Source organism: Brachybacterium halotolerans subsp. kimchii (assembly GCF_020792675.1).
Classification (GTDB): Bacteria; Actinomycetota; Actinomycetes; order Actinomycetales; family Dermabacteraceae; genus Brachybacterium; species Brachybacterium halotolerans.
Window position 1 is genome coordinate 2323943 of the sequence record NZ_CP086254.1, and the last position, 226960, is coordinate 2550902.

Sequence of the window (226960 nt, forward strand, 5' to 3'; positions counted from 1 at the left end):
CCCGCCCGTCGTCGATGCCGCGATCCAGCAGGTCGACGCGGCGCGCCGTGCACCGGAACATGACGACCACCTGCTCGACGAGGTGGATACCTGGCTTCGGGCGCGACTGTCGCTCTTCGACTCCGCCCGGCCCGCTCCCGTGCACGGAGACGTGCACGGGTCGAACGTGATCGTCGAGCACGGCCGGGTGACAGGTCTGATCGACTTCGCGGAGGCGCTCGCCCAGCCCGCGGATGCCGAGCTCGACACGATCCTGCGCTGGTGCGCGAGACCCGAGGAGTTCCCGCCCACGCCCCGTTGCACGGGTCTCCCCCGGGGTTCGCTCGAGGACGTGCCGAGATGGTTGCGCCGTGCCTGCCCGGCTCTCTTCGCGAGCGGGGACCTGCCGGAGCGTCTGCGGGCCTACGACCTGTGCGTCGAGCTCGCGATCGCCGCGCACCATGGGGACGCGGCCGCGCGCGGAGCCGCGCGACATCGGATCGCCCGTCTGCTCGACGGGCACAGCCACCTCGATGCGATCGACTGGTGACTCCCCGGAATTCGGAACCACCGTCCTGGTGAAGCGCAGCGCCATCGTGACCACACGCCCGCGATACGGTCGCATGCGTGATGATCGACGGCGCGAATCGCGACCCCCTCCCGCCGGCGGTCGCAGATGCCCTCGCTCATCTCTCGGCCGACGATGACCTCGCCTGCCCTGACGTGCGCCGCCTCCCCGGCGGTCTGCAGGGCGGTGTCTGGCTCCTCGAGAGCGCATCGGGCAGACGCCTGGTCCTCAAGACCAGCACCGGCGAACAGCTTCTCGCCCGTCGGAACGAGACGACGGCTCTGGTGAACGCGCTCGTGCGCCACGGCTATCCCACGCCCCCATGGGCGTACTCGGGCATCACCGCCACGGGAGTCGGCTATGTCGTCATGGGCGTCGTCGAAGGATCGACCCCGACCTGGGAAACGCTGGATCTGCCACGCCTGCTGGACGCGATCGAACTTCAGGCGGGTGTCGCCGAGCCCTCCGCGTCGACCTGGAGCGACTACGCACTGGCCGTCGTGTCCGAGGACTCCGACGCGATCCGCACTCTCCGGCAGGCCGGTGACGCCACGAGTGCCGTCGCGGACGAGGCCTTGGACCTCGTGGACCGGCTGGGGCCGATCACCCTGCCTCGCCGGGATGCGGTCCACGGAGACATGGGCCTCGGAAACCTCCTGGTCGACCCGACGGGGCAGATCTCGGTCATCGATATCGACGCCTGCGGCCCCGGGACCCGCGCGATCGACCATGCGTGGCTGTATCGGGAGGCGATCACGGAGTCGGCGCCGGGATCCGTCGCCCGCATGATCCGGCGGTCCGGGGAGTCCGCCGTCGGTGCCGACGCATTCCGGTCCCTCGTCACCGTCGCCTGCTGCGAACTGCTCGCGTTCCAGGTACGCCGGCGACCGGCAAGCACGAGAGATCCGCGGATCGAGGCCCTGCGCACCTGTATGGGTTCCCTCGGCTGAGGACGGCGAGGCGATGGTGACGTGCAACGACGTCGCTCCTGGACTGCGCTCGAAGGTGGAGGGTCCGAGCGTTCTGAAGGCCTCCGGGCGCGCATACGCACCACTACGCTGATCCGCATGCCCGCCCACCCGCTGACCGCTGAGCGCCTCGCGACGATCCGCGCGGCGCTGTCCCGGATCACCGGTGACGGCGTTGCCGTTGTGTCCTCGCAGCACGTGGGACATGAGTGGGCGCCCGTCACCCGCCTGGAACTGGATCGCGCTGTCCCTGGCATCGGTCCGACCGTGCTGGTCAAGACGCGGCGGGTCAATGGAGCCGGCCATGGCGGTCCGGCGTATCTCCGCCGCGAGGCCGCGGCGCTGCGCACCGCGGCCCGGAGCGGTGTCACCGCCCGGGCGATCCTCATGGACGACGCCGCGGGACTTCTGGTCCAGAGCGACCTGGGTGCATGGCCCACGCTCCAGGAACGCCTCCTGGGGCGGGACCCCACGGCGGCGGCACGCGCGATGACGGGAATGGCGACGACCGTCGGGCGACTTCATGCCGCCACCCTGGGCCGGGATGCCGAGCACGCGCAGCACCTCGCCGCCTTCGCGGCCGACGTCGAGACCGGGCAGTCCTACGCTTTCGGGTGGGAAGCCTGGGACGAGATCGAGCAGGCGTGCGCCGACACTGGTCTGCCGCAGGGCGGCCGGGCACGACAGGAGTTCGGCCGTCTGCTCCGGCGGGCCGCAGCGCCCGGGTGCGGCGCGGTGCTCACCCATCTGGACCTGAATCCGACGAACGTCCTGCTCACCCCCGACGGGGCCCGGCTCGTCGACTTCGAGAGCAGTGGCTTCGGGCACCCCGGGATCGATGCCTGCTTCCTGCACTACCCGTTCCCCCACCACAGCGCGCCGTGGGCCGTCCTGCCGGACGCCGTGGTCGCATCCGCTGACGCCGCCTACCGCACGGCGCTGAGCGCGGGCGGCGCCGCGCGGATCCTCGAGAACTACGATCAGATGCTCGCCGACGGGGCGGCGATCGCACTGATCGGGCGGCTCCGCCGGCTGCGGCTCATCGCCGAGGCGGATCAGACACCCGCTGACGGCCGTCGCCGGCGAGGCCAGATCGTGCAGCAGATCCGCACGTTCCTGCGGATCGCAGAGCCGACGCACGATCTGTCCGCCGTGCAGGAGTGGATCCGAGCGCTCATGGAGACGATGGTGTCGCGGTGGCCCGAGTCCGAGAATCCTCCGGCACCGCTGTTCCCGGCGTTCGCCGCGAATCCACACGTGACCGGAGGCGCGAGCTGACGCACCCCGGTCTCCCCCGCCTCACCCCAGCTTCCCCACGACCCCTTCGACCGCGGCGAGCACAGACCCGTCGGCGAGCAGCTCCTCGGCGGCGGCGATGTCGGGCGCGAGGAACCGGTCGGGGCCGGGACCCTCGACCCTCTCGCGCAGCACCGCGATCGCGGCGGCCGACGCCTCGGAGGGCGCGAGCGGAGCGCGCAGGTCGATCGCGCGGGCGGCCGTGAGCAGCTCGATCGCGAGCACGCGGCGCAGGCAGTCCACGGAGCGGCGCAGCTTGCGGGCCGCGTGCCAGCCCATCGACACGTGGTCCTCCTGCATGGCGGAGGACGGGATCGAGTCGACGCTCGCGGGCACGGCGAGGCGCTTCATCTCCGAGACCAGGGCGGCCTGCGTGTACTGAGCGATCATGAACCCGGAGTCCACGCCGGGGTCGTCGGCCAGGAACGGCGGCAGCCCGTGGGAGCGGGACTTGTCGAGCATGCGGTCGCTGCGGCGCTCGGAGATCGAGGCGAGGTCGGCGGCGACCACGGCCAGGAAGTCCAGCACGTAGGCGACGGGCGCGCCGTGGAAGTTGCCGTTGGAGGTGACCTCGCCGTCGTCCAGCACCACCGGGTTGTCGATCGCAGCGGCGATCTCGCGCTCGGCGACGGTGCGCGCGTGGGCGATCGTGTCGCGGGCCCCGCCGGCGACCTGCGGGGCGCAGCGCAGCGAGTAGGCGTCCTGGACGCGCGAGCCCTCGGCGGCGACGTCGGCGATGATCGGCGAGTCCTCGAGCAGCGCGAGGATGTTCGCGGCCGACGCGGCCTGGCCCGGATGCGGCCGCAGCGGCATGTGCAGCTCGGGGCGGAACACGCTGTCGCGCCCCCGCAGGCCCTGCACCGTGAGCGCGGTGGTGAGGTCGGCGATCTTCACGAGCTCCTCGAGGTCGGCGAGGGCCATGAGCAGCATGCCGAGCATGCCGTCGGTGCCGTTGATGAGCGCCAGGCCCTCCTTCTCCTCGAGCAGCACCGGCTCGATGCCCGCCTCGGCCAGGAGCTCGGGCACGGGGCGCTCGACCCCGTCGGCCCCGCGGGCGCGCCCCTCCCCCATCAGCACGATCGCGCAGTGGGCGAGCGGCGCCAGATCGCCCGAGCAGCCCAGCGAGCCGAACTCGTGGACGATCGGCGTGATGCCCGCGTTCAGCAGCGCGAGCATCGTCTCGAGCACCACGGGGCGCACACCCGTGTGCCCCGTGGCCAGGGTCTTCGCGCGCAGCAGCATGAGCGCGCGCACCACCTCGGGCTCCACCTCGTCGCCGGTGCCGGCGGCGTGGGAGCGGATCAGCGAGCGCTGCAGGGCGTGGCGCATGGACGGCTCGATCGACGTGTCCGCGAGCGCGCCGAAGCCGGTGGAGACCCCGTAGACCGGCGCGTGGCCGGGGGCGGCGAGGGCGTCGATGTGGGCGCGCACCCGCGCGACCTCCTCGCGCGCGGAGGGGTCGAGCTCGACGCGGGCTCCGCGGCGGGCGACGGCGAGGACGTCGGCCGGGGCGAGGTCGGAGCTCGCGAGCCGGATCGTCTCGCGGGGGTCGGTCGACGCGGGGGCGTGGGCGGTGCTCATCGGGGTGGGGTCCTTTCGGGCGGGGTCAGGCGGCGCGGCGCCCGCGGCGCCACACCTGGTGGGTCAGCGGCATGCCGGGGCGGTAGGCGAGGTGGATCGCGGCGGGGGCGTCGAGCACCTGCAGGTCGGCGCGTGCGCCGACGCCCAGGTGGCCGACGTCGGAGCGCCGCAGGGCGAGGGCCCCGCCGCGGGTCGCGGCGCGGATCGCCTCGGCGAGGCTCAGGTGCATCTGCAGCACGGCGGTCGCGACGCAGAAGCCCATGGCGCTCGTGTACGAGGTGCCGGGGTTGCAGTTGCTCGCGATCGCGACGTGCGCTCCCGCATCGAGCAGGTCCCGGGCGGGCGCGAGCGGGGCGCGCGTGGAGAGATCGCAGGCGGGCAGCACGGTGGCGACCGTCGGCCCCGCATCCACCGCGAGCAGGCCGTCGCGCGCGCCGGGTCCGACGGGCCGGTCGGCTGGTCCGACGGGTCGGCCGGCTGGTCCGACGGGCCGGTCGGCGGTCGCGGCGAGGGCCTCGACGTCGGCCGCCTCCAGGTGGTTCAGATGATCGACGCTCGCCGCGTGCTCCTCGACGGCGAGCTGCACGCCGCGCTGCGCGCCGGAGAGCTGGTTGCCGTGCACGCGCAGGCCGAGCCCGGCGGCGCGTCCCGCCTCGAGGACGCGCCGGGAGGCTGCAGTGTCGAAGGCGCCGTCCTCGCAGAACACGTCGATCCAGCGCACGCTCCCGCGGACCTGCTCGAGCATCGGTCCGACCACCAGGTCCAGGTACTCGGCGGGGCCCGGACGGCCGTCGGCCCCGTCGTACTCGGAGGGCACCAGGTGGGCCCCCAGGAACGTCGCCTCGTCGAGCGTGCCCTCCGCGACGAGGCGGGCGGCGAGCGCGGCGGCGCGGGCCTCGTCCGCGACAGTGAGGCCGTAGCCGGTCTTCGTCTCCAGGGTCGTGGTGCCGCCCGCGAGGGCCTCGCCGATCCGGCCTCTGACCAGGTCCTCCAGGCGGCGATCGTCCGCTGCGCGGGTCGCGTCGGTGGTGACCTGGATGCCGCCGGCGGCATAGGACTGCCCGGCCATGCGCGCCTCGAACTCGGCGGAGCGGTCGCCGTCGAAGACCAGGTGGGTGTGGGAGTCGACCCAGCCGGGCAGCACGGCGCGCCCCTCGAGGTCGATGCGCTCGTCGGCCGCGGGCGCCTCGGTCGCGGGGCCCGTCCAGGCGATGCGGTCGTCATCGATGACGAGGGCGGCCTCACGCAGGATCTGCCCGTCGGCCGCGCCGCGCTCCTTCGAGGCGCCGGGCGGCGCCTCCTCGAGCGCGGGGTCCAGGGTCCAGAGCTCGCTGATGCCGGTGAGCAGGGTCGTGGTCATGCGTCCTCCCAGAAGGGTGCGATGGCGTCGCGCAGCAGGGCGCCGACGTCCCCGAGCCGGTGTCGCCCGTCGGAAACGATCGTCTCCCCGTCGCGGATCACTGTCGTGACGTCCGCGGCGCTCGCGGCGAGGAGCACCTGCGCAGGATCTGCGCCGGCCGTGCGCACGGAGTCCAGGCGGATCGTCACCAGGTCGCCGCGGGCGCCGGGCGCGATCCGACCGGCGTCCTCCCGGCCGAGGCTCTCGTGGCCGGTGGCCAGGGTCAGCAGGTCCTGCGGGGTGAAGCGCCCGCGCTCGTGGGTGGTGAGCCGCTCGTGCATCTCCACGGCGCGCGCCTCCTCGACGAGGTCGACGACGGCGTGCTGGTCGCTGCCCAGCGACAGCCGCACCCCGGCGTCGTGCAGCGCGCGGGCGGGGCCGATGCCGTCGGCCAGGTCCCGCTCGGTCGTGGGGCACAGGCTCACCCAGGAGCGCGCGTCCCCGAGCAGGCGCACGTCCTCGCCGGTCAGGTGCGTCGCGTGCACGGCGGTGAGGTCGGGGCCGACGAGGCCCGCCTCGGCGAGCAGGCCCACCGGGGTGAGGCCGTAGCGGTCGAGGGCCGCGCGGTTCTCGGCGGGCTGCTCGCTCACGTGGACGTGCAGTGGGGCGATCGCGGAGCCCGTGTCGCACACCGCGGGGACGAGGGCGGCGGCCTCCCGGAGCTGCGCGAGGGGCACCGCGCGCACCGAGTGCAGGGCGGCGCCCACGCGGAACGCGCCCTCTGCGCGCAGGCCGCTCGCCCGCTGCGCCCAGGCGTCGATGTCGGCGTCGCCGAAGCGCGCCTGCTCCGGGGAGAGCGCGGTGTGGCCGGTCTCGTCGAGCCCGCCCTGCAGGTAGGCGGTGTCCAGCAGGGTCAGGGCGACGCCGGCCTCCGCGGCGGCCTGCTGCAGGGCGCGCCCCATCTCGTTCGGGTCCTCGTACGGGGCGCCGCCGGCCTGGTGGTGGACGTAGTGGAACTCGCCCACGGCGGTGACGCCGGTGAGCGCCATCTCCGCATAGGCGGCGCGCGCGAGGGCCAGGTAGTTCTCGGGGTCCAATCGCGCGGCGACGTGGTACATCCGCTCGCGCCAGGTCCAGAAGGTGCCGCCCGCGTCGTGGGTGCGGCCGCGCAGGGCGCGGTGGAAGGCGTGGCTGTGCGTGTTCGCGAACCCCGGCAGGGTGACCCCGCGGAGGACCTCGTCCTCCGGGCGCGCCTCGGCCCGCTCGACGACGGCGATCCGCCCGTCCCCGTCGAGGACCACCCGGACGCCGTGAGCCGCCCCGTCCGGCAGGAGCGCGTGCTCGCACCAGACGGAGCGCCCGCCCTGTCCCGCGCTCATGAGGCGAGGTCCCGGACGGCGGTCAGGAGCGCCTCGACGCCGGCGTGGCAGTCGGCCGGCTCGGCGAACTCCTCGGGGGTGTGGGAGGCGCCGGTGGGATTGCGGACGAAGAGCATGGTCGTGGGCACGCCCGCCTGGGCGAGGATGCCCGCGTCGTGGCCGGCGCCCGTGCCGAGCATCGGCGTGTCCGGCCCCAGGGCGTCGCGCACCCGCAGGGTGAGCTCGTCGTGGAAGCGCGTGGTCGCCGTCCACGACTCCTCCCGCAGCGCGCCCGGGAACATCGCCGTGAGGTCCTCGATGACGCCCCGCACCAGGGATTCGTGCGGGGAGCGGGCATCGAGCCAGGCCGTCACGTGGGAGGGGATGGCGTTGACGCCGCCGGGCTGCAGGCTGACCTTCCCGACGGTCGCGACGCAGCGGTGCTCGCCGTCCCGGCGCTCGGCGGCCTCGCGGGCGGCGAGCGCGAAGCGGGCGGCCTCGAGCATGGCGTCCTCGCGGTCCGCGAGCGCGGTGGTGCCGGCGTGGTCGGCGCGGCCGGTGAAGTCCGCGCGCCAGCGTCCGTGGGGCCAGATGTCGGTGCCGACGGCCACCGCGGAGGTCGCCGGGTCGAGCAGGTCGAGGGCCCGGCCCTGCTCCACGTGCAGCTCGACGAACGAGCCGATCCTGGCGAGCGCCGCGGGATCCGGGCCGATGTCCGCGGAGCGGCCCGCGCTGCGCAGCGCCTCGACCATGCTGATGCCCTCGGCGTCGGTGAGCCCGAGCGCCCGGTCGGCCGTCATCGCTCCGGTGACCACGCGCGATCCCGCACAGGCCACACCGAAGCGCGCGCCCTCCTCGTCGCCGAAGTTCACGACACCGATCGGCACGCGGGGCGTGAAGCCGCTCGCCTGCAGAGCGCGGACGACGGCGAGCGCGGAGACCACGCCGAGCGGGCCGTCGAAGGCCCCGCCGTCGGGCACCGAGTCCAGGTGGGAGCCGATGACGACGCCCTTGGTCCGGTCGGGATCGCCCCACCAGGCCCACTGGTTCCCCATGCGGTCCTCGGTGAGGTCGAGGCCGAGGGCCGCGCACTCCCCCGCGAACCATTCCCGCAGGGTGTGATCCTCGCGGGTCCACGCGTACCGGCGGTAGCCGCCGGTCTCGGCGCTGCGTCCGACGGGCAGCAGCTGCGCCCAGCGGGCATCGAAGTCCTGGGCGAGGCTCATCGCCGCACCTCCTCGGCGTCTGCCCCGGGGGCCCCGTCGTCCGCGCCCTCGGGCAGGATCGTGCGCTCCGGCGGACGGCGCGTGGCGCGCCCCCAGACCAGGAAGATCGCCCCGGGGACGACGAGCCCGACGATCCAGCTCACGTCGGCCCCGCCGAGCATCTTCGTGAGCGGACCCGTGTACATCGACTGGGCGAGGAACGGAATCTGCACGAGGATGCCGATCACGTAGGTGACCAGCGCCGGGACGTCGAAGGCCCCGTACCTGCCCTTGGGGTCGTAGAGCGCGGGGATGTCCACGCGCTCCCGGGAGACCAGGTAGAAGTCCACGAGGTTGATGGCGCTCCACGGCGTGAAGACCATGAGCAGCAGCAGCACGAAGTTCTTGAAGTTGTCGAGGAAGTCCGCGGAGGCGGCCAGGGCGATCACGACGGACAGCGCGAGGAACGTGAACACGAAGACCAGGCGCAGGGCGGGCCGCACCACGCTGCGCCTCGAGAAGCCGGTGACGGTGGTGAGCATCGTCATCGCCCCGCCGTAGGCGTTGAGCGTGTTGATCGTGAGCTTGCCCGAGACGATGACCAGGTAGATCACGAGGGCGATGAGCCCGCCCCCGGCGAGCTCGCCGACGAACCCGACCTGGTTGTCCAGGAAGCTCGAGTGCGGGATCGAGGCGAGCAGGGCGCCGATCGTCATCGCCCACATCGACCCTAGGACGGAGCCCGCGAAGGTCGCGGTGAACGTGCGGCGCGCCGGGGTGTCGGCCGGGAGGTAGCGCGAGTAGTCCGCGACGTAGGGGCCGAAGGTCAGCTGCCAGCCGGCGCCGAGGGCGATGGCGAGCAGGAACGGGACCGCGCCGAAGGTGGCGTCGGCCAGCAGGTGCGCCCCGTCGTAGACGGTGAAGATCCGAAGGGTGATCCAGGCGAAGCCGAGCATGCCGAGCACGGTCGCGATCCTGCCGAGGCCATGGATCCAGCGGTAGCCGACGGCCGCGACGACGAAGGTGATCAGGCCGAAGACCACGATCCCCACCCAGGGGGCGTCGACGTGGAGGATCCGGTTGATCGCCTGCCCCGACAGCACGGTGCCCGTCGAGGCGAAGCCGAGGTACATGAGCACCACGAGCACGAGCGGCAGCGCGGCGCCGATCACCCCGAACTGCGCGCGGCTGGAGATCATCTGCGGCAGTCCGAGCTTGGGGCCCTGCGCGGAGTGCAGGGCCATCACGGCCCCGCCGAACAGGTTGCCCAGGAGCAGGCCGATGATCGCCCACAGCGCGTGGGAGCCGAAGACGACGGCGAGGGCGCCGTCGACCACGGCCGTGATCTGGAGGGTCGCGCCGAACCAGAGGGTGAACTGCTGGGTGACGCCGCCGTGGCGCTCCGAGGAGGGGACGAACTCGATGCTCCGGCGTTCGACGGTGGAGGTGGTCGCAGCCATGGCCGCCTCCTCAGATCTTCGCCGGCGCCGCGGTGGCGCCGGCCTTCGCGGAGGCCGCGCGCTGGGCGGCGTCGGGGTCCTCGGCGTCGCGCACCTGCGGCGGCATCGGCACCCGCACGCCGCGCTCCTCGGCGACCTCGGCCGCTCGCGAGTAGCCCGCGTCCACGTGCCGGAGCACGCCCATGGCCGGGTCGTTGGTGAGCAGGCGATCGAGCTTGCGCGCGGCGAGCTCGGTGCCGTCGGCCACTCCGACCTGCCCGGCGTGGATGGAACGGCCGATGCCGACGCCGCCGCCGTGGTGGATCGACACCCAGGTCGCGCCCGAGGAGGTGGAGGTGAGCGCGTTCAGCAGCGGCCAGTCGGCGATCGCGTCGGAGCCGTCGAGCATGCCCTCGGTCTCCCGGTAGGGCGAGGCGACGGAGCCGGAGTCCAGGTGGTCGCGGCCGATGACGATCGGGGCCTTCACCTTCCCGTCGCGCACGAGGTCGTTGAAGAGCTTCCCCGCCTTCGCGCGGTCGCCGTAGCCGAGCCAGCAGATGCGGGCGGGCAGGCCCTCGAACTCGACGAACTCGCCCGCGGCGTCGAGCCAGCGGTGCAGGTGCTCGTTCTCGGGGAACAGCTCCTTGAGCGCCGCGTCGGTGACGGCGATGTCCTCGGGGTCGCCGGAGAGCGCGACCCAGCGGAACGGGCCGAGGCCCTCGCAGAACAGGGGACGGATGTACGCGGGGACGAAGCCGGGGAAGGCGAAGGCGCGCTCGCAGCCGGCGCGACGGGCCTCGTCGCGGATCGAGTTGCCGTAGTCGAAGACCTCGGCGCCCTCGTCGGCGAACTCGACCATGGCCTGCACCTGGCGGCCCATCGACTCGCGGGACTTCTTGGTGAAGCCCTCCGGATTGGCCTCGGCCTCGGCGTGCCAGGTGTCCATGTCGTGCTCGATCGGCAGGTAGGACAGGGGGTCGTGGGCGCTGGTCTGGTCGGTGACGACGTCGATCGCGATGTCGCCGGCGCGGTGGCGCGCGAGCAGCGCGGGGAAGACGTCGGCCGCATTGCCGACGATGCCGATGGAGACGGCGCGCCGCTCCTCGCGGGCGGCGTTCGCGCGGGCGATGGCGTCCTCGAGGTCGTCGGCGATCTCGGTGAGGTAGCGCTTGGCGACGCGGCGCTCGAGGCGGGTGCGATCGACGTCGGCGATGAGGCAGACACCGCCGTTCAGCGTCACGGCGAGCGGCTGGGCGCCGCCCATGCCGCCGCAGCCGCCGGTCAGCGTGATGGTCCCGGCGAGGGATCCGCCGAAGCGCTTGGCGGCGACCGCCGCGAAGGTCTCGAAGGTGCCCTGGAGGATGCCCTGGGTGGCGATGTAGATCCAGGAGCCCGCGGTCATCTGGCCGTACATCATCAGACCCTCGGCCTCGAGGCGGCGGAACTCGGGCCAGGTCGCCCAGTCCCCGACGAGGTTCGAGTTCGCGATGAGCACGCGCGGCGCCCAGTCGTGGGTGCGCAGGATGCCGACGGGCTTGCCGGACTGGACGAGCAGCGTCTCGTCGTCCTCGAGGTCGGCGAGGGAGGCCAGGATCGCGTCGAACGCCTCCCAGGAGCGGGCGGCCCGGCCGGTGCCGCCGTAGACGACGAGGTCGTCGGGCCGCTCGGCGACCTCGGGGTCGAGGTTGTTCTGCAGCATGCGCAGGGGCGCTTCGGTCTGCCAGCTCTTCGCGGTGATCTCGGTGCCGCGCGGGGCGCGGACGGGGCGGGATCCGGGGAGGGTCATCATCGACTCCAGTGCATCGGGGGCGGAAGCTGCGTGACAGCACACCACCGCGCGCGGCCCGGGTCGACCCCACACCCCTCCTAGCGTCCGGTATGCGCGACGGAGGTCGGTTCACCAGGGGTCATAGGACCATCGAGGGGGTGTCATCGTCGGGGTCCTGCGCCGCGCGCTCGCGCCGGACGAGCTCCCAGGTGCGCACCATCCGGGGCAGGGCGAGGATCACCAGCCCGCCTGCCATGTTCAGCGGGACCACCCAGGCGCACCACACCAGCCAGTCGGTGTAGGGGATGTCGGCCCCCGCATGCATCGCACCGAAGATCACGGCCGAGCTCAGCGCGCCGTGCAGCATGCCGAGCCCCACCACGAGCAGCCCCGAGATCAGCGAGTTGGCGAGGGTGGCGATCCCCTCGTTGGAGCCCTGGCTCATCCGGGTCACCAGCGTGATCGTGAACCCCGCGAGCAGGGCGAGCGCCACGGTCTCGCGGGTGGGGCCGCTGGACATGTACTCGGTCGCGCTCTTCACGAGGAGATCGTCGAAGCGCGGGAACGCCGCGACGACGAGCCACGAGAAGGCCCAGCCGCCGATGAGGTTCGTCGCCAGGGTGGTCGCCCACAGGCGCAGCAGCTGCCACCAGGTGCCGTGCCGGGCGACGACCGCATGGATGGGCAGCAGGAAGTCCTCGGTGAACAGCTCGGAATGGGCCAGGCGCAGCGCGTACAGGCCGACGCCGAACGCGAGGCCTCCCAGGAGCTTCGATCCGGTCGCGTCGAGCACCGCGAGCATCGCCAGCAGCCCGATGCCGACGTCGATGCCGCCGAACAGCCCGGTGATGATCAGTGCGCGCCAGGTGCGGTTCAGTCGGTTGGCACCCTCCCTGACCGAGTTCACGAAGCCCTCGACCAGCGCGTCCTCGAGCGGCTCGTCGCTCGCGCCCAGGCTCCGCCTCTCCTGCGCCTGACCGCGGTCGTGTCCGGCCATCTGCATCTCCGATCCTCGGGAGCGATCCTCGGCGGCGCACGCTACCAGCGGCGACGGCGGCTCAGACGGTCCGGGGCGCCCCGTTCATGCCTCGAGCCACTGGTCGAGCGTGAGGTCGTCGACGATGGTGCCCTCGGAAGAGGGGACGAGCACCCCGCCGGCGAGCCGCCTGCCCAGGTACGGGTACTCCGCGACCAGGCTCGGCGAGCGGCCGGCGACGCTGCCGCGGGCGCCCAGGATCCTGCGCACGAGCTGCGCGGACGTCATCTCCTCCGGCCCGCGCAGGCGGACGATCCGGTTGCGCGGGTCCTCGCCCTCCTCGGGCGCGAGGCGCGCGTTCTGGCCGGGGACGATCTCCGGGACGACGCCGCGACCGGTCGCGATGATCTCCTCGGCGATGTGGTCGGCGGCGCGCTCGGTCGCCAGCGGCGCCATGCGCATCTGCGGCAGCACGGCGACGGGGCCGAGGCTCGCCTGGGCCACCATCTGCTCGCCGAGCTCGAACCACTGCGCGGAGCGGATGATCGTGGTGGGGATCGGCGCCGCCCGGTAGCCGCGCTCCTGCGCGCACTTGCCCCGGTAGTAGCCGAAGCCGAGGGCGGCGCCCGGTTTGGTGACCCCCGCGATCGAGATGCAGACGACGCGTCCCGCGCCGCCCTTCTTCGCCGCCGCGGCGATGTTCTTCGCGCTGCGTGCGAAGAAGCGGACGGCCGGCGTCGCGCGGATCGTGGCGATGTTCGTCGCGTCGACGACCACGTCCGCACCGTCGAGAGCGGCCTCCAGGCCCTCCCCGGTCTCCGTGTTCACGCCGCTCGCGCGGCTGAGTCGTCTCACGTCGTTCCCGGCCGCCTCCAGGCGGTCGGCGACGAGAGATCCGATGGTTCCAGTGGCCCCGAGAACAGCGATGTCCATGGGGCCACTGTAGGGCCGACCGCCCGATCGCGGACTCAGGCTTCGCGTTCGTTCATGTTCGGCTCGGGCGGGGTTCGCGAGCGCGCGGCGGAGCGGGCCGCGGGAGGGGCCGAGGGGCGATGGCGGAGGGGCGGGCCGAGGGCGCGATCAGCCGGCGGGCGTCGGGACGGGGCCGTGGGTCCAGGTGCGCGCTGCGGCGCTCGACGGGGCGGCCGCGTCGGGATCGGCCTGGGCCCGACCCTGGCCCTGGACCGTGTACTCGATCCGCGTGTGCTGGCGGTCCTCCCGCGCCTGCATGAACTCGAAGGCGCTCGGGACCAGCGCGTACACCTGCCAGTCGGGGTTGGGCTCACCGGTGAAGCTGGGACGCGAGGCCCAGTCGGCCTGGGAGGCCTCGTCGTCGAGCGCGATGACCGTGCCGGTGATGCGCACCTGCCGCCCGGACTCGCGCCAGAAGAAGATCATCGACGCCTTCGCGTCCTGCTCGAGCTGCGCTCCCTTGCGGGACGTGCGGTGGGTCGAGACCTGGTATGCGCCGTCCTCGATGTCCTTGAGGATCAGGGTGCGGCCGACGGGGAACCCGGCCTCGTCCACGGTCGTGAACGTCATCGCGTGGGGCTGGCGCGCCCCGCTCGCGATCGCCTCCTCGAGCCAGTCGCGGAAGAGCGCCTCGGGGTCCTCGGGCACGGAGTCCGGGTCGAGGACGGGCAGGTCGGACGGGAATGCGGGGAGCTTCCGCAGACGGTCACGCAGCTCAGTCATCGGGGAGGTCGCCTCTCTGCTGGACGGTGCCGGATCAGGCGCGGTCCACTGTACGGCGGCGGGTGACCGGGAGGCGGGCGACCGGTAGGCGGGTGGGATGGCGGTGGCGGGATCGGTCGACGGGGTGGCCAGGGACGTCGATCGGGAAGCAGGCCAGGGAGGTGGGTCGGGGAGGCGGAACGGCTTCGATGTCTCTGGGTGAGGTCTCCACGCGCAGAGGGGCGTGAGGTCTCACCCAGAGACATCGAAGCGGGGGATCCGGTGGGCTCAGGCGGCCTCGTCCTCGGCGTGGTCCTCGTGGTCGTGGCCCTCGTGGTCCTCGCCCTCGTGGTCGTGGCCGTCCTCGGAGTGCTCGCCGCCCTCGTCGGCGCCCGGGGAGACCTCGTACTCGCCCGAGGCGGTGCCCGTGGTCACCTGCATCTCGTGCGGGACCTCCGGCAGGTCGATCTCCTGGTAGGCCTTGCCGGTGTCGATGTCGACGAGCGTCAGCTTCTTGTTCTTCGAGTCGGCGACGAAGGCAGTGCCGTCGGCGACCGAGAGCATCGGCCCGGCCTCCTGCCACTGGTCCGGCTCGGTCCACTCCTCGGCGACCTTCGTCTCGTGCAGGACCTTGCCGCTCTCGGGGTCGAGGATGTTCAGCTCTCCGTCGGCCGTGAGGACGAGCGCCTCGCCGTCGGGCCCGCGGTCCAGGGAGCGGAACCAGTACTCCGAGCCCAGGTCGACGGTGTCGAAGGAGCCGTCGCGGGTGTCCAGAAGACCCACCTTCGTGGGGCGCTCGATGCCGCCCTCGGGGTCCTCCTCGACCTTGTAGTCGGTGAGGACGATCGGCGAGTCCTCATGGCCCTGCTGGTTGCCCGAGCGCTGGAAGTCCTCGTCGACGTGGATCTTGTGGAACTCCCCGTCCTTGTACATGACGGGCCCGTTCTCGCAGCCCAGGGTGACGATGTCCCCGTGCTCGTCGGGCTTCGCGGCGGCCTCGCCGTGGACGCCCGGGCAGTCCTCGGTCTTCGCCGTGACCTTGCCGTCCGCATCCTCGACGACGACGGTGTGGCGCTCGTCCTCGGTGCCGACGGTGTGCAGCAGCGAGCCGTCGGACAGCGGCACGGCGACGCCGTGGTGCGGGGCGTCAGTCCGGGCCTCGGCGACGGTCTTCAGCTGCCCGTCCGCGAGGGCCGTGGAGTCGAAGACGGTGATCGCGCCGGTGCCGTCGGCGAAGGTCGCGGTCTTCTCGCCGTGGGGGACGACGTGCCCGGGCTCCTCGGCGGGGATCGTGACGTCGGAGAGCAGGGCCGGGTCCTGCGTGTAGTAGTGGAAGTGGTCACCGTGCGCCTGGGCGATGAGGCCGGTGTCGTACGCGGTGATCGAGGATCCGGCGCTGACCATGACGCTGCGGCCGTCGCCCGAGGGGTTCAGCCGCACGTAGCCCTCGACGGGAGTCTCGTCGATGACCGAGCCGTCCGAGGAGTCGAGCGTGGTCACGCCGCCCTCGTGGGCGAGGACGATGCGCGGGGTGAGCGCGCCGACCTCGGTGCGGTCGGAGGCGGCCTGGGCCGCGGACTTCTTCGAGTCCTCGCCGTCGGAGGCGGCGGATTCCCCGCCACCGGCCCCGCATCCGGAGAGCGCGAGCATCGAGGCCGAGACCGAGGCGACGAGAAGCCCCCATCGTCGCCGCTTGGTGAGAATGGTTCCTGAGTGAGTCATGCGCAGGACCGTAGCATGTTCTGAGAATGATTCGCATCTGAGTATCGAGGGCGGACTGCCGACAAGGTCGGGGAGGCCGTCCGATGCGCGAGCCCGCGGGCTAGGGTCGGAACATGGCAGACCCGCAGCATCTCCCCACCATCGGCACCATCGGGGCCGGGCACATCGGATCGACGGTCGCCCGCCTGGCGCAGGCCGCAGGGATCGACGTGGTGCTCAGCAACAGCCGAGGGCCTTCGTCGCTCGAGGACCTGGCCCAGGACATCGGCTCGCACGTGCGGGCCGGCACCACGGCCGAGGCCGCAGCGAGCGACATCGTGGTGCTCACCGTCCCTCTGCTGACACTGACCTCGCTCGATCCCGAGCTGCTCGCGGGTCGCATCGTCGTGGACACCATGAACCACTACCCCGAGCGCGACGGGACGATTCCCGCACTCGATTCCGGCACGACCACCTCTGGCCTCACCGCGGCGCACTTCCCTGACGCGCGCGTCGTCAAGGGCCTGAACAACATCGTGCACTCGCACCTGCTCGCCCTCGCACGTCCGAGCGGCGCCTCGGACCGATCCGCCCTGCCGATCGCGGGCGATGACGCCGCCGCCAAGGCCGAGGTCACCCACCTTCTCGACGCACTCGGCTACGACGCCCTCGATGCCGGGCCCCTGAGCGAGGGATGGCGCTTCGAGCGCGGACGCGAGGCCTACACGCTCCCCTACGCCGCCGATCCCGAAGCTCTGCGCGCGAGCACGCCCGGAGCGCGCCCCGAGGGCGCGCGCCCCGCGAGCACCGAAGACCTGCGTCGGGCGCTCGCAGAGGCGTGAGAAGAGACCACGATGACCGGCACGCCCTCCCCCGCGACCGCCTCGGTGCCCACTCCCCCAGCGGCCGCCTCACCCCAGATGGGGAAGCGGATCCAGCGCGCCTGGCATGAGGAGACTCTGCTGCTCCCCCTGCGGGACGCAGGTCATGCACGGCGCCTTCCGGGCCAATCCAAGCATTCCCGGCTCGCCGGCCTGGGCGGCCCTGCGCACGTCGAGCTGCTCGGCACCGGCGAGACCTTCGCCGCATGGCGCCTGCGCGCGGAGGACGGCACCGCGCTGCTGGTGCGGATCCCCTGGCACGCTCCCGCCCACCCTCTGGCCGACGAGCTCGCCGCCCTCACCCAGCTGCCACCCGACGTCGGCCCCGAGCCCCTCGCCCTGCACGACGATGCGGAGTCGAGCCCCCTCGGGGCACCGTACCTGGTGACGACTCCCGTGCCCGGTCGCATCCTCGCGCCCGCACAATGGACCCGGGACCACCTGGCTGCTCACGCGGAACGTCTCGCCCACCTGCATCGAGTGGCGACGCCGGGGCGCGGTCCGGTGACGCTCGGGGCGGATCCATGGGAGCGCATGGAGTCCGGTCGCCTCTCGCTCCTCGAGCTCTTCGAGGCCGACACGGAGTCGGTGGACGCGGAGGTGCTCGCAGGGGTCGGAGGCCCGGGCATCCTTCGGTCCGCCGCACAACGGCTGCGGGCGGCCGACTCCGCCTTCGCGGATCTCGAGGGATTCGTGCTCAGCCACGGCGACCTGTGCGCGACGAACATCGTGTGGGACGCGCAGGTCCCCCGCTTCATCGACTTCGAGTGGTCGATGGGTGACGATCCGGCGCGGGACCTCGCGATCATCGGAGGCCCGGTGCACGGCGGCCCCTGGTACGTGCCGCTCGCCGAGGAGGACATCGAGGACTTCATGGGCAGCTACCTGCACGCGCGCACACGGCTCGACGATGCGTCCGAGCTGCCGCGCCTCGAGGGCCAGACGCCGCTCCTGCCCGCCCGGACGCTCGACCCGGCTGGTCTGCGCGCTCGGCGCGACGCGTGGGAGGTCTTCGAGAAGACCGCGATGCTGCTGCACGTCGCAGGCCGGGTGGCCGAGCGCCGCGCGGCCGACGACCACTACTCCACGGCGCTTCCCATCCTTCGCGACACCCTCCGCGCGCGCCTCGGCGCCGACTGACCCCGCTCGAGGCGGCTCGAGCCGGCACGAGGCGGCCCCATCCACGCCGCGACAGCGCGAGAAGTACGAAACGGTTGCCAAGACCGATCTTGGCAACCGTTTCGTACTTCTCGCCGGCCGGCCACGTGGGGACGGCCGCGCTGCGGATCAGATGACGCCGAAGGCGATCATCGCGTCGGCGACCTTGCGGAAGCCGGCGACGTTCGCGCCCACCACGTAGTCGCCGGGGCGGCCGTACTCCTCGGCCGTCTCGAGGCAGGTGCGGTGGATGCCGACCATGATGTCGGTGAGACGGCCCTCGGTGTAGTCGAAGGACCAGGCGTCGCGCGAGGCGTTCTGCTGCATCTCCAGGGCGCTGGTCGCGACGCCGCCGGCGTTCGCGGCCTTGCCCGGGCCGTAGGCGATGCCCGCCTCGCGGAACACCTCGACGGCATCGGGGGTGCAGGGCATGTTCGCGCCCTCGGAGACCGCCTTGACCCCGTTCTTGACGAGGGTGCGGGCGGCGTCGGCGTCGAGCTCGTTCTGGGTCGCGCTCGGCAGGGCGATGTCCACGGGGACGTCCCACACGCTGCCGCCCTCGACGAAGCGGGAGCGGCCGCCGCGGCGATCGGCGTACTCGGCGATGCGGCCGCGCTCGACCTCCTTGATCTGCTTGAGCAGCTCGAGGTCCAGGCCGTCCTCGTCCACGACGTAGCCGGAGGAGTCCGAGGCGGTCACGGCGATGCCGCCCAACTGGGCGGTCTTCTCCGCCGCGTAGATCGCGACGTTGCCGGAGCCGGAGATCGCGACCTTGCGGCCGTCGAAGGACTCACCGCGGGCCTTGAGCATCTCGTCGGCGAAGATGGCCGCGCCGTAGCCGGTGGCCTCCTTGCGCACGAGCGAGCCGCCCCAGTCCAGGCCCTTGCCGGTCAGGGTGCCGGCCTCGTACTTGTTGGTCAGGCGCTTGTACTGGCCGAACAGGTAGCCGATCTCGCGGGCGCCCACGCCGATGTCACCGGCGGGGACGTCGGTGTACTCGCCGATGTGGCGGTGCAGCTCGGTCATGAAGGACTGGCAGAAGCGCATGACCTCGCCGTCGGAGCGGCCGTGCGGGTCGAAGTCGGAGCCGCCCTTGCCGCCGCCGATGGGCAGGCCGGTCAGGGAATTCTTGAAGATCTGCTCGAAGCCGAGGAACTTCACGATGCCCACGTTGACCGAGGGGTGGAAGCGCAGTCCACCCTTGTACGGGCCCAGCGCCGAGTTGTACTCGACGCGGAAACCACGGTTGACCTGGACGGTGCCCTGGTCATCGACCCACGGGACACGGAAGATGATCTGGCGCTCCGGCTCGCACAGGCGGGTGATGATGCCCTGGTCCGTGTACTCGGGGTGGCGGTCCTGGATGACCTCCAGCGACGAGAACACCTCGCGCACGGCCTGGTGGAACTCCGGCTCTCCCGGGTTGCGACGCAGCACGGCGTCGTAGGTCTCCTGCAGGGTCGAATCGAGCATCGCGGTCCTTTCGCTCGGGGCAGGTGAGGGCACACAGGTGTGCCCGGGCCTTCAACAGGTGGGGCGCTGGGGACACACTACGAGCCATGACGTCTCACGTCACGGGACGATCGTCCTGCGGGACGGGACGAGGGGCCGACGGGCCCGACGGCGCCGGCCGACGGTCGCGGCGTCGCCCTTTCCACGCCTTCTCCTCGCGCGCGTTCTCGCGACCCCTCGCGGGACGCTCGCGCGCGCGTTCCCGCGGAGCGTGCAGTCGTACACATGACCGCTCTTCGACCGGCCCGGGCCGCGGCGCCCCCGGCCCGACTCCGCCGCGCCCGCTGGGCGGTGGCGGCGCTGTTCCTCACCAACGGCGCCCTGCTCGCCAACGTGCTCCCCCGCTACCCCGAGATCAAGCAGTCCCTGGGGCTCGCGAACTCCACGTACGGCCTGGCCATCGCCGCCTTCCCCACGGGCGCGATCCTCGCCGGGCTCGCGGCGGCGCCCGCGATCAGGCGCCTGGGATCCGCCCGCGCGGCGACCATCGGCACGGTGCTGACGGCGCTCGCGCTGCTGATGGTCTCTGCCGCGCCCTCCGCCGCGATGTTCGCGCTCGCGCTGGGTCTCGCGGGCGCGTGCGACGCGATCACCGACGTCGCCCAGAACGCTCACGGGCTGCGCGTGCAGCGCGCCTACCGCCGCTCGATCCTCAACTCGTTCCATGCGGTGTGGTCGATCGGAGCGGTGCTGGGCGGCTCGATGGCTGCCGCCGCGATCGCCCTCCGCGTGCCGCTCGGGATCCACCTGACGGTCTCGGCGGTGCTCTTCGCCGTCATCTCGCTGGTCGCACTCCGCTTCTGCCTGCCAGGGAAGGACGAGGGCGCGCAGGACGCGCAGGCGCCGGACTCCGCGCCGGTCTCCGTCCCGGAGCCTGAGCCCGAGCGCATGGAGACGGAGCACGCGGAGCCCGAGCACGCGGCGCCCGACACGACCCCGTCCGGCGCGGGCCCGTCGGCCGCCGCCCGCATCTCCACCCGCACCCTGCTGCTGCTCGCGGCGCTGGTCGTGCTCGCGATCGGCGGCACCGTCGTCGAGGACTCGGGCAACTCGTGGGCCGCACTGTTCCTGGGCCGGGACCTGGGCGCGAGCGCGGCGGTCGCCGCCTACGGGTACATCGCGCTGGTCGGGGCGCAAATCGTCGGCCGCCTCGTCGGCGACCGCCTGGTCGACCGCTTCGGCCAGCGGACCGTCGCCCGCGCGGGTGGGCTCCTCATCGCCATCGGCATGGGCGCCGCCCTCGCGATCGCCACGGTCCCCGCCGTCATCCTCGGCTTCGCCGCGGCGGGCCTGGGCTGCGCGACGCTGGTCCCGGCCGCCATGGGGCACGCCGACGAGCTGCCCGGACTGCGCCACGGCACCGGGCTGACCGTGGTCTCCTGGCTGATGCGCCTCGGCTTCCTCGCCTCGCCGCCGGTGGTGGGGCTGATCGCCGACGCCGCATCACTGCGGGTCGGCCTGCTGGTGGTGCCGGTCGCGGGGCTCGCCGTCATCGTCGCGGCGGGGGCGCTGCGCGGCCGACGAGTCTGATCGAGGAACCCGAGCCGGTCTCAGTGCTCGTCGGTCCCGCGCGCGATCCGGGCGAGGGCGTCGGCCGCGAGGCCTTCGCTCGCGGGGTCCGCGTGCAGGGCGCGGTGGATCGTGAGCCCCTCGTTCATGGCGTCGAGGATCTGCCCGGTGCGCGGGTCGACGAAGGGCTCGAGGGTCGCGCGGGTGCGCGTCATCCAGGTGGTGGTGATGTCGCGGAACTCGGGCCTGCGCGCGGCGAGCGTGTAGAGCTCGAGGGTGAGGATCAGGTCGCGCTGCGTGGCCAGGACGTCCTCGTCGATGTTCCGGCTGAACTCGGCGAGCGCGTCGTCGAGGTCCTCGGCCGCGGCCATGCGCCGCTCGGCCTTCCGGGCGACGGAGTCGGCGAAGCGCGTGAAGGCCTCGCGGAGCAGTTCGTCCATGCCGCTGAAGTGGTAGGTCATCGAGCCGAGGGGGACATCGGCCGCAGCGGCGACGCGACGGTGCGAGGTGCCCGCCAGCCCGTGCTCGGCGATCACGTCCAGGCACGCGTCGATGATGCGGTCGCGGCGGTCCGGGTCGTATCGGCGTGCACGGGGGCCACGAGCCCCGGACCGATCGGATGCGGGGTCGCCCTGCTCGACCGAGGACGGACTCATCGCGCTCTCAGCCCCGCCCGCCGAGCGCGGCGACGAGGCAGGCGAGAGGGTCCTGGGTGAGCGGGGCCGGGGTCTGCGTCACCCGGTCGAGTCTAGGCCCGCCGCCCGCGCCGCCGTTCGTCGACCGCCCCGCCCTCCGGTGCCCGGGCCCGTCGTACCGGACCTCAGACCCCGACGCCCTCGAAGGCCCCGCGGAACCGGGCCGCGGGATGCGAGTCCGGCAGCCGGTCCGCGCCCGAGAGCCGCCCGCGCAGGGTGCCCTCCCGCTGCGGCAGCCGCCCGCGCTCGCGCAGGATCGGCGAGACCAGCTCGGCGAAGTCCCGCACCGTGTCGAAGGAGTGGTACTGGCGCAGGTTGATGCCATCGATGCCCTCGACGTCGAGCCAGTGCTCGATCGCGTCGGCCACGACCTCGGGCGTCCCGGCCACGAAGAAGCGGTCCTGCCAGGCCTCGTCGACCGCGTCGAGCAGGTCGCCGACGGTCTCGTGCGCGCCCTTGCGGCCGACGGGGGTGTCGGCGGGGAGACCCTCGATCTCGAGGGCCTCGGCGATGGTGCGCTCGCGCGGGTGGTCGAGCGCACGGATCGGCACGGACTGGTGGACGAGCATGCCCTCGGTCGAGCGGTGCGCCTTGTAGCGGGCGAGCTTCTCGTCGACCTCCTCCTGCGTGGGCGCGGTGATCACGGCCGCCTGGACCACGAACTTCGGGTCGGAGGCGTCGCGCCCGGCGGCCACGGCGGCCTCGCGCACGGCGGGGACGGTGCGCTCGAGAAGCGGGCCGTGGGTGAAGACGATCTCGGCGTGCTCGCCCGCGCGCTTCGCGCCCGCAGGAGACGCCGTCGCGAGGATCAGCGTGGGCGTGCGCTGCGGGGACGGCTCGGCCAGGTGCGGGCCGGCGACGCGGAAGTTCGCGCCCTCGTGGTCGATCCGGTGCACCTTCGCGGGGTCGGTGTACACCGCGCCCTCGGCGTCGCGCACCACGGCCCCGTCGTCCCAGGAGCCCTCCCACAGCTTGTAGAGCACCTCGAGGTACTCGTCGGCGATCTCGTAGCGGTGATCGTGCTCGATCTCCTCGGAGAGGCCGAAGTTGCGGGCGGCGTTGGGCAGGTAGGAGGTGACGATGTTCCAGCCCACGCGGCCGCCGGTGAGGTGGTCGAGCGTCGACATGCGGCGCGCGAAGGCGAAGGGCGGCTCGTAGCTCGTGGAGAACGTGATGCCGAAGCCCAGGCGCTCGGTGACCGCGGCCATCGCCGGGACCACGAGCATCGGATCGTTGCTGGGGATCTGCAGCCCCTCGCGCAGCGCGGTCTCGGCCGAGCCGCCGTAGACGTCGTAGGCGCCCTGGACGTCGGCCAGGAAGATCGCGGTGAACCCGCCGTCCTCGGCGATCCGCGCGAGCTCCGTCCAGTAGTCCAGGTCGGTGTACCGGTGGCGGTTGTTCCCGGGCAGGCGCCACAGCCCGTGCGTGATGTGGCCGACGCAGTTCATCTCGAACAGGTTGAGGATGAGCGGTTTGGGCGACATGGACCGTCCTGGGTGATCAGCGGGTGCGGGTGGGGCTCGACGTCCTGCACTCTCCGCCGCCCGGTCGCGCGGGCGCATCCCGTGTGACGGCGCATGACGGCGGATGCCGTCGCCCGCCCGCGCCGGGCACGCAGGAGACGTCCGGCGTCGCAGGCCGTCACAAACCTTTGGTCAGCCATCACCCCTGCTTAGTGTCGGGCGGGTCCGGGACCGATCCCGCGTCACCGGTACCCGCCCCTCCCCGCACACCAGGAGCCGCCCATGCGACCCCGCCCCGCCCTCGCCGCCGTCGCGGCGATCGCCGTCCTCGCGGTGCTCGCCGGCTGCGGGACCGCCGACCCCTCCGCCTCCCTGCCCGCGGGCACGAAGGAGGGCGGCGACCTCGTGTACGCCACCGACCGCGAGCCCACCTGCCTGGACCCCCACAACAGCGGCGACATGCCGCAGACCTACATCGCCCGCCAGTACCTCGACTCGCTGGTCTCGATGAAGGCCGACGGCACGGTCGTGCCCTGGCTCGCCCAGTCCTGGCACGTGTCGAAGGACGGGCTGACCTACGACTTCCACCTGAAGAAGGGCGTGGAGTTCACGGACGGGGAGCCGCTGGACGCGGACGCGGTGGTCGCGAACTTCGAGCAGATCATGGACCCGGACACGCAGTCCTCGACCGACCTGCTGTACCTCTCGCCGTACTTCGAGAAGGCCACCGCGGTCTCCGAGCACACGGTGCGCGTGACCCTCAAGCGTCCCTACTCGCCGCTGCTCACGGTGCTCTCGCAGGCGTTCTTCGGCATCGAGTCCCCCAAGGCGATGGCCCGCGGGCTCGAGGCGAACTGCGCGGCGCCCGTCGGCACGGGCCCCTTCGAGGTCGCCGAGTGGAAGCGGAACCAGGAGGTCGTGCTGGTGCGCAACGACGACTACGACTCCGCCCCGGCCGACGCGAAGCACCAGGGCCCCGCCTACCTCGAGAAGGTCACCTGGCGGTTCCTCAAGGACAACACCGCCCGCTTCGGCGCCCTGCAGTCCGGGAAGGCGCAGGCCATCTTCAACCTCCCGCCCGAATCCGTACCCGCGGCGAGCGCCGACCCACGCATCGACACCGACGACTTCGTGCACTCCGGCGTCCCCTTCGCCCTCGACCTCAACACCGACAGCCCGCAGCTGTCCGACGTGCGCGTGCGCCGGGCGATCGTGCATGCGGCCGACGCCGCCGGGATCGTCGAGAGCGCCTACGCGGGCGTGTTCCCCTACGAGGGCAACGCCCTGTCCAGCGGCACCCCGGACTACGACGAGAGCTACCACGAGCCCTTCCCCTACGACCCGGACAAGGCGGCGGCGCTGCTCGACGAGGCGGGCTGGACGGGCCGCGACGCGGACGGCTACCGCACGAAGGACGGGAAGACCCTCACGCTGCGCCTGCCCTATAACTCGGATCCCGGCGAGACGCCCCCGGCGGACCTCACGATCTTCCAGAACTTCCAGGCCATGGAGAAGCGGGCCGGGATCAAGGTGGAGCTGCAGCCGAAGGACGCGGCCTCGATGACCGCGATCAAGCAGGACCCCACCACCTACGACGTCAAGGGCGGCTACTGGAACAGCCCCACGCCCGGCGTCATGTACATCAAGTTCTCCCAGGAGACCCTCGACATCGACAACGGGCAGAACGTGGCGCGCGACTTTGACGACGAGCTCGATCGGACCCTCGTGCAGGCCGCCGGCACCACCGACCCCGAGAAGCAGCAGCAGCTGTACTCCAAGGCCCAGGGGATCCTCACGTCCCAGGCCTGGCACCTGCCGCTCTATCCCGTCCAGACGCGCCTGGCGACGAGGTCCGACCAGGTCCGGGACATCTGGATCGAGCCCAGCGAGGGCGAGCCCGTGCTGCACGACGCCTACCTGATCCGGGACGGAGCCTGAGATGACCGCCGAGACCACGTCCTCCGCCCCAGCGCCCGTCGGCCCCGTCGGCCCCGGGGAACCGGCCGCGCCCACAGGCCCCGGGCCCGCCGCGCCGCCGGCCGCCCTGCTCGCCCGCCTGCGCGCCTCCCTGCCGGGACGGATCGCGCTGCGCGTGCTCTCCGCACTGGTCCTGCTGTGGGCCGTCGCGACCATCGTGTTCTTCCTGCAGCACCTCGTGCCGGGTGATCCGGCGCTCGCGATCCTGGGCGGCGCCTCGGCGAACCCGCCGCCGGAGACCGTCGCCGCGGTGCGCGCGCAGTACGGCTTCGACCAGCCCCTGCTCGTGCAGTACGCGGACTTCCTGGGCGGTCTGGTGCGCGGGGACCTCGGCAGCTCGTACACGATGAAGGAGCCCGTGGCCCGGATCATCGCCGAGCAGATCGTCCCCACGCTGCAGCTGACCGGCGCCTCCCTCGCCATCGCGTGGGCGATCGCGATCGGCAGCACCCTGCTCACGGCCACCCGTCCCGGACTCGCCGCGCGCATCGGCTCGGGCCTCGAGGTCGTCCTCGCCGCCCTGCCCCACTTCTGGCTCGGCGTGGTGCTGCTCGTCGTCTTCGCGGTGACCCTGCAGTGGCTCCCGGTGGTCGACGACGGCCCCGCTGGGCTCGTGCTGCCCGCGCTCACGCTGGGCGTCCCGCTCGGCGGCTTCCTCGCCCAGGTCACGCGGGACGAGTTCGACGCCGCCTCCCGCCAGCCCTTCGTGCTCTCCGCCCTCTCGCGCGGCACGCGCCCTAGCGACGTGCGCCGGCGCCACGTCCTGCGCCATGCCGCCCTGCCGGGGATCGCGCTCTCGGGTTGGGGACTGGGCTCGCTGATCTCCGGTGCGGTCGTGGTCGAGGTGATCTTCTCCCGCCAGGGCATCGGCCAGGTGCTGGTGACGGCCGTGACCTCGCAGGATCTCCCGCTCGTGATCGGCGTGACCTTCGTCGTCGCGCTCGTCTACGTGATCGCGAACATCCTCACCGACCTCGCCGCCGTGGCCGTGGACCCACGGCTGCGCACCTCGATCGGAGGCGCCTCATGACCGCTCTCGCCACCGCACCGGAGACCGCCGCCCCGGCGGCCGGCTCCCGTCCCCGCGCCCGGCGGGCCCGCCCCGCGACGACCCTGCGCAGCGTGAGCTTCTGGCTCGCGGCCGTGGTCGTCGTCCTGGTGCTGCTCGCGGCGGTCGCGCCGGGTCTCCTGGCCCCGCAGGACCCGCTCGAGATCAGCCTCGGCGAGAGCTTCGACGCCCCCAGCGCCGCGCACGTCTTCGGCACCGACCAGTCGGGGCGCGACGTGTTCTCCCGGGTGGTCCACGGCGCCGGTCAGTCGCTCGCGATCGGTCTCGGGGCGACCGCGATCGGTCTGGTCGGAGCCATCGCCCTGGGGCTCCTGGGCGGCCTCGGCGGGCGCCTGGCCGACGCCTCGGTGACCCGCGTGATCGAGGTCCTCTACGCCTTCCCCGGGATCCTCCTCGCGCTCATCCTCATCGCCGTCTACGGCAGCAGCGCGCTCACCCAGATGGTCGCCGTGGGCGTCGCGACGATGCCCGGCTACGCCCGCATGGTGCGCGGCCAGGTGCTCGCCGTGAAGGGCTCGCTGTACGTGGAGTCCGCTCGCGCGCTCGGCCACTCCCCCGCCCGAATCCTCACGCGCACGATCCTCCCCAACGCCTTCCGCCCGCTCACCGTGCTGGTGACGCTCGGGGTGGGCCAGGCGATCGTGTGGGCCGCGGCGCTCGGCTTCCTGGGCATGGGCGTGCAGCCGCCCACCGCCGAGTGGGGCGCGATGCTCAACGCCGGCCGCACCTACATCCAGCAGGCCTGGTGGATGGACTTCTTCCCCGGCATCACCATCGTCGTCTTCACCCTGTCCCTCACCGTGCTGGGCCGTCACCTGCAGCGCGCCGCCGACTCCGGAGCCTCCCGATGAACGCCCTGATCACCGCCCAGAACCTCTCGGTCTCCTTCGACGACGTCGAGGTCGTGCACGACGTCTCGCTCGCGCTGCGCCCGGGCAGCTGCCTGGGGATCGTGGGCGAGTCCGGCTCCGGGAAGTCGGTGACCGCCCGCAGCCTGCTGGGGCTGAACGGCGAGCGGGCGGCCGTGCGCGCCGACCGTCTCGAGGCGGCCGGCACCGACCTGCTGCGGGCGTCCGACGCCCAGCTGCGCTCCCTGCGCGGCCGCCGCATCGGCTACGTGCTGCAGGACGCCCTGGTCTCCCTGGATCCGCTGCGCCGCGTGGGCGCGGAGATCGCCGAGCCCCTGCGCGTCCACGGCGTGCCGCGGCGCGCACGTGAGGGCCGGGTGCACGAGCTGCTCGCGGCCGCCGGCGTCCCCGAGCCCGAGCTGCGCGCGCGTCAGCTGCCCAGCGAGCTCTCCGGCGGTCTGCGCCAGCGCGCGCTGATCGCCGCGGCGCTCGCCCTGGACCCCGAGGTCCTGATCGCCGACGAGCCCACCACCGCCCTCGACGTCACCGTGCAGGCGCAGATCCTCTCGCTGCTCGAGGCGAACCTGGCCGCGGGACGCGCGATCATCCTCATCAGCCACGACCTCGCCGTCGTCGAGCGCCTGGCCGACGAGGTGCTGGTGATGAAGGACGGCCGCGTCGTCGAGCAGGGGCCCACGTCCCAGGTCCTGTCCCGCCCCGCCGATCCGTACACGCGCCGCCTGCTCGCGGCCGTCCCCTCCGCCCGCTCCCGCGGATCGCGCCTCTCCGACGCGCCCCCGCTCGAGCTCTCGGCGCGGGACCGGGAGCGGCTCGGCGCGCGGCGCGCGGGAGCACGGCCCGCGGCCGACGGTGCACCCGCCGCCGAGGCCCCGGTGCTGCAGGTCGAGCACGTCTCGAAGCGCTTCCGCGGACCCGACGGGCGCGAGCGCACCGTCGTGGACGACGTGTCCTTCGCGCTCGCGCCGGGCGAGACCCTCGGGATCGTGGGCGAGTCCGGATCCGGGAAGTCGACGACGGCGCGCATCGCGCTGGCTCTCACCGAGCCGAGCGCGGGGTGCGTCCTGCTCGACGGGGAGGCGTGGTCGGGGCTGCGCGAGCGCCGCCGCCGCGAGCGCCGGGGCCGCATCTCCGTGGTGCCGCAGGACCCGCTGGGCTCCTTCGACCCCCGCTGGGACGTGGGCCGCACCATCGCCGACGCGATCCCCGCGGACGTCGGGGGCTCCGCCCGCAGCGAGGCCCGGTCCCGACGGGTGTCCGAGCTGCTCGAGGCCGTGGGGCTCACCGCGGCCCATGCCCGCCGCCATCCCCTGACCCTCTCCGGCGGACAGCGCCAGCGCGTCGCGATCGCGCGCTCCCTGGCCACCTCGCCGGAGATCCTGGTGCTCGACGAGCCGGTCTCCGCGCTCGACGTGTCCATCCAGGCGCAGGTCCTCGACCTGCTCGGCGACCTGCAGGAGGCTCTCGGCACGGCGCACCTGTTCATCTCCCACGACCTGGGCGTCGTCCACCACGTGTCCGACCGCGTGCTGGTCATGCAGGCGGGTCGCGTGGTGGAGCAGGGCACCGCCGACGACGTCTTCTTCCGCCCCCGCCACGACTACACCCGGGAGCTCGTCGCCGCGCTCCCCCACCCGACACTCCAGGAGACCGCATGAGCACCACCACCGCACCCGACGCCCCGACCGCCCCGGCCACTCCGAGCGACTCGGCCGACTCGGCCGCCGCGACGCTCGAGGATCTGCGTGCGCGCTTCGCGCCCGTCCTCGCCGAGATCGCGGAGGGCGCGGTCGAGCGCGAGCGCGAGCGCCGCCTGCCCTTCGACGAGGTCCGCGCGCTCGCGGACGCGGGCTTCACGGCGATCACCGTCCCGAGCGAGCACGGCGGATCCGGGGCCGACGTGGAGACCCTGTTCGCCCTGCTCATCGACCTCGGTGAGGCCGATTCGAACCTCCCGCAGCTGCTGCGCGCCCACTTCGCCTTCGCCAACGGCCTGCTGCTGGGCGACGAGGAGGCGGATCCGAGCACCTGGCAGCGCCTGCTCGCCGGCGGCGCCGTCTTCGGCAATGCGAGCCATGAGCGCTCCACCGCGCGGGTCGGAGACCTCGCGACCACCGTGACCCCCGACGGTGAGGACTTCCTGATCAGCGGCGAGAAGGCCTACTCCACCGGCTCGATCTTCGCGGACTGGATCAACGTCACCGCGCAGACGCCCGACGGCCGGCGCGCCCGCGTCACGGTGCGTCGCGACGACGACGGCGTGCAGGTGCGCGACGACTGGGACGGCTTCGGCCAGCAGCTCACCGGCAGCGGCACCACGGTGCTGCACGACGTGCGGGTGCCCGCCTCCCGGGTGCGGATCCGGGGTGGGAGCGCGGACGGCCTGCCGACCCCTCAGACCGCGTTCCTGCAGCTGGTGCTGCTGTCCTCGCTCGTCGGTGTGGGGCGGGCGGCGCTGCGCGACGGCGTCGATTTCGTGCGCTCGCGCACCCGCGTCTACTCGCGGGGCAGTGGGGCCACGGCGGCGCAGGATCCGCTGGTCCAGGCGGTCGTCGGCCGGCTCTCGGCGAGGCTCGCCGCCGCGGAGGACTCCGTGCTCGCCGCCGCGCGCCTCCTCGGCCGCGCGCAGGAGTCGGTGATCCGCGATCATCGCGACGGGGTGGCGGGCTCGGAGCGCTCGCTCGCCCTCATCGACGCGGCCGAGCTGCGCACCGTGCAGGCGCAGCTCACCGCCGTGGAGAACGTGCTCGCGGTGACCACGCAGCTGTTCGAGGTGGGCGGGGCCTCGGCGACCTCGCGCGGCCGAGCGCTGGACCGGCACTGGCGCAACGCCCGCACCCTGTCCTCGCACAACCCCGCGATCTACCAGGAGCGCGCGATCGGCGACCGGCTGCTCAACGACTCCGAGCTGCTCTACTTCTGGTCGACGGGAGAGAAGAAGAGCTGAGGGCCGCCGCGGGTTCCCTCAGACCGCCTCGAGCGCCTCCCGGTACGCCGCGAGGGTCGCGTCGTCGAAGAGCCAGAACCGGATCTCCTCGAACCCGCCGAGCGCGGTTGCGGTGTCCCGCACGGTGCGGATCGCGATGGCTGCCGCACGCTCGACGGGGAAGCGGTAGACGCCGGTCGAGATCGACGGGAAGGCCACACTGACCAGGCAGTTCTCGCGTGCGACCTCGAGGCTGCGCCGATAGCAGGAGGCGAACTGGGCGTCCTTCTCCTGCCGGCCGGCCTCGTCGGCCCGCGTCGACCAGACGGGGCCGACGGTGTGGATCACGTGGGCGGCGGGCAGGTCGTGACCGCCGGTGATCTTCGCGTCGCCGGTCCCGCAGCCGCCGAGCGTGCGGCACTCGGCGAGCAGCCCCGGACCGGCGGCACGATGGATCGCGCCGTCGACCCCGCCGCCGCCCAGCAGCGTCGAGTTCGCGGCGTTGACGATGGCGTCGACGTCGCCGTCCGTCGTGATGTCGCCGCGGTGCAGGGTGATCGGGGCCGTCGGCTCGCTCATCTGCGCACTTCCCTTCTCACCCTTTCTCACCCCGGGGCCGCCCAGGGCCCGCTCACTCGCCGACGCGGACCACGATCTTGCCGCTGGTGTGGCCGTCCATGCTCGCGCGGAAGGCGTCGGCCGCCTGCTCGAGCGGGAAGGAGTCGGCAACGTCGACGCGCAGCTTGCCGGTGTCGACCATGTCGGCGAGGACGGCGAGGTCCTCGGCATCGGGCCGCACCCACATGTAGGTGCCGCCGGACTCCGCGACCGAGCCGTCGGCGATCGAGGCGTGCCGACCGCCGTCCGCGAGCACGGCGAGGGTCGCGTCCAGCACCCCGCCCACGTAGTCGACCACGACGTCCACGCCGTCGGGCGCGAGCTCGCGCACGCGGTCGGCAAGGCCGTCGCCGTAGGTCACGGGCTCGGCGCCCAGGGAGCGCAGGCGGTCGTGGTTCGGCTCGGAGGCGGTGCCGATGACGCGCGCGCCGAGTGCCACGGCGATCTGGACGGCGAAGCTGCCGACGCCGCCGTTCGCGCCGTGGACCAGCACGGTCGTGCCCTCGGCCACGCCCATGCGGGTGAGGGACTGGTAGGCGGTGAGGCCGGCGAGTGGCAGGGCGGCGGCCTGCTCCCAGTCGAGCGCCGCGGGTTTGCGGGCGAGGGTCCGCACGGGCACCGTCATCTGCTCGGCGAAGGAGCCCTGTTCGACCCAGTCCTTGCGGCCGTAGGCCATGACCTCGTCGCCCTCGACGACCTCGGTGACGTCCAGTCCCACGGCCTCGACGACGCCCGCGACGTCCCAGCCCGGGATCGCGGGGAACTCGACGTTCATGAGCGGATCGAGGCCGCCGGCCACGATCTTCCAGTCCACCGGGTTCACGCCGGCGGCGCGAACGGCGAGGCGCACCTCGCCGGGGCCGACCTTGGGGGTCTCGACCTCGCTGACCTCGAGGACGTCAGGGTCTCCGTACGTGCTGTAAGTGATGGCCTTCATGTCCCTTGCGAACGCGCGCGGCGGGGGTGCGTATTCCGAGGTGCGGCCGACGGGCAGACGGGTCCCTGGGGTGATCGCCCAGCGACGTCGGAGGGGCGGACTTCCCGCACGAGCGCGCCGGGACGCCCTCGAGGGCGGCTCGGATCTTGTTAGGGTGCCAGGGCGGATGTGCCGTGGGTCACTGTGGCCCCGGGCGCGACCGCGTGCATCGAGGGGTCGACGAGATCGACGAGGGTCTCGCTCCCCGTCCCGGCCCCACGAGAGGGCCGCTTCGGCCAGGTCCTGTCCGCACGGCACGCCGCCAACCCGCCACCCTCGACCGCCACTCCCGCCCCGACCTGACCGCCATCCCCATCCCACCCTGGAAGGACCTCCCGTGAATCCATTGACCCCCGATGAGCGCCCCACCAGCACCCGGCACGCCGCGGCGTCCCGCTCCGACCTCACCCGTCGCCGGGCGCTCGGGCTCGCGGCTGCGGCCGGTGGCGGGGTCGTCGCCGCGTCGGCCGCCGCCCCGGCCCTCGCCGCAGGGACCGCCGCTGGTGCTGGCGCGGCCGGCGGCACCCCGGCCCCCGCCTCCCCCGCGAAGGAGCTCCCTCCCGTGCATCCCGTCCCCCAGAAGGTCACCGTGTTCGACGGGAACGTGTCGCTCGCCGGGAAGGTGAGCGTGATCGTCGGCAAGGACACGGACGACGCCGCGCTCGCGGCCCTGCGCGAGGTGCTCGAGGATGCCGGTGCGTCCGTCTCCCTCATCACCGCGACCAGCGAGAAGACCACCGCGCAGGGCACCCGCATCCACCTGGGCACCGCCGAGGACAACCCGACCATCGCCCCGAGCCTGAAGGCGCTCGGCGCGAAGACGGCCGACGGCCTCGAGGCCGAGGGGCACGTGCTCGCCGCGGGCCGCTCAAAGGGCGCGCTCGTGGTGCTCGCCGGCCGCGATGCCGCCGGCTCCTTCTACGCCGTGCAGACCCTGCGCCGGCTGCTCGACGGCACGAGCCGTCTACGCCAGGTCGAGGTGCGCGACTGGCCGCTCATGCCCATCCGCGGCTCGATCGAGGGCTTCTACGGGATCCCGTGGTCGCACCGGGCGAGGCTGGACCACTTCCCGTTCTACGGGCGCCGCAAGCTCAACACCTACATCTACACGCCCAAGGACGACCTGCTGCTGCGCTCGAAGTGGCGGGACCTCTACGAGGGCGAGGCCCTCGAGGACATGGCGGAGCTCGTCGAGACCGCCACGAAGAACCACGTGCACTTCACCTACGCCCTCTCCCCCGGCAACGACATCACCTACGGCAGCGACGACGACTTCGCGGCCACCGTGAAGAAGTTCGACCAGGTGCGGGACCTCGGCGTGACCAGCTTCTACATCGCCCTGGACGACATCCCCACCGAGCTGAACGAGGAGGACGCCGCGCAGTTCGACTCGCTCGCCGCCGCGCAGGCGCACTACCTGAACCGTCTGCAGGACGAGTACGTGAAGGCCAACGATCTCGAGCCGCTGCAGACCGTCCCCACGGAGTACTGGGGCTCGGGGCCCTCGGACTACAAGACCGCGTTCGGCACCGGGATCGACCCGGACATCCGCGTGCAGTGGACCGGCGAGGGGGTGTTCTCCCCGCAGGTCACCGTGGATTCCGCGAGCAAGGCCGAGGAGTCGTACCACTCCGAGCACCTCTACGTGTGGGACAACTTCCCCGTCAACGACGGGCGCCGCGACCGCATCTTCCTGAACCCGCTCGAGGGCCGCGCGGACACCCTCCACGAGCACTTCGACGGCTTCACGTCGAACCCGATGATCGAGCCGTACGCGTCCCTGCCGGCGCTCGCGAACTACGCCGACTACTGCTGGAACCCGCCTGCCTACGAGGCCGAGGGCTCGTTCGCCGACGCCCTCGACGAGCTCGCCGGCGACGACCGGCAGGTGCGCCGGGCGCTCGACGTCTTCGTCGACCTCAACGTCAACTGGCCCTATCGGGACGGGTCGCCGAAGGCGCCCGCGCTGTCGGCCGACGTCGAGGCCTACCGGAAGGCCTATGAGGCCGGCTCCCCGGGCGGGCGCCAGGATCTGCGCACGCGGCTGAACCGGATCACCAAGCTGCCGCGCACCCTCGAGGCGATGGCCTCGCAGGGCTTCGTCGACGACACGAGGCCCTGGATGACCGCCGCGTCCCAGTGGGCGCAGGGCCTCACGGAGCAGGACCGCATGCTCACCGCCCTCGAGGACGGCGCGCTGAAGAAGGCCTCGAAGGCCGCGGCGAGCGCGAAGGCCAGCCTCCGCGCGGCGACCGCCGCGACCGTCCCCGACCAGGGCGATGACGGCGTGTACAGGGAGGACCAGATCACCCCGAGCGTCGGCGACGGCGTGTTCGAGGTGTTCATCGCCTGGGCGTGGGCGCAGCTGCGCGACGTGATGCCCGACGACCCGTCGTTGCCCTTCGTCGGCCTGCCCGCCACGGCGAGCACGACCCTGGACCAGTACCAGGACCACGCTCCGGCGCTCATGGTCGACGGCGACGAGTCCACGATGTTCTGGTCCTCGCGCGCGCCGAAGAAGGACGACACGATCACCCTCGAGCTGTCGAACCCGTCCGACCTGCGCTTCGTGCAGCTGAAGATGGCGAAGTCCGACGAGACCGCGGGCGACCAGGTCTACAAGGGGGTCGTCGAGAGTTCGGCCGACGGCGAGGAATGGTCGACGATCGGCACGCTGACGGGCGATCCGGTGTTCACGAAGGAGCTCGGGGCGGGTGTGCGCGCCTCCCACGTCCGCGTGCGCGTGACCGGGAAGAACCCCGGCGGGAAGTGGGTGCAGGTGCGCGAGTTCGCCGTCTCCGACAAGGTCCCGAGCGGGAACTGAGCGCGCGGCGCGGGCGGCCGCGCGGTGTGCCTGGTCAGGCGAGCGGCAGCGCGCCGGGGGTCCGCGCCCGGCGGTCGCGCTCGCGGACGACCCAGCCGGGATCGTCGGTCGTGATCGAGGCGACGTCCGCGGCGAGCGCCGCGTCGAGGTGCTCGGGCGAGTTCACGGTCCACACGTGCAGGCTCGCGCCGCTCGCGGCCCAGGCGCGGTCCGCGTCGCCGTCCTCGAGGGTCTGGATCCACACGCTCACGCGCTCGGCGCGCAGCTCGGCGAGCACCTGCATCACCTCGTCGTCGACACCCGCGGCGAGCAGGCCGATCGGGACCTCCGGCGCGGTCTCGCGCACGGTGCGCAGCGCCTCGGGGTGGAAGGAGATGATCACCGCGGGCGGGGTGCCGTCGGGCAGGGGCATCGGCTGCGCCCCGAAGCGCTCGCGCAGCGCGAGGGCGGTCGCACGGGCGGCGGCCGGGGCCTTGACCTCGACGACCGCGCCGAGGGCACGGCCCGCCCCGCCCTCGCACACGTCGAGGTAGTCGTCGAGCGAGGGGATGCGCTCGCCGCCGCCGAGCTCGACGGTGTCCAGCTGGGCGCGGGTGAGGTCGGCGATGCCGCCGCCGCACAGGGGCCCGTGCGGGGAGGCGGTGCGGTCGATGCTGGAGTCGTGCATGACGACGAGGTGGCCGTCGGCGCTCAGGTGGACGTCGCACTCGAGGGCGTCGGCCCCGTCGCGGACGGCGCGGCCGAAGGAGGCGAGGGTGTTCTCGGGGGCGCCGACGGGAGCGCCGCGGTGGCCGATCACGGCCGGGCGGGGCGAGGCGACCGGGGTGGACAGAGCGGCGGACGAGGAGGAGGAGGGGGTTCGTGCGGAGGCGGAACGGGCGAGGGACATGCGCTCCATGACGGAATCCATGTCTTCATCCTGTGCGGGATCGCCCCGGCCGACGACGGCGCGCGCGCCGCGATGCCGAAGTGTTCGCCCGATGTTCCCCGCACGGAGTCCGGCCGTCAGCGCATGTTCGCCGGGGCGCGGCGCAGGACCGCGGACGGGGCGCGACCCATCGGCCCGGGACCCGGTCACCAGCCGTCGACGGTCGCGAAGCCGGGAGCGCCGAAGATCCCGGGCGACTCGTCGACGTCCTGCGACCACTCCAGGTGCTCCGGCTGGTCGGACGGCAGGGCGCCGTCCTGGTGATCGGCGAGATCGAGGTGCAGCACCACGTGGGCCTGGAGCCGGACGTCCCAGAGCGCGGTCCCCTCGTCGTCCGCGCCGACGGGGGCCGCGGGATCGGGGGCGTCGATCCCGGAGAGGTCGGCCGTGGCCGTCGCGCGCGCCTCCGCGGCCTCATCGTCCGCCGCGCCCTTCAGCCGGATGGTCTTGTCACCGGTCGTGAGCTCCGCGTCCCGGATCTCGACGCGGGGCACGTACGTCGCACGGTGCGCGCCCTCGGGGCGGAAGGCGATGGCCCGGGGGCGCCCGTGGTCGTCGGTGCCCAGCACGTGCTCGTCGTCGTTCGAGAGCGCGGAGACCTCCGCCCGCAGCTCGACAGGCATCGTGTCGTGCGTCGTGCGTCCGCCGAGGTCGAGCGTGCCGTCGACGCCGAGGGACATCCCGGCGGGCAGGGTGTCGCCGTACGGGTCGATGATCGGGAAGAAGTCCTGCTGGTCCGCGGGGACCGTCGTCGCGGTCGGCGCGTCGTCGCTGCGGAAGGCGGCCTCGTGCGCCCCGTCGGAGACCATGACGACGACGGGATCGTCGTCGGGGACGGCCACGAGGCGGACGGTCGTGCCCGCCGGCTTGTCCTCGTCGGCCGACGGCGGGGCGTCGCTGCTGAGCCGGTCGAACACCTCGTCGGCGGTCACCGTGGTCTCGGGGAGGTCGCCGAGCCCCTGCGGCTTCTCGTCGCCGACGGCGAGGGAGGCCGTGAGCGTGCCGCCCTCCGCGCCGCCCAGTGCTCCCTCCGTGCCCACGGGCATGAGCGTGGCGAGCTCCGCCCCGTCGGACTCCCCCTCGCCCGACCCGCCCCCGCCGGCCACGCCCTTGGACCGGGTGTTGACGATGGTGACCGCCATGAGGTGCGTGCCGGGCGCGGCGTCGTAGGGCTCGGCGGCATACCCGGCGTCGTGGACCTCCTGGTAGACGACGAGGACCTCGCGGCCGGCGAGACCGAGGATGCGGCGGCCGCTGTCGCCCGCGGTGTCGACCGTGCACAGGGCGCTGTCGGTGAGCATGCAGCCGCCGTAGGTCGAGCGGTCGTCGGCCGTCTGGGGGCGCGCGGGGACCTCGACGGACTCGCCCGCGGCGAGCTCGGTGCCGCGCGGCGGGCCGATGGAGACCGTGAGGTCGGGCTCCGAGCCGTCGGCCGCGCGCAGCTCGCCGACGCTGCGGGGGTCGACGTCGTGGAAGCTGCCGTCGCCGCCGAGCGTCAGCGCGACCTCGCCGCTGCGCTGGTAGAACGACGTGATGGGCGCCTGCTGCCAGATCGTCGCGCTGTGGCCGGCGCGGCGGGTGGGCCCGCAGACCACGTCGTCCTGGATCGCGCCGCCCTCGAGATGGAAGTAGCAGGCGGCATCGGCGGGGACGTTCGCACGCACCGTCCCCTCGGTGAGGCTCTCGCGCCACGCGTCGCCGATGGTGCGCAGGTCATCGGCCGGACGCAGAAGTGCCGAGTGGTGGTAGGTCCACTCGGAGGGCTCGGGGACGGAGCAGCCCGTGAGGATCAGCAGCGCGGCGGCGGCCGCTGCCGCTGCGCGTCGTCGAGCGTGCATGTCCCCTCCCTCCCCACCGGCGGGCCCGCGCACCGATGCGACGTGCCCTGCCCTGCCCTGCCCTTCTCGCCCAGGGTAACGGGGGTCACATCCGGGTGATACTGTCCGGCACCGGCACCTGCCCCGGCGCCCGCCCCGGCACCCACCCCGAAGGACACCGCCATGGCCTCTCCCACCTTCGCCCCGTACATCAGCTTCCCCGGCACGGCCGACGAGGCCTTCCGCCACTACGCCGACGTGTTCGGCGGCGAGCTGCAGATCTCCCACTACGGCGCCTTCCCGACCGAGGGCTTCCCCTTCCAGCCCCCGCAGGACGCGGTCGCCCACGCGGAGCTGCACGGAGGCCGCATCACGCTCACGGGCGGCGACGCCGTGGGGCCCGACCAGCCCGAGGTGTCCTCGGACGTGTACTCCTTCCTCATCGGCCTGGAGACGACGGCGGAGGCGCACGCGCTCATCGACGCCCTCGTCAGCGGCGGCGGTCGCGTCGCGATGCCCTTCGCCCTCGCCCCGTGGGGCGACCACTACGGTCAGGTCACGGACCGCTTCGGCGTGCTCTGGGCGTTCGTGGTGCCCGGGGAGCACGGTCCCGCAGCGGCCGGGGCCGACGGCTCGAGCGCGGAAACCGCGTGACCCGCCCGCGCGTCGGACGTACCGTGCCGCCATGGGCAGACCCGAGGGGTTCGAGTACGTCGAGCGCGGCGAGGACGTGGTGATCCTGCACCACGGCAGGCCGGCCACCACCCTGCGCGGCCGGCGCGCCGCCGACTTCCTCGAGGACGCCGGGGCCGGGGACGCGCAGGAGCTCATGGCGCGTCTGACCGGGAACTACCGGCGCGGCAACGAGCGGGCCGCGAAGCGGCACCCTCGCAATGCGAGCCGGTAGCAGCGGCCGTCCCGGCAGCCATCGTCCCGGCCGCGGTGGTCCCGGCAGCGGCGATCCCGGCAGCGGCGGTCCCGGCAGCAGGCGCCGTCGGACGACGTCGCCGGACGGCGGGCCCCGGGCCTCGCGACGGCGCGCTCGCATCTGTCGTGGAATATTCAATGACCCGATAGGGTTGGTCCCACTATGCGAGCTTTCGGATTCCTGAGCTTCGGTCACTACGGCAGCGCCGTGGGCGCCCCCGGCGTCGACGCGCGGCAGATGCTGCACGACGCCGTCGACATCTCCGCGGGCGCGGACGAGCTGGGCGTGAACGGCGCCTACTTCCGCGTCCACCACTTCGCCCGGCAGTCGGCCTCGCCGATGCCGCTGCTCGCCGCCGCCGCGGCGCGCACCGAGCGCATCGAGGTGGGCACCGGCGTCATCGACATGCGCTACGAGAACCCCCTCTACCTGGCCGAGGAGGCCGCGGCGCTCGATCTGCTGGCCGACGGCCGCCTCGCCCTCGGCGTCTCCCGCGGGAGCCCCGAGCCGGCCGAGCGCGGCTGGGAGTCCTTCGGATACCACGGCTCGACCGACCCGCGCGGCGCCGACGTGGCCCGCGAGAAGTTCGACCTGTTCCTGCGCGCCGTGCGCGGGGAGCCCATGGCCCGCGCCGCCGAGAACGGATATATGTCGAGCGCCGCGCCCGGGGCGGGACTGCGCATCGAACCGCACTCCCCCGACCTCGCCGACCACATCTGGTGGGGCGCGGGGAGCCGCGAGAGCGCCGAGAACGTGGGCCGCATGGGGCTGAACCTCATGAGCTCGACCCTGCTCACGGAGGCCACCGGCGAATCCTTCGGCGATCTCCAGACCGAGCAGATCGAGCGCTTCCGCGCCGCCTACCGGGAGGCCGGCCACACCGGGCGTCCGCGCGTGTCCGTCTCGCGCAGCGTGTTCCCGATCGTCGACGAGCAGGACCGGATGCTGTTCGGCATGCGCCCGGGCGAGGGCGCCGACCAGATCGGCATCATCGACGGCATGCGCTCGACCTTCGGCCGCACCTTCACCGGCGAGCCCGATCAGCTGATCGAGCAGCTGAGGGCCGACGCGGCCGTGCAGAGCGCCGACACCCTCATGCTCACGATCCCCTCGCAGGCCGGCGTCGACCTGAACCTGCACATCCTCGAGTCCTTCGCGCAGCACGTCGCGCCCGCGCTCGGATGGAGGCCGAACACGGGGGGACCCGTGGAGGGGGATGCGGTCTGAGCCGAGGCGGGCGTCGCGGGAAGGAGCCGGGGCCGGCTCAGTCCCGCACCTCCAGGTGCAGATCCACGTGCACGTCGTCCCCCACGCCCAGGCCGGTCGTGCGCTGCACCGCGACCTTCACGGGCACGAGGTAGACCCCTTCGCGCGGGAACAGTGACGTCGTGAACTCGATGCCTTCGATGGTCGCGACCACGGGGATCGCTCCCCATCCGTAGGTGACCAGCGAGGCGACGTCGGCGATCGCGTCGGACTCGTCCTCGGGCACGGGCGCGAAGACGAACGGCGCGGGGCCGCGCCAGGAGATCAGCGTGGTGTCGAAGGAGAGGTCCACGGGGCAAGCATGCGCCCTCTCCCCGTCGTCCGTCCTGTCCTCCGTCGAATCCGGCGCGTAGTGTCGCGAGCCCGGCGGACGCACCGTCCGCCCGCGTTCGCCGAGCGCAGCACGCGCTCCCCGAGCGCACCGAGCGATCGAAGGAGAAGACATGTCGCATCCCGAGGAGCTCACCCAGGAGAAGACCGTCGAGATCATGCGGGAGCAGCGCTTCGTCATGCTCTCCACGGTGCTCGACGGCAAGATCGTCTCCCATCCCATGACGCCCATGCGCGTCGAGGACGACGCGACCGTGTGGTTCTTCGTCGGCCGCAGCGGCGAGCAGGGCACCGCCCTGCAGGGGAACCCACAGGTCAACCTCGCGTTCGCGGAGACGGGCAGCTGGCTGTCCGTGGCCGGCGCCGCCGAGTTCGTGGAGGACCGGGCGCAGGTCGAGGAGCTGTGGGACGACCAGCTGGAGGACTATTTCCCGCAGGGGGCCGACGATCCCGACCTCGGCCTCGTGAAGTTCCGCGGCGAGTCCGCGCAGTACTGGGGGATCCCGGGGCCGCGCCCCGTCGCCGCCGCGAAGATGCTGGTCGCGAAGCTCAGCGGGGACGAGGGCCCCGGCGTCTCCGGCAAGACGGAGCTCTGAGCGCGCAGGCGCACGGAGCAGGCGTCCGGAAGAGCCGGCCGAGCGGGGACAATCGTCGGGTGCACTCCGACTCCGATGACCCGATGCTCGCCGACGTTCTGCGCGCCCTCGAGGCCGCTCCGGCCCTCCGCGGTCGCGATGCCTATCTCGCCTTCGTCCGGGAGCAGGGCGCGGCCGCGCTGTGGAAGGGCCTCGCGCCCGAGCACGTGACGGCATCGACCTTCGTGTTCTCGCCCGACGGCGCGCAGGTGCTGCTGTGCTTCCACCGCAAGGGCGGTTTCTGGGTGCAGGTCGGCGGACACCTCGAGCGGGAGGACGCGAGTCTGGCCGACGCCGCCCTGCGCGAGGCGCGCGAGGAGTCCGGGCTCGAAGGCCTCGCCCTCGCCACGGCCTCGATCACCGACCTGGACCGCCACGAGCTGGCCGGCGCCTTCACGTGCCGCGCCCACTGGGACATCGGCTTCACCGCGGTCGCGGACCCGTCGGCCCGGATCGTGGTGAGCGAGGAGAGCCGCGACGTGCGCTGGTTCGCCGTCGACGCCTTGCCCGACGGTCTGGCGCCGGGCTGCGCGCGGAGGATCGAGGTCGCGCGGCAGGTGCTGCGATGACCGGCCCGGTCACCTTCGGCGGCGCGGGCACGTCGCTGCGCATCGCGACCGTGAACATCAACGGCATCCGCGCGACCCTTCGCCGCGGCTTCGGCGATTGGCTGCGCGAGCGCGGATGCGACGTGATCGCGCTGCAGGAGGTGCGTGCCCAGGCCGACAAGCTGCCGGGCGGTGCCTTCGGCGAGTACCACGCGGCCCTCGACACCGGCAGCGTCCCCGGACGCAACGGGGTCGCGGTGCTGACGCGGCAGCCGCCCGCGGCCGTGCGCACGTGGAGCGGCACCGCGCTCCTGGCGGGGCCGTCGACATCCGGTGAGCGGCCGAGTGCATCGAACGGGGCGCCGCCGCTCGCCGAGGTCCCTGCGGAGGACCGCGTCGTCCTCCCGCGAGGCCTGCGCCCCTTCGCCGACCAGGGGCGGTACATCGAGGTGGACCTCGCGGAGGCTCCGGTGACGATCGCGAGCCTCTACCTCCCGAAGGGCGGTCTGCCGGCGGAGCTGCAGCGGCCCGAGCGGATGCGCGAGGCGCCCGACGGCGGGGCCCGGTACGCGCGCAAGATGGCGTTCATGGCCGCCTTCTCGACCTACCTCACGCGGGCCCGCCGCGCGGCCGCGGCGGCCGGCCGCGAGTACCTGCTGATGGGCGACATGAACATCGCCCACACCTGCCGGGACCTCGCGGCGTGGCGCCGCAATCAGCAGAATGACGGCTTCCTGCCGGAGGAGCGGGAGTGGTTCGGGCAGCAGCTGGGTCCGCGCACCCTCGTGGACGTGGTGCGCTCCCTGCGTCCCGAGGAGGACGGCCCGTACTCGTGGTGGTCCTGGCTCGGGCAGTCCTTCGCGAAGGACGCGGGCTGGCGCATCGACTACCACCTGGCCACCCCGCGACTCGCGCGCAGCGCACGGCGGGCGGTCGTGGACCGGGACGTGGCGGGGACGCGGCTGTCCGACCATGCGCCGGTAGTCGTGGAGTACGGGGGCTGAGCAGGCCCCGCCGACACACGACGTCACATCCGCCCGCGACGGGAACACCTCGGCCCGTCGCGCGTTGCACCACGCATGACAACTCTCGGAATCATCGGCGCAGGCAACATCGGAAGCCAGGTCGCACGTGCGGCCCTGACAGCGGGATACGACGTGGTCATCGCGAACTCGCGGGGACCCGAGACGCTCGCGGACCTCGTCTCCGAGCTCGGTGACGGCGCGCGCGCCGCGACCGCGGCTGAGGCGGGCGAGGCAGGCGACGTGGTCGTGGTGACCGTGCCCCTGAAGGCGATCGACCAGATCCCCGTCGAGCCGCTCGCCGGGAAGATCGTCCTGGACACGAACAACTACTACCCGGGCCGCGACGGGCAGATCCCGGCACTGGACGCGGGCGAGACCACCACGTCGCAGATGCTCCAGGAGCACCTGCCGACCTCGAAGGTCGTCAAGGCGTTCAACCACATCCCCGCGGCCGACATCACGACCGACGTCGCCCCCGCGGGCACGCCGGACCGTCGGGCGCTCGCGGTCTCCAGCGATGATGCCGAGGCGCTCGCGTTCGCGACGAAGCTGTACGACGAGATCGGGTTCGATGCGGTCGACGTGAGTCCGCTCAGCGAGTCATGGAGGGTCGAGCGCGACCGTCCGGCGTACGTGGTGCGCCAGAACGCCGAGGAGCTGCGCGCGAACCTCGCGAAGGCGCAGCGCGAGGGCTGAGACGGCTCGGTCGACGACCGGCCGACGCATGAGGCGCGGCGCGGCTCAGGCCGCGCCGCGTCCGTCGTCGGCCCGCTCCTCGTTGTCGTACCCGAGGACCTCCGGCTCGCCCGTGCGGGTATCCAGCCCGTGATCCACGCGGTACTCGCGCACCACGAGCCGATCGCGCACCACCAGGGCGATCAGCAGGCCGGCCGCCGTGACCGTCACCTTGACGTTCGCCGGCCAATGCACGTTGTAGGCCATGAGAATGCTGACCGCGATGATCAGCGCGGTCACGCTTCCGGACGCTCGTCGCAGATCTGCACCCATGTCCTCCACCGTAGCGAGAACACGGCGGCGGGGAGCCGGATCCCCGGACGCAGATGTGTGCCGAACCCTCGCCCCCGTCGTCGGTTCCCCGATCTCTCGCTGCGCGTGCGGAAGCGCCACCACACCCCGACGCCCCTGGATCGGTCACGCACCGGCGTATAGCGGACCTCTCTGCCTATATAGGCAGAGAGGTCCGCTATACGCCGCTCGACGACAATTGCCCGCGCCAGCGCTGGCACCGACACCAGCGCCAGCGCCGCCACAAGCACCGACGTCGCCACCAGCTCCCACCAGTTGCCAGGACACGCACCCCCGGACCCCGCGGGAGCACCGCCACCACCCACCCCGCCCGAAAACCCCCTCCCCACCCCGCGCATCCCGGCCTACTGTGGACGACATGCCATCGACGCCCGCTGACGTGCCCACCGATCCGTCCTCGACGCCCTCCTCGACGAGCCCCACCGCCCCTGGCAGCGCCTACCTGCGCTACCCCGATGTCCGTGGCGAGATCATCGTCTTCACCGCGGCCGACGCCGTCTGGGCGGCTCCGCTCTCCGGCGGCCACGCCTGGCGACTGAGCGAGGACTCCGCGCCCGTCGCCTACCCGCGGATCTCGCCGGACGGCACGCAGGTCGCCTTCACCTCGCGCGCGACCGGCAGTCCGGAGGTGCACCTGGTCCCGATCGACGGGACGGGTGCCGCGCGCCGCCTCACCTGGTGGGCGAACCGGCACACGCGCGTCGCGGGCTGGCTGCCGGACGGCCGCATCATCGTCACCACAGGTCACGGCGCCACGCTGTCCTCCCGCGATGCGCAGCTGTGGGCACTGGACGCCGAAGGCCGTGCAGAACTGCTGCCCTTCGGGCGCGCGAGTGAGGTCGCGGTGCACGAGTCCTCCGGCACCACCGTGGTCTCGACCATGTGGCGCAAGGAGCCGGCCACCTGGAAGCACTACCAGGGCGGCACGGCCGCACGGCTGTGGATCAGCCGCGAGGACCTTCCGATCGACGCACCGCACGAGGCCCATGCCGCCCGCTCGTGGGAGCCGTTGCGCGACGACCTGCTGGCGAACAAGACGCGCCTGGCGTTCGTCGGCGACCGTCTGCTGTTCGCCTCGGACACCCCGGGCGAGGGCGCCGCGATCACCGACCGGGCCACCGGCAACCTGTGGTCGGTCGCCCTGGACGGCTCCGATCTGCGCGCGCACACGCACCTGACCAGCGAGGACGGGTACCTGCGCGATCCGGCGTCCGACGGCGCCTCGATCGTGTTCTCCTCTCGCGGTCGCCTCTTCGCGATGGACGGGCCCGACGATGCGCCACGCGAGATCCCCGTGATCGTCGCGGGCGTGGGGTCCGCCCGGCGCATGCGCACGGCCGACCCCCACAAGAACCTGCTGGCGATGCGCCCCACCTTCGACGCCCGCGCGAGCGTGGTCGAGTGGCGCGGCTCCGCGCACGTCCTCACCCACCGCGGCGGGCCCTCGCGCCTGCTCGCGGGCTCGTGCGGACTGCGCTTCCGGGAGGCGGCGCCCCTGGGCCGCTCCCCGTTCGCCGTGATCGTCACCGATGAGCTCGCCCAGGGCGACCGCACCGACCCCGACGCCTTCGCGGGCCGCACGGGCTCCGACGCCCTCGCCCTGCGCCGCCTCGACGCCGAGGGCGAGCAGATCACGCTCGACCTCGGCCCCGTCGGCCGCATCCTCCACGCCGTCCCCTCGCCGGACGGCACCCGGATCGCGATCGCCACCCATGACTACGTGGTGCGGGTGGTGACCCTGCGCGGCATCCTCGACCCCGCCGCCACCAGTGGGAAGGACGCGAGCACCGCCGAGGACCACCCAGACGTCCCGCGTCTGGACTCGGTGCGCGAGGTGGGGACGTCGCATCACGGCGAGATCAGCGACCTCGCCTGGTCGCCGGACTCGCGGTTCCTCACCTGGTCGCAGCCGCGCAGCGAGTTCGTCTCCCAGCTCATGGTCTCCGAGGTCGCGGACCCGGAACCGACGGGCCGCGCGCTGACCAGCGGACGGTTCCTCGAGTCCTCGCCGACCTTCACGGCCGACGGCAAGCACCTCGCGTTCGTCTCCGCCCGCACCTTCGAGACCCAGTACGACGACATCGTCTTCGACCTCGGCTTCGTCGACTCCCAGCGCCCGTTCCTGCTGCCGCTCGAGCGGACCACGCGCGACCCCTTCGGGCCCGACGCCGACGGCTGGGTCCCCGGCGGCGAGGAGAAGCCCGGGGAGTCGGGCGGCGAGGGGCACGGCGGCCCCGGGACCGGGTCGAGCCCGACCTCGCCGTCGGCCGATCCCTCCTCCGGGAGCGCACGCACCAACACCCATCGCGGCGCCCCCTCGCCGACGGATCTGTCCGCGCCGGCGACCGCGTCGAGCGCCGCGGGTGCGCAGGACGCCGAGCGCCCGCCGCAGACCACGATCGACCTCGAGGCCGCAGAGGAGCGGGTCGTCCCGTTCCCCGTCCCCTCCGGGCACTTCACGGACCTGCGGGCCGTCGCGGGAGGCGTGATCTGGCTGCGCCACCCGGCCGAGGGCGTGCTGGGCACGACCCGCGCGGGCCTCGAGGACGAGGCGCCGAAGCCGACGCTCGAGCTGTGGGCCTTCGCCGACCACAAGGTCACCGTGCTCGCCGAGGGCGTGGACCAGGTGTGGGTCTCGGGCGACGGGAAGCAGCTGGTCACGAGGCAGGGCGAGGCGTTCGTGCAGATCCCCGCGGACCGCAAGGTCGAGGACGAGGACCCCGCCCGCATCACGATCGACCTCGGGCGCCTGACGCTGCGCGTGGACCCGGTGCTCGAGCGCCGCGGCATGCTCTGGGACAACTACCGGATCATGGCGCAGCAGTACTGGCGTGCGGACATGGACGGGCAGGACTGGCACGCGATGGTCTCGTGGTACGACGAGGTGGTGGATCGCCTGGTCACGGCCGACGACTTCGTGGACATGATGTGGGAGGTCGTCGCCGAGCTCGGCACGAGTCACGCCTACGTGATGCCGGTGCCCGGCGATCGCGAGGCCGAGGGCGCGCCCGGCCTGCTCGGCGCGGACTTCCGGATCGAGGGCGGATCGGACGCCCGGCTCATCATCGCGCGGATGCTGCGCGGGGAGTCCTCGGACCCCGATGCGCGCTCCCCGCTGCTCGCCCCTGGGGTCGCAGCCCGGGAGGGCGATGCGATCGTGCAGATCGGCGGGCGCGCGGTCGATGCCGGCGCGGGCGCCGGGCCGCTCCTCGCGGGGTGCGCGGAGAAGCCCACCGAGATCGTCCTCGATCGCGACGGCGAGCGCCGCCGCGTGGTCGTCACTCCGCTCGCCGACGAGTCGCAGCTGCGCTACCAGGACTGGGTGGCCACGCGACGTGCCTTCGTCGCCGAGCACTCCGACGGCCGCCTGGGCTACCTGCACATCCCCGACATGGTCTCGAGCGGCTGGGCCCAGATGCACCGCGACCTGCGGGAGGCCTCCGCAAAGGAGGGGCTGGTCGTGGACGTGCGCTACAACAGCGGCGGCCACACCTCGCAGCTGGTCACCGACCGTCTGGCCCGCAGGGTCGTCTCCTGGGACTATCCGCGCGGCGAGCAGCCCTCGACCTACCCGGCGTTCGCGCCGCGGGGGCCGGTCGTGTTCGTGACGAACCAGGAGGCCGGGTCCGACGGCGACATCGTGGGCGCGGTCGCGAAGTCCATGAAGATCGGCCCGCTCATCGGCACCCGCACCTGGGGCGGCGTGATCGGCATCGACGGCCGCTTCGACCTGGTCGACGGCACGGGCGTCACCGAGCCGAAGTACGCGAGCTGGTTCGCGGGCGCGGACTGGACCATCGAGAACTACGGCGTGGACCCCGACATCGAGGTGCCGTTCCCGCCCAACGAGTGGCTCGCGGGGAAGGACCCGCAGCTCGGCCGCGGCATCGAGGAGGCCCTGGCCACGCTCGAGCAGACGCCCGCGGCCGTGGCTCCGCCGCTGCCGCCGGCGCGGTTCGGGGGCGGAGGGCTGAGGCGGCCGGCGGGCCGGGCGGCCGAGACAGGGCCGACGGGTCCGACGGGGCCGAAGGCCCGACAGTGACGACCAGGGACGAGAAAGGAGTGCGCGTGAGCTCGGATGAAGACCGGGTCTACAGTCCGCAGGAGCGGGCGATGGACGAGTTCATCGTGAGGTTCACGCCGCACTTCCTCACGCTCCCGGACCGCCTCGACGAGGTCGTGGCCGCGCTGCGCGCGGACGACCCCGCGCAGGAGATCGCGAGGGCGTTCGACTGCGCGGTCGACGTCGCCGAGCACCTGCTGTCGACCCAGCTGCGGAGGCTGTCACCACAGTCCCTGACTGAGTATCGAGCGGAGTACGAGAGCGCGCTCCGACGTCTTCGCAACCACATCGCGGCGGAGTAGCCGTCCTCTGCGTCGCGACGAACCATCCGGGGTCAGCGCGCGACGGCAGCTCCGTGAGGTTCAGGCGACCTGAACGCGCGTGTCCCCGATCACGAACTCGATGGCAAGGTCTCCGCCCACCGCCTCGAGATATCGCCGGATGGTGGCGACGCGCGCATTCTCCACGTCGCCGCGCTCGATCTTCGATACCTGTCTCTGCGAGACCCCGATGCGCTCAGCGAGCTGCACCTGCGTGAGCCCGGCGTCACGGCGCAGCTCACGCAGACGATACGCGCGCACCTGGGAGAGCATCCGCTCCTTATGGGCCGCCACCTTCGTTCGATCCACAGGGTGGTCGGCGAGGAACTCCGCAAGTTCCATGGCCATGGGGTCACCGTCCTTTCACGCGACGAACATGGGCATCGAAAAGGTCATCCGCACGAGGTATGTTCCGCTTGTACCAGCCCCTCCAGTCACCGGACTTGCCGCCCGCGACCAGAAGGATCGCCTGACGAGCCGGGTCGAAGGCGAAGAGGACGCGAAGCTCGGTCCTCCCCGCCGACCCGGGACGCAGCTCCTTCATGTTCCTATGACGCGACGCGGTCACGGTGTCGACGAGCGGCCGGCCCAGCTGCGGCCCGTGCTCCCCCAGCAGCTCCACGGCGGCCACGACCTGCTCCCGCGAGTGTTGGTCGAGCTCCGCAAGCCACGGCGCGAGCTGCTGGCCGAGCATGCCCTTGATCAGCGCACTCCCCGCCGGGTCCAGGAGATCGCCTTGCCACAGCGCGGTCAGCAGACGCATCTGGTCACCTGCGGTCTCGAGGGAGCCGAACAGGGCGCCGACCGTGCGGAGCTTCCAGTCCGTCTGGGAGGGCACGGCACCGCGGCCCCCTTCGACCTCGTCCACGGCGCGCACATCGAGGTGGGCGCCTGGCCGCCCGGCCCGTGACGCTCAGCCGCCCTCAGCTTCGGAGCCGCTCCGACTGTGCGCTCGAGCCCTCCGCCCCACTGGGGCGAGCACGGCACCCGCCAGCGCCAGCACGCCCGCACCGAGGAACGCCGCCTCGGCTCCCGCCCGGTCAGCGACGGCACCCCAGAACGGTGTGGCGAGCGTCTGGCCCAGAGCGATCGCGAGGAAACCGCCGCCCACCACGACCGCTGTCCGCTCCGGGCGGATGCGGGTCGCCCCCACCAGGACGAGCCCTGTGAGAGCGACGTACGCGGCACCGAAGGCTGCGCACGAGGTGATCGCGGCCGGCGGGCTGTCGGGGGCGATGCCGAGCACGACCGTCGACAGGGCCAGGAGCCCCATGAGGAGCGCCCAGGCGGCGCGCGTCCCCAGGCGACGCACGAGGTCGCCGGCGGCCGCTCCCCCGAGGCCGCAGGCGCCGAGCACGATCCAGGCGGTCACTCCCACCTGCGGCCCCGCCCCGTCGGCGCCCGCGATCCGGTCCTGCCCGAACGTCCACACCATCGCGCTCGCCGCCCCCATCACGGCCGCCGCCCCCATGAGGCACGCGAGGGCGAGCGTGCTCGCCGTGCGGGCGTCGGCCCGACCAGGACCGCCCGCGGCTCGGGTCCTCGATCCGTGCTCACCGCGCTCGGCACCATCGCGACCACGCCCAGCCCGCGGTCCTCCGCGCCTCACGCCCGCCGGCACGATCCGCACCTGAGGGACCACGACGGCGACCGCGACGCACACCGCGAATGCCGCGAGCGCGAAGAGACCCCAGGACAGCCGCCAATAGTCCTGGCCGAGCAGGGCGACGGGACCGGACAGCATGACGCCGGCTCCCGTGCCTGCGTTCGCGATCGACTGCACGCGGTCGCGCCTGGCCGGGGCGACGCAGCGAGCGATCGCCTGGGCGAGCGGCGGCGACGCGACGCCGGTGCTGGCGCCGGCGATCGCCACTCCGCCGAGGAGCATCGCAGGGCTGATGGCCGCGGCGACGAGCGTGATCCCCGAGGTCGCCAGGACTCCGGCGGCGAGCGCGACCGTGCGCGATCCGAACCGGGGAGAGAGCGCGACCGCGCCGATGATGCCCGCGCAGTAGGCGAGGTAGCTCGAGGACGCGATGAGACCCGCGGCCCGGGAGGTGAGATCGAAGGTCTCGCGGAACGTCGGCAGGAAGAGCCCGAAGGCGAACCGGGCGAGTCCGTAGCAGACGCCGATCAGGGCGAGTGCCACGACGGCGAGCAGGGCATCCGTGCCGAGCGCCCGTGCAGTGGTGCCGTGCGGCCGCCGTGCGATGTGCGCATCCGTGTCGCCGCGCTTCTCGGTGTGACTGCTCGGGTCCACGAACGCTCCTCGGTCAGGTTCACAGGGCTGTGAAGTACCTTCGCACGGTAGACTTCACTGATCGGTGAAGTCAATCTGGGAGCAGAGGAGACGGAGGAGACGACATGGATGACGCACGAGAGATGTCCGGGACGGCACCGCCCGCCGATCCTGACCGGACGTCACATCTGACCCCGGGCGCGCAGCGCATCCTGGAGGCAGCGGGCCCCCTGTTCTACGAGAACGGAATCCATGCGGTCGGGGTGGACACGATCGCCGAGGTCTCCGGGGTCACCAAGCGCACGCTCTACGATCGCTTCGGCTCCAAGGACGCACTGGTCGCCACCTACCTTCAGCTCCGCGACGAGGCCTGGCGGAGGACGCTCGAGACGCACGTCGCCGCCGCGTCGCCGCCGCGGGCGCTCGCCGTGTTCGACGCCTACGAGGATGCCGAGCAGACGGATCGCGGCTGCGCCTTCCTCAACGCTGCAGGCGAGCTGCCCCCGGACCACCCAGGGCAGGTCGTGGTGCGAGCCCACAAGGCGCATGTGCGGAGGCGGCTCGGAGAGCTCGTCGAGGAATCCGCGGAGTCACCTGCGGCCGGGGATGTCGCCGAGCATCTCTTCCTGCTGCTCGAGGGTGCCATCGCGCATCGGGGGATCGACGGGGACGCCCACCGCCTGCGAGATGCACGACGCCTCGCCACGCAACTGCTGACACGGCGCCGAACCCCCGAGTGACCCGTTTCGGGCCGGACACCGCGGCCTGACTCCTCACCCCTCGTCGTCGAGGACCCGCACGAGCGCGCCCAGGCCGTCGAGCAGCTGCTCGGCCCCGGGCGCGCCGAGCGCGCCGAGCATCGATCGCTCGATCTCGCGCACCTGCCCGTCGGCCTCGCCGAGCAGCCCCTCCCCCTCGTCAGTGAGCTCGATGGGCAGGCGCCTGCCGCTCGGGGCGGAGGCGGGCCGCGTGACGAGCCCGCGAGCCTGCAGGCCCGTGACCACACTGTGCATGGACTGGGCGGTGACGAAGCCGGCGCGGGCGAGCTCCGCGCTGGTCTGCCCGGGGCGCAGCCGGAGGTTCTGGAGGCACACGTACTGCGGCACCGTGAGCCCGAGCGGCCGCAGCCTCGCGTCCATCCGGGAGTGGAGCGACGCCTGCGCGCGCTTGAGCACGTAGCCGATCCGTCGCCCGAGGTCGCCGGGAGCCGAGACCACGGCGCCGGCATCCTCGGCGGCGACCGGTGCGGCGACCCCGCCCGATCCTCCGCCGATCTCCTCGCCCGCGTCCGAGCCCGATCCCTCTCCCGGTCCCACTTCCGCTCCATCCATATCAGCATCTTGACATAGGGCCTTTCCGGCGGTTGTATATCAGTGTCCTGATATTGATCGGAAGGATCCGCCATGACCGCCACCGGTCCCGACTTCATCGCCCTGCAGGTGCGCGACCTCGACGCCGCCGCGACCTTCTTCGAGGAGCACCTCGGTCTGCGACGCGCGCCCGCGTCCCCTCCGGGCGCTGTCGTCTTCGGCACCTCGCCGATCCCCTTCGCCGTGCGCGAGCCGCTGCCCGGCACCGACCTCGACGCGGCGAGCCCACGGCCCGGCGTCGGGTTCGCCCTGTGGCTCGCGGTCGAGGACGCCGATGCCCTGCACGAGCACCTCGTCGGCGCGGGCGTCGAGGTGCTCGGCCCCGTCGCCGACTCGCCCTTCGGCCGGACCCTGACCTTCGTCGGCCCCGAGGGGTACGCGCTCACCGCCCACACCGCGCAGGGCCCCGCCTGATGGCGGCTGGCCACACCGTCACGCATGACCTCGAGGTCCGCGGGCCCTGGTCGCTCAGCACGAGCCGCCGCTTCTGGGAGGGTTTCGCCCCGCAGCGGCTCCCCTCCCAGGAAGGCCCGCTGACCACCGTGTTCCGCGCCGACCGCACGTGGGAGCCGCTCCGGGCGCAGGTCACGCAGGACGGCCCCATCGCCCGGATCTCCGTCGGCCGCACGGACGGCGGAGACCCGAGGGATCCCGAGGCGGCGATCGCGCAGGTCGCGCGCTTCCTCTCCCTCGACGTCGACGCCGGCTCGTGGCCGACGGTCGGCGAGGGCGATCCCGTGATCGGCGATCTGCAGCGCCAACTGCCGGGGCTGCGCCCCTGCGGCTTCCACTCGCCCTACGAGGCGGCCGCGTGGGCCGTGCTGTCCCAGCGCGTCCGCATCACCCAGGCGGCCTCCCTGCGCGAGCGCCTCACCGCGGACCTGGGGGAGGATGGCGCCTTCCCCGCCCCGCGGGCGCTCCTCGAGGCGGATCTCGACCTGCCCGGCCGCAAGGCGGAGTACCTGCGCGCCGTGGCCCGCGCCGCGCTCGACGGGACCCTGGACGGCGAGCACCTTCGCGACCTCGACCCGGACGACGCCTTCACCGAGGTACAGGGCATCCTGGGCCTGGGCCCTTTCGCCGCCGAGCTCGTGGTGATCCGTGGGGCGAACGCCCCCGATGCCCTCCCCCGTCACGAGCGCCGGCTCGCGCAGGAGATCACCGAGCGCTACGGCGAGGGCGCCGACGTCGCGACGGTGAGCTCCGCCTGGCGGCCGTTGCGATCCTGGGCCGCCGTGCTGCTGCCCATCGGACGCGAGGAGCGCACGGGCGAGATCGAAGGAAGGCGTTCCGGCGGGGAATGACCCTCGCCGGCGCCGACGAGCCGCCGGCCGATCGGCCGACGACCGGCAGGCCCGACGCCGCCGACGTCAGAAGCGCACGGCGATGCGGTCGATCGCACGGCCGACGGGGTCCTGATCGCGGGACACGTCCGGCTCGGGCGGGGCAGGCGGCTCGTCCTCCCGGGAGAGGCGGGCGATCGGGACGGTCGCATCGGGGGCGAGGGTGCGGGTGATCGCGGCGTTCCCGCGCTCGAAGGCCTCGGCCGGGGTGCGCGGTGACGGGTCCGCGGGGCGCACCCAGCGGGGGTCGTCGTCGGGCGGAGGAGCGGGGAGGAGGACTCCGAGGACCACGCGGATCGCGGCCCCCAGGGCGACGGAGACGGCGGCGATGAGAAGGATGAGGGCCAGGCCCATGACGAGTGTGCTCATGACTCGATCCTGCGGCCGGCGATACGGAAGGACAAGCGAACATTCCTACCCCATTGTTCAGCACTGCTGATCGGTCGTAGGGTGGCCGCATGCTCGATCCCGTGAAACTCCGCGTGCTGCGCTCCGTCGCCGCGACCGGCAGCATCCGCGCGAGCGCCGAGGCGCTCGGATACACGCCGTCGGCCGTGAGCCAGCAGCTCTCCGCGCTGCGCCGGGAGACCGGCGTCGACCTGGTGGAGCGCTCCGGCCGCGGCATCGAGATCACCCCCGCGGGCGCGGAGATCGCGCGGGCCGCGGGCACCGCCCTGGACGCGCTCGACGACGTGCAGCGCCTGGCCGCGAACCTGCGGGAGGGACGCTCCGGGACCCTCACCTTCGCCTACATGACCTCGGTCGCCGCCACCTGGGTCCCGCGCCTGGCGCAGGACGTGCGTGAGGCCTTCCCCGACCTCTCCCTCACCCTCCTGCACCGGGACTGCTCGGCGAGCGAGCTCGATCTGCGCGGGGACGTGCTGATCGCGGACGACATCGACGCGGAGCCCGGCACCGACTGGCAGCTCTGCGACCTCCTCGAGGAGTCGTACGTGGCCCTCGTGCCCTCGAGCCACCCTCTGGCCTCCCGCGAGAGCGTGGCCCTCGCGGATCTCGCCGAGATCCCGTGGGCCACGGACGACCCCCTGGACTCCACCTGGTTCGCTCGGATCCTCTCGGCCTGCCACGCCGCCGGGTTCACACCCCGGGTCGAGGTCAATCCGCCCGACTACTCCGCCGTGCTGGGCTTCATCGCCTCCGGGGGCTTCGTCAGCGTGCAGCCCTCGCTGCTGGAGCAGAACCCGCCGCCCGGCGTCGTCGTCCTCCCGCTGCGCTCCCCGGCGCCGCGCCGCAGCCTGCAGGTGTGGGTGCGTCGGTCCTCCGCGAAGAACCCTGCCGTGCAGTTCATGGTGCAGCGCCTGTGGGCGATCGCCGCCGACCACGCCGAGCGCATCCCCGGGATCACCCTTCTGGGAGCGCCGCCGCAGCCCGCGGCCGACGTGACGCGCTCCCCGGCCGCCCCGGTCGCCGGGTGAGATGATCCGAGGAGCCCGCGCCGACGCCGGCGCGGATCCGCCGTGAGGAGGAGGCCCCATGAGCAGCGACAGCACCGGCACCGAGGGAGCGCACGCCGTGGACATCGATGCCCGCATCCGCGACCTGCCCGTCCGCGCCGAGATCGCCGACGACACCCTGATCCTCGAGGTCGACATCGCCGGCACCGAAGAGCAGCTGTGGCGCGCGATCACCGATCCCGAGCAGCTCGCCCGCTGGTCCCCCGTCGTCCCCGACCGTCCGCTCACCGAGGTGGGACCGGCGCTCAGCCGCGAGACGCCCGACGAGGACCCGGTCGCTGCCGACGTCCTCGCGACCGCCGGCCAGCACGCCCTCACCCACCGCTGGGGCGACGCCACCATGGGCTGGATGATCGAGGAGGGCCGACTGGACATCCAGGTGGGCCTGCCCGACGTGCAGCAGGCCCAGTACTTCGCCGCCGGCTGGCAGGTGTGCCTCGCGGTGCTCGACGCCCAGCTCAGCGGCCTCGACCAGGAGCGCATCGTGGGCATGGACGCCATGGACCACGGCTGGGAGGAGCTGCGGGCGCGCTACGCCGAGGAGTTCGGGCACCCGGACGGGGAGTCGCCGGAGGCGTGAGCCGGGGCGGACGGCCCCGCCCACCGCGTCGACGGACCCTCCGCGGCGACCCACGCCCCGCGGCAACAGGCGGCCGCGAGCGCGCGCCCGGCTGCGCGTTCCCTATCCTGGAGCGCATCGCCGTGCCGTGACGCCGCACGGCAGCGCGCCCGGACCAGCCGGGCTTCGTGACGCCCATCTGCTGGAGGACCTGTGACCCCGCGCTTCTCGATCCCGACCGACGACGCCGTCGGCCCCTTCGTCGTCGGACTCGACGTCGGCTCCGGCGGCAGCCGCGCCGCCGTCTACGACGCCTCGGGACGCGAGGTCGGCACGCGCCACCACAAGGTCGAGCACGCGTTCACCACCGCGGCCGACGGCACCTCCACGATCGACGCCGATCAGATCGTCGAGGAGCTGTGCGTGGCCATGGAGGCCGTCCTCGACGGCGCCCTGCCCGGGCCCGTCGTCGGCATCGGCGTCGACACCTTCGCCTCCTCGCTGATCGCGGTCGACGCCTCCGGCGCCGCCCTCACCCCGTGCATCACCTACGCGGACACCCGCTGCCGCGAGCAGGTCACCGCCCTGCGCGAGGAGCTCGACGCCGTCGCCCTGCACGACCGCACCGGCTCCCGCCTGCACTCCTCGTACAACACACCGCGCCTGCGCTGGCTGCGAGATGAGCACCCCGACGTCTTCTCCCGCGCGAGCTCGTTCATGGCGCTCGGCGAGTACGTCGCCCTGAAGCTGCTGGGAGAAGGCGTGCTGGGCACCGCGTCGGCCGCCTGGGGCGGGATGATCGACCGCCGCACCGGTGAGTACGTGCCCGAGCTGCTGGAGGCTGCCGGGGTCTCCGCGGACCTGCTCGGGGCCCCGCGCGACCCCTCTCAGGGGCAGCCGGTCGCGGGCACCCCGCTCGCGCAGCGGATCCCCGCGCTCGCCGACGCCACCTGGATCCCCGTCGTCGGCGACGGGCTCACCGCCAACCTCGGCATCGGCGCCGTCGGCCCCGGCACCTGGGGCATCTCCACCGCCACCTCCGGCGCGATCCGCCAGCTGCTCGACACCGAGACCGGCACCCTGCCCGGGGGTCTCTGGGCCTACCGCGTCGATGCGCGCCGCACCCTCGTCGGCTCCGCCATGAGCGACGCCGGCCGCGTCCTCGACTTCGCCCGCACCCGCTTCGCGATCCCGGAGGACATCTCCCAGATCGACACCGAGACCCTGCTCGGTGCGGCCCCGCAGGCCGGGAACCCGCTGGTGGTGCCGTTCCTCTCCGGCGAGCGCGGCACCAAGTGGCGCGACAGCGCCCGGGCGGTCCTCGCGAACGTCTCCGCCTCCACCACCGCCGAGGACCTGCTGCGCGGCTGCTTCGAGGGCCTCGCCCTGTCCTACCTGCGCATCGCCGACCAGCTGCGAGAGGTCGGCGGCGCCCCGCAGCGGATCGTGCTCTCCGGCGGCATGACGGAGAACGCTCCGGCCTGGCTGCACCTGCTGGCCGACGCCCTGCAGACCCCCATCGACCACGTCGCGATCTCCCGCTCCACCATGCGCGGCGCCGCCCTGCTCGCCCTCGAGCAGACCGTGCCCGACGCCGAGCGCGCGCCGATCCCGGTGCGCAGCACGATCGAGCCCGTCGCCGCGCACGCCGACTACTACCGCGAGCGCCTCGCGCGCTTCGAGATCCACGCCGACGTCGCCTGATGGCCCACTCGTCCGGCTCTCCGATTGCCTCGCGAGCCCGGACGCGGTGTGCTTGTGCCATGGACCCGACACTGCGCGCCCCCAGCGTCCCCGAGCTGCTCCTCGCCGCCGACGCCCTCGCCACCTGGCAGCGGGACGACGCACCGCTGCAGCTTCACCCCGGTGACCTGGGATGGCACAGCATGAGGGGGCTGCCGGCGACCGCCGCGGCGACCCGCGTGTGGGAGCTGGACGACGTGCCGGTCGCGATCGGGCTGCTCGACGGCCCGGACCTGCTGCGCCTGGCCTTCGCCCCCGGCGCAGAGGACGACGAGGCCCTGGCCCGACGGATCTCGAGCGATCTGGCCGACCCCTCGCACTGCATCCTCGACGCGGGCCCGGGTGCGGTCGAGGCACGTGGCGCGGCCGCGCTCCGGCACACCCTCGCGGCCGACGCCTGGGAGGAGGGCGAGCTCTGGACGCCGCTCCGCCTGGATCTGGGCCCGATGCCGGACATGAGCGATGCGCTGGCCTCCGCCGACGTCGTCGACCCGCAGTCCGCCCCGGACTTCCCGGAGGACGATCCTGACCTCCATCCCTCGGATCCGGCCGACGCCCCGCCGACCGATCAGGGCCTGCCCGCGCGGCTCTCCCCCGTCGAGGAGTGGGCGCGCGTCCACTTCTCCGCGTTTCGACGCCGCGACCCCTCGCCCGCCGAGCTGCGCCGCCGCGCCCGGGACTGGACCGTGATGGCCGCGAGCCCGCTCGCGAGCTCGTCGCTCACGCTGCTCGGCCGCGACGACGACGATGCGGCGGTCGCGATCGCGACGGTCTGGTCGGCGGGCCCCGGCCGCCCCGGCCTTCTGGAGCCCGTCGCCGTGCATCCCGACCACCGGGGGCGCGGGTTCGGCCGGGGGATCACGCTCTCCGCCGTCCATGCGCTGCGGGCGATGGGCGCCTCGAGCGCGCTCGTGTGCACGCCGAGCTCCCTCTCCGGCGCGGTGCCCACCTACCTCTCCGCGGGCTTCCGGGCGGACGACGAGGTGGCCGACATGCAGCGGAGGTTCTGAGGGGCCCGCCGATCGGCCCCGGCGAGTGCCGTGCGCACGTCGAAGTGCCCTGCGCGCGCCCAAGTCCCCTGCGCGCGCCCGAATGCCCTGCGCACGCCGACGGGCCGTGACAGGCTGACCGGGTGCACACGATCGACATCACCGACCCGCTCGTCCACGGCCACGCGGACCTCGAGCAGACCGCCGAGGGAGTGCGCATCCACCGCCTGCCCGCCTGGCTGCGGCGGCTCTGGCCCGAGCCCAGGCTGATGGCCATGGAGCAGCAGCCCGCGGGCGTGCGGCTCGTGCTGGACACCGATGCCCGGGCCCTCGAGCTGACGATGCGCAGCACGCGCGCGGCGTTCCCCGGCGCGGAGCGCCCGCGCGGCGTGCTGGACGTCGTGGTCGACGGCGAGGTGGCCGCGCACGACGTCCTCACCGGCGGCGTGCTGGTCATCACCGACCCCTCCACAGGCGAGACCTCGTCAAGCCCCGGCCCCGCGCACACCTCCCGCATCGAGCTCTCGCCGGGCACGCACCGCGTGGAGCTGTGGCTGCCCTACAGGGAGAACATCGTGCTGGAATCCCTGCGCGCGGAGGCCGACTCCCCGCCCGCGGGCGGCGGGCGCCCGCTCGTGCGTCCCGTCGCCCCTTCGGGGCCGCGCTGGGTGCACCACGGGAGCTCCATCAGCCACGGCTCGAACGCCGCGACCCCGCTGGGGACCTGGCCGGTGCGCGCCGCCCGCGCCGTCGGCGCGGACCTGCGCAATCTCGGCTTCGGCGGCAGCGCCCTGGTCGACGCGCCCGTCGCGCAGGTCATCCGGGACGCGCCGGCCGACGTCATCAGCCTCAAGCTGGGCATCAACCTGGTGGGAGGCGACATCATGCGTCGGCGGGCACTCGTGCCCGCCATGCACGGCTTCCTCGACACGATCCGCCAGGGCCACCCGAACACGCCCCTCGTGCTCGTCTCACCGCTCCACTGCGGCCTGTTCGAGGGCACCCCCGGCCCCAGTGCGTTGGATCCGCAGGCGCTCGCGCGCGGGAAGATCCGCTTCATGTCCATCGGCGATCCGGCCGACATCGCCGGAGGTCGGCTGGACCTGCCCGCCGTCCGCGAGGCGCTCGCGGAGGTCTGCGCCGCCCGCGAGGATTCGCAGCTGCACCACATCGACGGTCTCGATCTCTATGGTGCGCAGGACGAGGCGGAGCTGCCGCTGCCCGATGCCCTCCACCCGGGCCCCGAGGCGCACGCCCGTATCGCCGAGCGGTTCGTCGAGCGCGTCTTCGCCGACGGCGGGGCGTTCGCCCAGCACGGGGCATCGGCATGAACGGCGGTCCGACGGAGGTCGGCGTGCGCCCGGCGACGGCCGAGGACGTCGCCGCCTTCTCGGGCGCCTTCCCCGATCTGATCGGGGACCGCTGGCGACCGGGCGGCAACCGGCGCTCCTTCGTCGCGGTCGCGCCCAACGGCTCGGGCCAACACATCGTCGGCCACTGCCGCGCCGTCGACAACACGGTGCACCCGGGCTCGCGCGTCATGCTGCTCGAGGTCGCCTTGGAGCTGCGCGGGCGGGGCGTGGACGATGCCCTGCTGCAGGCGCAGGTCGACGCCTCGACAGTGCCTCCCCGGATGAAGATCTACGAGCACCAGGTCGCCGATCAGCAGCTCGCGGAGCGCTTCGGCGGTATCGCCGTGCAGGTCACGCCACCGTGGCGCTACGTCGTCGGTCCCGAGATGCGCGCGTGGGCGGCGCAGCACGGTCCGGTCGGCTCCGCCGAGATCGGTCCCGCGCTCGCCGAGGAGCCGGGCGACCTGCTCGCGCTCGAGGTCGACCACTACATCGACCAGCACGCGTCCTGGTCTCCGACCGCGCCGCGCGAGTCCCTTCTCGTCGAGCTCGGCGAGGACCACGATCCCCAGTCACCGTCCACCTGGGACCGCGACCGCAGCCGAGCACTGCGACGGGACGGCCAGCTCGTCGCCGCCGTCCTGGTGTGGCCGGCCGAGGACGACGAGGGCGGTGCGCGAGAGGTCTCCCTCCTCTCGCGCCCCTACGTCGGCCCGAGCTCGCGCGCCGACAAGGAGGCGTGCCTGGCCGCGCTCATCGACGCGAGCGCCGACGGCCACGAGCTGCTCATCGACTCCCACCTCACGATGCGCGAGGAGTGGGCGATGATGCGTGAGGTGCCGGGGCTGGTCCCCTCGGACGGCACGGGGTGGATGGCGATCGCCGCGATCCCCGTGCCCAGCGGCCCCGCACCCCGACCCGTGCCGCGCGAGCTGGTGCCCGCAGAGACACCCTGGGTGCACGCGTTGCTGCCCTGAGCGCCGCTCGAGGGCCCCGACGGCCGCCGGACGAAGGGATCAGCGCTTGTCGTGAGGGGCGGCACCGTCGCGCCCGCCCGTGCTGCCGCGCACCACGAGTCGGACCGGCAGGGCGCCCTCGACGGGGCCCTTCACGCTGGAGGGCTGGCGGATGCGGCGCACGATGCGGTCCACGGCGACGCGTCCCTGCTCGCGCTTGGGCGCGGCGACGGTGGTGAGGCCGGCTCCGACCAGTCGCGAGAGCGGGATGTCGTCGTGGCCGATGACCGGCAGCTCCTGCGGGACCCTGATGCCGCTGCGCAGGGCCGCGACCAGCAGACCCAGCGCCTGCAGGTCGTTGTAGCAGATCACCGCGTCGGGCAGCGGGTCGCCCGCGCCGCGGGTGGACTCGATGAGCTCGGCGAAGGCGTCCTCCCCGCCGCGGGAGGTGGGCGGGAACGGGCCGATGCGGTGCACGCGGATCCCGTGGCTCGCGCCGGTGGTGCGGGCCGAGCGCCAGCGCTCCCCGTCGGACCACGAGTTCGCGGGTCCGGCCACGTAGGTCACGGTGCGCACCCGGTGGGACTCCAGGTGGGTCATCGCCTGGTTCATGCCGTGCTCGTAGTCCGGGGTGATCGAGTCCAGGCCCGCCACGTGACGGTTCAGCACCACGATCGGCACCCTCTTCGCCAGCTGCAGCAGCGTCGCGTCCGAGAGCCTTGTGCCGGTGAGCACGATGCCGTCCACGACCTCGAGGGAACGTTCGAGGGAGATGCGCTCGCGCTCCTCGTCCTCGCCGGAGTCCAGCAGGATCGGCAGGTACTCCGCCGAGTGCGCCGCCTCCTGCATGCCCGAGAGGACCTCGGCGAAGTACGGGTTCGAGAGGTCGGGCGCGGCGACGCCCAGGCGACCCTGCCTGCCCTGGCGCTCCTGCTGATCGGGGGCGTCCGTGCGGTAGCCGAGGCGCCGCGCGGCATCCATGACCTTCGCGTGGGTGGCAGCGCTGACCCGGCCGGGCCGCGAGAAGGCGCGCGAGACCGTGCTCGGGGCACAGCCCACCTCACGGGCCACGTCATAGATGGTGACGTGCTCCTTCTGCGTCATCGTGCGCCTCCCAGGGGACTCCGTCGGCCGACCAGCGGCAGGCCTCAAGGGTAGCCCGGGAGACGGGGCCGCCGGACGACGGGGCGCGGGGAATGGGGCGGATCTCGAGGCGGCGAGGCCCAACCTAGAAACGGAGACGGTCCGACGTCGAGGCGGAGACGGTCCGGTGCCGAGGCATCGGCCGAGCTCTCACCCCGCCGCGAGCATCCCCCGGGGGTCGAAGGTGACCCGGATGGCGCGGATGCGACCGCCCTCGACGTGGCACCAGTTGACCACCGGCGTCGGCTCCGAGCCGCCCACACCGAGCGAGAACCAGGTCATCACGTCCTCCTCGTCGGCCAGTCGCCGCTCCACCTCGAGATGCGTGGTGGCCCGGGCGAGGCCGACGAGCCCCTCGAGGCAGTCCTCCCGGCCGCGGAGCGAGGCGAGCGGACCGTCGAAGGCGACGTCATCGGCGAGGTGCGCAGCGAGGTCCGCGAAGTCGCGGCGGCGCCAGCAGTCGAAGTACGTCCCGGCGAGGTCGCGGGGACTGGGAATGTCGGTCATGGCTCCTCCTGGAGTGCATCGTCATCTGCAGGGAGACTCCAGAAGACAGGGCACCGACGGCAGCTGTGTGTCGGTGTTTCCGACCGGATTCGTCCGCTGCGCGATTACCGTGGGGCCCGTGAAGCGCAGCGACCGCCACCGAGCCCTCGTGGACCTGCTGCGCGCCCGGGTCGAGCAGCCGATCTCCGTGCCGCGCCTCGCCGACCGCTTCGCGGTCTCCACCCGCACGATCGAGCGCGACATCTGTGCGCTGCAGGAGGCGGGCATCCCGATCTACGGGGTCCCGGGGCGCACGGGAGGCTTCGCGATCGGCCGGGACTTCTCCCTGCCACCCCTCGCGATCACGCCGGCGGAGGCCCTCGCCGTGCTCGCCGGCCTCGGCGTCATGGACGGCTCCCCGCTCGCTCGGGACGCCGGCCGGGTGCGGGACAAGGTGCTCGCCGCGATGAGTCCGCAGCAGCGTGCGCAGGGGCGCGCGTTCGCCGCGCGCGTGGCGCTCATGGCTCCCGACGGGCCGACGGAGGACGAGGTCGCCCGCGTCGTCCGCGAGGTGCTCGTCGACCCGCGGGTGGTCGAGCTCGCCTACCGCGACCCTCGCACGGGCGCGTGCACCGAGCGCTCGGTCGAGCCGCTGGGGATGATCCTGGTGCGCGGCAACTGGATCCTCGTCGGCTGGTGCCGGCTGCGGGGCGGCGTGCGCGGGTTCCGCACCGACGGAATCACCGCGATCCGGCAGACGTCCGAGCGTCCGCCCGTGCGCGACCCCGACCCCCTCGCGAGCGACCTCTCCCGCTGGGACTTCCTGGCCGCCGCGCCGTGAGGGCACGGAGTGGGAGCCGAGGCCGGACCGGCCTCAGGCGCCGGCCCCGGTTCCCGCGCCTTCGGCCTCGCGGCGCTCGTGGAGCTCCTCGACCATGGTGCGGAAGGTCTTCTCGTCGATCGGGTAGAACCGCATGACGACCGCGGCGAGGATGCCCATGAGGATCGGCAGACCGCCCATGACCAGCGACAGGCCCAGGCGCACGTGGTCCGAGGAGTTCGTGGCGGTGGCGACGGCGTCGGACCCGGACATGAAGCCGAACAGGGCGATGAAGCTCAGGGCGAGGTAGCGGCCCACGGCCTGGCTCATCTTGCGGGCGAAGGAGAACAGCGAGTAGGTCGCGCCCTCGGCGCGGTCGTCGTTCTTCCACTCGCCGTACTCGACGGTGTCGCCCTCGAGGGCCCACATCAGGGTGTTGTTCAGGCCGACGCCCAGGTTGATGAGGAAGTAGCCAAGCAGCGCGAAGGCGAACACGTGGCCCAGCAGCAGCATGATGATGCCGCCGACCACGAAGGCCGCGCAGCCCACCAGGTAGCCGCGGCGCTTGCCGATGCTGCCGATGATCTTCGGGGCGAACGGCGCGATCACGAGGTTCGCGACGACGCCCGCGAGGGTCAGCCAGATGAACAGGGTCGCGTCGCCCAGCACGAAGGTGGTGAAGAAGGCGGCGACCGCCTGCATCCCGTACATCCCGCCCAGGAAGATCACGCTCGAGGCGCACAGGAAGGCGAGCGGCCGGTTGGTGCGGATGACGCGCAGGGACTGGCGGACGGTGAGCTTCGGGGTCTCGCGGAACACGCGCTCGCGCACGCCGAAGAAGGTGATCATGAACAGCGCCATGCCCAGGACCAGGAAGCCAAGGGCGCTCACGGTGATGGAGTGCTGGAGGGCGTCGGCGTCGCCCTGGTGCTGGTTGATCTGCGGGGAGATCACGAGCACGAGCAGCAGGGTGATGATCTGGCCGCCGTAGGTGCGGGCGGCGCCGAGCTTGCCGCGGTCCTCGGCGACCTGGGTGATCGCGGGGGCGAGCGAGCCGTAGGGGATGTTCACCATCGAGTAGACGAAGCCCCACACCGCGTAGATGACGGCGGCGACCACGGCGGTCAGGCCCTGGCTGCCCATGTGGGGGATCGTGAACAGCAGCACAGTCATGATCATCAGCGGCAGGCTGCCGAACAGGATGAACGGGCGGAACTTGCCCCAGCGGGTCATCGTGGAGTCGACGATGCGCCCGGCGATGACGTCGGCGAAGGCGTCCCAGATCAGCACGACCAGGGAGATCGTCGCGACGACGCCGGCGGGCAGGCCCAGCACGGTGATGAAGTACAGGGGCAGGAAGTTGCCGGCGAAGGCGAAGGCCGTGTTGCAGCCGGCGTCGCCCGCGCCGTACGCGAAGACCTTGCGGAACGGCAGCCGCTCCATGGCGGCGCGCGGATCGGGCCGGGCGGCGCGCAGCGCCTCGGGCGACGGGTCGCCGGGACCGGCGGGCTGTGGCTGTGTCATGTCATCTCCTTCGATGCGTTTCCGCTCGTGCTGCGGTGCGCGGGGTGGCGACGTCGGACGCCGCGGGGTCCTGCTCCACGGGATGCTGTCCTCGGGAGCACGTCGATGGCTCACCGTCCGGAACCCGCCCGTCGGCGCAGGACCACGCCCGAGTGTGTGCTCCACTGCACGCCCGGGCCCCATGCTGTGCCATGAGTTGCCACGTCGCCGGGTCGCGGCGCTGGTCAGAGGGGCGGCGCAGGAATCACCCGACCGGCCGGTAACGAGACTCGTCTCACAGGGGAGGGGACGTGGGCGACCTGCTCCGCGGAGGCGGTGAGGAGGCCGACGAGGAGGCCGACACTGCCGACGGCAGTGAGGAGACCGACGGCAGCGGTGCGGCCGACGGCCACGGTGCGACGGCGGGCCCGGTGCGACGGCGGGCCAGTGCGACCGTGCGACGGTCGGCGTTGCAGGGGGCTGTGTCGTGCGAGGGCGTATAGCGGACCTCTCTGCCATATATGGCAGAGATGTCCCGTATACGCCGGCGGACGACAGCTCAGCGGGGCGGCCGACCGACGACCATCTGCCGGCGAAGGACCATCTGCCGACGAAGGACTCTCGACACCGTCGGCGAGGCGACGACGTGCTCAGTCGCCGGGATCGGGATCGGTGCCCGGTTCGGGCGCCCAGCGCGCGATCTGGGCGGCGAGATGCCCGGCGCCGTAGCCGTTGTCGATGTTGACCACGCCGATGCCCGGGGCGCAGCCGGAGAGCATCGTGAGGGCCGCCGTGACGCCGCCCGCCGCCACGCCGTAGCCCACGGAGGTGGGCAGTGCGACCACTGGGGCGGCGATCTGGCCTGCGACGACGGTGGGAAGGGCACCGTCCATGCCTGCGGCGACGACGACGCACGCCGCCTCGCGCAGCTCGGGGAGGCGGGCTTGCAGACGGTGGAGGCCGGCGATGCCGATGTCGGCGATGAGTCGGGCGGGTCGCCCCAGGTGCTGCGCGGTGAGCAGCGCCTCCCGGGCGACGGGCAGGTCGCTCGTGCCGGCGCAGGCGACGATCACCAGGCCCCCGCTCGGGGCGGGCGGCCGGGGAGGCCACGCGAGCAGGCGCGCCTCGGGGTCGTGGTGGGCGTCGGGCAGAGCCGCGAGGACGGCGTGAGCCCGGTCCTCGTCGGCCCGCGTGAAGAGGATCGGGCCCATCGATCCGGTGCGCCCTTCGGTCGCGGCTCCCCCATCGGGCGCTGCTCCCTCATCGGGCGCTGCTCCCCCATCGGGCGTCTCTCGTCCATCGGGCGCCGTTCCCCCGTCGGACCCCGACCCCTCGTCGCGCTCGGCGATGAGCCGGGCGTACTCGCGGGCGATGGCGCCGACCTGGGCCACGGACTTGCTGTCGCACAGCACGGCCTCGGGCGCTCCGCGGCGCCGGGCCCGGTCGAGGTCCAGCGTGACCAGGCCGTCGATCACCCCGTCCGCGGAGCCGCCGGCGGGGTCGCGGGGATCGTCGGCCCAGGACTCCGCCGCCGGTCCCGCCCCGTCCCCGGACCCGCTCACAGGCCCGGACCCGCTCACAGGCTTCCCCGCGCGTTGAGGATCTGCAGGGTGAAGGCGCCGGACTGCATGCCGCCGAGGTCCAGGGCGACGTGGCGGAAGCCCGCGTCCTTGCCGGCGCGCTGCAGCTGCTCGCGGACGCCGGGGGCGACCGCCCGGGGCAGCTCGTCGGCCGGGAGCTCGAGGCGGGCGATGTCGCCGTGATGGCGTACCCGGCAGTCGCTGAACCCGGCGTCGATGAGGGCGGCCTCGAGCTGCTCGATCTGGGCGAGCTTCTCCGGGGTGACCTCCTGTCCGTGCGGGATGCGGGAGGCGAGGCAGGGGGCGGCGGGCTTGTCGGCCACGGGCAGGGAGAGCACCCGCGCCACGTCCCTGACCTGGGCCTTCGTCATGCCGATGCGGGCGAGGGGTCGCAGCACACGGTGCTGGGTCGCGGCCTCGGCACCGGGGCGGTCGGGGCGCAGGGCGTCGTCGGCGTTCTCGCCATAGGCGACCGCGTCGAGCCCGAGCTCGCGGGCGACCTCGTCGTCGATCCGGGTGAACAGCTCGTCCTTGCAGTAGAAGCAGCGGTCGACGTCGTTGCGCCGGTACTCCTCGCGCTCACCCTCGTGGGTGCGGATCTCGACGACCTCCGCGCCGATGAGGTCCGCGACGCGATGGGCGATGGTGCGCTCGCGCGCGGCGAGGGACGGCGAGACGCCCAGCAGCGCCACCACCCGCTCCGGCCCGAGGGCGCGGACGGCGAGCGCGAGCAGCGTCGCGGAGTCGACGCCGCCCGAGTACGCGACGCCGAGGCGCTGGACGCCCTCGAGGTCTGCGGCGACCGCGTCGGCGAGTTGCAGGGTCTCCCCGCTCAGCACCTCCGGGGTCATGGTCCCCGACCAGGCACCGGCCCCGTCGGCCGAGGGGTCGGCTTCGTCGGCCCGCGGCGATCCGCCCGGCACGACGCGAGGCGCCGACGGGGCGGAGGATGCCGCGGAGGCAGTGGGCGCTGAGGCGGCAGCGGGCGCGGAGGCGGCGATGGACGCGGAGGAGGCGGGCAGGGCGCTCACTGGCCGTCCCTCTCGCTCGCCAGGCGGAACAGGACCTCGCCGGCATGGTCGATGACCAGGGTGTCCGGGTCGGCGCGCAGGGCCTCGAAGTCCAGCGACTCCGGGTCGACGTACTCGACGGCGTACTCGGCGCAGACCTCCGGGGGGATCGACGTCGCGAAGGCGCGGCGCACGCGGTTGCGCTCCTCGCCGGTCTCCGGATCGTAGGTGCCCAGGCCGGTGACGTGCGTGGAGTGCGCGAGCTCGCCCCAGGGATGGTCCTTGAAGCGGTCCCACTGCTTCGTGAAGTACTCGATGTTGTGGTACCCGATGTCGCGCAGACCGGGGTGCATGCCCGCGACCTCGGTGATGTGCGGGGCATAGATGATCACCTCGCCGCCGTCGGCGCACACGGGCTCGGACTTGTAGAAGCCCTTCGCGCCGGTCCAGATGTCCTCGTACATCTCGGGGACGATCGCGACGATCCGCCGGTAGGGCTTCTCGACGTAGGTGATGTGGGTGCGCGCGGAGATCTTCGCCATCGCGGCCCAGGCGGCCTGCGGATCGCCGAAGGACATGGCACCCAGGTCGGCGCCGCCCTCGGCGACGTCCATCGCGAAGCACAGCTTCTCGGTCTCGATGAGGTCGCTCGCGGCGTCGACGAGCTGGCGCACCGGGGTGATGCCGAGGGTGCCGATGATGCGGCTGGCGGTGATCAGCGCGCCCACCCAGTGGGAGATGTCGATGACGTCGTGCACCGAGCAGCCGGGGAAGAAGTACTTGTTCCCTCCCGAGAAGCCGACGACCTCGTGGGGGAAGACCGGGCCGACGATCAGGTCGACGTCGCTCTCGACGACCAGGCGGTTGATCTGCACGCGCATCGGCGTGTCCTCGAGGAGACCGCCGGTGAGCTCGGAGATCCGCTCGGCGGGGATCTCGCCCAGGTCGGCGATCTGCGACTCGTCGTGCCAGGCGTGGTTGACGACCTCCCAGCCGGGGTAGGTGCGCTCGGGGTGCCCGGGCTCGGAGCCGAGCAGCCGCCCGATGGCCTCGTCGCTCATCGCGGCGTGGGTGCCGAGCGCGATGAGCACGGTGACGGAGCGGGCGCGCCCGGCGAGCGCGCGGTGGATCGCGGGCAGCACGCGGGGCAGGGGCACGGAGCGGGTGCCGTCGGGGATGATCAGGCAGACGCTCCTGCCGTCGAGGTCGCTCGCGGCGAGCTGGTCGGCGACGAAGGCGTCGATCTGCTCCTGGGTGAGGATCCCGCCGGCGCCGCCGATCTGTGCGGCGCGCTCGGCCAGCCCCTCGGGGATCGGATGGATGGTGGGCTGCGCCGCCCCGTCCTGCGCGGACGCACTGGCCCGGGACGTGGTGTCGGACCGGGACGCCGTGCTGCTCTGGCTCATCGCTCCACTATGCGCTGTGGCCTCGGCGGGGACAAGCAGAGGTCCGGGTGTTGCCATGCAGGGACAGTGCGCTGCCATGTGGGGACGGCGCGTTGCCATATGGGGACGGTGTGCTGCCAGCGGCCGACTCCCGCCGGGGCTCAGCGCAGTTCAGCGCAGCGGGGGCGGTTCCCGGGTGTCGTCGTCCGGCGCCATGTCCAGTTCGGACCAGGCGACGTCGTGCCAGGCGCCGAGCTTCCAGCCGACCTTCGTGAAGGTGCCCACGGGCGTGAAGCCGAACGACGCGTGGAGGCGGTCGCTCGCGGGATTGGGCTGCGCGACCAGCGCGATCGCCCGGCGTAGTCCGCGCTCTCGCAGCGCCGGCAGCAGCGCCTCGTAGAGCGCGCGACCGCGACCGGATCCGCGCTGGTCGGGCGCGAGATAGACGCTCACCTCGCAGGTGAAGCGATAGGCCTCGCGCGGGTTGAACGCTCCCGCATAGGCAAAGCCCGCCACGCGGCCCTCCTCCTCGAGGACGAGCCAGACATAGCGTTCGCTCGCGCTCTCGATGCGCCGCGCCATCTGCGCCGCGTCCGGCGGCTCGGTCTCGAAGGTGATGGCCGTCGTGCGCACGTAAGGGGCGTAGATCTCCGCGCAGGCGGCGGCGTCCTCGGCGCTCGCGGAGCGGATCCTCCACGGCTGAGCGCCCGGCTCGGCGCCCGTCGGCGCGCCCAGATGCGCCGCGCTCTTCCCCGTGCTGCGGGCGGGTCCGCTCTCCGACGTCATGCGCACATAGTAGTCTTCTGAGTCCACTATCGTGTCAAGGAGTCTCATGGCCGAGGATCTCGCGGCCGCACTCGCACGCATCGTCCGCGCAGCGCGGGAGGAGCAGGGACTGACCCGTGCGCGTCTCGCGGACGATTCCGGGGTCTCCCGCGCCATGATCGCCCGCATCGAGCAGGCCGAGGCGCAGCCCACCGCGGCCCTGCTCGCGCGGCTCTCCGCGGGACTCGGCCTCACCCTCTCCGAGCTCATCGCACGCGCCGAGTCCGACGGATCCCGCGTGCGCCGCGCCGACGCGCAGCCGACCTGGACCGACCCGGACACCGGCTACACGCGTCGGGCGGTCTCCCCCAGCGGATCCCGCCTGGAGCTGGTCGACGTCCTGCTTCCGCAGGGTGCGCGCGTGGACTATCCGGCCGACGCCTACCGGGCTCTCGACCAGCAGGTATGGGTGCTCGAGGGCACGCTCCGCATCATCGAGGGGACCTCGGAGAGCACGCTGGGTCCCGGCGACTGCCTGACCCTGGGACCGCCCTCCCCCACCTCGTTCCTGAGCGAGGGCGAAGGCGGCTGCCGGTACGTGGTCGCCCTCGCGAAGCGCTCTCCGCACGAGCCCGGCCCCCGATCCTGACAGGGGCCCGGCACACCGCGGGATAGGCGGGATAGGTTGGACCGCGCACGAGGACGCGCAGCCGAGCCAGGAGCGGACATGACCATCGATCCCACCAAGGCCATCCATACGTGGTCGCTGTTCCGCACCCTCGGGAGCTTCGCCGCACCGGGCACGATGCCCGCGCTCGAGGGCCGCACCGACGGGGTCGCCGACCCCGTCGCCCTGCTGGACCTGCCCGCACTGCTCGCCTCGCACGGCTTCGCGAGCGCACAGATCTGCCACTTCTCGCTGCCCTCGACGGATCGCGGATATCTCGATGACCTGCGCGGTTCCTTCAGCGACGCGGGCGTCGCGCTCGAGTGCTTCCTCGTGGACCACGGCGACCTCGCCGATCCGGCCGAGGGCGAGCACTGGCGCGCCTGGATCGACGACTGGATCGGCGTGGCCGAGCAGCTCGGAGCCCCGAAGGTGCGCGTGAGCGCCGGCGACCAGCCGTCCGCCCCCGAGACCATCGCCCGCAGCGCGGCATCGCTGCGCGCGCTCGCAGCGGGCCATGACGGGATCCGCGTCCTCGTGGAGAACTGGCAGGGCCTGCTCCTGGACGCGGACTCGACGCTCGAGCTGCTCGACCGCTGCGAGGGCGCGATCGGGTTCCTCGCGGACTTCGGGAACTGGACCGGCCAGCACAAGTACGCCGACCTGGCGCGCGTCGCGCCGCTCGCCGAGGCCTGCCAGGCCAAGGCGGGCTTCGGCGAGGACGGGTCGATCGACGTCGAGGACTACCGGGCATGCCTGCGCCTGATGGCCGACGCCGGCTACGCCGGGCCGCTCTCGATCGTCGTCGACCCGCAGCGGCCCGACGTCTGGGAGCGCCTGGACGAGGCGCACGCCCTCATCCGCGAGGAGGCCGGAGCGGCCTGACCTCAGGCCAGCGGCTGGCAGACGTCCGTCAGCTGCTCCTCCTCGCTCACCTGGTCGGGCGAGGTCAGGTAGATGTTGAAGGCGTGACCCGCGAGCGTGCCGTCCGCGCGCGCCGCGAGGCCTTCGGAGGCCAGGCGCTCGTTGATGAGGTCGTGGGCCTCGCTGATCTGGTCGTAGGCGCCGGTGACGCGCGCGACCAGGCAGTCGCGCGCGGGCAGTTCGAGGATCTCGAGCTCACCCGCGGCCTCGGTGCCCGCGGGCACGGGCAGGAAGATCGACAGGTCCGGATCGTGGTCCATGTACTGGTCGTCGTGCTCGATGACGCCGCCGGGGCCGACGGGCGCGATGCGCTGGCCGGCCAGCGCCGGCATCATCCGCTGCCAGAGCCGACCCTCGTCGGAGTAGGTCGGGACGGTGCCGCGCAGGGCGACGGCGGTCATGGCGGGGACAGTGGTGCGGGTCAGGGTGATGGACATGGTGGGCTCTCCTTCGTCGAGCAGGCGGGTGATCAGGGAGAGCCTTCCCTGGGATGCGCGCAGCTCCTCGACGAGGGTCTCGCGCTGCAGGCGCAGGGCGTCGGACCAGGCCGGGGTGCCGCGGACGGCGAGGAGGGCTCCGATGGCGGAGACGCCGAAGCCGACGTCGCGGAGCATCCGGATGTCCGCCGCATCGGCCAGCTGAGCCGGCGCGTAGCGGCGGTATCCGCTCCACGGGTCGATCTGTGCGGGCACCAGGACGCCGTGGGCGTCGTAGTGGCGCAGCATGCGCACGGACAGCCTGCTCAGGGAGCTGAACTGTCCGATGCTCATCAGGTGCGACGTCTCTGCCATGGACTCAGCCTCGATCCTCACATGGTGCGAGGGTCAAGGTGCCCTCAGCCCACGAGGAGGCAGAACGGATGGCCCTCCGGGTCGCCCATCACGAACAGAGGCTCGTCCGGGTCGGCCGACCGGTCCATGAGCAGGCGGGCGCCGAGCGCCTCCGCGCGGCGGCGGTGCCTCGCGAGCTCCTCGGCATCGCGCACGCGGAAGTCCATGTGCAGCTGCATGGGGACCTCCTCGCTGGGCCATGTCGAGGACCGCAGGTCCGTCTTCTCCTGCACGGCGAGGACGCGCCGGTCCTGGTCGTCCAGCAGGACCAGCCAATCCGACTCGTCGGGGGTCGCCCCGTCGAACGGCGCCCCGTCGGCCACCGATCCGTCGGCCACCGATCCGTCGGCCCCCGATCCATCGGCCGGCGGCTCGTCTCCGGCGCGATAGTGCAGACCGAGAAGCTCGCGGTAGAACTCGGCGAGCCCGCGGCAGTCGCGGGCATCCAGGGCGGTGCAGCTGAGCACGGGGTACGTCATCGGGGCCTCCTCGCTCCGGGTTCATCAGCCTACGGCGCGGCAACCGAGGGAACCAGCGGGGATCGTTCCTGCCCGCGCCGACTAGCATCGGTCGACATGAGCGCGCAGCCGGACTTCCCCCTCACCCGACCCGCCGCCGACGATGCCGCCGGCAGGGTCGCCTACATCGACGCGACCGCGGGCATCGCGGGGGACATGCTCCTGGGCGCGCTCGTGGACGCCGGTGCGGATCTCGACGCGGTCCAGTCCGTGCTCGACGCACTGATCCCCGGCTCCGTCCGCTTCAGCCGGCGCGCGGTGGACCGCTGCGGGCAGCAGGCCACGAAGGTCGACGTCGAGCTGCTGGTCGAGGATCCGCCCCATCGCACCTGGTCCTCGATCCGGACGATGCTCGAGAAGGCCCGCGAGGAGGACACGGTCCCCGCCCGCACCCTCGAGCTCGCCCTGGACGCGTTCTCGCGCCTGGCCGACGCCGAGGGCCTCGCCCACGGCCTCCCGCCCGAGGAGATCCACTTCCACGAGGTGGGCGCTCTGGACTCCCTGGCCGATGTGATCGGCGCCTGCGAGGCATGGCGGCAACTCGGGATCGTGGGTGCCGTGGGCAGCGTCATCGCCGTCGGCTCCGGGCGCATCCGCGCAGCCCACGGCGACATCCCGGTGCCGGTACCGGCGGTGGTGCGGCTCGCGCAGGGCTGGCCGACGGTCGCCGGTGAGCTGCTCCCCTCCCGCGGCCACTCGCACGCGCACAGCCACGACCCGGATCACGACCACGGTCACGACCACAGCCACAGACCCGATCACGGTGGCGAGCACGAGCATGCGCACGATCGCGATCACGACCCCGCGCACGGGCACGGTCATCCCCACGACCGCGACCACGACCACGACCACGACCACGACCACGACCACGACCATGCTCGCACTGACCAGCACGAGAATCCCTACGGGCTCCGGCACCTTCCGCACGTCGTGAGCGGCGAGGGCGTCGGCCATTCCCACTCCATCCAGGAAGCCGTCGTCGCAGGCCATCCGGACCCCCACGCCCAGGCGCCGAGCGCACCGGGCACGGACGTGGGCGCCGGCACGGGCACGGGCACGGATGCTGAGGATTCGCAGCGCACCCACGCCCCGGCCCACGGCGAGGAAGCAGGCGCGGACGAGGAGCTCGCGCCGCACGTCGTCGGCGGGCCGCATGCCCATCCGTCGCGGCCGGTGCCCGCGGGCGTCGCGCCGGGCATCGGCGAGCTCGCGACGCCCACCGGGGTCGCCCTCGTGCGGGCGCTCGCGCAGACCGCGGGCCCTCAGCCCGCGCTGACCGTCGAGACCGTGGGCATCGGCGCCGGCACCAAGGACACCCCGGGCCGACCGAACGTGGTGCGGGTGATGGTGGGGCGCGATGCCGGCACTCCCTCGGGGCCGGGCGGAGGGCCCGACGGCGCAGCGAGCGGCCATGCAGCCGACGCCCTTGCGGTCGACGCGCACGCGACCCCCCGCTCGGCGGTCCAGCTCGAGGCGAACGTCGACGATCTCGACCCGCGCCTGTGGCCCGGCGTGATCACGAGCCTGCTCGAATCGGGCGCGCTGGACGCGTGGCTGACGCCGATCATCATGAAGCAGGGGCGGCCCGGGATCACGGTCCACGCGCTCGTGCGCGAGGGCGACGAGGAGACCGCGTCGGCCCTGATCATGGACCTGACGGGCAGCCTCGGAGTGCGCAGGTTCGCCGTCGACCGCTCGATCCGCACCCGCTCCTTCGAGCAGGTCGAGGTGGACGGACAGCAGGTGCGCGTGAAGGTCGCCCGTGACTCCACGGGCCAGGTGGTGAGGCGCGAACCCGAGTTCCGCGACGTCCAGGCCGCCGCCCGGAAGCTCGGCATCTCCGAGCGAGAGGCGCTGGAGAAGGCACGGGTCGCCGCGCGTCGGGAGAGCTGAGCGCTCAGGGGGACGAGCCGGGCGCGGCGGGCCGCATTCCGCCGTCGCCCTCCTCGGCAGCCGGGTCGGCGCTCCCGTCCGGAGCGCTCTCAGCGGCCTGCTTCAGGAGCTCGAGCTGCGTGGTCCAGCGATCAGCGGCACGGGCGAGCACGCGCGACGCCTCGTCGACGGGGGCCGGGATCACGCGATAGCTCTCGCCCGTCGGCCCCGGCCGTGTCTCCACAAGGCCCGCCCGACGCAGCACTCCGAGGTGCTTGGCGGTGCCCTGGCGCGTGATCGGCAGCGTGCGCGCGAGATCGGTGACGCCACGGGGACGCGCCGCGAGGCTGTCCATGATCTGCAGGCGCACGGGGTCGGCGAGCGCCTTGAGCACCTGCGCGGAGGCGGCGTGCGCCTCGTGCTGCTCTGTCCGCTCAGGCATCCGCACCCTCCTGCGGGCTCGGCCCCTCGTGCGAGCCCTGTGCCTCGAGCGCGTCGCGGGCGAGGGATATCTCGAGCTCCCAGCCCGAGACGTTGTCCCCGTAGTTCCGCTCGTGCTGCTCCGTCGTCATCGCGGAGAACCCGGACTCGGTGACGGTGAGCGTGACGGTCCCGGGCTGCTCCTCAGCCAGGACGAACTCGATGCGCGTACGGGGCATCGCGGCATCGCCCTCGCCGTCGCCCCGCTCCCCGGCGAGCCAGGTGAACACGGCCCGGTGCGGAGGGTCGAGCACCTCGATCCCGACAGGGAAGGTGCCCAGGGTCGCGTCGTGGACTCGGCAGGTGGAGCCGTCGCGCTCGATGCGGTGCCCGCCGAGAGTTCCGTCGTTGATCCACCAGCCGGGCTCGGAGACCAGCGCCCAGACCGCCTCGAGGGGAGCGTGGATGTCGATGCTCCGGGTGATCTCGTCTCTCATCTGTGCCATGCAACCATATGGTTGCCGCCGGGAGCGCTGACGTCAACCCCTCCTCCCGGCGCGGCGGTTCCTTCGTCGGAGCGCGCCGCTAGGCTGGCTCGCGTGACCGACATCCTGCCGGCGCCGACGTCGAGGAGGACGCCATGCCCGCAGCACTCCACCCCTACCTGAACTTCGCGGGGAACGCCCGTGAGGCCTTCGAGTTCTACGGCGAGGCGCTCGGTGCGACCCCGCAGTTCGCGACCTTCGGCGAGTTCCACGCCGTGCCCGAGGGCGATCCGAACGCCGACAAGATCATGCACGGGTCCCTCGAGGTCACCGAGCTGATCCGCCTCTACGTCTCGGACACGATCGAGGGCATGGGCCCTCCGTTCCAGCAGGGCACCAACGTGACCCTCTCGCTCATGGGCGACGACGAGCCGGTCCTGCGCAGCGCCTACGAGAAGCTCTCCGTGGGCGGGACGGTGACCATGCCCCTCGAGAAGCAGATGTGGGGCGACCTCTATGGCTCCTTCACCGATCGCTTCGGGATCGTGTGGCAGGTGAACATCAGCGCCCCGCAGGAGTCGCAGGGCTGATCCGGGAGCACCCGCAGCCGTGCCGCACAGCTAGCATCGTGCGAGGACCGCAGCATCGGCCCCCGTGATCCCCGGATCGCGGGGGCTCTCGCATGCGCCGCCCCGTCGTCCGCCACCTCTCGCTCTCCGTCCGTCGCCTCCCGACCCTCCCCTTCCGAAGGACCCGCCACGCCCACCGCCGACCCCCACGACCCGCCGGACCCCACCTCCGAGACGCCCGCGCTGGATGCGGCTCCGGACGCGCCCGCTCCGGAGCCCGCCTCCTCGCCGTCCGCTCCGCGCACCCTGCGCTCGCGAGCCCGCGCGCTCTTCGCCGACACCCGCCCCCTGCAGAACCTGCACTTCAAGCGGCTGTGGCAGGCGAACATCGTCACCGTCATCGGCGCGCAGATCACGATCATCACGGTGCCCGCGCAGCTCTGGTCGCTCACCGGCAGCTCGCTGTACGTGGGGCTCACGGGCCTGTTCGGCCTGGTGCCGCTCGTGGTGCTCGGACTCTGGGGCGGGGCGATCGCCGACGCCTTCGACCGCCGCAAGATCCTGCTGGTCACCACCCTCGGCCTCATCCTCACCAGCGGACTGTTCGCCGCGCAGGCGCTGCTCCAGGTCCGCAACGTGTGGGTGATCCTGGGGATCTTCGCCGCCCAGCAGGCGTTCTTCGCCGTCAACCAGCCGGCGCGCACCGCCCTGATCCCCTCCCTCGTGCCGCGCGACCAGCTGCCCGCGGCGAACGCCCTGAACATGACCGTCGGCCAGTTCGGTGCGATCGCGGGGCCACTCGTCGGCGGGGCGCTCCTGCCCTTCCTGGGCTTCTCCCTGCTCTACCTCATCGACACGGTGTGCCTGCTGGCGACGCTCTGGGCCGTGTTGCGACTCCCCGCGCTGAAGCCCGAGGGCGCCATCGCTCGGCCCGGACTGCGCAGCATCCTCGACGGCTTCGTCTACACCTGGAAGCACAAGATCCTGCTGGTCAGCTTCGCGGTGGACCTCATCGCGATGGTCTTCGGCATGCCGCGCGCGCTCTATCCGCAGCTGGCCGACCAGAGCTTCGGCGGTCCCGCGCAGGGCGGCATGGAGTTCGCGGCGCTCTCGGTCGCGATGGCCCTCGGCGCGCTGCTGGGCGGGATCTTCTCCGGCTGGCTGGGCCGCGTGCATCGGGTGGGCCTCGCCGTGCTGATCGCCGTCGGCGTCTGGGGCCTGGTGGTGATGGGCTTCGGGGGCGCGACGTGGCTGGCCGGAGGCCGGGCGATGCCCTGGCTCGCAGCGGCCGTCGCCTTCATGGCCGCGGGCGGCATCGCCGACATGATCTCGATGGTCTTCCGTCAGACCATGCTGCAGGGAGCCGCCTCCGACGCGGTGCGCGGCCGCCTCCAGGGCGTGTTCCTCGTGGTCGTCGCGGGCGGCCCGCGCTTCGCCGACGTCGCCCACGGCGCGGCGGCCGACGTGCTCGGCGCACCGCTGACCGTCGTCCTCGGCGGAGCGCTCGTGGTGCTCGGCGTCCTGGCCTGCGGCGTGCTCGTCCCGCAGTTCACGAGGTATCGGGTGCCCTCGGGCTGGTGAGAGCGCGGAGGGCCTGGGCCTCCCGAACGCCTCTGACCAGACGGTCGACCAACGCCGATCGCACCTGGTCAGCTCTCGCCCGACCCGACCCGCTGGATCCCCTGGTTCACTCCTGCGAGTGGTGCTGTGGGGTGCCGGGCTGCGAGGCGGCGTGCTGTGCGGCGCCGCCCGTCGCGTCCGCCGCGTTCTCCGCGGAGTCGTGACGGAGGAGACGGAGCAGGATCCGCACCACGATCCCCAGGTACAGGCGGCCGCGGAACTTCGCGATCCTGCGCACGGTGGCCCGCGGCATGCCCCTCACCACCGTGACGATCGCGCGAACCTCTGCGCCCGTGGGCGGCACCGCAGCCACCGAGAGCGCACTGTGCTGGTCGGTGAACCAGCGGAGGTACCCGTCGAGGGTCTCGCCGTCGGCCGTGCGCCATGAGCCCGAGTCGTACAGGCTCTCGACGTCCCGCAGGGCGGCGCGCAGTGCGGGCGCGCTGCCGCCGGCGATCTCAGGACGGATGCCGCGCTCGTCCAGACGGTCCATCGTCTGGCGGGCGACGGGAAGCACGATCGGCAGGATCTCGTCGACGAGAGCGTTCAGGCGCTGCCGCTGCTGGGGCGAGTACTCGTCGATCGAGGGCGTCTCACGCTCGTTCGGATCATTCTAGGCGGGATCCGCATCGGACCCGATCCGGCCGTGCTCGGCGTCGACCTCGCCCTGCAGCGCCTGGAGCTGCTCGATCGGTCCCTCGAGGCCGGGCAGCCGGTCCACGAGCGAGCTGTCGACCCCGAGGGAGACCAGCAGCTCCTGACCTGCACGGAGGAGGAACTCCTTGTCGTGCATCCACTCCGGCCCGTCGGCGATGGACGCCTTCGTGGCCTGGCTCCGGTCCTCCGTCGTCCCCTGCGTGGTCCCGCTCTCTGCGTCCTGCCGCTCCGTCATCCGTCCCTCTTCCCTACGGTGCCCACCGCACCTGCGGTCGTTCCTCCGAGCGAGAGTAGCGCCAGGAATCGGGAGTGCCGAGATTCGGCGCTCACTCGGCGGGCTGGACGACCTGCTCCCAGTGCTCGAGCAGGTGGGTGAGCGCCGCCCTCGCCGTGCCGAGCTCGTCGCTGCTCGCGTCGGGAGCGGTGAGCACGTGCATGTCCTCGTCGCCGACGACGACCACGAAGGAGAAGCGTTCGGGCGCCTCGTGCAAGGCCTCGTCGATCTTGTCGATGACCTGCGGTCGCGTGTGGTCGTGGGCGGGGGTGTCCGTCACGGGTGCGCTCCTGTCGTTCGTCGTCCGACGATCCTCGCAGACGGCGGCGTCGGAGCACGGGAGGCCTGCCCCGTGCACCGCTGCGGCCGCCGCGTCCGCGACGCGAGCGGCTCGGGGACCACGACCGCGCACAGGCACGGACGCAGGTGACCCATCTGCCCTTGCCGCGGCCCCTCGCGCGTGCGACCGTGAGAACGGATCCGACGACAGGGTCCCCGGACGAGGGTGCCGTACCCGGACAGCGACAAGACGGCCGCAGGAGGCTGACATGTCGTGGATCGTTCTCGTACTCTCGGGCCTGATGGAAGCCGTGTGGGCCACCGCCCTGGGGCGCTCGGAGGGCTTCAGCAGGCTCACCCCGAGCATCGTCTTCGCCGTGGGGCTGGTGCTGAGCATGGCCGGCCTCGCCTTCGCGATGCGCGACCTGCCCACGGGCACCGCCTACGCGGTGTGGGTGGGGATCGGCGCGACCGTCACCGTGCTCTTCGCAATGGTCACGGGCGCCGAGGCCGTCTCGGTGCTGAAGGTGCTGTTCCTGGCTATGATCATCGGCGGCGTGATCGGTCTGAAGATCAGCGGCTGAGGCCCCGCGGGCCGTCACCGCTCAGCTGCTCGATTCCTCCGCGAGGCGCGCACGCACGAACCCCGCCACGGCGTCGAGGATCTGCTCGTCGATGCCGTGACCGAGGGTCGGCGAGAGCTCCTCGGTGAGGCGCGCATGACGCTGCAGCCAGTCCCTGACCTGCGTCTCCATCGCCGCGTCGAACAGCGGGTCCTGTCCGCCATGGCCCCAGAGCACGGGCACATCGCGCTCGGCGAGCGCCGCATCGCCCGGGAGCTCCGCGGGGAACGGGGCGCCCGAGAGCGCGACCGCCCAGTCGAGGGCCTCGGCCCGCCGTCGCAGCAGCTGCAGGGCCAGCACGGCGCCCTGCGAGAAGCCGATCGCGCCGATCACGCGCCCGGGGGCCACGCGGTGCGCCCAGTGCTCGAGGGCCACGGCGGACTCCTCGAGCAGTCCGAGGTCGTCCGCGCCGAGCGGCGGCGGCGCCAGCCAGGCGAAGCCGGGCCCGCAGGCGAGGACTCCGCGCAGCGACGCATAGACCATCCCGCCCGGCAGCATCGGCGCGAGGGACAGCAGATCCTGCTCGTTGCTGCCCAGTCCGTGCAGGAGGATCACCACGCGGTCCTGCGGACCCGGCGCGTGCGGGAAGAAGCGCACCGCGCTCACGTCGATCCGCGCGGGCCCCTCGCCGATGCGCTCGACGGGCGGGAAGCCGAAGGGGTTGGGCCGGTTCATGGGCTGCTCTTGACTCATCCGATCTGTCTCACCCGATTCGTGTCATCAGATCCGTGTCGTCCGCTCCGGTTCAGCCGACGTCGGGGAGCGTCGCGCGCAGGGCGTCGAGCTCGTCGCACAGCTCGTCGGCGAAGGACACACTGTCGTCGCCGTCGGTCCAGGTCGCATACGCGTTCTTGAAGGCGAGCAGCCCGATCTCCGCGGCGAGCGCGGCCGTGCGGGGAGCGATGCCGCGCTCCTCGAGAGCGCGCGCGGTCTCCGCCGCGAGTCCCACATGCTTGAGCTGGTCGCGTTCGCGCAGCTCGGCGCTCGCCGCGATCACCGCGCGCAGTCTGGGCCCCATCTCCCGGCGCTCCGGGGTCATCGCCTCGCTCGCGCGGAGCAGTCCGGACTCGACCGCGGTCAGGGGCGAGGCATCGTCGGGCGCCGCCGCGACCCCCTCGCGCAGCAGCTGCGAGAGGGACTCCTGCCCGGCCGCGAGCACGTCGCGCTTGTCGCCGAAGTGGCGGAAGAACGTGCTGCGGGTCAGGTCCGCGGCCTCGGCGATCTGCGCCACGGTGGTCGCGTCGTACCCCTGCTCGGAGAACAGGCGGATCGCGGCGGCGACCAGGCGCTCTCGTGCATCGGGTTTCCAGCGGGGCATGGAAGGGGACTCTACCGTCCGACCGGGTGATCGCGCCCGCCGACGGTCCGGGCCCTGGGCCGGACCACGCCATGGGGCGGCCGTCCCATGATCACCATCCCCGCTGGCAGTGGCGGTGTGGACGGCTCATCATCACCCGATCCGCCACCTGATGCGATATCCGTCGCTTCGGGTGTACGGTGACGGTACACATGTCGCATCAGGCGGCATCCTCGATAGGACTCATCATGAAGGTCTTCGTCACCGGCGCCACCGGGTTCATCGGATCCGCCGTCGTCCCCGAGCTGATCAGCGCAGGACACGAGGTGGTCGGCCTCGCGCGCTCCGAGCGCTCGGCCGCTCGGCTCCAGGAGCTCGGAGCCTCCTCCCTCCCCGGCGACCTCACGGACCTCGACGCCCTGCGCCGCGGGGTCGCGGCGACCGATGCCGTCGTGCACCTCGCCTTCAGCAACGACTTCACGGCGGTCGAGGCCGGGGTCGACGAGGAGTCGCGCGCCGTCCATGCCATGGGCGAGGCGCTGGCCGAGCGCACGCGAGGCTCCGCCCCCGCCGCGCACGACGGCCCGGCCTTCGTGATCGCCTCGGGCACGCCCGCGATCCCCGGCCGCGTCTCCACCGAGGACGACCCCTACCTCGCCGAGGGCCCGATGGCGGCCCGCGCGCGCACCGCCCAGTACGTGATGGACCTCGCCGCGCACGGCGTGCGACCCGTCGCGGTCCGACTGCCGCGCTCGGTGCACCAGGCGCACGTCCGCTACGGCTTCGCGTCCATGCTCATCCAGGCGGCCCAGCGCAGCGGAGTCTCCGGGTTCGTCGGCGACGGCGACCAGCGCTGGCCCGCCGTGCACGTGCAGGATGCCGCCCGACTCTTCCGCCTCGCCCTCGAGCGCGCCGACGCCGGATTCCAGGCGCAGGCCGTCGCCGACGAGGGGGACGCGATGCGGGACATCGCCGCCGCGATCGGCGACACCCTCGATCTCCCCGTGCGCTCCGTCGACGCGGAGACCTTCGGGTTCCTGGGTCAGATCTTCGCCCTCGACCAGCCGGCGAGCAGCCGGAAGACCCGCTCGACACTGGGCTGGGAGCCCACTCACCCCAGCCTCCTCGAGGACCTGCGGACCGGCGGCTACCCCGCCTGAGCGGCGCTCCGGGGGGCGCCCGCTCCGGCGCCTCCCCCTCCCCGCCCCACATCGTCACGCGATCCCCGCGGCCCTCCCTCCTGGGCCGCGGGGATCGCTGTGTCCGGGTCTCCACGCACGCTGGTGACTCACCAGACACCGTGCACTCTATGCAAACGTGCACTCGGTGCATATTGTGGTGCGCGTCGTCGGACGACGGACTCCCGAGTCCCCGGAACCCGCTGGTCGCGGGCCCCGGAACCCGATCCCCGTCGGCCGACCCCCGGAACCATCAGGAGAGGTGCGATGTCCCCGACAGACACCCAGACCCCGCGCGACGCGGCGGCGACGCCGGATTCGGCGCCGCCCTCGGACGCGGCGGCGACCCCGAGCGCGCCGTCGGCCCCGAAGAAGCCCGGGCTGCGCGAGCGCAAGCGCGAGGAGCTGCGCCGACGCATCGAGCGCGCCGCCCTCGAACTCATGCTCGAGCACGGCTTCGACGACGTCACCGTGGAGATGATCTGCGAGAGCGCGGACGTCTCGCGGCGCACGTTCTTCAACTACTTCGGGTCGAAGGAGGCGGTCGTCGTCGGCCGCGATCCCGGCCCGCTGCCCGAGCACGTGCAGGAGGCGTTCGTCGACGGCCCGCGGGGCAGCATCCTCGCGGATCTCGTCCGCATGCTCCTGGCCGTGATGACCACCAAGCCGCACGACGTGGATCAGAAGGTCTGGCGTGCCCGCCTCGAGCTCATCCGCAGCGACAGGACGCTCGCCAAGGCGATGGCCGACAAGGTCGCCGCGAAGAACCGCGACCTCGAGGACCTGGTCGCCCGCAGGATCCGCAAGCGCTACGGCGCCTCGGGCACACCGCCCGGACCAGGCGGCGCAGCCGCCGACGGCCAGCCCGACCACGACGGCGCGGACGCCCCCGCATCGAATCCCGCGGTCGAGGCGCTCATCACCCGGCAGACCGGCTTCATCGTCGCCATGTGGTGGGGCATCGCCCGCTACGCCATCCAGATCTCCGTCGAGAACCCCGACATCGAGGACCGCGAGCTCATGGAGTCGCTCCTCGACACGTTGACCCTCATCCAGGAAGCAGAGCTATGACCGCCACCCAGACCGCAGCCCCCGCGGCGCGCGGAGCGCACGGGCAGCCCGCCGCTCCGACCGCGCCGTCCGGCACGGCTCCGTCCACCAAACTCGTCCCGCTGTTCGCGGGCCTTCTCATCGCGATGTTCATCGCGGCGCTCGACCAGACCATCTTCTCCACCGCCCTGCCCACGATCGTGGGCGACCTCGACGGCGTCGACCAGATGCTGTGGGTGACCACGGCGTACCTGCTGGCCTCGACGATCATGATGCCGATCTACGGCAAGCTCGGCGACCTCATCGGACGCAAGCCCCTGCTGATCTTCGCGCTGTCCGTGTTCGTCGCCGGCTCCCTCGTGGGCGCCGTCGCCGGCAACATGGGCGTGCTCATCACCGGCCGCGCCATCCAGGGCATCGGCGGCGGCGGGCTCATGCTGCTCGCCCAGGCGATCATCGCCGACGTCGTCCCCGCCCGTGAGCGCGGCAAGTACATGGGCGTCATGGGCGCCGTGTTCGGCCTGTCCTCCGTGGTGGGGCCGCTGCTCGGCGGCTGGTTCACCGAGTCGCTCAGCTGGCGCTGGGGCTTCTGGCTGAACATCCCGCTGGGCGCGATCGCGATCCTCGCGGCCGTGTTCTTCCTGAAGCTGCCCAAGAAGTCGCAGCGCGCCCGCCTGGACGTGTTCGGCATCCTCACCATGGCGATCGCCGTGACCTCGCTGATCCTCGCGACCTCGTGGGGCGGCAACACCTACGAGTGGGTCTCCTGGCAGATCATCCTGCTGTTCGTCTCCACGGCCGTGTTCGGCGCCCTGTTCGTGCTCGCCGAGCGCTACGCCGCCGAGCCGATCATCCCGCTGCACCTGTTCCGCAAGCGCAACTTCGTGCTCACCACGATCGCCGCCCTGGTGATCGCGATCGCGATGTTCGGCGCGATCGGCTACATGCCCACCTACCTGCAGATGTCCACGGGCGTCTCCGCCACGGAGTCCGGCCTGATGCTGTTGCCGATGGTCGGCGGACTGCTGATCACCTCGATCGCCTCGGGCCAGATCGTCTCGCGGACCGGCCGCTACAAGTGGGCGCCGATCCTCTCGATGCTGGTCGCCGCACTGGGCGTGTTCCTGCTGTCGACCATGACGACCGACACCGCGACCTGGGTGATCATGTCCCACATGTTCGTGCTGGGCGCGGGCCTGGGCATCGGCATGCAGAACCTCGTGCTGATCGTGCAGAACACCTTCCCCGCGGCCGAGGTCGGCACCGCGACCGCCTCGAACAACTTCTTCCGCCAGATCGGCGCCTCCCTGGGCTCCGCGATCGTGGGCTCGGTGTTCACGAGCCGGCTGACGGACCTGCTCAGCGAGCGCATGCCCGCACAGGCGGCCCAGCAGATGGGCGGCAGCGGAGACACCAACTCCCTGACGCCGGCCGTCGTGGACAAGCTGCCCCAGCAGATCCAGGACATCGTCGTGGGCGCCTACACCGACGCCCTCACCCCGATCTTCCTGTGGCTGGTCCCGCTGCTGGGCGTCGCCTTCGTGATCGTCTTCTTCATCAAGGAGGTCCCGCTGGCCACGACCGTGGGCGCCTCGGGGATGACCGAGGGCGAGGCCGCTGCGGCCACCGCCTCCGGGCCCGGGTTCTCCGCGACCGGCGCGCCGGCGAACGGTCTTCCGGCCGACGGCGCCGCACTCGCGGCCCGCACCGAGCGCGAGGACGATCTGCGGCTGGGCCTCGTGCTCTCCCTCGTCATCCAGCGCGCCCATCGGGCCGACGAGGACTCCGAGCTCACGCGGGCACTCGCCCACCTCGCCGGGGACCGACCCGGCAGCACCGCCGAGCGCGCCGACCTCGCTGTGCGCTCGCTGGTCACGCCGGCCGCCATCGCCCTGCTGCGCGGGGCCGGGGCCGACGTCGACGCCGCCGATGCCTCCCGCGGTCGGCACCGTGCACCGCACGCCGCCGACCTCGACGCCACCGGCGCGGCCGACCCGGAGCACCAGCACGAGAGCCACGACGCCCACCGGGCAGACGGCAGCGCGCCCCTCATGTCCCCTCACCTCGCCACCCAGTCCTGAGCGGCGCCCGACACACCTCGCCGCCCCGTCCGGGCGGCACCCGAAAGGACACATCTGATGACTCGTCGACTGATCGGAGCGATCGCCTCGCTCCTCGCCATGATGGCCGGGCTCTGGCTCGTGCTCTCCCCCTTCGCCCTGGGCTTCCAGAAGAAGGACGCCGACTGGACCGACGCGACCCTCACCGACGTCTGGACCGGCCTCCCGCTGGCCCTCGTCGGCCTGATCGGCGTGATCGTGTTCGCGGCCGCGCTCGGCAAGCACATGGTCCAGGCCAGGTTCGTCACCCCGCGCCCCGCGCCCCAGCAGGCGCAGTACGGCCAGCAGGACCCCACCCAGCAGTACGGCCAGCAGCAGTACGGCCAGCAGCAGTACGGGCAGCAGCAGTATGGGCAGCAGCCCTCCCCGCAGCAGGCGTACGGCCAGCAGGGCTACGCGCCGCAGGGCGCCCCGGCGGCCCCCGCGACCTCGGAGCGCTCGCGTGAGATGGATGCGATGCTCGAGCCGCTGATCGCGGCCCTGGCCCGCGACATCGAGCGCGAGGAGCACACCGCCTCCGCCGCCGCGGAGACGCCCCATCACCGCGAGTACGGCCGCGCCGCCGTCGGCACCGACACCGGTGCTCAGGCCGCCGTCCCCGCCGAGCGCTGAGCGCTCCCGAGCATCCAGCGCCCACGTATCCAGCGCTCCGGCGCGCGCTTCCCGCGCACGCAGCCAGCGCAGTCTCGCCTCAAGGAGAATCCTGATGACCCAGATCTCGCACACCGCCCCCGCCGGCACGGGCTCGCACGCCCAGCCCACCTCACCCCAGACCGCGCCCCAGAGCGCCGACGCGGCCGGTTCCACCCTCCCGACCGGCTCCACCGGTTCGTCCGGCTCGACCGCCTCGCTCGACCGCGCCGAGTCCGTCTCCGCCGTCAGGGCCGAGCCGATCAGCGTGCTCGACAAGGTCGGCATGGGCATCCTGGGGCTGCTCACCCTGAGCGGCCTGTGGATGATGCTCGCGCCGTTCCTCACCGACACCCAGAAGCGCGGGGCCGACTGGTCCGTCGGCACCACGAACGACTTCTTCGTGGGCCTCGTGCTCGCGGTGGTCGCACTCGCGGCCCTGGTCGCGGTCCTCGCCGGCGGACTCTCCGCCGTCGCCCGCCGCGCCCGCGCCCGCGCCGCCCGCACGGAGGCCTGAGCCCCGTCCGTCGGGCCCGATCCGGCGCCCGACAGACCTGCAGTGCTGCGCAACGGTCGTTATGAGCCCTCATAACGACCGTTGCGCAGCACTGTTCGCATGCGCGGGCGCGGGCGCTCCACGGGTCGCGCGCGTCACGGGGTCGCAGCGGACCCCTTCCCGGCGCGTCCGACACCTCGCCCCGCTCGTCACCTCGCCTCTCGCCTCGCCCCTCATCGCTCTCATCCGCCCCTACTCCTGCCCCTCCCCCTCCTCGACCACCCGCACGGTCCCGGCGCCGCCGTCGATCCTCACGCGCTGCCCGGTGCGCAGGCGATGGGTGGCCGTGCCGGTCCCGAGCACGGCGGGGATGCCGTACTCGCGGGCGACGATCGAGCTGTGGCTGAGCGGCCCGCCCACGTCGGTGATCACGCCGGCGGCCATGGCGAACAGCGGCGTCCATGCCGGGGTGGTGATCGCGGCGACCAGGATCTCGCCGGGTCGGAAGTCGCGGAACTCGCCGGGTCCGGAGAGCACATGGACGGGCGCGGTGACCGTCCCGCCGCTGCAGCCGATGCCCGTGAGCACGAAGCCTTCTTCCTCGGTGCCTTCACCCTCGCCCTCTCCGACCGACGGCATCCAGCGGTCGAATCCGTGCCAGATCGAGCGCTCGGGCAGCAGCTGCGGGGGCGTCGCGAGCTTCTGGCCGCGCCAGATCACCCGGCGGTCCTCGATGATCCCCGCGCGCGTGGGCAGGGCCTCCGCCCCGCCGTCGAGCGCGCGGCCGAGGTCGAGCAGCTCGTCCCGGCGCAGCCAGAACACGTCGTCGACCTGCGCGATCACGCCCGCCGAGACGAGGCGTCGGCCGATCTCCCGCAAGGCGCGCCGCGCCGCGGGCCAGCCCAGGCCGATGCCGGCGAGCGCGTCCTCACGGGCGGGCGCGAGCTCCTGGGCACGGCGCAGCAGACGCTGGAACACCCGGCGCAGCGGCGATGGGAGGTGCGCGGAGATCGTCGCGGCGCCCTCCTCCCGGTCCCGCGCCGCCTTCTCGCGGCGCCCGCGCGGATCCGCCCCCTCCCCGCGCAGGTACATCCGCAGCACGTCCCACAGCAGCTCGGGGGTGTCGGCGGCGACCGGCTGGGCGAGGTCCAGGGTGTAGGTGGCGTGGCCGTGCGCGGCCAGATGGGCGGCGAACCGCTCGCGCCACTGCGCCCACACGTCCTCGTCGACGCCCTCCGGACGCTCGTCGGGGACCGCGTCGGAGGCCTCGAGGGCGGAGGCGAGGCTCTCGTGCTCGCGCGCCCATGCGGCGAGGTCGTAGAGGGACTGCTCGGCGCGGATCGGCTCGCTCTCGAAGCCGAACAGGAGGGTCTCCGGGCGCGGGTCCCCGGGCCGGGCGACGCGCCGGCAGAACGCCGTGAGCGCGGACTCCGCGATCACCACGGGCGGGATCACCGTCTGCACGGACGTGTAGTAGGCGAACCCCGCGGAGACCAGGCGCTCCACGCTCTCGAGCAGCGCCACGGCCCCGGTCGAGCGGGCGTCCGCCCCGGACTCCTCCTCGACCACGCGCCGGTACCGCGGCAGCGCCGTCGTGCGCCAGTAGCGCGGCCCGCCCACGCCGCCGTGCAGCAGACGGGGCACGAGCAGCCCGGACCGGGCCGTCATCCCGGCCATCGCGGCGTTCGTGTACCCGTAGTAGGCGTAGCCGTTGATGGTCGTGAACTCGACGCCCTTGTCCCGGAAGACGCGGCTGCCGCTCGCATCGGTCACCGTCGCGATCATCTGCTCGATGACGTGGGCGGCGGTGAGGTCCGCGAACAGCGGCGTGAGCGGGTCCGGCATCTGCTCGACGATGCTCGCCCGGAAGTAGCCGGCATGGCGACGGGGCACGGGCCAGGACGTCGGGGCGGGCCCGGCCGGCGCAGGGAGGCCGACGATGGGCCGCGCCTGCGTGATGACGAAGCCGGTGCCCGCGCGCGCCCACTCCACGTCCTGCGGGGCGCCGTAGTGGTCGGTGATCCGTGCGCCCCAGGCGGCCAGATCGAGCGCGGCGGCGTCGTCGAGCACGGGGGCGCGCCGCTCGTCAGGGCCGACGGGGACTGTCCGGGTGCCTCCATCGACCGGGGCCCCGCCCGTCCCCGTCCCGCCGGCCGGGGCGGCCGGCACCACCATCACCGTCTTGTCCGCCGTGGAACGGGACGCGACGCGGCGGCGCAGGGTGTCGACCACCAGGTCGTCGGTGTCGACCTGCCCGGAGACGACGGCCTCCCCGAGGCCCCAGGCGGCGCTGATGAGCGTCTCGGAGCGTCGGCCGTTCTGCGGGTTCACGGTGAACATGACGCCCGCCGAGTCGGCGGGGACCATCTCCTGGACGACCACGGCGAGCGCGACCTCGGCCGGGTCGATGCCGCGGCGCGCGCGATAGGCCAGCGCCCGGGCGGACCACAGGGAGGCCCAGCAGTCGCGGACGGCCCGCAGCAGCGCGGCGTCGCCGGTGACGTGCAGGTACGTCTCCTGCTGTCCGGCGAAGCTCGCGTCCTCGAGGTCCTCCGCGGTGGCCGAGGAGCGCACCGCGACGGGTGCCTCGCCCAGCGTCCCGCGCGCCGAGAGGAGCTCGCCCCGCAGGTCGTCGGGGATCTCGGCGCCCGCGAACAGCGCGCCGACCTCGTCGCTCGCCCGGTCGGCGGCCCCGGTGTCGTCGGGGTCGAGGTCGCGGACCGCGTCGAGCAGCCGCTCCCGGATGCTTGCGGTCTCGACGAACCGCCGGTAGGCGCCGGTGGTGAGCACGAAGCCCGGTGGAACGGGGATGCCCGCCTGCGTGAGCTCGCCGAGGTTCGCGGCCTTGCCGCCCACCTCCGCGACGTCCTTGCGTGAGATGTCCTGGAACCCGCGGACCGTGCGGTCGACCATGGCGCCTTCTTCGACGGTGCGCCCGGGGTGGGGGCGCGTGGCGCCAGCGAGCGTAACCCCGCGTCGACCGGGTGACCACCCACCGCGCAGCCGGCGGCCACCCGCAGCGCGGGGGTGCTCGCGCCGTCCGATGTCGTCGTCCGCCGTCGCCGTCCGCCCTCGTCGTCCGCCTCTGCTAGCGTCGCGGCACGCCGTACCGTCGGCCATCGATCCGAGGAGGGCTGGCCCCGCCATGCAGAAGGACGCCCCTCACAGCACCCCGCACATCGAGCAGACTCGCACCCACCACGAGGACCGTTCGCTGGACGTGCGCATCGGCCACCACGAGCTCGTGCTCAGTCAGCGCTACGAGGCCGCGAGCATCGCGAACGACGTCCTGATCGGGATCTGGTTCATCGTGGGCTCCATCTTCTTCTTCTTCGCGTCGATGATGACGGCGGGCACCGTGCTGTTCCTCATCGGCTCGATCCAGATGACGATCCGCCCGGCGATCCGCCTGGCGCGGCGCTTCCACCTGCAGCGCGTCAGCGGCCGACCGCTGCCGCACGCGATGGACTTCTGATGACCCGGCTGAAGGACTCCACGCGCCTGCGCCTGCTGCTCGCGATCGTGGTGGGCGGTGCCCTGGGGGTCCTGCTCTGGCTCGCGACCGACCGCGTCCACGCCACGATGATCGCGATCACCGTGGGCGAGACCGTCTTCCTGGTCACCTCGTGGCTCTCGCTGTGGCCGATGGACGCCGAGCAGACGCGGCGCAGCGTGGGCCGGGAGGACCTGCGCCCCTCGGCCGACGAGGCCCTCACCGCGGGCGCCTCCGCGCTCGCGGTGATCACCGTCGTGGCCCTGCACCTGGGTGCTGCGGGCCCCAGCGGGGCATCCACGATGGGCGCGATCATCACGCTGGTGGGTGTGTTCGGCGCCTGGGCGTGCGTGCACCAGACCTACGCCGTCCACTACGCCCACCGGTACTACGCGACCGGCGGAGGCCTCGACTTCGGCGACGACGAGCCGCCCGCCTACTCGGACTTCCTCTACGTCGCGTACGCGGTGGGCATGACCTACGGCGTCACCGACACCGGCGCGGTGGACCGCGGCATGCGCAAGATCGTGCTGCGCCACGGCCTGGTCTCGTTCGTGTTCGGCCTGGTCATCCTCGGTGCGGCCGTGAACCTCGTGGCCGGGGTCTTCGGGCTCGGCTGAGAGGGCCCGCCGGGCCGTGCTCGATCCTCCGTCCGACGTCAGGGCCGACGAGCACGACGGCGCGACCACCGCCCCTGCCGGTTGCCGCCGGCCGCACGTCGCCGGTCATCGATCACACGTCGCCGGTCACCGGTCACCGATCACCGGTCGCCAGTCACCGTTCGCCGGTCAGGCCCGCGCGAGGATCGCGACCAGGAAGTCGTCGGCGGCGGGCCGCAGGTCCCAGCTCGAGAAGCGCTGCTGGAGGACGAGGCCCGCGGACTCGGCGTCGACCGCGAAGTCCTCGAAGGCGTAGCCGCGGCCCGCGCCGAAGCCGACGACGAGGCGACCCTCGGGGGCGAGGTGCGCGGCGAGGCGCTCGAGGGCGGGTCGACGCTCGGCGGCCGAGAGGAAGGCGAGCACGTTCCCCGCGCTCACCGCGAGGTCGAAGACGAGACGCTCACCGGTGCCGGAAGGCGTCGTGCGCTCCCCGCCCTCTCCGCGGTCCCCTCCGTCCTTTCGCAGGTCCAGCTCGGCGAGGTTCTGGACCTCCCAGCGCGCCTGCGGATGGTCCTCCCGGGCGACGGCGATCAGCTCGGGATCGAGGACGACCCCCACGAGCTCGTGGCCGGCGGGCAGCAGGTGGGCGGCGAGCCGGCCCGTGCCGCAGCCGGCGTCGAGGATGCGCGCCCGACGGGGCGCCATGGCATCGATCAGTCGCGCCTCGCCCAGGATGTCGGTGCCCTCGGCGGCGATGCGCCGCCAGCGCTCGGCGTAGCGGCGGGCATGGTCGGGATCGCGGCGCACGGCCGCGTGCCAGAGGTTCTCGTCGGGACCGCCGGGTGCCGCGGGGCCGTCGGATGCCTCACGGCCGGTCGCAGAGGAATCGGCGCCGGGCTCCGACGGCGGCGTGGGCTGCAGAGGAAGGGAGGGCATGCCTCCAGTGTGCCAAGCGGAGAGGGCCGATGGCGCGGCGACGGGGCGCCCCGCCGCAGCGGAGCGCCCCGTCGGTCAGGGCTCGGAAGGAGCAGGCGTCAGGCCTGCGGACCCTCCGTGGAGGGAGCCGAGGCGGGACCCCCGGTGGCAGGACCGGAGGAGGCCGGGCCGGAGGATCCGGTCGCGCCCGCAGCCGCGGATACCTTCCCGGAGGCCGACGCCTTGCCCTTGTTCTCCTCGATCTTCTCGAGCTGGCGGGCGGCGGCGTCCCGGCCGCCCAGACCGAAGGCGAGCACGGCGGCGGCCGCGAGGCCGATCACCAGCGCGCCGAAGGCGATCTCGATGATCCTGTCGGCCACGCCCATGGACTGCAGGCCCATGGCGGCGAACAGGATGATGATCGCCCACTTGATGATCGTGGAGGCGGTGCCCGAGACGAGCTTGGAGACCACGGAGGCGAGGAAGAAGCCGGCGCCGATGATGACCGCGCCGAACAGGACGCTGCCGCCGAGGTTCAGGATCTGGCTGAGGATCTCGGTGATCTGCGGGAAGCCCAGCACCTGCGCCGCCATCACGGCGAAGAACAGGACCACGGCGATCTCGATGATCCGGAGCACGGTGGGCGTCGCCGAGGAGTCCTCGGAGATCACGTCGTTCTTCTGCAGCCAGTCGTCGATCCCGGTGGACTCGAGGATCGGGCGGAACAGCCCGGTGACGAAGCGGGCGATGAGCACGCCGATCCCCACCAGGGCGACCGCGGCGATGATGTTCGGGATCGCCGTGAACACGGTGGTGAGCATCGCGGCGGCCGGATCGGAGATCGAGGCGATCCCGAGGATCTGCAGCGAGGCGATCGAGACCACGATCATGATCAGGGCGAACACGACCGAGGCGATGATCTCGGGGATGTTCGAGGCGGGCTTGCCGCCGCCCTGACCGGGCTGTCCCTGCTGGGGCTGGCCCTGCTGCGGGTGCGGCTGCGTGGCCTGTCCCTGCTGCGGGACCGGCTCGGTGTGCCCGGGGGCCTGGCCCTGCGCCGAGGCAGTGCCCTGTGCCGAGCCGGCGGTCTGCGTGCCGCGCTGGTCCCCCATGGCGCCGCCGGTGGCCCTCTGGATGCCCGACTGGGCGGTGCCCAGGAGCTTGCCGAAGTCGACCGCGTGCAGGGCGGTGGTGATGAGTGCTCGCACGATCTTGGCGATGACCAGGCCGATCACGAACACGAAGACGGCGCCGATGATGTTGGGCAGGAACCCGAGGCCCTGCTCGAGCATCGAGGTGACGGGCGTGAGCACCTGGTTCAGCTGGAAGATCCCCAGCACTATCACCAGGCCCAGCAGCCAGATCACCATCGAGAGGATCGTGCCCACGGCATTGCCGAGGGAGGCTCCGTCCTGGCCGATGCGCCGCAGCGCCGGCACCTTCTGCGCGAGCTTCGAGGCCGCGCTCTTGAGGACCGCCGCGAGGATCGCGGTGACGATGAGGACGACGACCGCGGCCAGGACCTTCAATCCCAGTCCCGCCCAGTCGACATTGGACAGTGAGTTCACGGCTACCTCCGTGGGTCACGGGAGCCGGGCGTCCGACGGGTTGTGTCCGGGGACGGTGAGGAGGCTCCTCTGCCGGGGAATTGCGGATGTGTGACCACGCTAACACCCAGGGTTCGTGACGAGGCCAGGCCAGAGGCCGGATCCCCGCGCTGCGGAGCCTGAGCGGTGCTCGTCATGTCCTCCTTCCCCGGGCGCCATGTCCGCGCCATGTGGCGGTGCTGGGCTGGATCCCATGGCTCATCCCGATCCCCAGTGCTCGCCCGTCGACGCCCGTCGTCCGCTCTCGCGAAGAGTCCTCCTCACGGTCTCCGCCGCCGCGATCGCGGGGACCGCCGCGGCGACGGCCCCTGCCCGTCGGGCCTTCGCCGAGGACTCCGGCCTGCAGGCCGCCGGCACCACGCTCGACGCCGTCGCGACGCCCGAGCAGGGCGCCGAGGACACCTACCGTCGGCTCGTCGCCGGCCCGGGCTACGAGCACGTGGTGCGCGAGGACGCCCTCGAGAGCGCGCCGAAGGCCTCCCGAGCCGACACCCGCCGGTCCCTCGCCTACTTCGTGCAGTTCACGGACCTCCACGTGCTGGACGCCCAGTCGCCCATGCGCTTCGAGTTCCTGCACGACCTCACGGGCTCCGCGTTCCGTCCGCAGGAGCCGCTGACCACGCAGGGCGCCGTCGCCCTGGTCGAGCGCGTGAACTCCCTGCGCCGCGGCCCGCACACCGGGCGCGCCTTCGACTGCCTGGTCAGCGCCGGCGACAACACGGACAACCACGAGCACATCGAGCTGGACTGGTTCCTCACCGTCATGAACGGCGGCGAGATCGCGGCCTCCACCGGCGATCCGGACCAGTGGGAGGGCGTGCAGAGCAGCGGCGACGCGAGCTACTGGAACCCTGCGGACCCCGTGCGCGACCGCTATAAGGAGGTCGGCTTCCCGGAGCTCCCGGATCTGCTCGAGCGCGCGACCTCCTCGCATCACAGCCCCGGCCTGCAGCTGCCCTGGTTCAGCGTGTTCGGCAACCACGACGACTCCATCAGCGGCACCCTGCCCTCCGACTGGAAGGGTCTCGCGGACCTCTACACCGGCAGCTGGAAGTTCACCGGCTTCGAGGACCCGTCGGCCCAGAAGCAGCTGCGCGAACAGGTGAGCCGCGCCGAGCGCACCAGCGCGCTCTCCGGCTCCGTGAGCCGCAGCAGCGGGAGCGCCCGCTCGAAGCGGGACTTCTCGGTCACGGCCGACGAGCGCCGTGCGCCGTTCACCCCCGAGGAGTACATCCGCGCCCACCTCGAGCGCCCGCAGCCCGTGGGGCCGGCCGGCAACGGCTTCACCGAGCAGAACGTCCAGGAGGACACCGGGTACTACACGTTCGAGATCGCCGAGGGCGTCGTCGGCATCGCGCTGGACTCGACGAACCGCGCGGGCTTCACGGGCGGCTCGATCGGCCACGCCCAGTACCGGTGGCTCGAGGAGGTGCTCGAGCGCGGCTCCAGCCGGCACTACGACGGTCTGGGACGGCTGGTGCGAAGCCAGGCCGAGAACACCCGCTTCGTGGTCTTCAGCCACCACACGCCCGATTCGATGAACAACCTGCTGCTCGCACCGGGCAACGGCGAGCTGCGGCACGCCGGCTGGGACGTCGCGAACCTGCTGGGGCGCTTCCCCAACGCGCTGGCCTGGGTCAACGGCCACACCCACACCAACAAGATCAGCCTGCACGGGCACGCGAAGCCCGAGCGCCGCTTTTGGATCATCAACACCGCCTCGCACGTGGACTTCCCGCAGCAGGCACGCGTGGTCGAGATCGTGGACAACCGCGACGGGACGCTGTCCCTGCTGAGCACCCTGATCGAGGCCGACGCGCCCTACCAGGGGGACGCCCTGGCCTCCCTCTACCGGGAGCTGTCGTTCAACGACATCCACGCGGACCTCGCCCTGGAGGGGACCCCGCAGGACCGCAACGTCGAGCTGCTGCTGGTGGCGCCCGGCGCCTGAGGCGTGCTCAGGCCGCCCGCCGCCCGACCCGCGGCCCGATCCGGCCGACCATGCGAGAAGGCCCCCGGGATCTCTCCCGGGGGCCTTCGTCTCACGTGCGCGAGGGGGGACTCGAACCCCCACGCCCTCTCGAGCACACGGACCTGAACCGTGCGCGTCTACCAATTCCGCCACTCGCGCGTGTCTCCGGCACCAGGAGTCGCAGCTCACCGAGACCGAAGTGCCCTCAGACTACTCGTACGCAGGCGCTGGCCCAAACCCCGCCGACCGTGGGGTGCGCAACACCACTCCGGCACGGAGCCGCCGGCGCGCACGTCAGCGCGAGGATCCTGCCTGCCGCTCGCGCACGAGCTCCGCCTCGGTGAAGGCGTCGTCGATGTGGGCGGGGTCGATGCGTCGCCGCACCACCGTCACGTACAGCACGGTCGCGATCGCGACGGCGATGATGCCGACGATCGCGGCGAGCGTCATCTCGGCGCGCACCACCACGGTCGCGAACACGGCGAGCAGGCCGATGATCCCGACGGCCGCGGAGACCCGTCCCCCGGGCATCCGGAAGGTCGCGCCCTCGACGCGGCGGGCACGGAACCGCAGGTAGGTCACGAGGATCAGCATCCACACCAGCAGCACGGCGAACACCACGACGCTCATCAGGTACCCGAAGGCGGCCACGCCGCTCATCTGCAGCACGGCGGCGGCGAGGATCCCCACGCAGCTCACGGCGATCGCTGGCGCGGGCACCCTGCGCCGGGTGACGCGGGAGAAGACCTTCGGTGCCAGGCGGTCCTCCGCGAGGGAGTGCATGATGCGGCTTCCCGCATACAGGTTCGCGTTGGCGGCGCTGAGGGCGGCGATGAGCACCAGCAGGTTCGTGATGCTCGCGGCGGCGGGCACGCCGATGGAGTCGAAGACGGTGACGAACGGGGAGGTCTCCACGGCCTCTCCGGTCGCCGACGCCTGCCTCCACGGCACCAGCGCGACGACGATGCCGATGCTCACCACGTAGAACAGGGCCAGGCGCACGATGGTGGTGCGGGCCGCGGTGCGGATCGAGCGCGCGGGCTCCTTCGCCTCGGCCGCCGTGATCGACAGCAGCTCGATGCCGCCGAAGCTGAACATCACCACGCTGAGGGCGATCCAGACCGCCGCCCAGCCGTTCGGGGCGAAGCCCCCGTCGGCCGTGAGCCCCGAGAGGCCCGGTGCGGGGTGCGCGCCCGTGCCCAGGAACACCAGGAACAGGCCGACGAGCATGAACACGACCACCGCGATCACCTTGATGCTCGAGAGCACGAACTCGACGGCGCCGAAGGAGCCGACGGTGGTGAGGTTGATGGCCAGGATGACCGCCGCGAACAGCACGATGCCCACGGGCACGGGGATCGCCGGGAACCAGTAGGCGAGGTAGAGCGCGCAGGCCACGAGCTCGGTCGCGGTCACGGCGACCGTCACGATCCAGTACAGCCAGCGGCTGAGGTATCCCCAGTACGGGGAGAGGTAGTGGGCGGCGAGGGTGCCGAAGCCGCCGCGCACCGGGTGGCGGGAGGCCATCTCGCCCATCGCGAGCGCGATCGTCGCCGCGATGAGCGAGCCGACGGCGAACGCGATGATCACGGCGGGGCCCGCGTAGCCGATGGCCTCGCCGGAGCCGAGGAAGAGGCCGGTGCCCAGCGCGGATCCCATGGCGATCATGGCGATCTGGCCGTGGCCGAGCGAGCGTGCGAGCTGCGGGGCGGGGGCCCCGCCGGGGGCTGACGGGGCGCCCGACGGGGCGCGACCGCTCACCGGTCCCGGGGCGTCGGACGCCCTGGGAGGGGGCGTGGAGGAGGAGGAATTCATCCGCTCAGGGTAGAGGTCCGCACGCCCGCTCCTCCACACGGGGTGGCGCGGTCGTCCTCGGGAGCCCCTGGCGCTTTCCGGGCGCGCATCGCGTCATGCGACGGCGTATGCGCGACATCTCTGCCTCATGCGGCAGAGATGCTCGCTATATGCCGGTCGGCGACTCCGCGGTCCCGCCCGCACCTGCCAGCGCCCCGCATCCCGGCCCGCGCCCCGGCCCGCGCCCCGGCCCGCCGCCATGACGTGAAGCGCCCCGCCTCCGAATGCTCGGAGGCGGGGCGCTTCGCACGTCGCGGCTCGGGCCGCGACGGAGGGGGTCACTTCGCGGCGCCCTTGGCGGCGACGGCCTGGACGACCAGGTTCGCGAAGACGTCCTCGTGCAGACGCACGGTCGCCTTGTACTCGCCGAGCGACTTGATGGGAGTCGCGAACTCGACGGAGCGGCGGTCGATGTCGCGGTCGAACGCGGTCTTCACGGCGTCGGCGACCTCCTTGGAGGTCACGGCGCCGAAGAGACGGCCGTTGGTGCCGGCGCGCTCGGAGACGACGACGGGCTTCGACTCGAGCAGTGCCTTGAGCGCCTGCGCCTCCTCCAGGCTCGCCACGGCGCGCTTGCTGCGCGCGGAGCGGATCTGGTCGAGCTGGCGCTGGCCGCCGTCGGTCCACGGGGTGGCGAGCTTGCGCGGCAGCAGGAAGTTGCGCGCGTAGCCGTCCTTGACGTCGACGACGTCGCCCGCGGTGCCGAGGCCGGTGACCTCGTTGGTGAGGATGAGCTTGGTGGTCATGTGTTTGCCTTCCTCGCTCAGCGACCGGAGGTCGAGTAGGGCAGCAGGGCGATCTCGCGGGCGTTCTTCACGGCCTTCGCGATCTTGCGCTGCTCCTGCACGGACACGCCGGTGACCCGACGCGCGCGGATCTTGCCGCGGTCGGAGATGAACTTGCGCAGCAGGGCTGCGTCCTTGTAGTCGATCGACTCGACGCCCGCGGCCTTCAGCGGGTTCTGCTTCTTCTTCGGCTTGCGAAGAACAGGCTTGGCCATCGTGGTGCTCCTTGTTCCTTGGTGCGGAGCCCGGGTCTCCCCGGGATGGGTGAATGGTGTGTGCGCAGGGCGCCTGCCCTGCAGTGGTCGGGGACGCGTCCGTCCGTCGACCCCTCGGTCCCGCGGTCGGTCACCCTCGAGTGATCAGCGCGGATCCCTCGAGATCAGAACGGCGGGTCGTCGTACCCGCCCTGGTTGCCGCCGGCCCACGGATCCTGGTCGGCGCCGCCGCCCTGGTTCCCGCCGTAGCCGCCCTGGCCGCCTCCGGAGAAGCCGCCGCCCTGGCCGCCCTGGGGGCCGCCGAAGCCGCCTCCCTGGTTGCCGGGGCCGCCCTGGCCGCCGCGCTGACCGCCGCCGTTGAAGCCTCCGCCGCCGCCGCGCTGGACCTTGTTGGCCTTCGCGGTGGCGTAGCGCAGGGACGGGCCGATCTCGTCGACGTCCAGCTCGATCGAGGTGCGGTTGTTGCCCTCGCGGTCGGTGAAGGAACGCTGCTTGAGGCGACCCTGCGCGACCACGCGGGTGCCCTTCTCGAGGGACTCGGCCGCGTTCTCGGCGGCGTCGCGCCACAGCGAGCAGCGCAGGAACAGGGCCTCGCCGTCCTCCCACTGGTTCGACTGGCGGTTGAACGTGCGGGGGGTGGAGGCGATGGTGAAGGAGGCCACGGCGACGCCGGACTGCGTGAAGCGCAGCTCGGGATCGGCCGTCAGGTTCCCGACCACCGTGATGATCGTGTCATTGGCCATGCTCTGCTCCTGATCTCCGGGTGCTCTCGTGCGGGGGTGGGGTGCGGCGAGCCGACGTCGGCTCCGTCATGCGGCTGCGGGTCCGGGGTCCCCTGTCTGCGGGGCCCGTGGATTCCGCGGCCGACGGGCCGGTCAGCTCTCGCGGATCACTTCGCGTCGAGACGCATGAGCTTCGTGCGCAGGACGGACTCGTTGAGTCCGAGCTGGCGGTCGAGCTCCTTGGCGGTCTCCGACTTCGCGGTGAAGGACAGGACGACGTACACGCCCTCGGACTTCTTCTGGATCTCGTAGGCGAACTTCCGCTTGCCCCAGACGTCCACCTCGTCGATGGTTCCGCCTTCGGCAGGGATGACCTGCACGAGCTTCTCAAAAGTGGTGCCGACGGTCCGCTCGTCGATCGACGGGTCGAGGATGACGACCATCTCGTACTTGCGCATGTTCGAGTACCCACCTCCTGTGGTCTCAGCGGCCACGGGACTTCCGTGGCAGGAGGGTTCCATGCTGTCCGGGCCGCTCGGATCGCGGCACAGACCAGCCAAGACTACCCGGGCGTGCGCAGGCCCGCCAGGCCGATGCACGGCGTGCGCGGGGGATCACAGGGACGGGCCCGAGGGACGGACGGAGAGCCGAAGGCCCTCAGACGGCGCGGCTCACTCGCCGTCGTCCTTCGTGGCCTTCTTCGAGTCGCCCGAGCCGGAGTCCGTCTTCTTGTCTCCCGAGCCCTTGCCGGAGTCGCCCTTGCTGTTCCCGGAGTCCCCGCCCTTGTCGCCGGAGTCCTTCGAGTCGTCCGAGTCGTCCGTGCTCTTGTCGGAGTCGCCGCCCTTGTCCTTGTCGGAGTCCTTCGAGTCGTCCTTGCCCTTGTCCGAGTCGTCCTTGTCGGACTCCTTGTCCGTGGGCTTCTCGGACTTCGAGGACTCCTCCTCGGTGGGCTTCTCCGACTTGGAGGACTCCTCCTCGGTCGGCTTCTCCGACTTGGAGGACTCCTCGTCGCTGGGCTCCTCGGACGGCTCCTCGGTGGGCTTCTCCGTGGTGGGCGCCTGCGTGGTGGTCGGGGCCTTCGTCTGCGGGGCCTGCGTGGTGGGCGCCTTGGTGGCGTTGCCGGCGGAGGTCTTCTGGTTGTCCAGGACGACCTCGCCGTCGAACTGCTCGATGGGCTCGCCCTCGAGGGTCTGGGACATGATGCGGCCCCAGATCGTGGCCGGCCACGCGCCGCCGGTCATGCTCGAGACGCCGCCGAACGGGGTGAGCTGCTCCTCGCTCTTGCCGTCCTCGGAGGGCTGGAACATGCCGACCGCGGTCACCATCTGCGGGGTGAAGCCCACGAACCAGGCCGACTTGAAGCTCTCGGAGGTGCCGGTCTTGCCGGCGACGGGGCGACCTCCCATCACACCGGCGACGCTGCGGGCCGAGCCGGTCGACGGCGGACCCTGCAGGGCGACGGTCGCGTTGATCGCGACCTTCTCGTCGAGCACGCGCTTCGAGCTGTCCTTGTGCTCGTACTCGTCGGAGCCGTCGGGGTTGGACACCGAGTCCACGATGTAGGACTCGTGGTGGACGCCCTTGGCGGCGATCGTCGCGTACGCCTCGGCCATCTCGCGGACCGTCGGCGAGGCGCTGCCCAGCACGTTGGAGGCATCGTCGTTCAGACCCGGTGTCTTCTCGGGGATGCCCAGCTGCACGGCGGCCTTGCGGGTCTTCTCCGGCCCCATGGCGACGTTGAGCCCGGCGTAGGCGGTGTTGACCGAGTTCGTGGTCGCCTGCCGGAGGGTGATCGGTCCGTAGGAGGTGTGGCCGAAGTTGTTCACCGTCCAGCTGCCGAAGGTCCGCGGCGAGTTGCCGTCCCAGGTCGAGTTCAGGCCGTAGCCGTTCTCCAGGCCCGCGATCAGGGCGAAGCTCTTGAAGATCGAGCCGGCCTGCATGCGCGACTGCGTGGCGTCGTTGATCGACTGCTTCACGAAGTCGGGCCCGCCGTACATCGCGGTGATCGCGCCGGAATCGGGGTCGATCGACATCGTTCCCACGCGGTTGGCGTCGGGCCGGCCCTCGTCCTTCAGCCCGTCGATGGTGTCGACGGTGATGTCCTGGTCCTTCTTGGAGACCGTGGAGACGATCTTGTACCCGCCGGTGTTGATCTCCTCCTCGGTGAAGCCCTGGCGCTCGAGCTCACTGCGCACCATCATCAGCAGGTAGCCGTTGGTGCCCTCGAGGTAGTTCTGCTGCTTGTTCTTCGTGGTCTTCGGGAACTCGAGCTTGTCGGCCTGCGCCTCGGTGAGGGCGCCGGTCTGGTTCACCTCGCGCGTGATCACGCGGTCCCACTTCTTGGCCGACGCCTCCTTGTCGTTGGCGGGGTCGTAGGCCGACGGGGCCGGGATCACGGCGACCAGCAGCGCCGCCTCGGACTCGTCGAGGTCCTTCGCGTCCTTGCCGAAGTAGGCCTCGGAGGCGGCCTGGATGCCGTAGGCGCCGCGCCCGAAGTAGATGGTGTTGAGGTAGCGGGAGAGGATCTCGTCCTTGCTGAGCTCCTGGTCGGCCTTGAGCGCCATGATCATCTCCTTCACCTTGCCGGTGTAGGAGGTGGTGGTGCCCGTGTAGTACCGCTCCACGTACTGCTGGGTGATGGTCGAGCCGCCCTGCCGGGCGCCGCCGCGGAGGTTGTTCCAGAGGGCGCGCACGATGCCCTTCGGGGACACGCCGCGGTTCTCGTAGAAGGTGGAGTCCTCGCTCGCGACGACCGCGTCCTTCACGGTCTGCGGGATGTCGTCATTGGGCAGGATCGTGCGGTTGACCTCGGAGAACTGCCCCATCTCGGTCTTGCCGTCGGAGAAGTAGACGCGCGTGGTCTGCGCGACGGCGACGTCATCGGCCTGGGGGACGTCGGTCGAGTTGTAGAGCCAGACGGCCCCGCCCAGGCCCAGCAGCACGATCAGCGCGATGGCGCCGCCGAACATGCGCAGCGAGGGGATCCAGCGCAGCGGGCCCTTCTTGCCGGCGCGCGGGTAGTTCAGCGCGGCGGCCAGACCGGTGCGCTTGGCGGCCCCACGGCCCCCCTTGGCACCGCGGCCCGAGCCGGCCGCCGCCGAGGTACTGCGCTTCGCGGTCCCGTTCTTCGTGGTCCCGTTCCTGGCGGCTCCGCTCCGGGCCGCACCGCTCGCGCCGGCGGCTCCCGCCCCGGCGGTGCCGGCGCGGCGCGCGGTGCGGCTGGTGCCCTTGGGCGAACCCTCGTTCGCGGATCGGCCGGCTGCCGAGCTCGCGCCCGCGCTCCTGCCCGATCCCTTGCCCGTGCTCTTGCCGGCGCCCGCACCGCTCGTGCGGCTGCGGCCCTGGGAGCCCGGGAACTGCTTGCGCGCCGAGGAGGCGCCGTCGCCGGCGCCGGCGCCGCGGGACCGGCCGGTGCCGGAACCGCCGTCGCGTCCGGATCCGGACGACGGACGCGAGGGTCCACGAGAATCGCTCACAGCTGCTCCTGACGGCTCGACTCCAGGGCATCCCGGTGCGCCTGGGGCAGGCGTCCGGGGGCGAGGCGCCGAAGGGTACGGCGTCGCAGTCCTCCAGTATCCGCACGAGCGCGCACGGATGGGAACGCCCCGGCGGTGACCATCACACGGCCTTCACCCCACCCGTCCAGGTGGGACGAGGTGCGGGTGGCCCATGCCACAGCCGTCCCGGAGGGTGGTGCGGTCCTGCGTCAGCTCACCGCCGGAACGGCCGTGCCCCGCGGTCGCACGGATCGTTCACCCACGATCCTCCCACCAGGCGCGCAGGCGGCGTTCGGCCTCCTCCTCGCCGAGAGGGCCGTGCTCCATGCGCTCCTCGAGGAGGAAGGCGTAGGCCTCGCCGACCTCGCGGCCCGGCGGGATGTCCAGGACCTGCATGATCCGGTTGCCGTCGAGGTCGGGGCGGATCCTGTCGATCTCCTCCCGTGCGGCGAGCTCGTCGATGCGCTCCTCGAGGTCGTCGTAGGCGCGGGCGAGGGCACGGGCCTTCCGGCGGTTGCGGGTGGTGACGTCGGCCCGGGTGAGGCGGTGCAGGTGCTGCAGCGGCGGACCGGCATCGGTGACGTAGCGGCGCACGGCCGAGTCCGTCCAGCCGGAGTCCGCGTAGCCGTGGAAGCGCAGATGGAGTTCGACCAGGCGGGCGACGGCCTTCGTGGTGTCCTTGTCGAAGGCGAGCTTCTTCATGCGCTTGGCGGTCATGCGGGCGCCCACGGTTTCGTGGAAGCGGAAGGTGACCAGGCCGCCGGGCTCGAAGCGGCGGGTGGCGGGCTTCCCCACGTCGTGCATGATCGCCGAGAGCCGCAGCACCAGGTCGGGGCTCTCGCAGGGGCCGCCCGATCCGGCGGGGCTCTCGAGGTCGATGGCCTGGTCGAGCACGGTGAGCGTGTGCTCGTAGACGTCCTTGTGATGGTGGTGCTCGTCGCGCTCGAGGCGCAGCGCGGGCAGCTCGGGCAGCACGTGCTCGGCGAGTCCCAGATCGACCATGAGCTCGAGGCCGCGGCGCGGGTGGGCGCCCAGCAGGAGCTTCACGAGCTCGTCGCGGACCCTCTCGGCGGAGACGATCTCGATGCGCGCCGCGAGCTCACGGATCGCCGCGGCGGTCCGGTCCTCGATGGTGAAGCCGAGCTGGGAGACGAAGCGCACGGCGCGCATCATCCGCAGGGGGTCGTCGTCGAAGGACTGGCCGGGCTCGACAGGGGTGCGCAGCAGCTCGCCGGCCAGGTCGTGCAGGCCGTCGAAGGGGTCCACGAACTCGAGCGAGGGCAGGCGCACGGCCATCGCGTTCACCGTGAAGTCGCGGCGCGAGAGGTCGCCGGCGAGGGTGTCGCCGAAGGCCACCTCGGGCTTGCGACTGGTGGGGTCGTAGGACTCGGTGCGGTAGGTCGTGATCTCGACCTTGATGCCGTCGCGGGTGGCGCCGAGGGTCCCGAACTCGCGGCCCATGTCCCAGATGGCGCCGCCGTGGGTCCAGCGCCGCAGCACGGCCTCCGTCTCGTCGGGACGTGCGGAGGTCGTGAAGTCCAGGTCGGCGCTCGAACGGCCCAGCACCGCGTCCCGCACGGGCCCGCCGACGAGCGCGAGCTCCTGCCCGGCCTCCTCGAAGAGGCGTCCGAGCTCGTGGATCGGCGCGGGCAGCGCCTGGAACATCGAGGTCGCGCGGGTGCGCGCGGCCGTGAGACGTGCGGAGCGCTCGTCGGGGTGCTGCGGGTCGGTCACAGGAGTCCTGTCATGTCTGGGGCGCGGGGCGGTGAGATCCCGGGGCGAGGGCTCCGCGGGCCCGACGGCCGTGAGGGATGCCCTGTGGAGATCTCGCGGCAGGCCCGGTCACCTGCCGGGCTCTACCGTATCGGCCGCATACAGTGTCCCCATGTCCGAGCCGAGCCCGTCCGTGCACCCGCGCGCGCCGCTCCCCGGACCCCGGACCCTCGCGTCGGCCGCCCCGCGCCTCCTGCTGGTGGCGCTGCTCGCCCTGGCTCCGGCGCTCCTGATGCCGACCGGTCCGGCGATCGCGCAGGTCACGGCCTCGCAGGCGCCGTCGACCCCGTCGGCTCCTCGGCCCGCGGAGCCCGAGGCGAGCGGCGGGGTGAGCCTCGACCTGCTCGACGGCGGGGCCGTCACGCTCAAGCCCGGGGGGAAGCTCACGCTGAAGGTGCGGCTGACCAACCGCGGCACGACGACGATCGAGGATCCCGCGCTCGAGCTGCGGGTGCGCACCGATCGCGTCACGGACCGGCGCACGCTCGCGCAGTGGCAGCAGCAGGACGGCCCGGACACCTACGGCGTCCCCGCGACCACCGAGAAGGGCCCCTCGACGCTCGACGCGGGCGACTCCGCCGAGCTCACCCTCTCGGTCGACGCCGATGACCTGGGCCTGTCGACCGCGTCCTACCTGTGGGGGGCGCGGCGCCTGTCGGTGACGGCCACGGATGCCGACGGCCCCCTGGCCTCCCTGCGCTCGTTCACCGTGTGGCGGCCCGACGACGCCGACGCGACGATCGCCGGGAGCGTGCTGCTGCCGCTGTCGGCGAGCGACCCCGGCGCCGCGGTCACCGATCCGGACGCCTACGAGGCGTCAGCCGAGAACGGCCGGCTCAAGGATCTCGAGGGCCTCGCCGCGCGCGACGACGTGGACTGGATGCTGGATCCCGCGCTGCTGGATCCGCCCGCGCTCTCGGACGCCGGGTCCGGCGGCTCCTCGGGCTCGGGATCGTCGGAGTCCGACTCCTCGGCGGATGCGGACGACGAGGACGACACGGGGGACGACGGCGACTCCGCGCAGACCCCGCCCGCGCGCTTCACGACGCCCGACGCCACGAAGCACCTGGCCGACACCCTCACCTCGGGGGCGAAGGACCGCGACGTGATCGGGCTCCCGTACGCGCAGTCGGACACGATCGGTCTGGAGCAGGCAGGCACCACCGACCTCTCCGACGCGCTCGCCGCCCGCAGCGAGAAGGTCTGGGAGGACGCCCACATCGACCCCCTCGGCGAGGCGGTGTCGATCCCTGGCGAGGAGGCGAGCGGCGAGACCCTCTCCCAGGCCGTGACCAGCGGCGCCGATCTGCTCGTGGTGCCCTCGTCCTCCCTGCGCGCGGACCCGGTGGGGACGGTGACGCCCTCCTCGGTCGGCACCTTCACCGCGGGTGATCGGACCGTGCCCGTGCTGGCGCCGGACCCGACGCTCTCCGAGGAGGTGTCCCAGCTGCGCACGGGCGAGGACGTGCAGCAGGTGCGCCAGCGGATCCTCGCGGAGACCGCCGTGATCGCCTCGGAGCAGTCGAGCGCGCAGCGCCAGGTGCTCATCGCCCCGCAGCTCGGGGAGGACATGGACGAGGGTGCCGTCGCCTCGACCCTCGATGCCCTCGACGACGCGCCCTGGATGACGCAGGGGCACGTCTCCGACCTGCTGGACGCGGCCGAGGGCGGCGACATGGTGACCGACACGGGCGCCACGGGCGACGGCCTCTACGCGCTCGGCGAGCTCGACGCGGACGACGTGCACCCGTCGGGCCCCGGCGAGGACGGCACCTGGGCGCACCTTCCGCGCGCCCGATCCCGCGACGAGGTCGACACGGGGACTCTGCAGTCCCTGCAGCGCTCCCTGCGCTCGATGAGCACCGTCGCCGCGGTCGCCGAGGACGACGCACCGTTCTCCGCGACGCGCAGCCTGATCCTCACCACGACCTCGACGACGCTCGCAAAGGACCATGACGAGGCGTCGCGCCGCGCGAGGACCGCGCAGAAGGACGTCGCGGCGATGCGCGAGGCCATCCACGTGGTGCCCGCCTCCGGCTACAACCTGGTCTCCGACTCGGCCGGCGTGCCGATCACCGTGACCAACGACCTCGACAGCCCGATCACGGTGAAGGTCGACGTGAGCACGGACCGGCCGATCGTGCGCGTGGGCGACCCCACGACGGTCGAGGTGCCCGCGCGGCAGAAGAAGGAGGTGACGGTCCCGATCGACGCGATCGCGAACGGGACCGTGACCCTCACCTCGACCGTCCGCTCGGAGGACGGGGAGGAGCTCGCCGCACCCGTGTCGGTCCCGCTCAGCGTGAACCCGGCATGGGAGAACTGGACGACCATGGTGCTGGTGGGCGCCATGGGCGTGCTCGTCGTGGTGGGCGTGCTGCGGGCCCGACGCACGGGCTCGCGCCGCCGTGCCGCCGCGGCCGAGCTCACGGACCATGGCGAGGGGGAGGCCGCAGGGGATGCGGCCGACGAGGAGGGACGATGAGCGCACCACGACGCATCCAGCACCGGCCGCGGCATCTGCGGCCGGGCCCGCCCCGTGCCCGGCCGCGCCCGGCCCAGACGCGACCGGCCCCGGCATCGGCCGCCCCGTCGGCCTCCGCATCGAGTCCCTCGGCATCGGACCCCGCAGCATCGAGCTCCGCCGCCCCGAGCCCTGCCGGATCTAGCACGAACGCGGCGCAGCAGGTCTTCTCCTCCCGCACCCCGGCTCCCGCGCGCCGGACCGCGCCGGTCTCCGACGAGGCGGCCGCCGCGCAGGCGGCTGACCTCGAACGGGCGGTCGCGACCCTCGACGAGACGACGGGTTCGCTCGACCCGATCACCGAGCAGATCGCCACCGGCAGGGGTGATCGCTCTACCGACGGCGCGGGCGGCTCGACGGATGGTGCGAGCAGCACGACGGACGGCGCGGGCGACACGACGGATGGCGCGGGCGACACGGCCGACGCGTCCGCTCCGAAGCTCACCAGCACCCGCGCCCGGCTCATGCGCGCGACCGCCGTGATGGCACTGGGCTCGACGGTCTCCCGCGCGCTCGGGTTCGTGCGCAACTTCCTGTTCGGCGCCATGTTCCTGGGCATCAGCAGCTCCGTGGGCAGCGCGTTCAGCTCCGCGAACGTCGTTCCCAACACGATCTGGATCATGATCGGCGGCGGCACGCTGAACGCGATCCTGGTGCCCGCGATCGTGCGGGCCGCGAAGCGTCCCGACCGCGGCAGCGACTTCACCTCGCGCCTGTTCACCCTGGTCACGGTCGCCGCGGGCGGGGTGACCCTGCTCGCGATGGTGCTCGCACCGCTGCTCATGGTGCTCACCAACGGCTCGCTCCCGCCGGACACCTACGCCCTGGCCGTGCAGCTCGTGTACTGGATGATGCCGCAGATCCTGTTCTCGGCGCTCTACCTGATGCTCGGCCAGCTGCTGAACGCGCACGACTCCTTCGGGCCCTACCAGTGGGCTCCCGTGCTCAACAACCTCGTCGCGATCGTCGGCGCGCTGATCTTCCTCGCGATCTGGGGAGGGCAGGGCGATCCGACGGCCTGGACCGTGCCGATGGTCGTGGCCCTGGCCGCGATGAACGTGGGCGGTTCCGCGATCCAGGTCGTCTTCCTCTGGTACTTCGTGCGCAAGCTCGGGCTGAAGCTGCGCCCGAAGTGGGGGTTCCGCGGTCTGGGGCTGGGCAAGCTCAGCCGCATCGGCATGTGGAGCCTCGGGATGCTGATCGTCGGCCAGCTCGCGCTGTACGCCGGACGCTGGAGCGTGGGCGGCGCCGTGGAGGCGGCCGAGACCAGTCAAGGAACCGACGCCTCGAGGCTCTTCCCGGGCCTGGGCACGATGGACTGGGCCTACACGGTCTTCATGATTCCGCAGGGGATCCTCGCGGTCACCCTGGTCACCGCCGCGTTCCCCTCGATCTCGCGGAGCGCCGACGAGGGCGACCACGAGCGCGCCCTGCACCGGTATCAGCAGACCAACCGGATCCTCGCGGTGCCGATGATGCTGTGCGCGGCCGTGTTCATCGCGCTGGCCGGGCCGATCATGTGGGTGATCGACGGCGGCTCGAGCGTCGCCGGGGCGCAGGCGAGCGCGTGGGTCCTCGCCGCGTACATGCTGGGACTGGTGCCGTTCTCCGCGAACTACCTGACCAAGCGCGCGTTCTACGCGTACGAGGATGCTCGCGCCCCCTTCTGGATGCAGATCCCGACCTCGGCTCTGCCTCTGCTCGGCGTGGCGCCGGTGCTGCTGTTCGTGGATCCGCACTGGCAGGCGGCGACGGCGGCCCTCGTGGTGTCGCTCGGCAACGTCGTCGGCTGGGCGTACGGGCAGTGGATGCTGCGGCGGCACGCCCGCGCGCTCGGTGCCTCGCTGGACGGAGGCGCGAAGGCGATGCTGCTGCTGGGCCGGCTGCTCGTGGCGGCCGTGGTCGCCTACCTGGTGGGCGACGGTCTGGTCGCGCTGATGGGCGGGGCGATGTGGATGAACCGCGTGCTCACCGTCGTCCTCGGCCTGGTCGTCGGGGCGGTGGCGAGCGCCGTGTTCGTGGCGGTCGCGTGGGCGCTGCGCGTCGAGGAGCTGCGATCTCTGATGGCGATGGTGCGCGCGCGGATGCCCGGCGGCGGCCGCCGGTCAGCGGGCACCCGTAGCATGTGACAGGCCGCAGGGCATCAGGATGTCGGAGAGGGACGGACACAGGTGAACGAACGACACCACGAGCACGCGGTGCGCGAGCGCTGGAGCGTCGAGGCGAAGATCCCGCTGTCGGGCGTCGCCGAGGGCGCATCCTGGCATCGCGCCCGCTCCGTGCGCTCCGGTGAGCTCGTCACCCTGTTCATGGTCCACGGCGACCTCGCTCTCGAGGTCGCCGACGCCGCCCGCCGCGCCTACCTCGTGGAGAACCCTCGCCTGCTCCCGGTGCTCGACGTGACCGTGTTCGGGGATCCGCGCGAGGCCGGCGAGGGATCGGCCGACGGCGCTCCGCTGACCGTCGTCGAGTACCCGGCCCCGCCGGCACCGCCGCTCGCCGCGCTGTTCGCGCAGGGCGCGCTGCGCCCCGAGACCGCGCGGTCGATCATCGGCGAGGCCGCGTCGGGCCTCGAGGCCGCTCGCCGCCGCGGTCTGCGCCATCAGCACCTCGACTCCAACCGCGTCTTCGTGGACACCGCGAGCGGGGAGGTGGCGGTGCTGGGCGTGGGCGTCGAGGCCGCCGCCCATCGCGATGCCGAGCACGACGGCCGCCTCGCCTCGTTCCTGGACGTGACCGCGCTGGTCGCGCTGCTGTACCGGGCGCTCACGGGCGCCTCCCCGTCGGCCGCCGACGGTCCGTTGCCCCGCCCCTCGCGGATCAGCACGCGGAACATCCCGCAGGACCTCGACATGCTGTGCGAGCTCGTGCTCACCGAGGGCGATCAGCCCGTACCGGAGACCACGCGCGACCTCATCGCCGAGCTCGAGCCCTGGCAGTCCATCCCCGTCACCCTCGAGGCCTACGACCCCCAGGATCCCTCGCGCGCCCCCCGGGACGCGCAGGCGACGAACGCCGGAGCACGCGACGCAGGCACCGCAGGCACCGGCACCACCGCAGGCACCGCGGCCGCCGCGGGCACCTCCGCCACCGCGGCCGCCGCGGGCACCTCCGCACAGGATCCGTCCGGCGGGGCACAGGACAGCCCCAGCTCCGCGGGCGCTCCGGGTCGACCCCCCGGGGCCGAGGACACCTCCTCCCCGGCGCCCGAGGGGCAGGGTCCGACGGAGGGCTCGAGCACTCCAGCGCCCAGCGCCTCCGGCGATGCGGGAGCCCGATCCCCGCGAGAGGGCTCCGCGGGGCGCCTCGACCTCGACCAGGAGCCGCGCGCAGACATCGAGAAGGTGCACACCAGTCGCACCGCCCGTCGTGCCGCCGCGGCGGCTGCCGCCGGAGCGGCGACCGGTGCGGCAGCTGGTGCCGCGGGCGCAGCAGCCGCTGGAACGGACTCGACCGCCGGTGGCACGGGTGCGACGTCCGAGGACACAGGCGCGACCACCGGCGGCACGGCTCCGACCACGGGCAGCGCGGCTCCGACCACCGGCGACGCGGGCGCGAGCGGCGTCGATGAGGGCGCACCCTCCGGCGATGCGGCTCCGACGACGTCGCACCCCTCCGGGCCGAGCGCGTCCAGCGCGTCGTCGGCCGATGCGGGAGCATCTCCGTCGGCGGATGCGAGCTCCTCCTCGACGGCAGCGCCCACCGCGGAGGACGCAGCGGCTCCCGAGGCGCCGCCGGAGGACACCACGGGGACCGAGGCCGCCGAGTTCGTGCGCGACCTGCACCTCTCCGAGACCCGCAACAAGGCCGCCTTCCCCGGGCACCTGGATGTCCAGGAGAAGGAGAACCCCCTGGTCGCGGCGACGATCCCGCCGGCGGCGGCAGGTCGCAGCGCCGTGCTGCCCGGCTACTCCCGTGACGCGGACGAGGCCTCGTGGACGGACTCCGTCGCGCAGACCCCCGTGGAGGAGGAGGACGCCTCACCCGGACCGATCATCGTGCGCGGACGCCCCGTCACCTACGGGGACGAGGACCAGGACGCCTGGGCGGCGACGCCGCATCGGGGCAGCGCACTCGTGCGCGACGTCGTGGGTGTCGCGATGAGCGCCGAGGACAGCTCGAACGTGTACACGACCACGGCGGAGCCCGACGAGCAGCGCTCCCGGCAGACGCAGTGGATCCTCATCGGCGCCGCCCTTGTCGTGATCATCGCCCTGGTCTTCGCGATCACGAGCGTCACCTCGGGGCTGCGAGAAGCGGCTACGGGCCCGAACGAGAAGGCGACGACGCAGCCCGCGCCCACCGAGTCGAAGACGAACGCGCAGGTCCAGCCCACGGAGACCACGGAGTCGGCGACCGAGGGCCCGCCTCCCACGTTCGGCGAGCCCGAGATCTTCGCCGAGGGCGGCAACGGCAACGCGGACCACTCGGAGGATTCGAGCCGCCTGACGGACGGATCGAAGGACTCCTACTGGTCCTCGAAGATCTACCAGAGCGCGGACTACTCGGGCCTGAAGGACGGCATCGGCATCAAGCTGCCGTTCGAGAAGACCTCGACGCTGAAGAAGATCACCGTGAGCACGGCCGATTCCGAGGGCGGCTCCCTGGAGCTGTACGCCCTGAAGGAGGACGGCAGCCGCGGCGACAAGCTCGGCGACGGCGAGTTCACCGACGGCGGGGACGTCGAGTTCACCCTCGACGAGCCCGTCCAGGCCGACGGCGTGGAGCTGTGGATCGCGGAGCTGCCCAACAGCACCACCGGTGACGGTTTCCGCGCCCGGATCCAGGAGATCAAGGCGGAATGACCGCACCCGGGATCCGCCACCGTCGCCCGGGCGCCGGACCCGGGCCGACGTCCGGCCAGGGCGTGAAGACCTGGGTGGTGGTGCTCGCGCTCGTGCTCGCGTCCCTCGTCGGACTCATGCTCTCCGAGGCCCTTCAGCAGTCGACTACCGAGGTGGCGCGCGGCAGCGCGGCGTCGTCCCCTGAGACGGGCAACGCACCCGGGAAGAATTCCTCGGGTCTGCCCGTTCTGACAGAGAGCACCTTGGGGACCGAGGCGCAGCGGCTGGTCGCCTCGGGCGGCACGTTCCAGGCGCCCGCGACCTTCGACCTCAACCGGTGCCTCGAGCAGCAGGGCGTCACCGACGCGCCGATCGTGATGGAGGAGATCGAATGGGGAGCGGACTCCGGTCAGTACTGGATGATCGTGCACGGCCCCTACCAGCGCGATTCCCTGCGGGCGAACGGCGGGATCGTGCAGATCACCGTGGTCCGTCCCACCTGCGGCACCGAGAGCGCCGACGCCGCGGGCACGCTGGTGTGGAACGGGTCGACGAACATCGGCAGCGTCTGACCGGCGCGCCCACCGCCCTGCCGGGCGCGACGCCTCCCGCCCGTTCCGACACCTCCCGCACCGTCCACTTCCCACGCCCCCGATCTCTCCCTCGCTCAGACCACCCGGCGTCTCCGCTCCCGCCCGACCTCCGCGTCGGTTCCCGACCTCGACGCCTGCTCCACATCGGAAGGACCCATCCATGACCCAGCCCATCCAGGCCCTCAACATCCTCGGCGGCGCCGGATCCACCACGCCGGCCGCGGCGACGACGGCCCCGGCCGCCTCTGCGAACGACGGCTCCGCGGCCGACGACACCATCCACGAGGTCCTCATCGTCGGCTCCGGCCCCGCGGGCTACACCGCGGCGATCTACGCGGCGCGCGCCGAGATGCGCCCCGTGGTCATCGCGGGTGCGCTCGACGCCGGTGGCGCCCTCATGACCACGACCGATGTCGAGAACTACCCGGGCTTCGCGACCGGCATCATGGGCCCCGAGCTGATGGGGACCATGCAGGAGCAGGCCGAGCGCTTCGGCGCGGAGATCCTCTTCGAGGACGCGATCGACGTGCAGCTCGAGGGCCCGGTCAAGACGGTCACCCTGGAGGACGGGACCGTCTACCGGGGACGTTCGCTGATCATCGCGACGGGCTCGGCGTACCGCGAGCTCGGCATCGAGGACGAGAAGCGCCTCTCCGGCAAGGGCGTCAGCTGGTGCGCGACCTGCGACGGCTTCTTCTTCAAGGACAAGGAGATCGTGGTCGTCGGCGGCGGCGACAGCGCGGTCGAGGAGGCCACGTTCCTCACCCGCTACGCCACGAAGGTGACCCTCGTGCACCGACGTGATGCCCTGCGCGCCTCGAAGATCATGGCCCGACGGGCCGAGAACGATCCGAAGCTCGACTTCGCGTGGAACGCGCAGGTCGTCGGCATCAACGGCCAGGAGCAGGTCGAGTCCGTGACGGTCAAGGACACCGAGACCGGGGAGGAGCGCACGCTGCCGACCTCGGCCGTGTTCGAGGCGATCGGCCACGAGCCCCGCTCCGCGCTGTTCCGCGACAAGGTGGAGCTCGACGAGCAGGGCTACATCGTGGTCCAGGGCCGCTCGACGCACACCTCCGTGGAGGGCGTCTTCGCCGCCGGCGACGTCGTGGACCACACCTACCGCCAGGCCATCACGGCCGCCGGCAGCGGATGCCAGGCGGCCCTGGATGCCGAGCGCTGGCTCGCCCTGCAGGACGACGAGCCCGAGCAGCTCGCGACCGCCGGTGCCCGCGAGGCCTGAGGCCCGCACGCTGCATCCCGAGGCCGTCATCGTTCTGGTGACGGCCTCGTGGTGTCTGCCGTGCCGGCCCGCGCGCACTCTTCTCCAGGAGCTGCAGCGCCGGTGGGGTGACCGGATCCTTCCCCTGGTCCTCGACGCTGACTCGGTGCCGGCGAGCCGCGCCGACGTCGATGCATACGTCCGTGCTTCCGGGGCCGGCGACGATGCCGGGGACGAGGCCGAGGCCGAGGCCGATGCCGATGCCGATGCCGATGCCGATGCCGAGGCCGAGGCCGAGGCCGAGGCCGATCATAGGGTCACTGCACCAGATGGTGATCCGGGCGCTCCTGTTCTCTCACGTCTGGCGGTGGATCATCTCCCCACCTGGATCCTTCTCCGCCCCGAGGGCCGAGACGGAGAACCGGATCCACACGTCCAGTTCCTGCCGCACGCTCCGGAGGAAGATGGTGTCCCCGGCACCACGCTCGCGGGGGAGAGTCTGGAAGGGCACGGTCTCGTGCTCGAGGGAGCCTGGCGGGAAGCCGGGCGTCGCATCGGGGCTGTACCAAAACTCGAGATCCTCGCTCTCGTGGACGAGCCGGACGCGTCTCACGCTCCTGGAGCCGCGGCCCGAGCCACCGAAGACCGACGCTGACACTCTGGAATCCGGAAGGGCGACGCAGAGCGGCAGCATCTGGGCGACGAGGCCGTCGATGGCGCAGAAGGTGTGACGCCATGTCTCCGAAGCGTGCTCCAGGCGAGAACCATGGACGCAGTCTCGGAGACCGACTCGCCTCGCGGCGTTGAATGGGCCCGAGAGTGTGGGTTTCTCGATCCTGCAGCGTCGACGCTCCCAGATCGCCACACGTCGCCGTTCTGGGACTGGTGCATCGCCACGCCGTTCCCACGAGGACCGATACCGAGACTGATGCTTGGGTCCACACATCTCCACACCGTTGTCCACAGTTATCAGCCCGCTTCTCCACAGAGTTATCCACATTGTGCTCCACGTTCGCGCGTGTCTCGCCTTCGCTCTCCGCTCGACGGGGGACACGCGCCGGGTTCCTGACCAGGGGCTTTATGGCCACACATGACACTGTGTGACTCAGCTCGCATTACGCCGCCCTCGCTTGTCCACCCGTGTGTCCACCGGAGTGCGCACTCAGCAACACCTTATCCACATCCTCGTGCACACTGTGCACGTCCACGCGAAGCCCATGAGCGCTGCGCCCTCTCGCGGTGGGCCGTTAATCATTCGTGCCATCGCGTCGGTCTTTCGGCAGCGCGCGTGAGGCGCACGGGATCGGGTTTCACGCGAAACCCGAACGGCGCACTGGACGCGCGCGGCCGTCTCATATCATTCGTGCCGAGATCCGTCGCGGTCACAGTGTCGTAACCGGGGCCCGAGCCCACCGGCCATGGCAATGGCGCCCGTCCACACCCTTCCCCAATCTGTACGCGCGACGTCTTGTCGCACGTGGAACCTCATCCACACGGGCGCTGCACGGCGCATCCCGCGATGGACGTCCGGTGTTTCACGTGAAGCACGGTCACCATGTCCTTCAAGACCTCGTTCGCGCGAAGGGCTCGTGCGCGCCCCGCGCATAGGATCAATGCGGCCACCGCTCTCGCGAGCTCCATGCGACGCTCGAGAGAGGCTTGCATCCACACGTCGAGCGGGTGCCGCGAAGACAAACATGCAGGTCAGGCGCCCTTTTCTTCTTCGTTGCACGTGGAACATCGAGAATCCCTGCTGCAGTGCTTCCCTAGGGAGGATGTGGGGAAGTCACTCTGCTTGCTTCCTACGTCCCGCACTCGTTCCACGTGGAACGCCGCTTCGGCGATGTCGTCCCGTTCGTGACATCGACCTGGATCGCAGCAACCCCCATGAACCCTTAGCCCAGGGCGGCGTTTCACGGGAAACGGTCGTTGATCGCGTACTCCGGAGCCCTTCCGATAAATGCAACATCCCCGACACGGCACTCTGGCGCCGGTGGAGCTGCATCGGACTGCGCTCGACCATGTAGGCGAACGCTGACCACACAGGGCGGTGAGTGCGCCGTGGCGGGACACGTTCGTTCCACGTGGAACAACAAGCCCTACGTGAAGAGGGCGGGCACCTGCAATCGGCCAACAATCTCGTCTGCACATTGCAACGGGGCGTTCCACGTGAAACTCGAGCTGCTACTACGACACGTGGGCTCGTCCCGAATCACGAGTACGTTCGCTCTGCCGAGCGGGCCACGTTTCACGTGGAACGTCTCGGGATGCCCACGCCCGCATGCGGGAGCGATGCCAGATCCCCACATTCATCGGAACGGCACAGAGTGCAGGAGAACTCAGGCCCGATGCCGGTGGAGTAGCGAGTCTCCGCGCGCAGCCACGGCCGCGCCCCAGCTCCCGACGGGAAAGTTTCACATGGAACGACCCATTGCGCCTCCGCTGGGTTTCGAACGCAAGCCCTACAAGCAACGCTCGTTCCACGTGAAACCTGGCTTCTACCTCAACGGCAGCCCTAGTCGCCCCCAAATCAAAGAGGGAGCGAGGTGAAAGAGCGCTCCCGCAGAGACACCGGCGCCCGTGCGTGACGCGGTTTCACGGGAAACTCTCTCGCGGCGCACGCACCGCGTAAGAGCGCAAGGCTTCGAATGTGTCACCAGAAGGGCTTCCTCGTCGTCCCATAATGCCCATCAGCAGTGCAGTTTCCGGGGGCCTTAGGTCACCAAGCAGCCCTCACGTTCCACGTGGAACACCCTCCCGAGGCCGGGTAAACCCACGACGGCACACCGTGCAGTCGACTCTCCACAGCCGAGTCCACACATGTGGAAACCACTATCGCGACGACCAGGGATGGCGCTCGCCACACGTAATGGCAGGTGAGTAGCTTTTGTAGCCCTGTACCGTGCTACATGTTTACGCTGCGGACCACTAGGATCATGGCCTGTGGCGAGCCTCAACCCATCTCGAGAGAGAGCGAGGGCAAGGTCAGCCGACCTGGCCCACTACGTACGGCGAACGGCGCAACCGCACGTCCCACCTGCCGGCCCGGAACACCGAGCACATCATCCTGGTCACCCAGCCGCTCTGTCCATCGGTCTGGACATCTGCACCGATACGAAGAAGCCCTCCCCGCTTCAAGCGGGGAGGGCTGTGTCGCGGCTCAGGCTCAGGCGCGGTCGCGCTCAGCTCTCCTGCGAGCCGAATGCCTCGCCGAGGTCCAGGCCGATCTTCGCTGCGAGCCGCTCGAGATCGTCCAGATTCGAGAACTCCATCGTGATGCGACCCTTGCGCTTGCCCACGTCGATCTTCACGGGAGCCTCCAGACGGTTCGAGAGCCGACTGGTCAGGTCCACCACGCGCGGGTTGTAGCTCGTGCGCCGGGGAGCGGGACGGTTCGCCGCCGGCTCCGTCCCGCGGGAAGCGAGGCGCTCGGTCTCTCTCACGGAGAGCCCGTCCGCGACCACACGCTGCGCGAGCTCCTCCTGGAGGCGAGAATCCTCGATCGCGAGGAGAGCACGCGCATGGCCCGCCGAGAGCGCGCCACTGGCCAGGCGCCGCTGCACGACGACCGGAAGGCGCATCAGGCGCAGAGTGTTCGAGATCTGGGGCCGGGAGCGTCCGATGCGATCGGCGAGCTCGTCCTGCGTGCAGCCGAAGTCCTCGAGGAGCTGCTGGTACGCCGCTGCCTCCTCCAGGGGGTTCAGCTGGGACCGATGGAGGTTCTCCAGCAGGGCGTCCCGCAGCAGGTCGTCATCACTCGTGGCACGGATGATCGCAGGGATCGTCGCGAGCCCGGCCCGACGGGCGGCGCGCCAGCGCCGCTCGCCCATGACGAGCTCGAAGGACTCGCCGTCATCGGTGACGGGGATGGGCCGCACCACGACGGGCTGCAGCACGCCGACCTCGCGCAGCGAGAAAGCGAGCTCGTCGAGCTGATCATCGTCGAAGTCCGTGCGGGGGTTCCGGGGGTTCTCCCGGACCTCGTGGATCGGGATCTCTGCGAACTCGGCGCCGGGGACCGGCATGAGGCCCCTCTGGTCATCCGCGTCAGCGTCCGCCGCGGTGTCGTCCGCTGCGCTGTCCGCCTCGTGGGCGTCATCGACGCTGGAGACCGTGTCGGAGGGTTCGACCGTCGGTGCTTCCCGCGGTGACGAGTGCTCTTCTATGTCTTCGCGCGCGGGGAACCGGTGGCCGGGATCGACGTCCACGACCGGACTGTCCTCCCGAGTCGGTTCATCAGTGCCCGAAACGGCAGCGTCCGCGGAGGCGGCGTCCGCAGCGGCAGCGCCCTGCGGGGTGCTGTCCTCGTGCGCAGCAGTGGGATTCGGGGTCGGCTCGGCGCCGCCGTCGGCGCTCTGCGGTGCCCTCTCCTCGTCGACCCGCTCCGCGGAGGCGGCGCCCGCAGCAACCGCCCTGGTGGGAGCACTGCTGCGCTTCGCCGGCGCCGTGGAACGCGTGGACTTCGTGGCCCCCTTGGAGCGCGCAGCGGACGCGTCGGACGCCGGCTTCGCCGCTGCTGCAGTGGATCGAGAGGAGGACTCGGCGTCCTGCGAGGACGAGGACTCCGCGGAAGAGGACTTCGATGAGGAGCTCTTCGACGAGGAACTCTTCGACGAGGAGGTCGCGGCCGCGCCCTTCGACGCCGTGGACTTCTTCGCGGCAGGCTTCTTGGGATCGGACTTCTTCTCCGCGGGCTTCTTCGCCGAGGTCTTCGTGGAAGCGGTCCTCTTCGCGGCGGGCTCCTCGGCCTTCGCCGGCTCGGTCGACGCGTCGTCGGCGGCGGCCGTGCCGGCAGGGGCGTCCTGCACCGGCGCCTCCGAGGGGGAGGCCACGCTGCGGGCGGCAACACCCCCGCGGGCGCGGGAGGAACGGGTGGTGCGGGAGGCGGCGCGGCGCTCACGGGCATCGCGCGCCATGTCGCCCGCGATGTCCCCACGGGCGGCGCGGGCGCGCTCGGAGGACTGCCCCTCCGTCGGCTCGCCGGAGAAGAACATGTCGACGGGTCGGGTGGACGCACCGCTCTCTCCGGGCTCGGCGGACGTGCGCGGATGGCTGCGCGTGCGCAGAGGCTGCTCGGCGGGAGGCGTGGACCCCCCGGGGATCAGCGCACCCAGACCGCGTCCGAGTCCTCGCTTCTGCGTCATGTCCGTCCTCACTGCTCAGTGATCGTGCGGGCCTCCGGGGCGTCCTCGCCTCTCGAGCCGTTCATGGGTTCAGGGTGTTGTGCGACGTCCCGCTGCAGGTCAGGGGACGCTTCGTGTGGTGAGCTCGTGCGCGGCCGCCCGATAGGCGAGCGCGCCGCTGCTCGTGGGATCGTACGACAGCACGGTCTGGCCGTAGCTCGGCGCCTCCGAGATCCTCACGGAGCGCGGGATCGTCGTCCCGAAGGTCTGATCCGGGAAGTGCGTGCGGACGTCCTCCGCGACCTGCGCCGCGAGGCGGGTGCGGGCGTCGTACATCGTCAGCAGGATCGAGGAGACCACGAGCTCGGGGTTCAGGTGCTGACGCAGCAGGTCGATGTTCTTCAGCAGCAGCGTGAGGCCCTCGAGGGCGTAGTACTCGGCCTGGATGGGGATGAGCACCTCGCGGGCGGCGACCAGCGAGTTCACGGTCAGCAGGCCCAGGCTCGGCGGGCAGTCGATGAGCACGTAGTCCAGGCGCTCGCGCCCGGAGGACTCCCGAGCGGCGAGGTAGTCGCGGATCGAGCCGCGCAGACGGTTCTCGCGCGCGACCATCGAGACCAGCTCGATCTCGGCGCCCGAGAGGTCGATGGTGGCCGGGGCGCACAGCATGCCCTCGACCTCGTCGACCTCCTGCACGACGTCGTCCAGAGGGGTCGACTCCACGAGGACGTCGTACATGCTCGCGACCTCGGACTGATGGTCCACGCCCAGCGCCGTCGACGCGTTGCCCTGCGGGTCCATGTCGATGACCAGGACCTTCAGTCCACCCATGGCCAGAGCGGCCGCGAGGTTCACGGTCGTGGACGTCTTGCCCACCCCGCCCTTCTGGTTGGCCACCGTGATCACGCGCGTGCTCTCGGGAGCGTCGAACACGAGTCCCTCCAATTCCCGTCGACGGGCATGGTCCCGGGCGAGCTGACGCATGAGAGGGGTGTCGTCCATGCTCCCGGTGGGACCGGTGGAACGGCTGCGGCTCTCAGCCACGTGCCTCTCCCTTCCTCGTCCGTGCAGTGCTCGCGCTCCCGCCCTGCGGGGCGCGGCGCACCCTGACCACTGTAGTGGGAACCTCGACCTCTCCCACTCCGAGCTCCAGCACCTGGGGATCGACGCCGCCCAGGCGACGCAGCACCTTCTGCGCGCTCTCGATCTCCTCGGCCGCGGAGCTCCCCTTGAGCGCCAGCAGCTCCCCGTCGGGGGCGACGAGCGGCAGGGTCCACTTCGCGAGCTTCTCGAGGGCCGCGACGGCCCGTGCCGTCACCGCGTCGAAGCTCCGTCGGCCGTGCAGGTCCTCCGCCCGGGCGCGGACCACCTCGACCTCGAGGCCCAGCTCCTCGGCGACCTCCTCGAGCCAGCTCGCACGGCGCTGCATGGTCTCGATCAGGGTGATCCGCAGGTCGGGTCGGGCGATCGCGAGGACCACGCCGGGCAGTCCCGCTCCGGAGCCGACGTCGGCCAGCGTGCGCGTTCCCTCGTCGATCGCGTCGACGAGCAGCGCGCAGTTGATCAGATGGCGCTCCCAGAGCCTGGCCACCTCGCGCGGGCCGATGAGGCCGCGCTCGAGGCCGTCCGTGGCGAGCATGCTGACGAACCGCTCGGCCAGGCCCAGCCGGTCACCCAGCAGGCGCTCGGCGACGGGCCGCAGATGCTCGGGCGGCGCCGGGGCCGAGGCACCGCTGCGACCAGCGCCCTCGGGGCCGACGGGACCGGCGCCCATCAGGACGCCGGGTAGATGACGACGTGACGGTCCTTGCCGTCCCCGTCGGACTCGGAGCGCAGGCCTGCCTGCTTGGCGACGTCGTGGACGACCTTGCGCTCGAAGGGGTTCATCGGCCGCAGCGGCACCGGACGGCCATTCTCCCGAGCGGTCGCGACGGCGTCCTCGGCGAGGTGCTCGAGGTCGTCCTTGCGCTGCGCGCGGAACCCGCCGATGTCGAGCATGAGGCGCGAGCGGTTGCCGGTGTGGGACTGCACGGCGAGGCGGGCCAGCTCCTGCAGGGCATCGAGCAGCTCGCCGCGCGAGCCGTTGAGCTTCGCGAGGCGGTCGGCGCCGCGGATCTCGACCGACGCGCGGTCTCCGTCCACGTCGATGTCGATGTCGCCGTCGAGATCGGCGATGTCGAGCAGCTCCTCGAGGTAGTCGGCGGCGATGTCGCCCTCCTCCTCGAGCTCACGGACGCGCTCGGCCGGATCGCGGGGCGCAGCCGGCTCCTCCTCGTCGGCCTGCTGCTCCTCGGCCTCCGGAGAGGCGCTCTCGTCGTCGCTCGCAGAGGCCGGGGCCTCGGCGGCGGGAGCCGCGGTCTCAGCCGGAGCCGCGGTCTCGGCGGGGGCCTCGAGTGCGTCGCCGTTCTCGGGAGCGCCGCCGGTCTCAAGTGCGTCGCCGGTGTCGACGCCGGAATCGGCGGCCGGTGCGCTGGCGGGGGTCTCGGGCGTCTCGACGGCGTCGTCGGAGGTGCTGGGTTCGGTCATGGTGTTCTCCTCAGGGGATGGGTGAGGCCGTGGGCCGTGCATCGGATCCGCAGGAGCGGGGCGCTCCGCCCCTGCGGGATCGTGCGGGGAACGACTCAGCGCTTGCGCTTCTTGCCCTTGTTCAGGGCGTTGGAAGGCTTCTTGCCGGACTGGTCGGAGGACTTCTCGCCACCGTCCTGGTTGCGCGCGCGCCGCTCCTCCTGGGCCTTGCGGCGCGCCTCGCGGGCGGCCTCGAGGCGCTCGGCGTCGGTCATCTTCTTCCCGCCCTTGTTGGCCTTGGGCTGCACCCGGATCGGGGCGTCGTCGTCGACGACCACGGGCTTCTTGGGCGTGAAGTCGAGGGGCTCGAGGCCGTTCTTCTCGCGCTTGGCGTTGATGCGCTTCTGGTGCGAGGCCTCGGCGGGAGAGCCGGGCGTCGGGTACGTGTAGACCACGATCGCCTGCTGCGCCATGGTCCAGACGGTGGTGGTCAGCATGTAGGTGAGCACGCCGATCGGCAGGCCCGGTCCCGTGATCACGTAGATGAACGGGAGCATGTAGATCATCATCTTCTGGGTGCTCGCCATCGGGCCCTCGAGGGCCGACGGCGGCATGTTCCGCATCGTCAGCTCCTTCTGGGTGATGAAGTTGCCCAGACACATCAGCGCGATGATGACGCCCGCGACGATCTTGGTGCCGATGCCGCCGGCACCGGAGTTCAGGAAGCTGTCCGCGATGGTGACGTGGCCGAAGAGGGTCGCGTGGTAGGCGTTGGAGGCCAGGTCATGCGTCAGGGGGCCGAAGGCCTCGCCGTTCGCCGCGTCCTTGAGCTTGTAGAACAGCACGCGGAACAGGGCGAAGAAGATCGGCATCTGCAGCACGAGCGGCAGGCACGAGGAGAGCGGGTTCGCCCCGGCCTCCCGGTAGATGGCCATGGTCTCCTCGCTCATGGCCTGCCGGGACGCCTGGTCGGTCTTGCCCTTGTACTTCTTCTGCACGGCCTTGAGCTGCGGCGAGACCGCCTGCATGGCGCGCGAGGACCGGATCTGCCTGATGAACAGAGGCGTGATCAGGGTGCGGACGACGATCGTGAGTCCCACGATGGACAGCAGCCAGGTCCAGCCGGAGCTGCCGTCCATGAAGAGGTCGAGGAACCGGTGGAACAGCACCATGATCCATGCGACGGCCCACTCGATGGGATAGAGGATGTTGGGCATCGGCCTGATCTTCCTGCCGTCCGTAGGCGCATGTCGTTCATGCGGTGTGACGGCTGCGGGTCGGGGTCTCGGACAAGGGTAGGCCCTATCGGGCTGGGCGCCGCCCTCGCGAGCGATGGCCGGGACGTGGGTTCGTCCACATCCCGGGTGCCGGCACGGGATCGATCCCGCCCCGGGTGAAGGGGTTGCAGCGCACGATCCGCCAGGCGGTCAGCAGCAGTCCCTTGACGGCTCCGTGCCTGCGCAGGGCGTCCATGCCGTACTGCGAGCACACGGGGTCGAAGCGGCACGCCGGCGGCGTGTAGGGCGAGATCCCCACCTGGTAGGCGCGGATCGGGAGCATGAGCACCCGGCGCGGGAGCGCCGCGAGCGGCATCATGGCGCGACCGCCGCGGTCGGCGTCCCGGGTGCGGTGCTCTCCGCGGACCGCTGCGCCGAGCGCTTCTCGAGCTTGCGGCGAGCGCTCGCGATCGCGCCGGTCACCTGCTCCTCGAGATCCGCGAAGGGCACGTCCTGCACCCCGGGGAGGGTGCGCAGCACCAGGTCGGAGCGCTCGGGGATCTCGGTCAGGTGGCTGCGCACGATCTCCCGCAGACGGCGGGACACCCGATGGCGCACCACCGAGTTGCCCACCTTCGTGGAGACGACGAATCCCACGCGGGCCTCCTGGGGCTCCTCCGTGCGGAGGACCAGGTGGGCGACCACGTGGGATCGTGCGGCGCGGGCTCCTCGGCGGGTGGCCGTGCGGAACTGCTGCGCCGTGTGCAGCCGGTGGCGGGACCAGCTCATGGCCCTGCCTCCGAGATCACCGGTCGAGCCGAGGCTCAGGCCGAGAGCTCGGAGCGGCCCTTCGAACGGCGCGCGTTGATGATGGCGCGGCCGGCGCGGGTGCGCATGCGGGCGCGGAAGCCGTGCTTGCGGGCGCGGCGGCGGTTGTTCGGCTGGAACGTACGCTTAGTCATCGGTTCTCCTCGATCGCGGCACAGGGGCGTGCCTCTCGCGGTGGCTCTGGGGCCGCTGCGCGATCACGGGGGCGGGCGCTTCCGGTGTCCGGGGCCGACGTGGGGCCCGGTTCCGTGCGACTCCGCCGACCCAGGGGGCGGCACAGCGACGACTGCACGATCCTAGGCTCGGGCACACGGGGGGTCAACGGACGCGGCGCTGGTCAGCCCGATTGTGGTGCGATTCTCACCGGACGCGAAGGATTCCGCCGCGTCCCGGCGACCCTCCGGTGACGAGCCGGCGAACGGTTCCTCCCGGCGATGCGCATGCTCACCCCAGGAGCGTCCCCAGGCGCTCCGAGACTGTGGAAAACTGGGTGGACAACCCTGAGCCCGTACGGAGAGCAGCATGGACGAGACAGCCGTCGACTACGACGCGACCTGGGACGAGACCCTTCGGATCCTGCGTCGGTACGAGACCGTCACCGAGCGCGCCATGGCCTTCCTGACCCTGTCACGGCTGATGGCCATCGTCGCGGACACCGCCCTGGTCGCAGCCCCTTCCACCTGGGCGAAGGACCTCTTCGAGCAGCGCATCGCCGGCGCCCTGAAGGAGGCGCTGTCCGAGGCCACGGGGCGGGAGACCCGCTTCGCCGTCACCGTCGACGAGTCCCTCTTCGAGGACGACGACGAATCCCCGCGCGGCACGGCCGCCACCGATCGCGCGCCGTCCACCGGGGCTGTGGACACCGATGTGGACAACGTGGAAGGAGCGGACGCCCAGGGCGGCTCCGCAGGTGCTCGGAGCACCGCCTCCGCCCCGTCCCCGCTGCCGTCCTCCCCGTCGCCCGTCCCCTCTCCGGACCCCGCTCCGGCGGGCGGCGCCGGTGCCCGTCGACCGTTCGGCGCCGATCGCTTCCCCGCGGAGGCGCCGACGGAGACCGGGTCGGGAACGGGGACAGCGGGCCCGTCGTCCGATGCCCGGAGCCGACGCGAGGACGCCGAGTGGTTCGCCCACGAGGACGATGCCCGCCGCTCGGAGAGGACGCAGCGGGTCGACGAGACCCGTCGGCCCACGGATGCCGCCCCGCCCGCCGATGAGGAGTCGACGCTGGGCTCGGACTCGCGCCTGAACGCGAAGTACACCTTCGACACCTTCGTCATCGGCTCGTCCAACCGCTTCGCGCAGGCCGCCGCCTCCGCGGTCGCCGAGGCCCCCGCTCGCGCCTACAACCCGCTCTTCATCTACGGCGGCTCGGGACTGGGCAAGACCCACCTGCTGCACGCGGTGGGCCACTACGCGCAGTCGCTGTACCCGGGCATCGAGGTGCGCTACGTGAACTCCGAGGAGTTCACGAACGACTTCATCAACTCCGTGCAGTCCGGCCAGTTCGGCAAGGCGCAGGAGTTCCATCGCCGCTACCGCGACATCGACATCCTGCTCATCGACGACATCCAGTTCCTGCAGCGGGCGCCGGAGACGATGGAGGCCTTCTTCCATACCTTCAACACGCTGCACAACGCCGACAAGCAGATCGTCATCACCTCCGACCTGCCCCCGAAGCAGCTGGGCGGCTTCGAGGACCGCATGCGCTCGCGCTTCGAGATGGGTCTGATGACGGACGTGCAGCCGCCGGACCTCGAGACCCGCATCGCGATCCTGCGCAAGAAGGTCGAGATGGAGGGCACCCAGGAGGTCCCCCGCGACGTCCTGGAGTACATCGCCTCGAGGATCTCCACGAACATCCGCGAGCTCGAGGGCGCCCTGATCCGTGTCCAGGCGCTGCATTCCCTGTCCCGGCAGCCGATGGACGTCTCCCTCGCCGAGAGCGTCCTGAAGGACCTCCTCGCGCATGACGACGGCGCCGAGGTCACGGCCGCGACGATCATCGCGCAGACCGCCTCCTACTTCGGCCTCACGGTCGACCAGATCACCGGCGGCGCCCGTACCCGCGTGCTCGTCACCGCGCGTCAGATCGCCATGTACCTGTGCCGCGAGCTCACGGACATGCCGCTGATCCGCATCGGCGAGGAGTTCGGAGGCCGCGACCACACCACCGTCATGCACGCGAACAAGAAGATCTCGGAGCTCATGAAGGAGCGGCGGGCGATCTTCAACCAGGTGACCGAGCTGACGGCGCGCATCAAGAACTCGAGCTCCCAGAACGCCTGAGGCCCGATCGTCGGGCGCGGGCGGTCGAGGCGCCACCGGCCCTGACACACCCTGCGACAGACCATCGACCACAGGGACGGTCGGGGCGACGTCGTCCCCAGTGTGAACAACTCTGTGGACAATGTGGAGCATCGAGCGTTCCCGCAGGGGTCGATGTGCATGGATTCTTGTGGTTCCACGGGCCGTATCGGACAGATGTGCACAGAGCGCCCACATCGAGGTGGACGTCGTCAACGCTGCATGCACGACTGCATCATGCGATGTGACCTGCGACGACGTGAGTTCTCCACGACATCAACAGCCGTGAAGAAGAGGAATCCTGTTCTTGTTCCGCTGAGGATGTGGAGAAGTCGGAGTGCGAGGGCTGCGTCCGTCGGCCTGGAGACCCCGGAGCTTCGAGGCAGTGAATGTCAAGCGTGTGATTCGGTGTGTCGCGAGAAGTGCCTCCGAGCGGCTACGCTGACGACCGCGCCCCGAGGGATCCGTCCCCGGGGCGATTCCCGCCGAGAGCCGGCACCCCCGGCAGCTCGACACCCCGCACCTGATCTGCCGGGAACCCGGCACCGACCTCGACCCCCTGCGAAGGAGTGGCAACGGTGAAGTTCCACCTCGACCGCGGCGTCCTCGGCGACGCCGTCACCTGGGCGACCCGTACGCTCCCCGTCCGGCCCGCGATGCCGATCCTGCAGGGCGTGCGCATCGTCGCCCAGAGCACCGGCGAACTGCTGCTGTCGACCTTCGACTACGAGGTCAGCGCGCAGATCACCCTTCCCGCCGAGGTCGAGGACCCGGGCGAGGTGCTGGTCCAGGGACGCATGCTCTCGGACATCGTCCGCTCCCTGCCCAACAAGGACGTCTCGATCGAGCTGGTCGGCACCAAGGTCGAGGTGCGCTGCGGCAGTGCCGCGTTCTCCCTGGCGACCCTCCCCGTCGACGAGTACCCGCAGCTCCCGGAGATGCCCCCGGTCGCTGGCACCGTCCAGGCCGACGTGTTCGCCGAGGCGATCTCCCAGGTCACCGTCGCCGCCTCCAAGGACGACACCCTCCCGCTGCTGACCGGCGTGCGCGTCGAGATCGTCGGCGAGAAGATGACGCTGATGGCGACCGACCGCTACCGCCTGGCGATGAGCGAAATCACCTGGCGCCCCTCGCGGCCCGACCTCGAGATCACCGCCCTGGTGCGCGCCCGCACCCTGCAGGAGGTCGCCCGCTCCCTCGCGACCGGCGGCAGCGTCGACATCGCGATCTCCGACGACTCCTCTGCGAACCTCATCGGCTTCGAGGCCGGCGGCCGCCGCACCACCTCGACCCTCGTGGACGGCGACTACCCGCCCGTGCGCCGCCTGTTCCCGAGCTCGACCCCGATCACGGCCGTGGTCGCGACCGCTCCGCTGATCGATGCGGTCAAGCGCGTCTCCCTGGTCGCCGAGCGCAACACGCCCGTGCGCTTCTCCTTCACCGAGGGCAACGTGACGCTCGAGGCCGGCGCCGGCGACGACGCCCAGGCCTCCGAGTCCCTCGAGGCCCAGCTCGACGGCGAGGAGCTCGTCGTCGGCTTCAACTCCGGCTTCCTGCTCGACGGCCTCGGCGCCCTCGGCGAGGACTTCGCGAAGCTCACCTTCACCGACTCCATCAAGCCCTCCGTCATGAGCGGCCAGGAGTCCCTCGAGGGCGATGCCTCCGGCGAGTACAAGTACCTGATCATGCCGATGCGGATCTGAGGGGGCGGGGTGATGTCCCCGTGCATCTGACCTCCCTGGATCTCATCGACTTCCGCTCCTACGAGCACCTCGAGCTCCCCTTCGCGCCCGGCGTGACCGTCTTCGTCGGCCCCAACGGGCAGGGCAAGACGAACATCGTCGAATCGCTCTGGTACCTCGCGACCCTCTCGAGCCATCGGGTCCCCCACGATGCCGCCCTCGTGCGGCGCGGGGAATCGACCGCGATCGTCCGGGCGGCCTTCGTGCGCGCCGGCCGCGATCTGCAGGTGGACCTGCAGATCACCCCCGGCAAGTCGAACCGCGCGCGCGTGCAGGGCGCCGCTCTGAACCGGCTGCGGGACCTGCTCGGCGAGGTGCGCGCCGTGCTCTTCGCCCCCGAGGACCTGGGCCTGGTCAAGGCGGATCCCGAGGGCCGACGGCGCTTCCTCGACGAGCTGCTCTTCCTGATCGCCCCCCGCTTCGCGGGCGTGAAGGCCGACTACGATCGCGTGATCAAGCAGCGCACCGGGCTGCTCAAGCAGATGCGCACCATGCGCCGCGGCGGCGCCGGCCGCTCCGTGGGCGGCCTCGACCCCGAGGAGGCCGCGATCTCGACCCTCGAGGTCTGGGACCAGCAGCTCGCCCGCTTCGGGGCCGAGCTGCTGCGCGCCCGGGTGCACCTCGTGAACCGGCTGCGCCCCCACGTCGGCTACTCCTATCTGCGCGTGGCGAGCGACGCCGGCGCCGAGGCCTCTCTCGACCTGCCCCCCGACCAGCGCGGCAGCGTCGACTCCCCGGCCGACATCTCCTACCGCTCGAGCGTGCTGGACACTCTGGATGTACCCGACGGCGCGCTGCCCAGCACCAAGGACCTCGAGGACGCCCTGCTCGCCGAGGCCGTCGCCAAGCGCGACGACGAGGTCGACCGCGGCGTGACCCTCGTCGGCCCCCATCGCGACGACCTCGAGATCCGCCTCCACGGCTTCCCCGCCAAGGGCTACGCGAGCCACGGCGAGTCCTGGTCGCTCGCGCTCTCCCTGCGATTGGGCTCCTACGACCTGCTGCGCCTGGAGGAGGGCGACCTCGGCGACGGCGAGCCGATCCTCGTGCTCGACGACGTCTTCAGCGAGCTCGACACCAGCCGCCGCGAGCGCCTGGGACGCATCGTCACCGGCGCCTCCCAGGTGCTCATCACCACCGCCAACGACTCGGACATCCCTGACTCCCTCGAGGGCGAGATCCACGTGGTCGACGTGCAGCTCGGCGAGGCCCGCGTGCGTGAGGGCACCCTCCATCACGGCGGCGGGAGCAGCTGGTGACTCCCGCGTCGGGCGACGTTCCGAACCCGTACGACCTGGGCACCTGGCGAGAGCGCGCGGCGCAGGAGGAGCGGCGCCAGGCCCTCGCCGGCAGCGGGGGACGGCGCGCTCCCGCACGTGGGCACGGCGCGACCTCGACGGCGAAGGGGGCGGCGGAGCGATCGGCCGGGCAACCGGCGGAGCAGCCGGCGGACGAGCCGGCGATCGGATCCGTCGGCCGAACCTCCGTCGAGGCGGATCGCGTCGACGAGGAGCCCGTCGACCCTCCCGAGCTGCCCCGCAGCGACGACTCCTTCGAGCTCGCCCGGCGCACCGTCAACCGCTCCCGCGCCGCCGCTCGGGATCGCGGCCTGTTCCCGATCTCCGCGAAGACCCAGGGCCTCCACGAGCGCCGCAGGCGCAGCACGCCCGGGTACTCGGGATCGCGCCCCGACGCCCGTGACCCGCAGGGACTCGAGGCCGTGATGCGACGGGTCCTGGGCGACCTGGGCTGGACCGAGGGCATGAACTCCGGGCGCGTCCTGGAGGAGTGGGACGAGATCGTCGGACCGAGCGTCGCCGAGCACTGCACCCCCGTCTCCCTCGACGAGGGCGTCCTCGTGGTCTCGGCGAGCTCCTCGGCCTGGGCCACGCAGATGCGCATGCTCACCCCGCGCCTGATCTCCACGATCGAGGAGCACGTGGGCGCGCACGTCGTCTCCGAGCTGCGTGTCACCGGGCCCGCGGCGGCCGAGCGCTCCTGGAAGAGAGGCCGACGCACCGTCACCTGGCGCGGCCCCCGCGACACCTACGGCTGAGGATCCGGCCGAAGCACCAGACGCCCTCCAGACGCGTCAGCGGCCCGCCGTACGTACCGGCCCTCATCTCCACCACCCCGGATCACTCCGAGAGGCGTCGCAGAGCCTCCTGGAGGCACTTCCGGGGGCGATCTGTCCCCATTTTCGTGCCGCACGGCGTGAATCGTGGCCTCGAATCCGCTAGAATGAAGAGGTTCGGCCGGAAGCATCCACGGCCGCGGATCAGGAGACGTCGGCTGCGGCCGCTCGCTCCGGGTCGCCCCAGGTCATCGCACGGACTCGCGCCGTGGGGAGATCGGTGCGCCGTCTGCGGTCGGCGATGCCGTCGGCCGGCGAGCACGGCACCCGTCGGCGGAACGATCCTGCCCCCGGTGTGCACCGAGACCCGAGGAGCGAACCCCGACGTGAGCGACAGCGCGATGGCAGCCGAGAATCCCGAGGAGCAGACGTCGGAGGAGACCGAGCATCAGCTCTCGGCCGAGGTCGCCGGAGGGAACTACGGCGCCTCCGACATCACCGTCCTCAAGGGCCTGGACGCGGTCCGCAAGCGCCCCGGCATGTACATCGGCTCCACCGGTGAGCGCGGCCTGCACCACATGGTCCAGGAGATCGTCGACAACTCGGTGGACGAGGCGATGGCCGGCTACGGCGAGACCATCGAGGTCACGCTGCTGGCCGACGGCGGAGTGCGGGTCGTCGACCACGCCCGCGGCATCCCCGTCGGCATGCACCCCACCGAGGGCAAGCCCACCGTCGAGCTCGTGCTCACCCAGCTGCACGCGGGCGGCAAGTTCGGCGGCGGCGGGTACGCGGTCTCCGGCGGCCTCCACGGCGTGGGCTCCTCCGTCGTGAACGCCCTGTCCACCCGGCTCGACGTCGAGGTGCGCCGCGAGGGCCATGTGCACCGCCAGACCTACCTGCGCGGGGCGCCGTCGACCGATCTCGTCGAGGGCGAGGAGACCGAGGAGACCGGCACCACGATCACCTTCTGGGCCGATGCCGACATCTTCGACACCGTCGACTACGACTTCGAGACGCTGCGCAAGCGCTTCCAGCAGATGGCATTCCTCAACAAGGGCCTGCGGATCACGCTGACCGACGAGCGCCCGCAGGTGGTCGGGGAGGACGACGACCAGGCCGTCGACGTCGAGCGCGAGGCCGAGGACGCCGCCGAGGGCACGGACCCGAAGAAGCCCCGCACCGTCACCTACCGCTACGAGAACGGTCTGCGCGACTTCGTCGCCTACATCAACTCGGTCAAGCGTGCCGACATCGTGCACCCCGAGATCATCGACATCGAGGCCGAGGACACCGAGGTCATGATCTCCGTGGAGATCGCGATGCAGTGGACGACCGCGTACTCCGAGTCGGTCCACACCTACGCCAACACGATCAACACCCACGAGGGCGGCACCCACGAGGAGGGCTTCCGCTCCGCGCTCACCGGCGTCGTCAACCGCTACGCCAAGGCGCAGGGCCTCATCAAGGACAAGGACCCGAACCTCACCGGCGAGGACATCCGCGAGGGCCTCACCGCGGTCGTCTCCGTGAAGCTCGGCGAGCCCCAGTTCGAGGGCCAGACCAAGACGAAGCTCGGCAACACCATCGCCCGCACCTTCGTCTCCAAGGTGATGACCGAGAAGGTCGGCGACTGGTTCGAGTCCCACCCGGGCGAGGCCCGCGACATCGTGCGCAAGGCCCAGAGCGCCGCGCTCGCCCGCGAGGCCGCCCGCAAGGCGCGCGATGCGACCCGCCGCAAGTCCCCGCTCGAGAGCGGCGGCATGCCCGGCAAGCTCAAGGACTGCCAGTCCCGCAACCCCGCCGAGTGCGAGGTGTTCATCGTCGAGGGCGACTCCGCCGGCGGCTCCGCCGTCCAGGGTCGCGACCCGCGCACCCAGGCGATCCTCCCCATCCGCGGCAAGATCCTGAACGTCGAGAAGGCGCGCCTGGACCGCGCCCTGGACAACCAGGAGGTCCGCTCGCTGATCACCGCCTTCGGCACCGGCATCGGCGAGGACTTCGACGCCACCAAGCTGCGGTACCACAAGATCATCCTGATGGCCGACGCCGACGTCGACGGCCAGCACATCTGCACCCTGCTGCTCACGCTGCTGTTCCGCTACATGCGCCCGCTCATCGAGCTCGGCCACGTGTTCATCGCGATGCCGCCGCTGTACCGCCTGAAGTGGTCCAACGCCCCGCACGACTACGTGTTCAGCGACGACGAGCGCGATGCGCGCCTCGCCGAGGGCCGCGCCTCCGGCAAGCGGATCCCCAAGGACAACGGCATCCAGCGCTACAAGGGCCTGGGCGAGATGGACTGGCAGGAGCTGCAGACCACCACGATGGACCGCGCCTCGCGCACCCTCAAGCAGGTCACCGTCGACGAGGCGGCCGACGCCGACGCGGTGTTCTCCGTGCTCATGGGCGACGACGTGGAGTCCCGCCGCCGCTTCATCCAGGAGAACGCGAAGGACGTGCGCTTCCTCGACATCTGATCGAGAGCGAGCCCGCCCCGCACCTCCCAGACGACCCGCACTGACAGGCCCTGAACGAAAGGCGCCAGCTGATGAACGACGATTCCGACACCCCCGAGAACCCCGGCACCCCGGGCGGCCCCGAAGACCAGCAGACCCCGACCGGCGCCGAGGGCGCGGGCGACGTCCCCGACCCCTCCGACGACGCGACCGGATCGGGCGCGCCCGTCGGCCCCGACGGTCCCGACGCCGGCGGCACCCAGATCGAGGTCGGCGAGGCCTCCGAGCGCGTGATCACCCTGGTGGACCCGCTCGACGAGGGCGAGGGCGACCTCATCACCCAGGTCGACCTGAACCAGGAGATGCAGCGCTCCTTCCTCGACTACGCGATGAGCGTGATCGTGGACCGCGCCCTCCCGGACGTGCGCGACGGACTCAAGCCCGTGCACCGCCGCATCGTCTACGCGATGTACGACGGCGGCTACCGCCCCGACCGCTCCTTCTCCAAGTGCGCGAAGGTCGTCGGCGAGGTCATGGGCGGCTACCACCCCCACGGAGACTCCGCGATCTACGACGCCATGGTGCGCCTCGTGCAGCCCTGGAACATGCGCTACCCGCTGATCCTCGGGCAGGGGAACTTCGGCTCGGCCGGCGACGACGGCGCGGCCGCCTCGCGGTACACGGAGTGCAAGATGGCGCCGCTGGCCCTCGAGCTCGTGCGCGACATCAACGAGAACACCGTCGACATGCAGGACAACTACGACGGCACCCTCGAGGAGCCGACGATCCTGCCGGCGCGCTTCCCGAACCTACTGTGCAACGGCTCCGCCGGCATCGCCGTGGGCATGGCCACCAACATCCCGCCGCACAACCTGCGCGAGGTCTCCGACGCCGTCCAGTGGCTGCTGCAGAACCCCGAGGCCACGAAGGAGGAGCTGCTCGATGCGTGCCTCGCGCGCATCAAGGGCCCCGACTTCCCCTCGGGCGCGACCATCGTGGGCACCAAGGGCATCCAGGAGGCGTACCGCACCGGCCGCGGCTCCATCACCCAGCGCGCCGTGGTCTCCACCGAGGAGATCCGGGGCCGGATGGCGCTCGTCGTCACCGAGCTGCCCTACCAGGTCAACCCCGATTCGCTGGCCCGCAAGATCGCCGAGCTCGTGAAGCTCGGCAAGCTGCAGGGCATCGCCGACATCAACGACGAGACCTCCGGCCGCACCGGCCAGCGCCTCGTGCTCACGCTCAAGCGCGATGCCGTCGCGAAGGTCGTGCTGAACAACCTGTACAAGCACACGCAGCTGCAGGAGAACTTCAGCGCGAACATGCTCGCCCTGGTCAACGGCGTGCCGCGCACGCTGTCGGTCGACTCCTTCGTGCGCGAGTGGACGAAGCACCAGCTCGACGTCATCGTGCGCCGCACCCAGTACCGCTTGGACCGCGCCGAGGAGCAGATCCACATCTACCGCGGCTACCTCAAGGCGCTCGACGCGCTCGACGAGGTCATCGCGCTGATCCGCCGCTCCCCGGATGCCGACGAGGCCCGCACCGGGCTCATGGAGCTACTCGAGATCGACGAGGTCCAGGCGAACGCGATCCTCTCGATGCAGCTGCGTCGCCTGGCCGCCCTGGAGCGCCAGAAGATCATCGAGGAGCACGACCGCCTGCAGGCCCTCATCGAGGAGTACAAGGCGATCCTCGCCTCCCCGCAGCGCCAGCGCGACATCGTCTCCGAGGAGCTCGCGGGCGTCGTCGACAAGTACGGCGACAAGCGGCGGACCGAGATCCTGCCCTTCGACGGCGACATGTCGATGGAGGACCTCATCCCCGAGGAGGACGTGGTCGTCACCATCACCAAGGGCGGCTACGTCAAGCGCACCCGCACCGACCAGTACCGCGCCCAGAAGCGCGGCGGCAAGGGCGTGCGCGGCGCCAGCCTGCGGGACGACGACGTGGTCCAGCACTTCTTCACCACGACCACCCACCAGTGGCTGCTGTTCTTCACCGACGCCGGGCGGGTCTACCGCGCCAAGGGCTACGAGATCCCCGAGGCGCCGCGCGACGCCAAGGGCCAGCACGTGGCGAACCTGCTGGCCTTCCAGCCGGACGAGCACATCGCCTCCGTCCTCGCGATCTCCGGTTACGAGGACGCCGAGTACCTGGTGCTCGCCACCCGCCACGGCCTTGTGAAGAAGACCGCGCTCACCCAGTTCGACTCGTCCCGCACGGGCGGCATCATCGCCGTGAACCTGCGCGAGATGGAGACGGCCGACGGGCCCCAGCCCGACGAGCTCGTCGCCGCGCGCGTGGTCAACAGCGACGACCAGCTGCTGCTGGTCTCCCGCAACGGCCAGAGTGTGCGGATGCCCGCCTCGGACGACGTGCTGCGCCCGATGGGCCGCGCCACCAGCGGCGTCACCGGCATGAAGTTCCGCCACGACGACGAGCTGCTGGCATTGGACGTGGTGCGCCCCGGCACCTTCGTCGTCACCGTCACCGACGGCGGCTTCGCCAAGCGCTCGGACATCGAGGAGTACCGGGTCCAGGGCCGCGGCGGCCTCGGCATCCGCGTCGCCAAGCTGCCCGACGACCGCGGCCACCTGGTGGGCGCCGCCGTCGTCGAGGAGGGCGACGAGCTGCTGGTCGTGATGGAGAAGGGCAAGGTGGTGCGCTCGCGCGTCGCCGAGATCCCCGTCAAGGGCCGCACCACCATGGGCGTCGTCTTCGCCAAGCCCGGCAAGAACGACCACATCGTGCTGGTCGCCGTGAGCGCCGAGTCCGACGTCGACCTCGACGAGGCCGATCCGGAGGACGGAGCGGACGACCCGTCGGCCGCCGGCGCGGGCGACGCCCCGGCCGACAGCGCGGATGAGCCGTCGACCGAGTCGTCGGCCGATCCCGCGGCCGGTCCCGAGGTCGATCCCGCGGAGCAGGCGCCCGACGCGTCTGCCGAGGATGCGGACGCAGATGCTCTAGGCTCGGGTGCGTCCGACGACGCGTCGAGCGACGACGCGTCCACCGGCGACGTCTCATCGGAGGAGTGACCCGTGGCAAGCAGCAAGAACGGTTCGACGCCCAGCCGCCCGGGCGGCGCCGGCGGCACGGAGGGCGCGCCCACGGTCACGTTCACACCGACCGACGACGCTGAGGGGCCCGCGAAGAGCTCCTCGAGGACCTCCTCGAAGGGCGCGTCGACCGGCTCGTCGACGACCGCGAATTCCGCGGGCTCCGCGAACGGCGCCAGCGGCTCGAGGACGGGCGGTGCGAAGACCGGTGGCGCGAAGAACGCCGGCACCACCTCCGCGCAGCGGACCGGTGCCCAGCGCACGGGCTCCGCGACCTCCGCGTCGAGCGCGAACCCTCGCGGGACCGGCAGCGCGAACGGTGCGAACAAGGGCGCGAGCCGCTCCCCGGCGAAGGCGACGGCCAAGGCGCCCACGCGCTCCGGCGGCCCCCGCCGCATCCGCCTCACGCTCTCGCGGATCGACCCCTTCTCCGTCATGAAGATGTCGTTCCTGATCGCGATCGCCGTGGGCATCGCGACCGTGGTCGCCGTGGCCGTGCTGTGGAACCTCGTCGAGGTCATCGGCATCTGGGACAAGATCGACGAGATCGGCCGCGACCTCAACAATGACAAGCCGCTGCCCTTCATGGAGTACTTCAAGTTCTCCAAGATGATCAGCTACGCGACCATCGCCGCCGTCGTCGACATCGTCATCATCACGGCGCTCGGCACGCTCCTCGCGTTCCTCTACAACATCGTCGCCGCCCTGCTGGGCGGACTGAAGATGACCTTCACCGACGAGTGACAGCCGGCTGAGAGCGGGCGCGGCGGTCATCCCGCCGCGCCCCGATCTCTCCCGCGCATCTCAGCGAAGCGCCCGGCGCCGCCACGGCGGCGCCGGGCGCTTCTGCGTGCGTCGGGACACGCTGCGGCGGTGGGCCGCGTGCGGGCTCTCCAGGGCTCTGCTGCGTGTGCCGTGTCGGCCACCGGCGCCAGGGCGACATCACTGCCATATACGGCAGAGGGGTCCGGTATATGCCGGTGGGCGACAGGCCGGACCGGGGTGCCCTCGGTCGGCGGCTGCGGCCGCCGGCCCGCCCGGGTCAGGCGACGGTGAAGCGGATGGTGTGCCAGCCGCTCGAGCCGTTCGGGGCGGGATCTGCGTGCTGCGAGGTCTGCAGCTCGCCCGTGTCGTCCGTCGCTCGCACGCGGGCCGTGTGCTTTCCGGGACGCGCGTCGCCCCAGCGCAGGGCCCACTGGGTCCAGGTGTCGGACGTGACCGCCGTGCCCAGCTCGGCGTCGAGCCAGTCCCCGTCGTCGATCTGCACCTGCACGGCGCGCACACCGCGGTGCTGCGCCCATGCGGTCCCGCCGAGCATCACGGCGCCGTCCCCGTCGGCCTCGAGGTCCTTGCCCTCGCGGGGCACGTCGATGCGCGAGGCGGTCTTGATGGGGCCGCGCTCCGACCAGCCCCGGGAGGTCCAGTACGCGGTCTGGTCGGCGAAGCGGGTGACCGTGAGCTCCGTGAGCCATTTGGTCGCCGAGACGTAGCCGTAGAGCCCGGGGACGACCATCCGCACCGGGTAGCCGTGCTCGGGCGGCAGCGGGGAGCCGTTCATGCCCACGGCGAGCAGCGAGTCGCGTCCGTCGGTGAGCGCCTCGAGTGGGGTCGAGGCGGTGAAGCCGTCGGTCGAGCGGGAGAGGACCATGTCGGCTCCGTCCTGCACGCCGGCGCGCTCCAGGAGCCGGACGACGGGCACCCCGATCCACGTGGCGTTGCCCGCCAGATCACCGCCCACGACATTGGAGACGCAGGTCAGCGTCACATGGGATTCGACCATGGGCTCGGCGAGCAGCTGGGAGAAGTCGAGCTCGATCTCCCGGTCCACGAGGCCGTGGATGCGCAGGCTCCAGCTCGTGGGGTCCACGCGGGGCACCGCGAGAGCGGTGTCGATGCGGTAGAAGTCGCCGTTCGGGGTGACGAACGGAGGCATCCCCGCGACGTCGACCTGTGCCCCGGCAGGGATCGGCGCCGCGCGCTTGGCCGGAGTGGGCAGCACGAACTGCGCGACCTTCCGGCTCAGATCGCGACTGGTCGCGATGCCCTGCGCGCCCGCCGCGACGATGGCGGCGAGCACTCCTGTGCCCGCGATGAGGGCCCGACGGGGCGGCGCCGCGGAAGGGGACGTCGCGGCGGCGGGGGAGGTCGCAGCGACAGGGGAGGGCGCGTCCCGCCCGCGGTGCCCGTCGGCCGACGGGGGCGCGCCGGCCCTGCTGACCAGCGCGAGCAGGCTCACGACCGCGAGGACCGTGCCGGCGAGGGTCGGCACCACGTCGGCCGCGGAGTTCTGGGCGCGCGTGAGCACGAAGACGCCGGCGGCGGCGCCGAGCAGTGCGAGCAGGACGGCCGCCGCTCGCGCATGTCTCGCGCCGAGCACCCCGATCAGTCCCGTCACCACGGCGTACACGAGCAGCATCGAGATGCCGAGCACGAGCTTGTCGCGCGTGCCGAACAGCCCGATGACCAGGTCCTTCAACCCGGGCGGGACCACGTCGACGAAGGCGCCGCCCACCGCGATCAGCGGCGCCGACGAGGAGCTGAAGGCAAGGGAGCACAGCCCGGACACGGCGAGCAGGACCAGGCCCGAAGCGATCCCGGCCAGGGCCGACCACCAGGGGAAGCTGCGCGGACGGCGAGGCGCGGCCGGTCGCCGCGGATCCCGCCCCGTGCTCGGCCGCGAGCGCAGATCGACCACGATGCGGCGCTCCTTCCCGACCGGGCGGCATCGGCGGTCGACGGAGCGCGCGGTCGGCACGAGTCTGCTCCTGCGGGAGAGGGACGTCGACACCTGTGACGAAGCCGTAAGGGATGAAGTGCGGGCGATGGGCAGCGGGCGGGGCCGTGCCCGGGGCCGCGGCTCCGGGCCCGACGCGGGCGCGTGATCAGGGACGTCCCGGTCAGGGGCCTGTGATGTCCGGTACAGGGCCTCCGCCGGGTTGGACGCGGATGCGCACGCTTCGCTACAGTTGAGCGTCGGTGCGGCCCGGAGATCCGGATCCGCAGCACACGGGCCTATAGCTCAGTCGGTTAGAGCGCTGTCCTGATAAGACAGAGGTCACTGGTTCAAGTCCAGTTAGGCCCACTCCCACGCTTTCGGAGGTTCCGATGAAGAAGCTGCTCACGTACTCCGCGGTCCTCGTCTCCAGCGCTGTCGCAGGCGTCCTGGTGTGGCGCAAGGTCGAGGCGGACAAGCTCGAGAACGATCTCTGGGCCGAGGCCGAGAAGATCAGCGAGCAGCAGCCGAAGGCCTGATCGTCCGATCGGACGGACCTGCGGGGTCCTTCGGGACACCACAATCCGATACGGGGACTTAGCTCAGTTGGTAGAGCGGTAGCTTTGCAAGCTTCAGGTCAGGGGTTCGATCCCCCTAGTCTCCACGTCTCAGTCAGGCCCCCTTCCTCGAGGAAGGGGGCCTGACTCCTTCCGTGGGACGTCGTCCCACGGCGGAACGACACGCACGAGACCCAGGAGCCCTGATGACAGGGACCACGGATCACGGCATCGAGATCGACCGCGAGATCCCCGCGCCGTCGCCGGCCGTGTTCGCCGCATGGACGCAGCCGGAGTCCTTCGCCCGGTGGTTCGGCGGCCCCGAGGTCGACGTGCCGCAGGACGGCCTGGACCTGGTCGCCGAGCCAGGACGCGCCTGGCGTGCTCGGATGGTGCTCCCCGACGGGGCGAGCATCGACTGGATCGGTGAGTTCCTCGAGGTCGTTCCGGCACAGCGGCTCGTGCTCACCATCAGCGACCGGCCCGAGGCGGAGTCGCGCGCACGCATCCTCGTCGAGCTGTCGCCTGAGGGCGCCGGAACCCGGATGCATTTCAGCCAGGAGACTCCCGGCTTCACCACGGAGCAGCAGGAGGGCGTGCTGGCGGGCTGGCAGGCCTTCCTCGAGGAGCTCGCGCGCGAGGCGATCGCCCGGGCGTGACCCGTTCCCTCTGCGGATCGGTGCGGTTCCTGAACGCCCGAAATGTGAAGAAACTCGGAGATCCTCCGACATCCCGCTGACGGGCTATAACGTGACGGTGCGCAGGACGATGGTCGGCGCGGGAGCTCAGCACCCGCCCGCGACGGCCGTCGCGCACAGGGACAGCGTCAGGGGGCGGGACCGGGGGACGGCGATCGTGCGGCGAGCGGGTGCCCGAAGGCTGAGGATGCTGTCGAGGCGCGTGGATGGCTGACTTCCTGCGGGGCAGTGCGGTCCCCCTGGAGGCATCGGGTCCCACACTGGACGAGCAGATCGACCAGCTCGCCGCTTTCGGACTGGAACTCCATCACGACTGCGATCGGTCGATGCTCGCGCGCGCGGTCGCTCGCGGAGTGACCCCCGAGGACCTCGGGGACGGGGGCAGCGGTGCGCGTTCGATACCGCCTCACCGGCGCGCATGCTTCTGGTGGCTGCTGTGCGAGGACGTCGGAGGCGTCCCGGCACTGCAGCGCCGCATGCGCGTGGACCTCGACGGTCTCGCATTCGCCGCGGGATACATCGACACGGATGATCTGCCGCTCGTCGAGCAGCTCGCGCTCATCCGCCGGACGGCGCACCGACTGCGGGACTCCGTTCCCGCCGTGCACCCCATCCACCTCGCCGTTCTCTCCGCCGACGACGCCACGCGGCCGCGCGGTCCTCGCGAGCCGGCATCCGCGGACGCGCTCGAGCCGACGATCGGGGGACCGCCCTGCCGTGTGCGCCTGGGAGACGCGGTCGTCGACTGGACGGAGAAGGATCTGCGGTCCCGACTCGCGGAGGCGCTGCGTGCGATCCTGCCTGCGGACCTGCGTCTGGTCATGTACCGGGAGGTCGTCGTGGACGCGCCCGATCACTGCCTGGTGGTGCCCGCGGCGCACGAGGCGGCGGTGCGCGGTCTGCTGCTCGAGGTGCTGCCGCCGGCCCTCCGCGCCGGCGGCGAGTGGATGGAGCGCGTCGAGCAGCACTCGACCTCCGAGCAGGTGCCCTTCACCCTCGGCGCTCCGCGGATGACCGCGGGGCTGGCCGTCTCCTCGGTCGACGTGCCGGCGTGGACCGGTGTGCACCCGCCCATGGCCCTCGCGGACCAGCTCGAGAACATGCGCCGCGTGGGGCTCGTCCCCTGGACCGACGACATCGCCGAACGACTGCCCGTGCGGCGTCCGTCGCGCGTGCCTCGCATGTGCGACCGGCCGTACCACGACGTCCTCGCGACGCCGGCCGGCGTCGGCCATCGAGGTCTGCTGCGCGGCATCGTGCATCTGCAGGAGAGGATCCCGGACGACGGGCGCGCGGTGCGACTCGCGACGTCCCTCACGAGCGGCGTCCGCGCCATGGCGGATGCGGCCCGCCCCGGACTCGCCGTCCCGCGCGTCGGCCTGACGTCGATCGGTCCGCGGAGGGTGGAGGCCACGGCAGTGGTCGACGGCCAGGAGATCAGTGCGCCCGTCGAGCTCCGCGGGGCACGCAGGCCGTGGTGGGACGGGGGAGCCTTCTTCGACGGCGTCGCCGCGGTGCTGCGCGACCCGGCGCAGCGCTGGGTGACCGTGCGCCCCGGCTCTCGCGGGGAGCCCCTGATCGCAGCTCTCGTCGCCATCTGGCACGTCGACGAGATCGAGGAGATGGCGCGCACGGCGTTCGGAGAGCGGGGACGGCATGCCGCGGCCGCCGCGCAGGAGCGGGCGTGGTGCGAATGGTCCGATCGCACGAACGCCCACGACCTCATGCTCTCCATGTCGTCGTCCGATCGCCTGGCCGTGCTCGAGAGCTGCGGGATCTCCCTCTGCGACGGCTCCGACCGCGGGCTGGCGGAGCATGCCGCCGAGAGCTCCACCTGGGCGGGTCTGCTGAACACTGCCCACCGCGGCCATCGGTCCGTCTTCGGCCACGTGTGCGTGTGGTCGGCGCAGGAGATCGCCGACCAGAGCGTCGAGGGCCTGCCCGTGGCGGCTCGGAAGGTCGCACGGTCCGTGGGGCGGGACGACGTGGAGCTGCGGATCACCGGGACGGAGGACGGCCCGCGCGCCGTGGTCCTCGATGCGGCGGTGACGACGGTGCAGCTCATGGACCACCTCCCCGCCCCCGGGGAGATCTGCCATCTGATCGGTGACATCGCCGACCATGTCTCCCCGCCGGGGCGTGAGCTGGTGACCCTGGGGGAGACCCGTCTGTGGCCGCTCGAGTCCCGCGCCGCGGAGCTGCGGATGCTGCTCTCCGGAGGGTGAGGGCCGCACGGAGGTGCGGGGCATGGGGTGCGGGGAACCGTGATCGGGAGCAGGATGGGCCACGACATCCGCGAGGGGAGCACGTCATGTTCGAGGGACTTCTGGGGCAGTGCGCGGTGACCGATGTCGACCGTGCCGAGGAGTGGTTCACGATCCTGTGCGGCAGGCCGCCGGACGCCCGCCCCATGGCCGGGCTGCTCGAGTGGCACCTGGGGCCGGGCTTCGGACTGCAGGTGTGGTCGGAGCCGGAGAGCGCAGGGCACTCCACGGTGTCCCTCCTCGTGACGGACATCGACGACGACGCCGAGCGTCTCCTCGCGCACGGCATCGCGCACGACGGTCCCCAGCCGGGCGGCGGGGCGCGGATCCTCGTGCTGGCCGATCCGGACGGGAACCGGGTGGTGCTGACGGGGTCGTGATCATGGCCCGCGCCAGCCGGCCCGTGTGCGTCTCAGCGCGGTGGGGCGGCGCGGTCGTCGATCGCCACGAGGGCGCGCTGCATGTGGTGCAGGACCCGCAGCGTCGCGTCGACCTCGGCGCCGGTGAGCTCGCCGCCCACCTGACCCATCAGCGTGTGCTCACGCGCGGCGACCGCGGCGATGGCGGCCTCCCCGTCAGCCGTGAGATGCACGAGGAACGAGCGCCGATGGGAGGGGTTCCGATGCCTCTCGACGAACCCGGCCGAGGAGGCGTCATCGACCATCCGCTGGACGAACTGCCGACTCAGATCCTGGGCGCCCGCGAGCTGAGGCACCGTGAGGTCGCCGCCGCGGCGCAGCTGATCCAGGACGTTGCGCACTCCCGTCGACATGCCCATGATCGGTTCGCTGCGCTCCACGATCCGCGCGACCGTGCGATACACGGGCCCGATCGCGACGTAGACCTCCGCGAGACGATCGGCCAGTTCCTCGGGATCCAGGGGAGTGCTCATGGCAGAAGCATGACACCTTGGTTGTCACAATGTCGACATCATGACACCCTGGGTGTCATGACAGCGTCGATGCACCGGCTCACCCTCCCCGAACAGACGATCGCCTACCTCGACATCCCCGCCTCCGCAGCGTCCGCCCGGGACGGAGTCCCTCTGGTCCTGCTCCACGGCGGCGCGGTGGATCATCGGATGTGGATCCCCCAGGTCGCGTCCTTCCCCGATCGCCGAGTGATCATCCCGGACGCGCGCGGCCACGGCGAGTCCTCCGATGCGCGGAGCCCGTACCGGCTCGGGGACGACGTCATCGCACTGCTCGACGCGCTCGGGATCGAGCGGGCCGTGCTCGCGGGCGTCTCCATGGGCGGAGGGACCGCGGTGGATGTCGCGCTCGAGCATCCCGGCAGGGCGTCGGCCCTGGTGGTGAGCGGTACGGGCACGAGCGAGCCGAACTTCACGAATCCGTGGTGCCTGGACGTCCTCCGGAGATGGCAGGCGGCCGAGTCCTCCGGGGACCTCGAGGACTGGATCTCGGTGTTCAGCGAGTTCACGGCGGGTCCGCGCCGTGAGCGCGACGGTGTGGACCCGCGCGTGGTCGAGCTCGTGGAGACCATGGCGCGGGACACGGTGGCCAAGCATCTCCGACTCGATGCGGACGGCGCCCCGATCGCGCCGATGCCGTTCACGCCGGTCACGCGGACCTGGGAGCGCCTGGACCGGATCGACGTTCCAGTCCTCGCGCTGTGCGGGGCGGTCGACGGCACGGACCATCGACGGATGGGGAAGCGGCTCTCCGCCTCGGTCCCCGATGGGGAGTATGAGGAGATCCCCGGCGCCGCCCATTATCCGAACCTCGAGCGGCCGGATCTGTTCGACACCGCCGTCGCGGAGTTCCTCGCGAGCAGAGGCGTCTGAGATCGGATGCGGGCATCCGGGCGGGGAACCGTCACGAGGAGCTCGGGACTCCACCTCCTCGGACCTCGTTCGCAGTTCCTCCCGTTGGATCTGCCAGTGAGCCGGGTCCCTACCCGAGCGCGCGGGCCGTCGGCGTCCCGGTGATCCCCGTGACCGGTCCCTCGTACAGGATGCGTCCGCCGTGGCGGCCGGGGCCCGGTCCGAGGTCGATGAGGTGATCGGCACGCCGGATCACGTCGAGCTCGTGCTCGATGACGACCACGGTGCGGCCCGCGTCGAGCATGCGGTCCAGCACTCCCATCAGGGTTCCGATATCCGCAGGGTGCAGGCCCGTCGTCGGCTCGTCGAGCACGTACAGGCTTCCGGGCGCCGTGGAGTGCAGCTCTCCGGCGATCTTCACGCGCTGGATCTCTCCCCCGGAGAGTGTCGAGAGGGCCTGGCCGAGGCGCAGATAGCCGAGTCCGACCGCCTCGAGATCCGCGAGGCTCTCCCGGATCTTCGGCGAGGGCAAGTGCTCGACCGCCTCCGAGATCGTCAGCGCCTCGACATCGGCGATGCTGAGGCCGTCGAGCGTCATCGCGAGCACGTCTGGACGGAAACCGGTGCCGTCGCAGGTCTCGCACGGGGTCTGCTGTCCGTCCATGAACGCGAGATCGGTGCGGATGATGCCCAGCCCGTCGCACGTGGGGCAGCCGCCCTCGGAGTTCGCGCTGAACAGGCCGGGTCTCGTACCGTGCTCCCGTGCGAACAGCGCGCGGACCGGGGCGGCGATTCCCGCATAGGTCAGGGGCGTCGACCGCCGAGTGGCCGCCACGGGCCTCTGGTCCACCACGATCGCCTCGTGCTGAGTCACGAGCTCCGCGGCGAGGCTCGATTTGCCTGAGCCGGCGACGCCCGTGAGGACGGTGAGCACGCCGATGGGGATGTCGACGTCGACCTCCTGGAGGTTGTTCCGACGGGCCCCGCGGACGGGGATCGTGCCTCGCGGTGTGCGCGCATTCCTCTCGACCGTCGTGCGGGATCTCAGGGCGCGGCCCGTCGCGGTGTCGGCGCTGCGCACCTGGTCCCAGGTGCCCTGCAGCACGAGGCGGCCGCCGTCCTCGCCGGCGCCGGGGCCGATCTCGAGCACGTGGTCGGCGGCGGCGAGCACCCGGGGATCGTGCTCGACGACGATCACCGTGTTCCCCTTGTCGCGCAGGTCCTCGAGCAGGCGGATCATCGCGTCCACGTCGCTCGGGTGCAGGCCGATGGTGGGCTCGTCGAACACGTAGAGCATCTCGACGAGGCTCGAGCCGAGGTGCTTCACGGTCTTGATGCGCTGGGACTCGCCGCCGGAGAGTGTTGTGGTGGCCCGGGCCAGCTGCAGGTATCCGAGGCCGATGTCCCTGATCGCGCCCAGTCGGGCGACGAGCGCATCGCGCACGGGGGCCACGCCGGGCTCGTCGATCCCGGCGACGACCTCGACGAGCCCGGAGATCTCCATGCGAGCCATCTCGCCGATGGTGAAGCCGCGCAGCCGGGCGCTGCGGGGCCCTTCTGCGAGGCGGTCGCCGTGGCAGTCAGGGCAGGGCTCGGCCCGGGTGAACTGTCGGAGAGCCGCGGCCTTGCGCTCGGAGAGCTCGTCGGAAGTGTGCAGATGGATCCGCTCGAATCGCTCGACGACGCCCTCGTAGTCCTTCGGCGGGCGCGTGCCGAGCCGGGCGGCGGCATCCCCGCCGTACAGGAGCGCATGCCTCTCCTCCTCGGTCCACTCCCGCAGGGGCGTGGTCGCATCGAAGCTGCCGATGTCTGCGTACTGGCGGTACCAGTACCCGCCGTTGCTGAAGCCGGGGAGCCGGATCGCTCCCTGCGCGAGGGACCGGTCGAGGTCGAGGAAGCGCTCGACGGCGCTCGTGACCACCACGCCCAGTCCCGAGCAGGTGGGGCACATGCCGTCGGGCAGATTGAAGGAGAAGCGTCCGGAGTCGCCGATATGCGGAGTCGACAGTCGGGAAAAGAGCAGGCGCAGCGAGGACCAGGCGTCGGTGACGGTCCCGACCGTGGAGCGGGCGTTGCCGCCCAGGCGCCTCTGGTCGATGACGATGACGGGGGAGACGCCATGGATCGAGTCCACATCGGGCTGTGACCAGCGGGGGAGTCGATTGCGTGCGAAGGGAGGGAAGGTCTCGTTGAGCTGGAACCCCGCCTCGGCGGCGATCGTCTCGAAGACGAGGGAGGACTTCCCCGAGCCGGAGAGCCCTGCGACGACCACGAGGCGATCCCGGGGGATGTCGACGTCGAGGTCCTTCAAGTTGTGGGTACGGGCGCCGCGGATGCTGATCGTGCGGGCACCGGAAACGGAGTCGCCCGGCGAGGCTGTGGTCGCGGAGGCTGCGGGCGTGGTCGCGGGGCACATGGCGCGACCGTACCGAGGGTTCCGGTCAGATTCGGGCCGGAATGGAGTCTAGGCTCGGATCCCATGACGGACGTGACCAGCAGGGCGCTGAAGATGCTCGCCGTGCTGCAGACGGGACGGGAGTTCACCGGCGCCGAGCTCGCCGGGCGGCTCGGGGTCAGCGAGCGGACCCTGCGCAGGGACTCTGAACGCCTGCGCGAGCTGGGCTACGGGGTCGAGGCGCGTCGGGGACCCGGGGGCGGTTACCGGGTCGCCCCGGGGGCGAGCATGCCGCCGCTCGTGCTCGAGGAGGACGAAGCGGTGGCCGTGCAGCTGGGGCTCGCGATGCTCGCCGCCGCAGAGGAGGGCCCGGGTGGAGCGTCCGGCAGGCCGCGAGGGCTCGCCGCGAACGACGGGGCGGACGACGGGGGCGGTGGTGGGGCAGGCGGAGTTCCCGAAGCCGCCGCGCGAGCGCAGGCAAAACTCCTCCAGCTGCTGCCGCGCCGGCTGCGCCCGCGAGCGGCAGCCATCCGCGAGGCGCTGGACGTGGGCGTCCCATCGGCTCCCGCTATAGACGCTGCCGCCCTGTCGGAGCTCGCCCAGGCCGTGCACGATCACCTCGTGCTGGGCTTCGAGCACGCACATGCGGAGCAGACGTCCAGGCGCCGCGCCGAGCCGCACCGGCTCGTCCATCGCTACGCCCGTTGGTACCTGCTGGCCTGGGATATGGACCGTGAGGACTGGAGGACGTTCCGCGTGGACCGGATGAGGTCCATCGCGGCGACAGGAGCCCGTTTCGTGCCGCGTCGACTGCCGCTGGGCGACGGCGGCGAGCAGCTCAAGCAGGGGGTGCGTGGCGGGCGCCTGCCTGTGGAGCTCGAGGTCTCGGCCACGCCCGGCGAGATCCTCGATGCCCTTCCGTACGAGGATCTCGATCTCGAGGTCGGGGGCGACGGCCGCACGCGAGTCCGCGCCCATGTGCGGGACTGGCGCTGGGTGCCGCATCTGCTGGCGGCGATGCCGGGCGAGGCGAGGATCCTCGGCCCCGCGGAGGTGCGGACGCGGGTGATCGGTCTGGCCGAGCAGATCCTCGCCGCGCAGACCGGCGAGACGCGGCCCCGGTGAGACGGCCCCGGTGACGTGTCTTCCGGGGGCACGGCGCCAGGCCGTCGTCAGTCGGGCACCACGACCGCGCGGTCCCGGCCGGTGTGCTGCCAGGCCTCGGCCACGCGCGCGAGGGGGTACGGGGTGAAGGGGATCTGCAGCGTGCCGTCGGCGATCAGGTCCATCAGGCCGGGCAGCCGTGCGATCAGCTCCTTCGTGTCGACCGAGCCCGCTCCGCTGCCGCTGAGGGTGATGCGCCGGCTGCGCAGGAGGCTCGCGGGCAGGGACGCGTCGGCGCCCGCGAGGCTCCCGATCTGGACGTAGGAGATCTGCGCGGCGTCGTCCCCGAGCCCGCGTCGCCCGAGAGCGGCGAAGGTCGCCTCCGCCACGGGGCCCCAGACGTAGTCGAGCACGAGGGACGGCGTGGAGCGGGCGATCTCTGCGGCGAGCGGCTCGGCGGAGTGCCCGATCGCCGCGGGACGCGCGCCGAGTGCGGTGAGCTCGGCCAGGGACTGCTGGTCGCGGCCGGCGGCGATCACGCTCGTCGCTCCGAGGGCGAGGGCGGACTGCACGGCGGCGCGCCCTGCCATGCCGGTGGCGCCGAGGACGAGCACGGTGCCCAGCTCGCCGTGCGTCTCGCGGTGGTCCACCAGCGGGAGGTAGCCCGACATGGCCGGGTTCATCCCCGCGGCGATCGCGAGGGGATCGGCGCCGGAGGGGAGCGGGAGGCCGAAGGGCGTGGCCAAGGAGGTGGCCATGGTGCCCCAGGGGGCCCGCGCGAAGCCGGTGTACACGAGGGTGCCGTCGGCACGGCGCGCGACGGCGTCGACTCCGGGGACGAGCGGGTAGCGGTCCGTGCTCCCGTAGTGACGACCGGACGCGATCGAGCGCACGACCTGGTGGATTCCGGCGCCCACCAGGGTCATCAGCTCCTCGCCCTGCTGGGGCTCGGGGTCGGCGAAGTCGGTGGCCGCGGGGAGGCTGTCGGGTGTGGTGACGACGGCTGCGCGCATGGGATGCTCCTCTTCCTTAACTAAGTTCAGTAGTGGGTTCAGCATGCTTTAACTTTGTTAAGGTGTCAAGCATGGCGAAGGGGATCACCAGGCAGCGCATCGTGGAGGCGGCACTCGAGGTGCTCGACGAGAAGGGCGCGGACGCGGTCACCGTGCGCGCGGTCGCCTCCCGGCTCGACGTCAGGGCGCCCGCTCTCTACTGGCACGTGAGCGGCAAGCAGGAGCTCCTCGACGAGATGGGGACCGAGATCCAGCGGCGGGTGATGGCGGCCTCCGCTCCCCGGGCCGGGGCGAGCCCCCAGGAGTCGCTCGGCGACTACGCGCGGGCCCTGCGCCGCGAGTACCTGCTGCACCGCGACGGCGCCCGCACCTTCAGCGGCACCCGGCTCACCGACCCCGACGTGCTGCGCGCACAGGAGCCGTGGCTCGAGGCGTGGACGGCCGGCGGGGTCCCGCTCGAGACGGCCGTCGACATCGCGGAACTGGTGACCGCCTTCGTGGTCGGCTTCGTCATCGAGGAGCAGGAGCGCGCGCAGTCCGCGCAGGAGGATCCCCAGCGCTACGATGCCGAGTCCCGGGACGCGTTCATCGGGGAGGGCGCTCCCCTCGTGCGCCGCACGGGGCACCTGCGGGCCGATCCTCACGAGCGGTTCGAGACCCAGCTGGCGATGGTGCTCGCGGGGGTCGCGACGAGGCTGGGGGAGTGACCGCACCCCGTCGCGAGGCGGAGTCGCCGACGGGTGGGGCGGTCGTCCGGGGGGTCTGGGGCGGCCATGCGCGGCGGTCGGTCGCGGACCCGACTTCTGATCATCGCCGCAGGTCCGGTCCATTGTGCTTATGCGTATAAGCGTCTACGGTCGGTCGCACTGCGCCACCGGCGGCGCGCGGAGCCCCGGATCCCGACCCGCCGGTTCCTGCCCCGGCGGCGGGGGCGCGGATGATCCCGCATCCGGACACAGGAGCCACGAATGCCCGACGCCACAGAGCGCATCGAGACCGACGTCGTCATCATCGGCGGTGGTCTGGGAGGGGTCGCCGCGGCGCTCGCCGTCTGCCGCTCCGGTCGTCGCGCCGTGCTCACCGAGGAGACCGACTGGCTCGGCGGCCAGCTCACCTCCCAGGCCGTCCCGCCCGATGAGCATCCCTGGGTCGAGCAGTTCGGCGTCACCGCGAGCTACCGGGCGCTCCGGGAGGGGATCCGCTCCTACTACCGTCGTGCCTACCCCCTGCGGCCCGAGGCGGCCGACGACCCGCACCTGAACCCCGGTGCCGGACGCGTCTCCAAGCTCTGCCACGAGCCGCGGATCGGCGTGGCCGTGCTCGAGGAGATGCTCGCCCCGCACCGCTCGGCCGGTCTGCTGCAGGTGCTGCGGGGCGTGCGGCCCGTCGAGGTGCGGATGCACGGCGATCGGTGCACCGGCGTCGTCGTCCGCGACGCGGCCGGTGGGATCGTGAGCATCGACGGCGCCTACGTGCTCGATGCGACCGAGACCGGGGAGCTGCTGGACCTCGGGGGCGTCGAGTCCGTGATCGGGGCGGAGCCGCGCTCGGAGCACGACGAGCCGCACGCTCCCGTCGAGGCCGACCCCATGAACCAGCAGGGCATCACCTTCTGCTTCGCCGTCTCGCACCACGAGGGCGAGGACCACGTGATCGCGCGCCCGGCGATGTACGAGTTCTGGCGCGCCTACGCCCCCGAGTTCTGGACCGGACCCCTGCTGAGCCTGTGTGCACCGGATCCGCGGACGCTCGAGGCGGGCGAGCGCACCTTCCTTCCCAACCCGGACGCCGACCCGCTCGAGATCGGCGCCGATCAGAGCGCCGATGCGGGCGACAAGGAGCTCTGGGGGTTCCGCAGGATCCTCGCGCGGCGCCTGTACCCCGACGGCACGTTCGACTCCGACATCTGCCTGGTCAACTGGCCGCTGAACGACTACTGGCTGACGCCGCTGGTCGGCGTCGACGAGGAGACCCGCGCGAAGGCCCTGTACGAGGCGAAGCAGCTCTCGCTCTCGGTGCTGCACTGGCTGCAGACCGAGGCTCCCCGGCCCGACGGCGGGACCGGATATCCCGGACTGCGCCTGCGGCGCGACGTCACCGATACCGCCGACGGCCTGGCGAAGGCGCCCTACGTGCGGGAGTCGCGGAGGATCCGGGCCGTCACCACGATCATCGAGCAGCACGTGGCGGCGGACATCGTCGGTGAGGACGGCCGCACGCACTACCCGGACTCGGTGGGCGTGGGGAGCTACCGCCTGGACCTCCATCCCTCCACCGGCGGCGACCACTACATCGACGTGCCCAGCGTCCCCTTCGAGATCCCTCTGGGCGCCCTCATCCCCGTGCGGGTCGAGAACCTCCTGCCTGCGGGCAAGGGCATCGGCACCACGCACATCACCAACGGCTGCTATCGCCTGCATCCCGTCGAGTGGAACATCGGCGAGGTCGCCGGCGAACTGGCCGTGCACTGCCTCGAGGGCGGCCTCGCTCCCCGCGAGGTCCAGGGGGATTCCGAACTGTTCGCGACCTTCGCGGCCCGTCTCGACTCCCGCGGGATCGAGCGGCGCTGGCCCGAGGTCCGCGGGTACTGACCACCGAGCACCCCTCGCGCAGCAGGGTGCTGCGCGGGGGGAACCGCCCCGAAAGGAGCATCCGAGGTGTCCGATCCCCACAGTCCCCTCCCCGACGAGGCCCGCTCCCGCATGCCGCTACGGATCGGCATCGACGTCGGCGGCACCTTCACCGATGCGGTCGCGATCGACGCCGAGACGCTCGAGCTCATCGGCCAGGTGAAGACCCCGACCAGCCATGACCACCCCGACGGCGTCGCCCACGGGATCGTCGCCGCGCTCCATGCGCTCCTCGAGCACGTGGGACGCACCGCCGAGGACGTCGTGTTCCTCGCCCACGGCACCACCCAGGCGACCAACAGCCTGCTGGAGGGCGACGTCGCCGACATCGCCCTGATCGGCATCGGCACCGGGGCCGGCACCGTGTTCACCAAGCGCCTCGCGGCGCTGCGCCGGATCGATATCGCCCCCGGACGACAGCTCCCCGTGCACTACCTGCACGTGCGGGATCCCCACGACGCCGACGAGATCTCCGCGGTGCTCGATGAGGTCGAGCACCGCGGCATCTCGTCGGTCGTGGTGACCGAGCCCTTCTCGGTGGACCTCTCCGAGGGCGAGGAGGCTGTGGGAGGCGCCGCCCGCGAGCGCGGGCTCCTGGTCACCGAGACCCATCGGATCTCCTCGCTGTACGGCCTCGCCAAGCGCACCCGCACGGCGGTGCTCAACGCCGTGATCCTTCCCCGGATGTTCGCGACCGCCGAACTCGTGGAGCAGAGCATCCGCAGCTCCGGGATCCGGGCCCCCCTGATGGTCATGCGCTGCGACGGCGGCGTGATGTCCCTCGACGAGATGCGGCGCCGACCTCTGCTGACCGTGCTCTCCGGCCCCGCCGCGGGCGTGGCCGGCGCGCTCATGCAGGAGCGGGTCTCCGACGGGATCTTCCTGGAGACGGGAGGCACGTCGACCGACATCTCCGTGATCCGCAGCGGCCGGGTGGCCGTGCAGTACACGAGGTTCGGCGGGAGCTCGACATATCTCTCCGCCCTCGACGTGCGCACGGTCGGCATCGGAGGCGGGTCCATGGTCCGTGCCGAGCTGTCCGACGGGTCCTCGCGCGTGATCGGCGTCGGCCCCCGCAGCGCGCACATCGCCGGCCTCCCGTACGCCTGCTTTGCCGCTCGCGGCGAGCTCGAGGGAGCCCGCCTGCGCTCCATCGCCCCCGTCGACGGCGACAGGCCGGACCACCTGGTCCTCGAGACCGTCGGCGGCTCCTTCGCGCTCACCCTCACCTGCGCCGCCAATGCGCTCGGCCTCATCGGGGACGAGGACTACGCGCGCGCCGATCCCGAGACCGCCCGCGCCGCCCTCGCGCCGCTCGCCGCCGCCCTCGGCGTCGATGTCGCCGCCGCGGCGCGCAGCGTCCTGGAGACCGGCGTGAAGGCCGTCTCCGACGTCGTGGACGAGATGATCTCCGACTACTCCCTGCCCCGCGAGCAGGCCCTGCTCGTCGGCGGCGGCGGAGGCGCCGGCGCGGTGACGCCGTTCCTCGCGGAGAGCTCGGGCCTCGAGGGACGGATCGCCCGCCACGCCGAGGTCATCAGCCCGATCGGCGTCGCCCTCGCCCTCATCCGCGAACAGGTCGAGCGGGTGATCCCGGGAGCGAGCGAGGAGCAGATCCTGGGCGTGCGCCGTCAGGCCGAGCAGGCGGTGATCGCCCAGGGCGCCGACCCCTCGGAGGTCACGGTCGACGTCACTGTCGACCCACAGACCGACACCGTCCGCGCGACGGCCTCCGGAGCGACCGAGCTGCGCACCAAGGACCGCGCCCGCCGGCTCTCCGAGATCGAGCTGCTCGAGATCGCAGCCCACAGCCTCGGAGCCGATCCCTCCCGGCTGACTGCGCTCGCCCGGACCGACACCCACGTCGTCTACGAGACCGATCGCCGTCGGCCCTGGTGGCAGCTGAGCACCAGGCCCAGCCACCCGGTGCGTGTCCTCGACCGCGAAGGGGTGGTCCGGTACGCGGCACCGGACGGCGTCATCGCGCAGAGCACCGTGGCCGAGGCGGAGCAGGTGCTCTCCGGTCTGATCGCCGAGCACACCAGCTACGGCGACGGGGGCAGCCGCGCTCCCGCCCTGCACCTGCTCGTCGGTCCGCGCCTGTCCGACCTCTCCGGCGTGCTCGACTCCGGCGCCCTCCTCGCCCTCGCCCGCAGCGACCTCGAGGGACGCGATCGCGCGGAGCCCGTGGTCGCCGTCGTGGAGAAGCGGACATGAGCGCCCGCACGGCGGGCTCCGGCTCCCTCCGGATCAGCGATCGGACCCTGGCGGAGCTGCGTGCCCTGGAGAGGAGCACCACGGACGTCCGCCTCGGCGCGCACCTCCTGCGGGGGACCCCCACCAACGAGAGCCGCACGGAGCCGATGCTCGTCCGGGTCAGCCGTCGAGCGCAGGAGCACGGACGGGCCCTCGCTGCTGATCCCGCGAGCGCGGCCCCCGGGCCGTCCGTGGTCCGCGAGCACGACGACGGCCTGCTCTCGCCGTCCCCCGCCATCGCCCGCGTGCACCCCCGCCTGGGACGCATCGACCTGTTCACCGATGTGATCGTCCACTGCGAGGCCGTGATCGAGGCGCTGGGATGGCGCGGCCTGTTCCCCGAGGGGTGCATCCGCGAGGCCGCGCTGCTGCACGAGCGCGCGCACGAGCTGATCGTCCACGGCCGCGGGCGGGAGCTGCGACGAGCCACGGCCGTGCCCGCGCTGCGGCTGGGCCGGCACGTGCGCTGGGCGCACATCGCCGGGGCCGACGAGCTCGCCGCCCATGCCTTCGCCCAGGCCCGTCTGGGCCTCCCGCGCTCCCCGATCCTCGCCGCGCTCGCCGCCGACGGCGCCCTGCGGGGGAGCGTCCCCACCATCCGTCCATCGCTCGAGGAGGAGTGACCATGGGCTTCGTCATCATCGCGATCATGGCGGTGGGGGTCGTGCTGATCCTCACCGGCAAGGTCCCCACAGCCTTCGCCCTCTTCCTCATCGCGACCGCCGTCGCGCTCGTCGCCGGCGCCACGATCGCCGGCGAGGAGAACAGCCTGCTGACCACGGTGTACCAGGAGGGCGCCGTCACCCTCGCCTCGACGATGATCGCCGTGCTGCTGGGCTCGTGGCTGGGCTCGCTCCTGCAGGAGACGGCGATCGCGAGCACCCTCGTGCGCAAGACCGTCGAGTTCGGCGGGGACCGCCCTGTCGTGGTCGCCCTGGGGATCCTCGTGGTCTCCGCGCTGTGCGGCTCGGTCACCGGCTCGGCACCCGCGGCGCTCCTCGCGGGCGTCATCGGCATCCCGGCGATGATCGCCGTGGGGATACCGAAGGTGACCGCGGCCGGGACGATCCTGATGGGTATCGGCGCGGGCATGCCCTTCGAACTGCCCATCTGGCAGTTCTTCTCGACCGCGCTGGACCTGCCGATCCCACAGGTGCGCGCCTTCATGATCTGGCTGTTCCCGTTCGCCGCCGTCGCCGCGATCGCCTTCGTGCTCATCGAGTCGAGGCGCCGGGGCAGCGTCCACGAGTGGACCCTCGCCGGCGCCGGGGCCAGGACGCGCGCACCATCGCGGAGGGAGCGGCTGGGCGATGCACCGTGGTACTCCCTGCTCACGCCGCTGGTGCCGATCCTCCTCGCCCTCGTTCTGCTCGTGCCGATCATCCCGGCGCTGCTGGCCGGGATCCTCTTCGCCGTCGCGACGACCACCCGGCCCAGCAAGTGGGCGACCCGGCTCCTGCGCTCGCTCTACGACGGGTTCGACGCCGCGGCGCCGCCCATCACCCTGTTCCTGGCCATCGGCATGCTGCTCGCGGCCGTCGGGCTCCCCGGCGCGGTGAGCACGCTCGGGCCGATCGTCGAGGCGATCACGCCCACGAACCCGATCGTGTTCGTCCTCGTCTTCACGCTGCTGGTCCCGCTGTGCCTGTACCGGGGGCCCCTGAACATCTTCGGCCTCGGCGCCGGGATCGCCGGCGCGATGACCGCGACCGGGGTCTACTCACCGATGGCGGTGCTGGGCCTGATGGCCTCCTACAACCAGGTCTTCGGCGTCACCGACCCCACCAGCACCCAGACGGTGTGGGCGGCGCAGTACTCCGGCGTCTCCCCACAGCAGGTGCTCGTGCGGACGCTCCCGTACGTCTGGGTCGTCGCCCTCGCGGGCATCATCGTCTCGGCGGTGATCCACCTGTGACCCGGGGCGAGAGCGGATCAGGCGGGCGGGCTGCCGTGGACCGCTCCCGGGCCGCCGAGCGTCGCGCCTGGGCGGACGGGGCACTCCAGGAGGACGCGGAGGGCCTCCGGAGGCGGCTCCTCATCGCCCAGGAGCGAGGTGAGCAGCGCGAGCGCACGTCGTCCCAGCTCGATCCGCGGAGGATCCAGGCAGGTCAGCGGCGACTCCGCCGCGTCCCGCTGCCGAGGAGCGCTCAGTGCGACCACGCTGAGGTCCTCGGGGATGCGGATCCCCCGACGGCCGGCGGACTCCAACAGCCTCTCGGCGAGCGGAGCGTCCTCGACGATGACGAGACTGGGCTGCGAGCGGTCGATCGCGTCCCAGGCAGCCCCCTCGTCGTCGGGCCGCGCGACGACCTCCTCGAGGTCGACTCCCGTGTCCGCACAGGCGGCGAGGACACCGGCGCGCCTGTCCGCCACCGATTCCCCGGGCGCGCCCCGGTGCAGGGAGAGCACTCGCGTGTGGCCCATCCCGAGGGCCCTGCTCACGAGATCGCGCGCGGCGCTCACGTAGTCGATGCCGACGTAGGGGATGCGCGGGCTGTCGCGCCGCCCCACGGCCACGACCCGGAACGCCTCGTCGACCAGGCGATCCAGCTCCGCCGAGTCCATCTCCACGCCCAGCAGGAGCACGCCGTCGGCGAGCCGCAGGCGACTGCGGCCGCTGAACAGCCGCCTCCTGCCCTCGGTCACGGGCGCACTGGTGAAGACGAGCAGATCGCAGCCCATGCGCTCGGCCTCCGCCTCGATGCCCGTCAGCAGCGGCGCATAGAAGTCCTGGGCCTCGCGGGGGAAGGCGGGCTCGTACGTGAACACCCCCACGATCTGGCTGTCCACCCCGGCGAGCCGGCGCGCGGACGGGTCCGCGACGTAGTGGGTCTCCTGGAGCAGTCGCAGCACGCGCTGCCGCGTCGCATCCGGGATCCGTGCCGGCCCGTCGCGCCGCTCGTTCAGCACCATCGAGACGGTCGCCTGGCTGACGCCGGCGAGCTCGGCGATCTGCCGCTGCGTGACCCGGCTCGATCCCGTGCGGCCCATCCAGCCACCACCCGCTTCCGTTCGACGTCGAGAGGAATTCCATCATGCCCATCGAACCCATGAGCCCCGGAGAGATCCCCGCGAGCCCCACCCTCCACCCCGTCGGCCGTCGGCGGGCCCTCGCCGTCGGCGCCGCCGGGCTAGGCGCCCTGGCGACTCCCTTCGCACCGGCACCCGATGCCCACGCCGAGGGCGAGGAGCGCGGTGGGCATCACTTCCCGCGGTTCGTCTATCGAGGAGTGATCACCGAGGACCTCGACTACGACCCCACGGGCGAGGTCATCTTCCCCAGTGTCGTGCACGCCGGCAGGTACGTGCGCCATCCGCTGGGGGAATGGCACCTGTACTACGCGCCCCACGACGACCCGGGCGGCATCTGCCTGATGTACGCGGACTCGCTGGACGGGCCGTGGACCGAGTACGAGAACAACCCGATGATCGAGAACGAGTGGGGAGACCACTACAGCGCCCCGCACGTCTCCAGCCCGCACGTGGTCTGGAACTCCCGGGAGCGGCGGCTCTTCTGCTACTTCCACGGGCCCAACACCGTCACCCGCTTCGCGACCTCCCACGACGGAGTGCACTGGGAGTACGGGGGAGAGGCTGTCACCGCCGAGATGCTGGGCGCCGACTACAAGGAGACCTCGTATGCGAGGGTCTTCGCGCACCCGGACCGTCGTGGCCCCTACGCCTACGGGATGTTCTTCATGGCCAGCCGAAAGGTCGAGGACGTGCGTCGGATCCGATCGGCTCGCTCGATCGACGGCCGTCGATGGGAGGTGCTCCCGGAGCCCCTCGTGGTCCCGGGGGAGCTCGATGGCGGGAACGTCTCCGGCGGGAACCTCTGGCAATGGCGCGGGCAGAACTACGTCATCTACCACTCGTCGACGGGCATCGCCTTCGCCCGCACCGTGGACCGCACCCTGCAGCGAGCAGGCGAGCCCCGGGTGCTGCATGAGGCCAGCGGCATCGGGGAGGACGTGGGGCGGGTCGCCGCTCCGGTGATCATCACCCACCGCGGGCGCTCGTACCTGTTCTACGAGAAGGGTGCGCGGCTCGAAGGGAGGATCGCCTGCGCCGTCGCGCGGCGGTGAGATGGCCGCTCGAGAGGGTGCACCGGTGGCCGTCGTCCGCTCATTCCGGTGCCGGACCCGTCGAGCCCCGCCACAGGATCTCGTTGAGCGGGGCCTCGTCCTCGGGGGGATCCTCGTGGCGCAGCGCGGCGGTGAGCCTGCGCATGAGATTCCTCCCGAGCTGGCGGTGATCGGTGTCGACGGTGGTCAGCGCGGGGCGCATGTTCGCCCCGAGCACATGGTTGTCCCACCCGGTGACGCTGATGTCCGCGGGAACGGACCAGCCCCTCTCGGCGGCTGCCTCGAGCACACCGGCGGCGGTGGGGTCGCAGGCGGTGACGATCGCGGTTGGCCGCTCCCGGCCGTCGAGGGCGGCGATCGCCTCACGCCCCGCCTCGGCAGTCCACGCCCCTTCGTGGACGCGCGCCGGGCCCAGGCCGAGCCTCTCGACGGTCTCGACGAAGACCCGCCGCCGCTCCCGTGCCGAGAAGAATCGCAGCTCACCGGTGATGTGGAGGAACCGGCGGTGACCGAGGTCCGCCAGGTGCTCGATGATCTTTGCGATGGGGGTGGCATCGGCCAGCTCGCCGATGGAGCGGCTGCCCTCGTCGTAGTCGTCGGCGACCACCAGAGCTGCCCGGGGCGGGTAGGTGCCCTGCGACGCCGGGGGAAGGGGCACGAGGGCGAGCACCCCGTCGACCTCGCCCGAATCCGCGATGTCACGGACGCGGTCGGCACGCTCCTGCGGGTCGCCGCTCTCGCTGACCACCTGCACGGCGTACCCCTGCTCGTTGGCGGCGAGGACGGCTCCGCCCAGCGCCATCGCGAGGCCCTGGTGGATCATCGGGGGGAGCACCACGGCCACGCGCTGGTTGCGCTGCGTGCGCATGGAGCGAGCCGCCAGGTTGGGGCGGTAGCCGAGCTCGCGGACCGATGCCGCGACACGCGCCCGCGTCTCGGGGCGCATGCGCGGGTCCCCGTTGATGAATCGCGACACCGTCTGGTGGGAGACCCCGGCGCGCGCCGCGACCTGCCAGATGGTCGCCCTGCCCGTCAGCCCCGACATCACAATCCTCTTCTCCCGATCCCGGCGTCGCGTCCCCGCTCGGGTCCTCTCCTCGTATGCGCGTCGCACCCGCTCTTCGGCCGTGCGGCGCCCCGGTCGACCGTGACCACGGCCTTTGCACCTGCATCTTCCCGCGTGCCGACGGCGCACGCGAGTCGGGCCCCGCCCGTGGACGACGTGGCAACCGGCGGCAAGCGCATTGCCCCCTTGTCAGGCGATACCGCACCCTCTAACGTGGGAATCAAGTGATCGATCACTCGGACGGAGTCGTCCCCCTGATCCTCACGCCCGGTCTCCCGGATCCCCCACGCCGAGACCTGCTCATCCCCTTGCCCCATGGCGAGAGCCCCAGCCGTTCGGTAACCGCTTTCTCGCCCGTCAGATCCCATTCCCGCTCACCGACCACGGACGGTGGACGGCCTGCAGAAGGGAGGGCCCTCGTGACCCTCGATCAGACGTCAAGCACCCAGAACCTGAGCCCTCCGCCCGCGAACCGGACGGCCGGGTCGACCGGTCCCGATGAGGCGCCCGCCGCGTCCCGTGGCTCGGGCCGACGCCTCCGCCGTCGCCGACTGCCCTGGTACAAGCGCATGTGGCGCGACCGCACCGTGCTGCTGCTCGCGCTCCCGGGCATCGCCGTCATCGTCACGTTCCACTACCTGGCGCTCGGCGGGAACGTCATCGCCTTCCAGGACTATCAGCCGTACCTCGGCATCGGGAAGAGCCTGTGGGTGGGCTTCGAGAACTTCTCGATCCTGTTCAACGGGGACCCGGAGTTCCTCAACGCGCTGAAGAACACCCTGATCATCACCCTGCTCCAGACGGTGTTCGTGTTCCCGGCCCCGATCCTGCTGGCCCTGACCCTGCACAGCCTCGTGTCGAACAAGATCCGCCAGGCCGTGCAGTCCGTCCTCTACCTCCCGCACTTCCTCTCGTGGGTGATCGTGGTGGCGCTGTTCCAGCAGATGCTGGGCGGAGCAGGACTGCTCAACAACTTCCTCCAGGACCATGGCTGGAAGGCGCTGGACATCGTCGGCAACGCCGACGTCTTCTACGCGCTCCTCACCTCGCAGGTCATCTGGAAGGACACCGGCTGGGCGACCATCCTGTTCCTCGCCGTGCTCGCCGGCATCGACAAGTCCCTCTACGAGGCCGCCTCGGTGGACGGTGCCTCGCGCTGGCGTCAGACCTGGCACGTGACCCTGCCGGGCATGCGGCCGATCATCATCATGCTGTTCATCCTCAAGCTCGGCGACTCGCTCTCCGTCGGATTCGAGCAGCTGATCCTCCAGCAGGACGCCGTGGGCACCGGCGTCGCCCAGGTCCTGGACACGTACGTCTACAACAACGGCGTCGTCGGCGGGTACTGGGGAGTCGCGGCGGCCGTCGGCCTGGTCAAGGGGATCGTCGGCCTGATCCTCGTGCTCGGTGCCAACAAGATCGCGCACATGTTCGGCGAGGAAGGCGTGTACAAGGCATGAGCACCGCACAGAGCACCCGTCCCACGGCGGCACCCGCACCGGAGGCCCCGAAGCGCAGGCGTCGTCGCCGCATGATCGACGGCATCCCGACGCCCGGGCCGGTCGAGTCGATCATCAAGGGCATCGTCCTCCTGATCTGCTGCGCGGCGGTGGTCGTCCCCTTCATCGGGGTCGTCTCCACGTCGATCGCCACCCCCGAGCAGGTCACCGACGCGGGCGGCTTCGTGCTGCTCCCCAAGGGGCTCGACTTCGACTCGTACCGACTGATCTTCGCGGGCGGCGTGGTCACCCGCGCCCTCGGGGTCTCGATCTTCGTGACCGTGGTGGGCACGGCGATCAGCCTCGCCCTCACCGCATCCCTCGGCTGGGCGCTCAGCCGCCGGGGCACCTTCGGCAACCGCCCCCTGCTGCTGATCGTGCTCATCAGCCTGCTGTTCGGGCCCGGCATCATCCCCGGGTACCTGGTCGTGCAGCAGCTGGGGCTGCTCGACACGCTCTGGGCGCTCATCATCCCCACCTGCGTCTCCGCCTTCAACGTGGTGGTCGTGCGCTCCTTCTTCGTGCAGCTGCCCCAGGAGATCCTCGACTCCGCGAAGGTGGACGGCGCCGGCGAGCTGCAGCTGTTCCTGCGGATCGGACTGCCGCTGTCCAAGGCCGTGTTCGCCGTGGTCGGCCTGTTCTACGCCGTCGGCTACTGGAACTCGTTCTTCAACGCCCTGCTGTACCTCAACGACAACAGCAAGTGGCCGCTGCAGATGGTCCTGCGCACCTACGTGGTGCAGGGGACCCAGCTCGGCAGCCAGGACATCGGCATCGACGGCGCCTCGCTGCCGCCGCAGATCTCCCTGCAGATGGCGATCCTCGTGGTCTCCGTGCTGCCGGTGCTGATCGTCTACCCCTTCCTCCAGCGCCACTTCGCCAAGGGCATGCTCACCGGCGCGGTCAAGGGATGAGCCCCGCAGCGGCCGACCCCGCACTCACCTGAGGTCTCCCGACCAGTCCCGACCAGTCCGCACACTCGATGAGGAGTCAGACCATGGACAGCACCCCGAACAACCCCACCGCATCCGCCGCGCGGAGCCTCTCCCGCCGCGCCTTCGGCGTCGGCGCACTCGGAGCGGGCGCCCTCGGCGCTCTCACCGTCACCGGATGCAGCAACGAGGGCCGCGGCAGCGCGGCCGTCGGCGACAACTCGGACGCCGTGTTCCCGAGTCACATCCCCTACAAGGGCATCGAATTCGACCTGCCCGGCGAGGACGGGGTCAGCGACGCCATGCTGACCTATCCGGAGAAGCCCAAGAAGGTCACCGAGGGCACGCCCGGCGACGGGAAGGACTTCGGGGTCTTCGCCCTCACGAACAACCCCGCCCCGCCGGCGATGGACAAGAACAAGTACTGGCAGGAGCTCAACAAGCGCCTGGGCTGCACGATGAAGGTGACCGTGGTCCCGACGGGGGACTTCGCCGATCGGTTCCAGACGACGCTGGCCGGCGACAAGCTGCCGGAGATCTTCACCTTCTTCCCGGGCGATGTGCCGAGCCTTCCCGCGATGCTCTCCGCGAAGGCCGCGGACCTCACCGACCTGCTGTCCGGCGACGCCGTCAAGAAGTACCCGTTCCTGGCGAACATCTCCACCGAGACCTGGCAGGCCTGCGTCTACGGCGGGAAGATCTACGGCATCCCGATCCCCCGCGGAGGCATGCAGTCCATCGTCATGTACACGCGGAAGGACTTCCTCGCGGACAAGGGCGTGGAGGTGACCTCCGATTCCCTGGAGGACTTCACCGACGCGTGCCGGGAGCTCACCGGCGGCAAGCAGTGGGCTCTCGGCGGCGCACCCACCCAGTTCGTGCGCGAGATGTTCGAGATCCCCAACGGCTGGTCCGAGGCCGACGGCAAGCTGACCAGTGCGAACGAGCACGAACGGCAGGAGGACGCGCTCGAGGCCGTGCGCGCGATGGTCAAGGACGGACTGCTCCATCCGGACGCGTTCACGGCGGACGGGCCGAAGCAGAAGACCTGGGTCATCAACGGCACCACTCCGCTGCTGCAGGGGACGCTCACCGCCTGGGCCGACTTCCAGAACTACCCCCTGCCCGACGGGTTCCGCCTGAACGTGCTGCAGCCGCCCAAGGCCGACGGCGGGGGAACGGCACCGATCTGGCACGGTCCGACCTCGCAGAACATCACCTCGATCAGCAAGAAGGCCGAGGGCCGGGCCGAGGCTCTGCTGGACGTCCTCAACTACTTCGCGGCCCCGTTCGGCAGCGAGGAGTACACCTTCAAGATGTTCGGCATCGAAGGGGTGGACCACGAGCTCAAGGGCACCGACCCCGTGCTGACGGAGAAGGGCCGCAACGAGACCCAGTTGGCCCTGCGGTACGTCGGCCAGGGGCCATGGGTGAACTTCACCCCCGGCGCGCCCGAGGTGACCAAGGACCAGCACGCGGCGGAGGCCGCCTCGATCCCGAACGCCGTGAAGAACCCGACGACGGGCCTCTACTCCGAGACGCAGTCGCGCAAGGGCAAGCAGATCGGCAGCGCCCTGGGCGACATCGAGAGCGACATCATCCAGGGACGCAAGCCCGTGAGCGCGTGGGCCGATGCCGTGGCGACCTGGAAGAAGAACGGCGGGGACGCCATGAAGGACGAGTACGAGAAGGCCCTCGCCGAAGCGGCCGACGGATGAGTCCGGTCGAGCCCGACTGGGGCGCGGTGCGCTCGCGAGTGCGCGAGCGGACCTGGGCGGGAGAGATCCTCTCGCGGGTGCGGGAGGACTTCGCGCGGTGGGACGCGGCCCTGCGGATCCCCGGCCCGTCCGAGCGCACGGAGTGGACCCACCACTACTTCTGCGACGACGGCACTCGGCTGGAGTTCGACCCGTCGTCGCCGACGGTGCACCGCTGCCCGACGTGCGGCTCCGTGCGTCGAGGGGAACCCTACGACGGCGCCTGGCGCACGACGATGCACAACCTGGTGGCGTCGCACGCCCAGCGCGCAGCACTGCTCATCCGCCTCGAGGACGACAGTGCTGCGCAGGCAGCCGGGGTGGAAGCGCTCGAGCGGATCATCGCCCACTACGCGACGACCTACACCGAGCACCCTCTGCACGGGGACAAGGTCGGTCAGGGACGGGTGATGCCCCAGAACCTCGATGAAGCCATCTGGGCGATCGCACTCCTGCGGGCCGTGCGGTGGGCCGAGCCCGAGCTCCCCGTCCGCGTCACCGCTCACGCCGAGCAGCTCGCGTCGGCCGTGGTGCGGGTGCTCGAGCCGCAGTTGGCGATGGTGCACAACATCCACTGCTGGATCCTCGCCGCGCTCGCGGAGTGCTCCGCGCGCACGGGGGACGCCGCGCTGCGCGAGAGGGTCCACCATGGTCCCTTCGGTATCGCAGCCCAGATCCGGGAGGGTTTCCGTGCTGAAGGGATCTGGTACGAGACCAGCCTCTTCTATCACTACTACGCGCTGTCGGCCCTGCTCTCCTACCGTGAGGCCACCGGACCGGACGGGCTCTCGGACGCAGAGGATTCTGCTCTGCGTCGGGCTATCACGGCCCCCGCCCACCTCGCCTACTCCGACGGGCTCCTGCCCGCCTACGGGGACTGCTGGCCCCGACTGCGGATGGGCGATGTCTCGGGGATCGAAGCAGCCGCCGATGCCATCCTCCTCCCGGCCCCGGCCGCGGCCCCGGCCGCGGCCCTGGCCTCGGTTCCTCCGGGCGATGGGGAGATCCGGGCCGGCTCGTCCATGGATGACCGCGCGCGACCCGTCGAGCTCTGGATCGGTGCACAGTGGGACGGCGGGACCGGGTCGCGCCCCCTCACGGGGCCGCACAGCGTCGCGGAACTCGTGTTCGGCCGTCGTCGGCCCGCCTCGGGGTTTCCGGGGCCGGGAGTTCCAGGCGGCCCGGGCGCCCGCCCGACGGAGCCGAGCGACGAGGCCGCCCTCCGATGGTCCGACGATGCCGAACGCTCATCGTTCCTGTGGGCGGACGCGGGCATCGCTGTGCTGCGCTCCGAGCGCGCCCGGCTCACCCTCCGGTTCGGCCCGGACGCCGGGATGCACGACCACCACGACAAGCTCGCCGTCGATGCGGAGACCGCCGGCGGTTGGCGCAGCCTCGACCTGGGATCGGGCGGATACACCTCCGCCATGACGCGGTGGACCCGCTCGGCCGCGGCGCACAGCATCGGCATCGTCCACGACGAGGCCCAGCCCGCCCTCGACGGAGTCCTCGACAGCTGGTCGCCGGAGCACGTGAGCGCGCGCATCGTCTGGAGGGAGCGTTCGATCCACCGCACCCTCCGTCTCACTCCCGAGGGCTGGACCGACAGCATGCGGATGACCGCCGATGCCCCCGGGCCGCTGCTCTGGCTCCTCCACGGGGACGGCGAGGTGCTGGGCGACGCGCACGCGGTCGATGCGCGAGAGCTCGGCTCCCCACCGGGAGCCGAGTTCCTGAAGGACGTGCGCCGACTCCGCATCGGACCGCAGGACACCCTGGACGTCAGCTTCTCCGCTCCCGGAGCCCCTCGCGTGCGCGTGCCCATGCCGCCGGGTGCGCGCGCCTATGCCGCCGGCGCACCGGGGAACCCGACGGGAGGGTCGCTCGGGATCCTCGCCATCCGGATGGAGGAGTCCACGCAGATGGACATCGAAGCGCACGTCCGGGTCGATCCTGTGCCGCGCGCTCCCGCGATCCGACGCACCCATGGACAAGGAGTCCCTCGATGAGCATCACCGCACCACAGGAACCGGTTCCCACGATCAGCCGGCGCGCGCTGGGCGGCACGAGCGCCGTCCTCGCCGGCACCCTCGCACTCGCCGGCTGCAGCAACGAGGGCCGGGGCGGAGCCGAGGTCGGCGACAACGCGGACGTCGCCCTCCCCACGCACATCCCGTTCCAGGGCGTGCAGCCGGACCTGCCGGGGAAGGACGGCAGTGCCGACGCCTTCCTGCGCTACCCCGAGAAGCCCGAGAAGGTCACCGACGGCACCCCTGGGGACGGGAAGGACTTCGGCATCTTCGCCATGACCAACAGTCCCGCTCCACCGGCCATGGGCGAGAACGCGTACTGGCAGGAGATGAACGACCGGCTCGGCTGCACGATGAAGGTCTCCGTCGTCCCCACGAACGACTTCGCCGATCGCTTCCAGACGGCGGTCGCCGGGGACCAGCTCCCCGAGATCTTCGCGTACTTCCCGACCGACGTGCCCAGCCTGCCGTCGATGCTCGCCGAGCGCGCCGCGGACCTCACGAGCCTGCTCTCCGGCGACGCCGTGAAGGACTTCCCCTTCCTCGCCAACATCCCGACCGAGAGCTGGCGGTCCTGCGTCTACGGCGGAAAGATCTATGCCGTGCCGATCCCGCGCGGCGGCAGGCAGTCCTCGGTGCTCTACGCACGCACGGATCTCCTCGAGAAGAAGGGGCTGGACCCGGCCATCGGCTCGCTCGAGGACCTCACCTCGCTGTGCCGCGAGCTCACGGGCGGCAAGCAGTGGGCCATCGGAAGCGCACCGACCCAGTTCGTCCGCGAGATGTTCGAGATCGCGAACGGGTGGCAGGAGTCCGGAGGCGGCCTCACGAGCGCCTTCGAGGACGAGCGCCAGCAGGATGCTCTCGAGGCGGTCCGTTCGATGGTGTCGGACGGCCTGCTGCACCCCGATGCCTTCTCGGTCGACGACGCCAAGCGCAAGACATGGACCGCCAACGGCACCACGCCCCTGATGTGGGGCACCTTCACCGCCTGGCCCTACTTCTTCGAGAACCCGGGGATGGATCCCGGACTCTGGCTGGAGACGGTGCAGCCCCCGCGCGCAGAGGGAGGCGGGAGCGCTGCGATCTGGCACGGAGCCCCGTTCCAGAACATCACGTCCATCAGCAAGAAGGCCGAGGACCGGGCGGGCGCTCTGCTCGAGGTCATCGACTACTTCGCCGCGCCGTTCGGGAGCGAGGAGTACACGTTCAAGAAATACGGGATCGAGGGCGTGGATCACGACCTGAAGGGCACCGACCCCGTGCGCACGCAGAAGGGCCTGAGCGAGACCGCGATGGCGCTCGAGTACGTGGGCAACGCTCCGCTCGCCATCTACTCGCCCGGGGACGAGAAGGTCACGCGAACCCAGTACCAGGCGGAGGCGGATGCAGTCCCCACCGCGATCGTGAACCCCGTGACCGGCCTCTACTCGCAGACCCAGAGCCGCAGGGGCAATCAGATCGGTGAGAAGCTCACCGACGTCGAGAACGACATCATCCAGGGCCGCACACCCGTGAGCGCGTGGGCCGATGCCGTGGCGACCTGGAGGAAGAACGGCGGGGACGCCATGAAGGACGAGTACGAGAAGGCCCTCGCCGAAGCCGCCGAAGGATGATCCCGTGAGACCGAACATCATCTATCTGAACTCCCACGACACGGGACGCTGGATCAGCCCGTACGGGTACGCCGCGCCCACCCCGCGGATGCAGCGATTCGCCGAGCAGGGAATCGTCTTCCGGCACGCGTTCTCCGCGTCGCCGACGTGCTCCCCGAGCCGGGCGGCGCTGCTCACCGGGCGCTGGCCGCACGAGGTCGGGATGCTGGGTCTCAGCCATCGGGGCTTCTCCCTCACCGACCCCACGGAGCACCTGAGCCACGTCCTGGGAAGATCGGGATACCGCACGGCCCTCGCGGGGGTGCAGCACGTCTCCGAGGACCCGGCGCTCCTCGGATTCGACGAGATCCTGCCGGTCGACAGCCACTCGGCCGTCGACGTGGGGCCGGTCGCGGCCCAATTCGTGTCGGGTGAGCACGAGGAGCCGTTCTACCTCGAGATCGGCTTCATCGAGACCCACCGGCGCTACCCGGAGCCGGGACCGCAGGACGACGCCCGCTATCTGCGGGCGCCGGCGCACCTGCCGGACTCGCCGGAGACCCGCGAGGACATGGCGGGATATTCGGCGAGCGTGCGGCGTCTCGACGACGCGGTGGGCGCGGTGCTGGATGCGGTCGATCGCGCCGGGATCGCCGATCACACGCTCGTCGTGTGCACGACGGACCACGGCCCGGCGTTCCCGGGGATGAAATGCACGCTCACCGACGGCGGCCTCGGAGTCATGCTGATGATGCGCGGACCGGGCATCCGCCCCGGCACCGTGAGCGACGCGCTGGTCAGCCAGCTGGATCTGTTCCCCACCCTCTGCGAGTTCGCGGAGGTGCCCGCCCGCGAGGGGCTGCGCGGCACGTCGCTGGCGCCCGTTCTCGAGGACGAGGAGGCCACGCTGCACGACGCCGTCCATGCCGAGCTCACCTACCACGTGGACTACGAGCCGCAGCGTTCCGTGCGCACCGAGCGCTTCGCATACGTCCGCGCGTTCCGAGCGCTCGACCACAGGATCCTCGAGCACACCGATGCGGGACCCAGCAAGGACTACCTCGTGGATCGGGGATGGGGCGATCTGGCGCCGGAGACGGAGATGCTCTTCGATCTCCAGCTCGACCCGGCTGAAACCCGCAATCTCGTCGACGACCCCGCCTACGGGGACGTCCTGGTCGAGATGAGAGCACGCCTGGAGAGCTGGATGCGCGAGACCGACGACCCCCTCGTGCGCGGGCCGATCCCTCCGCCTCCCGGAGCGAACGTCATCGGAGGCCCGCCCCGCGCTGGGTGACGGGGAAGCAGGGTGCTCTGCATCGCGGTGGACGGCAGCGCCGGTGACCGGCGCGCGCGGCCGAGCACACAGGATCTCCCCAGGGGTGACGCGATTCCTTCCCCCGACCTGCGTCGTTCCCACGCCCGCGGTACGGAGGCTCTTCGTAGCCTTCCCGCATGGGGGACGACATCCGTGAACAGCGCGCCCGGTCCGACGCTCGCTCGCGCACCTTCACCCCGCTCGAGCAGCGGATCGATGCCTGGGCGCACCGGCGCACGCGCGCGCTCGTCGAGAACGCCGGTCCGTGGCGGCTGCGCGCCCTCGAGCTCGTGGTCTTCACGCTCAAGCAGGCGTGGGCGTGCGTGTTCGGCGCCTCGATGCTCGCCCTGCTCGTGCTCGCGCGGCTGCTGTACCCCGAGGGCGCGCCGCTCGCGCGGGCGGACGCCCTGATGATCGCCGCGCTCGCGCTGCAGGTCCTCATGCTCGCGGTGCGCCTGGAGACCCTGCGCGAGATGGGCACGATCGTGCTCTTCCACGTCGTGGGCACGGCGATGGAGGTGTTCAAGACTCACGTCGGCTCGTGGGAGTACGAGGGCGAGGGCCTGCTGCGCATCGGCGCTGTCCCGCTGTACACGGGGTTCATGTACGCCGCCGTCGGCTCGTACATGGTGCGCGTGATGCGGCTGTTCGACCTGCGGTTCACGCGCTACCCGCCGCGATGGGCGACGGCGGTGCTCGCGACGGCGATCTACGCGAACTTCTTCACCCACCATTTCCTGCCCGATGTCCGCTGGGTGCTGCTGGTGCTGGTGGGGCTGCTGTTCGGCCGGTGCATGATGAGCTTCCGCAACCACCGCGGCGGCGCCTGGCGTCGCATGCCGGTGCTCGCGGCCTTCGCCGGCACCGCGTTCTTCCTGTGGGTCGCGGAGAACGTCGGGACCGCCGCCGGCGCCTGGATCTACCCGCACCAGCAGGCGGGGTGGGAGCCGGTGCCGCTGACGAAGATGGTGGCCTGGCTGCTGCTGATGATGATCTCGGTGGTGCTGGTGACGCTCGTGCACCCGCCGCAGCGTCCCGACTCCCGTGCACGGGGGCGAGCACGCCCCGAGCCCGCGTCCGTGCCTGTGCCCGTGCCCGTACCCGCGGAAGCGACCCTCAGCGCTGATCGGCGACCGGCGCAGGTCCCGCCGCCTGCAGGAACTGGGTGACGGCGATCTCCGTCAGGCCCTCGAGCTGCGCGGCCGGCACGAAGCCTCCGTTGATCATCGTGGCGATGCCGTGCAGGGATGCGAAGAGCACGGTCGCGCTCCCCGTCAGATCCTCACAGGTCAGGGTATTCTCTCGCTGTCCCTGCTCGATCAGGTCGGAGAGCAGTGAGAACGGCGCCTCGGCGGCCTCGAGGATGACCTCACCTCCCGGCCGATGCTTGCTCGTGTACATGAGGTCGAGCAGAGAGGCGTTCTCGGTGGCGAAGCGCGTGTAGGTCGAGGCGACCGCGCGCATGCGCGAGGACGAGTCCGCCGCCGCGTCGTCGACCGCGGCGCGCAGTCTCTCGTCCAGGCGGGCGAAGCCCGAGATCGCGAGCGCGTCCAGCAGGGCCTGGCGATCCGCGAAGTGCCGGCGGGGCGCCGCGTGGCTGACGCCGATCTCGCGTGCGAGATCACGCAGGGCGATGGCGTCGGCACCGTGCTCGGCGAGCCTGCGCTCGGCCGCCTCGAGCAGTGCCGTGCGGAGGTTCCCGTGGTGGTACGGACGGGCGTCGGCGGAGGGGGTCACCGTCCCAGCATAGGTCGATCTAGCCATTGACTACTATGTTGTCGGTGTCTACGGTGTTGCCCATGACTACATTCACGAGTTCCAGCGTGCCCGACCAGAGCGGCCGCACCATCGTCGTCACCGGCGCGAACAGTGGGATCGGCAGGGCGGCCGCACGGGTGCTGGCCTCCCGCGGCGCCCATGTCATCCTCGCCGTGCGCTCGGTCGAGAAGGGGCAGAGCGCTGCGTCGACGATGGCGGGCGACGTGGAGGTGCGTCGGCTGGATCTCGCCGATCTCGACTCCGTGCGCGAGTTCGCTCAGGCCGCCCCGGAGTCCATCGACGTCCTGATCAACAACGCGGGGGTGATGGTGCCTCCGTTCTCCCGCACCGCCCAGGGCTTCGAGCTGCAGATGGGCACCAACCACTTCGGGCACTTCGCCCTCACCAACCTGCTGCTCGACCGGATCCGGGACCGCGTGGTGACGGTGTCATCGGTGGGCCACCGCATGGGGCGCATCGATTTCGACGACCTGGAATGGACGCGTCGCCGCTACCGCCCGATGGCGGCGTACGGGCAGTCCAAGCTCGCGAACCTGCTGTTCACCGCGGAGCTGCAGCGTCGACTGAGCGCCGCCGGATCCCCCGTGATCGCCGTCGCGGCGCACCCCGGCGTGTCGTCGACGAACCTGATGCGCAGCAGCGGAGCCCACCCGAGGGGCGAGAGGCTCCGGAGCGCTGCCTTCCGCATGCTCCTGCAGAGCGAGGACGCGGGGGCCCTGCCCTCGCTCTACGCCGCGGTGAGCGACATTCCGGGGAACAGCTATGCAGGTCCCGGCCGTCTCATGGAGAGCAGGGGCGCACCGGTGCTCGTGGGACGTTCGCGCCGGGCGCGGGACCCCGAGGTGGCGCGCCGACTCTGGGTCGCCTCGGAGCAGCTCACCGGGGTCCGCTTCCCGTCACTTCCGTGACGTGGACGCCGGCGTCAGGGCCCGGACGCCGACGAGCGGACGCTCACTCCAGAGGATTCTCCTGCGGGGGCAGCGCCTCGATGAGCGGGTGGTCCCTGTCGATGACACCGGTCTTCGCGGCACCGCCGGGGGCGCCGAGCTCGTCGAAGAACTCGACGTTGGCGTTGTAGTAGTCGGCCCACTCGTCGGGCAGATCGTCCTCGTAGAAGATGGCCTCGACGGGGCAGACGGGCTCGCAGGCGCCGCAGTCCACGCACTCGTCGGGCTGGATGTACAGCGACCGATTCCCTTCGTAGATGCAGTCCACGGGGCATTCGTCCACGCAGGCGCGATCCTTCACGTCCACGCAGGGCAGGGCGATCACATAGGTCACGCTCGCGGCTCCTTCCTCGCTCGCTCCTCGCTCGTCGCGGGCGATCCCGCGTCCCTCGACGGTAGAACCTCACGCGCGCTTGAGGTCAATCCGCGGTGATAGCGTCGGCCGCCCCTGCTCAGGAGAGGCGCCCGCATGACCTCGTACGACGTGACCGAGAACGACACCGCACAGGCGCTCGGGAGCGGGGACGTCCCCGTGCTCGCGACGCCCCGGCTGCTCGCCTGGATGGAGGCCGAGACCGTCCGCGCGGCCTCCGCGCACCTCGATGAGGGACGCACGAGCGTGGGCACGGCCGTGCGGATCGTGCACGCGGCGCCGACGCCCGTGGGCGGAACGGTCGAGATCACGGCCGAGGGGCCCGCCGATCCGGCGCAGCGCACCTGGACCTTCACCGTCCGGGCGACCGATGCCCGAGGCCGGATCGTGGGCGAAGGCGAGATCGACCGCGCCCCCGTCGACCGCGAGCGCTTCCTGGAGCGCCTCGCCCGGTGACGCACCGGGTCTGACGCCGCGCGCCCAGTCCCGTGCCCTGAGCCCCCGGCCCTTGACCTCACGTGCACTTGAGGTCCTACGGTCGAAGACGTCCTATCAGCCGGAGGAGAGGAATCCACCATGGCGGAGTACACGCTTCCCGATCTCGACTATGACTACGCGGCGCTGGAGCCCCATATCTCGGGCCGGATCATGGAGCTGCACCATGACAAGCACCATGCGACGTACGTGAAGGGCGCGAACACGGCGCTGGAGAAGCTGGCGGCGGCGCGCGAGGCGAACGATTTCGGTGCGATCAACCAGCTGTCCAAGGACCTGGCGTTCAACCTGGGTGGTCACACGAACCACTCGATCTTCTGGAAGAACCTCTCCCCGGAGGGTGGGGACAAGCCCACCGGTGAGCTGGCGAGCGCGATCGATGAGTACTTCGGGTCGTTCGATGCGTTCCAGGCGCAGTTCACGGCGGCGGCCCTGGGGATCCAGGGGTCGGGCTGGGCGATCCTGGCGTATGAGCCGATCGCGGGGAACCTGGTGATCGAGCAGTTCTACGATCAGCAGAACGGGATCCCGGTCGCGACGGTGCCGCTGTTCCAGCTGGACATGTGGGAGCACGCGTTCTACCTGGATTACCAGAACGTGAAGGCTGATTATGTGAAGGCGATCTGGAACATCGTGAACTGGGCGGATGTCCAGGCGCGGTTCGAGAACGCGCGCAGCACGAAGGGCCTGGTCAACCCCGGCGCCTGAGCGCCACGACCCACCTGACCCGCTCACCCCCGCGGAGCACCGCTGAGGCTCCGCGTGTGATCGGTCGACGGCCGGTCCCTCCATGCGAGGGGCCGGCCGTCTCGTCATCCCTCGTCCAGAGCCCGCAGGTACCGGCGCGTGATGCGCTCCTGGACGATCAGCGCGAGCGGGGCTCCGGCCCTGACCAGAGGGGAGCCGGGGCGCGAGTACCCCGAGATCCTCAGCCGCAGGGCGCCGTCGGCCGCGCGAAGGACCTCGAAGCGCTCGATCCCGGCCTCCGGATGCCCAGGGAGCGTGCCGTAGGTGAGGCCGCGGCGGCCGGGCTCCTCGAAGACCTCGAGGACGCGGCACGGTGCGCGGACACCGAGCGGCCCGACGCCGAGGTGCAGCTCGATGACGTCGCCGGGATGCACGACGCCCTCCCGATCGGGGCCGGGGTCGACGGCGACCTCGAGGCCTGCACGCGTGTGCATCCGCCACCCGAGCAGATCCCGGCCGGCGCCGTCCAGATCGCGCCGGGCCAGCGGCGCAGTGTGCTCGATCCTGCGGAAGCCGGGCGGGACCAGGTCCGGTGCTGCGGCATCCCAGGGCGCCGTGACCTCGGCGTTCCGCAGCTGCGCCGCCCGGTGGGGTGCCAGCGTGACCACTCCGCGCCTGCGGGGTTGTCGGCTCATGCCGCCGGTTCGTCGGGCAGCGGGGCGTCCGGGAACGGGTAGTCGACGAAGGCGAAGGCCGAGCCGTCGGGCGCCCAGCTGGGGACGTTGATCGTGCCCTGGCCGCCGTCGAGGGCGAGCAGCGTCGTCGGCCTCGTCCAGTCGTCGACCTCGACCATCCGCAGCTCGACGGGGCGGTCCGCGGGGTGCCCGACCGTGCCGGGTGGGAAGCTCAGGTAGACGGCGACGTCGCCGGTGGGGGCGATGTGCGGGAACCAGTTCACGCGCTCGTCGAAGGTCAGCTGCTCGATGCCGGTGCCGTCGGGCCGCACCCGGGCGAGCTGCGCGTGGCCCGGCGTCGTCGAGAACTGCTCGGTGTTCAACAGGATCCAGGAGCCGTCGGGCGTCCATTCGCAGCCGTCGGCCGGACCGGGATCGGTGGTGACGCTCCGGTCGTCGGAGCCGTCGGCGCGGATCGTGTGGATCAGGGCCCGGGACCAGGCGTCCTCACCGCTGAGCTCGATGCGCACGTAGCCGAGCAGGGACCCGTCGGGGCTCACGCCGTGCAGGAAGTGCCAGACGCCGTCCTCGCTGGTCACGCGATGTATCGGGGAGCCGTCGAAGGGGACGTGCCAGATGTGGTGGTCGCTCGCGGAGGCGAAGACACCGGTGCCGTCCGGGGCGAGCACGTGGTCGTTGTTGACGGGCGGCAGGCCGGGCGCGTCGAGCCGCTGAGGGTCCTGTGAGCCGTCGGACGGGAGGGTCCACAGAGCGCCCTCGGCGTTCACGAGCAGCAGACCGTCGTCCCGCCAGTTCGGCGCCTCGAAGAGGCGATCGGCCGAGACGTGGACCGTGCGGATCTCCCCGCTGCCCCGCTCCCACACCCGGATCCGGGAGACCTGACCCGCGGCGAGCGTGCGCCACGGGACGTTCGACGGGGCGGGCGACGGCACCACCGACGAGGTGGGTGGCGTGCTCATCTTCGGGCTCCTTCGCGACGGCGGACGACGGCCTCCTCGCACCCCGCGGCACCCGATGGGAGGACCGGTCGCGGGCACAGGACCGTGGTGCTCAGGCTATCCGCGCGCGCACGGCATGTCCCGGGCCGTCCGCCCCCTCGCGCCGTTGTCGGCCCGTCCCCGCGTCGCCTCGAGGAGCAGGCGATGGAAGCGGTCCTCCCCGGTGACCTCCGGGTGGAAGGCGAGGCCGATGCGGTCGCCCTGGCGCACGCCCACCACCCGGCCGTCGGGCAGGGAGGCGAGCACCTCGACATCGGCGTTCCTCCCCGCGGTGCCCCCTCCGACCTGCTCGACGAGCGGAGCGCGGATGAAGGCGCTGCGCACGGGCGGCCCATCGAACGCGGGCGTGACAAGGGCGGTCTCGAAGGAGTCGGTCTGGGTGCCGAAGGCGTTGCGGCGCACCAGCACGTCGAGGCCGCCGAGCGTCTCCTGGCCCGGTGCGGCATCGAGGATCCGGTCGGCGAGCAGGATGAGACCCGCGCAGGTGCCGAGCACCGGGAGGCCGTCGCGGATGCGCTCGCGCAGCGGGTCGCGCAGGCCCGTGAGCCGGGAGAGGCGGTCGATGACGCTGGACTCGCCGCCCGGCAGCACGAGCGCGTCCAGACCCTCGAGATCCGCCGGCCGGCGCACGCGCACCACGTGGGCGCCCAGGCCCCGCAGCACGGCCTCGTGCTCGCGCACGTCGCCCTGCAGGGCGAGGACCCCGACACGCACCTCGGCGTGGTCGCTCTCCCCGTGAGCTCCGTCGGCCGCCTCGGGGCTCACCAGCCGCGCTCGGCCAGGCGGTGGGGCGCGGGGAGGTCCGCGACGCTGATGCCGACCATGGCCTTGCCGAGCCCGCGCGAGACGTCGGCGACCACGGAGGGATCGTCGTGGAAGGTCGTCGCCTGCACGATCGCCGCGGCGCGCTTCGCGGGGTCGCCGGAGGTGAAGATGCCCGAGCCGACGAAGACGCCGTCGGCCCCGAGCTGCATCATCATCGCGGCGTCGGCCGGGGTGGCGATGCCGCCGGCGGTGAAGAGGACGACGGGCAGGGTCCCGGTCGCCGCGACCTCTGCGACCAGCGGATACGGGGCCTGCAGCTCCTTCGCGCCGACATAGAGCTCCTCCTCGGGCAGGGAGGACAGGCGGCGGATCTCGGCCCGGATCGTGCGGATGTGACGGGTCGCCTCGGAGACGTCGCCGGTGCCGGCCTCGCCCTTGGAGCGGATCATCGCGGCGCCCTCGGCGATGCGCCGCAGGGCCTCGCCGAGGTTCGTCGCCCCGCACACGAACGGCACGGTGAAGTCCTGCTTGGCGATGTGGTGGGCGTGATCGGCGGGAGAGAGGACCTCGGACTCGTCCACGTAGTCCACGCCCAGCTCCTGGAGGATCTGCGCCTCGACGAAGTGGCCGATGCGGGCCTTCGCCATCACGGGGATCGTCACGGCCTGCTGGATCTGCTCGATGAGCTGCGGGTCGCTCATGCGCGCGACGCCTCCCTGCGCGCGGATGTCGGCGGGCACGCGCTCGAGGGCCATCACCGCGACGGCGCCCGCGTCCTGCGCGATCTTCGCCTGCTCGGCGTCGACGACGTCCATGATCACGCCGCCCTTGAGCATCTCGGCGAGGCCGCGCTTGACGCGGACGGTGCCCGCGGCGGGCTCCTGCACGGAGTCGGCGCTGGTGGCAGGGGCGGTGGATGCGGGTGCGCTCATGGCGACTCCTCGGGGTGCATCGGTGCGAGCGTGGATGGGTGCGGCGGGTGGTGGTGCCAGGTGGTGGTGCCGAGTGCTGGTGCGCGGCGGTCGTGCAAGGTCCTGGATGCCGGTGACGAGTGGTGGCGCACACGCCGCATGAACTATGACCTAGGCCAAAACGTAGCACGGCCCGGGTCATTCATCGAGGGTCGTTCGGCCGACGGTCCGCCCCTAGACTGCGGAGCGTGGACGACGGCGAGCAGCAGACGGTGAACGCGCAGGACAGCGCCCCCACCACCGCGTCGACCGCCGCGTCGACCGTTGCGTCGAGCGCCGCGTCGACCGCCGGCATCACCGGATCCACCGCCCTCGAGATCGCCGACAGCGTGCGCGGGCTCGTCGAGCGCGGGGTGCTGGGCGCCGGCGATCCGCTCCCGCCGGTCCGCGCCCTGGCCGAGCAGCGGGGGGTCAACCGCAACACCGCCGTGGCCGCCTATCGCCGGCTCTCCCGCGCGGGCATCGTGGTCGCCCAGGGTCGCGCCGGCACCCGCATCGCCGGGCGTGCCCGCATCCCCCAGGAGGGCGCGGCCCCGGCGGGCCCCCTGCGCGATGTCGCGAGCGGCAATCCCGCCCCGCGCTTCATCCCCGATCCCTCCCGGGCGCTGCGCGCCGTCACCGGCCGACCGGTGCTGTACGGCGAGCCCGTGGTCGACGCCGACCTCGAGGCGTGGGCGCGTCAGTGGATGGAGCCGGACGTTCCCTCCACCGGGCACATCACGGTCACCGGCGGCGCCGTCGATGCGATCGAGCGTCTGCTCGCCCAGGTCCTCGAGCGCGGCGACGCCGTGGGCCTCGAGGACCCCTGTTTCCTCGCGAGCATCCAGACCGTGCGCCTGGGCGGCTACCGGCCCGTGGGGATCCCCGTCGACGACGAGGGCATGACCGTCGAGGGCCTGAGGGCCGCGCTCGAGGCGGGGGTCCGGGCGATCGTCTGCACCCCGCGCGCCCAGAACCCCACCGGGGCCTCGCTCAGCGCGCGCCGCGCCGAGCAGCTGCGCACGGTGCTGGCCGACCACCCGTTCGTGCTGGTCATCGAGGACGACTACTACTCGATGCTCGCCCGCGGCCCGTTCCGCTCCATCGTCGGCCCCGGGCACGAGCGCTGGGCCCTGGTCCGCTCGGTCTCGAAGTTCCTGGGACCCGATCTGTGCCTCGCCCTGGTCGCCTCCGACGAGCGCACCGCCGCGCGCCTCGCCCTGCGCCTGAGCCCCGGCACCACTTGGGTCAGTCACCTCCTGCAGCGCATCGCCCACGCCCTCCTCTCCGACGAGGACTCCCGCGCCCTCATCGACCGCGCCGCCGAGCACTACGCCGAGCGCGGCACCCGGATGCGCGAGCTGCTGCGCACGCGCGGGCTGGAGGTCCCCGCGCAGGACGGCATGAGCCTGTGGGTGGGCTGCGGGGTCGACGCACGCGTCGTCTCCGAGCGCCTGATGCGCCGCGGCTGGCTCGTGCGCAACGGCGGAGAATTCGACCTCGGGGCCGACGACGGGCCCACGGCCCGGCGCGACGGAGCGTCGGCCGACGAGCACCTGCGGATCACCGTGCACGACCTCGACGATGAGGAGGCGCAGGCGTTCGCGGACGATCTGGTCGCCTCCGTCGACGAGGTGCGCGGAGGGGTCTGACCTGGACTTCCGTCCGCGTCAGGTCGGCTGCGAGGGCCGTGTCAGGTGCGGGGACCGTCCCCGGTTCGCTCGGCCTCGGCGATCGTGGCTTCGCGCAGCAGATGCAGACGGGCCTCGTGATCGGCCTCGTGGCGTGAGCGGGCGATCGTGCGCGCTGCCGCTGCATCCCGGTCGCCGATGGCCCGCAGCATCTCGGTGCGCGAGGCCAGGGACTCCTCCCAGCGTCCCGGCACCTCGAGCAGTGCGCTCGCTCCCGGTGCCAGGTGGACCGCCAGGGCCTCGAGCAGCTCGCTGAGCACCGGGTTCTGCGCGGCGGTCCACAGCGCCCGATGAGCGGCCAGATCGCGGCGTGCGAGCTCGGCGGGGTCGTAGTCCTCGAGCGCGCGGTCCCGGTCCAGGAGGGCCTCGAGCCGCAGCACGTCCTGGACCGTGCGATGCACGGCGGCGTCGCCGGCGATCTGCTCCTCGAGCGGGATGCGCGCGTCGTGCGCCTGCAGGAGCGCCTGCGGATCCACCCCTCGCACCTCCAGCCCGCGCGCCGCGCGCACGGCCAGCCCTGCCTGCTCGAGCCGCGACAGAGCATCGCGAACAGGCGTGCGGGAAACCTCGAAACGGCTGGCCAGAGCCGTTTCCCGCAGGGGAGTGCCAGGGGCGAGCTCGCCCTCGAGGATCTCGCTGCGCAGCGTCGTGAAGACGCTCTCGCGGTCGTTCCGGGCGGCCATGTCGGTGCCTCTCGTGCGTGGATGAGGACGGGTCGTGCGGGGGTGCGGATCTGGCAGAGGCGCACTGCTTCGGGAAGTGTATCCCAAGACTGCTAGGAGCGGGGCACCTGGATCGAGCAGTGAGCACTGCAAGCCGGTGGATTTCAAGAGAGAACACTGGGATACACAGTTGCAATCCACGCGCGCAGGCGGCGTGTGGATGTCGTGGCGGCTCAAGCTCGGATCCTCTCCGTCCCCGCCTCGGCCTCGTACGATGAGCCCACGTCACTGCAGGCAGGAGCCCGGTCGGGGGCACGCCGCCTCGAGAGGAGCTCGCGATGGACCTGGTCACGACGCTGCACGTGGAGCTCCCCGGGTGGCTCGTCGCCCGCCTCGAGGAGCTGCCGCCCCTGCTCCCCACCGTCGAGGAGCAGATGGACGTGGCCGACGAGCTGGCCGACCTCACCTGGCGCTCGGGCGACGGCGGCCCGTTCGCCGCGCTGGTGGTCGAGGAGGACGGGGCCCTGGTCTCCGTGGGCGTGAACCTCGTGCCCCGCACCGGGCTCAGCGCTCTGCACGCGGAGGTCACCGCGCTCTCCCTCGCCCAGCAGCGGACAGGCAGCTGGGATCTCGGTGCGGGCGGCGCGCGTCGCCGGCTCGTCGTCAACGCTCGCCCCTGCGTCCAGTGCTTCGGCGCGGTGCTGTGGAGCGGGGTGCGCTCACTCGTGATCGGGGCCGACGGTCCCGAGGTCGAGGAGGCCACCGGATTCGACGAGGGCCCGATGGTCGCCGACTGGGTCGAGCAGCTCTCCGCGCGCGGGATCGACGTCACCACCGGTGTGCGCCATGCGCAGTCGCTGCAGGTGCTGCGCGACTTCGGAGCCTCGGGCTCCCTCGTCTACAACGCGCGCGGGGAGTGAAGAAGGCGCGTCAACGGATCTGACGCCGAGGCCCACCCGACGACGGTCACGACCGGCCGCCGACGGATCTTCCCGGTGACCGCACCGCCCGTCTGCGGCCACGCATCTCTCGGTCTCCTGGCGCCCCTGCGCGCTGTGACGCACCCGTCCTTGCAACCGGGGAAGCGAGCGCGCACACTATAGATGAATCTTCAACAACACACGTCGACCCTCGGAGGGGCGGCCATGAGGCCGAAGCCGGCGACGAAGGAGAGAGCCATGACCGCGACCGCGTCCGTGACCGATGAACTGCACCTGAACCCTGAGACCGGGATGGACGCCGTGACGCTGCGCGTGGGCGATCTCGAGAACATGGCCTCCTACTACGCCAGCGCGCTCGCGCTCGAGCCGATGGAGGAGCGCACTCGCGGCACCGAGGTGCACCGGGTGCTCGGCCGCGGCCAGGTGCCGATGATCCGCCTCATCGGCACGCCCGGCCTGCCCGCCGTCGACCCGCGCGCCGCGGGCCTGTTCCACACCGCGTTCCTGTTCGAGGACCAGGCATCCCTCGCGGCGACCGTCGCCCGCGCCGCCTCCGATCCGCGCAGCCGGTACGTGGGCTCGGCCGACCACCTGGTCTCCGAGGCCTTCTACTTCACCGACCCCGAGGGCAACGGGATCGAGCTCTACATCGACCGTCCGCGCGACCAGTGGACGTGGCGCGACGGCGAGGTGCAGATGGACTCGCTGTTCCTCGAGCCGAACGCGTACCTCACCGCGCACCTGGACCAGGACGTCGTCGCCGCCGGCCCCTCGCGTGCGGGCAAGGTCGGACACGTGCACCTGCAGGTCGGGGACGTGCCCACCGCCCGCCGCTTCTACATCGACTCGCTCGGCTTCGAGACCACCGTGGGCAACCACCCCGGCGCCCTCTTCGCCTCCGCCGGCGGCTACCACCACCACGTCGCGATGAACGTGTGGAACAGCGCCGGCGCCGGGCCGCGCGCCGCGACCCTGGGCCTCGGCGACGTCGCGATCACCGTGCCCGGGCGCGAGGACCTCGACGCGCTCGTGGCCCGCCTGCGCCGCGCGGGCATCCAGTACGCCGACGAGTCCCATCGCGTCGTCGTCCACGACCCCTGGGGCACGCAGGTCAGCCTCGCGGTTCCCGGCACCAGCGCCGAGGAGCTTCTCCGCCGCTGAGCCGAAGGCCGACGGGCCCCGGCGGGCTCCGGCGGGTCCCGGGACCGGTCAGGCGCTTGCCACCCGGGGGGGCCGGTCAGGCACTCGTCACCAGGGCAGGATGCCGTAGCCGCCGTCGCCGTCGCCCTCCGTGGTCCACAGGTGCCCCCAGAGCACGCCGCTCGGGCCGTCCTCGGGCAGGGTCGCGAGGTGCACGCTGGGCTCGGCGCCCTGCGCGACCGGGCGGATCCCGCGGTGCTGGGTGAAGTCGGTGTCGGTGAAGCCGGGGTTCGCGGCGTTGACCTTGATCGGGGTGTCCCGCAGCTCCTTGGCGTACTGGACGGTCATCATGTTCACCGCCGCCTTCGAGCTCGGGTACTGGATCGAGGCGGGTGTCCCGCTGACGGGCGAGCTCGGGTTCACGGTCGCGTCCATCGAGCCGATCTCGCTGGAGACGTTCACGATGCGCGCCGCGGGCGCCCTGCGCAGAAGCGGCAGGAACGCATTGGTCACGCGCACCACCCCGAACACGTTGATCTCGAAGACCGAGCGCATGTCCTGGATCGAGGTATCGCTCGGTGCCGCACGGTGCCCGCCGACGCTGGGCACGCCTGCGTTGTTGACCAGGGCGTCGAGGTGGTCGTAGCGGGCGGAGACCCACTGCTCGGCCGCGCGCACCGAGTTCTCGTCGGTCACGTCGAGGCGGACGGTGTGGGCGTCGATGCCCTCGTCGCGCAGGCTCACCTCGGCGGTGCGCCCGCGCTCCTCGTCGCGCGCGCCGAGCAGCACGGTGAAGCCGAGGCGCCCCAGCTGCCGGGCCGTCTCGAAGCCGATGCCCTTGTTGGCGCCCGTGATGAGGGCGATGCGGGCGGTGGCGGTGGCAGGGGCGGTGGTCTCGTCGCTCATGCTCGCGAGGCTACGCCGACGGGGACAGCGCCAGCTGGAACGGTGCCGGGCTCGTCGGTGTCGAAGGGAGGCGACCTCAGCGGAAGTGCGGGTCGTCGTCCTGGTCGCGCAGGGAGCCGAGCTCCGTGATCGGTGCGCCCTCGAGCTCCGCGCGCACCGCCACGTCGTCGAAGTCCAGGAGCTTCGTCGCCACCTCGTGGGCGTCGCCGTCGCCCACGAGGTGGTGCAGACGATTGGCGTCCCAGCCGTCGGGCTGCTCGCCGGCCTGCACCCGGCGCAGCGCTGCGACCAGCTCGGCGAAGCCGAAGATCCCGCCGGAGTCCTCGGGCGGACAGGCGCCCTCGCCGCCCAGCAGCTCGGCGGTCTCGACGGTGCCCTCGCTCTTGCCGGCGACCGCGACGCGATGCTCCCAGTCGTCCCCCATGTCGTACAGATAGGTCAGGACGGTGCCGTCGCCGAGGGCGTCCTCGAGGGTCACGCCGCGCTCCTCGGCCTCCTCGGACTCCGGCTCGAGGAGCCAGCGCGCGCTCGCCGTCCAGTAGCTCTCGCCGCGCCCGAAGCCGTGCCGGTGCCTGTCCTCCCAGCCCATCGCGATCTGCAGCACGTGGTGCAGATCGGTGAGCTGCACGTCGGAGGGCACGCGCACCTCCCGCCACACGGCGGGCTCGCAGTCGACGAGGGTCACGCGGAGATCGAGGATCGTCATGCGGCCCACGGTAGGCCGTTCGATGGGCGTCGGCCCGCCGCTCGAGCGAGCGACGGGCCGACGGGGTGGGGAAGCGGGTGCGGCTCAGGCCTGGGGAAGGTGCTGCTCAGGCCTGCTGGAAGGAGAGGCACTCGGCGGCGGCGCCGGCGCCCGGACCCATGCGCACGGAACCGGCCGAGCACTCGAGGTCCTTGTTGAACACGCAGTCGGTCTGCTGGCACGCGCCCACCTGGGAGACGACCTTCGAGAGGCCGCCCTTGGTGTCCAGGGGGATGAACGTGGCGCAGTCGTGATCGGCATCGACCGTCACCGCGAATGCGGTGCAGCCGTCATGGTTGTAGGAGCACCCGGTGACCGAGCACTCGGTCACCTTCGGCATCTCGATGGCGGTCATGTCTCCTCCTGTGCAGGTCAGCGCCCGTATCGCGGGCTCTGCAGGAAGAATAGACGCGGGATGCGCAGAATTCTAGAAAGGAATACCTGCCTTACCTCTTAAGGTGACGGAGGTATTTCGAAAAGCTCCTGCTTTTCTAAAACCCGTGGGGTTCGTAAATGCGTGCGCTGCCGAACGCCCCGGGGCCTGCACGGCGGCCCCCGAGGACCTGCACCGCGGTCCCCGCCGGTCCTCCGGGAGTGCCCCCTGGACTCAGTGGCCCCCGCCGGTATAGAGCTCGGGCGCGGGCAGGCCGCGCTCGGAGCGGACCCGTCGGCTGATGCCCTCGGTGGCGATGAGCGCGTCCACGACCTGGCCCGCCGTCACCGGGAAGGGCATCGCATGGATCGTCTCGCCCTCGACGGTCGCGGCCTCGGCGACGGCCTCGATCTCGTCGCGGTCCTCCGGGCTCAGTCCGATCTCGGTGAGCGTGTTGGGCAGTCCGACCTGCGTGGTGAAGGCGATGAAGTCCTCGATCTCCGCCGTCGGGGCTCCCTCGAGGATCAGCTGCGCGAGGGAGCCGATGTTGACCTTCTGGCCGTGGGTGAGGCCGTGGGTCTGCGGGGCGGCCGTGAGCCCGTTGTGGATCGCGTGCGCCGCGGCGAGGCCGCCGGACTCGAAGCCCAGGCCCGAGAGCAGCGTGTTCGCCTCGACCACTGCCTCCAGGGCGGGTGTGACGACGTGCGCGGCGACCGCGTCGAGCGCCGGCAGCGCGTTCTCCCACAGGATGTCCCAGCTCAGCTCCGCGAGCGCGGTCCCGGCGCGGGTGGGGCGCCCGCCCGCCATCGCGTCGGCCGTGCCGCGGCGGGTCGCTCGGGCCTCCAGCCACGTGGCCAGGGCGTCCCCGATCCCGGCGGCGAGGAAGCGCACGGGGGCGTGCGCGACGACCTGGGTGTCGATGAGCACCAGGTCGGGGTTGCGCGGGAAGAAGCGGTATTCGACGAACTCGCCGTCGGCCGTGTAGATGACGGCGAGCGAGGACGTCGGCGCATCGGAGGAGGCCGCCGTGGGCACGCTCGCCCAGCGGATCCTCGCGAGGTGGCCGGAGGCCTTCGCGGCGTCGATCGTCGACCCGCCGCCGAGTCCGACGATCACGTCGTGCCCGCCCGCGGCGATCACGTCGACCAGCGAGTCCACGGCCTCCGGGGTCGCGAACCGCTCGAAGCCCACGCGGGTCGCGGGAAGATCAGCCGCGGCGAGCGCACCGGTGACCTGCTGGGAGAACAGGCCCCAGACGGTGTCGTCGGCGACGATCAGCGGATTGCGGCCGAGGGCGGCGAGGTGGGTGCCGAGCTCGTCGAGCGCCCCCTTCCCCTGGACGTAGCGGCTGGGGCTGGCGAGGACGCTGAGCGAGGACGAGGTGGTGGAGGGCATGGCACGGCGCTCCTTCGGGCCGACGGTCGGGCCCGCCGCTGCGGGCCCCTGATGCCTCCGAGTCTTCGCCCGGGTCGAGGCGGCGGGCAACGGGGGTTCTCGTCGGCCGAGAAGGCGCCCGGGAGAGGCCGCTCAGGCGCGTGCGCGCCGCGCCCGCCACCTGTCCCAGGCCCAGCAGAGCGCCGCGAGGGCGCACATGATCACCAGGATCAGCCCGCCCACGGTGAGCGCGCTGGCGTAGCCCACCCGCGGGATGTCGATGAACGGGTACGGGTACCAGCTGGTCACGGCCCCGTGGACGAGGGTCCAGACCAGGTAGGCGAGCGGGAAGACCAGGCTCGCGGCGAAGGTGCGCGCGTGCACGTGGCCCCACGGGCCGATCGCCAGCCACACCACCGGCGCGAGCACCGGGACCAGCATGTGCTGGACGGTGTCCAGGAGCGTCGGCATGCCGGGGGCGATCACCGCGCCCGGGCGCAGCAGGAACCAGTTCACGACCCCGGTGATCACGATGCCCGTGACCGCGTTGAGGGTGAGCACGCGCAGGAGCGGCCCCGGACGTCGGCCGACCGTGAGCGAGACCGCGACGAGAGCGACGAACAGGTTCGTGAGGATCGTGAAGTAGGAGAAGTAGCGGACCACGCTCACGATCAGGCCGGGTCCGTCGGTCGGGGAGAGCGCGGTGCCCACGGTCTGCACGAACGAGCCGCACATCCCGAACACGGCGCACACCGCGACGATCCCCCAGAGGATCCGCGGGGCCGCGCCGAGCGGGGTGGTCGCACCTCCGGTGCCAGTCGAGGTGGGCGGGGGAGCGGGCGCGGCGCTGGGCATGCAGGCATTGTCCACCTGAGGGCGACCGCCCCTCAGTCCTGAGCGCGTCGGGCTCGTGAGAAGCCGACCCACACGAGCACCGCGATCAGCACGGAGCCGATCGCGAGCACGGCCCCTCCCACCAGCACCGCGCCGGTCACGCCCACCGCGGCGCCCAGCAGGGCGAGCGTGAGGCCGTTGCCGGTGCGCAGGCCGCTGCCGATCATGTTAAAGACGCCGACCACGCGTCCGCGCTGCTCGATCGGGGCGCGCAGCTGCACGACGGCCTGGCCGATCGACATCGCCGCCATGTTCGCGACGCCCCCGAGCACCAGGGCGATCACCGCGATCGCGTAGTGCGAGGTGGTCGCGACCACGACCGTCGTGAGCCCGAAGAGGAAGGTCGCGACGACGGCCGCGCGGGTGTCGGGCCGCACGATCCCGGTGGCCTCGAGCAGGAAGCCCCCGAGCACCCCGCCGGCGCCGTTGGCGAACAGCAGCACCCCGTAGCCGAGCCCCGCGGAGCCCGCGCCGAGAGCGTCGGCGAAGGAGGGCATCGAGACCTGCAGCGAGGAGCCGACGCACACCGCGACCAGGCCCGCGAGCACGATCATCGCGATCAGCACCGTGTCGGAGCGCACCGTGCGCAGCACCGAGAAGGAGTCCAGGATGCTCAGGCGCTCGCGGCGCACGAAGCCGCTGCGCGTGTGACCCGTGAAGGGGGTGCGCAGCATGAGCAGCGTCATCGGCAGGTAGAACAGGACGTTCGCGAAGATGCCCCATGTCGGCCCGAGCGCCAGCATCAGCACCGAGCCGACCACGGGCCCGGCGAGCACGCCGAGGCTGCGGAAGGTCGCGTTCAGGCGCACGGCGCCGGGGAGGTCCTCGGGCTCGGCGAAGTCGTGGAGCAGGAGCTGCTCGGCGGGGGCCCAGAGCGCGCCCGCGCAGCCGTGCAGGACCAGCAGCACGCACGCGTGCCACATCTCCAGCGTGCCCGTGAGGAAGAGGACGCCCCAGGCCAGGGACACGAAGGCGAACAGGCCCTGGGCGATCTGGATGATGCGCCGGCAGTCGAAGCGCTCGGCGAGCCCGCCGAGCCACACCGACAGCAGCAGGAACGGCAGCCAGTGGCTGATCACCTCGAAGCCCACCAGGCCGGGGGAGTGGAACCGGTTCCACAGCACCCAGTAGGTGATGACGTGCTCGATGTTGTCGCCCATCATCGAGAGCCCCGCGGTGAACAGGTACGGGCGCGAGTGCCCGTCGCGCAGGGCCGCGAAGCGCCGGGGTGCGGTGGCGGTCGTGCGGATCATCTCCTGGGGTGGGGTCGGTGCGAGGAGGGCCGACGGGGGCGAACACCGACCGCGGATCACCCTAGACCGCTCCGCACGCCCAGGTCATGAGTGGGTCACTGGATGGTCGGGCCGAGGGGTCCAGGGTCCGGATCTGCGACGCGACGACGCGGACGACGTGGGCGACGCGGACGACCGCGCAGGGCGGGCAGGGCGATCCCCGCGACCGCGGCGAGGAAGGCGCCCTGCATAAGGGTGCGCGGCACCAGGTGGTCCCACCACGGCAGGTCGTCGCCGGTCAGGGCGAGATGCACGTTCGCCGGGAACATGGCGACGAGGAGGATGCCCAGCCCGCGCGCGGCCCAGGGCGCCAGCCGGCGGTCCAGGAGTCCCAGCGCGCCGAGCAGCTCGAGGACCCCGGTCACGGTGACGACGGCCCCCGGCCACGGGAGCTGCCCCGGGACCATCGCGATCAGCTCCTCGCGCTTCCCGATGAAATGGACGGTGCCGGTGAGCAGGAACATCGCGCAGACCCCGGCACGCAGGGCGACGCCCTCGGGATCCGGGTGTCCGCGGCGACGCGCGATGACCTCCGCGGCGCCCGTGACCGTGACCAGGACGATCAATGGCTCCATGGCTGTTCCTTCCTCGGATGATGTCGGTGGGCATCTGCCGACGACCTCGCTTGACAGTGTCAAGCCCTGCGTCGAGGCTAGAACGCCGGCTTGACAGTGTCAAGCGTCGGCGCGACAGTGGGGGCATGCCACGATCCGACGAGAGCCTGAGCGCCGCACGGGACACCGGCCTGCGCGCGAGCCTGCTCTCCGCGGCCGAGGTCGAGCTCGCCGAGCACGGCCCCGAAGGTCTCCGGCTGCGCGCTGTCGCCCGCCGGGCGGGCGTCTCCCACGCCGCCCCCGGCTACGTGTTCGGGGGGATGCGCGGCATGCTCACCGCTCTCGCGACGAAGGGGTTCGGTGCGCTCGCCGAGCGGCTCGCGGAGGCGGGGGATCCCGCTCCGCTCACCGCCCTGGGCGAGGCGTACGTGCGCTTCGCCGCGCAGGAGCCCACCCTGTTCTCGCTCATGTTCCGCACCTCCCTGCTCGAGACGCGCGATCCCGACCTCATCGCCGCACAGCGGAGGGCCTTCGCGCCGATCGCCGCCCACGGCGAGACCCGCGAGCACGCCGTCATGTTCTGGGCCCTCGCCCACGGCGCCGCGATCCTCGAGCGCGAGGGGCAGCTGACCCGCGCCGTCCCGGGCGAGGGCGACGATGACCCGGCCGAGGAGATCGTGCGGCTCTTCGCGCAGACCCTGCGGGAGTGAACGCACCGCGGACCCCGTCCAGATCCCGCGCCCGGGCTTGACGCGCGAGCCCCCGCGGGGCTTCAGTTGGCCCCTGGATTCCGGGACGACCCGCCCCGGCACGACGACGTGGAAGAGGGGCAGAGATGGACGCATCGCGCGTGCGAGAGCTCTCGGACATGGCCACCATCAGGCTGCAGAACAAGCCGGGCACCGGGTCCTCGACCCGCGGCGGCTGGATGATGATCTCGACCATCCTCATCGAGGCGTGGGACCTGTACGCGATCTCGTTCCTGCTGATCTTCATCAAGAACGAGTACGAGCCGACGGCGGTCCAGCTGGGCCTGGCCACGGCGGCCGTCCAGGGCGGTGCCCTGGTGGGCGCGCTGATCGGCGGCTACGTGGCCGACCGTCTGGGCCGCAAGAAGGTCTTCCTGCTGACGATGGCGCTGTTCATCGTGCTGGCGATCATCCAGGGCTTCTCCCAGAACATCTGGGACCTGATCATCATCCGCTTCCTCATCGGCATCCCGCTGGGCAGCGACATCTCCAACGGCTACGCCTACATCATGGAGTCGATGCCCAAGGGCAAGCGCGAGCAGATGGGCAGCCGCTGGCAGTTCATGTTCGGCCTGGGCGAGGTCGCCGCGATCGTCATCGTTACGATCATGTACGCGACGGGCATGCCCCACGAGATCCTCTGGCGCGTGGGCCTCGCCCTCGGCGCGATCCCCGCGATCATCCTGCTGATCTCCCGCGTGAACCTCCCGGAGACCCCGCTCTCGCTCGTGCAGCGCGGGCGCTTCCGGCAGGCCAAGCAGTCCTCCGAGAAGCTGTTCGGGGACCCGCTGGAGATGCTGCCCGACGAGGACGTCGAGCTGCCCCGCGTGAAGGTCAGCGACTTCCTCAAGGTCATGTGGGCCGACCCGATCAAGAAGCGCAGCACCATCTTCGGCTGGATCTCCAACGCCATGCAGGGCGCCGAGTTCACCGCCTTCGGCTTCTACCTGCCGGTGATCCTCGTGGTCGCCGGCGTGGGCGTGAGCACGAGCGGCGACGGCACCGAGAGCTACATCGGCACCAACCTCATCACCGCGCTCATCTACTGCGTGGCGACGGTCTCCGGCTTCACCGCCCCGATCGTGCTGCCCAAGCTCGGCCACCGGGGACTCGCCATGGCCGGCTACGGGATGGCGTTCATCGGCCTGGTCGCGGGCGCCTTCGCGCTCGGGGCCGACATCAAGCCGCTGATCGTGATCGCCGCGCTCGTGCTCATGTGGGGCCACTACTGGGACGCCTCGAACGGCATGACGATCGTGTCGATGGTCGCCCCGCCGCGCTTCAAGGGCACGGCATCGGGATTCGGCTACGTGTTCGTGAAGGCGGCGTCGTTCTTCGGGGCCTTCGTCTTCCCGATCATGACGGCCGCCTGGGGCCCCGTCGGCGCGACCCTCGCCGTCTCCGTGCTCTCCCTGACCGGCTTCCTCTCCGCGAAGTTCATCCTGCCGGAGGTCTACGGCTACGTGGAGTCCGAGACCGCCCACCTCCAGGAGGCGGCACTGAAGGGCGAGCCCGAGGCATAGACGGAGGCATGGACGACGGGGGTCAGTTCGTCCCCGGGCCTCCGACCCGCAGCACACGACCACGCTCACGATGAGAGGACACCATGCCCGTTCCCGCCTACCCGGCCTCCGACTTCCCCGAGCGTCCGACGGCGATCGTCACCGGCGCCGCCTCCGAGCGCGGCATCGGCCGCGCGACGGCCCACCGGCTCGCACGCGACGGCTGGGCCGTCGCCGTGCTCGACCTCGACGGCGCTGCGAGCGAGGCCGTCGCCGACCGGATCACCGAGGAGACCGGCATGCCCGCGCTCGGTCTCGGCGTCGACATCGCCGACGAGCAGGCCGTGATCGACGCTGTGGCCCGCATCGACGCGGGGTTGCCGCAGCTCGTCGGGGTCGTCAACAACGCCGGGATCTCCTCGCCGACCCCGTTCACGGAGGTCGGCACCGAGGAGTGGAAGCGAGTGTTCGACGTCAACGTGCACGGCACGTACTTCGCGACCCGCGAGGCGGTGAAGGTGTTCCGCCGCCACAGCCTGGGGCGGATCGTGAACGTCTCGAGCGCCTCGGCCGAGCGCGGCGGGGGCGTCTACGGGCGCGCCGCCTACTGCGGGTCGAAGGCGGCGCTGCTGGGCATGGCCCGCACCTGGGCGCGCGAGCTCGGCGAGTATGGGATCACCGCGAACTGCGTGGCCCCCGGCTCGATCGACACGGACATCATGGGCGGCCGCCTGAGCGACGAGCGCAAGACCTTCCTGCTCCAGGAGCTGCCGGTGGGGCGCGTGGGCACCGTCGAGGACGTCGCCGGGGGCATCGCCTACCTGCTGGGCCGCGACGGCGGCTACCTTACGGGCGTCACCCTCGACATCAACGGGGGCTCCCACATCGCGTGAGCGGCGCGTGCGGCGCGTCGTCAGCCCGCGAGGGCGTCCGGGTTCACCACGTGGGGCGGGCGCTCGCCGCGCACGGCGGCGACCATGGCCGCGGCGATGCGGGCCTTGAGCTCCGCCTCCGACTCCTCGCTGTACCAGGAGGCGTGCGGGGTGAGCACCAGGTTCTCCTCGTCCAGCAGCGGTGAACCGGCGGGGATCGGCTCGGTCTCGAAGACGTCGAGCGCCGCGGAGCGCGGCCGTCCCGTGGGCAGGGCTGCGAGCAGCGCCTGGGTGTCCACGACGGCCCCGCGGCAGGTGTTCACGAGCATCGCCCCGGTCTTCAAGCGCCCGAGGGCGTCGGCATCGATCAGGTGGTGGGTCGCGTCGGTCAGCGGGACGTGCAGGGAGAGGACGTCGCTGCGCTCGAGGAGATCCTCGAAGGCGAGCACGGGCGTGCCGTCGGCCGAGGTGCTCCCGACCTCGAGCATCGGATCCGAGCCGACGACGGCGAAGCCGAGCGCCCGCGCCTTGGTCGCGGTCGCCCGGCCGATGCGGCCCAGGCCCACGACGCCGAAGGTCTGCTCGCACACGCGGTGCAGGGGCTTGATCGCCTCGAGCCCATAGCGGCCCGCGCGCACCCGCCGGTCGAGCTGCGCGGTGCCGCGCACCAGGGTCATGGCCAGCGCGATCGCGTGGTCGGAGACGTCCTCGATCGAGTAGTCGGGGACGTTGCACACGGGCACGCCGCGGACGGTCGCCGCCTCCAGGTCCACGGTGTCCACTCCCACGCCGTAGCGGCCGACGGCCTTCAGACCGGGCAGTGCGTCGAGCACGCGAGCAGTGATCGGGGCGTACTGCACGAGGATCGCGTCGGCCCCCTGAGCAGCGGCGATGACCTCGTCCTCAGTGATGGCCTGCGCCTTCACGAGTTCGATGCCGGCGGCGTCGGCCGCCCGCTGCTCCTCGGCGAAGGCCTCGTGGTCGCAGTCGACGATGGCGATGCGGGGTGCGGATGCGGCAGCGGTCGAAGATGCGGATGCGGGCACGATGCTCCTCCTCGAGCGGGCGTTCATGGGTGTGCGGCGGGCTGCTCCGAGGCTATGGGCGGGCGCGATCCGAGCGCATCGCACGTTCGCGCACTGGCACGGCCCGGCAGGGGAACGCCCCGGCAGGGGATGCCCCGGGCAACGGCCGGCCCGCAGCAGAACGATTCCGCAGCCGCAGCCGCAGCCGCAGCCGCGGTCGCAGTGGTAGCTCCAGCCACAGCGGAAGTGGCAGCTGCAGCGGAAGCGGCAGTGGCATGGGGAGGGGCAGGTGGCGAGCGGCATGCGGCATGCGGGGTGCGGCGTACGGCATGCGCACAGGGGAAGGTGCGGGAGCGTTACGAGTTGCGGTGGGAAATGGTCGGTAAGGGGCCGGCGTCGGAAGCGTCGATTTTCCACCGCAACTCGTAGCCTCCTGCCACCCCCATCCCTCTCGACGCCAAGCCGGGCTCCAGGTCCTTCTCGGCCCGGGCTCCCGGGAGGAGACGGACACGTACGACGACGGCCCCTCCGATCGTTGGATCGGAGGGGCCGTCGGATCGTGGGTCGTCGCGTGGAACCGTAGGCCGGCCGACCCGATTGCGACTCGGCTCGGCTCAGCCGACGAGGCTGATCGGCGGAAGTGACGGCCGAGGGCCGCGCCTCGAGTCAGTTCTCCTCGAGGGACCCGTCGTAGGCACAGATCGCGTCGACCTTCGCGGCCGACGACGAGTTCGGGTCGAACTCCAGATCCAGCCACACGTCCACCAGGGCCTTCGCGGACTCCAGCCCGATCACGCGCTCGCCCATGCACAGCACCTGTGCGTTGTTCGACAGGATCGAGCGCTGCACCGAGTAGAGGTCGTGCGCGGTCACCGCGCGGATGCCCTTGACCTTGTTCGCTGCGATCGCGACGCCCAGGCCGGTCCCGCAGATCAGCAGCGCGCGGTCGGCCTCGTCGGCCGCGACCTTCTCCGCCGCGTCGACCGCGACGTTGGGGTAGTAGGTGCCGTCCTCCCGGCCGGTGACGCCGACGTCGGTCACGGACGCGACCCGCTCGTCGGCCTCGAGAAGAGCCTTGAGCTCCTCCTTGTACCCGTATCCGGCGTTGTCCCCGCCGACGACGATCCTCAGTGCCATGGTGCTGCTCCTCGTGCTGGTGCTGGTGCTGGTGCTGGTGCTGGTGTGCGGTGTGCGGTGAGTGATGTGCGCAGGTGGTGCGTACTGGTGGCGCGGGGTGGTCGGGCCCTCCGGCCGGACTCAGGCCGCGGCGCCCTGCTTCTGGCGGTGGTCGAGCTGCATCTGGGCGTAGACGGCGGCGACACGGGTGGCCTCGATCATCGACTCGCCCTGGGCGATGCCCTTGCCGGCGATGTCGAAGGCGGTGCCGTGGTCCACGGAGCTGCGCATGAAGGGCAGGCCCAGGGTGATGGTCACGGCGTTCTGGAAGTCGTAGGTCTTGCAGGCGATGTGGCCCTGGTCGTGGTACATCGAGAGGATCGCGTCGTGGTGGCCGTCGAGGTTGAAGGCGAAGATCGCGTCGGCCGACTGCGGACCCACCGCGTTGATGCCCTGGGCCTTCGCGTCCTCGACGCCGGGGCCGATGTGCTCGATCTCCTCGGTGCCGAACATGCCGCCCTCGCCCACGTGCGGGTTCAGCGCGGCCACGCCGATGGAGGGATTCTCCATGCCCAGGGCGCGCAGCTCGCCGTCGATGTCCTGGAGGTACTGCAGCACGCGCTCGCGCGTGATCTGGTCGCAGGCCTGGCGCAGGGAGACGTGGCGGGTCAGGAAGAACACGCGCAGCTTGTGGCAGTTGAACATGGTCAGCGCGTACTTCGAGTCCGTGAGCGCCTGGTAGATCTCGGTGTGGCCGATGTGCGGGACCTCGGCCTCCTGCAGGGCGGCCTTGTTGATCGGGGCGGTGGAGACCGCGTCGATCCTCCCGGCCAGGCCCAGCTCGATGGACTTCTCGAGGTAGGAGTAGGCGCGCAGAGCGGCTGCCTTCTGGACTTTCCCGAACTCGATCTCGGCGTCGTTCTCGACGTCGGTCTGCAGCAGGTCGATCGTGCCCAGCTCGAAGCGGGCCTCCGAGGGGTCGGAGATCATGTGGAACTGCGCGTCGACGCCCTGGATCTTCGCGGCCAGCTCGAGGCTGTCGCGGTGGCCGATGACGAACGGGTCGCAGATCTCGTAGATCTCGGGGGACTGCATGGTCTTCAGGACGATCTCGGGGCCGATGCCGGCGGGGTCGCCGAGCGTGATCGCCATGGTGGGCTTGCGGGGCGCGGAGGCGGCGGACGCGTCCGCGGGCTGCGCCGTGGCGGTCGAAGTGGTGTCAGGGGCAGTCATGAGGAGAGGGTCCTTTCGTCGAACAGGCGGTTCACCGACTGGAGGGCGGTGACCTCGGTGCCGGTGAGTCCGCCCTTGCAGACCACCGGAAGATGTGCGTACGGGCCGCCTACGATCCCGGCCTGATCGACCTGAGGGATCACGTAGTCGACCATGGCGAGGCCGTCGGCCTCGAGGGCCTGGCAGGTGGCGACCATGACGTCGCCGCCCGTGAGATAGGCGCCGGCGAGGCGCTCGCGACCGATCTCGTCGAGCACCAGGCGGGCCAGCCGCCCGAAACGGTGCGTGAGCAGTGTGGAGATGCGATGGCCGGTGAGCCCGCTGGCCGCCTCGAGATCGGCCTTCGCGGTGCGGCCGCCGCTGATCACGGTGTCCAGGGCCAGCAGGGCCACGCGCACCGGCTCGGGCCCCTCCAGCAGGCCGCGCAGCTTCCCGCGCACGCGCGCCGCCTCGACCTCGAAGGAGGTCTCGTCGCCGATCAGGCGCAGCACGTCGGCCGTGAGCACCTGCGTGCCGGGCTCGGCCGCGAGCCGGGCCATCTGCTCGTGCGTGCGGGCCGATGCGCTGCCGGCGACCACGGCGATGGTGCCGTGCTCCGGCTCGGCCGACGGGGTGGTGCGCAGCGGCCGCTCGATGCTCTCGGCGCCGGCGAGCAGGCCCCGGTGCGCGGCCAGGCGCACGCTGAAGGGACCGGGGTCGACGGCCACCACACAGCCGCCGACGGCGACCACTGCGCGGGCGATCTCGTCGACGTGCTCGATCGTGGCCGCATCCAGCACGATCGCGCGCACGCCGCTCTCGTGCAGGCGCGCGAACCGCGCCCGCAGGGCGGCCTGACCGGCGAGGACGTCGGCGAGGCCCACGTGCGCGACCTCGCGGGAGAACTGGCGGGACAGCAGCGTGGGCAGGTGGGACTCGGTGACGGGCGTGCGGACGTCGCGCGCGACGTCGGTCTCGGCGAGCGGCACGGAGTCGATGAGCGAGTAGCCGCCGACGACGATCCGGCGGGACTGCGGCATCGCCGGGACGATGATCGCGGTCGGGTCCTCGCCGGCCTCCTCGAGGGCCGACATCATGCCTTCGACCTCGGGGCCGACGCCGACGCGCAGGGTCGTGTCGATGCGCTTGGACAGCTGCTCGGCGCCGAGGGCGAGCAGCTGCTCCGCCGCGTGGCGGACCCGGCCGAAGGCGACCTCGGGCTCCATCGCGCGGGAGTCCGTGGAGACGATGATCGCGTCCTCGTCGCCGGTCACGGCCTCGGCGATCCCGTGGTGGCGGAACAGCACCGTGGGGCGGGACCCCTCGCGGGCGATCAGCGCGCCCACGGTGGTCCCGCCCGTGAGGTCGTCGGCGACGATCCCGAGACGGCTCACGCGATCACCTCATGGGGGTCGTCGGAGGCGAGGGACGAGGGGCCGCCGGCGGCGGTGATCGCGCCCTGCTCCTTGCGCGGGCGGATCTCGGTGATGCTCAGCAGCAGCACGAAGCCGACCACGAGCACGCCCACGAAGTAGCTGAAGGCGATCGAGTAGCTGCCGGTCGCGTCGAGCAGCGCGCCCACGATGATCGGGGCGAAGAAGCCGCCCAGGTTCCCGCCCGAGTTGATGACGGCGATCGTGAACGGGTAGGTGCGCCCGGTGGTCAGGTTCATCGCGTACGAGGTGAACGAGGACCAGCCGATGTTGAGGAAGAACCCGGTGAGGATCAGGGCCGTGACCAGCAGCGGCGTGTTCTGCGGGATGACGATGACGAGCGCCATCATGATCGCGGTCATCAGCGCCGTGATCAGGGCGGTGGGCTTGCGGCGGCCGCGGAACAGGCGGTCGGAGACGGCGCCGCCCGCGATCGCGCCGATGATGCCGCCGATGAACGGGGTCGAGGCGACGAAGCCCATGCCCACGGCGTCGAAGCCGCGCGCATCGCGCAGGTAGGTGGGCACCCACGTGATCATGCCGTAGAGGACGTTGTTCATGAAGAAGTAGGCGAGCGTGATGCCCCAGACGTTCCAGGACTTCAGCACGGAGCGGGCGTCGCCCAGGGGAGCGGAGTCCTTGAGGCGGATGATGCGGTCGATGACCCCCATGTCGCCGAACTCGCGGGCGACGACCGGGACGGCGCCGGCGACGTCGCTGATGTAGTCGGCCTCGGCCTGGTTCACGAGCTTCGCGTCGCTCGGGCGGGAGCGGACCACGAGGAAGAAGACGATCGCCATGATCGCGCCGGGGATCGCGAACCAGTGGAAGACGGCCCGCCAGCCGGCGGCCTCCGCGATGAACACCGCGATGACGGGCACCACCAGCGGCGCGACCTGGGTGGAGGCGATGTAGACGCCGGTCGCCAGGCCCTTCTCCTTGGTCGGGAACCAGCGGTTGATCGTGGAGGTCATGCCGACGGGCGTCGGCCCCTCGAGCACGCCCAGCAGCAGGCGCAGCACGATGAGCATGACCGCGGTGGTCGTGAAGCCCATGAGGAAGGTGATCACCGAGAACAGCAGCACCGCGATCGAGACGATCGTGCGGGTGCCCATGCGGCCGATGAGGATGCCGGCGGGGATCTGGGAGATCGCGTAGCCCAGGAAGAAGAAGCTCGAGATCGCGCCCAGCGCGGTGTTCGAGACGTGGAACTCCTGCTGCATGTACGGCAGCACGGTGCCGACGTTCGAGCGGTCCGCCATCGCGACCACGTAGGTCAGGAAGATCGCGCCGAGGACGAGCCAGCGGTACTGGGTGGGTTTGCCGAGGCGGCTGCGCGGTGCGGACATCGCTCACTCCTTCGTGGTCCGGGCAGGTGAAGCGTGAGCAATCGTCGCATCGAGAGGGTGGATGAAGGCAATGAGGGGGCCTGAATCGGGAAAATGTGTCACTCTGGGGTTGGTGGCGCGAGGCGCGGGACTTTTCCCAGCGCCCACGTCATGGGCCGGGCGGGGTGCCCGGTGAGGACGGCTCGCCCCGGGGCCGCCCGCAGCGATCCGAAGGAGCCGACCATGCTCAGTCCGTCCCAGCGCGATCGCCTGGCCGACGCCGCGGAGCTCTACTGGGGCCGCGATCTGAAGGTCGAGGCCGTGGGCCGGGAGCTCGGCGTCTCCCGCTCGACGGTCTCGAGGATGCTCGCGCAGGCCCGCGCCGAGGGCGTCGTCGAGTTCCTCATCCACCGCGATCCCGATTCTCCCGCGATCCGCCGCCAGGAGCTCGAGGACCGCTTCGGCATCCAGGCCGTCATCGCCGACGTCCCGGCCGACGCGAGCGACGCCGCCCGCCGCCTCGCGGTGGGGCGGGAGGCCGCCGGGCTGCTGCTGGGCCTCGTCCTGCCCGACTCGACCCTGGCCGTGACCTGGGGTTCCACCATCGAGGCCGTCTCCTCGCAGCTCACCCACCGCCGCGTGCGCGGGCTGCACGTGGTCCAGATGCACGGCTCGGGCAACGTCGCGAGCCTCGGCAAGAATTACGGCACGGTGATCCTGGACCGCTTCGGCGGCGCCTTCGGGGCCGACGTGCATCTGTTCCCCGTGCCCGCGATCTTCGACTCCGCCCAGACCCGCCGCCTGATGTGGCAGGAGGGCAGCATCCGCCGCACCCTGGCCATGCGCGCGGGCGCGCAGATCCTGCTGACCTCCGTGGGCGTCCCCGACACCGACCATCCCAGCCGGCTCTACGAGTCCGGCTTCCTCACCGCGGGGGACGTCGAGGAGCTCGCGCGCGAGAGGACCGTCGGGAACCTCGCCTCGATCTTCTTCCGGGCCGACGGCTCGACCGACGGCATCGCCGTCAACGACCGTTCCACCGGCATGCCCTTCGACGAGGTGCGCCGCATCCCGGTGCGCCTCTTCGTCGCCGCCGAGGCAGGCAAGACCGAGGCCCTGCGCGCGGCCCTGACGGCCGGGCTCGTCACGCACCTGGTCGTGGACTCGACGACCGCGCGAGAGCTGGTGGCGGGGGAGTAGGGCAAGGGCCGAGCCCTCATGTCGGCGGTGTCGCGCCCGGTTCTCGCCGGCAGTCCGCCAAGCGTCGCCCGCACAGGTCCACGAGCTGTGCGTTCGAGGCGGCAACCGCGCCGTCGGGGAGCACCAGGGCGTCCTCGAGGCCGATGCGGGTGTCCAGGCGCAGTCCACGCGCGATCTCGAACGCGGGCCACGCGGAGCGCTCCTCGCCGTGCAGGAGGATGCGCGAGGCGGGGCGGGCCGCGCGGATGATGCCGAGGATCGTCCGGGCCTCTGCGGGCACCTGGTCGCCGGGGATGTCCTGGATCTCGACGAGCACGCGCGTGCAGCGGCCCGCGAGCGGTGAGACCGCCCACTGCTCGGCCGCCTCCCGGGTCCAGATCCCGGCCTCCACGCCGATGCCGCGTGAGAGCAGCAGGTCGGCGACGCCCTCGGCCCCGTCCTCGTGCCAGTTCACCGAGGCGACGTCGGGCAGCTCCTGCCACTCGCCGATGAGTGCGCAGCGCTCCGCAGGGGCAGAGGCGCTCCACGCACCCGTCGTCACTCCGAGCTCGACGCGCGGGCACGCGCCGCGGAAGGCCCGGATCCATCGATCGACGTGCTCGGACGCGAGCGAATCACAACCGTCCGGGTCCTTGGGGTGGACGTGGACGGATCCGACGCCCACGTGTGTCGTCGCCTTATTGACCTGCACGGACGCGGCGACGTCGGCCGCGACCGCCGACGGATCGGCGGACAGGGCCGGGTGTTCGTCAGGAGTGCGGGCGCCGTTCGGGCAGACCTGCAGAAGCATGCGCACACGCTAGTCGGAGGGGGTGACGGGCGAGGCCCTGCACAGGGTGCTCAGCGGCTCACGGCCGCGAGCCCCGCCCTCACGTCCTCGAGGAATGCTTCCGGCATCTCGAGCGACGGGAAGTGCCCGCCCGATTCCGGCTCGTGCCATCGCACGATGTCCCGGAAGCGCTCCCGCGCCCAGACCCGTGGCCAGGTCTCGATGTCGTGCGGGTGGACGGTGACAGCCGTCGGGACGCCGACGCGCAGTGCCGGGTCGAGCGAATCGTGGCTCTCCGCGTAGATTCGAGCGGCCGAGGCGCCCGTGCGGGTGAGCCAGTACAGCGTCACGTTGTCGAGGATCCGATCCCGGGAGATCGTCTCGAACGGGGTGTCCCAGGTGTCGGTCCACTCGGCGAACTTCTCCAGGATCCAGGCGAGGAGGCCAACAGGGGAGTCGACCAGGGAGTAGCCGATGGTCTGGGGGCTGCTCGCCTGCACCTTCGCGTAGGCGGCGCGTCGTGCCCAGAACGTCTGCGAGCGCTCGACCATCGCGCGCTCGTCGGGGGCCAGGGCCGCCGTGCTCAGTCCGGGAGGGGGCTGCGCGACGAGCGTGTGGATCCCGATGACCTGCTGCGGGAACCGCCCGCCGAGGACGGTGGTGATGACGCCGCCCCAGTCGCCGCCGTGCGCGAGGAAGCGCGGATATCCCAGGCGCTCCATGAGCTCGACCCAGGCGGCGGCGATCTTCTCGATGCCCCAGCCGGTGCTGTCCGGCTTCCCGCTGAAGCCGAAGCCCGGCAGGGACGGAGCGACCACGTGGAAGGCGGGGGCGTTCGGGTCGGACGGCTCGGCGAGGGCGTCGACGACGTCGACGAACTCCGCGATGCTCCCTGGCCAGCCGTGCGTCATGACCACTGGTGTCGCGTCCGGGCGGGAGGAGCGTCGATGCAGGAACGCGATGTCCAGTCCGTCGATCCGTGTGACCTGCTGTCCGATCTCGTGGAGGCGTGCCTCGAAAGCTCTCCACTCGTAGTCCGTGCGCCAGTGCGCGATGAGCTCGGTGAGGTCGGCGAGCGGGACGCCCTGGGCCCAGCGCTGCGGGCCCGGGCCGGAAGGGCGAACGGTCTCCGGCTCGGGAAGCCGTGTCGATGCGAGTCGAGCACGGAGGTCCTCGAGATCGCTCTCGGGGGTCTCGACGCGGAGCTCTCGGATGTCTCGGGTGGTGTCGGTCATGACGTCTCCTATCCAGGGAGGGGTGCGTGGGGCTTGAGCGATCGAGGGAACCGGCTAAGGGAGTTCGGAACCAGCGTAGACGGTTCGCGGCAAGTGTCGAACGGTCGGCAGGGCGGCCGAGTCGGGAGGCTCGAGAACGGGCTACGGTGGTTCCATGCCTGCAGAACCTCCGGAATTCCGACTGGGCAGCGTGCTCTCGACGAGCTTCACCGCCACGCTCACCGAGCGGTGCGGAGCGCCCGTGGAGCGCATCCCGACCCCCGACCGGCTCAAGGAGTGGCTGGCGATCTTCGGGCTCGACGTCCCCTCCTGCAGCGCGGTGCAGCTCGAGCGCGCGCGGGAGCTCAGAGAGGCGATCCACGCCGCGGCTACGACGTCCGCGGGTGGCCGGGACCTGCCCTCATCGGCCGCGGAGGTCATCAATGCGCGCAGCGCCGGCGGTCATGCGTCGACGCGACTCTCGCCGACGGGGGAACGGGTGTGGGAGCTGCGTTCGACGCGGGCCTTCGAGGATGCGCTCGGCGTCATCGCCGCCGACGCGATCGACATCATCTCCGGCGCGCGCGACGGCCGCCTCGCGCTGTGCGCCTCACCGACATGCCGTGCCGCGTTCTTCGACACCAGCCGCAGCCGCACCCGGCGCTGGTGCGACATGAACACCTGCGGGAACAGGGAGAAGAAGGCGCGCTTCAGCGCGCGTCATCCGTGAGCGGCGCACGACGCCCGCTCATCCCTGGCACACCCCACTCGCCCACGTCCCGATCCGCGCGATCTCCGCGGCGAGCTCCGGGGGCTCGATCACCTCGATCGGCAGGCCCAGCCATGCGAGCTGCATCGCGATCCAGGTGAGGTCGCGGGCGCCCGAGCGCAGGATGCACGCGTCCTCTCCGTCGGCCGTGATCGTGCCGGCGAAGGCGGGGATGCGCGGCGCGACCTCGCTCGCAGGGCGCAGGATCCGCACCCGGGCGCCGATCGGGTACGCGCCCACGCTGATCGACTCGCGCACGTAGGACTCGATGTCGGGGGTGGTGCGGGCTGTGAAGCGGAAGGTGCTCGCGCGCACTTCGTGCATGCGGTCCAGGCGGAAGGTGCGCCAGTCCTCGCGGTCGAGGTCCCAGGCGAACAGGTACCAGCGGCCCTGGATCGAGAGCACGCGGTAGGGCTCGAGGCGCCTCGTCGCGCGGTGACCGTCGGCCCGCTCGTAGTCGACCCGCACCTGCACCCTGTCCCGCACGGCCCGCGTGAGCGTGACCAGGGTCGAGGAGAGGATGCCGCCGGTGCCCGCGTGCGGCTCCACGACGTGCAGGGCGTCGGTGATCGCCGAGACCTCGGCGCGCACGCTGGGAGGGAGGATCCCGTCGAGCTTCGCGAGCGCGCGCACGGCCTGCTCGCCGAGACCGTCGATCCCCGATCCGGCCGCGAGCCGCAGGGCGACGGCGATCGCGGTCGCCTCGTCGCCCTCGAGCAGCAGGGGAGGCAGGGCGCGCCCGGCGCCCAGCTGGTAGCCGCCGCCGTGCCCGTTCGAGGCCAGCACCGGGTATCCCATGTCGCGCAGGCGGTCCACGTCGCGCCGCACCGACCGGGTGGTCACGCCCAGCTCGTCGGCGAGCTCGGGACCGGTCCACACGGTCCGCGACTGCAGCAGATTCAGCAGGCGCAGGGTCCTGCGGGTCACGTCGCTCATGGGAAGAGTCTGCACGAGATCGCGGACAGGAACTGTCCGCATGGGCGAGGAGTATCGGTTCTGCCGGTCGACGGGAACCGCCGTCGGCCGATCGCTCCGCCGTCCGGCGGACGTCCCGTCGGCGCCACGGCGCGCCGCACGACCCGAGGAGATCGAGATGTCCTTCCTGACCGCAGACGTGACCGACGAGCGCGATGCCCTCGCGACCTTCGCCTCCCAGCAGATCCGCCAGCTCGGGACGACCCTGCACGGCCTGACGCCCGAGCAGCTCGCCGCGACCCCGAGCGCCTCGGCCATGAGCCTCGGCGCCCTGGCCAGGCATGCCCTCTTCGTCACCGAGAACATCCTCGCCGGCATCATCGAGGCGCCGCAGCCCAGCGCCGGCGCCGAGCGCACCCCCGAGCAGGCGCAGGCCGAGGGCACGATCGACGCCGCGGCGATCCGGGCGGACGACACGGCGCAGGGGCTCATCGACGCCCTCGAGGAGCAGGCCCGCTCCGCCGACTCCCTGCTGCGGAAGGTCGACCTCGACACCGACGTCCCGATCCCCGACGCCCCGTGGTTCACCGGCGCCGAGCGCTGGAACAACCGTTGGAGCGCCCTGCATCTCATCGAGGAGCTCGCCCGGCACACCGGGCACGCGGACATCATCCGAGAGAGCATCGACGGCAAGGGCACCTACGAACTCAACGCCCTCGCCGAGGGCGGCACCTGGCCGCCCGCCGGCTGGTGAGCAGAAGGAGAGCACGATGAACGGCCAGCACGTGACCTTGTCCGAGCACGGGAACTACGACCAGATCACCACCCGCGGCGCCCTCCTCGCGCAGATCGAAGGGCACTGGGAGGACATCGCCCGGCCCCGCCTGGAGGGCCTCGCCGACGAGGAGTACTTCTACGATCCGACGCCCGAGACCGCCGGTCCGGCCTGGAGCGTGCACTCGCGCAGCGAGGTCCGCTCGGGCACGCAGGGCGGCAGCGGCGAGATGGTGATCGACTTCGAGTTCCCCGAGCCCACCCCGCCTCCCTTCACGACGATCGCCTGGCGGCTCGGGCACGTGATCGTGGGCGTGCTCGCCATGCGCAGCCACGGCCACTTCGACGGGCCCGAGGTCGACTACTTCAGCTGGGACTACGCGGGCGGCGCGCAGGACGCCCTGGCCCAGCTCGATGCCGAGTACGCGCGCTGGATCACCGGGCTGCGCTCCTGGAGCGAGGAGGACTTCTCCCTGCCCTGCGGTCCCGCCGAGGGCCCGTACGCCGAGTACCCGCGGGCCGCGATCGTCGCGCACATCAACCGGGAGCTCATCCACCACCTCGCCGAGATCGCGCTGCTGCGCGACCTGCACGCGCACCGGGGCTGAGCGAAGGTCTCGGGCTCGGGCTCGGGTCCGGGTGCGGCCTCGGATCAGCGCAGCACGTCCGCGGCCGACGGCGCAGGGATCTCGGCGTCGAAGGGGAGCATCGGCCGGGTGATCCGGCGGTGGCCCAGCCGCACGAGGTCCTGGTCGACCCCGCCCGGGGTCAGCGCCATCATCCAGTCGGCCGCCGCGGCGTGCTGGTCGGGCTCGAGGTACCCCATCTTCACGACCACCACGTCGGCCCCGGTCATCGTCAGGCCCAGGCGCGCGAACATCGCCCCGGTCGAGAACTGCGCACGGCGCGAGGTGACGACGAGCCGCAGCCCCGTCGGCCGCTTGCCCGTGGGCTGCGGCTCCAACGGCGACTCGCCTCCCGCCGGCGCGAGCACCCGCAGCACCGCCGCGACGCCGGTCGCGGGGGAGTGGTCGAGCGCCTCGACCTCGATGTGCAGCGGCACGGGACCGGGGTCGCGGGCATCGATGCGTCCGCCGACGACGACGTCCCCGCGCCGGCCGACGCCCAGCTCGGCCGCGCGCCCCGCCGTCTCGGGATCGACGATCGAGACCAGCAGCGCGGTGACCTCGCCCGCACGGATCTCGGGCCGTGCGGCGAGAGCGGCGAGGCAGCCGGTCGTGTCGTCGGCCCCGCCCGCGCCGGGGTTGTCCCCGGAGTCCGAGATCCAGAACGGCCGTGCAGGGGAGGCGACCGCCGTATCCAGGCACTCCTCGAGCGTGCCGGTGGGAGCGACGAACACGAAGTCGTGCCGGGCCTCCCAGATCGCGGTCGCGAGCTCGAGGGCGGCGGCGTCGACCGCCTCGCCGTCGGCCCCGAAGGCGACGACCGCCGCCTGGCAGCGAGGCTCGTCGGCCCAGGCGAAGCCGATCCAGTATGAGACGTCCGTGACGCCCTCGCGGGCGGCGAGCTCCGGGATCCGCGCATACAGCGAGGCCGCGGGCTCGACGCGGGTCGAGGTCATCTCGCCGGGCAGCAGGATCGGCACGTGCACGAGCGCCCGATGGGGCTTCGGGGCCGGGAGGTCGACGGGCGCTGCTGCGAGGGCGTCCAGGAGGCTGCGCACGGCGCGCTCGCGGGTCTCGGCGACGTCGACGTGCGGAGCCGTGCGGTAGCAGGTCAGCTGGTCGCAGCCAGCGAAGAGCGCCGGCGAGACGTTCCCGTGCAGGTCCATCGAGGTGCCCACGAGCACGTCCTCGCCGATCACCTCGCGGATCGCGGTGATCAGCGCGCCCTCGGCGTCGTCCATGCCGCGCACGCTCATGGCGCCGTGGATGTCGAACCAGAGGGCGTCGAGCGGGACACCGTCGGATCCGGCGACGAGCGCGGCGAGGCCCTCGAGGATCTCCGCGCACCAGGCCTCGAAGTCCGCCCGGTCCAGCGGCCCGCCGGGAAGGGCGCCTGCGTGCAGCACGCCGTGCCACGCGGCCGCCTCCCGCAGCGGCGATCCCGCGGCGAGGAACGGGTGGCGCTCGAGCACGGCGTCGCCCCGGCGCACGTCGAAGTCGACGGCGGTCGACACGTACGGCGTGAAGGTCGAGGACTCGATGTGGATCCCGCAGACCGCGATCCGCGGGAGGGCAGTACCCGCCGCGGCGTGCGGACGCGTGCTGGAGGGTTCGTGGGGCATCGGTGCTCCGTGATCGTCGTGCGAAGTGGCGCGGATGGCGGGGAGGCGTGGACTGCGGGGCGAGGCGTCGAGAGGTGCGGGACGGATCGACCCGTCCGGCGGGCCGCGGGACGGCGGTGACCCCGCGCACGCCGGCGTCCTACGATCCTTCCATGAACGAGCGCCTCGCCCTCCTGCCCCGGGGTCTGATGATCCTCGTCGGCCTCGCGGCGATCTGGCTCGTGCTCGAGGGAATGCAGGAGGTCGCGGGCCTGGTCGTGCCCGTGTTCCTCGCCCTGAACCTGCTGATCGCGGTCCAGCCCCTCGCCCGCGGGATCGAGCGCCTGGGCGCGCCCCGGATCCTGGGCTCGGTCGCCGCGATGCTCACCGTGCTCCTCGCGCTCGCCGTCTTCTTCCTCGCGATCGGTTGGTCGATCTCCCAGCTGGTAGGGCAGCTGCCCCGGTACGGCACGGAGTTCAACGCGCTGCTGCAGAGCAGCCTGGACCGCCTCGCCGGCTGGGGAGTCGGCCAGGACCAGATCGACCAGTGGCTCTCCGACTTCAACTTCTCGAGCCTCTTCGGACTGCTGAACCAGGCGCTCAGCTCGCTGGGCGCGCTCGGCGGACTGCTCGCCGCGGCGGTCGCGACCATCGTCTTCTTCGGCCTGGACGCGGCGGGCCTGCCCGAGCGCCTCGACGTGGTGCGCCGGACCCACCCCCGCGCCCACCACGCGCTGCTGGACTTCGCGCACTCGGTGCGGACCTACTGGCTGGTCACCACCGCTTTCGGCGCCGTCGTCGCGGTGATCGACGGTCTCGCCCTGTGGGCGCTCGGCGTGCCGCTGCCCGGGGTCTGGGCCGTGCTGCTGTTCCTGTGCAACTACATCCCGAACATCGGCTTCATCTTCGCGATGATCCCGCCGACGCTCATGGCCCTGCTCGCCCAGGGCCCCTGGACCGCGGTCGCGGTGGTCGCGCTCTGCGTCGCGGTCGCCATGATCCTCCAGGGACTCGTGCAGCCGCGGGTCACCGGGCACGCCGTGGGACTCTCCGCGAGCGTCTCGTTCCTGTCGGTGCTGTTCTGGTCCTGGGTGCTCGGCGCCGCCGGAGCGCTGCTGTCGGTGCCGATGACGCTGCTGGTCAAGGAGCTGTTCGTCGACTCCGACCCGCAGGCGCGGTGGCTGAACGCATTCCTCGCCGACTCGCCGCGGGCGGCGGAGGAGTCCCCGGCGGATCGGATCGCGGCGAGCGGGGCCGACGGGGCGGAGCACGGTGGGACGACCGGCGGGGCGGAGCCGGAGGAGACGGCCGACGGGGCGGAGCCGGGCGTTGCCGGACATGACGAGAGGACCGACGCGGACTGATCCGTCGGCCCCGCATCTCGCTCCGGGGCGGCGTCAGAGCGCGGGGTCCTGCGGGTCGTCGGCCGCCACCCCGAGCTGCCAGGTGACGCCGAAGCGGTCCTGGACCCAGCCGAAGGGGCCGAAGCCGTAGTCGTCCAGCGGCATCAGGGCCATGCCGCCCTCGACGAGCGCGCCGAACACGCGCTCCTGCTCGGCGGCGTCGGCGCAGTCGATCCACAGCGAGATGCCCGGGGTCATGTCCCAGTCGTGCCTGATGAGGGTGTCGCTCAGGCGCAGGCGCTGACCTGCGACGATCTCGATCTCGGCGAGCTGGACGGCCTCCGCCGGATCGTCCAGGGTCTCGAGGCCGGGCGCACCCTCCGGCCACGCCTGGCGGCTGACCACGCGGCCCTCGTCGAACAGGCTCGTGTACAGGGCGATCGCTTCGGCGGCGTGCTGGCCGCGCGCGGGCTGGAGCGTGAGGAACGGGAGCATGCGGCGCATCGGGGCCTCCGGTGGTGGGATGCGATTCCAGGCGGATGAGACCTCCAGTATGGGCGCTCGGCACCCCGGTTCCCCCGGATTGCCCTCGTCGTTCCCCGGCGTCCACGGGTCCGCCCGCGAGAGGGCACGATGCCCAGGATCTCTGGCAGGAACGGGCGGTTCCTGTCAGAGATCCTGGGCATCGTGGCGCTCATCGTCCGCTCGGGCCGGGGCCCGGGCGGCCCGGCGTCAGCGGGCGAGCGCCGACTGCTCGAGGGCGGTCGCGTCCAGGACGGCGCGTGCCCAGGCGGGGTCGTCCGTGGTGAGGGTGTCGACGCCGATCTCGGCCGCGAAGACGACCGCGTCCGGGTCGTTGAGCGTCCACGCGTTCAGCGCCATGCCCGCCTCCTGCGCGCGGATCACGTCGTGCTCGCGCAGGTTGGTGAGCGTGAGGCCGAAGGTGCGCGCGCCGATCCCGGTCGCGTACTGCCAGTCGTCCTCCGTGGGCGTCTTCGTGATCAGGCCGATCGCCTGACGCGGAGCGACCTCGCGCAGGGTCTCGAGCACCTCGCGCAGGAACGAGATCACCACGACCCGGTCCCTGCCCGACGGCTCGACCAGCGCGTGCGCCGCGGGAACGCGGCCGGGGTCCTCGTCGGCCGACGGGGCTGCGTCCGCGGCCGACGACGGGACCGCTGCGCCCGCCCCGCCTCCGGCGCCGACGGCGGCCCGGGCGAGCAGCAGGCGCGCGACGGGTTCGGCCGCAGCGGGGGCCTTCACCTCGAGCAAGAGCGGGACCTGCGCGTCGGCCGCGAGGTCGAGCACCTCCTCGAGATACGGCACCCTCTGCCCCTCGACGACCGAGTCGCCGGCCGTGTCGGCGGGCCCGGCGGTCCCGTCGGACCGGTGGGTCCCGGAGGCCCCATGGACCCCGGTGACCCCGGCGAGCCCGACGGCCGGCGCCTCGTGCCCGATCCCCTCGCGGCCGCCGCCCACGCGCACGTCGGCCAGGTCCGCGGCGGTGAGCTCGGCGATCGCGCCCGAGCGGCGCGGCGAGTCCTCCGAGACGGTGCGGTCGATGCGGGCGTCGTGCATGACCACGAGGCGACCGTCGGCGCTCAGGTGCACGTCGCACTCGAGCACGTCGGCGCCGTCGGCGATCGCACGGCGGAAGGAGATCAGGGTGTTCTCGGGCAGGACGTCCTTCGCGCCGCGGTGCCCGACGATCAGCGGCGGCATCAGCCGAGCACCTTCTCGATGTCCTCGCGATTGTCGTCCAGGACCTCCTGGAGCTTCGGTGCGAGGGCGTCCAGCACCGGCTTCGCCTCCTTGTTGTCGCCGTACACCTGGGCCATCGCGGCGGCGATCTCGGTGACCGCGCCCTGGAACCAGTTCGTGCGGTCGGCGGTGTGGGCGTTCTCCAGCTGGTCGAGGGCGACCTTGAAGTTCGGGTCCTCCTTGACGAGGTCCTTGACGATCTTCGTGTCCTGGGCGGCCTTCACGATCGGCACGTAGCCGCTGCCCTTGTGCCACTGCGCGGAGTTCTCCGGCTCGGCGAGGAAGCGGAACAGCTCCGCGCAGGCGTCCTGGCGGTCCTTGGAGTCCGAGCGCACGATCGAGAGGCCGCTGCCGCCGGTGGGCACCTTCGTGGGGGCGTTGACCTGGCCCAGCATGAACGCGGCGCCCACCTCGAAGTCCGCCTCGTCGGTGAAGCCGCGCAGGGAGGCCGTCGAGCCGCGGGTGCCGGCGGAGATCCCGGTCGTGAAGTCCGTGCCGGAGGACTTCGCCATGTACGCGAACTTGTCCTCGTGGATGAACTTGCGCTGCCACTCGAGCCACTCGATGCCCGGATCCTGATTGATCGTGACGTCGAAGTCCTTGGAGTTCTGGCCGCCGAAGGCCCAGATGTCGGCCTGGCCGAACCACTCGTCGGCCGAGCTGAACGCCATCGCGGACATCGGCTTGCCGTCGACCTGGACCTTCGTGATCTCGGGGGCGAACTCGGCGAGCTCGTCCCAGGTCTTCGGGCCCTCCTCGGGCAGTCCGAGCTTCTTGTAGAGCGTCTTGTTGTAGTAGTAGAGCGGGTTCGAGCGGGCGAAGGGCACCACGTAGGTGCTGCCGGCGGCCTTGCCCTCATTGATGTAGTTGGGCAGGTAGACGTCGAGGTTCCAGTCGTCGTCGAAGTAGTCGTCGAGCGGCGCGAGGGCGCTCGAGAAGTAGAACTGCAGCCACTGCATCTCGGGGAAGCAGACGATGTCCGGCACGGCCTTGGCCTGCAGGGACGCCGTGAACTTCTGGTTCAGGTCCGCGTAGGAGCCCTGGGACTCGCTGATCGCGACGATGTCGTCCTGCGACTCGTTGAACTTCGTGAACAGCTTCTGGACCTCGGCGTAGAGGTTCCCGGTGAAGGGCGCCCAGAACAGGATCGCGGTGCGGCCCTTGTACTTCGCGGGGACCTCCATGTCGGCCTGCGAGAAGCCGTCGCGCACGGGATCCGAGGCGTCGTCGGAGCCGCCGGGGGCGCCGCAGGCAGCGGCGCCGAGGCCCACGGCCCCCAGGCCGAGGCCCGCCAGCAGGGAGCGCCGGCTGGGAGTCGCCAGGCGGCGGGACGGAGTGAGGAGCGAACGGGACATGGCAGAGCCTCCAGGAGTGCGGGGGTGGGTCATGTACGGATGGGTGCGATCGGGGACGGACGGGTCACTTGAGCGCGCCGGCGGCCATGCCGCCGATGATGCGGCGCTGGGCCAGGAAGAACAGGAGCAGCATCGGGGCGGCCGCGATGACGGTGCCCGCGAGCAGCGCGCCCCAGTTCGTGTAGCCCTCCTGGCTGCGCAGGAAGAGCAGGCCGATGGGCAGGGTGCGCATCGACGCGGTCGAGGTGACGATCAGCGGCCACACGTACTCGTTCCACTTCCCGACCAGCACGATCAGCGTCGTGGTGAGGATCATCGGCCAGCTCATGGGGACGACGATGAGCACCATGCGGCGCAGATGGCCGGCGCCGTCGACCTCGGCGGCCTGCAGGATCTCGGGGTCGATCGTGCGCATCTGCTGGTAGAGCAGGAACATCGCGAACGCCGAGCCGATGCCCGGCAGGATCAGGCCCTGATAGGTGTTCAGCCATCCCAGGTTCCCCACGGTGATGTAGTTGACGATCAGGGTGACGTGGCCGGGCAGCATCATCGAGCCGATGAGGAACAGGAACAGGAAGCGCTTGATCCGGAAGTGCACGAACGCGAAGGCGTAGGCGCACAGGATCGCGTTGAACATCTCCAGCGCCGTGCCCACGGACGTCGTGATCACCGAGTTCACGAGGAACCGGTCGAAGGGCGCGGCGTTCCAGGCGGAGGAGAAGTTGTCCAGGTGCAGCGAGGTGGGGAACCACTTCAGCGGCCAGGAGTAGATGTCGGAGTTCGACTTCACGGCCCCGCTGAACAGCCAGTAGATCGGGACCAAGAACACCAGCAGCGAGGCGACGACGAGGATCGTCAGCAGGATCGTCTGCCAGAGCGGCCGACGGACGGCGCCGGCGGTGCTGTCCTGCGGTCGGCTGCGGCCCGGGAGCAGGCGGGAGAGCGGGCCGGGAGTGCGCGCGGTGGTGGTCATGACGCGTAGTTCACCTTCTTCTCGCCGAAGCGGACCTGCATGAACGTGAGCACCAGCAGCAGGACCAGCAGCACCGTCGCGGCGGAGGAGGCCTTGCCGATGTCGAACTTCTGGAAAGCCTCCTCGTAGATCATCCAGCTGAGGGTGGAGGAGGAGATCCCGGGCCCGCCGCCCGTGAGGATCGAGATCAGGTCGAAGGCCTGCGCCGCCGCGATCACCCCGGTCACCGACAGGAAGAACGTGATGGGGCTGAGCAGCGGCAGCACCATGTGGCGCAGCATCTTCACGCCGTGGGCGCCGTCCAGCGAGGCCGCCTCGAGGATGTCCTTGGGGAGGTCGAGGATCGCCGTGTAGTAGATGACGGTGACGAAGCCGAGGCGCTGCCAGAGGTAGGCGACGGTGACCGCGGCCAGCGACCAGTCCGAGGTGGTCGTCCACTGCGGGGAGTCCATCCCGACCAGGTTGAACAGGAAGCGGGAGAGGCCGAAGCTCGGGTCGAACATGAACAGCCAGAGCATGCCCACGGCGGCGCCCGGGAGCATGTGCGGAGCGAAGGCGAAGGTGCGCACCATCCCGGTGAACGGCACCTTCGTCGCCAGCAGCGTGCCCAGCAGCACGCCTCCCACGAGCGATCCGACCACGGTGACCGTGGTGAACACGAGCGTGTTCAGCATGACCGACCAGAACTCCGGGTCGGTGAACAGGTCGATGTAGTTCTCGAGCCCCACCCATTCGGGCATGGGCGCGACCAAGTCCCAGTCCATGAAGCTCAGCACGATGTTGTAGATCGCGGGCCAGTAGGAGAAGACGAGGATCGCCGCGAGGTTCGGCAGGATCAGCAGGCAGAACAGCAGGCTCTCGCGGATCAGGCGGCGGCGGCGCACGGGGCTCATCGGCCGACGGCGCAGCGGCGGCCGGGAGGCGGCCCGGCCGGCGTCGGCCCCCGTCTCCCCGGCATCCGGGGTCGTGGCAGCGGGCGGGGAGAGGACGGCGGACCGACCGGCCGTCGTGGCGGGGACAGCGGCGGAGGAGGACATGCGGGGCTCCTCGGGATCAGGGGACGAAGAGGGGTCTCGACGCGCCTCGCGGATCGCTGCGGAGATGCCCTGGACGGTGCCGCCGAGCGTCGGCGGGCCGGTCCGGAGACCTGCTCCAGGTGGCTTCCGGAGGCGGGCTCCGGGGCGAGGCGATCTCACCGTAAGAAGGGCCGGGAGGTCGGGCAATGTTCGCGAACGAGGCGTGACGCGGCGGTGGCCTGGACATGGAACGCCAGGTGAGAGCGCTCCCAAAGGCGAGGTGAGGGGCGCGCGGGCCCCGCGGGCGCCCGGTTCGGGGGCCGACGTCCCCCGGGGTTCACGCAGAGTTCCGGAGACGTTGAGGCGAACGCCCCGCGCCCGTCGCGGGCGCTCCTCGGACCGGTTCCGTGGTGTCACCCGGGCGCCATGTGCTCGTCGCGGAGCTGTGATGGGGGCCGTGCAGAGTGCCGTCGACCCCTCTCCACCGGAGGACAGAAGATGCAGCCCTCGCCGTACCAGTCGCAGGATCCCGGACCGTCCCCGCGCCCCGCGTCCGCACCTGCGCGCCCCACCTCGACCATGGACGACGTGGCCCGGCGCGCCGGCGTCTCGCGCTCCACGGTCTCGCGGGTCTTCCAGCCCGGATCGAGCGTCTCCGACGACGCGAAGATCCGCGTGCACGAGGCCGCGCGGGAGCTCGGCTACGTGCCGAACCTCGTCGCGGGCGGGCTCGCCGGCGGACTCACCCAGCGCACCGTGCTGGGTCTCGTCGTCCGCGACGCCACGAACCCCGCCTACGGGCTGCTCATCGGCTCCCTGCAGGCCGCCGCGCAGGAGCTCGGGCGCCACCTCATCAGCGTCTCCGCCTTCCCCCACGAGTACGGCCCTGAAGAGGTCGTGGGTCTGCGGCGGCTCGTGGGCATGCGCGTCGCCGGGGCGTTCGTCGCCACCGGCGTCACCCCGCCCGAGGACATCGTCGCCGCGAACGCCTCGGTCCCGGTGCTGGTCGTGGGACGTCCCAACGATGATCCGCGCCTGGAGTCCATCAGCTACGACGAGGCCGCCCACGGCCGGATGATGGCCGACCGGATCCTCGCCCTCGGCCACCGCCGGGTGGGACTTCTCGTCGCGCCCGTGCTCTACTCCCGCGTGTTCGAGCTGCGCATGCGCAGCGTGAGGCAGCGGCTGCACGAGCGCGGGGCGGTGGTGCGCGAGATCGACCTGCTGCCCGTGCGGACCGGAGTCGCCGCCGCCCTCGATGCGGCGGCGAGCGAGGACCTGACCTGCATCGTCGCTCCCGTCGACTACGCGGCCCTCGAGCTCTGGCGCGCGGCCCGCACGCGCGGCGTGCGGATCGGGGAGGACGTCCACCTGGTCGGCTTCGACGGCATCAGCGACGGGCTCGACCTGCTGGGCCTCACGACCATCCGCCTGCCGATCGAAGCCGTGGCGCACGAGGCCGTGGAGCGGATGGTCGAGCTCACGGACGCGAGCGAGCGGGGCGCCCAGGACGGGGTCGACGGGGCCGGAGGGGCGGCGCGGCACGTGCTGCGCGTCGGGCGGCTCATGGAGGGGAGCTCGCTGGGGCCCGTGGGGTGACGCTCGGTCGCGGGAAGGCGGTCTCGGCTGTGGGTGTCATGGGACGATGCGTCGCATGACCGCACGGACGGGGCAGGGGCGCGGCCGTGGCGCATCGCGTCCGAGGCACTGGCCGATCGCGGTCGTCCTGCTCGCGGTGCTGGCTCTCGCAGGGGGAGTGGTCGTGGTGGGGCGGAGCGTCGGCGTGCAGCCCGTGACCTGCACTGTCGTCTCCGCGAAGCCGCAGGCCTCGGGCGACGGAAGGCACTCCGCTCCTGGCGCCAGCGTCTATGTGACGACGGTGGAGTGCGGTGCCGTCAGGATCCGGGATGGTGTCACGCGGGAGAACATGGCGCTCGTGTCGACCCGGGTCGACGACGCCGCGACGTGCACCTTCGATGCCTCCTGGTGGGACCGCACCGTGAAGGACCAGCTGGGGATGACCGCGCGGGGCGCGGTCACGTGCACGACTGAGGACGGTGCCCGCGCCGTCGGCTGAGCGTCGCGCGGGGCGAGCGGTCATTCGGGTGCCCATGATCTGACGACTTTCGTGCTCGGGGAGCATTGCCTGGCAGGATCGGACGGTGCTGTCCTGCAGTCCGGGCGGTGCCGCGGTCTTCGTTGCCGTGTGTCGGCAGGCCGGATCCGGGCGCCGGCCTCTCTGCGTGTCGGCGTGGACTATCTGCCCGTCGGCTCGTCGACCGCGTCCGTCCGTCGGCCCACCTGCCGAGCGACCACGTCCCCGAGGAGGACCATGACCCCCGCACCCGATGCCCCCGTCCTCTCCTTCGAGGACGTCACCTTCCAGCGTTCCGGGAAGCTCATCCTGCCGGGCGTGACCTTCGCGATCGGTCGGGGCGAGCACTGGGTGATGCTGGGCGCGAACGGCGCCGGCAAGAGCACGATCCTCGGTCTCGCCGGTGGGAACGCGCACCCCACGAGCGGCACCGTCGGCATCCTCGGGGACCAGGTGGGCCGCGTCGAGCTGCGGGCGCTGCGCGAGCGCATCGGGCACGTCGACCCGCGACACCTGGTGCGCTCGCCGCTCACCATCGAGGAGGTCGTGCTCACGGGCTTCACCGGCACCGCCGAGAAGATGATGCGCTGGGTCCCGGAGCCGTCGCAGGTCGATCGGGCCCGCGAGCTCATGGACATGCTGGGTCTGGGCGCCAAGCGCGAGTCGACCTGGCCCACGCTCTCCCAGGGCGAGCGCGGCCGCGCCCTCATCGCCAGGGCCCTCGTCACCGATCCCGAGCTGCTGCTCCTGGACGAGCCGACGACGGGCCTGGACGTCGCCGCCCGCGAACAGCTCATGGAGACCCTCGAGGTGCTCCCCGGCACCCACCCCGGACTCACATCACTGCTGGTCACACATCATCTCGAGGAGATCCCGACGACCGTCACCCACGCGCTGCTGCTGCGGGACGGCGTCCCCAGCGCGCATGGCCGGATCGGGGAGGTGCTCACCACCGAGGCGGTCTCCGCGGCCTTCGACCATCCGATCGCGGTGCGCCACGAGGACGGCCGCTGGAGCGCACGCTCGATCCGGCGGTGAGGGAACCGGCGGTGGTCCTTCGTCTCATGCGACCAGTGAGGTGAGGGCCTCGGCGACGCTCCCACGATCGATGCTGCGATGGGCGAAGTCGAGCGCGGGGTGCCCTCCGACCCGGATGCCGCGGCGCGCGTGCCGCAGCAGCTCGACGTCGTTCACGTCGTTGCCGACGGCGGTGTACGAGCCGTCGAGGATGCCGAGGCGGCGCAGGGCGGAGTGCTTGGTGACGCCGCTCGGCGCCACGTCGATCAGGTGCTCGTCGGGATGGACGGACACGGTCAGACCGGCGCCTCTCAGCTGCTCGATGACCCGGGGGTCCTCGGTGAACAGCACCGCCTTCGCGTAGTCGGGGAGCGCGCTGCGCGGCAGGTTGCGGGCGAGGCCTCCGGCGTCGAGCTGGCGGAAGATGCGGTGCTCCTCATCGCCCGTGAACGCGAAGTCCCAGGGCCCGTCGACGAGCGCGGGCAGGGACCGCGATTCGATGATCCCGTCGAGCAGGGCCCTGGCGGGGGCGGGGAAGCCGGCCACCTCGACGTCCGCGTGCGGTGCACGCCGCACGAAGGCGCCGTTCCCGCCGATCAGGGCGCTGCCGGCGAGGTCCTCCGGAAGCACGGGCAGCAGGTCGCGCACCGGGCGCGCGGAGGCGAAGACCAGAGGGTGCCGCGCGCGGACGTGGAGCAGGGCCTCAACGATGTCGGCCGCGAGGGTGCGGCCGTCGAAGCAGAGGGTGCCGTCGACGTCGAGCACTACGGGCTCGCCGGCGGCGCCGTCCCCTTCGGCGACGCTGCTCCCGTCGGCGTCACCGTCCCCGTCGGCAGCGCCGCTCCCGTCGGCAGCGCCGCTCCCGTCGGCGATGTCATGGACCGGCGTATACGGGACATCTCTGCCAGATATGGCAGAGATGTCCCGTATTTGCCGCTCGGCGACCGCCCCCGCCCGGCGCAGTTGATGCCGCTCGGCGACGTGCTCCCGGCGCGCCCGGTGCGCGTCGGCCCCGTGGGCCCTACCGGCCGCGCCGGCCCCGCCAGGATCGCCGTCCCCACCGGCCCCGCCAGGATCGCCGCCTTCAGGGATCACGGCACCCGGTGGCCCGCCGCGCGGAACAGCTCGTACCACTCGGCGCGGGTGAGCGGCAGCTCCGAGCCGTCGGCGGAGTCGGTGACGCGCTGCGGCGTGGTGGTGCCGAGCACGACCTGCATGTTCGCCGGGTGCCGGGTGATCCAGCCGGTCGCGATCGCCTCCGGGGCGACGTCGTACTTCGCGGCGAGTCGATCCACCACGGCGTTGAGCTCCGGGTACTTGTCGCTGCCCAGGAAGACGCCGTCGAAGAAGCCGCCCTGGAAGGGCGACCAGGCCTGCACCGTGATGTCGTTCAGGCGGCAGTAGTCGAGGATGCCGCCGCCGTCCAGGACGTTGGACTGCTCCTCGCCGCTCATGTTCGCGGCGATGCCCTGAGCGATGATCGGCGAGTGCGTGATCGACAGCTGCAGCTGGTTGGCCACGAGCGGGCGGGTCACCGAGCGCTTGAGCAGGTCGATCTGGCGGGGCGTGTGGTTCGAGACGCCGAAGGCGCGCACCTTGCCGGAGGCGTGCAGGTCGTCGAAGGCGCGGGCCACCTCGTCGGGCTCCACGAGCGCGTCGGGGCGGTGCAGCAGCAGGATGTCGATGTAGTCGGTGCGCAGCGCCTTCAGGGAGCCCTCGACGGACTCGATCAGGTGCTCGTAGGAGTAGTCGAAGTAGGGGCCGTCGGTGACGATCCCGGCCTTCGTCTGAATCGTGATCTCGGAGCGCTCGTTCGCGTTCAGGTGCATCGCCTCGGCGAAGCGCCGCTCGCACAGGTGGTCGCCGCCGTAGATGTCGGCGTGGTCGAAGAAGTCGATGCCCGCGTCGCGGGCCGTGTTCACGAGGGTGCGGATCTCCTCGTCGGACTTGTCGTTGATCCGCATGAGGCCCAGCACCACGTTCGGTGCCGTGATCTCGGTGCCGGGAAGGGGGAAATGCTTCATCGCAGAGACTCCTGTGTCGTCATGAGATCGGCCGCGGACGCGGTCGGGCCGGTGAGCGGCGCTCGCCGGGGGCAGAAGGGGCGGGACTGGAGGGCCGACGGGGTCGCCGGTTGGTGGGGCCGGGCGAGCCCCGGTCCGACGGGCGAGGAGCTCAGGCGGTCCCCCGTCCGACGGGCGGAGCCGGGGCTCCGCCCGTCGGACGGAGCCCCGGCCCATGCTGGCAGGCGGCCCATGCTGGCAGGCGGCGCGTGCTCGCGGGCGCGCGCCGCTCGCCGTCAGTTGAACTCGAGCGGGTGGGTGCCCACGCGGCCCGAGCCGTCGCCCTTGTCGAGAGCGTCGATCGCGGCGACCTCGTCGGCCGACAGCTCGAAGCCGAACACGTCGAAGTTCTGCTCCATGCGCTCGCGGTGCGTGGACTTCGGGAACACGATGAAGCCGCGCTGCAGGTGCCAGCGGATGACGACCTGCGCGGGGGTGACGCCGTGCGCGGAGGCCGCATCGGCCACGGAGGACTCCTCGAACAGCGGGTACTTGCCCTGGCCCAGCGGGCCCCAGGACTCGATGTGCATCCCGTTCTTGCCGGCCCACTCGAGCACGTCGCGCTGCTGGAGCGCGGGGTGGAGCTCGATCTGGTCGACGGCCGGCACGACGCCGGTCTCCTGCACGAGGCGGTCGAGGTGCTCGGGCAGGTGGTTCGAGACGCCCACGGAGCGGGAGAGGCCCTGGTCGCGGATCTCCAGCAGCTTCTGCCAGGCGTTGACGTAGGTGTCCTTTTCGGGGGTGGGCCAGTGCGTGAGGTAGAGGTCCACGTACTCGAGCCCCAGCTTCTCGAGGCTCTCGCGGATCGCCGCGTGCGGCTCTTCGCCGGCCTGGCGGTCGTTCCACAGCTTGGTGGTCACGAACAGCTCGTCGCGCGGGATGCCGCTCTTGGCGATTGCGGCGCCCACGCCCTCCTCGTTGCCGTAGATGGCGGCGGTGTCGATGTGGCGGTAGCCGACCTCGAGGGCGCTGGTCACGGCCTTCTCGGCCTCGTCGGCCGGGACCTTGAAGACGCCGAAGCCGAGCTGGGGGATCGCATGTCCGGAGTTCAGGTTGATCGTGGGAACAGTCATGGCCCCGAGCCTAGGAAGCCTCGATATATAAGTCCAACAGCTCGCAGCGATGCCATTCATGGCGCCGGCTGGTAGATGAGAGGATGAGCCGGGTCGACGGACGGGCCGGGCAGACGGATGGGCCGCGGCGACGAACAGGCCGCGCCGACGGACGGACCGAGCCGACCCGGAACATCGGCGATGGACACGAAGGATGCGAGGCGGAGATGGACCTGAGGCAGATGGAGTATGTGGTGGCGCTCGCCGACGAGCGGCACTTCACCCGCGCGGCCGAGCTCGCGGGGATCTCGCAGTCGGGGCTCAGCAGCGCGATCCGCGGCCTCGAGCAGGAGCTCGGCACCGCCCTGTTCGACCGCACCACCCGGAGGGTCGAGCCCACCGCGGCCGGCTTCGCGCTGCTCCCGCACGCCCGGGCCCTGCTCGAGGAGGCCGTTCGCGCTCGCGAGGCCGTGATGCGCGTCGGCCCCGCGATCAGCGGCTCCCTGCGCGTAGGCGCCGAGCAGTGCCTGGGCCTCGTGGACGTCTCCGCCCTGCTCTCGACCTTCCATCAGCGCCACCCGGGGATCGCGACCGAGTTCGCCCAGGCCGGCTCGCACGAGCTGGTGGGGGCGGTGCGCGAGGGCGAGCTCGACGTCGCCTTCGTCGCGACCGACCGGCACCTCGGCGCGCTGCGCCACACCTTCCTGGGCGGGGAACCGCTCGTGCTCGTCGTCCCGCCCGATCACCGCCTCGCCCGACGCACGACCCTGCGCTGGGAGATGCTCGACGGCGCCGACTTCGTCGACTTCTCCGAGACCTGGGGCGTGCGCACCATGAACGACGACCTGCTGGCGACCCACGGCGTGCACCGCCGCGTGCGCTGCAGCGTCAACGACGTGCACACCCTTCTCGATCTCGTGACCCGCGGGCTCGGCGTCGCGATCGTTCCCGCGCACGTCGCGCGGAAGCCGCAGGCGGCCACGCTGGTGACCCGCGAGCTCCCGGGCGCCGCCCAGCCCAGCTGGTCCGTGAGCGCCATCTGCCCGCTCGCCCCGGCCGCCGACGCCCCGTCGGCGCTCCTGCTCGAGCTCCTCGGGGAGACGCCGCCCTGCGAGGACGAGCCCCGCACGGACGAGACCCGCACGGACGCGCCTTGCGAGGACGAGCCCCGCGACATCGCCCCCGCCCTCGAGCGGGCCGTCCCGGTCACTGCGTGAGGGTCGCGGAGAAGGTCCTCCGGTACTCGGCGGGCGAGGTGCCCAGCGCGCGACGGAAGTGCAGCCGCAGGTTCGCCCCCGTGCCGAGGCCCGCGCGCGAGGCGATCTGATCGATCGGCAGGTCGCTGTCCTCGAGCAGGCGGCGCGCCAGGTCCACCCGGGCGCCCAGGATCCAGCGGTGCGGAGGGCGCCCGGTCTCCTCCACGAAGCGGCGCTCGAAGGTTCGACGGGACATCCGGGCGCGGTCGGCCATCTGCTGGGTGGTGAGGTCGTCGTCGAGATGCGCCAGCGCCCATGTCCTCACCTCCTCGAGCTGCTCGCCGCCCGCGACGGGCATCCAGCCGGTGGGCTGGTACTGCGCCTGGCCGCCGGCGCGGCGGGGTGAGGCCACCAGGCGCCGCGCGATCTCGTTGGCCGTCCGGGGCCCCAGGTCCTTGCGCACGATGTAGAGGCACAGATCGAGGCCGGCAGCGACCCCGGCCGAGGTGAGCACGCTGCCCTCGTCGACGAACAGCACGTTCGGGTCCACGTCCACGTCCGGGTGGGTCCTCGCGAGCTGCGCCGCCGCGTCCCAGTGGGTCGTCGCGCGCCGCCCGCTCAGCAGTCCGGCGTCGGCCAGTGCGAACGCGCCGTAGCAGATCGACACCAGGCGTGCTCCGCGCTCGTGGGCCGCCACCAGCGCTTCGCGCACGGTCGCGGGGATCGGGCGATCCGGGGGCGCATAGCCCGGGACGACGATCGTGTCGGCGCTCTCGAGGGCTTCCAACCCCCGCTCCACCTGGTACGAGAGTCCGGAGGCCGCCGGCACCGCGCCGGGGTGCTCGGCGCAGATGCTCAGCGCGTACGGGACGCCCGGGCGGTCGATGAAGACCTGCAGCGGGATCCCGACGTCGAGGGGCAGCGCTCCGGGCATCACGAGCACGGCGACCTCGTGCCGGGTCCGGAGGTCCGACGGCTCGTGAGCACTCATGGCGCAATCCTTGCACAGGGCGGCATCTCTGCCACTGTCGGCGCGGGCGTCGGCCTTCGCAGGATGGGATCCGTCGGCCGCCGGCGAAGAGCGCAGGCGCCGACGAGAACCCGAGAAGCACACCGAGAGGACCCTGATCACCGTGCCGTCGATGCCCCGATGGGCCGCCTGTTGCGTGTCCGTGCTCGCCTTCCTGGCGGCGATGGCCGCCGCGGGGGCGCCGAGCGTCCTGCTGAGCTACGACCAGGAGGCCTGGGGGTTCTCGGACAGCGCGCTCACGGGCGCCTTCGCCGTCTATGCGCTGACTCTCCTCGTCGCGCTGCTGACCTGCGGATCGCTCTCGGACCACCTAGGGCGCCGCCCGGTGGCGGTGGGCTCCCTGCTGCTCACGGCGGTGGCGCTGGTCCTCTTCCTGCGTGCGGACACCATCGGGGGCCTCGTCCTCGCGCGGGCCGTGCAGGGCGCGGCGATCGGCGTCGCGACCGCCGCGCTGAGCGCGTCGATCGTGGAGCTCGCGCCCGCCCGGCATCGGCGGCTCGCGCAGACGGCGGTCAGCCTGACCACCGCCGGCGGGCTCGGGATCGGCGTGGTGGTGGCGGGGATCGCGATCGACGCGGCGCCGGCCCCGAACGCGGCCCTGTTCGGCATCGCGCTCGCCGTCGTCCTCTCCTCCGTCGTGCTCCTGCTGTTCTCGCCGGAGACCGTCACACCCCGCCCCGGCGCCGCGGCATCGCTGGTCCCGCGGATCCGCATCCCCGGGGCGGTGCGCGCTCGCTTCCTCCGGCTCGCGCCCGGGCTCGTCGCCATCTGGATGTCCGCGGGGCTGATCCTGGGCCTCGGAGGATCCCTCGCCAGCAGCGTGCTGCATCTGGGGGGCGGCCTGCCCTCGGCGCTGATCGTCGCGACGCAGCCGCTCGTCGCCACGCTCTGCACGCTCGTGCTCGCCCCGCGCATCGGGCCGCGCGCGCTCGTGCCCGGCGGGCACGGCGCGGTGATGCTCGGCGTCCTGGCCGAGTGCGCCTCCTTCGCGTCGGGCAGCGCGGCCCTGGTGATCGCGGGGGCGCTCGTCACCGGCGTGGGCTACGGGGCGGTCTTCTCCGCGACCCTTCGCCTCCTGCTCCCCGATGTGCGGCCCCACGAGCGCGGCGGGTTCTTCGCGGCCTTCTACATCGTCGGCTACCTCGCCTACGGCTCCTCGGCCCTCTGCGCGGGCCTGCTCAGCGACCTCATCGGGCTCGGCGCCGCCGGCGTGGTCTACGCCGTGGCGACCGTCGCCGTCGCCGCCCTGGCCCTGTGCGCCTGGCTCGTCCCGGGACGCCGCGCGCCGCACCGCCGACCGCGCGCGGAGCAGCCCGTTCCCGCGCCCCGGTGAATCCGCCGGCACCGGCCATCAGCACCACCCACCGCATCCGCACCACCGCATCCGAACCATCCCCATCCGCCCCATCGCGTCCGGTCCGCGCCGTCTCCGCCGAGGAGGCGGGCGCCCCGGGAGAGGAAGCACCGCACCATGGCAACGACACCGCCCGCACTCCGCTTCACGACTTTGCTGTTCCCGCAGGTCACACAGCTGGATCTCACCGGTCCCGTGCAGGTCTTCGCGGCCCTGCCGGGTGCCGTCGTGGATCTCGCGTGGCATCGGCACGAGCCCGTGCCCACAGACGCCGGCTTCTCCCTGCTCCCGACCGTCGCCTTCGAGGCGGCGGAGCAGGCCGACGTCCTCATGATCCCCGGCGGGCAGGGCGCCTTCGACACCCTCGAGGATCCCGTCGCGCTCGACTTCGTGCGGCGCCAGGCTGCGGGCGCCCGCTTCGTGACGAGCGTGTGCACCGGCGCGTTCGTGCTCGGGGCGATAGGCCTCCTCCAGGGCCGACGCGCCACGACGCATTGGGCGGTGCACCCGCTGCTGCGCCACCTGGGCGCGATCCCCGTGCGCGAGCGCGTGGTGCGGGACGGCGAGCTGCTCACAGGGGGAGGGGTGACCAGCGGGATCGATTTCGCGCTGGCCCTCGCCGCGGAGATCTATGGGGCCGACGTCGCTCAGGGCGTCCAGCTCGCCATGGAGTACGACCCGCAGCCGCCGTTCGACGCCGGATCGCCCGGCGCGCCGGAAGCCGACCCCGCGCACGTCGAGGCGGTCATGCGCAGCGCCCGGCACGGCCGCGAGCCCCTCGTGCTGCGCGCAGCAGAGAGGCTCGCCTCCTGAACCGAAGTGGCGGGCGCACCCGGGCCGTCGGACGGGACGGCCCGGGGGCGATGAGCCGCTCCGGGACTAGGGCGAACGCGTGGCAACGGCCGATCCCGTGCGGCCGACTCGTCGGCCCCGCGCTCCTTCGAAGCGCGCGACGCGCACGGATGCGCCGCTGGCGCGCGTGCTGCGCTCGGCCGGTGATGTGCTCGGCCGTGGTCGGTCGCCTCGTGCTGTCGCGTGTCGCTGGCTTCACATATTGATAGGCTGTCTAAGTGTCCTTCCGAGAAGGACGGCATCCGTGGTCGATATCGAACGAAGGAGATGCGCGATGAACGAGACCGTTGACGTCCCTACCCCGGCCGGAGCCGAGCGCACGCGGCGTGAGAACGCGGAGGGGGGCTTCCTGGCCTCCGATGCCCTGGCCAAGAATCTGCAGCGCGTGCTCGTGGAGCTCACTGCGCTCCACCTCGTGGGCAAGCAGGCCCACTGGAACATCGTGGGGCCGAACTTCCGCGACCTGCACCTGAACCTCGACGAGGTCGTGGACATCGCGCGGGAGGCCGCGGACGACGTGGCCGAGCGGATGCGCGCACTCCACGCCACGCCCGACGGTCGACCCGCGGTCGTCGCCGAGCAGAACTCGCTCCCCGAGTTCCCGCAGGGCGAGGTGCTCACCCACGACGCGATCGACCTCGTGACCTCGGCGATCGAGGCGACCGTGGGCAGCATGCGATACGTCCACGACGAGGTCGACGAGGCCGACCCGACCTCGGCCGACATTCTGCACGGCATCATCGAGAAGCTCGAGCAGCAGGCCTGGTTCATCAGCGCCGAGACCCGCACGCCGGCCTCCTGACACTGCTCACGGAGCTGGTCATCGATCGAAACCAGCCAACGAGTCGATCGCGGCTCGGTGGGTCCCGAGGACAGCCAAGGAGGAGAACACCGATGAACGCGCACGTGCCCCCTCGAAATGTCGCCCGAGCCGCTCGGAGAGCAGTCCAGTGGATCTCCGATGGAAGAGCGGGGAAAGGCTTCACGAACACGGGTGACCACCGCGCTCGCCAGCTCGCAGCTCGCGAATGCGTGAGCGAGGAGCAGGTCGGGAAGATGAAGCGATACTTCTCGCGCCACCGGCATGACGCCGAGGCGCAGGGCTTCCGCAGAGGTGAAGAGGGATACCCGACGCCCGGTCGCGTCGCGTGGGATGCCTGGGGCGGCGACGCCGGGCGCGATTGGGTGGGAAGAAGGAAGTTCGAGGACCTCTGACACCGCGTGACGCCGCGCGAGCCCCGTGCGCGGGTGGTCAGGATCCCAGCAGCGAGTCCATCGCATCTGATGAAGGAGACGAGCATGAACAGCACGGACAACGAATCGAACACGCAGGATCTCACTCGCCACGATGTCGCCGCGAAGTTGCGGGACACCGGCGTCGTCATGCTGACGACCGCCGTCGGCGGGGACAAGCTGGTCTCCCATCCGATGACCATCCAGGGTGTCACCGATGACGCGGACGTGTGGTTCTTCGTCGGTCTCGAGGGAGATCAGGCGGGCGCTCTCTCCGGGGACAGCGCAGTGAACATCTCGATCGCGGCCGCCGGTTCATGGCTGTCGGTGGCAGGGCATGCAGAATTCGTGGACGATCGCGGGAAGGTCCAGGAGCTGTGGAACGACTCCGCCGAGGGCTACTTCCCCGAGGGTCCGGGTGATCCGAACCTGAGGCTGCTGCTCGTCAGGACCGACTCCGCGCAGTTCTGGGGCCTGCCGGGCGGTCGGATCGCCGGCGCAGCCCACATGGTGAAGGCGATGGTCACCAAGGGGCGGGCGCCGGGTGGGACCGACACCACGGAACTCTGAGCGGCACTACTCGCACTCCTGCCGGTCGACGGTCGCCAGGCGATCCAGCGGCCCAGAGCACTGAGCAGCAGAACGGGCCATGACGCGTCCGGCGCCATCCTCGGATGCGGCACGGGACCAGAAGCCCTCGACGAAGGAGCACCGGTGGACCGGGAGCAGCTGAAAGTCATCATCAAGGACACCATCACGCAGCGGGAGGACGGTCCGAGCAGCAGCGATGCGAACGACTTCGACGTCGAGGCGATCGCCGACGAACTGCTCGAATCCTCGGGCGACGGGAGCATGCTCGATGTGGACAGCGACGACTTCATGACGATCATCGCTCGCCACCGGCGGAGCTGACCCGGCGCCGGTGAACTCCTCATGCCGCGGGCAGACCGGGCAGCAGTCGACGCCGCCCGCCGGGGACGACGAGGGGCCGCCCGCCGGAGGGGATGATCAGCGGCTCGCGCACAGCATGCCAGCTACGCTGGAAGGGTGATGACGTCGTCCCCCGAGGCAGCAGTGCCGAATCCCCGCACCGCCTCGGAGCGCAACCGTCGGCCCCGTGGCTTCATCACCGTCGCGATCGCGGCGATCACGATGATCGGCCCGTTCACGATCGACTCGGTTTTTCCCGCCTTCACCCGCATCGGCGCCGAGTTCGGCGAGTCCGAGGGCGCGCTGCAGCAGCTGGTCTCCGCCTACCTCGCGGCGTTCGCGGTGATGTCGATCTTCCACGGCCCGCTGTCCGACGCGCTGGGTCGCCGGCGCGTCATGCTCGCGGGCCTCACGATCTACGTGCTCGCGATGTTCGCCTGCGTGCTCGCCCCCTCCTTCGGCAGCCTCGTGCTGGTGCGGGTCCTGCAGGGCATGAGCGCCGGCGCGGCGACGATCATCTCCCGCGTCATGGTGCGCGACCTCTATTCCGGCGCTCAGGCGCAGCGACTGATGGCGCAGGTCATGGCCATCTTCTCGATCGCGCCCGCGCTCGCCCCGGTGATCGGCGGCTGGCTCCTGCTGCTCGGGGACTGGCGCTGGGTGTTCGGCGGGATCGGGATCTACGGGCTGCTCGCGATCGTGCTCACGATCCTGCTGCCCGAGACCCTCCCGCCCGAGCGGCGCTCACCGCTGAGGATCGGCTCCCTGCTCGGCTCGCTCGTGCACGTGGGCGCCTCGGCCCTCATGGTCCGCATCGCCTTCGCCACGGCCTTCGGCTTCGCCGCCCAGTTCCTGTTCATCGCGTCGGCGCAGATCATCGTGGTGCGCCTGCTGGGGCTCGGCGAACAGGACTTCTGGGTGCTGTTCGTGCCGCTGATCATCGGCATGTTCACCGGCGCCCAGGCCGTCGGTCGACTCGCCGACCGCCTTCCGCGCACGCGCATGATCACCATCGGTTACCTGGCGACGCTCGGCGCGACCGCTCTGAACCTGCTGCTCGTGGCGCTCGCCCCCGCGCCCGACGGCACGATCTCGCCCGCGCTGATCCCCGTGCTCGTCGGCCCGATGCTGATCGGCTTCACCGTCTCCCTGATCTTCGCGCCGATCCAGCTCGAGATCATGGACCTCTTCCCGCACGCCCGCGGCGCCGCTGCCTCGCTGGGCACTTTCTCCTCGCTCGTGCTGAACGCGCTGCTCGCGGGGGTCGTGGCACCGCTGGTGACGGGCTCCCTGGTCACCCTCGCGGCGACCGCGCTGGCGTTCGTCTGCGCCGGGACCGTGCTGTGGCTGTGGCACCTGCGGGCCACGGGCGGGCGGGGCGCCGAGGTCGTCGAGGACGGCGAGGTCGTGGCCTAGCGCCGCACCCGATCCGCCGAGCCCCTGATCAGGTCGCGGGCCCGGAGGGCCGACGGAGGGCGGCGAGGACGCTCGGCGCCACGGCGGAGCCGGCGCCGACCAGGCAGAGCAGACCGCCGAGCGCGGCCAGTGGCGGCGGGACCTCGCCGAGCACGATCCAGGCCATCGCCACCGTGATCCCCGGGACGATGAGCGAGGAGGAGCTGAGCACCCCGGCCGGGGTGCTGGTCAGCGCGTACCCCCACAGCAGGAACGCGCACGCCGTGGGGAAGACGCCCATGTAGACCACCGTGACGATCGAGGCGGCCGACGCCTCCGCGAGCTCCCCGATCAGCGCCGGTGCGAACGGGAGGCAGGCGAGGAACCCGGCGACGATGCCCACCACCGTCATCGAGGTCGAGTCGACGTGCGGGAGCAGCGTCTTCTGCGCCAGCACGCTGCCGGCGTACAGCAGGGCGGCCAGCAGCCCCAGCAGCAGACCGGCGCCGGAGACCCGGCCGCTCGAGGTGGCCACCGTGATCAGGGCGATGCCTCCGAAGGCGACCAGGATCCCCGCCACCAGACGCACGGGCAGGCCCTCGCCCAGCAGCCCCGAGGCCACGGCGACGATGAGCGGCGCGACGTTGACCAGCATCGCGGCCGTCGCCGCGTCGATGAGCAGCTCCGCCGCGTTCAGCACGATCGTGTACGCGGCGAACCAGGCGATGCCCCACCCGATCACGCCGAGCCACAGCCGCGGGCTCCGCGGCATGCGCACGCGGCCGATGAGCGCGAGCGGGAGCAGCACCACGGCTGCGGATCCGGTGCGAAGCAGGGACATCGCACCGGGGGAGAAGTCCGCGCCGCCGGCCCGGATCACGACGAACGAGGACGCCCACATGATCATCACCAGCAGGGCCGCGAGCCACGGCAGGGTGGGATGCGACGGACGGGGCGGGACCGAGGACGGTGCCTGGGAAGGCGTCGAGGAAGGCGCTGAGGACGCTGCCGGGGAAGGCGCCGGAGAGGGTCCGGGGGGATGCGCGGCCGAGGGATCGGGCATGGGCCCATGATCCGGCAGTGGCGGAGGCGGCGCCAGCGGGATCCGGACACGCATGGGCAGGGCCCGGGCCGACGGGAACCTGCCGCCTCTTGACCACGCTCGATGCGCGTGCCCACCATGAGACAGGGCGCGGGACAGCGACGTCGGACGCGCCTGCGGGGAGGCGAGGAGGCCACCATGTCCAGCAATCGGGCAGTCGCGTACAAGGGAGCCGGGAAGGTCGAGGTCGTCGACATCGACTACCCCGACTACGAGCTCAAGGACGGACCGGGGGTGAACCCCGCGAACATCGGCCGGAAGCTGCCCCACGGGGCGATCCTGAAGGTCGTCACCACCAACATCTGCGGCTCGGACCAGCACATGGTCCGCGGCCGCACCACCGCCCCCGAAGGGCTCGTGCTGGGGCACGAGATCACCGGCGAGGTGATCGACGTGGGCCCCGGCGTCGAATTCATCAAGACCGGCGATCTGGTCTCGGTGCCGTTCAACATCTCCTGCGGGCGGTGCGTGAACTGCAAGATCGGGCGCACCGAGATCTGCCTGAACGTGAACCCCGACCGCCCCGGCAGCGCCTACGGGTACGTCGACATGGGCGGCTGGGTCGGAGGGCAGGCCGAGTACGTTCTCGTGCCCTACGCCGACTGGAACCTGCTGAAGTTCCCCGACAGGGACCAGGCCCTCGAGAAGATCCTGGACCTGACCATGCTCTCGGACATCTTCCCGACCGGCTACCACGGAGCCGTCACCGCGGGCGTCGGACCCGGCAGCTCGGTGTACATCGCGGGCGCGGGGCCGGTGGGCCTGGCCGCCGCCGTCGGCGCGCAGCTCCTCGGGGCGGCCGTCGTCATCGTCGCCGACATGCAGGAGGACCGCCTGGCGGCAGCCCGCGCCTTCGGCTGCGAGACGATCAACGTCGCCGAGCAGGACCCCCGCGAGCAGATCGCCAGCATCCTCGGCCGCGAGGAGGTCGACTGCGGCGTCGACGCCGTGGGCTTCGAGGCCAAGGGCCACGGGCACGACGCGAAGGAGGCGCCCGCGACCGTGCTCAACACGCTCATGGACGTCACCAAGGCCGGCGGCGCCCTCGGCATCCCCGGGCTCTACGTCACCGGCGACCCCGGCGGCGTGGACGAGGCGGCCAAGGAGGGCTCGCTCTCCCTGCGCCTCGGCCTGGGCTGGGCGAAGGCGCTCGGGTTCATGACCGGGCAGTGCCCCGTCATGCGCTACCACCGCCAGCTCATGGAGGCGATCCTGCACGACCGCGTGCACATCGCCGACGCCGTGAACGCCACCGTGATCTCGCTCGACGACGCCCCGCGCGGCTACGCCGAGTTCGACAAGGGCGCCGCGAAGAAGTTCGTCATCGATCCCCACGGGACGACGGGGCTCGCGACGGCGAGCTGATCCGCTGACTGGGCCCGGGCCCTGGGGCTCGGGCCCGGGCCCTGGGGCTCGGGCCCGGTCAGCGCACGGTGGGGGAGAGCTCCCTGCCCAGGTAGAGGGTGGCCGCGCCGATCGCGCCCACGTCGTCGCCGAAGGCGGAGGAGCTGATGGTGACCCCGCGGCGCCCGCCGCTGCCCTGCAGCGCGCGCTCGAGCACCTGCGGCATGGCGAAGGGCTCGAGCGCGCGCCAGTAGGGGCCGCCGATGATCACGCGGTGCGGGTCGTGGATCCCGATCAGGGTGCGCAGCGCCTCGCCGAGCGCGGTGCCGTGCTCCTGCGCGATCCGTGCGGCCAGGCGGTCGCCCGACGTCGCCGCCGCGAGCAGGGCGTCCAGGCGCTCGCCGTCGGCCTCGAGGGAAGCGGACGAGAGCTCGTCCACATCGATCCCCGCCGCCGCAACCGCCGCTTCGCGCCAGTCTGAGTTCCCCGCAGAGCCGTCCGCGGCGCTTTCCGCGGCGTCGATCCGGTGCAGCATCGCGTGCACGTCCGTGAAGGTCGAGAGGCAGGCGCGCCTGCCGCAGCCGCACACGGGACCGTCGAGGCCCGTCGGCAGATGCCCGATCTCCCCGGCCTGCGTGGTCGAGCCGCGCTGGACGCGACCCGCGCTCGAGACCGCCGAGCCGACGCCCACGCTCACGTAGACGTACAGCAGCGTCTGCTCGCTCAGACGCTCGCCGGCCCAGATCTCCGCCGCGAGCGCAGCGTTCGTGTCCTTGTCCAGGAGGGCCGTGCGGCCCGTCGCCCGCGAGAGCATCTCCACGAGCGGGGTGTCCCACCAATCCGGCATCCAGGGCGGGTCCACGAGCACGCCGCGCCGCCAGTCCAGCCCGCCGGGGGCCGCGACGCCGATGCCCAGCAGCGCCTCGCGCGCACTCTGGCCGCCGGGCGTGCGCCAGCCGTCCTCGTACATCGTCGCGAGCAGCTCCTCGAGGCCCGCGGCGATCCTTGCCACCCCTGCATCCGGGTCCGAGCCCGGGGGACCGAGCGCCTTCTCCGCGACGACGTTCGCCCCCAGATCGACGATGACCAGCGTGATCCCCGTGGGATCCAGATGCACGCCGGCCGCGAGCAGCGACGACGGCACGACGCGCAGCACGGTGCGCGGCTTCCCCCGGCCCGCGGAGAGCGTGCCGTCGGTCTCGACGAGGCCGCGCTCCATGAGCCGACGGGTGATGAGGCTGACCGCCTGCCGGGAGAGGCCACTGCGACGCACCACCTCGGACTGCGAGCTGCCCTCGGGCGCACTGCGGATCGCGTCGAGCACGACGAGCTCGTTCTTGGCGCCGATGTCCGGCATGGATGACCCGCGCACGAGTGCTCCTTCCACCGCGGGGCGAGCCCCGTTGCCTTTAGTCCAACAGTGTGAGTAATGTACGTCACCGAGAGGCGCGGGATGGCCCGCGATGCGGAATGGACCGCATCGACCAGGTTCCCCTCCCACGCCCACGCTTCCCGATCACGCACCCAGCGCGACCGACTCCGCGGGCCCCTCGACATCGCCGTCCGGCCCACGCCCCCACAACCGTCCCCACTTACCGTTCCCGCTCCGACTCCCACCTGAGCACAGAGCCCGACGCGCCCCCGCGGCGCGCCGAGACCGAGGAAGGAACCACGATGAGTGTCACCGACACCGTCGGCCCACCGGCCGGCCCCGCGAGCGCAGTCAGCGCCGGGGTCCAGCCCGCGGCCCCACCGACCCGCCGTTCACGCGGCCTGAACGCCGGTCAGCGACGCAAGCTTCGCACCGGGCTGCTGTTCATCTCGCCCTGGATCATCGGGGTGCTGATCTTCATCATCTACCCGGTCGTCTACTCGATCGCGCTGAGCTTCACGCGGTATTCGGGGATGGAGGCGCCCACCTGGGTGGGGATCCAGAACTACGTCACCGCGTTCACCGACCCGCTCGTGGGCAAGGCCGCCTCGAACACGATCTTCTACGCGATCATCGCGGTGCCGCTCGGACTGATCATCGCCCTGGTCCTGGCCCTCGCCATGAACCAGAACGTGCGAGAGGTCGCGTTCTACCGCACGATCTTCTACGCGCCCTCGCTGATCCCGGCGTTCGCGATGTCGTTCATCTTCATCGTGTTCCTGAACCCGCAGTTCGGCGTGTTCAACCAGGTGCTGAACCTGTTCGGCGGCGCGAACGTGAACCTGCTGGGCGATCCCACGGGCGTGAAGATCGCGATCATCCTCATGGCGCAGCTGGGAGCGGGCAACGCCGCCCTCATCTTCCTCGCCGGCCTGAGGAACATCCCGAAGACCATCTACGAGGCGGCGCGCGTGGACGGCGCCGGTCCGATGCGCCAGTTCTTCTCGATCACCTTCCCGCTGCTCTCGCCGGTGATCCTGTTCAACCTCATCACCGGCATCTCCGGTGCACTGCAGGTGTTCACCGAGGCATTCATCGTCACCAACGGAACGGGTGATCCCGACGCGGGCGCGCTGTTCTACATGATGTACCTCTACAAGAACGCCTTCGGGTTCGCCGAGCTCGGATACGCGTCCGCCCTCGCCGTGATCCTGTTCCTCGTGGGGCTGGCCCTGGCCCTGCTCGTCTACTGGCTCTCGCGCCGGTTCGTGAACTACGACGTGGAGGCCGGCTGATGAGCACCATGATCCAGACACCCCCGGAGAACATCGCTCCGCGGAAGAAGAAGGCGAACGCCGAGCAGTTCAATCGGCGGGCCGACGGCACGAAGCGCTCGTGGTTCTCTACCCTCACCGCGCGCATCGTCATGGTCATCCTGAGCATCCTGTTCCTGATGCCCCTGTACTGGATGATCGTCTCGGCGCTGAAGTCCAACGAGGAGCTCGCGAAGTTCCCGCCGACGCTGTTCCCGCACCAGGTCGAGTTCGGGAACTTCGTCAAGGCCGTGACGGCGATGCCGTTCCTGACGTTCTTCGCGAACTCGGCGATCATCACGATCTCGGTCGTCGTGCTCTCGGTGGTCTCGAACTTCATCATCGCCTACGGCTTCGCGTGCATCGACTGGCCAGGACGCGACAAGATCTTCTACGTCGTCATCGCGACGCTGTTCCTCCCATTCCCCGTCACGCTCATCCCGATGTTCGACATGTGGGCGCGCCTGGGGCTGGTGAACACACTGTTCCCGCTGATCCTGCCCTCGATGTTCGGCAGCGCGTTCTTCGTGTTCCTGCTGCGGCAGTTCCTCAAGCAGATCCCGCAGCCGATGCTGGATGCGGCGCGCGTGGACGGCGCGAGCGAGTGGACGGTCCTCTGGCGGATCGCGTTCCCGACGGCGATGCCGGCTCTCACCACGGTCGCGATCTTCTCCGCCGTCGGTGCCTGGAACGACTTCATGGGTCCCCTGATCTACCTGCAGGACCAGAAGGTGCAGACACTCTCGATCGGTCTGCAGACCTTCCGGTCGGTCAACGCCCAGGACGTCACCTTCAACCAGCTGATGGCCGCGTCGTTCCTGGTGATCCTGCCGCTGCTGCTCCTGTTCTTTATCTTCCAGCGGTACTTCATCCGCGGCATCACGATCGGAGGCTTCAAGTGATCTCCAGACGATCATTCCTGGCGGGGGCCACGGCCGCTGGTGCCGCCGTGGGCCTCGGGGCCTGTGCATCCTCACCCGCGGCCGGCCCCAACGTGGTCAGCTACTGGGGGCTCGGCGCGGCTGACGTCGACAAGGACAACCAGGTCATCGACGCCTTCAAGAAGACCGACGCGGGCAAGAACGCGGAGATCTACGTCGACCAGGTGCCGTCGAGCGGCGTCGCGGACATGAGCCAGATCATCACTGCCGTGCGCGGCGGGACGGCTCCCGATGTGTGGTGGATGGACCGCTTCAACGGAGTCCAGAACGCCTCCATCGGTCTCCTCGAGCCGATCGACGACCTCATCGAGAAGTACGAGGACGTCTCCCCGGAGGAGTTCAAGTCCCAGTGGATCCAGTTCGCCATCGACGAGCTCACCTACGACGGGAAGCTCTACGGGCTGCCCGCCACGACCGATGCCCGCGGCCTCCTGTACAACGAGGACGTCCTCAAGGACGCCGGCGTGGACCTGGACCTGTTCGACTGGACCAAGCACGTCATCACCTGGGACGAGCTCGGGGAGGCCTGCGAGAAGCTCGTCAAGACCGACAAGCGCGGCAACTACGAGCGCTTCGGCTTCGCACCGTGGCTCTCCGAGGGCTGGCCCTACACGTGGGGCTTCGGCCTCGACGCGCAGGCCTATGACAATGCGACCTCGACGGTCACGCTCGACTCCCCGCAGTGGCAGTCGGTCTACCAGCTCTACGCGGACTGGGCCGAGCAGTATCCGTACGCATCGGTCGACGCGTTCTTCGCGACGTACCAGCCGCCGAATGCGCCGCCCTCGCAGACCGCGATGTTCAGCGGTCGCCTCGGGGTCGACACCACCGGC

General features: G+C 71.8%; 204 protein-coding genes, 3 tRNA genes and 1 riboswitch (2 of these 208 cut by a window edge). Of the genes, 108 read left to right on the plus strand and 99 right to left on the minus strand.

Annotated features, from left to right (window positions below):
* From Bra3105_RS10470 to Bra3105_RS10480, 3 genes are all read left to right on the plus strand, one after another.
* Positions 1-529: the 3' portion of a phosphotransferase family protein gene (locus tag Bra3105_RS10470; protein ID WP_228356643.1), read on the plus strand. Its footprint begins 470 nt before the window's first position; 529 of the gene's 999 nt are visible here — the last part of the coding sequence; its start codon lies off the left edge, out of view; its stop codon occupies positions 527-529.
* 80 nt (positions 530-609) lie between these two features.
* On the plus strand, positions 610-1497 hold the full coding sequence (locus Bra3105_RS10475; protein ID WP_228359641.1) for a phosphotransferase: 888 nt from the start codon (positions 610-612) through the stop codon (positions 1495-1497).
* Between the two features lie 117 nt (positions 1498-1614).
* Positions 1615-2793: an aminoglycoside phosphotransferase/choline kinase family protein gene (locus tag Bra3105_RS10480; RefSeq protein WP_228356644.1), complete on the plus strand. Its 1179-nt coding sequence runs from the start codon at positions 1615-1617 to the stop codon at positions 2791-2793.
* 21 nt (positions 2794-2814) lie between these two features.
* Here Bra3105_RS10480 and hutH read toward each other — a convergent pair whose 3' ends face one another.
* The 10 genes from hutH to Bra3105_RS10530 form a co-directional block, all read right to left on the minus strand.
* A complete protein-coding gene (gene hutH, locus Bra3105_RS10485; protein WP_228356645.1) occupies positions 2815-4392 on the minus strand; it encodes a histidine ammonia-lyase in 1578 nt (525 codons plus the stop codon).
* 25 nt (positions 4393-4417) lie between these two features.
* Positions 4418-5752 (minus strand): amidohydrolase family protein, encoded by a 1335-nt coding sequence (locus Bra3105_RS10490; protein WP_228356646.1) that lies wholly within the window; start codon positions 5750-5752, stop codon positions 4418-4420.
* Positions 5749-7110: a formimidoylglutamate deiminase gene (locus tag Bra3105_RS10495; protein WP_228356647.1), complete on the minus strand. Its 1362-nt coding sequence runs from the start codon at positions 7108-7110 to the stop codon at positions 5749-5751. Before Bra3105_RS10495 ends, Bra3105_RS10490 begins: the two co-directional genes overlap by 4 nt.
* Positions 7107-8315: an allantoate amidohydrolase gene (locus Bra3105_RS10500; RefSeq protein WP_228356648.1), complete on the minus strand. Its 1209-nt coding sequence runs from the start codon at positions 8313-8315 to the stop codon at positions 7107-7109. The genes Bra3105_RS10495 and Bra3105_RS10500 overlap by 4 nt, the downstream gene beginning before the upstream one ends.
* A complete protein-coding gene (locus Bra3105_RS10505) occupies positions 8312-9754 on the minus strand; it encodes a purine-cytosine permease family protein (protein ID WP_228356649.1) in 1443 nt (480 codons plus the stop codon). Before Bra3105_RS10505 ends, Bra3105_RS10500 begins: the two co-directional genes overlap by 4 nt.
* A gap of 10 nt (positions 9755-9764) precedes the next feature.
* The gene (locus Bra3105_RS10510; RefSeq protein WP_228359642.1) at positions 9765-11519 is read right to left on the minus strand and encodes a urocanate hydratase; all 1755 of its coding nucleotides are present in this window, start codon (positions 11517-11519) and stop codon (positions 9765-9767) included.
* Between the two features lie 121 nt (positions 11520-11640).
* The gene (locus Bra3105_RS10515; RefSeq protein WP_323188817.1) at positions 11641-12504 is read right to left on the minus strand and encodes a formate/nitrite transporter family protein; all 864 of its coding nucleotides are present in this window, start codon (positions 12502-12504) and stop codon (positions 11641-11643) included.
* Between the two features lie 78 nt (positions 12505-12582).
* Positions 12583-13410 (minus strand): SDR family oxidoreductase, encoded by an 828-nt coding sequence (locus Bra3105_RS10520; protein WP_228356650.1) that lies wholly within the window; start codon positions 13408-13410, stop codon positions 12583-12585.
* A gap of 147 nt (positions 13411-13557) precedes the next feature.
* Entirely contained in the window at positions 13558-14172 is a 615-nt protein-coding gene (locus Bra3105_RS10525) for a pyridoxine/pyridoxamine 5'-phosphate oxidase (protein WP_228356651.1), read from the minus strand.
* 267 nt (positions 14173-14439) lie between these two features.
* Entirely contained in the window at positions 14440-15873 is a 1434-nt protein-coding gene (locus tag Bra3105_RS10530) for a hypothetical protein (protein WP_228356652.1), read from the minus strand.
* Positions 15874-15986: 113 nt separating this feature from the next.
* On the opposite strand from Bra3105_RS10530, the gene Bra3105_RS10535 reads away from it, so the two are divergent.
* Positions 15987-16694, plus strand: coding sequence for an NADPH-dependent F420 reductase (locus Bra3105_RS10535; protein ID WP_228356653.1), 708 nt, complete (start codon positions 15987-15989; stop codon positions 16692-16694).
* A gap of 12 nt (positions 16695-16706) precedes the next feature.
* Positions 16707-17873: a phosphotransferase family protein gene (locus tag Bra3105_RS10540; RefSeq protein ID WP_228356654.1), complete on the plus strand. Its 1167-nt coding sequence runs from the start codon at positions 16707-16709 to the stop codon at positions 17871-17873.
* Positions 17874-18020: 147 nt separating this feature from the next.
* Here Bra3105_RS10540 and gdhA read toward each other — a convergent pair whose 3' ends face one another.
* The gene (gdhA, locus tag Bra3105_RS10545; protein WP_152353880.1) at positions 18021-19364 is read right to left on the minus strand and encodes an NADP-specific glutamate dehydrogenase; all 1344 of its coding nucleotides are present in this window, start codon (positions 19362-19364) and stop codon (positions 18021-18023) included.
* Positions 19365-19628: 264 nt separating this feature from the next.
* Between gdhA and Bra3105_RS10550 the strand changes: the two genes are divergently transcribed.
* Positions 19629-20933: an MFS transporter gene (locus Bra3105_RS10550; RefSeq protein WP_228356655.1), complete on the plus strand. Its 1305-nt coding sequence runs from the start codon at positions 19629-19631 to the stop codon at positions 20931-20933.
* Positions 20934-20953: 20 nt separating this feature from the next.
* On the opposite strand, the gene Bra3105_RS10555 is transcribed toward Bra3105_RS10550, so the two are convergent.
* Complete coding sequence (locus Bra3105_RS10555; protein WP_228356656.1) at positions 20954-21568, minus strand: TetR/AcrR family transcriptional regulator; 615 nt, start codon at positions 21566-21568, stop codon at positions 20954-20956.
* Positions 21569-21732: 164 nt separating this feature from the next.
* On the minus strand, positions 21733-23091 hold the full coding sequence (locus Bra3105_RS10560; RefSeq protein ID WP_228356657.1) for an NtaA/DmoA family FMN-dependent monooxygenase: 1359 nt from the start codon (positions 23089-23091) through the stop codon (positions 21733-21735).
* 261 nt (positions 23092-23352) lie between these two features.
* Between Bra3105_RS10560 and Bra3105_RS10565 the strand changes: the two genes are divergently transcribed.
* The 5 genes from Bra3105_RS10565 to Bra3105_RS10585 are packed head-to-tail and all read left to right on the plus strand — an operon-like array spanning position 23353 to position 29929.
* Positions 23353-25008, plus strand: a complete 1656-nt coding sequence (locus Bra3105_RS10565) for an ABC transporter substrate-binding protein (RefSeq protein WP_228356658.1) — start codon at positions 23353-23355, stop codon at positions 25006-25008.
* A gap of 1 nt (position 25009) precedes the next feature.
* The gene (locus Bra3105_RS10570) at positions 25010-26077 is read left to right on the plus strand and encodes an ABC transporter permease (RefSeq protein WP_228356659.1); all 1068 of its coding nucleotides are present in this window, start codon (positions 25010-25012) and stop codon (positions 26075-26077) included.
* The gene (locus Bra3105_RS10575; RefSeq protein WP_228356660.1) at positions 26074-26967 is read left to right on the plus strand and encodes an ABC transporter permease; all 894 of its coding nucleotides are present in this window, start codon (positions 26074-26076) and stop codon (positions 26965-26967) included. The genes Bra3105_RS10570 and Bra3105_RS10575 overlap by 4 nt, the downstream gene beginning before the upstream one ends.
* A complete protein-coding gene (locus Bra3105_RS10580) occupies positions 26964-28640 on the plus strand; it encodes a dipeptide ABC transporter ATP-binding protein (RefSeq protein WP_228356661.1) in 1677 nt (558 codons plus the stop codon). Before Bra3105_RS10575 ends, Bra3105_RS10580 begins: the two co-directional genes overlap by 4 nt.
* The gene (locus tag Bra3105_RS10585) at positions 28637-29929 is read left to right on the plus strand and encodes an acyl-CoA dehydrogenase family protein (protein ID WP_228356662.1); all 1293 of its coding nucleotides are present in this window, start codon (positions 28637-28639) and stop codon (positions 29927-29929) included. Before Bra3105_RS10580 ends, Bra3105_RS10585 begins: the two co-directional genes overlap by 4 nt.
* Before the next feature lie 18 nt (positions 29930-29947).
* Here Bra3105_RS10585 and Bra3105_RS10590 read toward each other — a convergent pair whose 3' ends face one another.
* Positions 29948-30487 (minus strand): O-acetyl-ADP-ribose deacetylase, encoded by a 540-nt coding sequence (locus Bra3105_RS10590; RefSeq protein WP_228356663.1) that lies wholly within the window; start codon positions 30485-30487, stop codon positions 29948-29950.
* Between the two features lie 52 nt (positions 30488-30539).
* Complete coding sequence (locus Bra3105_RS10595) at positions 30540-31463, minus strand: NADP-dependent oxidoreductase (RefSeq protein ID WP_228356664.1); 924 nt, start codon at positions 31461-31463, stop codon at positions 30540-30542.
* Positions 31464-31839: 376 nt separating this feature from the next.
* On the opposite strand from Bra3105_RS10595, the gene Bra3105_RS10600 reads away from it, so the two are divergent.
* On the plus strand, positions 31840-34326 hold the full coding sequence (locus Bra3105_RS10600; protein WP_228356665.1) for a glycoside hydrolase family 84 protein: 2487 nt from the start codon (positions 31840-31842) through the stop codon (positions 34324-34326).
* 34 nt (positions 34327-34360) lie between these two features.
* Here the strand turns inward: Bra3105_RS10600 and Bra3105_RS10605 are convergent, their stop codons facing one another.
* Both Bra3105_RS10605 and Bra3105_RS10610 read right to left on the minus strand, forming a co-directional pair.
* Entirely contained in the window at positions 34361-35236 is an 876-nt protein-coding gene (locus Bra3105_RS10605) for a glycerophosphodiester phosphodiesterase (RefSeq protein ID WP_228356666.1), read from the minus strand.
* 164 nt (positions 35237-35400) lie between these two features.
* Positions 35401-37092, minus strand: a complete 1692-nt coding sequence (locus tag Bra3105_RS10610; protein ID WP_228356667.1) for a hypothetical protein — start codon at positions 37090-37092, stop codon at positions 35401-35403.
* A 162-nt stretch (positions 37093-37254) separates the two neighbouring features.
* Here Bra3105_RS10610 and Bra3105_RS10615 point away from each other — a divergent pair, with 162 nt between their 5' ends.
* The 3 genes from Bra3105_RS10615 (at position 37255) to Bra3105_RS10625 (ending at position 39226) form a co-directional block, all read left to right on the plus strand.
* Complete coding sequence (locus Bra3105_RS10615) at positions 37255-37725, plus strand: VOC family protein (protein WP_228356668.1); 471 nt, start codon at positions 37255-37257, stop codon at positions 37723-37725.
* Positions 37726-37756: 31 nt separating this feature from the next.
* Positions 37757-37978, plus strand: coding sequence for a hypothetical protein (locus Bra3105_RS10620; protein WP_228356669.1), 222 nt, complete (start codon positions 37757-37759; stop codon positions 37976-37978).
* A gap of 183 nt (positions 37979-38161) precedes the next feature.
* Positions 38162-39226 carry an LLM class flavin-dependent oxidoreductase gene (locus Bra3105_RS10625; protein ID WP_228356670.1) on the plus strand — a complete coding sequence of 355 codons (1065 nt, stop codon included), beginning with the start codon at positions 38162-38164 and terminating at the stop codon, positions 39224-39226.
* Between the two features lie 37 nt (positions 39227-39263).
* Here the strand turns inward: Bra3105_RS10625 and Bra3105_RS10630 are convergent, their stop codons facing one another.
* The gene (locus Bra3105_RS10630) at positions 39264-39557 is read right to left on the minus strand and encodes a DUF1905 domain-containing protein (RefSeq protein ID WP_228356671.1); all 294 of its coding nucleotides are present in this window, start codon (positions 39555-39557) and stop codon (positions 39264-39266) included.
* Positions 39558-39708: 151 nt separating this feature from the next.
* On the opposite strand from Bra3105_RS10630, the gene Bra3105_RS10635 reads away from it, so the two are divergent.
* From Bra3105_RS10635 to Bra3105_RS10650, 4 genes are all read left to right on the plus strand, one after another.
* Positions 39709-40191, plus strand: coding sequence for a pyridoxamine 5'-phosphate oxidase family protein (locus tag Bra3105_RS10635; protein WP_228356672.1), 483 nt, complete (start codon positions 39709-39711; stop codon positions 40189-40191).
* A gap of 59 nt (positions 40192-40250) precedes the next feature.
* Complete coding sequence (locus Bra3105_RS10640; protein WP_228356673.1) at positions 40251-40799, plus strand: NUDIX hydrolase; 549 nt, start codon at positions 40251-40253, stop codon at positions 40797-40799.
* On the plus strand, positions 40796-41782 hold the full coding sequence (locus Bra3105_RS10645; protein WP_228356674.1) for an exodeoxyribonuclease III: 987 nt from the start codon (positions 40796-40798) through the stop codon (positions 41780-41782). The genes Bra3105_RS10640 and Bra3105_RS10645 overlap by 4 nt, the downstream gene beginning before the upstream one ends.
* A gap of 75 nt (positions 41783-41857) precedes the next feature.
* Positions 41858-42499, plus strand: a complete 642-nt coding sequence (locus tag Bra3105_RS10650) for an NADPH-dependent F420 reductase (protein WP_228356675.1) — start codon at positions 41858-41860, stop codon at positions 42497-42499.
* A gap of 45 nt (positions 42500-42544) precedes the next feature.
* On the opposite strand, the gene Bra3105_RS10655 is transcribed toward Bra3105_RS10650, so the two are convergent.
* Positions 42545-42778 (minus strand): hypothetical protein, encoded by a 234-nt coding sequence (locus Bra3105_RS10655; RefSeq protein ID WP_228356676.1) that lies wholly within the window; start codon positions 42776-42778, stop codon positions 42545-42547.
* A gap of 430 nt (positions 42779-43208) precedes the next feature.
* Between Bra3105_RS10655 and Bra3105_RS10660 the strand changes: the two genes are divergently transcribed.
* Together Bra3105_RS10660 and Bra3105_RS10665 are read left to right on the plus strand one after the other, a co-directional pair.
* On the plus strand, positions 43209-46892 hold the full coding sequence (locus Bra3105_RS10660; protein ID WP_228356677.1) for a S41 family peptidase: 3684 nt from the start codon (positions 43209-43211) through the stop codon (positions 46890-46892).
* A 26-nt stretch (positions 46893-46918) separates the two neighbouring features.
* Positions 46919-47215 (plus strand): hypothetical protein, encoded by a 297-nt coding sequence (locus tag Bra3105_RS10665; RefSeq protein ID WP_228356678.1) that lies wholly within the window; start codon positions 46919-46921, stop codon positions 47213-47215.
* 60 nt (positions 47216-47275) lie between these two features.
* Here the strand turns inward: Bra3105_RS10665 and Bra3105_RS10670 are convergent, their stop codons facing one another.
* From Bra3105_RS10670 to Bra3105_RS10680, 3 genes are all read right to left on the minus strand, one after another.
* Positions 47276-47581 (minus strand): helix-turn-helix domain-containing protein, encoded by a 306-nt coding sequence (locus tag Bra3105_RS10670; protein ID WP_200501930.1) that lies wholly within the window; start codon positions 47579-47581, stop codon positions 47276-47278.
* 4 nt (positions 47582-47585) lie between these two features.
* Positions 47586-48071, minus strand: coding sequence for a type II toxin-antitoxin system RelE/ParE family toxin (locus tag Bra3105_RS10675; RefSeq protein ID WP_228356679.1), 486 nt, complete (start codon positions 48069-48071; stop codon positions 47586-47588).
* A 75-nt stretch (positions 48072-48146) separates the two neighbouring features.
* A complete protein-coding gene (locus tag Bra3105_RS10680; protein WP_228356680.1) occupies positions 48147-49493 on the minus strand; it encodes an MFS transporter in 1347 nt (448 codons plus the stop codon).
* Between the two features lie 104 nt (positions 49494-49597).
* Here Bra3105_RS10680 and Bra3105_RS10685 point away from each other — a divergent pair, with 104 nt between their 5' ends.
* Positions 49598-50212 (plus strand): TetR/AcrR family transcriptional regulator, encoded by a 615-nt coding sequence (locus Bra3105_RS10685; RefSeq protein ID WP_228356681.1) that lies wholly within the window; start codon positions 49598-49600, stop codon positions 50210-50212.
* Between the two features lie 33 nt (positions 50213-50245).
* On the opposite strand, the gene Bra3105_RS10690 is transcribed toward Bra3105_RS10685, so the two are convergent.
* Entirely contained in the window at positions 50246-50788 is a 543-nt protein-coding gene (locus tag Bra3105_RS10690; RefSeq protein WP_228356682.1) for a MarR family winged helix-turn-helix transcriptional regulator, read from the minus strand.
* A gap of 87 nt (positions 50789-50875) precedes the next feature.
* Here Bra3105_RS10690 and Bra3105_RS10695 point away from each other — a divergent pair, with 87 nt between their 5' ends.
* On the plus strand, positions 50876-51256 hold the full coding sequence (locus tag Bra3105_RS10695) for a VOC family protein (RefSeq protein WP_228356683.1): 381 nt from the start codon (positions 50876-50878) through the stop codon (positions 51254-51256).
* Positions 51256-52146 (plus strand): DNA-3-methyladenine glycosylase family protein, encoded by an 891-nt coding sequence (locus Bra3105_RS10700; protein WP_228356684.1) that lies wholly within the window; start codon positions 51256-51258, stop codon positions 52144-52146. The genes Bra3105_RS10695 and Bra3105_RS10700 overlap by 1 nt, the downstream gene beginning before the upstream one ends.
* A gap of 66 nt (positions 52147-52212) precedes the next feature.
* On the opposite strand, the gene Bra3105_RS10705 is transcribed toward Bra3105_RS10700, so the two are convergent.
* Complete coding sequence (locus Bra3105_RS10705) at positions 52213-52554, minus strand: hypothetical protein (RefSeq protein ID WP_200501937.1); 342 nt, start codon at positions 52552-52554, stop codon at positions 52213-52215.
* Positions 52555-52643: 89 nt separating this feature from the next.
* On the opposite strand from Bra3105_RS10705, the gene Bra3105_RS10710 reads away from it, so the two are divergent.
* The 6 genes from Bra3105_RS10710 (at position 52644) to Bra3105_RS10735 (ending at position 59280) form a co-directional block, all read left to right on the plus strand.
* Positions 52644-53621 (plus strand): LysR family transcriptional regulator, encoded by a 978-nt coding sequence (locus tag Bra3105_RS10710; RefSeq protein WP_228356685.1) that lies wholly within the window; start codon positions 52644-52646, stop codon positions 53619-53621.
* Positions 53622-53679: 58 nt separating this feature from the next.
* On the plus strand, positions 53680-54240 hold the full coding sequence (locus tag Bra3105_RS10715; RefSeq protein WP_228356686.1) for an SRPBCC family protein: 561 nt from the start codon (positions 53680-53682) through the stop codon (positions 54238-54240).
* A gap of 192 nt (positions 54241-54432) precedes the next feature.
* Complete coding sequence (locus Bra3105_RS10720) at positions 54433-55923, plus strand: gluconokinase (protein WP_228356687.1); 1491 nt, start codon at positions 54433-54435, stop codon at positions 55921-55923.
* 59 nt (positions 55924-55982) lie between these two features.
* Positions 55983-56972, plus strand: a complete 990-nt coding sequence (locus Bra3105_RS10725) for a GNAT family N-acetyltransferase (RefSeq protein ID WP_228356688.1) — start codon at positions 55983-55985, stop codon at positions 56970-56972.
* A gap of 122 nt (positions 56973-57094) precedes the next feature.
* Positions 57095-58282, plus strand: a complete 1188-nt coding sequence (locus Bra3105_RS10730) for an SGNH/GDSL hydrolase family protein (protein WP_228356689.1) — start codon at positions 57095-57097, stop codon at positions 58280-58282.
* Positions 58279-59280, plus strand: a complete 1002-nt coding sequence (locus tag Bra3105_RS10735; RefSeq protein WP_228356690.1) for a GNAT family N-acetyltransferase — start codon at positions 58279-58281, stop codon at positions 59278-59280. The genes Bra3105_RS10730 and Bra3105_RS10735 overlap by 4 nt, the downstream gene beginning before the upstream one ends.
* A gap of 39 nt (positions 59281-59319) precedes the next feature.
* Here Bra3105_RS10735 and Bra3105_RS10740 read toward each other — a convergent pair whose 3' ends face one another.
* Together Bra3105_RS10740 and Bra3105_RS10745 are read right to left on the minus strand one after the other, a co-directional pair.
* The gene (locus Bra3105_RS10740) at positions 59320-60363 is read right to left on the minus strand and encodes a LacI family DNA-binding transcriptional regulator (protein WP_228356691.1); all 1044 of its coding nucleotides are present in this window, start codon (positions 60361-60363) and stop codon (positions 59320-59322) included.
* Positions 60364-60552: 189 nt separating this feature from the next.
* Positions 60553-60909 (minus strand): nuclear transport factor 2 family protein, encoded by a 357-nt coding sequence (locus Bra3105_RS10745; RefSeq protein WP_228356692.1) that lies wholly within the window; start codon positions 60907-60909, stop codon positions 60553-60555.
* 118 nt (positions 60910-61027) lie between these two features.
* Here Bra3105_RS10745 and Bra3105_RS10750 point away from each other — a divergent pair, with 118 nt between their 5' ends.
* The gene (locus Bra3105_RS10750) at positions 61028-61729 is read left to right on the plus strand and encodes a helix-turn-helix transcriptional regulator (protein WP_228356693.1); all 702 of its coding nucleotides are present in this window, start codon (positions 61028-61030) and stop codon (positions 61727-61729) included.
* 33 nt (positions 61730-61762) lie between these two features.
* On the opposite strand, the gene Bra3105_RS10755 is transcribed toward Bra3105_RS10750, so the two are convergent.
* The 5 genes from Bra3105_RS10755 to Bra3105_RS10775 all read right to left on the minus strand — a co-directional run bounded on the left by Bra3105_RS10755 (position 61763) and on the right by Bra3105_RS10775 (position 67972).
* Complete coding sequence (locus tag Bra3105_RS10755; RefSeq protein WP_228356694.1) at positions 61763-63232, minus strand: glycoside-pentoside-hexuronide (GPH):cation symporter; 1470 nt, start codon at positions 63230-63232, stop codon at positions 61763-61765.
* A 629-nt stretch (positions 63233-63861) separates the two neighbouring features.
* Positions 63862-64773, minus strand: a complete 912-nt coding sequence (gene larB, locus Bra3105_RS10760) for a nickel pincer cofactor biosynthesis protein LarB (protein WP_407650876.1) — start codon at positions 64771-64773, stop codon at positions 63862-63864.
* A 14-nt stretch (positions 64774-64787) separates the two neighbouring features.
* Positions 64788-65822 carry an ATP-dependent sacrificial sulfur transferase LarE gene (gene larE, locus Bra3105_RS10765; RefSeq protein ID WP_407650877.1) on the minus strand — a complete coding sequence of 345 codons (1035 nt, stop codon included), beginning with the start codon at positions 65820-65822 and terminating at the stop codon, positions 64788-64790.
* Positions 65819-67207 (minus strand): lactate racemase domain-containing protein, encoded by a 1389-nt coding sequence (locus Bra3105_RS10770; protein WP_228356695.1) that lies wholly within the window; start codon positions 67205-67207, stop codon positions 65819-65821. The genes larE and Bra3105_RS10770 overlap by 4 nt, the downstream gene beginning before the upstream one ends.
* A 150-nt stretch (positions 67208-67357) precedes the next feature.
* Positions 67358-67972 carry a GNAT family N-acetyltransferase gene (locus tag Bra3105_RS10775; RefSeq protein ID WP_228356696.1) on the minus strand — a complete coding sequence of 205 codons (615 nt, stop codon included), beginning with the start codon at positions 67970-67972 and terminating at the stop codon, positions 67358-67360.
* Between the two features lie 46 nt (positions 67973-68018).
* Here Bra3105_RS10775 and Bra3105_RS10780 point away from each other — a divergent pair, with 46 nt between their 5' ends.
* Together Bra3105_RS10780 and Bra3105_RS10785 are read left to right on the plus strand one after the other, a co-directional pair.
* Positions 68019-68600, plus strand: coding sequence for a helix-turn-helix domain-containing protein (locus Bra3105_RS10780; RefSeq protein ID WP_228356697.1), 582 nt, complete (start codon positions 68019-68021; stop codon positions 68598-68600).
* A gap of 78 nt (positions 68601-68678) precedes the next feature.
* A complete protein-coding gene (locus Bra3105_RS10785) occupies positions 68679-69503 on the plus strand; it encodes a sugar phosphate isomerase/epimerase family protein (protein WP_228356698.1) in 825 nt (274 codons plus the stop codon).
* A gap of 2 nt (positions 69504-69505) precedes the next feature.
* Here the strand turns inward: Bra3105_RS10785 and Bra3105_RS10790 are convergent, their stop codons facing one another.
* Both Bra3105_RS10790 and Bra3105_RS10795 read right to left on the minus strand, forming a co-directional pair.
* Positions 69506-70333, minus strand: a complete 828-nt coding sequence (locus Bra3105_RS10790; RefSeq protein WP_228356699.1) for a MerR family transcriptional regulator — start codon at positions 70331-70333, stop codon at positions 69506-69508.
* Positions 70334-70377: 44 nt separating this feature from the next.
* The gene (locus tag Bra3105_RS10795) at positions 70378-70851 is read right to left on the minus strand and encodes a VOC family protein (protein WP_228356700.1); all 474 of its coding nucleotides are present in this window, start codon (positions 70849-70851) and stop codon (positions 70378-70380) included.
* Positions 70852-70947: 96 nt separating this feature from the next.
* On the opposite strand from Bra3105_RS10795, the gene larC reads away from it, so the two are divergent.
* Entirely contained in the window at positions 70948-72783 is a 1836-nt protein-coding gene (larC, locus tag Bra3105_RS10800; RefSeq protein WP_228356701.1) for a nickel pincer cofactor biosynthesis protein LarC, read from the plus strand.
* A 4-nt stretch (positions 72784-72787) separates the two neighbouring features.
* Here larC and Bra3105_RS10805 read toward each other — a convergent pair whose 3' ends face one another.
* A complete protein-coding gene (locus Bra3105_RS10805; protein WP_228356702.1) occupies positions 72788-73204 on the minus strand; it encodes an ArsR/SmtB family transcription factor in 417 nt (138 codons plus the stop codon).
* Positions 73197-73688, minus strand: a complete 492-nt coding sequence (locus tag Bra3105_RS10810; protein WP_228356703.1) for an SRPBCC domain-containing protein — start codon at positions 73686-73688, stop codon at positions 73197-73199. The genes Bra3105_RS10805 and Bra3105_RS10810 overlap by 8 nt, the downstream gene beginning before the upstream one ends.
* A gap of 134 nt (positions 73689-73822) precedes the next feature.
* On the opposite strand from Bra3105_RS10810, the gene Bra3105_RS10815 reads away from it, so the two are divergent.
* Together Bra3105_RS10815 and Bra3105_RS10820 are read left to right on the plus strand one after the other, a co-directional pair.
* Positions 73823-74257, plus strand: coding sequence for a VOC family protein (locus Bra3105_RS10815; RefSeq protein WP_228356704.1), 435 nt, complete (start codon positions 73823-73825; stop codon positions 74255-74257).
* A gap of 336 nt (positions 74258-74593) precedes the next feature.
* A complete protein-coding gene (locus tag Bra3105_RS10820) occupies positions 74594-75817 on the plus strand; it encodes an MFS transporter (RefSeq protein ID WP_323188861.1) in 1224 nt (407 codons plus the stop codon).
* A gap of 106 nt (positions 75818-75923) precedes the next feature.
* On the opposite strand, the gene Bra3105_RS10825 is transcribed toward Bra3105_RS10820, so the two are convergent.
* The 3 genes from Bra3105_RS10825 to Bra3105_RS10835 all read right to left on the minus strand — a co-directional run bounded on the left by Bra3105_RS10825 (position 75924) and on the right by Bra3105_RS10835 (position 77067).
* A complete protein-coding gene (locus tag Bra3105_RS10825) occupies positions 75924-76373 on the minus strand; it encodes a hypothetical protein (RefSeq protein WP_228356705.1) in 450 nt (149 codons plus the stop codon).
* Between the two features lie 96 nt (positions 76374-76469).
* Complete coding sequence (locus tag Bra3105_RS10830; protein ID WP_228356706.1) at positions 76470-76748, minus strand: hypothetical protein; 279 nt, start codon at positions 76746-76748, stop codon at positions 76470-76472.
* Between the two features lie 91 nt (positions 76749-76839).
* The gene (locus Bra3105_RS10835; RefSeq protein ID WP_228356707.1) at positions 76840-77067 is read right to left on the minus strand and encodes a hypothetical protein; all 228 of its coding nucleotides are present in this window, start codon (positions 77065-77067) and stop codon (positions 76840-76842) included.
* A gap of 193 nt (positions 77068-77260) precedes the next feature.
* Positions 77261-77327, plus strand: a riboswitch (guanidine-III (ykkC-III) riboswitch).
* Positions 77328-77335: 8 nt separating this feature from the next.
* On the opposite strand from Bra3105_RS10835, the gene Bra3105_RS10840 reads away from it, so the two are divergent.
* Positions 77336-77650, plus strand: a complete 315-nt coding sequence (locus Bra3105_RS10840; protein WP_228356708.1) for a DMT family transporter — start codon at positions 77336-77338, stop codon at positions 77648-77650.
* A gap of 21 nt (positions 77651-77671) precedes the next feature.
* Here the strand turns inward: Bra3105_RS10840 and Bra3105_RS10845 are convergent, their stop codons facing one another.
* Positions 77672-78364 (minus strand): alpha/beta hydrolase, encoded by a 693-nt coding sequence (locus Bra3105_RS10845; protein WP_228356709.1) that lies wholly within the window; start codon positions 78362-78364, stop codon positions 77672-77674.
* 70 nt (positions 78365-78434) lie between these two features.
* Positions 78435-79007, minus strand: a complete 573-nt coding sequence (locus Bra3105_RS10850) for a TetR/AcrR family transcriptional regulator (RefSeq protein ID WP_228356710.1) — start codon at positions 79005-79007, stop codon at positions 78435-78437.
* A 227-nt stretch (positions 79008-79234) separates the two neighbouring features.
* On the opposite strand from Bra3105_RS10850, the gene Bra3105_RS10855 reads away from it, so the two are divergent.
* The 5 genes from Bra3105_RS10855 to Bra3105_RS10875 all read left to right on the plus strand — a co-directional run bounded on the left by Bra3105_RS10855 (position 79235) and on the right by Bra3105_RS10875 (position 84481).
* The gene (locus Bra3105_RS10855; protein WP_228356711.1) at positions 79235-80146 is read left to right on the plus strand and encodes an SDR family oxidoreductase; all 912 of its coding nucleotides are present in this window, start codon (positions 79235-79237) and stop codon (positions 80144-80146) included.
* 285 nt (positions 80147-80431) lie between these two features.
* Positions 80432-81235, plus strand: coding sequence for a TetR family transcriptional regulator (locus Bra3105_RS10860; RefSeq protein ID WP_228356712.1), 804 nt, complete (start codon positions 80432-80434; stop codon positions 81233-81235).
* Positions 81232-83295: an MDR family MFS transporter gene (locus Bra3105_RS10865; RefSeq protein WP_228356713.1), complete on the plus strand. Its 2064-nt coding sequence runs from the start codon at positions 81232-81234 to the stop codon at positions 83293-83295. Before Bra3105_RS10860 ends, Bra3105_RS10865 begins: the two co-directional genes overlap by 4 nt.
* 57 nt (positions 83296-83352) lie before the next feature.
* A complete protein-coding gene (locus Bra3105_RS10870; RefSeq protein ID WP_228356714.1) occupies positions 83353-83946 on the plus strand; it encodes an SPW repeat protein in 594 nt (197 codons plus the stop codon).
* 94 nt (positions 83947-84040) lie between these two features.
* Positions 84041-84481, plus strand: coding sequence for a hypothetical protein (locus Bra3105_RS10875; protein ID WP_228356715.1), 441 nt, complete (start codon positions 84041-84043; stop codon positions 84479-84481).
* A 231-nt stretch (positions 84482-84712) separates the two neighbouring features.
* Here the strand turns inward: Bra3105_RS10875 and Bra3105_RS10880 are convergent, their stop codons facing one another.
* Positions 84713-87373, minus strand: coding sequence for a PEP/pyruvate-binding domain-containing protein (locus Bra3105_RS10880; protein WP_228356716.1), 2661 nt, complete (start codon positions 87371-87373; stop codon positions 84713-84715).
* A 232-nt stretch (positions 87374-87605) separates the two neighbouring features.
* On the opposite strand from Bra3105_RS10880, the gene Bra3105_RS10885 reads away from it, so the two are divergent.
* Together Bra3105_RS10885 and Bra3105_RS10890 are read left to right on the plus strand one after the other, a co-directional pair.
* Complete coding sequence (locus Bra3105_RS10885; protein ID WP_228356717.1) at positions 87606-87935, plus strand: YrhK family protein; 330 nt, start codon at positions 87606-87608, stop codon at positions 87933-87935.
* Complete coding sequence (locus Bra3105_RS10890; RefSeq protein WP_228356718.1) at positions 87935-88573, plus strand: DUF1345 domain-containing protein; 639 nt, start codon at positions 87935-87937, stop codon at positions 88571-88573. The genes Bra3105_RS10885 and Bra3105_RS10890 overlap by 1 nt, the downstream gene beginning before the upstream one ends.
* 168 nt (positions 88574-88741) lie before the next feature.
* On the opposite strand, the gene Bra3105_RS10895 is transcribed toward Bra3105_RS10890, so the two are convergent.
* Entirely contained in the window at positions 88742-89488 is a 747-nt protein-coding gene (locus tag Bra3105_RS10895; RefSeq protein WP_228356719.1) for a class I SAM-dependent DNA methyltransferase, read from the minus strand.
* A gap of 98 nt (positions 89489-89586) precedes the next feature.
* A complete protein-coding gene (locus Bra3105_RS10900; RefSeq protein WP_228356720.1) occupies positions 89587-91035 on the minus strand; it encodes a mechanosensitive ion channel in 1449 nt (482 codons plus the stop codon).
* A gap of 232 nt (positions 91036-91267) precedes the next feature.
* Between Bra3105_RS10900 and Bra3105_RS10905 the strand changes: the two genes are divergently transcribed.
* Positions 91268-93025, plus strand: coding sequence for a TIGR03767 family metallophosphoesterase (locus tag Bra3105_RS10905; protein ID WP_228356721.1), 1758 nt, complete (start codon positions 91268-91270; stop codon positions 93023-93025).
* Positions 93026-93121: 96 nt separating this feature from the next.
* Here Bra3105_RS10905 and Bra3105_RS10910 read toward each other — a convergent pair.
* The 8 genes from Bra3105_RS10910 to Bra3105_RS10945 form a co-directional block, all read right to left on the minus strand.
* A tRNA-Leu gene (locus tag Bra3105_RS10910) sits at positions 93122-93205 on the minus strand.
* Positions 93206-93340: 135 nt separating this feature from the next.
* On the minus strand, positions 93341-94861 hold the full coding sequence (locus Bra3105_RS10915; protein ID WP_228356722.1) for an amino acid permease: 1521 nt from the start codon (positions 94859-94861) through the stop codon (positions 93341-93343).
* Positions 94862-95178: 317 nt separating this feature from the next.
* Positions 95179-95646 (minus strand): 50S ribosomal protein L9, encoded by a 468-nt coding sequence (gene rplI / locus Bra3105_RS10920; RefSeq protein ID WP_228356723.1) that lies wholly within the window; start codon positions 95644-95646, stop codon positions 95179-95181.
* A gap of 17 nt (positions 95647-95663) precedes the next feature.
* Complete coding sequence (gene rpsR / locus Bra3105_RS10925) at positions 95664-95900, minus strand: 30S ribosomal protein S18 (protein WP_152353950.1); 237 nt, start codon at positions 95898-95900, stop codon at positions 95664-95666.
* 164 nt (positions 95901-96064) lie between these two features.
* Positions 96065-96643, minus strand: coding sequence for a single-stranded DNA-binding protein (locus Bra3105_RS10930; RefSeq protein WP_228356724.1), 579 nt, complete (start codon positions 96641-96643; stop codon positions 96065-96067).
* A gap of 146 nt (positions 96644-96789) precedes the next feature.
* On the minus strand, positions 96790-97080 hold the full coding sequence (gene rpsF, locus Bra3105_RS10935; RefSeq protein WP_228359647.1) for a 30S ribosomal protein S6: 291 nt from the start codon (positions 97078-97080) through the stop codon (positions 96790-96792).
* 213 nt (positions 97081-97293) lie between these two features.
* Positions 97294-100098 carry a transglycosylase domain-containing protein gene (locus Bra3105_RS10940; protein ID WP_228356725.1) on the minus strand — a complete coding sequence of 935 codons (2805 nt, stop codon included), beginning with the start codon at positions 100096-100098 and terminating at the stop codon, positions 97294-97296.
* A 276-nt stretch (positions 100099-100374) separates the two neighbouring features.
* Entirely contained in the window at positions 100375-101784 is a 1410-nt protein-coding gene (locus Bra3105_RS10945) for a CCA tRNA nucleotidyltransferase (protein ID WP_228359648.1), read from the minus strand.
* A 220-nt stretch (positions 101785-102004) separates the two neighbouring features.
* Between Bra3105_RS10945 and Bra3105_RS10950 the strand changes: the two genes are divergently transcribed.
* From Bra3105_RS10950 to Bra3105_RS10975, 6 genes are all read left to right on the plus strand, one after another.
* Positions 102005-104377: a DUF6049 family protein gene (locus Bra3105_RS10950; RefSeq protein WP_228356726.1), complete on the plus strand. Its 2373-nt coding sequence runs from the start codon at positions 102005-102007 to the stop codon at positions 104375-104377.
* Positions 104374-106545, plus strand: a complete 2172-nt coding sequence (gene murJ, locus Bra3105_RS10955; RefSeq protein ID WP_228356727.1) for a murein biosynthesis integral membrane protein MurJ — start codon at positions 104374-104376, stop codon at positions 106543-106545. The genes Bra3105_RS10950 and murJ overlap by 4 nt, the downstream gene beginning before the upstream one ends.
* Before the next feature lie 42 nt (positions 106546-106587).
* The gene (locus tag Bra3105_RS10960) at positions 106588-109221 is read left to right on the plus strand and encodes a protein kinase family protein (protein ID WP_228356728.1); all 2634 of its coding nucleotides are present in this window, start codon (positions 106588-106590) and stop codon (positions 109219-109221) included.
* Entirely contained in the window at positions 109218-109772 is a 555-nt protein-coding gene (locus tag Bra3105_RS10965; protein WP_228356729.1) for a hypothetical protein, read from the plus strand. Before Bra3105_RS10960 ends, Bra3105_RS10965 begins: the two co-directional genes overlap by 4 nt.
* Before the next feature lie 181 nt (positions 109773-109953).
* Positions 109954-111036: a thioredoxin-disulfide reductase gene (gene trxB / locus Bra3105_RS10970; RefSeq protein WP_228356730.1), complete on the plus strand. Its 1083-nt coding sequence runs from the start codon at positions 109954-109956 to the stop codon at positions 111034-111036.
* Positions 111020-111670 carry a hypothetical protein gene (locus Bra3105_RS10975; RefSeq protein WP_228356731.1) on the plus strand — a complete coding sequence of 217 codons (651 nt, stop codon included), beginning with the start codon at positions 111020-111022 and terminating at the stop codon, positions 111668-111670. Before trxB ends, Bra3105_RS10975 begins: the two co-directional genes overlap by 17 nt.
* 2527 nt (positions 111671-114197) lie before the next feature.
* On the opposite strand, the gene Bra3105_RS10980 is transcribed toward Bra3105_RS10975, so the two are convergent.
* Positions 114198-115040 (minus strand): ParB/RepB/Spo0J family partition protein, encoded by an 843-nt coding sequence (locus Bra3105_RS10980; RefSeq protein ID WP_228356732.1) that lies wholly within the window; start codon positions 115038-115040, stop codon positions 114198-114200.
* A 292-nt stretch (positions 115041-115332) separates the two neighbouring features.
* Between Bra3105_RS10980 and Bra3105_RS10985 the strand changes: the two genes are divergently transcribed.
* On the plus strand, positions 115333-116181 hold the full coding sequence (locus Bra3105_RS10985; protein ID WP_228356733.1) for a hypothetical protein: 849 nt from the start codon (positions 115333-115335) through the stop codon (positions 116179-116181).
* 77 nt (positions 116182-116258) lie between these two features.
* Here Bra3105_RS10985 and Bra3105_RS10990 read toward each other — a convergent pair whose 3' ends face one another.
* The 7 genes from Bra3105_RS10990 to rpmH all read right to left on the minus strand — a co-directional run bounded on the left by Bra3105_RS10990 (position 116259) and on the right by rpmH (position 120822).
* A complete protein-coding gene (locus tag Bra3105_RS10990) occupies positions 116259-117140 on the minus strand; it encodes a ParA family protein (protein ID WP_228359649.1) in 882 nt (293 codons plus the stop codon).
* Positions 117141-117174: 34 nt separating this feature from the next.
* Entirely contained in the window at positions 117175-117912 is a 738-nt protein-coding gene (gene rsmG / locus Bra3105_RS10995; RefSeq protein ID WP_228356734.1) for a 16S rRNA (guanine(527)-N(7))-methyltransferase RsmG, read from the minus strand.
* Positions 117912-118664 (minus strand): Jag family protein, encoded by a 753-nt coding sequence (locus Bra3105_RS11000; protein WP_228356735.1) that lies wholly within the window; start codon positions 118662-118664, stop codon positions 117912-117914. The genes rsmG and Bra3105_RS11000 overlap by 1 nt, the downstream gene beginning before the upstream one ends.
* A 95-nt stretch (positions 118665-118759) precedes the next feature.
* A complete protein-coding gene (yidC, locus tag Bra3105_RS11005; protein WP_228356736.1) occupies positions 118760-119860 on the minus strand; it encodes a membrane protein insertase YidC in 1101 nt (366 codons plus the stop codon).
* An 85-nt stretch (positions 119861-119945) separates the two neighbouring features.
* A complete protein-coding gene (gene yidD, locus Bra3105_RS11010; RefSeq protein ID WP_200501986.1) occupies positions 119946-120239 on the minus strand; it encodes a membrane protein insertion efficiency factor YidD in 294 nt (97 codons plus the stop codon).
* The gene (gene rnpA, locus Bra3105_RS11015; RefSeq protein WP_200501987.1) at positions 120236-120649 is read right to left on the minus strand and encodes a ribonuclease P protein component; all 414 of its coding nucleotides are present in this window, start codon (positions 120647-120649) and stop codon (positions 120236-120238) included. The genes yidD and rnpA overlap by 4 nt, the downstream gene beginning before the upstream one ends.
* 35 nt (positions 120650-120684) lie before the next feature.
* Entirely contained in the window at positions 120685-120822 is a 138-nt protein-coding gene (gene rpmH / locus Bra3105_RS11020; protein ID WP_152353963.1) for a 50S ribosomal protein L34, read from the minus strand.
* 388 nt (positions 120823-121210) lie between these two features.
* Between rpmH and dnaA the strand changes: the two genes are divergently transcribed.
* The 7 genes from dnaA to Bra3105_RS11055 all read left to right on the plus strand — a co-directional run bounded on the left by dnaA (position 121211) and on the right by Bra3105_RS11055 (position 133073).
* Complete coding sequence (dnaA, locus tag Bra3105_RS11025) at positions 121211-122974, plus strand: chromosomal replication initiator protein DnaA (RefSeq protein ID WP_228356737.1); 1764 nt, start codon at positions 121211-121213, stop codon at positions 122972-122974.
* A gap of 596 nt (positions 122975-123570) precedes the next feature.
* On the plus strand, positions 123571-124695 hold the full coding sequence (gene dnaN / locus Bra3105_RS11030; protein ID WP_228356738.1) for a DNA polymerase III subunit beta: 1125 nt from the start codon (positions 123571-123573) through the stop codon (positions 124693-124695).
* A 20-nt stretch (positions 124696-124715) separates the two neighbouring features.
* Positions 124716-125993 (plus strand): DNA replication/repair protein RecF, encoded by a 1278-nt coding sequence (recF, locus tag Bra3105_RS11035; RefSeq protein ID WP_228356739.1) that lies wholly within the window; start codon positions 124716-124718, stop codon positions 125991-125993.
* Positions 125990-126790, plus strand: coding sequence for a DciA family protein (locus tag Bra3105_RS11040; protein ID WP_228356740.1), 801 nt, complete (start codon positions 125990-125992; stop codon positions 126788-126790). Before recF ends, Bra3105_RS11040 begins: the two co-directional genes overlap by 4 nt.
* 419 nt (positions 126791-127209) lie before the next feature.
* The gene (gene gyrB, locus Bra3105_RS11045) at positions 127210-129288 is read left to right on the plus strand and encodes a DNA topoisomerase (ATP-hydrolyzing) subunit B (protein ID WP_228359650.1); all 2079 of its coding nucleotides are present in this window, start codon (positions 127210-127212) and stop codon (positions 129286-129288) included.
* Between the two features lie 71 nt (positions 129289-129359).
* Positions 129360-132308 carry a DNA gyrase subunit A gene (gene gyrA / locus Bra3105_RS11050; protein WP_228356741.1) on the plus strand — a complete coding sequence of 983 codons (2949 nt, stop codon included), beginning with the start codon at positions 129360-129362 and terminating at the stop codon, positions 132306-132308.
* Positions 132309-132311: 3 nt separating this feature from the next.
* A complete protein-coding gene (locus tag Bra3105_RS11055; protein WP_228356742.1) occupies positions 132312-133073 on the plus strand; it encodes a DUF3566 domain-containing protein in 762 nt (253 codons plus the stop codon).
* Between the two features lie 298 nt (positions 133074-133371).
* On the opposite strand, the gene Bra3105_RS11060 is transcribed toward Bra3105_RS11055, so the two are convergent.
* A complete protein-coding gene (locus Bra3105_RS11060; protein WP_228356743.1) occupies positions 133372-135024 on the minus strand; it encodes a molybdopterin-dependent oxidoreductase in 1653 nt (550 codons plus the stop codon).
* 313 nt (positions 135025-135337) lie between these two features.
* Between Bra3105_RS11060 and Bra3105_RS11065 the strand changes: the two genes are divergently transcribed.
* From Bra3105_RS11065 to Bra3105_RS11090, 6 genes are all read left to right on the plus strand, one after another.
* Positions 135338-135411 (plus strand) — tRNA-Ile (locus Bra3105_RS11065).
* 23 nt (positions 135412-135434) lie between these two features.
* Positions 135435-135581: a DLW-39 family protein gene (locus Bra3105_RS11070; protein ID WP_228356744.1), complete on the plus strand. Its 147-nt coding sequence runs from the start codon at positions 135435-135437 to the stop codon at positions 135579-135581.
* A 52-nt stretch (positions 135582-135633) separates the two neighbouring features.
* Positions 135634-135706, plus strand: a tRNA-Ala gene (locus Bra3105_RS11075).
* A 99-nt stretch (positions 135707-135805) separates the two neighbouring features.
* Entirely contained in the window at positions 135806-136258 is a 453-nt protein-coding gene (locus Bra3105_RS11080) for an SRPBCC family protein (protein ID WP_228356745.1), read from the plus strand.
* Positions 136259-136503: 245 nt separating this feature from the next.
* Positions 136504-138522 (plus strand): hypothetical protein, encoded by a 2019-nt coding sequence (locus tag Bra3105_RS11085; RefSeq protein ID WP_228356746.1) that lies wholly within the window; start codon positions 136504-136506, stop codon positions 138520-138522.
* 86 nt (positions 138523-138608) lie between these two features.
* Positions 138609-138941 (plus strand): VOC family protein, encoded by a 333-nt coding sequence (locus tag Bra3105_RS11090; RefSeq protein WP_228356747.1) that lies wholly within the window; start codon positions 138609-138611, stop codon positions 138939-138941.
* A gap of 32 nt (positions 138942-138973) precedes the next feature.
* Here Bra3105_RS11090 and Bra3105_RS11095 read toward each other — a convergent pair whose 3' ends face one another.
* Complete coding sequence (locus tag Bra3105_RS11095) at positions 138974-139453, minus strand: MarR family winged helix-turn-helix transcriptional regulator (RefSeq protein WP_228356748.1); 480 nt, start codon at positions 139451-139453, stop codon at positions 138974-138976.
* Between the two features lie 57 nt (positions 139454-139510).
* Here Bra3105_RS11095 and Bra3105_RS11100 point away from each other — a divergent pair, with 57 nt between their 5' ends.
* On the plus strand, positions 139511-140365 hold the full coding sequence (locus Bra3105_RS11100) for an alpha/beta fold hydrolase (protein ID WP_228356749.1): 855 nt from the start codon (positions 139511-139513) through the stop codon (positions 140363-140365).
* Between the two features lie 109 nt (positions 140366-140474).
* On the opposite strand, the gene Bra3105_RS11105 is transcribed toward Bra3105_RS11100, so the two are convergent.
* A complete protein-coding gene (locus Bra3105_RS11105; RefSeq protein ID WP_228356750.1) occupies positions 140475-142760 on the minus strand; it encodes an ATP-binding cassette domain-containing protein in 2286 nt (761 codons plus the stop codon).
* A gap of 63 nt (positions 142761-142823) precedes the next feature.
* Between Bra3105_RS11105 and Bra3105_RS11110 the strand changes: the two genes are divergently transcribed.
* The gene (locus Bra3105_RS11110) at positions 142824-143864 is read left to right on the plus strand and encodes a helix-turn-helix transcriptional regulator (protein ID WP_228356751.1); all 1041 of its coding nucleotides are present in this window, start codon (positions 142824-142826) and stop codon (positions 143862-143864) included.
* A 47-nt stretch (positions 143865-143911) separates the two neighbouring features.
* Here the strand turns inward: Bra3105_RS11110 and Bra3105_RS11115 are convergent, their stop codons facing one another.
* Positions 143912-144901 carry a quinone oxidoreductase family protein gene (locus tag Bra3105_RS11115; protein ID WP_228356752.1) on the minus strand — a complete coding sequence of 330 codons (990 nt, stop codon included), beginning with the start codon at positions 144899-144901 and terminating at the stop codon, positions 143912-143914.
* Between the two features lie 26 nt (positions 144902-144927).
* Here Bra3105_RS11115 and Bra3105_RS11120 point away from each other — a divergent pair, with 26 nt between their 5' ends.
* The 5 genes from Bra3105_RS11120 (at position 144928) to Bra3105_RS11140 (ending at position 151657) form a co-directional block, all read left to right on the plus strand.
* Positions 144928-145563, plus strand: coding sequence for a TetR/AcrR family transcriptional regulator C-terminal domain-containing protein (locus tag Bra3105_RS11120; RefSeq protein ID WP_228356753.1), 636 nt, complete (start codon positions 144928-144930; stop codon positions 145561-145563).
* Positions 145564-145824: 261 nt separating this feature from the next.
* Positions 145825-147447, plus strand: coding sequence for an FAD-dependent oxidoreductase (locus tag Bra3105_RS11125; RefSeq protein ID WP_228356754.1), 1623 nt, complete (start codon positions 145825-145827; stop codon positions 147445-147447).
* A 66-nt stretch (positions 147448-147513) separates the two neighbouring features.
* Positions 147514-149703, plus strand: a complete 2190-nt coding sequence (locus Bra3105_RS11130; RefSeq protein WP_228356755.1) for a hydantoinase/oxoprolinase family protein — start codon at positions 147514-147516, stop codon at positions 149701-149703.
* Positions 149700-150365: a hypothetical protein gene (locus tag Bra3105_RS11135; protein WP_228356756.1), complete on the plus strand. Its 666-nt coding sequence runs from the start codon at positions 149700-149702 to the stop codon at positions 150363-150365. Before Bra3105_RS11130 ends, Bra3105_RS11135 begins: the two co-directional genes overlap by 4 nt.
* A 2-nt stretch (positions 150366-150367) precedes the next feature.
* Positions 150368-151657, plus strand: coding sequence for a hypothetical protein (locus tag Bra3105_RS11140; protein ID WP_228356757.1), 1290 nt, complete (start codon positions 150368-150370; stop codon positions 151655-151657).
* Positions 151658-151674: 17 nt separating this feature from the next.
* Here Bra3105_RS11140 and Bra3105_RS11145 read toward each other — a convergent pair whose 3' ends face one another.
* Positions 151675-152733, minus strand: coding sequence for a LacI family DNA-binding transcriptional regulator (locus Bra3105_RS11145; protein WP_228356758.1), 1059 nt, complete (start codon positions 152731-152733; stop codon positions 151675-151677).
* Between the two features lie 44 nt (positions 152734-152777).
* On the opposite strand from Bra3105_RS11145, the gene Bra3105_RS11150 reads away from it, so the two are divergent.
* Positions 152778-153827, plus strand: coding sequence for a glycoside hydrolase family protein (locus Bra3105_RS11150; RefSeq protein WP_228356759.1), 1050 nt, complete (start codon positions 152778-152780; stop codon positions 153825-153827).
* Positions 153828-153867: 40 nt separating this feature from the next.
* Here the strand turns inward: Bra3105_RS11150 and Bra3105_RS11155 are convergent, their stop codons facing one another.
* Positions 153868-154872, minus strand: coding sequence for a LacI family DNA-binding transcriptional regulator (locus Bra3105_RS11155; protein WP_228356760.1), 1005 nt, complete (start codon positions 154870-154872; stop codon positions 153868-153870).
* A 440-nt stretch (positions 154873-155312) separates the two neighbouring features.
* On the opposite strand from Bra3105_RS11155, the gene Bra3105_RS11160 reads away from it, so the two are divergent.
* The 7 genes from Bra3105_RS11160 (at position 155313) to Bra3105_RS11190 (ending at position 165193) form a co-directional block, all read left to right on the plus strand.
* A complete protein-coding gene (locus Bra3105_RS11160; RefSeq protein WP_228356761.1) occupies positions 155313-156353 on the plus strand; it encodes an ABC transporter permease in 1041 nt (346 codons plus the stop codon).
* Positions 156350-157306, plus strand: a complete 957-nt coding sequence (locus tag Bra3105_RS11165; RefSeq protein ID WP_228356762.1) for a carbohydrate ABC transporter permease — start codon at positions 156350-156352, stop codon at positions 157304-157306. Before Bra3105_RS11160 ends, Bra3105_RS11165 begins: the two co-directional genes overlap by 4 nt.
* An 83-nt stretch (positions 157307-157389) precedes the next feature.
* Positions 157390-159042, plus strand: a complete 1653-nt coding sequence (locus Bra3105_RS11170) for an extracellular solute-binding protein (RefSeq protein WP_228356763.1) — start codon at positions 157390-157392, stop codon at positions 159040-159042.
* Positions 159039-161090 carry a heparinase II/III family protein gene (locus tag Bra3105_RS11175; protein WP_228356764.1) on the plus strand — a complete coding sequence of 684 codons (2052 nt, stop codon included), beginning with the start codon at positions 159039-159041 and terminating at the stop codon, positions 161088-161090. The genes Bra3105_RS11170 and Bra3105_RS11175 overlap by 4 nt, the downstream gene beginning before the upstream one ends.
* Positions 161087-162727, plus strand: a complete 1641-nt coding sequence (locus Bra3105_RS11180) for a type 2 periplasmic-binding domain-containing protein (RefSeq protein ID WP_228356765.1) — start codon at positions 161087-161089, stop codon at positions 162725-162727. The genes Bra3105_RS11175 and Bra3105_RS11180 overlap by 4 nt, the downstream gene beginning before the upstream one ends.
* 4 nt (positions 162728-162731) lie before the next feature.
* Positions 162732-164003 (plus strand): sulfatase family protein, encoded by a 1272-nt coding sequence (locus Bra3105_RS11185; RefSeq protein WP_228356766.1) that lies wholly within the window; start codon positions 162732-162734, stop codon positions 164001-164003.
* A 158-nt stretch (positions 164004-164161) separates the two neighbouring features.
* Positions 164162-165193: a DUF817 domain-containing protein gene (locus tag Bra3105_RS11190; RefSeq protein WP_228356767.1), complete on the plus strand. Its 1032-nt coding sequence runs from the start codon at positions 164162-164164 to the stop codon at positions 165191-165193.
* On the opposite strand, the gene Bra3105_RS11195 is transcribed toward Bra3105_RS11190, so the two are convergent.
* Positions 165141-165761 (minus strand): TetR/AcrR family transcriptional regulator, encoded by a 621-nt coding sequence (locus Bra3105_RS11195; RefSeq protein WP_228356768.1) that lies wholly within the window; start codon positions 165759-165761, stop codon positions 165141-165143. The genes Bra3105_RS11190 and Bra3105_RS11195 overlap by 53 nt on opposite strands.
* Before the next feature lie 62 nt (positions 165762-165823).
* On the opposite strand from Bra3105_RS11195, the gene Bra3105_RS11200 reads away from it, so the two are divergent.
* Positions 165824-166711 carry an oxidoreductase gene (locus Bra3105_RS11200; RefSeq protein WP_228356769.1) on the plus strand — a complete coding sequence of 296 codons (888 nt, stop codon included), beginning with the start codon at positions 165824-165826 and terminating at the stop codon, positions 166709-166711.
* 43 nt (positions 166712-166754) lie between these two features.
* Here the strand turns inward: Bra3105_RS11200 and fdxA are convergent, their stop codons facing one another.
* Positions 166755-167084, minus strand: coding sequence for a ferredoxin (fdxA, locus tag Bra3105_RS11205; protein ID WP_228356770.1), 330 nt, complete (start codon positions 167082-167084; stop codon positions 166755-166757).
* Positions 167085-167219: 135 nt separating this feature from the next.
* Here fdxA and Bra3105_RS11210 point away from each other — a divergent pair, with 135 nt between their 5' ends.
* Together Bra3105_RS11210 and Bra3105_RS11215 are read left to right on the plus strand one after the other, a co-directional pair.
* Positions 167220-167579, plus strand: a complete 360-nt coding sequence (locus Bra3105_RS11210; RefSeq protein WP_228356771.1) for a thioesterase family protein — start codon at positions 167220-167222, stop codon at positions 167577-167579.
* A gap of 120 nt (positions 167580-167699) precedes the next feature.
* Positions 167700-168326, plus strand: a complete 627-nt coding sequence (locus Bra3105_RS11215) for a superoxide dismutase (RefSeq protein ID WP_228356772.1) — start codon at positions 167700-167702, stop codon at positions 168324-168326.
* A 104-nt stretch (positions 168327-168430) separates the two neighbouring features.
* On the opposite strand, the gene Bra3105_RS11220 is transcribed toward Bra3105_RS11215, so the two are convergent.
* From Bra3105_RS11220 to pdxS, 4 genes are all read right to left on the minus strand, one after another.
* Positions 168431-169000, minus strand: a complete 570-nt coding sequence (locus Bra3105_RS11220) for a DUF1990 domain-containing protein (protein ID WP_228356773.1) — start codon at positions 168998-169000, stop codon at positions 168431-168433.
* Complete coding sequence (locus Bra3105_RS11225) at positions 168997-169959, minus strand: TolB family protein (RefSeq protein ID WP_228356774.1); 963 nt, start codon at positions 169957-169959, stop codon at positions 168997-168999. Before Bra3105_RS11225 ends, Bra3105_RS11220 begins: the two co-directional genes overlap by 4 nt.
* A 96-nt stretch (positions 169960-170055) precedes the next feature.
* A complete protein-coding gene (pdxT, locus tag Bra3105_RS11230) occupies positions 170056-170763 on the minus strand; it encodes a pyridoxal 5'-phosphate synthase glutaminase subunit PdxT (RefSeq protein WP_228356775.1) in 708 nt (235 codons plus the stop codon).
* Positions 170760-171695, minus strand: a complete 936-nt coding sequence (gene pdxS, locus Bra3105_RS11235; protein ID WP_228356776.1) for a pyridoxal 5'-phosphate synthase lyase subunit PdxS — start codon at positions 171693-171695, stop codon at positions 170760-170762. The genes pdxT and pdxS overlap by 4 nt, the downstream gene beginning before the upstream one ends.
* A 332-nt stretch (positions 171696-172027) precedes the next feature.
* Between pdxS and Bra3105_RS11240 the strand changes: the two genes are divergently transcribed.
* Positions 172028-173365 carry an aminotransferase class I/II-fold pyridoxal phosphate-dependent enzyme gene (locus Bra3105_RS11240; RefSeq protein WP_228359651.1) on the plus strand — a complete coding sequence of 446 codons (1338 nt, stop codon included), beginning with the start codon at positions 172028-172030 and terminating at the stop codon, positions 173363-173365.
* Between the two features lie 41 nt (positions 173366-173406).
* Here Bra3105_RS11240 and Bra3105_RS11245 read toward each other — a convergent pair whose 3' ends face one another.
* A complete protein-coding gene (locus Bra3105_RS11245) occupies positions 173407-174087 on the minus strand; it encodes a GntR family transcriptional regulator (RefSeq protein WP_228356777.1) in 681 nt (226 codons plus the stop codon).
* Between the two features lie 317 nt (positions 174088-174404).
* Between Bra3105_RS11245 and Bra3105_RS11250 the strand changes: the two genes are divergently transcribed.
* Both Bra3105_RS11250 and Bra3105_RS11255 read left to right on the plus strand, forming a co-directional pair.
* Complete coding sequence (locus Bra3105_RS11250) at positions 174405-174986, plus strand: nucleoside deaminase (protein WP_228356778.1); 582 nt, start codon at positions 174405-174407, stop codon at positions 174984-174986.
* 258 nt (positions 174987-175244) lie between these two features.
* Positions 175245-176168 (plus strand): VOC family protein, encoded by a 924-nt coding sequence (locus tag Bra3105_RS11255; RefSeq protein ID WP_228356779.1) that lies wholly within the window; start codon positions 175245-175247, stop codon positions 176166-176168.
* A gap of 87 nt (positions 176169-176255) precedes the next feature.
* Here the strand turns inward: Bra3105_RS11255 and Bra3105_RS11260 are convergent, their stop codons facing one another.
* The 7 genes from Bra3105_RS11260 to Bra3105_RS11290 all read right to left on the minus strand — a co-directional run bounded on the left by Bra3105_RS11260 (position 176256) and on the right by Bra3105_RS11290 (position 182306).
* Positions 176256-177053 carry an SDR family oxidoreductase gene (locus Bra3105_RS11260; protein WP_228356780.1) on the minus strand — a complete coding sequence of 266 codons (798 nt, stop codon included), beginning with the start codon at positions 177051-177053 and terminating at the stop codon, positions 176256-176258.
* Positions 177054-177129: 76 nt separating this feature from the next.
* The gene (locus Bra3105_RS11265) at positions 177130-177759 is read right to left on the minus strand and encodes a plasmid pRiA4b ORF-3 family protein (RefSeq protein WP_228356781.1); all 630 of its coding nucleotides are present in this window, start codon (positions 177757-177759) and stop codon (positions 177130-177132) included.
* A gap of 106 nt (positions 177760-177865) precedes the next feature.
* A complete protein-coding gene (locus tag Bra3105_RS11270; RefSeq protein WP_200502019.1) occupies positions 177866-178153 on the minus strand; it encodes a DUF1540 domain-containing protein in 288 nt (95 codons plus the stop codon).
* Positions 178154-178405: 252 nt separating this feature from the next.
* Positions 178406-179566 carry a glycerol dehydrogenase gene (locus tag Bra3105_RS11275; protein ID WP_228356782.1) on the minus strand — a complete coding sequence of 387 codons (1161 nt, stop codon included), beginning with the start codon at positions 179564-179566 and terminating at the stop codon, positions 178406-178408.
* Positions 179567-179698: 132 nt separating this feature from the next.
* A complete protein-coding gene (locus tag Bra3105_RS11280) occupies positions 179699-180400 on the minus strand; it encodes a Pr6Pr family membrane protein (RefSeq protein ID WP_228356783.1) in 702 nt (233 codons plus the stop codon).
* A 32-nt stretch (positions 180401-180432) separates the two neighbouring features.
* Entirely contained in the window at positions 180433-181692 is a 1260-nt protein-coding gene (locus tag Bra3105_RS11285) for an MFS transporter (RefSeq protein WP_228356784.1), read from the minus strand.
* A gap of 95 nt (positions 181693-181787) precedes the next feature.
* On the minus strand, positions 181788-182306 hold the full coding sequence (locus Bra3105_RS11290) for a DoxX family protein (RefSeq protein ID WP_228356785.1): 519 nt from the start codon (positions 182304-182306) through the stop codon (positions 181788-181790).
* 125 nt (positions 182307-182431) lie between these two features.
* Here Bra3105_RS11290 and Bra3105_RS11295 point away from each other — a divergent pair, with 125 nt between their 5' ends.
* The 3 genes from Bra3105_RS11295 to Bra3105_RS11305 all read left to right on the plus strand — a co-directional run bounded on the left by Bra3105_RS11295 (position 182432) and on the right by Bra3105_RS11305 (position 185429).
* Positions 182432-182995 (plus strand): TetR/AcrR family transcriptional regulator, encoded by a 564-nt coding sequence (locus tag Bra3105_RS11295; protein ID WP_228356786.1) that lies wholly within the window; start codon positions 182432-182434, stop codon positions 182993-182995.
* A gap of 125 nt (positions 182996-183120) precedes the next feature.
* Entirely contained in the window at positions 183121-184557 is a 1437-nt protein-coding gene (locus Bra3105_RS11300; protein ID WP_228356787.1) for an MFS transporter, read from the plus strand.
* 83 nt (positions 184558-184640) lie between these two features.
* A complete protein-coding gene (locus tag Bra3105_RS11305; RefSeq protein ID WP_228356788.1) occupies positions 184641-185429 on the plus strand; it encodes an SDR family NAD(P)-dependent oxidoreductase in 789 nt (262 codons plus the stop codon).
* Between the two features lie 20 nt (positions 185430-185449).
* Here Bra3105_RS11305 and Bra3105_RS11310 read toward each other — a convergent pair whose 3' ends face one another.
* The 5 genes from Bra3105_RS11310 to Bra3105_RS11330 all read right to left on the minus strand — a co-directional run bounded on the left by Bra3105_RS11310 (position 185450) and on the right by Bra3105_RS11330 (position 191543).
* Complete coding sequence (locus tag Bra3105_RS11310; RefSeq protein ID WP_228356789.1) at positions 185450-186454, minus strand: C-terminal binding protein; 1005 nt, start codon at positions 186452-186454, stop codon at positions 185450-185452.
* Between the two features lie 645 nt (positions 186455-187099).
* Positions 187100-187570 carry a ribose-5-phosphate isomerase gene (locus Bra3105_RS11315; RefSeq protein ID WP_228356790.1) on the minus strand — a complete coding sequence of 157 codons (471 nt, stop codon included), beginning with the start codon at positions 187568-187570 and terminating at the stop codon, positions 187100-187102.
* 120 nt (positions 187571-187690) lie between these two features.
* Positions 187691-188782: a 4-hydroxythreonine-4-phosphate dehydrogenase PdxA gene (pdxA, locus tag Bra3105_RS11320; protein ID WP_228356791.1), complete on the minus strand. Its 1092-nt coding sequence runs from the start codon at positions 188780-188782 to the stop codon at positions 187691-187693.
* The gene (locus tag Bra3105_RS11325) at positions 188779-190155 is read right to left on the minus strand and encodes a four-carbon acid sugar kinase family protein (RefSeq protein WP_228356792.1); all 1377 of its coding nucleotides are present in this window, start codon (positions 190153-190155) and stop codon (positions 188779-188781) included. The genes pdxA and Bra3105_RS11325 overlap by 4 nt, the downstream gene beginning before the upstream one ends.
* Entirely contained in the window at positions 190152-191543 is a 1392-nt protein-coding gene (locus Bra3105_RS11330) for an MFS transporter (protein ID WP_228356793.1), read from the minus strand. The genes Bra3105_RS11325 and Bra3105_RS11330 overlap by 4 nt, the downstream gene beginning before the upstream one ends.
* Before the next feature lie 222 nt (positions 191544-191765).
* Here Bra3105_RS11330 and Bra3105_RS11335 point away from each other — a divergent pair, with 222 nt between their 5' ends.
* Positions 191766-192722: a sugar-binding transcriptional regulator gene (locus Bra3105_RS11335; protein WP_228356794.1), complete on the plus strand. Its 957-nt coding sequence runs from the start codon at positions 191766-191768 to the stop codon at positions 192720-192722.
* A gap of 16 nt (positions 192723-192738) precedes the next feature.
* Here the strand turns inward: Bra3105_RS11335 and Bra3105_RS11340 are convergent, their stop codons facing one another.
* Entirely contained in the window at positions 192739-193512 is a 774-nt protein-coding gene (locus Bra3105_RS11340; RefSeq protein WP_228356795.1) for a 3-keto-5-aminohexanoate cleavage protein, read from the minus strand.
* Between the two features lie 50 nt (positions 193513-193562).
* A complete protein-coding gene (locus Bra3105_RS11345; protein ID WP_228356796.1) occupies positions 193563-194726 on the minus strand; it encodes an epoxide hydrolase family protein in 1164 nt (387 codons plus the stop codon).
* A 154-nt stretch (positions 194727-194880) separates the two neighbouring features.
* Here Bra3105_RS11345 and Bra3105_RS11350 point away from each other — a divergent pair, with 154 nt between their 5' ends.
* Positions 194881-195435 carry a CGNR zinc finger domain-containing protein gene (locus Bra3105_RS11350; RefSeq protein WP_228356797.1) on the plus strand — a complete coding sequence of 185 codons (555 nt, stop codon included), beginning with the start codon at positions 194881-194883 and terminating at the stop codon, positions 195433-195435.
* A gap of 18 nt (positions 195436-195453) precedes the next feature.
* Here Bra3105_RS11350 and Bra3105_RS11355 read toward each other — a convergent pair whose 3' ends face one another.
* A complete protein-coding gene (locus Bra3105_RS11355; protein WP_228356798.1) occupies positions 195454-196410 on the minus strand; it encodes a helix-turn-helix transcriptional regulator in 957 nt (318 codons plus the stop codon).
* Positions 196411-196567: 157 nt separating this feature from the next.
* Between Bra3105_RS11355 and Bra3105_RS11360 the strand changes: the two genes are divergently transcribed.
* Both Bra3105_RS11360 and Bra3105_RS11365 read left to right on the plus strand, forming a co-directional pair.
* A complete protein-coding gene (locus Bra3105_RS11360) occupies positions 196568-197143 on the plus strand; it encodes a mycothiol transferase (RefSeq protein ID WP_228356799.1) in 576 nt (191 codons plus the stop codon).
* A gap of 16 nt (positions 197144-197159) precedes the next feature.
* A complete protein-coding gene (locus Bra3105_RS11365) occupies positions 197160-197771 on the plus strand; it encodes a DinB family protein (protein ID WP_228356800.1) in 612 nt (203 codons plus the stop codon).
* A 44-nt stretch (positions 197772-197815) separates the two neighbouring features.
* Here the strand turns inward: Bra3105_RS11365 and Bra3105_RS11370 are convergent, their stop codons facing one another.
* Positions 197816-199411, minus strand: coding sequence for a M81 family metallopeptidase (locus Bra3105_RS11370; RefSeq protein WP_228356801.1), 1596 nt, complete (start codon positions 199409-199411; stop codon positions 197816-197818).
* 152 nt (positions 199412-199563) lie between these two features.
* Between Bra3105_RS11370 and Bra3105_RS11375 the strand changes: the two genes are divergently transcribed.
* Positions 199564-200754 carry an AI-2E family transporter gene (locus Bra3105_RS11375; protein WP_228356802.1) on the plus strand — a complete coding sequence of 397 codons (1191 nt, stop codon included), beginning with the start codon at positions 199564-199566 and terminating at the stop codon, positions 200752-200754.
* 33 nt (positions 200755-200787) lie between these two features.
* Here the strand turns inward: Bra3105_RS11375 and Bra3105_RS11380 are convergent, their stop codons facing one another.
* The 5 genes from Bra3105_RS11380 to Bra3105_RS11400 all read right to left on the minus strand — a co-directional run bounded on the left by Bra3105_RS11380 (position 200788) and on the right by Bra3105_RS11400 (position 205859).
* Positions 200788-201237 carry a VOC family protein gene (locus Bra3105_RS11380; RefSeq protein ID WP_228356803.1) on the minus strand — a complete coding sequence of 150 codons (450 nt, stop codon included), beginning with the start codon at positions 201235-201237 and terminating at the stop codon, positions 200788-200790.
* A 228-nt stretch (positions 201238-201465) separates the two neighbouring features.
* A complete protein-coding gene (locus tag Bra3105_RS11385; protein ID WP_228356804.1) occupies positions 201466-202455 on the minus strand; it encodes a glycerophosphodiester phosphodiesterase in 990 nt (329 codons plus the stop codon).
* Positions 202455-203849 (minus strand): ABC transporter substrate-binding protein, encoded by a 1395-nt coding sequence (locus Bra3105_RS11390; RefSeq protein ID WP_228356805.1) that lies wholly within the window; start codon positions 203847-203849, stop codon positions 202455-202457. Before Bra3105_RS11390 ends, Bra3105_RS11385 begins: the two co-directional genes overlap by 1 nt.
* Positions 203850-203913: 64 nt before the next feature.
* The gene (locus tag Bra3105_RS11395) at positions 203914-204822 is read right to left on the minus strand and encodes a carbohydrate ABC transporter permease (RefSeq protein ID WP_228356806.1); all 909 of its coding nucleotides are present in this window, start codon (positions 204820-204822) and stop codon (positions 203914-203916) included.
* The gene (locus Bra3105_RS11400) at positions 204819-205859 is read right to left on the minus strand and encodes a carbohydrate ABC transporter permease (RefSeq protein WP_228356807.1); all 1041 of its coding nucleotides are present in this window, start codon (positions 205857-205859) and stop codon (positions 204819-204821) included. Before Bra3105_RS11400 ends, Bra3105_RS11395 begins: the two co-directional genes overlap by 4 nt.
* A gap of 477 nt (positions 205860-206336) precedes the next feature.
* Here Bra3105_RS11400 and Bra3105_RS11405 point away from each other — a divergent pair, with 477 nt between their 5' ends.
* The 3 genes from Bra3105_RS11405 to Bra3105_RS11415 all read left to right on the plus strand — a co-directional run bounded on the left by Bra3105_RS11405 (position 206337) and on the right by Bra3105_RS11415 (position 208971).
* Complete coding sequence (locus Bra3105_RS11405; protein WP_228356808.1) at positions 206337-207437, plus strand: LacI family DNA-binding transcriptional regulator; 1101 nt, start codon at positions 206337-206339, stop codon at positions 207435-207437.
* Between the two features lie 55 nt (positions 207438-207492).
* On the plus strand, positions 207493-207915 hold the full coding sequence (locus tag Bra3105_RS11410; protein ID WP_228356809.1) for a hypothetical protein: 423 nt from the start codon (positions 207493-207495) through the stop codon (positions 207913-207915).
* A 255-nt stretch (positions 207916-208170) separates the two neighbouring features.
* Positions 208171-208971, plus strand: coding sequence for an ABC transporter ATP-binding protein (locus Bra3105_RS11415; RefSeq protein WP_228356810.1), 801 nt, complete (start codon positions 208171-208173; stop codon positions 208969-208971).
* Between the two features lie 24 nt (positions 208972-208995).
* Here Bra3105_RS11415 and Bra3105_RS11420 read toward each other — a convergent pair whose 3' ends face one another.
* From Bra3105_RS11420 to Bra3105_RS11430, 3 genes are all read right to left on the minus strand, one after another.
* Complete coding sequence (locus tag Bra3105_RS11420) at positions 208996-210045, minus strand: HAD hydrolase family protein (RefSeq protein WP_228356811.1); 1050 nt, start codon at positions 210043-210045, stop codon at positions 208996-208998.
* Positions 210042-210974: an aldo/keto reductase gene (locus Bra3105_RS11425; protein WP_228356812.1), complete on the minus strand. Its 933-nt coding sequence runs from the start codon at positions 210972-210974 to the stop codon at positions 210042-210044. The genes Bra3105_RS11420 and Bra3105_RS11425 overlap by 4 nt, the downstream gene beginning before the upstream one ends.
* Before the next feature lie 275 nt (positions 210975-211249).
* On the minus strand, positions 211250-212086 hold the full coding sequence (locus Bra3105_RS11430; protein WP_228356813.1) for an aldo/keto reductase: 837 nt from the start codon (positions 212084-212086) through the stop codon (positions 211250-211252).
* Positions 212087-212292: 206 nt separating this feature from the next.
* Here Bra3105_RS11430 and Bra3105_RS11435 point away from each other — a divergent pair, with 206 nt between their 5' ends.
* Complete coding sequence (locus tag Bra3105_RS11435) at positions 212293-213282, plus strand: LysR family transcriptional regulator (RefSeq protein ID WP_228356814.1); 990 nt, start codon at positions 212293-212295, stop codon at positions 213280-213282.
* Here the strand turns inward: Bra3105_RS11435 and Bra3105_RS11440 are convergent.
* Positions 213272-214252, minus strand: coding sequence for a GlxA family transcriptional regulator (locus tag Bra3105_RS11440; RefSeq protein WP_228356815.1), 981 nt, complete (start codon positions 214250-214252; stop codon positions 213272-213274). The genes Bra3105_RS11435 and Bra3105_RS11440 overlap by 11 nt on opposite strands.
* Between Bra3105_RS11440 and Bra3105_RS11445 the strand changes: the two genes are divergently transcribed.
* The 6 genes from Bra3105_RS11445 to Bra3105_RS11470 all read left to right on the plus strand — a co-directional run bounded on the left by Bra3105_RS11445 (position 214251) and on the right by Bra3105_RS11470 (position 220076).
* Complete coding sequence (locus Bra3105_RS11445; RefSeq protein WP_323188818.1) at positions 214251-215624, plus strand: MFS transporter; 1374 nt, start codon at positions 214251-214253, stop codon at positions 215622-215624. The genes Bra3105_RS11440 and Bra3105_RS11445 overlap by 2 nt on opposite strands.
* A 138-nt stretch (positions 215625-215762) precedes the next feature.
* Complete coding sequence (locus Bra3105_RS11450) at positions 215763-216458, plus strand: DJ-1/PfpI family protein (protein WP_228356817.1); 696 nt, start codon at positions 215763-215765, stop codon at positions 216456-216458.
* Positions 216459-216771: 313 nt separating this feature from the next.
* Positions 216772-217299: a Dps family protein gene (locus tag Bra3105_RS11455; RefSeq protein WP_228356818.1), complete on the plus strand. Its 528-nt coding sequence runs from the start codon at positions 216772-216774 to the stop codon at positions 217297-217299.
* A gap of 497 nt (positions 217300-217796) precedes the next feature.
* Positions 217797-218300, plus strand: coding sequence for a pyridoxamine 5'-phosphate oxidase family protein (locus Bra3105_RS11460; protein ID WP_228356819.1), 504 nt, complete (start codon positions 217797-217799; stop codon positions 218298-218300).
* A 144-nt stretch (positions 218301-218444) separates the two neighbouring features.
* A complete protein-coding gene (locus Bra3105_RS11465; protein ID WP_228356820.1) occupies positions 218445-218642 on the plus strand; it encodes a hypothetical protein in 198 nt (65 codons plus the stop codon).
* A 138-nt stretch (positions 218643-218780) separates the two neighbouring features.
* Entirely contained in the window at positions 218781-220076 is a 1296-nt protein-coding gene (locus tag Bra3105_RS11470) for an MFS transporter (RefSeq protein ID WP_228359652.1), read from the plus strand.
* A 28-nt stretch (positions 220077-220104) separates the two neighbouring features.
* On the opposite strand, the gene Bra3105_RS11475 is transcribed toward Bra3105_RS11470, so the two are convergent.
* Entirely contained in the window at positions 220105-220989 is an 885-nt protein-coding gene (locus Bra3105_RS11475; protein ID WP_228359653.1) for a DMT family transporter, read from the minus strand.
* A gap of 306 nt (positions 220990-221295) precedes the next feature.
* On the opposite strand from Bra3105_RS11475, the gene fdhA reads away from it, so the two are divergent.
* Positions 221296-222522, plus strand: coding sequence for a formaldehyde dehydrogenase, glutathione-independent (fdhA, locus tag Bra3105_RS11480; protein WP_228356821.1), 1227 nt, complete (start codon positions 221296-221298; stop codon positions 222520-222522).
* Positions 222523-222580: 58 nt separating this feature from the next.
* Here the strand turns inward: fdhA and Bra3105_RS11485 are convergent, their stop codons facing one another.
* A complete protein-coding gene (locus Bra3105_RS11485) occupies positions 222581-223873 on the minus strand; it encodes an ROK family transcriptional regulator (protein ID WP_228356822.1) in 1293 nt (430 codons plus the stop codon).
* Positions 223874-224175: 302 nt separating this feature from the next.
* On the opposite strand from Bra3105_RS11485, the gene Bra3105_RS11490 reads away from it, so the two are divergent.
* The 3 genes in view from Bra3105_RS11490 to Bra3105_RS11500 are tightly spaced (each overlapping or abutting the next) and all read left to right on the plus strand, a layout consistent with a single transcriptional unit that may run on beyond the window.
* Entirely contained in the window at positions 224176-225168 is a 993-nt protein-coding gene (locus tag Bra3105_RS11490) for a carbohydrate ABC transporter permease (protein ID WP_228356823.1), read from the plus strand.
* A complete protein-coding gene (locus Bra3105_RS11495) occupies positions 225168-226088 on the plus strand; it encodes a carbohydrate ABC transporter permease (protein ID WP_228356824.1) in 921 nt (306 codons plus the stop codon). The genes Bra3105_RS11490 and Bra3105_RS11495 overlap by 1 nt, the downstream gene beginning before the upstream one ends.
* On the plus strand, positions 226085-226960 hold the 5' portion of the coding sequence (locus tag Bra3105_RS11500; RefSeq protein WP_228356825.1) for a twin-arginine translocation signal domain-containing protein. The gene runs 501 nt beyond the window's last position; 876 of the gene's 1377 nt are visible here — the first part of the coding sequence; its start codon is at positions 226085-226087; the stop codon falls past the right edge of the window. Before Bra3105_RS11495 ends, Bra3105_RS11500 begins: the two co-directional genes overlap by 4 nt.

Bases quoted from the DNA above. Each gene is read 5' to 3' on its own strand.
- Bra3105_RS11220 (WP_228356773.1), bottom strand. From the start codon at position 169,000: ATGAGCCGACAACCCCGCAGGCGCGGAGTGGTCACGCTGGCACCCCAC.
- Bra3105_RS10795 (WP_228356700.1), bottom strand. From the start codon at position 70,851: ATGACGTACCCCGTGCTCAGCTGCACCGCCCTGGATGCCCGCGACTGC.
- Bra3105_RS10635 (WP_228356672.1), top strand. From the start codon at position 39,709: ATGTCGCATCCCGAGGAGCTCACCCAGGAGAAGACCGTCGAGATCATG.
- fdhA (WP_228356821.1), top strand. From the start codon at position 221,296: ATGTCCAGCAATCGGGCAGTCGCGTACAAGGGAGCCGGGAAGGTCGAG.
- Bra3105_RS10615 (WP_228356668.1), top strand. From the start codon at position 37,255: ATGGCCTCTCCCACCTTCGCCCCGTACATCAGCTTCCCCGGCACGGCC.
- Bra3105_RS10895 (WP_228356719.1), bottom strand. From the start codon at position 89,488: ATGCCCTCCCTTCCTCTGCAGCCCACGCCGCCGTCGGAGCCCGGCGCC.
- Bra3105_RS11455 (WP_228356818.1), top strand. From the start codon at position 216,772: ATGAACGAGACCGTTGACGTCCCTACCCCGGCCGGAGCCGAGCGCACG.
- Bra3105_RS11265 (WP_228356781.1), bottom strand. From the start codon at position 177,759: ATGACGATCCTCGATCTCCGCGTGACCCTCGTCGACTGCGAGCCCGCC.
- Bra3105_RS11100 (WP_228356749.1), top strand. From the start codon at position 139,511: ATGACAGCGTCGATGCACCGGCTCACCCTCCCCGAACAGACGATCGCC.
- Bra3105_RS10510 (WP_228359642.1), bottom strand. From the start codon at position 11,519: ATGACCCTCCCCGGATCCCGCCCCGTCCGCGCCCCGCGCGGCACCGAG.
- Bra3105_RS10645 (WP_228356674.1), top strand. From the start codon at position 40,796: ATGACCGGCCCGGTCACCTTCGGCGGCGCGGGCACGTCGCTGCGCATC.
- Bra3105_RS11280 (WP_228356783.1), bottom strand. From the start codon at position 180,400: ATGCCCAGCGCCGCGCCCGCTCCCCCGCCCACCTCGACTGGCACCGGA.
- Bra3105_RS10850 (WP_228356710.1), bottom strand. From the start codon at position 79,007: ATGCCCCGCTGGAAACCCGATGCACGAGAGCGCCTGGTCGCCGCCGCG.
- rsmG (WP_228356734.1), bottom strand. From the start codon at position 117,912: ATGGGCGCCGGTCCCGTCGGCCCCGAGGGCGCTGGTCGCAGCGGTGCC.
- Bra3105_RS11225 (WP_228356774.1), bottom strand. From the start codon at position 169,959: ATGAGCACGCCACCCACCTCGTCGGTGGTGCCGTCGCCCGCCCCGTCG.
- Bra3105_RS10830 (WP_228356706.1), bottom strand. From the start codon at position 76,748: ATGACGGAGCGGCAGGACGCAGAGAGCGGGACCACGCAGGGGACGACG.
- Bra3105_RS10520 (WP_228356650.1), bottom strand. From the start codon at position 13,410: ATGGACATCGCTGTTCTCGGGGCCACTGGAACCATCGGATCTCTCGTC.
- Bra3105_RS11165 (WP_228356762.1), top strand. From the start codon at position 156,350: ATGAGCACCGCACAGAGCACCCGTCCCACGGCGGCACCCGCACCGGAG.
- Bra3105_RS10905 (WP_228356721.1), top strand. From the start codon at position 91,268: ATGGCTCATCCCGATCCCCAGTGCTCGCCCGTCGACGCCCGTCGTCCG.
- Bra3105_RS10725 (WP_228356688.1), top strand. From the start codon at position 55,983: ATGGACCCGACACTGCGCGCCCCCAGCGTCCCCGAGCTGCTCCTCGCC.
- Bra3105_RS10735 (WP_228356690.1), top strand. From the start codon at position 58,279: ATGAACGGCGGTCCGACGGAGGTCGGCGTGCGCCCGGCGACGGCCGAG.
- Bra3105_RS11260 (WP_228356780.1), bottom strand. From the start codon at position 177,053: ATGAGCGACGAGACCACCGCCCCTGCCACCGCCACCGCCCGCATCGCC.
- Bra3105_RS10590 (WP_228356663.1), bottom strand. From the start codon at position 30,487: ATGAGCGAGCCGACGGCCCCGATCACCCTGCACCGCGGCGACATCACG.
- trxB (WP_228356730.1), top strand. From the start codon at position 109,954: ATGACCCAGCCCATCCAGGCCCTCAACATCCTCGGCGGCGCCGGATCC.
- Bra3105_RS11215 (WP_228356772.1), top strand. From the start codon at position 167,700: ATGGCGGAGTACACGCTTCCCGATCTCGACTATGACTACGCGGCGCTG.
- Bra3105_RS11090 (WP_228356747.1), top strand. From the start codon at position 138,609: ATGTTCGAGGGACTTCTGGGGCAGTGCGCGGTGACCGATGTCGACCGT.
- gdhA (WP_152353880.1), bottom strand. From the start codon at position 19,364: ATGCTCGATTCGACCCTGCAGGAGACCTACGACGCCGTGCTGCGTCGC.
- Bra3105_RS11445 (WP_323188818.1), top strand. From the start codon at position 214,251: ATGGCGCAATCCTTGCACAGGGCGGCATCTCTGCCACTGTCGGCGCGG.
- Bra3105_RS10840 (WP_228356708.1), top strand. From the start codon at position 77,336: ATGTCGTGGATCGTTCTCGTACTCTCGGGCCTGATGGAAGCCGTGTGG.
- Bra3105_RS10710 (WP_228356685.1), top strand. From the start codon at position 52,644: ATGCTCGATCCCGTGAAACTCCGCGTGCTGCGCTCCGTCGCCGCGACC.
- Bra3105_RS11190 (WP_228356767.1), top strand. From the start codon at position 164,162: ATGGGGGACGACATCCGTGAACAGCGCGCCCGGTCCGACGCTCGCTCG.
- Bra3105_RS11070 (WP_228356744.1), top strand. From the start codon at position 135,435: ATGAAGAAGCTGCTCACGTACTCCGCGGTCCTCGTCTCCAGCGCTGTC.
- Bra3105_RS11285 (WP_228356784.1), bottom strand. From the start codon at position 181,692: ATGATCCGCACGACCGCCACCGCACCCCGGCGCTTCGCGGCCCTGCGC.
- Bra3105_RS10890 (WP_228356718.1), top strand. From the start codon at position 87,935: ATGACCCGGCTGAAGGACTCCACGCGCCTGCGCCTGCTGCTCGCGATC.
- Bra3105_RS11370 (WP_228356801.1), bottom strand. From the start codon at position 199,411: ATGCCCCACGAACCCTCCAGCACGCGTCCGCACGCCGCGGCGGGTACT.
- Bra3105_RS11400 (WP_228356807.1), bottom strand. From the start codon at position 205,859: ATGTCCTCCTCCGCCGCTGTCCCCGCCACGACGGCCGGTCGGTCCGCC.
- Bra3105_RS11145 (WP_228356758.1), bottom strand. From the start codon at position 152,733: ATGGGCCGCACGGGATCGAGCCGGGTCACGCAGCGGCAGATCGCCGAG.
- Bra3105_RS10875 (WP_228356715.1), top strand. From the start codon at position 84,041: ATGACCCAGATCTCGCACACCGCCCCCGCCGGCACGGGCTCGCACGCC.
- Bra3105_RS10475 (WP_228359641.1), top strand. From the start codon at position 610: ATGATCGACGGCGCGAATCGCGACCCCCTCCCGCCGGCGGTCGCAGAT.
- Bra3105_RS11360 (WP_228356799.1), top strand. From the start codon at position 196,568: ATGTCCTTCCTGACCGCAGACGTGACCGACGAGCGCGATGCCCTCGCG.
- Bra3105_RS11120 (WP_228356753.1), top strand. From the start codon at position 144,928: ATGGCGAAGGGGATCACCAGGCAGCGCATCGTGGAGGCGGCACTCGAG.
- Bra3105_RS11180 (WP_228356765.1), top strand. From the start codon at position 161,087: ATGAGCATCACCGCACCACAGGAACCGGTTCCCACGATCAGCCGGCGC.
- Bra3105_RS11425 (WP_228356812.1), bottom strand. From the start codon at position 210,974: ATGAAGCATTTCCCCCTTCCCGGCACCGAGATCACGGCACCGAACGTG.
- Bra3105_RS11290 (WP_228356785.1), bottom strand. From the start codon at position 182,306: ATGGAGCCATTGATCGTCCTGGTCACGGTCACGGGCGCCGCGGAGGTC.
- gyrA (WP_228356741.1), top strand. From the start codon at position 129,360: ATGAACGACGATTCCGACACCCCCGAGAACCCCGGCACCCCGGGCGGC.
- Bra3105_RS11405 (WP_228356808.1), top strand. From the start codon at position 206,337: ATGCAGCCCTCGCCGTACCAGTCGCAGGATCCCGGACCGTCCCCGCGC.
- Bra3105_RS10775 (WP_228356696.1), bottom strand. From the start codon at position 67,972: ATGACGTCGGAGAGCGGACCCGCCCGCAGCACGGGGAAGAGCGCGGCG.
- Bra3105_RS10695 (WP_228356683.1), top strand. From the start codon at position 50,876: ATGACCGCCACCGGTCCCGACTTCATCGCCCTGCAGGTGCGCGACCTC.
- Bra3105_RS10570 (WP_228356659.1), top strand. From the start codon at position 25,010: ATGACCGCCGAGACCACGTCCTCCGCCCCAGCGCCCGTCGGCCCCGTC.
- Bra3105_RS10505 (WP_228356649.1), bottom strand. From the start codon at position 9,754: ATGGCTGCGACCACCTCCACCGTCGAACGCCGGAGCATCGAGTTCGTC.
- Bra3105_RS11080 (WP_228356745.1), top strand. From the start codon at position 135,806: ATGACAGGGACCACGGATCACGGCATCGAGATCGACCGCGAGATCCCC.
- Bra3105_RS10625 (WP_228356670.1), top strand. From the start codon at position 38,162: ATGCGAGCTTTCGGATTCCTGAGCTTCGGTCACTACGGCAGCGCCGTG.
- Bra3105_RS10580 (WP_228356661.1), top strand. From the start codon at position 26,964: ATGAACGCCCTGATCACCGCCCAGAACCTCTCGGTCTCCTTCGACGAC.
- Bra3105_RS11375 (WP_228356802.1), top strand. From the start codon at position 199,564: ATGAACGAGCGCCTCGCCCTCCTGCCCCGGGGTCTGATGATCCTCGTC.
- Bra3105_RS10845 (WP_228356709.1), bottom strand. From the start codon at position 78,364: ATGAACCGGCCCAACCCCTTCGGCTTCCCGCCCGTCGAGCGCATCGGC.
- Bra3105_RS11155 (WP_228356760.1), bottom strand. From the start codon at position 154,872: ATGTCGGGGCTGACGGGCAGGGCGACCATCTGGCAGGTCGCGGCGCGC.
- Bra3105_RS11275 (WP_228356782.1), bottom strand. From the start codon at position 179,566: ATGCCCTCCACCACCTCGTCCTCGCTCAGCGTCCTCGCCAGCCCCAGC.
- Bra3105_RS10560 (WP_228356657.1), bottom strand. From the start codon at position 23,091: ATGTCGCCCAAACCGCTCATCCTCAACCTGTTCGAGATGAACTGCGTC.
- rpsF (WP_228359647.1), bottom strand. From the start codon at position 97,080: ATGCGCAAGTACGAGATGGTCGTCATCCTCGACCCGTCGATCGACGAG.
- Bra3105_RS11140 (WP_228356757.1), top strand. From the start codon at position 150,368: ATGGGCTTCGTCATCATCGCGATCATGGCGGTGGGGGTCGTGCTGATC.
- Bra3105_RS10785 (WP_228356698.1), top strand. From the start codon at position 68,679: ATGACCATCGATCCCACCAAGGCCATCCATACGTGGTCGCTGTTCCGC.
- Bra3105_RS10855 (WP_228356711.1), top strand. From the start codon at position 79,235: ATGAAGGTCTTCGTCACCGGCGCCACCGGGTTCATCGGATCCGCCGTC.
- Bra3105_RS10525 (WP_228356651.1), bottom strand. From the start codon at position 14,172: ATGACTGAGCTGCGTGACCGTCTGCGGAAGCTCCCCGCATTCCCGTCC.
- Bra3105_RS10885 (WP_228356717.1), top strand. From the start codon at position 87,606: ATGCAGAAGGACGCCCCTCACAGCACCCCGCACATCGAGCAGACTCGC.
- Bra3105_RS10550 (WP_228356655.1), top strand. From the start codon at position 19,629: ATGACCGCTCTTCGACCGGCCCGGGCCGCGGCGCCCCCGGCCCGACTC.
- Bra3105_RS11270 (WP_200502019.1), bottom strand. From the start codon at position 178,153: ATGACCGCCATCGAGATGCCGAAGGTGACCGAGTGCTCGGTCACCGGG.
- Bra3105_RS11330 (WP_228356793.1), bottom strand. From the start codon at position 191,543: ATGTCCGCACCGCGCAGCCGCCTCGGCAAACCCACCCAGTACCGCTGG.
- Bra3105_RS10865 (WP_228356713.1), top strand. From the start codon at position 81,232: ATGACCGCCACCCAGACCGCAGCCCCCGCGGCGCGCGGAGCGCACGGG.
- Bra3105_RS11430 (WP_228356813.1), bottom strand. From the start codon at position 212,086: ATGACTGTTCCCACGATCAACCTGAACTCCGGACATGCGATCCCCCAG.
- Bra3105_RS10530 (WP_228356652.1), bottom strand. From the start codon at position 15,873: ATGACTCACTCAGGAACCATTCTCACCAAGCGGCGACGATGGGGGCTT.
- Bra3105_RS10515 (WP_323188817.1), bottom strand. From the start codon at position 12,504: ATGCAGATGGCCGGACACGACCGCGGTCAGGCGCAGGAGAGGCGGAGC.
- Bra3105_RS11365 (WP_228356800.1), top strand. From the start codon at position 197,160: ATGAACGGCCAGCACGTGACCTTGTCCGAGCACGGGAACTACGACCAG.
- Bra3105_RS10805 (WP_228356702.1), bottom strand. From the start codon at position 73,204: ATGCCTGAGCGGACAGAGCAGCACGAGGCGCACGCCGCCTCCGCGCAG.
- Bra3105_RS11300 (WP_228356787.1), top strand. From the start codon at position 183,121: ATGGACGCATCGCGCGTGCGAGAGCTCTCGGACATGGCCACCATCAGG.
- Bra3105_RS11395 (WP_228356806.1), bottom strand. From the start codon at position 204,822: ATGACCACCACCGCGCGCACTCCCGGCCCGCTCTCCCGCCTGCTCCCG.
- Bra3105_RS10610 (WP_228356667.1), bottom strand. From the start codon at position 37,092: ATGCACGCTCGACGACGCGCAGCGGCAGCGGCCGCCGCCGCGCTGCTG.
- Bra3105_RS11355 (WP_228356798.1), bottom strand. From the start codon at position 196,410: ATGAGCGACGTGACCCGCAGGACCCTGCGCCTGCTGAATCTGCTGCAG.
- yidD (WP_200501986.1), bottom strand. From the start codon at position 120,239: ATGATGCCGCTCGCGGCGCTCCCGCGCCGGGTGCTCATGCTCCCGATC.
- Bra3105_RS10715 (WP_228356686.1), top strand. From the start codon at position 53,680: ATGAGCAGCGACAGCACCGGCACCGAGGGAGCGCACGCCGTGGACATC.
- Bra3105_RS10745 (WP_228356692.1), bottom strand. From the start codon at position 60,909: ATGACCGACATTCCCAGTCCCCGCGACCTCGCCGGGACGTACTTCGAC.
- Bra3105_RS11440 (WP_228356815.1), bottom strand. From the start codon at position 214,252: ATGAGTGCTCACGAGCCGTCGGACCTCCGGACCCGGCACGAGGTCGCC.
- Bra3105_RS11210 (WP_228356771.1), top strand. From the start codon at position 167,220: ATGACCTCGTACGACGTGACCGAGAACGACACCGCACAGGCGCTCGGG.
- Bra3105_RS11390 (WP_228356805.1), bottom strand. From the start codon at position 203,849: ATGTCCCGTTCGCTCCTCACTCCGTCCCGCCGCCTGGCGACTCCCAGC.
- Bra3105_RS11150 (WP_228356759.1), top strand. From the start codon at position 152,778: ATGCCCATCGAACCCATGAGCCCCGGAGAGATCCCCGCGAGCCCCACC.
- Bra3105_RS10870 (WP_228356714.1), top strand. From the start codon at position 83,353: ATGACTCGTCGACTGATCGGAGCGATCGCCTCGCTCCTCGCCATGATG.
- pdxS (WP_228356776.1), bottom strand. From the start codon at position 171,695: ATGAGCGCACCCGCATCCACCGCCCCTGCCACCAGCGCCGACTCCGTG.
- Bra3105_RS11460 (WP_228356819.1), top strand. From the start codon at position 217,797: ATGAACAGCACGGACAACGAATCGAACACGCAGGATCTCACTCGCCAC.
- Bra3105_RS10605 (WP_228356666.1), bottom strand. From the start codon at position 35,236: ATGGATTCCGTCATGGAGCGCATGTCCCTCGCCCGTTCCGCCTCCGCA.
- Bra3105_RS11435 (WP_228356814.1), top strand. From the start codon at position 212,293: ATGGACCTGAGGCAGATGGAGTATGTGGTGGCGCTCGCCGACGAGCGG.
- Bra3105_RS11255 (WP_228356779.1), top strand. From the start codon at position 175,245: ATGACCGCGACCGCGTCCGTGACCGATGAACTGCACCTGAACCCTGAG.
- Bra3105_RS10535 (WP_228356653.1), top strand. From the start codon at position 15,987: ATGGCAGACCCGCAGCATCTCCCCACCATCGGCACCATCGGGGCCGGG.
- Bra3105_RS10490 (WP_228356646.1), bottom strand. From the start codon at position 5,752: ATGACCACGACCCTGCTCACCGGCATCAGCGAGCTCTGGACCCTGGAC.
- murJ (WP_228356727.1), top strand. From the start codon at position 104,374: ATGAGCGCACCACGACGCATCCAGCACCGGCCGCGGCATCTGCGGCCG.
- Bra3105_RS10650 (WP_228356675.1), top strand. From the start codon at position 41,858: ATGACAACTCTCGGAATCATCGGCGCAGGCAACATCGGAAGCCAGGTC.
- Bra3105_RS10540 (WP_228356654.1), top strand. From the start codon at position 16,707: ATGACCGGCACGCCCTCCCCCGCGACCGCCTCGGTGCCCACTCCCCCA.
- Bra3105_RS10500 (WP_228356648.1), bottom strand. From the start codon at position 8,315: ATGAGCCTCGCCCAGGACTTCGATGCCCGCTGGGCGCAGCTGCTGCCC.
- Bra3105_RS10555 (WP_228356656.1), bottom strand. From the start codon at position 21,568: ATGAGTCCGTCCTCGGTCGAGCAGGGCGACCCCGCATCCGATCGGTCC.
- Bra3105_RS11380 (WP_228356803.1), bottom strand. From the start codon at position 201,237: ATGCGCCGCATGCTCCCGTTCCTCACGCTCCAGCCCGCGCGCGGCCAG.
- Bra3105_RS10770 (WP_228356695.1), bottom strand. From the start codon at position 67,207: ATGAGCCAGAGCAGCACGGCGTCCCGGTCCGACACCACGTCCCGGGCC.
- Bra3105_RS11105 (WP_228356750.1), bottom strand. From the start codon at position 142,760: ATGTGCCCCGCGACCACGCCCGCAGCCTCCGCGACCACAGCCTCGCCG.
- Bra3105_RS11415 (WP_228356810.1), top strand. From the start codon at position 208,171: ATGACCCCCGCACCCGATGCCCCCGTCCTCTCCTTCGAGGACGTCACC.
- Bra3105_RS10880 (WP_228356716.1), bottom strand. From the start codon at position 87,373: ATGGTCGACCGCACGGTCCGCGGGTTCCAGGACATCTCACGCAAGGAC.
- Bra3105_RS10670 (WP_200501930.1), bottom strand. From the start codon at position 47,581: ATGGCCATGGAACTTGCGGAGTTCCTCGCCGACCACCCTGTGGATCGA.
- larC (WP_228356701.1), top strand. From the start codon at position 70,948: ATGAGCGCGCAGCCGGACTTCCCCCTCACCCGACCCGCCGCCGACGAT.
- Bra3105_RS10565 (WP_228356658.1), top strand. From the start codon at position 23,353: ATGCGACCCCGCCCCGCCCTCGCCGCCGTCGCGGCGATCGCCGTCCTC.
- Bra3105_RS10790 (WP_228356699.1), bottom strand. From the start codon at position 70,333: ATGGCAGAGACGTCGCACCTGATGAGCATCGGACAGTTCAGCTCCCTG.
- Bra3105_RS11295 (WP_228356786.1), top strand. From the start codon at position 182,432: ATGCCACGATCCGACGAGAGCCTGAGCGCCGCACGGGACACCGGCCTG.
- Bra3105_RS11490 (WP_228356823.1), top strand. From the start codon at position 224,176: ATGAGTGTCACCGACACCGTCGGCCCACCGGCCGGCCCCGCGAGCGCA.
- pdxA (WP_228356791.1), bottom strand. From the start codon at position 188,782: ATGACTGCCCCTGACACCACTTCGACCGCCACGGCGCAGCCCGCGGAC.
- Bra3105_RS11305 (WP_228356788.1), top strand. From the start codon at position 184,641: ATGCCCGTTCCCGCCTACCCGGCCTCCGACTTCCCCGAGCGTCCGACG.
- Bra3105_RS10740 (WP_228356691.1), bottom strand. From the start codon at position 60,363: ATGACGCAGAAGGAGCACGTCACCATCTATGACGTGGCCCGTGAGGTG.
- Bra3105_RS10705 (WP_200501937.1), bottom strand. From the start codon at position 52,554: ATGAGCACACTCGTCATGGGCCTGGCCCTCATCCTTCTCATCGCCGCC.
- rpmH (WP_152353963.1), bottom strand. From the start codon at position 120,822: ATGACTAAGCGTACGTTCCAGCCGAACAACCGCCGCCGCGCCCGCAAG.
- Bra3105_RS10915 (WP_228356722.1), bottom strand. From the start codon at position 94,861: ATGAATTCCTCCTCCTCCACGCCCCCTCCCAGGGCGTCCGACGCCCCG.
- Bra3105_RS11000 (WP_228356735.1), bottom strand. From the start codon at position 118,664: ATGACCGAACCCAGCACCTCCGACGACGCCGTCGAGACGCCCGAGACC.
- Bra3105_RS11115 (WP_228356752.1), bottom strand. From the start codon at position 144,901: ATGCTGAACCCACTACTGAACTTAGTTAAGGAAGAGGAGCATCCCATG.
- Bra3105_RS10620 (WP_228356669.1), top strand. From the start codon at position 37,757: ATGGGCAGACCCGAGGGGTTCGAGTACGTCGAGCGCGGCGAGGACGTG.
- dnaA (WP_228356737.1), top strand. From the start codon at position 121,211: ATGGACGAGACAGCCGTCGACTACGACGCGACCTGGGACGAGACCCTT.
- Bra3105_RS10990 (WP_228359649.1), bottom strand. From the start codon at position 117,140: ATGGACGACACCCCTCTCATGCGTCAGCTCGCCCGGGACCATGCCCGT.
- Bra3105_RS11335 (WP_228356794.1), top strand. From the start codon at position 191,766: ATGCTCAGTCCGTCCCAGCGCGATCGCCTGGCCGACGCCGCGGAGCTC.
- Bra3105_RS10595 (WP_228356664.1), bottom strand. From the start codon at position 31,463: ATGAAGGCCATCACTTACAGCACGTACGGAGACCCTGACGTCCTCGAG.
- Bra3105_RS11125 (WP_228356754.1), top strand. From the start codon at position 145,825: ATGCCCGACGCCACAGAGCGCATCGAGACCGACGTCGTCATCATCGGC.
- Bra3105_RS10480 (WP_228356644.1), top strand. From the start codon at position 1,615: ATGCCCGCCCACCCGCTGACCGCTGAGCGCCTCGCGACGATCCGCGCG.
- Bra3105_RS11450 (WP_228356817.1), top strand. From the start codon at position 215,763: ATGGCAACGACACCGCCCGCACTCCGCTTCACGACTTTGCTGTTCCCG.
- Bra3105_RS11175 (WP_228356764.1), top strand. From the start codon at position 159,039: ATGAGTCCGGTCGAGCCCGACTGGGGCGCGGTGCGCTCGCGAGTGCGC.
- hutH (WP_228356645.1), bottom strand. From the start codon at position 4,392: ATGAGCACCGCCCACGCCCCCGCGTCGACCGACCCCCGCGAGACGATC.
- Bra3105_RS10585 (WP_228356662.1), top strand. From the start codon at position 28,637: ATGAGCACCACCACCGCACCCGACGCCCCGACCGCCCCGGCCACTCCG.
- Bra3105_RS11250 (WP_228356778.1), top strand. From the start codon at position 174,405: ATGGACCTGGTCACGACGCTGCACGTGGAGCTCCCCGGGTGGCTCGTC.
- gyrB (WP_228359650.1), top strand. From the start codon at position 127,210: ATGGCAGCCGAGAATCCCGAGGAGCAGACGTCGGAGGAGACCGAGCAT.
- Bra3105_RS11340 (WP_228356795.1), bottom strand. From the start codon at position 193,512: ATGCTTCTGCAGGTCTGCCCGAACGGCGCCCGCACTCCTGACGAACAC.
- Bra3105_RS10755 (WP_228356694.1), bottom strand. From the start codon at position 63,232: ATGACACAGCCACAGCCCGCCGGTCCCGGCGACCCGTCGCCCGAGGCG.
- Bra3105_RS11350 (WP_228356797.1), top strand. From the start codon at position 194,881: ATGCCTGCAGAACCTCCGGAATTCCGACTGGGCAGCGTGCTCTCGACG.
- Bra3105_RS10945 (WP_228359648.1), bottom strand. From the start codon at position 101,784: ATGTTCCAGGCGCTGCCCGCGCCGATCCACGAGCTCGGACGCCTCTTC.
- Bra3105_RS11345 (WP_228356796.1), bottom strand. From the start codon at position 194,726: ATGACCGACACCACCCGAGACATCCGAGAGCTCCGCGTCGAGACCCCC.
- Bra3105_RS10780 (WP_228356697.1), top strand. From the start codon at position 68,019: ATGGCCGAGGATCTCGCGGCCGCACTCGCACGCATCGTCCGCGCAGCG.
- Bra3105_RS11135 (WP_228356756.1), top strand. From the start codon at position 149,700: ATGAGCGCCCGCACGGCGGGCTCCGGCTCCCTCCGGATCAGCGATCGG.
- Bra3105_RS10660 (WP_228356677.1), top strand. From the start codon at position 43,209: ATGCCATCGACGCCCGCTGACGTGCCCACCGATCCGTCCTCGACGCCC.
- Bra3105_RS10495 (WP_228356647.1), bottom strand. From the start codon at position 7,110: ATGAGCGCGGGACAGGGCGGGCGCTCCGTCTGGTGCGAGCACGCGCTC.
- Bra3105_RS11410 (WP_228356809.1), top strand. From the start codon at position 207,493: ATGACCGCACGGACGGGGCAGGGGCGCGGCCGTGGCGCATCGCGTCCG.
- Bra3105_RS10980 (WP_228356732.1), bottom strand. From the start codon at position 115,040: ATGCCGGTCCCCGGCGCCGAGTTCGCAGAGATCCCGATCCACGAGGTC.
- Bra3105_RS11170 (WP_228356763.1), top strand. From the start codon at position 157,390: ATGGACAGCACCCCGAACAACCCCACCGCATCCGCCGCGCGGAGCCTC.
- yidC (WP_228356736.1), bottom strand. From the start codon at position 119,860: ATGCCCAACATCCTCTATCCCATCGAGTGGGCCGTCGCATGGATCATG.
- rpsR (WP_152353950.1), bottom strand. From the start codon at position 95,900: ATGGCCAAGCCTGTTCTTCGCAAGCCGAAGAAGAAGCAGAACCCGCTG.
- rplI (WP_228356723.1), bottom strand. From the start codon at position 95,646: ATGACCACCAAGCTCATCCTCACCAACGAGGTCACCGGCCTCGGCACC.
- Bra3105_RS11085 (WP_228356746.1), top strand. From the start codon at position 136,504: ATGGCTGACTTCCTGCGGGGCAGTGCGGTCCCCCTGGAGGCATCGGGT.
- Bra3105_RS11095 (WP_228356748.1), bottom strand. From the start codon at position 139,453: ATGAGCACTCCCCTGGATCCCGAGGAACTGGCCGATCGTCTCGCGGAG.
- Bra3105_RS11470 (WP_228359652.1), top strand. From the start codon at position 218,781: ATGACGTCGTCCCCCGAGGCAGCAGTGCCGAATCCCCGCACCGCCTCG.
- Bra3105_RS10815 (WP_228356704.1), top strand. From the start codon at position 73,823: ATGCCCGCAGCACTCCACCCCTACCTGAACTTCGCGGGGAACGCCCGT.
- Bra3105_RS10965 (WP_228356729.1), top strand. From the start codon at position 109,218: ATGACCGCACCCGGGATCCGCCACCGTCGCCCGGGCGCCGGACCCGGG.
- rnpA (WP_200501987.1), bottom strand. From the start codon at position 120,649: ATGAGCTGGTCCCGCCACCGGCTGCACACGGCGCAGCAGTTCCGCACG.
- Bra3105_RS10810 (WP_228356703.1), bottom strand. From the start codon at position 73,688: ATGGCACAGATGAGAGACGAGATCACCCGGAGCATCGACATCCACGCT.
- Bra3105_RS10575 (WP_228356660.1), top strand. From the start codon at position 26,074: ATGACCGCTCTCGCCACCGCACCGGAGACCGCCGCCCCGGCGGCCGGC.
- Bra3105_RS10685 (WP_228356681.1), top strand. From the start codon at position 49,598: ATGGATGACGCACGAGAGATGTCCGGGACGGCACCGCCCGCCGATCCT.
- Bra3105_RS10860 (WP_228356712.1), top strand. From the start codon at position 80,432: ATGTCCCCGACAGACACCCAGACCCCGCGCGACGCGGCGGCGACGCCG.
- Bra3105_RS10950 (WP_228356726.1), top strand. From the start codon at position 102,005: ATGTCCGAGCCGAGCCCGTCCGTGCACCCGCGCGCGCCGCTCCCCGGA.
- Bra3105_RS11315 (WP_228356790.1), bottom strand. From the start codon at position 187,570: ATGGCACTGAGGATCGTCGTCGGCGGGGACAACGCCGGATACGGGTAC.
- Bra3105_RS11110 (WP_228356751.1), top strand. From the start codon at position 142,824: ATGACGGACGTGACCAGCAGGGCGCTGAAGATGCTCGCCGTGCTGCAG.
- Bra3105_RS11495 (WP_228356824.1), top strand. From the start codon at position 225,168: ATGAGCACCATGATCCAGACACCCCCGGAGAACATCGCTCCGCGGAAG.
- Bra3105_RS11245 (WP_228356777.1), bottom strand. From the start codon at position 174,087: ATGGCCGCCCGGAACGACCGCGAGAGCGTCTTCACGACGCTGCGCAGC.
- Bra3105_RS11200 (WP_228356769.1), top strand. From the start codon at position 165,824: ATGACTACATTCACGAGTTCCAGCGTGCCCGACCAGAGCGGCCGCACC.
- Bra3105_RS10700 (WP_228356684.1), top strand. From the start codon at position 51,256: ATGGCGGCTGGCCACACCGTCACGCATGACCTCGAGGTCCGCGGGCCC.
- Bra3105_RS10930 (WP_228356724.1), bottom strand. From the start codon at position 96,643: ATGGCCAATGACACGATCATCACGGTGGTCGGGAACCTGACGGCCGAT.
- Bra3105_RS11385 (WP_228356804.1), bottom strand. From the start codon at position 202,455: ATGCCGCCGCTGATCGTCGGGCACCGCGGCGCGAAGGACGTCCTGCCC.